This window comes from Brevundimonas phoenicis (genome assembly GCF_047237745.1).
Taxonomy (GTDB): Bacteria; Pseudomonadota; Alphaproteobacteria; order Caulobacterales; family Caulobacteraceae; genus Brevundimonas.
Map to the genome: position 1 here is coordinate 1,295,766 of NZ_JBDFLN010000001.1, position 224,032 is coordinate 1,519,797.

At 67.1% G+C, this 224,032-nt stretch carries 210 protein-coding genes, 9 tRNA genes and 1 pseudogene (2 of these 220 only partly in view); 151 read left to right on the forward strand and 69 right to left on the reverse strand.

Annotated elements, in window-relative coordinates; translation table 11 throughout:
* A protein-coding gene (locus tag ABC419_RS06420; RefSeq protein ID WP_412875974.1) for a S9 family peptidase crosses the window boundary here: on the forward strand, positions 1 to 632 show its 3' end. The gene continues 1,834 nt to the left of window position 1, outside the view; the window shows 632 of its 2,466 coding nt (coding positions 1,835-2,466); its start codon lies off the left edge, out of view; it ends in the stop codon at positions 630 to 632.
* Here the strand turns inward: ABC419_RS06420 and ABC419_RS06425 are convergent, their stop codons facing one another.
* A complete protein-coding gene (locus tag ABC419_RS06425; RefSeq protein ID WP_412875973.1) occupies positions 633 to 1,523 on the reverse strand; it encodes a LysR family transcriptional regulator in 891 nt (296 codons plus the stop codon).
* A gap of 101 nt (positions 1,524 to 1,624) precedes the next feature.
* On the opposite strand from ABC419_RS06425, the gene ABC419_RS06430 reads away from it, so the two are divergent.
* The gene (locus ABC419_RS06430; protein ID WP_412875972.1) at positions 1,625 to 3,802 is read left to right on the forward strand and encodes a malate synthase G; all 2,178 of its coding nucleotides are present in this window, start codon (positions 1,625 to 1,627) and stop codon (positions 3,800 to 3,802) included.
* Between the two features lie 229 nt (positions 3,803 to 4,031).
* On the opposite strand, the gene ABC419_RS06435 is transcribed toward ABC419_RS06430, so the two are convergent.
* Positions 4,032 to 5,375: an MFS transporter gene (locus tag ABC419_RS06435; protein WP_412875971.1), complete on the reverse strand. Its 1,344-nt coding sequence runs from the start codon at positions 5,373 to 5,375 to the stop codon at positions 4,032 to 4,034.
* A gap of 187 nt (positions 5,376 to 5,562) precedes the next feature.
* Between ABC419_RS06435 and cyoA the strand changes: the two genes are divergently transcribed.
* The 7 genes from cyoA to ABC419_RS06470 are packed head-to-tail and all read left to right on the forward strand — an operon-like array spanning position 5,563 to position 12,535.
* Positions 5,563 to 6,777, forward strand: coding sequence for a ubiquinol oxidase subunit II (gene cyoA, locus ABC419_RS06440; RefSeq protein ID WP_412875970.1), 1,215 nt, complete (start codon positions 5,563 to 5,565; stop codon positions 6,775 to 6,777).
* 14 nt (positions 6,778 to 6,791) lie between these two features.
* Positions 6,792 to 8,804, forward strand: coding sequence for a cytochrome o ubiquinol oxidase subunit I (gene cyoB, locus ABC419_RS06445; protein ID WP_412875969.1), 2,013 nt, complete (start codon positions 6,792 to 6,794; stop codon positions 8,802 to 8,804).
* Between the two features lie 4 nt (positions 8,805 to 8,808).
* Positions 8,809 to 9,453: a cytochrome o ubiquinol oxidase subunit III gene (gene cyoC / locus ABC419_RS06450; RefSeq protein ID WP_313574232.1), complete on the forward strand. Its 645-nt coding sequence runs from the start codon at positions 8,809 to 8,811 to the stop codon at positions 9,451 to 9,453.
* The gene (cyoD, locus tag ABC419_RS06455; protein ID WP_412875968.1) at positions 9,450 to 9,836 is read left to right on the forward strand and encodes a cytochrome o ubiquinol oxidase subunit IV; all 387 of its coding nucleotides are present in this window, start codon (positions 9,450 to 9,452) and stop codon (positions 9,834 to 9,836) included. Before cyoC ends, cyoD begins: the two co-directional genes overlap by 4 nt.
* A 25-nt stretch (positions 9,837 to 9,861) precedes the next feature.
* Positions 9,862 to 10,629, forward strand: a complete 768-nt coding sequence (locus ABC419_RS06460) for an SURF1 family protein (protein WP_412875967.1) — start codon at positions 9,862 to 9,864, stop codon at positions 10,627 to 10,629.
* On the forward strand, positions 10,629 to 11,975 hold the full coding sequence (locus ABC419_RS06465; protein WP_412875966.1) for an ATP-binding protein: 1,347 nt from the start codon (positions 10,629 to 10,631) through the stop codon (positions 11,973 to 11,975). The genes ABC419_RS06460 and ABC419_RS06465 overlap by 1 nt, the downstream gene beginning before the upstream one ends.
* A 23-nt stretch (positions 11,976 to 11,998) precedes the next feature.
* Positions 11,999 to 12,535 carry a response regulator transcription factor gene (locus tag ABC419_RS06470; RefSeq protein ID WP_087141195.1) on the forward strand — a complete coding sequence of 179 codons (537 nt, stop codon included), beginning with the start codon at positions 11,999 to 12,001 and terminating at the stop codon, positions 12,533 to 12,535.
* Between the two features lie 164 nt (positions 12,536 to 12,699).
* Here the strand turns inward: ABC419_RS06470 and ABC419_RS06475 are convergent, their stop codons facing one another.
* A complete protein-coding gene (locus ABC419_RS06475) occupies positions 12,700 to 13,911 on the reverse strand; it encodes a CaiB/BaiF CoA transferase family protein (protein WP_412875965.1) in 1,212 nt (403 codons plus the stop codon).
* Positions 13,912 to 13,998: 87 nt separating this feature from the next.
* Positions 13,999 to 14,074: transfer RNA gene (locus ABC419_RS06480), tRNA-Lys, on the reverse strand.
* Between the two features lie 196 nt (positions 14,075 to 14,270).
* On the opposite strand from ABC419_RS06480, the gene ABC419_RS06485 reads away from it, so the two are divergent.
* The gene (locus tag ABC419_RS06485) at positions 14,271 to 15,686 is read left to right on the forward strand and encodes an amino acid permease (RefSeq protein ID WP_200165760.1); all 1,416 of its coding nucleotides are present in this window, start codon (positions 14,271 to 14,273) and stop codon (positions 15,684 to 15,686) included.
* Complete coding sequence (locus tag ABC419_RS06490; protein WP_200165758.1) at positions 15,686 to 16,039, forward strand: Hpt domain-containing protein; 354 nt, start codon at positions 15,686 to 15,688, stop codon at positions 16,037 to 16,039. The genes ABC419_RS06485 and ABC419_RS06490 overlap by 1 nt, the downstream gene beginning before the upstream one ends.
* A 7-nt stretch (positions 16,040 to 16,046) precedes the next feature.
* Here ABC419_RS06490 and ABC419_RS06495 read toward each other — a convergent pair whose 3' ends face one another.
* Together ABC419_RS06495 and ABC419_RS06500 are read right to left on the reverse strand one after the other, a co-directional pair.
* Positions 16,047 to 16,379 carry a chorismate mutase gene (locus ABC419_RS06495; RefSeq protein ID WP_200165756.1) on the reverse strand — a complete coding sequence of 111 codons (333 nt, stop codon included), beginning with the start codon at positions 16,377 to 16,379 and terminating at the stop codon, positions 16,047 to 16,049.
* Between the two features lie 4 nt (positions 16,380 to 16,383).
* A complete protein-coding gene (locus ABC419_RS06500) occupies positions 16,384 to 17,199 on the reverse strand; it encodes a ferredoxin--NADP reductase (protein WP_412875964.1) in 816 nt (271 codons plus the stop codon).
* A 70-nt stretch (positions 17,200 to 17,269) separates the two neighbouring features.
* Between ABC419_RS06500 and ABC419_RS06505 the strand changes: the two genes are divergently transcribed.
* Both ABC419_RS06505 and ABC419_RS06510 read left to right on the forward strand, forming a co-directional pair.
* On the forward strand, positions 17,270 to 19,588 hold the full coding sequence (locus tag ABC419_RS06505) for a S9 family peptidase (protein ID WP_412875963.1): 2,319 nt from the start codon (positions 17,270 to 17,272) through the stop codon (positions 19,586 to 19,588).
* A gap of 51 nt (positions 19,589 to 19,639) precedes the next feature.
* Positions 19,640 to 20,056: a low affinity iron permease family protein gene (locus tag ABC419_RS06510; RefSeq protein WP_200215777.1), complete on the forward strand. Its 417-nt coding sequence runs from the start codon at positions 19,640 to 19,642 to the stop codon at positions 20,054 to 20,056.
* A 201-nt stretch (positions 20,057 to 20,257) separates the two neighbouring features.
* On the opposite strand, the gene ABC419_RS06515 is transcribed toward ABC419_RS06510, so the two are convergent.
* The 11 genes from ABC419_RS06515 to ABC419_RS06565 form a co-directional block, all read right to left on the reverse strand.
* Positions 20,258 to 21,382, reverse strand: coding sequence for a P1 family peptidase (locus ABC419_RS06515; protein ID WP_412875962.1), 1,125 nt, complete (start codon positions 21,380 to 21,382; stop codon positions 20,258 to 20,260).
* Positions 21,379 to 22,995: an ABC transporter ATP-binding protein gene (locus tag ABC419_RS06520; RefSeq protein ID WP_412875961.1), complete on the reverse strand. Its 1,617-nt coding sequence runs from the start codon at positions 22,993 to 22,995 to the stop codon at positions 21,379 to 21,381. Before ABC419_RS06520 ends, ABC419_RS06515 begins: the two co-directional genes overlap by 4 nt.
* Positions 22,996 to 22,997: 2 nt before the next feature.
* Positions 22,998 to 23,855 (reverse strand): ABC transporter permease, encoded by an 858-nt coding sequence (locus ABC419_RS06525; protein WP_412875960.1) that lies wholly within the window; start codon positions 23,853 to 23,855, stop codon positions 22,998 to 23,000.
* Positions 23,852 to 26,437, reverse strand: coding sequence for an ABC transporter substrate-binding protein (locus ABC419_RS06530; RefSeq protein WP_412875959.1), 2,586 nt, complete (start codon positions 26,435 to 26,437; stop codon positions 23,852 to 23,854). The genes ABC419_RS06525 and ABC419_RS06530 overlap by 4 nt, the downstream gene beginning before the upstream one ends.
* A gap of 314 nt (positions 26,438 to 26,751) precedes the next feature.
* Positions 26,752 to 26,841: transfer RNA gene (locus tag ABC419_RS06535), tRNA-Ser, on the reverse strand.
* Positions 26,842 to 26,938: 97 nt separating this feature from the next.
* Complete coding sequence (locus ABC419_RS06540) at positions 26,939 to 27,880, reverse strand: NUDIX hydrolase (protein ID WP_412875958.1); 942 nt, start codon at positions 27,878 to 27,880, stop codon at positions 26,939 to 26,941.
* Between the two features lie 7 nt (positions 27,881 to 27,887).
* Entirely contained in the window at positions 27,888 to 28,481 is a 594-nt protein-coding gene (locus tag ABC419_RS06545; RefSeq protein ID WP_087141399.1) for a YfbR-like 5'-deoxynucleotidase, read from the reverse strand.
* A 153-nt stretch (positions 28,482 to 28,634) separates the two neighbouring features.
* Positions 28,635 to 29,516, reverse strand: coding sequence for a methyltransferase type 11 (locus ABC419_RS06550; protein ID WP_412875957.1), 882 nt, complete (start codon positions 29,514 to 29,516; stop codon positions 28,635 to 28,637).
* A 107-nt stretch (positions 29,517 to 29,623) separates the two neighbouring features.
* The gene (locus tag ABC419_RS06555) at positions 29,624 to 30,484 is read right to left on the reverse strand and encodes an AAA family ATPase (protein WP_412875956.1); all 861 of its coding nucleotides are present in this window, start codon (positions 30,482 to 30,484) and stop codon (positions 29,624 to 29,626) included.
* 70 nt (positions 30,485 to 30,554) lie between these two features.
* Positions 30,555 to 30,761, reverse strand: coding sequence for a hypothetical protein (locus tag ABC419_RS06560; RefSeq protein ID WP_164918008.1), 207 nt, complete (start codon positions 30,759 to 30,761; stop codon positions 30,555 to 30,557).
* 8 nt (positions 30,762 to 30,769) lie between these two features.
* The gene (locus tag ABC419_RS06565; RefSeq protein WP_200165741.1) at positions 30,770 to 31,192 is read right to left on the reverse strand and encodes a hypothetical protein; all 423 of its coding nucleotides are present in this window, start codon (positions 31,190 to 31,192) and stop codon (positions 30,770 to 30,772) included.
* 167 nt (positions 31,193 to 31,359) lie between these two features.
* On the opposite strand from ABC419_RS06565, the gene flbT reads away from it, so the two are divergent.
* A complete protein-coding gene (gene flbT / locus ABC419_RS06570; protein ID WP_087141383.1) occupies positions 31,360 to 31,785 on the forward strand; it encodes a flagellar biosynthesis repressor FlbT in 426 nt (141 codons plus the stop codon).
* A complete protein-coding gene (gene flaF / locus ABC419_RS06575) occupies positions 31,745 to 32,107 on the forward strand; it encodes a flagellar biosynthesis regulator FlaF (RefSeq protein WP_368924599.1) in 363 nt (120 codons plus the stop codon). The genes flbT and flaF overlap by 41 nt, the downstream gene beginning before the upstream one ends.
* Before the next feature lie 2 nt (positions 32,108 to 32,109).
* On the opposite strand, the gene ABC419_RS06580 is transcribed toward flaF, so the two are convergent.
* The 8 genes from ABC419_RS06580 to ABC419_RS06615 form a co-directional block, all read right to left on the reverse strand.
* Positions 32,110 to 32,748 (reverse strand): exopolysaccharide biosynthesis protein, encoded by a 639-nt coding sequence (locus ABC419_RS06580; RefSeq protein WP_200165740.1) that lies wholly within the window; start codon positions 32,746 to 32,748, stop codon positions 32,110 to 32,112.
* An 81-nt stretch (positions 32,749 to 32,829) separates the two neighbouring features.
* A complete protein-coding gene (locus tag ABC419_RS06585) occupies positions 32,830 to 33,018 on the reverse strand; it encodes a DUF3008 family protein (RefSeq protein WP_125902090.1) in 189 nt (62 codons plus the stop codon).
* A gap of 42 nt (positions 33,019 to 33,060) precedes the next feature.
* Positions 33,061 to 34,479, reverse strand: coding sequence for a hypothetical protein (locus tag ABC419_RS06590; RefSeq protein WP_412875955.1), 1,419 nt, complete (start codon positions 34,477 to 34,479; stop codon positions 33,061 to 33,063).
* A gap of 1 nt (position 34,480) precedes the next feature.
* Positions 34,481 to 35,644 (reverse strand): isovaleryl-CoA dehydrogenase, encoded by a 1,164-nt coding sequence (locus ABC419_RS06595; RefSeq protein WP_125902088.1) that lies wholly within the window; start codon positions 35,642 to 35,644, stop codon positions 34,481 to 34,483.
* A gap of 44 nt (positions 35,645 to 35,688) precedes the next feature.
* Complete coding sequence (locus ABC419_RS06600) at positions 35,689 to 36,561, reverse strand: lysozyme (RefSeq protein WP_412877960.1); 873 nt, start codon at positions 36,559 to 36,561, stop codon at positions 35,689 to 35,691.
* Between the two features lie 39 nt (positions 36,562 to 36,600).
* Positions 36,601 to 38,019: a magnesium transporter gene (gene mgtE / locus ABC419_RS06605; RefSeq protein WP_412877959.1), complete on the reverse strand. Its 1,419-nt coding sequence runs from the start codon at positions 38,017 to 38,019 to the stop codon at positions 36,601 to 36,603.
* Between the two features lie 62 nt (positions 38,020 to 38,081).
* Positions 38,082 to 38,166: transfer RNA gene (locus tag ABC419_RS06610), tRNA-Leu, on the reverse strand.
* A gap of 277 nt (positions 38,167 to 38,443) precedes the next feature.
* Positions 38,444 to 38,695 (reverse strand): FliM/FliN family flagellar motor switch protein, encoded by a 252-nt coding sequence (locus ABC419_RS06615; RefSeq protein ID WP_003164329.1) that lies wholly within the window; start codon positions 38,693 to 38,695, stop codon positions 38,444 to 38,446.
* Between the two features lie 65 nt (positions 38,696 to 38,760).
* Here ABC419_RS06615 and lipB point away from each other — a divergent pair, with 65 nt between their 5' ends.
* The gene (lipB, locus tag ABC419_RS06620) at positions 38,761 to 39,477 is read left to right on the forward strand and encodes a lipoyl(octanoyl) transferase LipB (RefSeq protein ID WP_412877958.1); all 717 of its coding nucleotides are present in this window, start codon (positions 38,761 to 38,763) and stop codon (positions 39,475 to 39,477) included.
* On the opposite strand, the gene ABC419_RS06625 is transcribed toward lipB, so the two are convergent.
* On the reverse strand, positions 39,453 to 39,857 hold the full coding sequence (locus tag ABC419_RS06625) for a DUF805 domain-containing protein (RefSeq protein WP_412877957.1): 405 nt from the start codon (positions 39,855 to 39,857) through the stop codon (positions 39,453 to 39,455). The genes lipB and ABC419_RS06625 overlap by 25 nt on opposite strands.
* A 183-nt stretch (positions 39,858 to 40,040) precedes the next feature.
* Here ABC419_RS06625 and ABC419_RS06630 point away from each other — a divergent pair, with 183 nt between their 5' ends.
* The 4 genes from ABC419_RS06630 (at position 40,041) to ABC419_RS06645 (ending at position 43,558) form a co-directional block, all read left to right on the forward strand.
* Entirely contained in the window at positions 40,041 to 41,525 is a 1,485-nt protein-coding gene (locus tag ABC419_RS06630) for a hypothetical protein (protein WP_412877956.1), read from the forward strand.
* A 72-nt stretch (positions 41,526 to 41,597) separates the two neighbouring features.
* Positions 41,598 to 42,089, forward strand: a complete 492-nt coding sequence (msrB, locus tag ABC419_RS06635) for a peptide-methionine (R)-S-oxide reductase MsrB (RefSeq protein ID WP_412877955.1) — start codon at positions 41,598 to 41,600, stop codon at positions 42,087 to 42,089.
* Between the two features lie 49 nt (positions 42,090 to 42,138).
* A complete protein-coding gene (locus ABC419_RS06640; RefSeq protein ID WP_243637706.1) occupies positions 42,139 to 42,768 on the forward strand; it encodes a hypothetical protein in 630 nt (209 codons plus the stop codon).
* Between the two features lie 121 nt (positions 42,769 to 42,889).
* A complete protein-coding gene (locus ABC419_RS06645; protein WP_125902080.1) occupies positions 42,890 to 43,558 on the forward strand; it encodes a DedA family protein in 669 nt (222 codons plus the stop codon).
* Between the two features lie 213 nt (positions 43,559 to 43,771).
* Here the strand turns inward: ABC419_RS06645 and ABC419_RS06650 are convergent, their stop codons facing one another.
* Positions 43,772 to 47,044 (reverse strand): amidohydrolase family protein, encoded by a 3,273-nt coding sequence (locus ABC419_RS06650; protein ID WP_412877954.1) that lies wholly within the window; start codon positions 47,042 to 47,044, stop codon positions 43,772 to 43,774.
* 270 nt (positions 47,045 to 47,314) lie between these two features.
* Between ABC419_RS06650 and ABC419_RS06655 the strand changes: the two genes are divergently transcribed.
* The 6 genes from ABC419_RS06655 to ABC419_RS06680 all read left to right on the forward strand — a co-directional run bounded on the left by ABC419_RS06655 (position 47,315) and on the right by ABC419_RS06680 (position 54,556).
* A complete protein-coding gene (locus ABC419_RS06655) occupies positions 47,315 to 47,818 on the forward strand; it encodes a GNAT family N-acetyltransferase (RefSeq protein ID WP_412877953.1) in 504 nt (167 codons plus the stop codon).
* A 435-nt stretch (positions 47,819 to 48,253) separates the two neighbouring features.
* On the forward strand, positions 48,254 to 50,935 hold the full coding sequence (locus tag ABC419_RS06660; protein WP_412877952.1) for a TonB-dependent receptor: 2,682 nt from the start codon (positions 48,254 to 48,256) through the stop codon (positions 50,933 to 50,935).
* Between the two features lie 78 nt (positions 50,936 to 51,013).
* Complete coding sequence (locus ABC419_RS06665; protein ID WP_412877951.1) at positions 51,014 to 51,727, forward strand: hypothetical protein; 714 nt, start codon at positions 51,014 to 51,016, stop codon at positions 51,725 to 51,727.
* Positions 51,728 to 51,736: 9 nt separating this feature from the next.
* Entirely contained in the window at positions 51,737 to 52,462 is a 726-nt protein-coding gene (locus ABC419_RS06670; protein ID WP_200165718.1) for a PepSY domain-containing protein, read from the forward strand.
* An 88-nt stretch (positions 52,463 to 52,550) separates the two neighbouring features.
* Complete coding sequence (hutC, locus tag ABC419_RS06675) at positions 52,551 to 53,285, forward strand: histidine utilization transcriptional repressor HutC (RefSeq protein WP_128116547.1); 735 nt, start codon at positions 52,551 to 52,553, stop codon at positions 53,283 to 53,285.
* 38 nt (positions 53,286 to 53,323) lie between these two features.
* A complete protein-coding gene (locus ABC419_RS06680) occupies positions 53,324 to 54,556 on the forward strand; it encodes an NAD(P)/FAD-dependent oxidoreductase (protein WP_412877950.1) in 1,233 nt (410 codons plus the stop codon).
* Between the two features lie 202 nt (positions 54,557 to 54,758).
* Here ABC419_RS06680 and ABC419_RS06685 read toward each other — a convergent pair.
* Positions 54,759 to 54,833: transfer RNA gene (locus ABC419_RS06685), tRNA-Thr, on the reverse strand.
* Positions 54,834 to 54,931: 98 nt separating this feature from the next.
* Between ABC419_RS06685 and ABC419_RS06690 the strand changes: the two genes are divergently transcribed.
* The 15 genes and pseudogenes from ABC419_RS06690 to ABC419_RS06760 all read left to right on the forward strand — a co-directional run.
* Positions 54,932 to 55,117, forward strand: a complete 186-nt coding sequence (locus tag ABC419_RS06690; RefSeq protein WP_412877949.1) for a hypothetical protein — start codon at positions 54,932 to 54,934, stop codon at positions 55,115 to 55,117.
* A 111-nt stretch (positions 55,118 to 55,228) separates the two neighbouring features.
* The gene (gene murA, locus ABC419_RS06695) at positions 55,229 to 56,518 is read left to right on the forward strand and encodes a UDP-N-acetylglucosamine 1-carboxyvinyltransferase (RefSeq protein WP_412877948.1); all 1,290 of its coding nucleotides are present in this window, start codon (positions 55,229 to 55,231) and stop codon (positions 56,516 to 56,518) included.
* Positions 56,508 to 57,011: a DUF2948 family protein gene (locus ABC419_RS06700; RefSeq protein ID WP_292056580.1), complete on the forward strand. Its 504-nt coding sequence runs from the start codon at positions 56,508 to 56,510 to the stop codon at positions 57,009 to 57,011. The genes murA and ABC419_RS06700 overlap by 11 nt, the downstream gene beginning before the upstream one ends.
* Positions 57,008 to 57,475 carry a UPF0262 family protein gene (locus tag ABC419_RS06705; RefSeq protein ID WP_412878101.1) on the forward strand — a complete coding sequence of 156 codons (468 nt, stop codon included), beginning with the start codon at positions 57,008 to 57,010 and terminating at the stop codon, positions 57,473 to 57,475. Before ABC419_RS06700 ends, ABC419_RS06705 begins: the two co-directional genes overlap by 4 nt.
* A 105-nt stretch (positions 57,476 to 57,580) precedes the next feature.
* Positions 57,581 to 57,799, forward strand: coding sequence for a translation initiation factor IF-1 (gene infA / locus ABC419_RS06710; RefSeq protein WP_003164348.1), 219 nt, complete (start codon positions 57,581 to 57,583; stop codon positions 57,797 to 57,799).
* Positions 57,800 to 57,807: 8 nt separating this feature from the next.
* Complete coding sequence (locus ABC419_RS06715; RefSeq protein ID WP_412877946.1) at positions 57,808 to 58,407, forward strand: Maf family protein; 600 nt, start codon at positions 57,808 to 57,810, stop codon at positions 58,405 to 58,407.
* The gene (locus ABC419_RS06720; protein WP_412877945.1) at positions 58,407 to 59,417 is read left to right on the forward strand and encodes a ribonuclease E/G; all 1,011 of its coding nucleotides are present in this window, start codon (positions 58,407 to 58,409) and stop codon (positions 59,415 to 59,417) included. The genes ABC419_RS06715 and ABC419_RS06720 overlap by 1 nt, the downstream gene beginning before the upstream one ends.
* A 2-nt stretch (positions 59,418 to 59,419) precedes the next feature.
* Positions 59,420 to 59,584, forward strand: coding sequence for a DNA gyrase inhibitor YacG (locus tag ABC419_RS06725; protein WP_003164350.1), 165 nt, complete (start codon positions 59,420 to 59,422; stop codon positions 59,582 to 59,584).
* Between the two features lie 63 nt (positions 59,585 to 59,647).
* Positions 59,648 to 59,723 (forward strand) — tRNA-Phe (locus tag ABC419_RS06730).
* 428 nt (positions 59,724 to 60,151) lie between these two features.
* Positions 60,152 to 61,081 (forward strand): MotA/TolQ/ExbB proton channel family protein, encoded by a 930-nt coding sequence (locus ABC419_RS06735; RefSeq protein ID WP_412877944.1) that lies wholly within the window; start codon positions 60,152 to 60,154, stop codon positions 61,079 to 61,081.
* Positions 61,082 to 61,086: 5 nt separating this feature from the next.
* On the forward strand, positions 61,087 to 61,518 hold the full coding sequence (locus ABC419_RS06740) for an ExbD/TolR family protein (RefSeq protein WP_125902284.1): 432 nt from the start codon (positions 61,087 to 61,089) through the stop codon (positions 61,516 to 61,518).
* Positions 61,519 to 61,536: 18 nt separating this feature from the next.
* On the forward strand, positions 61,537 to 62,253 hold the full coding sequence (locus tag ABC419_RS06745) for an energy transducer TonB (protein WP_200215763.1): 717 nt from the start codon (positions 61,537 to 61,539) through the stop codon (positions 62,251 to 62,253).
* Between the two features lie 186 nt (positions 62,254 to 62,439).
* A complete protein-coding gene (locus tag ABC419_RS06750; protein WP_179205111.1) occupies positions 62,440 to 63,198 on the forward strand; it encodes a M48 family metallopeptidase in 759 nt (252 codons plus the stop codon).
* Between the two features lie 93 nt (positions 63,199 to 63,291).
* Positions 63,292 to 63,368, forward strand: a tRNA-His gene (locus ABC419_RS06755).
* A 46-nt stretch (positions 63,369 to 63,414) separates the two neighbouring features.
* Positions 63,415 to 63,813, forward strand: a pseudogene (locus ABC419_RS06760) (methyltransferase domain-containing protein); the annotation flags it as partial.
* A 229-nt stretch (positions 63,814 to 64,042) separates the two neighbouring features.
* Here the strand turns inward: ABC419_RS06760 and ABC419_RS06765 are convergent.
* A complete protein-coding gene (locus ABC419_RS06765) occupies positions 64,043 to 65,914 on the reverse strand; it encodes a patatin-like phospholipase family protein (protein ID WP_412877943.1) in 1,872 nt (623 codons plus the stop codon).
* Between the two features lie 80 nt (positions 65,915 to 65,994).
* Here ABC419_RS06765 and ABC419_RS06770 point away from each other — a divergent pair, with 80 nt between their 5' ends.
* From ABC419_RS06770 to ABC419_RS06810, 9 genes are all read left to right on the forward strand, one after another.
* Positions 65,995 to 67,587, forward strand: a complete 1,593-nt coding sequence (locus ABC419_RS06770) for a carboxyl transferase domain-containing protein (protein WP_412877942.1) — start codon at positions 65,995 to 65,997, stop codon at positions 67,585 to 67,587.
* A gap of 113 nt (positions 67,588 to 67,700) precedes the next feature.
* Entirely contained in the window at positions 67,701 to 68,186 is a 486-nt protein-coding gene (locus ABC419_RS06775; protein WP_412877941.1) for a hypothetical protein, read from the forward strand.
* 68 nt (positions 68,187 to 68,254) lie between these two features.
* On the forward strand, positions 68,255 to 69,157 hold the full coding sequence (locus ABC419_RS06780) for an enoyl-CoA hydratase-related protein (protein WP_412877940.1): 903 nt from the start codon (positions 68,255 to 68,257) through the stop codon (positions 69,155 to 69,157).
* A 187-nt stretch (positions 69,158 to 69,344) separates the two neighbouring features.
* Positions 69,345 to 71,348 carry an acetyl/propionyl/methylcrotonyl-CoA carboxylase subunit alpha gene (locus ABC419_RS06785; RefSeq protein ID WP_412877939.1) on the forward strand — a complete coding sequence of 668 codons (2,004 nt, stop codon included), beginning with the start codon at positions 69,345 to 69,347 and terminating at the stop codon, positions 71,346 to 71,348.
* Positions 71,345 to 71,683: a hypothetical protein gene (locus ABC419_RS06790; protein ID WP_412877938.1), complete on the forward strand. Its 339-nt coding sequence runs from the start codon at positions 71,345 to 71,347 to the stop codon at positions 71,681 to 71,683. Before ABC419_RS06785 ends, ABC419_RS06790 begins: the two co-directional genes overlap by 4 nt.
* Positions 71,684 to 71,725: 42 nt before the next feature.
* Positions 71,726 to 72,121, forward strand: coding sequence for a DUF1489 family protein (locus ABC419_RS06795; RefSeq protein ID WP_128116537.1), 396 nt, complete (start codon positions 71,726 to 71,728; stop codon positions 72,119 to 72,121).
* Positions 72,122 to 72,184: 63 nt separating this feature from the next.
* Positions 72,185 to 73,552, forward strand: a complete 1,368-nt coding sequence (locus ABC419_RS06800) for an MATE family efflux transporter (protein WP_412877937.1) — start codon at positions 72,185 to 72,187, stop codon at positions 73,550 to 73,552.
* Positions 73,553 to 73,646: 94 nt separating this feature from the next.
* On the forward strand, positions 73,647 to 75,368 hold the full coding sequence (metG, locus tag ABC419_RS06805) for a methionine--tRNA ligase (protein ID WP_412877936.1): 1,722 nt from the start codon (positions 73,647 to 73,649) through the stop codon (positions 75,366 to 75,368).
* Positions 75,365 to 76,093: a 2OG-Fe(II) oxygenase gene (locus tag ABC419_RS06810; protein ID WP_412877935.1), complete on the forward strand. Its 729-nt coding sequence runs from the start codon at positions 75,365 to 75,367 to the stop codon at positions 76,091 to 76,093. Before metG ends, ABC419_RS06810 begins: the two co-directional genes overlap by 4 nt.
* A gap of 52 nt (positions 76,094 to 76,145) precedes the next feature.
* On the opposite strand, the gene ABC419_RS06815 is transcribed toward ABC419_RS06810, so the two are convergent.
* Together ABC419_RS06815 and rlmB are read right to left on the reverse strand one after the other, a co-directional pair.
* Positions 76,146 to 77,000, reverse strand: coding sequence for a TerC family protein (locus ABC419_RS06815; protein WP_412877934.1), 855 nt, complete (start codon positions 76,998 to 77,000; stop codon positions 76,146 to 76,148).
* Positions 77,001 to 77,071: 71 nt separating this feature from the next.
* Complete coding sequence (rlmB, locus tag ABC419_RS06820; RefSeq protein WP_412877933.1) at positions 77,072 to 77,950, reverse strand: 23S rRNA (guanosine(2251)-2'-O)-methyltransferase RlmB; 879 nt, start codon at positions 77,948 to 77,950, stop codon at positions 77,072 to 77,074.
* Positions 77,951 to 78,099: 149 nt separating this feature from the next.
* On the opposite strand from rlmB, the gene ABC419_RS06825 reads away from it, so the two are divergent.
* The 5 genes from ABC419_RS06825 (at position 78,100) to ABC419_RS06845 (ending at position 82,910) form a co-directional block, all read left to right on the forward strand.
* Positions 78,100 to 78,183 (forward strand) — tRNA-Tyr (locus ABC419_RS06825).
* A gap of 94 nt (positions 78,184 to 78,277) precedes the next feature.
* Positions 78,278 to 78,351, forward strand: a tRNA-Gly gene (locus tag ABC419_RS06830).
* Positions 78,352 to 78,411: 60 nt separating this feature from the next.
* On the forward strand, positions 78,412 to 79,602 hold the full coding sequence (tuf, locus tag ABC419_RS06835; RefSeq protein ID WP_200165642.1) for an elongation factor Tu: 1,191 nt from the start codon (positions 78,412 to 78,414) through the stop codon (positions 79,600 to 79,602).
* Positions 79,603 to 79,880: 278 nt separating this feature from the next.
* Entirely contained in the window at positions 79,881 to 81,473 is a 1,593-nt protein-coding gene (locus tag ABC419_RS06840; protein WP_412877932.1) for a PAS domain-containing hybrid sensor histidine kinase/response regulator, read from the forward strand.
* Positions 81,474 to 81,596: 123 nt separating this feature from the next.
* Positions 81,597 to 82,910: a hemolysin family protein gene (locus tag ABC419_RS06845; RefSeq protein WP_412877931.1), complete on the forward strand. Its 1,314-nt coding sequence runs from the start codon at positions 81,597 to 81,599 to the stop codon at positions 82,908 to 82,910.
* A 23-nt stretch (positions 82,911 to 82,933) separates the two neighbouring features.
* Here the strand turns inward: ABC419_RS06845 and ABC419_RS06850 are convergent, their stop codons facing one another.
* The 3 genes from ABC419_RS06850 to cydD all read right to left on the reverse strand — a co-directional run bounded on the left by ABC419_RS06850 (position 82,934) and on the right by cydD (position 86,803).
* Positions 82,934 to 83,305, reverse strand: a complete 372-nt coding sequence (locus ABC419_RS06850) for a hypothetical protein (protein WP_412877930.1) — start codon at positions 83,303 to 83,305, stop codon at positions 82,934 to 82,936.
* Positions 83,306 to 83,498: 193 nt separating this feature from the next.
* Complete coding sequence (locus ABC419_RS06855; RefSeq protein WP_412877929.1) at positions 83,499 to 85,163, reverse strand: amino acid ABC transporter ATP-binding/permease protein; 1,665 nt, start codon at positions 85,161 to 85,163, stop codon at positions 83,499 to 83,501.
* Positions 85,160 to 86,803 (reverse strand): thiol reductant ABC exporter subunit CydD, encoded by a 1,644-nt coding sequence (gene cydD / locus ABC419_RS06860; protein WP_412877928.1) that lies wholly within the window; start codon positions 86,801 to 86,803, stop codon positions 85,160 to 85,162. The genes ABC419_RS06855 and cydD overlap by 4 nt, the downstream gene beginning before the upstream one ends.
* Positions 86,804 to 87,044: 241 nt before the next feature.
* Between cydD and ABC419_RS06865 the strand changes: the two genes are divergently transcribed.
* The 4 genes from ABC419_RS06865 to ABC419_RS06880 all read left to right on the forward strand — a co-directional run bounded on the left by ABC419_RS06865 (position 87,045) and on the right by ABC419_RS06880 (position 90,903).
* Positions 87,045 to 88,610, forward strand: a complete 1,566-nt coding sequence (locus ABC419_RS06865; RefSeq protein WP_412878025.1) for a cytochrome ubiquinol oxidase subunit I — start codon at positions 87,045 to 87,047, stop codon at positions 88,608 to 88,610.
* 25 nt (positions 88,611 to 88,635) lie between these two features.
* Positions 88,636 to 89,784, forward strand: a complete 1,149-nt coding sequence (gene cydB, locus ABC419_RS06870; protein WP_412877927.1) for a cytochrome d ubiquinol oxidase subunit II — start codon at positions 88,636 to 88,638, stop codon at positions 89,782 to 89,784.
* A 22-nt stretch (positions 89,785 to 89,806) separates the two neighbouring features.
* Positions 89,807 to 89,926: a cytochrome bd-I oxidase subunit CydX gene (gene cydX / locus ABC419_RS06875; protein WP_024355286.1), complete on the forward strand. Its 120-nt coding sequence runs from the start codon at positions 89,807 to 89,809 to the stop codon at positions 89,924 to 89,926.
* Between the two features lie 323 nt (positions 89,927 to 90,249).
* Entirely contained in the window at positions 90,250 to 90,903 is a 654-nt protein-coding gene (locus ABC419_RS06880; RefSeq protein ID WP_412877926.1) for an OmpW/AlkL family protein, read from the forward strand.
* 61 nt (positions 90,904 to 90,964) lie between these two features.
* On the opposite strand, the gene ABC419_RS06885 is transcribed toward ABC419_RS06880, so the two are convergent.
* Both ABC419_RS06885 and ABC419_RS06890 read right to left on the reverse strand, forming a co-directional pair.
* Complete coding sequence (locus ABC419_RS06885; RefSeq protein WP_292056537.1) at positions 90,965 to 91,705, reverse strand: Crp/Fnr family transcriptional regulator; 741 nt, start codon at positions 91,703 to 91,705, stop codon at positions 90,965 to 90,967.
* A gap of 59 nt (positions 91,706 to 91,764) precedes the next feature.
* A complete protein-coding gene (locus tag ABC419_RS06890) occupies positions 91,765 to 92,190 on the reverse strand; it encodes a hypothetical protein (RefSeq protein WP_412877925.1) in 426 nt (141 codons plus the stop codon).
* 102 nt (positions 92,191 to 92,292) lie between these two features.
* On the opposite strand from ABC419_RS06890, the gene ABC419_RS06895 reads away from it, so the two are divergent.
* The 6 genes from ABC419_RS06895 to rplA all read left to right on the forward strand — a co-directional run bounded on the left by ABC419_RS06895 (position 92,293) and on the right by rplA (position 95,318).
* A complete protein-coding gene (locus ABC419_RS06895; RefSeq protein ID WP_125902228.1) occupies positions 92,293 to 92,823 on the forward strand; it encodes a pyridoxamine 5'-phosphate oxidase family protein in 531 nt (176 codons plus the stop codon).
* Between the two features lie 138 nt (positions 92,824 to 92,961).
* Positions 92,962 to 93,037: transfer RNA gene (locus tag ABC419_RS06900), tRNA-Trp, on the forward strand.
* 70 nt (positions 93,038 to 93,107) lie between these two features.
* Positions 93,108 to 93,407 (forward strand): preprotein translocase subunit SecE, encoded by a 300-nt coding sequence (secE, locus tag ABC419_RS06905; RefSeq protein WP_179205005.1) that lies wholly within the window; start codon positions 93,108 to 93,110, stop codon positions 93,405 to 93,407.
* A 13-nt stretch (positions 93,408 to 93,420) separates the two neighbouring features.
* Positions 93,421 to 93,996, forward strand: coding sequence for a transcription termination/antitermination protein NusG (nusG, locus tag ABC419_RS06910; protein ID WP_003165489.1), 576 nt, complete (start codon positions 93,421 to 93,423; stop codon positions 93,994 to 93,996).
* A gap of 197 nt (positions 93,997 to 94,193) precedes the next feature.
* The gene (rplK, locus tag ABC419_RS06915) at positions 94,194 to 94,625 is read left to right on the forward strand and encodes a 50S ribosomal protein L11 (RefSeq protein WP_003165488.1); all 432 of its coding nucleotides are present in this window, start codon (positions 94,194 to 94,196) and stop codon (positions 94,623 to 94,625) included.
* A gap of 3 nt (positions 94,626 to 94,628) precedes the next feature.
* Positions 94,629 to 95,318: a 50S ribosomal protein L1 gene (gene rplA, locus ABC419_RS06920; protein ID WP_087139260.1), complete on the forward strand. Its 690-nt coding sequence runs from the start codon at positions 94,629 to 94,631 to the stop codon at positions 95,316 to 95,318.
* A 106-nt stretch (positions 95,319 to 95,424) separates the two neighbouring features.
* Here the strand turns inward: rplA and ABC419_RS06925 are convergent, their stop codons facing one another.
* Positions 95,425 to 96,036, reverse strand: coding sequence for an NAD(P)-dependent oxidoreductase (locus ABC419_RS06925; RefSeq protein WP_412877924.1), 612 nt, complete (start codon positions 96,034 to 96,036; stop codon positions 95,425 to 95,427).
* A 93-nt stretch (positions 96,037 to 96,129) separates the two neighbouring features.
* Between ABC419_RS06925 and ABC419_RS06930 the strand changes: the two genes are divergently transcribed.
* From ABC419_RS06930 to rplL, 7 genes are all read left to right on the forward strand, one after another.
* Positions 96,130 to 96,516: a winged helix-turn-helix transcriptional regulator gene (locus tag ABC419_RS06930; protein WP_200165661.1), complete on the forward strand. Its 387-nt coding sequence runs from the start codon at positions 96,130 to 96,132 to the stop codon at positions 96,514 to 96,516.
* Between the two features lie 95 nt (positions 96,517 to 96,611).
* The gene (locus tag ABC419_RS06935; protein ID WP_125902224.1) at positions 96,612 to 97,268 is read left to right on the forward strand and encodes a DUF47 domain-containing protein; all 657 of its coding nucleotides are present in this window, start codon (positions 96,612 to 96,614) and stop codon (positions 97,266 to 97,268) included.
* Positions 97,269 to 97,274: 6 nt separating this feature from the next.
* A complete protein-coding gene (locus ABC419_RS06940) occupies positions 97,275 to 98,276 on the forward strand; it encodes an inorganic phosphate transporter (protein WP_087139256.1) in 1,002 nt (333 codons plus the stop codon).
* Positions 98,276 to 98,722: an NUDIX hydrolase gene (locus tag ABC419_RS06945; protein WP_292056545.1), complete on the forward strand. Its 447-nt coding sequence runs from the start codon at positions 98,276 to 98,278 to the stop codon at positions 98,720 to 98,722. The genes ABC419_RS06940 and ABC419_RS06945 overlap by 1 nt, the downstream gene beginning before the upstream one ends.
* 63 nt (positions 98,723 to 98,785) lie before the next feature.
* The gene (locus ABC419_RS06950; RefSeq protein WP_165906634.1) at positions 98,786 to 99,340 is read left to right on the forward strand and encodes a DUF2059 domain-containing protein; all 555 of its coding nucleotides are present in this window, start codon (positions 98,786 to 98,788) and stop codon (positions 99,338 to 99,340) included.
* A gap of 295 nt (positions 99,341 to 99,635) precedes the next feature.
* Complete coding sequence (gene rplJ, locus ABC419_RS06955) at positions 99,636 to 100,151, forward strand: 50S ribosomal protein L10 (protein ID WP_003168522.1); 516 nt, start codon at positions 99,636 to 99,638, stop codon at positions 100,149 to 100,151.
* A 55-nt stretch (positions 100,152 to 100,206) separates the two neighbouring features.
* Positions 100,207 to 100,587, forward strand: coding sequence for a 50S ribosomal protein L7/L12 (rplL, locus tag ABC419_RS06960; protein WP_125902220.1), 381 nt, complete (start codon positions 100,207 to 100,209; stop codon positions 100,585 to 100,587).
* A 285-nt stretch (positions 100,588 to 100,872) separates the two neighbouring features.
* Here rplL and ABC419_RS06965 read toward each other — a convergent pair whose 3' ends face one another.
* Both ABC419_RS06965 and ABC419_RS06970 read right to left on the reverse strand, forming a co-directional pair.
* The gene (locus tag ABC419_RS06965; protein WP_412877923.1) at positions 100,873 to 102,864 is read right to left on the reverse strand and encodes a M61 family metallopeptidase; all 1,992 of its coding nucleotides are present in this window, start codon (positions 102,862 to 102,864) and stop codon (positions 100,873 to 100,875) included.
* A 50-nt stretch (positions 102,865 to 102,914) separates the two neighbouring features.
* Positions 102,915 to 104,864 carry a M61 family metallopeptidase gene (locus tag ABC419_RS06970; RefSeq protein ID WP_412878024.1) on the reverse strand — a complete coding sequence of 650 codons (1,950 nt, stop codon included), beginning with the start codon at positions 104,862 to 104,864 and terminating at the stop codon, positions 102,915 to 102,917.
* Between the two features lie 184 nt (positions 104,865 to 105,048).
* Here ABC419_RS06970 and ABC419_RS06975 point away from each other — a divergent pair, with 184 nt between their 5' ends.
* On the forward strand, positions 105,049 to 105,990 hold the full coding sequence (locus ABC419_RS06975; RefSeq protein WP_412877922.1) for a DUF2268 domain-containing putative Zn-dependent protease: 942 nt from the start codon (positions 105,049 to 105,051) through the stop codon (positions 105,988 to 105,990).
* Here the strand turns inward: ABC419_RS06975 and ABC419_RS06980 are convergent.
* The gene (locus tag ABC419_RS06980) at positions 105,987 to 106,502 is read right to left on the reverse strand and encodes an FKBP-type peptidyl-prolyl cis-trans isomerase (protein ID WP_412877921.1); all 516 of its coding nucleotides are present in this window, start codon (positions 106,500 to 106,502) and stop codon (positions 105,987 to 105,989) included. The two genes, ABC419_RS06975 and ABC419_RS06980, sit on opposite strands and share 4 nt — an antisense overlap.
* A gap of 321 nt (positions 106,503 to 106,823) precedes the next feature.
* Between ABC419_RS06980 and rpoB the strand changes: the two genes are divergently transcribed.
* Positions 106,824 to 110,939, forward strand: a complete 4,116-nt coding sequence (gene rpoB, locus ABC419_RS06985) for a DNA-directed RNA polymerase subunit beta (RefSeq protein ID WP_315026508.1) — start codon at positions 106,824 to 106,826, stop codon at positions 110,937 to 110,939.
* Between the two features lie 99 nt (positions 110,940 to 111,038).
* Complete coding sequence (gene rpoC / locus ABC419_RS06990) at positions 111,039 to 115,232, forward strand: DNA-directed RNA polymerase subunit beta' (RefSeq protein WP_412878107.1); 4,194 nt, start codon at positions 111,039 to 111,041, stop codon at positions 115,230 to 115,232.
* A gap of 153 nt (positions 115,233 to 115,385) precedes the next feature.
* On the opposite strand, the gene ABC419_RS06995 is transcribed toward rpoC, so the two are convergent.
* Entirely contained in the window at positions 115,386 to 116,237 is an 852-nt protein-coding gene (locus tag ABC419_RS06995; RefSeq protein WP_412877919.1) for a hypothetical protein, read from the reverse strand.
* Between the two features lie 371 nt (positions 116,238 to 116,608).
* Between ABC419_RS06995 and rpsL the strand changes: the two genes are divergently transcribed.
* The 4 genes from rpsL (at position 116,609) to tuf (ABC419_RS07015) (ending at position 121,035) form a co-directional block, all read left to right on the forward strand.
* On the forward strand, positions 116,609 to 116,983 hold the full coding sequence (gene rpsL, locus ABC419_RS07000; RefSeq protein WP_003165508.1) for a 30S ribosomal protein S12: 375 nt from the start codon (positions 116,609 to 116,611) through the stop codon (positions 116,981 to 116,983).
* 63 nt (positions 116,984 to 117,046) lie between these two features.
* Positions 117,047 to 117,520, forward strand: coding sequence for a 30S ribosomal protein S7 (gene rpsG, locus ABC419_RS07005; RefSeq protein ID WP_087140773.1), 474 nt, complete (start codon positions 117,047 to 117,049; stop codon positions 117,518 to 117,520).
* Between the two features lie 135 nt (positions 117,521 to 117,655).
* The gene (gene fusA, locus ABC419_RS07010) at positions 117,656 to 119,734 is read left to right on the forward strand and encodes an elongation factor G (RefSeq protein ID WP_412878768.1); all 2,079 of its coding nucleotides are present in this window, start codon (positions 117,656 to 117,658) and stop codon (positions 119,732 to 119,734) included.
* Between the two features lie 110 nt (positions 119,735 to 119,844).
* The gene (gene tuf, locus ABC419_RS07015; RefSeq protein ID WP_200165642.1) at positions 119,845 to 121,035 is read left to right on the forward strand and encodes an elongation factor Tu; all 1,191 of its coding nucleotides are present in this window, start codon (positions 119,845 to 119,847) and stop codon (positions 121,033 to 121,035) included.
* A gap of 129 nt (positions 121,036 to 121,164) precedes the next feature.
* Here the strand turns inward: tuf (ABC419_RS07015) and ABC419_RS07020 are convergent, their stop codons facing one another.
* Positions 121,165 to 121,329 (reverse strand): hypothetical protein, encoded by a 165-nt coding sequence (locus tag ABC419_RS07020; RefSeq protein ID WP_200165640.1) that lies wholly within the window; start codon positions 121,327 to 121,329, stop codon positions 121,165 to 121,167.
* Positions 121,330 to 121,479: 150 nt separating this feature from the next.
* Here ABC419_RS07020 and ABC419_RS07025 point away from each other — a divergent pair, with 150 nt between their 5' ends.
* From ABC419_RS07025 to ABC419_RS07035, 3 genes are all read left to right on the forward strand, one after another.
* Positions 121,480 to 122,637, forward strand: a complete 1,158-nt coding sequence (locus tag ABC419_RS07025) for a GNAT family N-acetyltransferase (RefSeq protein WP_412877917.1) — start codon at positions 121,480 to 121,482, stop codon at positions 122,635 to 122,637.
* Positions 122,638 to 122,662: 25 nt separating this feature from the next.
* Entirely contained in the window at positions 122,663 to 123,580 is a 918-nt protein-coding gene (locus ABC419_RS07030) for a transcriptional regulator (protein ID WP_412877916.1), read from the forward strand.
* A gap of 103 nt (positions 123,581 to 123,683) precedes the next feature.
* Positions 123,684 to 124,580, forward strand: coding sequence for a head GIN domain-containing protein (locus ABC419_RS07035; protein ID WP_412877915.1), 897 nt, complete (start codon positions 123,684 to 123,686; stop codon positions 124,578 to 124,580).
* Between the two features lie 155 nt (positions 124,581 to 124,735).
* Here the strand turns inward: ABC419_RS07035 and ABC419_RS07040 are convergent, their stop codons facing one another.
* Positions 124,736 to 125,494, reverse strand: a complete 759-nt coding sequence (locus ABC419_RS07040) for an outer membrane protein (RefSeq protein WP_292056208.1) — start codon at positions 125,492 to 125,494, stop codon at positions 124,736 to 124,738.
* A 587-nt stretch (positions 125,495 to 126,081) separates the two neighbouring features.
* Between ABC419_RS07040 and rpsJ the strand changes: the two genes are divergently transcribed.
* From rpsJ to ABC419_RS07190, 30 genes are all read left to right on the forward strand, one after another.
* Positions 126,082 to 126,387, forward strand: coding sequence for a 30S ribosomal protein S10 (rpsJ, locus tag ABC419_RS07045; RefSeq protein WP_003164367.1), 306 nt, complete (start codon positions 126,082 to 126,084; stop codon positions 126,385 to 126,387).
* Between the two features lie 23 nt (positions 126,388 to 126,410).
* Positions 126,411 to 127,154 carry a 50S ribosomal protein L3 gene (gene rplC / locus ABC419_RS07050; protein ID WP_087139530.1) on the forward strand — a complete coding sequence of 248 codons (744 nt, stop codon included), beginning with the start codon at positions 126,411 to 126,413 and terminating at the stop codon, positions 127,152 to 127,154.
* Entirely contained in the window at positions 127,154 to 127,792 is a 639-nt protein-coding gene (gene rplD, locus ABC419_RS07055) for a 50S ribosomal protein L4 (RefSeq protein ID WP_412877914.1), read from the forward strand. The genes rplC and rplD overlap by 1 nt, the downstream gene beginning before the upstream one ends.
* A complete protein-coding gene (locus ABC419_RS07060) occupies positions 127,792 to 128,097 on the forward strand; it encodes a 50S ribosomal protein L23 (RefSeq protein WP_003170030.1) in 306 nt (101 codons plus the stop codon). The genes rplD and ABC419_RS07060 overlap by 1 nt, the downstream gene beginning before the upstream one ends.
* A gap of 4 nt (positions 128,098 to 128,101) precedes the next feature.
* Complete coding sequence (gene rplB, locus ABC419_RS07065) at positions 128,102 to 128,938, forward strand: 50S ribosomal protein L2 (protein WP_003164371.1); 837 nt, start codon at positions 128,102 to 128,104, stop codon at positions 128,936 to 128,938.
* Between the two features lie 2 nt (positions 128,939 to 128,940).
* Positions 128,941 to 129,219 (forward strand): 30S ribosomal protein S19, encoded by a 279-nt coding sequence (gene rpsS / locus ABC419_RS07070; RefSeq protein WP_003164372.1) that lies wholly within the window; start codon positions 128,941 to 128,943, stop codon positions 129,217 to 129,219.
* A gap of 3 nt (positions 129,220 to 129,222) precedes the next feature.
* Complete coding sequence (gene rplV / locus ABC419_RS07075) at positions 129,223 to 129,603, forward strand: 50S ribosomal protein L22 (protein ID WP_003164373.1); 381 nt, start codon at positions 129,223 to 129,225, stop codon at positions 129,601 to 129,603.
* Entirely contained in the window at positions 129,603 to 130,349 is a 747-nt protein-coding gene (gene rpsC / locus ABC419_RS07080) for a 30S ribosomal protein S3 (protein WP_003164374.1), read from the forward strand. The genes rplV and rpsC overlap by 1 nt, the downstream gene beginning before the upstream one ends.
* Before the next feature lie 6 nt (positions 130,350 to 130,355).
* The gene (gene rplP, locus ABC419_RS07085; RefSeq protein WP_003164375.1) at positions 130,356 to 130,793 is read left to right on the forward strand and encodes a 50S ribosomal protein L16; all 438 of its coding nucleotides are present in this window, start codon (positions 130,356 to 130,358) and stop codon (positions 130,791 to 130,793) included.
* Positions 130,793 to 130,990: a 50S ribosomal protein L29 gene (gene rpmC, locus ABC419_RS07090; protein ID WP_003164376.1), complete on the forward strand. Its 198-nt coding sequence runs from the start codon at positions 130,793 to 130,795 to the stop codon at positions 130,988 to 130,990. Before rplP ends, rpmC begins: the two co-directional genes overlap by 1 nt.
* Positions 130,991 to 131,000: 10 nt before the next feature.
* On the forward strand, positions 131,001 to 131,243 hold the full coding sequence (gene rpsQ, locus ABC419_RS07095) for a 30S ribosomal protein S17 (RefSeq protein ID WP_087139529.1): 243 nt from the start codon (positions 131,001 to 131,003) through the stop codon (positions 131,241 to 131,243).
* A gap of 18 nt (positions 131,244 to 131,261) precedes the next feature.
* Positions 131,262 to 131,630, forward strand: coding sequence for a 50S ribosomal protein L14 (gene rplN / locus ABC419_RS07100; RefSeq protein ID WP_003164378.1), 369 nt, complete (start codon positions 131,262 to 131,264; stop codon positions 131,628 to 131,630).
* Between the two features lie 2 nt (positions 131,631 to 131,632).
* Positions 131,633 to 131,941: a 50S ribosomal protein L24 gene (rplX, locus tag ABC419_RS07105; protein ID WP_125899651.1), complete on the forward strand. Its 309-nt coding sequence runs from the start codon at positions 131,633 to 131,635 to the stop codon at positions 131,939 to 131,941.
* On the forward strand, positions 131,941 to 132,498 hold the full coding sequence (gene rplE / locus ABC419_RS07110) for a 50S ribosomal protein L5 (RefSeq protein WP_087139527.1): 558 nt from the start codon (positions 131,941 to 131,943) through the stop codon (positions 132,496 to 132,498). The genes rplX and rplE overlap by 1 nt, the downstream gene beginning before the upstream one ends.
* A 19-nt stretch (positions 132,499 to 132,517) precedes the next feature.
* Positions 132,518 to 132,823, forward strand: coding sequence for a 30S ribosomal protein S14 (gene rpsN / locus ABC419_RS07115; protein ID WP_003164381.1), 306 nt, complete (start codon positions 132,518 to 132,520; stop codon positions 132,821 to 132,823).
* 15 nt (positions 132,824 to 132,838) lie between these two features.
* Positions 132,839 to 133,237 (forward strand): 30S ribosomal protein S8, encoded by a 399-nt coding sequence (gene rpsH, locus ABC419_RS07120; RefSeq protein ID WP_087139526.1) that lies wholly within the window; start codon positions 132,839 to 132,841, stop codon positions 133,235 to 133,237.
* Position 133,238: 1 nt separating this feature from the next.
* Complete coding sequence (rplF, locus tag ABC419_RS07125; RefSeq protein ID WP_087139525.1) at positions 133,239 to 133,772, forward strand: 50S ribosomal protein L6; 534 nt, start codon at positions 133,239 to 133,241, stop codon at positions 133,770 to 133,772.
* Positions 133,773 to 133,775: 3 nt separating this feature from the next.
* Complete coding sequence (gene rplR, locus ABC419_RS07130; RefSeq protein WP_003164382.1) at positions 133,776 to 134,132, forward strand: 50S ribosomal protein L18; 357 nt, start codon at positions 133,776 to 133,778, stop codon at positions 134,130 to 134,132.
* Positions 134,133 to 134,145: 13 nt separating this feature from the next.
* Entirely contained in the window at positions 134,146 to 134,745 is a 600-nt protein-coding gene (gene rpsE, locus ABC419_RS07135; protein WP_003164383.1) for a 30S ribosomal protein S5, read from the forward strand.
* A gap of 3 nt (positions 134,746 to 134,748) precedes the next feature.
* Complete coding sequence (rpmD, locus tag ABC419_RS07140; RefSeq protein ID WP_003164384.1) at positions 134,749 to 134,943, forward strand: 50S ribosomal protein L30; 195 nt, start codon at positions 134,749 to 134,751, stop codon at positions 134,941 to 134,943.
* A gap of 163 nt (positions 134,944 to 135,106) precedes the next feature.
* A complete protein-coding gene (gene rplO / locus ABC419_RS07145) occupies positions 135,107 to 135,700 on the forward strand; it encodes a 50S ribosomal protein L15 (protein WP_076224065.1) in 594 nt (197 codons plus the stop codon).
* Between the two features lie 147 nt (positions 135,701 to 135,847).
* Positions 135,848 to 137,224: a preprotein translocase subunit SecY gene (gene secY / locus ABC419_RS07150; RefSeq protein WP_200165629.1), complete on the forward strand. Its 1,377-nt coding sequence runs from the start codon at positions 135,848 to 135,850 to the stop codon at positions 137,222 to 137,224.
* 26 nt (positions 137,225 to 137,250) lie between these two features.
* Positions 137,251 to 137,814 carry an adenylate kinase gene (locus ABC419_RS07155; RefSeq protein WP_087139523.1) on the forward strand — a complete coding sequence of 188 codons (564 nt, stop codon included), beginning with the start codon at positions 137,251 to 137,253 and terminating at the stop codon, positions 137,812 to 137,814.
* A gap of 84 nt (positions 137,815 to 137,898) precedes the next feature.
* A complete protein-coding gene (locus tag ABC419_RS07160; RefSeq protein WP_412877912.1) occupies positions 137,899 to 138,588 on the forward strand; it encodes an energy transducer TonB in 690 nt (229 codons plus the stop codon).
* Between the two features lie 142 nt (positions 138,589 to 138,730).
* On the forward strand, positions 138,731 to 139,099 hold the full coding sequence (rpsM, locus tag ABC419_RS07165) for a 30S ribosomal protein S13 (protein WP_025978145.1): 369 nt from the start codon (positions 138,731 to 138,733) through the stop codon (positions 139,097 to 139,099).
* Positions 139,100 to 139,115: 16 nt separating this feature from the next.
* Positions 139,116 to 139,505 (forward strand): 30S ribosomal protein S11, encoded by a 390-nt coding sequence (rpsK, locus tag ABC419_RS07170; protein WP_003164390.1) that lies wholly within the window; start codon positions 139,116 to 139,118, stop codon positions 139,503 to 139,505.
* A gap of 88 nt (positions 139,506 to 139,593) precedes the next feature.
* Positions 139,594 to 140,613 carry a DNA-directed RNA polymerase subunit alpha gene (locus ABC419_RS07175; protein WP_003164391.1) on the forward strand — a complete coding sequence of 340 codons (1,020 nt, stop codon included), beginning with the start codon at positions 139,594 to 139,596 and terminating at the stop codon, positions 140,611 to 140,613.
* 114 nt (positions 140,614 to 140,727) lie between these two features.
* The gene (gene rplQ / locus ABC419_RS07180) at positions 140,728 to 141,147 is read left to right on the forward strand and encodes a 50S ribosomal protein L17 (protein ID WP_087139521.1); all 420 of its coding nucleotides are present in this window, start codon (positions 140,728 to 140,730) and stop codon (positions 141,145 to 141,147) included.
* A gap of 94 nt (positions 141,148 to 141,241) precedes the next feature.
* The gene (locus tag ABC419_RS07185; RefSeq protein WP_412877911.1) at positions 141,242 to 141,631 is read left to right on the forward strand and encodes a DUF4180 domain-containing protein; all 390 of its coding nucleotides are present in this window, start codon (positions 141,242 to 141,244) and stop codon (positions 141,629 to 141,631) included.
* A gap of 164 nt (positions 141,632 to 141,795) precedes the next feature.
* The gene (locus ABC419_RS07190; protein WP_412877910.1) at positions 141,796 to 144,579 is read left to right on the forward strand and encodes a M14 family metallopeptidase; all 2,784 of its coding nucleotides are present in this window, start codon (positions 141,796 to 141,798) and stop codon (positions 144,577 to 144,579) included.
* A 74-nt stretch (positions 144,580 to 144,653) separates the two neighbouring features.
* Here ABC419_RS07190 and ABC419_RS07195 read toward each other — a convergent pair whose 3' ends face one another.
* The gene (locus ABC419_RS07195) at positions 144,654 to 146,069 is read right to left on the reverse strand and encodes an amino acid permease (protein WP_200216287.1); all 1,416 of its coding nucleotides are present in this window, start codon (positions 146,067 to 146,069) and stop codon (positions 144,654 to 144,656) included.
* A 300-nt stretch (positions 146,070 to 146,369) separates the two neighbouring features.
* Between ABC419_RS07195 and ABC419_RS07200 the strand changes: the two genes are divergently transcribed.
* From ABC419_RS07200 to ABC419_RS07265, 14 genes are all read left to right on the forward strand, one after another.
* The gene (locus tag ABC419_RS07200) at positions 146,370 to 147,878 is read left to right on the forward strand and encodes a beta-helix domain-containing protein (protein WP_412877909.1); all 1,509 of its coding nucleotides are present in this window, start codon (positions 146,370 to 146,372) and stop codon (positions 147,876 to 147,878) included.
* Positions 147,879 to 147,967: 89 nt separating this feature from the next.
* Positions 147,968 to 150,661 carry a TonB-dependent receptor domain-containing protein gene (locus ABC419_RS07205; protein WP_412877908.1) on the forward strand — a complete coding sequence of 898 codons (2,694 nt, stop codon included), beginning with the start codon at positions 147,968 to 147,970 and terminating at the stop codon, positions 150,659 to 150,661.
* 332 nt (positions 150,662 to 150,993) lie between these two features.
* On the forward strand, positions 150,994 to 151,851 hold the full coding sequence (locus ABC419_RS07210) for a type II secretion system protein N (protein WP_412877907.1): 858 nt from the start codon (positions 150,994 to 150,996) through the stop codon (positions 151,849 to 151,851).
* Positions 151,848 to 153,983 carry a type II secretion system secretin GspD gene (gene gspD / locus ABC419_RS07215; protein WP_412877906.1) on the forward strand — a complete coding sequence of 712 codons (2,136 nt, stop codon included), beginning with the start codon at positions 151,848 to 151,850 and terminating at the stop codon, positions 153,981 to 153,983. The genes ABC419_RS07210 and gspD overlap by 4 nt, the downstream gene beginning before the upstream one ends.
* The gene (gspE, locus tag ABC419_RS07220; protein WP_412877905.1) at positions 153,980 to 155,473 is read left to right on the forward strand and encodes a type II secretion system ATPase GspE; all 1,494 of its coding nucleotides are present in this window, start codon (positions 153,980 to 153,982) and stop codon (positions 155,471 to 155,473) included. The genes gspD and gspE overlap by 4 nt, the downstream gene beginning before the upstream one ends.
* The gene (gene gspF, locus ABC419_RS07225; RefSeq protein WP_412877904.1) at positions 155,473 to 156,684 is read left to right on the forward strand and encodes a type II secretion system inner membrane protein GspF; all 1,212 of its coding nucleotides are present in this window, start codon (positions 155,473 to 155,475) and stop codon (positions 156,682 to 156,684) included. The genes gspE and gspF overlap by 1 nt, the downstream gene beginning before the upstream one ends.
* A gap of 11 nt (positions 156,685 to 156,695) precedes the next feature.
* Positions 156,696 to 157,148 (forward strand): type II secretion system major pseudopilin GspG, encoded by a 453-nt coding sequence (gene gspG, locus ABC419_RS07230; RefSeq protein ID WP_412877903.1) that lies wholly within the window; start codon positions 156,696 to 156,698, stop codon positions 157,146 to 157,148.
* The gene (locus ABC419_RS07235) at positions 157,117 to 157,653 is read left to right on the forward strand and encodes a GspH/FimT family pseudopilin (RefSeq protein WP_412877902.1); all 537 of its coding nucleotides are present in this window, start codon (positions 157,117 to 157,119) and stop codon (positions 157,651 to 157,653) included. The genes gspG and ABC419_RS07235 overlap by 32 nt, the downstream gene beginning before the upstream one ends.
* A complete protein-coding gene (gene gspI / locus ABC419_RS07240; RefSeq protein WP_412877901.1) occupies positions 157,646 to 158,011 on the forward strand; it encodes a type II secretion system minor pseudopilin GspI in 366 nt (121 codons plus the stop codon). The genes ABC419_RS07235 and gspI overlap by 8 nt, the downstream gene beginning before the upstream one ends.
* The gene (gene gspJ, locus ABC419_RS07245; protein WP_412877900.1) at positions 158,008 to 158,652 is read left to right on the forward strand and encodes a type II secretion system minor pseudopilin GspJ; all 645 of its coding nucleotides are present in this window, start codon (positions 158,008 to 158,010) and stop codon (positions 158,650 to 158,652) included. The genes gspI and gspJ overlap by 4 nt, the downstream gene beginning before the upstream one ends.
* 26 nt (positions 158,653 to 158,678) lie before the next feature.
* Complete coding sequence (gene gspK / locus ABC419_RS07250; protein ID WP_412877899.1) at positions 158,679 to 159,635, forward strand: type II secretion system minor pseudopilin GspK; 957 nt, start codon at positions 158,679 to 158,681, stop codon at positions 159,633 to 159,635.
* A gap of 10 nt (positions 159,636 to 159,645) precedes the next feature.
* The gene (gene gspL, locus ABC419_RS07255; RefSeq protein WP_412877898.1) at positions 159,646 to 160,749 is read left to right on the forward strand and encodes a type II secretion system protein GspL; all 1,104 of its coding nucleotides are present in this window, start codon (positions 159,646 to 159,648) and stop codon (positions 160,747 to 160,749) included.
* Positions 160,746 to 161,213: a type II secretion system protein M gene (gspM, locus tag ABC419_RS07260; RefSeq protein ID WP_412877897.1), complete on the forward strand. Its 468-nt coding sequence runs from the start codon at positions 160,746 to 160,748 to the stop codon at positions 161,211 to 161,213. The genes gspL and gspM overlap by 4 nt, the downstream gene beginning before the upstream one ends.
* A 75-nt stretch (positions 161,214 to 161,288) precedes the next feature.
* Positions 161,289 to 161,792 (forward strand): hypothetical protein, encoded by a 504-nt coding sequence (locus tag ABC419_RS07265; RefSeq protein WP_412877896.1) that lies wholly within the window; start codon positions 161,289 to 161,291, stop codon positions 161,790 to 161,792.
* An 18-nt stretch (positions 161,793 to 161,810) separates the two neighbouring features.
* Here ABC419_RS07265 and ABC419_RS07270 read toward each other — a convergent pair whose 3' ends face one another.
* The 4 genes from ABC419_RS07270 to ABC419_RS07285 all read right to left on the reverse strand — a co-directional run bounded on the left by ABC419_RS07270 (position 161,811) and on the right by ABC419_RS07285 (position 167,179).
* Positions 161,811 to 164,090 carry a CHASE2 domain-containing protein gene (locus tag ABC419_RS07270; RefSeq protein WP_412877895.1) on the reverse strand — a complete coding sequence of 760 codons (2,280 nt, stop codon included), beginning with the start codon at positions 164,088 to 164,090 and terminating at the stop codon, positions 161,811 to 161,813.
* A 4-nt stretch (positions 164,091 to 164,094) separates the two neighbouring features.
* Positions 164,095 to 165,456 (reverse strand): FecR family protein, encoded by a 1,362-nt coding sequence (locus ABC419_RS07275; RefSeq protein ID WP_412877894.1) that lies wholly within the window; start codon positions 165,454 to 165,456, stop codon positions 164,095 to 164,097.
* Positions 165,457 to 165,476: 20 nt separating this feature from the next.
* Positions 165,477 to 166,187: a response regulator transcription factor gene (locus ABC419_RS07280; RefSeq protein WP_412878769.1), complete on the reverse strand. Its 711-nt coding sequence runs from the start codon at positions 166,185 to 166,187 to the stop codon at positions 165,477 to 165,479.
* An 83-nt stretch (positions 166,188 to 166,270) separates the two neighbouring features.
* On the reverse strand, positions 166,271 to 167,179 hold the full coding sequence (locus ABC419_RS07285) for a LysR family transcriptional regulator (RefSeq protein ID WP_412877893.1): 909 nt from the start codon (positions 167,177 to 167,179) through the stop codon (positions 166,271 to 166,273).
* A gap of 103 nt (positions 167,180 to 167,282) precedes the next feature.
* Here ABC419_RS07285 and ABC419_RS07290 point away from each other — a divergent pair, with 103 nt between their 5' ends.
* Positions 167,283 to 168,785 carry a CoA-acylating methylmalonate-semialdehyde dehydrogenase gene (locus tag ABC419_RS07290; RefSeq protein ID WP_003165585.1) on the forward strand — a complete coding sequence of 501 codons (1,503 nt, stop codon included), beginning with the start codon at positions 167,283 to 167,285 and terminating at the stop codon, positions 168,783 to 168,785.
* 186 nt (positions 168,786 to 168,971) lie between these two features.
* Here the strand turns inward: ABC419_RS07290 and ABC419_RS07295 are convergent, their stop codons facing one another.
* Positions 168,972 to 170,384, reverse strand: a complete 1,413-nt coding sequence (locus ABC419_RS07295) for a short-chain fatty acyl-CoA regulator family protein (RefSeq protein ID WP_412877892.1) — start codon at positions 170,382 to 170,384, stop codon at positions 168,972 to 168,974.
* A 144-nt stretch (positions 170,385 to 170,528) separates the two neighbouring features.
* On the opposite strand from ABC419_RS07295, the gene ABC419_RS07300 reads away from it, so the two are divergent.
* From ABC419_RS07300 to mce, 5 genes are read left to right on the forward strand one after another with little or no spacing between them, the layout of a single operon-like run.
* Positions 170,529 to 172,064 carry an acyl-CoA carboxylase subunit beta gene (locus ABC419_RS07300; RefSeq protein WP_412877891.1) on the forward strand — a complete coding sequence of 512 codons (1,536 nt, stop codon included), beginning with the start codon at positions 170,529 to 170,531 and terminating at the stop codon, positions 172,062 to 172,064.
* A 9-nt stretch (positions 172,065 to 172,073) separates the two neighbouring features.
* The gene (locus ABC419_RS07305; protein WP_412878770.1) at positions 172,074 to 174,062 is read left to right on the forward strand and encodes an acetyl-CoA carboxylase biotin carboxylase subunit; all 1,989 of its coding nucleotides are present in this window, start codon (positions 172,074 to 172,076) and stop codon (positions 174,060 to 174,062) included.
* Positions 174,063 to 175,442 carry a methylmalonyl-CoA mutase family protein gene (locus ABC419_RS07310; RefSeq protein WP_412877889.1) on the forward strand — a complete coding sequence of 460 codons (1,380 nt, stop codon included), beginning with the start codon at positions 174,063 to 174,065 and terminating at the stop codon, positions 175,440 to 175,442. It begins immediately after the preceding gene.
* Positions 175,439 to 177,598 carry a methylmalonyl-CoA mutase gene (gene scpA, locus ABC419_RS07315; RefSeq protein WP_412877888.1) on the forward strand — a complete coding sequence of 720 codons (2,160 nt, stop codon included), beginning with the start codon at positions 175,439 to 175,441 and terminating at the stop codon, positions 177,596 to 177,598. Before ABC419_RS07310 ends, scpA begins: the two co-directional genes overlap by 4 nt.
* The gene (mce, locus tag ABC419_RS07320; protein WP_412877887.1) at positions 177,595 to 178,017 is read left to right on the forward strand and encodes a methylmalonyl-CoA epimerase; all 423 of its coding nucleotides are present in this window, start codon (positions 177,595 to 177,597) and stop codon (positions 178,015 to 178,017) included. The genes scpA and mce overlap by 4 nt, the downstream gene beginning before the upstream one ends.
* A 174-nt stretch (positions 178,018 to 178,191) precedes the next feature.
* On the opposite strand, the gene ABC419_RS07325 is transcribed toward mce, so the two are convergent.
* Both ABC419_RS07325 and ABC419_RS07330 read right to left on the reverse strand, forming a co-directional pair.
* A complete protein-coding gene (locus tag ABC419_RS07325) occupies positions 178,192 to 180,942 on the reverse strand; it encodes a TonB-dependent receptor (RefSeq protein ID WP_412877886.1) in 2,751 nt (916 codons plus the stop codon).
* A gap of 233 nt (positions 180,943 to 181,175) precedes the next feature.
* Entirely contained in the window at positions 181,176 to 183,302 is a 2,127-nt protein-coding gene (locus tag ABC419_RS07330; RefSeq protein WP_412877885.1) for a TonB-dependent receptor domain-containing protein, read from the reverse strand.
* A gap of 142 nt (positions 183,303 to 183,444) precedes the next feature.
* On the opposite strand from ABC419_RS07330, the gene ABC419_RS07335 reads away from it, so the two are divergent.
* From ABC419_RS07335 to tdh, 3 genes are all read left to right on the forward strand, one after another.
* Positions 183,445 to 184,323, forward strand: coding sequence for a DUF4232 domain-containing protein (locus ABC419_RS07335; protein WP_412877884.1), 879 nt, complete (start codon positions 183,445 to 183,447; stop codon positions 184,321 to 184,323).
* A 39-nt stretch (positions 184,324 to 184,362) separates the two neighbouring features.
* The gene (locus tag ABC419_RS07340) at positions 184,363 to 185,568 is read left to right on the forward strand and encodes a glycine C-acetyltransferase (RefSeq protein ID WP_412877883.1); all 1,206 of its coding nucleotides are present in this window, start codon (positions 184,363 to 184,365) and stop codon (positions 185,566 to 185,568) included.
* Positions 185,569 to 185,638: 70 nt separating this feature from the next.
* Positions 185,639 to 186,685 carry an L-threonine 3-dehydrogenase gene (gene tdh / locus ABC419_RS07345; RefSeq protein WP_125899681.1) on the forward strand — a complete coding sequence of 349 codons (1,047 nt, stop codon included), beginning with the start codon at positions 185,639 to 185,641 and terminating at the stop codon, positions 186,683 to 186,685.
* A gap of 7 nt (positions 186,686 to 186,692) precedes the next feature.
* Here tdh and ABC419_RS07350 read toward each other — a convergent pair whose 3' ends face one another.
* Positions 186,693 to 187,040 carry a hypothetical protein gene (locus ABC419_RS07350; RefSeq protein ID WP_412877882.1) on the reverse strand — a complete coding sequence of 116 codons (348 nt, stop codon included), beginning with the start codon at positions 187,038 to 187,040 and terminating at the stop codon, positions 186,693 to 186,695.
* A 75-nt stretch (positions 187,041 to 187,115) separates the two neighbouring features.
* On the opposite strand from ABC419_RS07350, the gene rlmJ reads away from it, so the two are divergent.
* Positions 187,116 to 187,937: a 23S rRNA (adenine(2030)-N(6))-methyltransferase RlmJ gene (gene rlmJ, locus ABC419_RS07355; RefSeq protein WP_368924056.1), complete on the forward strand. Its 822-nt coding sequence runs from the start codon at positions 187,116 to 187,118 to the stop codon at positions 187,935 to 187,937.
* Here the strand turns inward: rlmJ and ABC419_RS07360 are convergent.
* A complete protein-coding gene (locus ABC419_RS07360; protein ID WP_412877881.1) occupies positions 187,934 to 188,242 on the reverse strand; it encodes an antibiotic biosynthesis monooxygenase family protein in 309 nt (102 codons plus the stop codon). The genes rlmJ and ABC419_RS07360 overlap by 4 nt on opposite strands.
* 91 nt (positions 188,243 to 188,333) lie before the next feature.
* On the opposite strand from ABC419_RS07360, the gene ABC419_RS07365 reads away from it, so the two are divergent.
* Positions 188,334 to 189,053, forward strand: a complete 720-nt coding sequence (locus ABC419_RS07365; RefSeq protein ID WP_412877880.1) for a type 1 glutamine amidotransferase — start codon at positions 188,334 to 188,336, stop codon at positions 189,051 to 189,053.
* A gap of 76 nt (positions 189,054 to 189,129) precedes the next feature.
* Complete coding sequence (locus tag ABC419_RS07370) at positions 189,130 to 191,643, forward strand: hybrid sensor histidine kinase/response regulator (protein ID WP_412877879.1); 2,514 nt, start codon at positions 189,130 to 189,132, stop codon at positions 191,641 to 191,643.
* Between the two features lie 13 nt (positions 191,644 to 191,656).
* Here the strand turns inward: ABC419_RS07370 and hemF are convergent, their stop codons facing one another.
* A complete protein-coding gene (gene hemF / locus ABC419_RS07375; RefSeq protein ID WP_412878023.1) occupies positions 191,657 to 192,511 on the reverse strand; it encodes an oxygen-dependent coproporphyrinogen oxidase in 855 nt (284 codons plus the stop codon).
* Positions 192,512 to 192,759: 248 nt separating this feature from the next.
* On the opposite strand from hemF, the gene ABC419_RS07380 reads away from it, so the two are divergent.
* Positions 192,760 to 194,037 carry a dipeptidase gene (locus ABC419_RS07380; RefSeq protein ID WP_412878113.1) on the forward strand — a complete coding sequence of 426 codons (1,278 nt, stop codon included), beginning with the start codon at positions 192,760 to 192,762 and terminating at the stop codon, positions 194,035 to 194,037.
* A gap of 204 nt (positions 194,038 to 194,241) precedes the next feature.
* Here the strand turns inward: ABC419_RS07380 and ABC419_RS07385 are convergent, their stop codons facing one another.
* Positions 194,242 to 194,697 carry a tRNA (cytidine(34)-2'-O)-methyltransferase gene (locus ABC419_RS07385; protein WP_412877877.1) on the reverse strand — a complete coding sequence of 152 codons (456 nt, stop codon included), beginning with the start codon at positions 194,695 to 194,697 and terminating at the stop codon, positions 194,242 to 194,244.
* Between the two features lie 196 nt (positions 194,698 to 194,893).
* Here ABC419_RS07385 and petA point away from each other — a divergent pair, with 196 nt between their 5' ends.
* The 6 genes from petA (at position 194,894) to ABC419_RS07415 (ending at position 201,670) form a co-directional block, all read left to right on the forward strand.
* Positions 194,894 to 195,448, forward strand: coding sequence for a ubiquinol-cytochrome c reductase iron-sulfur subunit (gene petA, locus ABC419_RS07390; protein ID WP_125899690.1), 555 nt, complete (start codon positions 194,894 to 194,896; stop codon positions 195,446 to 195,448).
* Between the two features lie 17 nt (positions 195,449 to 195,465).
* The gene (locus tag ABC419_RS07395; RefSeq protein ID WP_087140205.1) at positions 195,466 to 196,764 is read left to right on the forward strand and encodes a cytochrome b; all 1,299 of its coding nucleotides are present in this window, start codon (positions 195,466 to 195,468) and stop codon (positions 196,762 to 196,764) included.
* A 5-nt stretch (positions 196,765 to 196,769) separates the two neighbouring features.
* The gene (locus ABC419_RS07400; RefSeq protein ID WP_125899691.1) at positions 196,770 to 197,645 is read left to right on the forward strand and encodes a cytochrome c1; all 876 of its coding nucleotides are present in this window, start codon (positions 196,770 to 196,772) and stop codon (positions 197,643 to 197,645) included.
* Between the two features lie 142 nt (positions 197,646 to 197,787).
* Complete coding sequence (locus ABC419_RS07405; RefSeq protein ID WP_412877876.1) at positions 197,788 to 199,461, forward strand: M28 family metallopeptidase; 1,674 nt, start codon at positions 197,788 to 197,790, stop codon at positions 199,459 to 199,461.
* A gap of 105 nt (positions 199,462 to 199,566) precedes the next feature.
* Positions 199,567 to 201,165: a M28 family peptidase gene (locus ABC419_RS07410; protein WP_412877875.1), complete on the forward strand. Its 1,599-nt coding sequence runs from the start codon at positions 199,567 to 199,569 to the stop codon at positions 201,163 to 201,165.
* A gap of 37 nt (positions 201,166 to 201,202) precedes the next feature.
* Entirely contained in the window at positions 201,203 to 201,670 is a 468-nt protein-coding gene (locus tag ABC419_RS07415) for a hypothetical protein (protein ID WP_200165550.1), read from the forward strand.
* Positions 201,671 to 201,674: 4 nt separating this feature from the next.
* Here ABC419_RS07415 and ABC419_RS07420 read toward each other — a convergent pair whose 3' ends face one another.
* The 6 genes from ABC419_RS07420 to ABC419_RS07445 form a co-directional block, all read right to left on the reverse strand.
* Complete coding sequence (locus ABC419_RS07420) at positions 201,675 to 202,961, reverse strand: O-acetylhomoserine aminocarboxypropyltransferase/cysteine synthase family protein (protein WP_412877874.1); 1,287 nt, start codon at positions 202,959 to 202,961, stop codon at positions 201,675 to 201,677.
* 130 nt (positions 202,962 to 203,091) lie between these two features.
* A complete protein-coding gene (gene ychF, locus ABC419_RS07425) occupies positions 203,092 to 204,189 on the reverse strand; it encodes a redox-regulated ATPase YchF (RefSeq protein WP_412877873.1) in 1,098 nt (365 codons plus the stop codon).
* Positions 204,190 to 204,488: 299 nt separating this feature from the next.
* Positions 204,489 to 204,983, reverse strand: coding sequence for a copper chaperone PCu(A)C (locus ABC419_RS07430; RefSeq protein ID WP_412877872.1), 495 nt, complete (start codon positions 204,981 to 204,983; stop codon positions 204,489 to 204,491).
* Positions 204,984 to 204,997: 14 nt separating this feature from the next.
* A complete protein-coding gene (locus ABC419_RS07435) occupies positions 204,998 to 206,368 on the reverse strand; it encodes a PepSY-associated TM helix domain-containing protein (protein ID WP_412877871.1) in 1,371 nt (456 codons plus the stop codon).
* Positions 206,365 to 208,437, reverse strand: coding sequence for a TonB-dependent receptor family protein (locus ABC419_RS07440; RefSeq protein WP_412878115.1), 2,073 nt, complete (start codon positions 208,435 to 208,437; stop codon positions 206,365 to 206,367). The genes ABC419_RS07435 and ABC419_RS07440 overlap by 4 nt, the downstream gene beginning before the upstream one ends.
* 75 nt (positions 208,438 to 208,512) lie before the next feature.
* Positions 208,513 to 208,899: a DUF2946 family protein gene (locus ABC419_RS07445; protein WP_412877869.1), complete on the reverse strand. Its 387-nt coding sequence runs from the start codon at positions 208,897 to 208,899 to the stop codon at positions 208,513 to 208,515.
* Between the two features lie 129 nt (positions 208,900 to 209,028).
* On the opposite strand from ABC419_RS07445, the gene ABC419_RS07450 reads away from it, so the two are divergent.
* Both ABC419_RS07450 and ABC419_RS07455 read left to right on the forward strand, forming a co-directional pair.
* Positions 209,029 to 210,441: a DUF4139 domain-containing protein gene (locus ABC419_RS07450; protein ID WP_412877868.1), complete on the forward strand. Its 1,413-nt coding sequence runs from the start codon at positions 209,029 to 209,031 to the stop codon at positions 210,439 to 210,441.
* Positions 210,442 to 210,445: 4 nt separating this feature from the next.
* On the forward strand, positions 210,446 to 212,053 hold the full coding sequence (locus tag ABC419_RS07455; RefSeq protein WP_412877867.1) for a DUF4139 domain-containing protein: 1,608 nt from the start codon (positions 210,446 to 210,448) through the stop codon (positions 212,051 to 212,053).
* A gap of 45 nt (positions 212,054 to 212,098) precedes the next feature.
* On the opposite strand, the gene pth is transcribed toward ABC419_RS07455, so the two are convergent.
* From pth to ABC419_RS07475, 4 genes are all read right to left on the reverse strand, one after another.
* Positions 212,099 to 212,704, reverse strand: coding sequence for an aminoacyl-tRNA hydrolase (gene pth, locus ABC419_RS07460; RefSeq protein ID WP_412877866.1), 606 nt, complete (start codon positions 212,702 to 212,704; stop codon positions 212,099 to 212,101).
* 127 nt (positions 212,705 to 212,831) lie between these two features.
* Positions 212,832 to 213,449 (reverse strand): 50S ribosomal protein L25/general stress protein Ctc, encoded by a 618-nt coding sequence (locus tag ABC419_RS07465; RefSeq protein ID WP_412877865.1) that lies wholly within the window; start codon positions 213,447 to 213,449, stop codon positions 212,832 to 212,834.
* A 150-nt stretch (positions 213,450 to 213,599) separates the two neighbouring features.
* Positions 213,600 to 214,664, reverse strand: coding sequence for a hypothetical protein (locus ABC419_RS07470; RefSeq protein ID WP_412877864.1), 1,065 nt, complete (start codon positions 214,662 to 214,664; stop codon positions 213,600 to 213,602).
* Between the two features lie 110 nt (positions 214,665 to 214,774).
* The gene (locus tag ABC419_RS07475) at positions 214,775 to 215,710 is read right to left on the reverse strand and encodes a ribose-phosphate pyrophosphokinase (RefSeq protein ID WP_003165551.1); all 936 of its coding nucleotides are present in this window, start codon (positions 215,708 to 215,710) and stop codon (positions 214,775 to 214,777) included.
* A gap of 211 nt (positions 215,711 to 215,921) precedes the next feature.
* Here ABC419_RS07475 and ABC419_RS07480 point away from each other — a divergent pair, with 211 nt between their 5' ends.
* Positions 215,922 to 216,785 carry an outer membrane protein assembly factor BamD gene (locus ABC419_RS07480; protein ID WP_125899706.1) on the forward strand — a complete coding sequence of 288 codons (864 nt, stop codon included), beginning with the start codon at positions 215,922 to 215,924 and terminating at the stop codon, positions 216,783 to 216,785.
* Between the two features lie 94 nt (positions 216,786 to 216,879).
* Positions 216,880 to 218,577: a DNA repair protein RecN gene (recN, locus tag ABC419_RS07485; RefSeq protein WP_412877863.1), complete on the forward strand. Its 1,698-nt coding sequence runs from the start codon at positions 216,880 to 216,882 to the stop codon at positions 218,575 to 218,577.
* A gap of 182 nt (positions 218,578 to 218,759) precedes the next feature.
* On the opposite strand, the gene ABC419_RS07490 is transcribed toward recN, so the two are convergent.
* The 4 genes from ABC419_RS07490 to ABC419_RS07505 all read right to left on the reverse strand — a co-directional run bounded on the left by ABC419_RS07490 (position 218,760) and on the right by ABC419_RS07505 (position 222,200).
* On the reverse strand, positions 218,760 to 219,680 hold the full coding sequence (locus tag ABC419_RS07490; protein ID WP_368923986.1) for a cobalamin biosynthesis protein CbiG: 921 nt from the start codon (positions 219,678 to 219,680) through the stop codon (positions 218,760 to 218,762).
* Positions 219,681 to 219,755: 75 nt separating this feature from the next.
* Positions 219,756 to 220,298, reverse strand: a complete 543-nt coding sequence (locus ABC419_RS07495) for a hypothetical protein (protein WP_412877862.1) — start codon at positions 220,296 to 220,298, stop codon at positions 219,756 to 219,758.
* A gap of 3 nt (positions 220,299 to 220,301) precedes the next feature.
* Positions 220,302 to 221,087, reverse strand: a complete 786-nt coding sequence (gene xth / locus ABC419_RS07500) for an exodeoxyribonuclease III (RefSeq protein WP_412877861.1) — start codon at positions 221,085 to 221,087, stop codon at positions 220,302 to 220,304.
* 108 nt (positions 221,088 to 221,195) lie between these two features.
* A complete protein-coding gene (locus tag ABC419_RS07505) occupies positions 221,196 to 222,200 on the reverse strand; it encodes a hypothetical protein (RefSeq protein ID WP_412877860.1) in 1,005 nt (334 codons plus the stop codon).
* Between the two features lie 145 nt (positions 222,201 to 222,345).
* On the opposite strand from ABC419_RS07505, the gene ABC419_RS07510 reads away from it, so the two are divergent.
* Entirely contained in the window at positions 222,346 to 223,419 is a 1,074-nt protein-coding gene (locus ABC419_RS07510) for an MBL fold metallo-hydrolase (protein WP_412877859.1), read from the forward strand.
* Positions 223,416 to 224,032 carry the 5' portion of an enoyl-CoA hydratase gene (locus ABC419_RS07515; RefSeq protein WP_412877858.1) on the forward strand. 157 nt of this gene lie beyond the right edge of the window, so the window shows 617 of its 774 coding nt (coding positions 1-617); the start codon lies at positions 223,416 to 223,418; its stop codon lies off the right edge, out of view. Before ABC419_RS07510 ends, ABC419_RS07515 begins: the two co-directional genes overlap by 4 nt.

Below are 224,032 nucleotides of genomic sequence, written 5' to 3' on the forward strand. Positions count from 1 at the left end.
TCGTGCGGCCCGGCGGCTCCAGCCACCTGTTCCTGCTGACCCAAGGCTACGCCATCCTGGACAACCCGACGATGCCGATCATAGGCCGCGACGGGGCCGAGCCGAACGACACCTACATCGAGCAACTGTCGGCAAGCGCCAAGGCGGCGGTCGACGCCGTCGTGGCCTTGGGCGTGGCGGATCGCGAACGCATCGCCGTGGGCGGGCACAGCTACGGCGCCTTCATGACGGCGAACCTGTTGGCGCACACCGACCTGTTCAAGACCGGCATCGCGCGCTCGGGCGCCTACAACCGCACCCTGACGCCCTTCGGCTTCCAGGCGGAGCAGCGGTCCTATTGGGAGGCGACCGAGACCTATAACGCCATGTCGCCCTTCACCTACGCCAACAAGGTGAACGAGCCGATCCTGCTGATCCACGGCGAGGCGGACGCCAACTCGGGCACCTTCCCGATTCAGACGGAACGCTTCTACGCCGCGCTGAAGGGCAACGGCGCCACGGCGCGCTATGTCGTTCTTCCCAAGGAGGATCACGGCTATCGCGCGCGGGAATCGGTCGGCCACACCCTGTACGAGATGGGCGCCTGGCTGGATCGCTGGATGAAGCCGACGGCGACCGCTGGACAGGAGTGATCAGCGATCCCACTCCGGCGTCTCTCCGTAGAGGCCGGACAGGAATTCGATGAAGGCGCGGACGCGGGTTTCGGCCCGCGCCCGCCCGGCCGTCAGGGCGAAGATCGCCACGTCCGACGATCCGGCATACTGCGGCAGCACTGCCTTCAGCCGCCCGTCGCGCAGTTCGTCGCCGACGTCCCAGGTCGAGCGCAGGGCGACGCCGCCGCCCGCCAGGGCCAGCTCGCGCGCCACTTCGCTTGAGTTAGTGCGCACCCGGCTGCGGGCGCGGAAGACGACGGGGCCTTCTGGGCCTTCCAGCCGCCAGGTCGACTGGTTCTCGGCCGCCAGCTGGGCGTGGCGGCGCAGGTCGTCCAGACTGTCCGGCGCGCCGTGCTCGGCCAGATAGGCGGGCGAGGCGCACAGCACCCGCCGGTTCGGCGCCAGACGATGCATCCGCGGGTTGTCCGCCTCATAGCCGCCGATCCGCACCGCCACGTCCACGTCCTCGGCCATCAGGTCCACGAAGGCGTCGGTCAGGTTCAGCTCCAGCGTCAGGCGGGGCTGGGCCGCCAGGAAGGGCTGCAGCAAGGGCGCCAGCCGCCGCCGTCCGAACGAGGTCGGCGCCGAGACGCGCAGCAGGCCGCGCGCCTGCGTCGTGCGGCGCGACACCACGGCCTCCAGATCCTCGACCCCTTCCAGCAGTTGCGCCGCGCGGTCATAGACCAGCCGTCCCGCCTCGGTCGGGGCTAGACGGCGCGAGGTGCGCTCGATCAGCCGCACGCCCAGCCGGTCCTCCAGCCGCGCCAGCCTGCGCGAGGCCACGGCGGGCGACAGGTCCAGCCGCCGCGCGGCGGCGGACAGGCTGCCTTCCTCTAGCGCACGGACGAAGATTTCATACTCGGCCAGCATGGCGGGGTCTCGTCATTGCATATTTGGCAAAGATAGACGCCTTCCTTAGCCGTGGATAGCGCGCGCCGCGCGGCCTACTCTTCAGCCTGAAGGAGACCGCCATGTTCGACGCCCCCAAGACCCCCGCTGACGCCTATGTCCGCCACGGCAGCCTGAAGGTCGCCGCCGAGCTTGACGCCTTCGTTCGCGATCAGGCGGCGCCGGATTCGGGCGTCAGCGCTGACGCCTTCTGGGCCGGTGTCGAGGGACTGCTGGCTCAGTTTAGCCGCCGCAACCGCGACCTTTTGGAACGCCGCGACCAGTTGCAGAGCAAGCTGGATGACTGGCACCGCGCCTATCCGGGCCAGCCGGATCAGGCGGCCTATCAGGCCTATCTGCGCGAGATCGGCTATATCGAGCCAGAGCGCGACGGCGTGCGGGCCGAGACGGCGAACGTCGACCCCGAGATCGCGACCATGGCCGGGCCGCAATTGGTCGTGCCCCTGACCAATGCCCGTTATCTGCTGAACGCCGCCAATGCGCGCTGGGGCAGCCTGTACGACGCGCTTTACGGCACCGATGCGCTGGGCGAGGCGCCGAAGGCGGGCGGCTATGACGTCGAGCGCGGCGCCAGGGTCATCGCCCGCGCCCGCGCCCTTCTGGATCAGGCGGCGCCGCTGGTGACCGGATCGCACGCTCAGGCTGTGGCCTATCGGGTCGAGCATGGCCGGTTGATCGTGACGCTGGACGGCGGGCTGGAGACGGGGCTGGCCAGCGCGGATGTGTTCGCGGGCTATTCGGGTAAGGCCGACGCGCCGTCGGGGGTTCTGCTGCGCCACAACGGCCTGCATCTGGAGATCGTGATCGACCGCGCGCACCGCATCGGCCGCGACGACCCGGCGGGCGTCGCCGATGTCGTCGTCGAGGCGGCCCTGTCGGCCATCGCCGACGCCGAGGACAGCGTCGCCGCCGTCGACGCGGCGGACAAGCGACTGGTCTACGCCAACTGGCTGGGCCTGATGCGCGGCGATCTTCAGGCTGATTTCCAGAAGGACGGCCGCACGGTCGAGCGGCGGCTGAACCCTGACCGCGTCTATACGGCGCCCGATGGATCGCGGCTGGCGATCAAGGGACGCAGCCTGATGCTGGTGCGTAATGTCGGCCTGCACCTGACGACCGACGCCGTGCTGGACGCCCACGGGCGCGAGACGCCCGAGCATCTGCTGGATATCGCCATGACGGGCCTGATCGGCCTGCACGACCTGCGCCGTCCGGCCGAGGCGCGCAACAGTCCGGCGGGCTCGGTCTATGTGGTGCGGCCCAAGATGCACGGCTCGGATGAAGTGGCCTTCGCCGACGAACTGTTCGGCGCGGTTGAGACTATGCTGGGCCTGCCCGCCCTGACGCTGAAGATGGGCATCATGGACGAGGAGCGCCGCACCAGCGTCAATCTGATGAACTGCATCGCGGCGGCGAAGGGCCGGGTGGTCTTCATCAACACCGGCTTCCTGGATCGCACCGGCGACGAGATCCACACGGTGATGGAAGGCGGCCCCGTCGTCCGCAAGGAGGCGGTGCGCGAGACCGGCTGGATCAAGGCGTATGAAGACCGCAACGTCGATATCGGCCTGAAGGCGGGCCTGTCGGGCCGGGGCCAGATCGGCAAGGGGATGTGGGCCGCGCCGGACCGCATGGGCGACATGCTGGCGGCCAAGGCGGGCCATCCGCGCGCGGGCGCTTCGACGGCGTGGGTTCCGTCGCCGACGGCGGCGACGCTTCACGCCCTGCATTATCATGAGGTCGATGTCTGGGCGCGTCAGGCCGAAATCGCCACGCGCGCGCCGACCGGCCTGACGCCTCTGCTGACCCCGCCGTTCGCGACCGGAACGCCGGGCGCCGACGAGATCCGGCAGGAGCTGGACAACAATGCGCAGGGCATTCTCGGCTACGTCGTGCGCTGGGTAGATCAGGGCATCGGCTGCTCCAAGGTGCCGGACATTCACGATGTGGGCCTGATGGAGGACCGGGCGACGCTGCGCATCTCCAGCCAGCACTTGGCCAACTGGCTGCGCCACGGCGTCACGACCGAGGACGAGGTCATTGAGGCGTTGAAGCGCATGGCCGTGGTGGTGGATCGTCAGAACGCGGGCGATGCGGACTATCGTCCTCTGGCGCCGGGCTATGAGGGGCCCGCGTGGCAGGCGGCCTGCGATCTGGTGTTCAAGGGCAGGGAACAGCCGAACGGCTATACCGAGCACCTGCTGACCCACTGGCGCCGTAAGGCCAAGGCGCAGGGCTGAGGCGCTACGCATGAAGCTCTCCCCCTCGATGGGGGAGGGTCGGGTGGGGGTGTCGGCTGCCGGTGTGCAGGAAGGGGGGAGACGCGGCGTCTCATGCATCTGTGCGGCGTCGGTCGCGTTCTCCCCCCCCCCATCCCCGGCCCTTCCCCCATCGAGGGGGAAGGGGGAATTGAAAAAGGGGCGCGACCGGCAGGCCGCGCCCCTTCTGTTCAGGTGGGGGAGAAAAACCTTACGCCTTGGCGCCCGCGTTGCCCTTGGCCAGTTCGCGGTTCAGCCACAGGGCCAGCAGGGTGCAGACGGCGCCCGACAGCAGATAGGCGCCGCCCGCCACCAGGCCGAACTTGCCCGACAGCGCCAGCGCCGCCAGCGGGGCGAAGCCCGCGCCGAACAGCCAGGCCAGATCCGACGTCAGGGCCGAGGCGGTGTAGCGGTTGGTCAGGCTGAAGCTGGAGGCGATCGAGCCGGACGCCTGACCGAACGACAGGCCCAGCAGGATGAAGCCCAGGATCATATAGGTCAGCTCGCCCGCCGGGCCGCCGTCCAGAAGCTGGGGCGCAAAGCCCGAGAAGGCGGCGATGCCCGCGGCCGTGACGGCCATCAGGGCGCGGCGGCCGTAGCGGTCGGCCAGCCAGCCCGAGGCCATGATGGCGAACAGGCCGAAGACGGCGCCGATCAGTTCGATCATCAGGAAGCGGCTGGGCGCCTCGTCCGTGTAGAGGAAGACCCACGACAGCGGGAACACCGTCACCATGTGGAACATGGCGAAGCTGGCCAGGGGGGCGAAGGCGCCGATGACGATGCTTCCGCCTTCCTCGCGCACGGCCTTGGTCACGGGCGTGGGGTGCAGCTCCAGCGTCTTGAAGGCGGCCTGGAAGGTCGGCGTCACCACGATGCGCAGGCGCGCGAACAGGGCAACCACGTTGATGGCGAAGGCCACGAAGAACGGATAGCGCCAGCCCCAGTCCATGAAGTCGGCGGCCGACAGCTTGCTGAGGAAGTAGGCGAACAGGGCGCTGGCCACGATCAGGCCGAAGGGCGCGCCCAATTGCGGCGCCATGGCGTACCAGCCGCGCCGCTTCTCGGGCGCGGCGACGGCCAGAAGCGAGGCCATGCCGTCCCAGGCGCCGCCCAGGGCCACGCCCTGACCGATCCGCAGGGCGATCAGCATGGCGGCCGACCAGTGGCCGACCTGCGCGTGCCCCGGCAGGAAGCCCAGGCAGACCGTCGACAGTCCCAGCAGGAACAGGGCGATGGTCAGCTTGGTCCCGCGCCCGAAGCGCCGGTCGATGGCGATGAACAGGGCGGTGCCGAACGGCCGGGCGATGAAGGCCACGGCGAAGACGGCGAAGGACAGCAACGTCCCGCCCAGCGGTCCCGCATAGGGGAAGACCAGCTGCGGGAAGACCACGACCGAGGCGATGGCGTAGACGAAGAAGTCGAAGAATTCCGACGTCCGGCCGATGATGACGCCGATGGCGATTTCGCCCGCGTCGATTTTGCCGTCTCGCGCGTTGATCCGGCTGGCGTCCCGTTCGAGGGGCTCTGAAGAAGGCGCGCCGCTGGCTGCGTTCATGACCGATGAGGCTCCAGGAACCGGGGCGCACGCGCGCCCGCGACAATAGAATGTTGAAACAGCCCCTTTGCTCCCGATGGTCGGAGCAGGGGATAGGGCAGATTGTCCAATGTCGCCTGTTCGGGGGCGGGGTTACGGGGCCTGCACGATGACCGTGCCCTTGCCTCGAACCTCGACTGGAGCCGCCGTGCGCCGACTGCGCCCCCTGTTGCTGTTGCCCCTTCTGGCCCTGCTGCCCGGCTGCGAGGCCGTGGTCCTGGCGCCCGCCGGCGACATCGCCGCCCAGCAGCGCGACCTGCTGGTCTGGTCGGTGGCGCTGATGCTGATCATCGTCATTCCGGTGATGGCGATGATCGTCTTCTTCGCCTGGAAATATCGGGAATCGAACCGGGAAGCCCGGTACGAGCCGGACTGGGACCACTCGACCCATCTGGAGCTGGTGATCTGGGCCGCGCCGCTGTTGATCATCATCTGCCTGGGCGCCATCACCTGGGCCGGGACGCACCTGCTGGACCCCTATCGTCCGCTGGACCGCATCGCCGAGGGCAAGGCCGTTCCCGAGGATCACCGTCCGCTGCAGGTCGAGGTGGTGGCGATGGACTGGAAGTGGCTGTTCATCTACCCCGAGTACGGCATCGCCACGGTGAACGAGCTGGCCGCGCCGGTTGATCGGCCGATCCGCTTCCACATCACCTCGACCGGGGTGATGAACTCCTTCTACATCCCCGCCCTGGCCGGTCAGATCTACGCCATGCCGGGCATGGAGACGAAGCTGCACGCCGTCATCAACCGTCCGGGCGAATACGTCGGCTTCTCGGCCAACTATTCCGGCGACGGCTTCTCGAACATGCGTTTCGCCTTCCATGGTCTGGATCAGGCCGGGTTCGACCAGTGGGTCGCGAGCGTGCGCGCCGCCGGGCAGGGTCTGGACCGCGAGACCTATCTGGAGCTGGAGAAGCCCAGCGAGAAGGTGCCGGTCCTGCACTACGCCTCGGTCGACGACCGCCTGTTCGACGCTGTGGTCAATATGTGCGTCGAGCCGGGCAAGATGTGCATGGGCGAGATGATGGACATCGACCGCAAGGGGGGGCTGGGTCTGGCGGCGGTCAAGAACACCCTGCCGCTGGTCTATGACAAATACGCCCGTCGCGGCGACGCCGTCTTCGGCGCGGGCGAGTCCTATGTGCTGACGATCTGCACCCCGCTGGAAGCCGAGGCCGCCGCCGTCGAGGCCGCCCGCCGCCGTCAGGCCTTCGGCGAGGACGTCGCCCGCGACACCCCGCTGAACCGGGTCATGGGGCAGGGGCTGCAACGTCCCGGCCGATCCGAACAGGGCGAGCGTTTCGCCTCCCTCTTCTCCGCGCCTTCCACGGCGTCCGCGCCCGCCGCGTCGCAATCCTGAGCGCCTGAACGATCATGACTGTCGAACAAACCACATCGCCGCTTCTGGGTCGGTTGAACTGGGACTCGCTTCCGTTCCACGAGCCCATTCTGGTCGCCACCTTCGCCGTCGTCGTCATCGGCGGGCTGGGGGTGCTGGCCCTGCTCACCCGCTACAAGCTGTGGGGCTATCTCTGGAAGGAGTGGTTCACGACCGTGGACCACAAGAAGATCGGGATCATGTACATGATCCTGGGTCTGGTCATGTTCCTGCGCGGTTTCGCTGACGCCATCATGATGCGGATCCAGCAGGCCATGGCCTTCGGCGGGTCCGAGGGCTATCTGAACGCCCACCACTATGACCAGATCTTCACCGCCCACGGCGTGATCATGATCTTCTTCGTGGCCATGCCGATGATCACCGGCCTGATGAACTATCTGGTGCCGTTGCAGATCGGGGCGCGGGACGTCTCCTTCCCCTTCCTGAACAACTTCAGCTTCTGGATGACGACGATGGGGGCCGTGCTGGTCATGGCCTCGCTGTTCATCGGCGAGTTCGCGCGCACCGGCTGGCTGGCCTATCCGCCGCTGTCGGGCATCGGCTACAGCCCCGGCGTCGGGGTTGATTATTATATCTGGGCGCTGCAGGTCGCGGGGGTAGGGACCACCCTGTCCGGCATCAACCTGATCGCCACCATCGTGAAGATGCGCGCGCCGGGCATGGGCCTGATGAAGATGCCGGTCTTCACCTGGACCTCGCTGTGCGCCAACGTCCTGATCGTCGCCTCCTTCCCGATCCTGACGGCGACGCTGGTCCTGCTGTCGGCGGACCGTTACGTGGGCACCAACTTCTTCACGAACGACTTCGGCGGCAACCCGATGATGTACGTGAACCTGATCTGGATCTGGGGCCACCCCGAGGTCTACATCCTGATCCTGCCGCTGTTCGGCGTCTTCTCCGAAGTGACCTCGACCTTCTCGGGCAAGAAGCTCTTCGGCTACACCTCCATGGTCTATGCGACGGTGGTCATCACCATCCTGTCCTACCTGGTGTGGCTGCACCACTTCTTCACCATGGGCTCGGGCGCGTCCGTGAACTCCTTCTTCGGGATCACGACGATGATCATCTCGATCCCGACAGGGGCCAAGTTGTTCAACTGGCTGTTCACCATGTACCGCGGCCGCATCCGCTTCGAGCTGCCGATGATGTGGACGGTCGCCTTCATGCTGACCTTCGTGATCGGCGGGATGACGGGCGTCATGCTGGCGGTGCCGCCGGCGGACTTCGTGCTGCACAACTCCCTGTTCCTGATCGCCCACTTCCACAACGTCATCATCGGCGGGGTGCTGTTCGGCCTTTTCGCCGCCATCAACTACTGGTGGCCCAAGGCCTTCGGCTTCAAGCTGGAGAAGAAGTGGGGGCTGGTCAGCTTCTGGTGCTGGGTGGTCGGCTTCTGGATGGCCTTCATGCCGCTGTATGTCCTGGGCTTCATGGGCGTGACGCGGCGGATGCGGGTCTTCGACGATCCGGCCTATCAGATCTGGTTCATCATCGCGGGCGTGGGCGTGGCGATCATCGGCGTCGGCGTGCTGGCCATGCTGATCCAGTTCGCCGTCAGCATCATCAACCGTGACAAGCTGCGCGATGAGACGGGCGATCCCTGGCACGGCCGCACCCTGGAGTGGGCCACCTCTTCGCCGCCGCCGGACTACAACTTCGCCAAGACGCCGATCATCCACGACGGAGACGCCTGGTGGGACATGAAGGCGCGCGGCTATGAGCGTCCGACCGCTGGCTTCAAGCCGATCCACATGCCGTCCAACACGGGGGCTGGGTTCATCCTGTCGGTGTTGTCGCTGATCCTGGGCTTTGCGCTGATCTGGTACATCTGGTGGCTGGCGGCGGCGAGCTTCGCGGCGCTGATCGGCTACGCCATCTTCCACACCTTCAACTACAAGCGCGACTACTACATCCCGGCCGAGACGGTTCAGGCGACCGAGGACGCGCGCACCAAGGCCCTGGCGGCCGCAGCGGCGACGCAGGGGTGATCCGATGAGCCACGCACCTTCCCTCAACCCCGACTATGTCGACGACGCCGGGCGGCCGATCTTCCACCCGGTAGAGGAGCCGCACCACCCGGAAGGCCACAGCACCATGCTGGGCTTCTGGATGTATCTGATGAGCGATTGCCTCATCTTTGCGATCCTGTTCGCCGTCTACGCCGTGCTGGGCGGCAACTATGCGGCGGGCCCGGCGCCCAAGGATCTGTTCGACCTGCCGCTGGTGGCGGTGAACACGTCGATGCTGCTGTTCTCGTCGATCACCTACGGCTTCGCCATGCTGGCGATGTACCGCAACAAGGTGGCGCAGACGCAGGTCTGGCTTGCAGTCACCGGCCTGTTCGGCCTGTGCTTCCTGGGGATCGAGCTCTATGAGTTCGCCCACATGATCCACCTGGGCGCCACGCCCCAGCGCAGCGGCTTCCTGTCGGCCTTCTTCATCCTGGTGGGCACGCACGGCCTGCACGTCACCTTCGGCATCATCTGGCTGGTCACCCTGATGATCCAGGTGGGTCAGAAGGGTCTGATCCAGGCCAACAAGCGCCGCCTCATGTGCCTGAGCCTGTTCTGGCACTTCCTCGACGTCATCTGGATCGGCGTCTTCACCTTCGTCTATCTGTTCGGGATGCTGCGATGAGCGCTGAAGCCCACAATGAGCACGCCGTGGACCATCACGACGATCACCACGGCGATGACCACGATCACGGCACCTACAAGGGCTATCTGATCGGGTTCGCCCTGTCGGTCGTGCTGACCGCCATTCCGTTCTGGCTGGTCATGGCCGGGGTTCTGGCGCCGCAGCTGACGGGCCTGGTCATCACCGCCTTCGCCGTGGTGCAGATCGTGGTCCACATGATCTTCTTCCTGCACATGAACCATAAGTCCGAGGGCGGATGGAACATGCTGGCGCTGATCTTCACCCTGGTGATCGTGGTCATCGCCGTCGCCGGTTCGGTCTGGGTCATGTATCACCTGAACACCAACATGATGCCCGTCCACGACATGCAGGGGATGGGCTGAGCCCTCTCGCACGCGGAGACGCCGCTTGACGTCATCGTCGGCCCCTGAACCCGCCGCCCGTCCGGCGTCACGCCGTCGAACGGTCGCGGGACTGGCGGCGTTCGCCGTACTGATCGCGGGCTTTTCGGCGCTGGGCGTCTGGCAGGTCCAGCGCCTGGCGTGGAAGCAGGAGCTGATCCGTCAGGTCGACAGCCGCATCCACGCGGATCCTGTTCCCGCGCCGGGGCCGCAAGGGTTCGGCGCCGTGACGCGCGAGGCGGACCAGTACCGCCGCGTCATCGCCAGCGGCCGCTTCGCCCATGACCGCGAGGTGCGGGTGAAGGCGGTGACGGACCTGGGGCCGGGTTTCTGGGTCGTGACGCCGTTGACGGACGCGCGCGGCTTCACCGTCTTGATCAACCGAGGCTTTGTCCCGGCCGAGCGCGCCGCGCCCGAAAGCCGCGCTGAGGGTCAGGTCGAAGGGCCGGTGTCCGTCACCGGCCTGTTGCGGATCAGCGAGCCCAAGGGCGGCTTCCTGCGCGACAACGATCCGGCGGGCGACCGCTGGTTCTCGCGCGACGTGGCCGCGATCGCTGAGGCCAAGCAGCTGAGCGGCCCCATCGCGCCCTATTTCATCGACGCGGACGCAACGCCCAATCCCGGCGGCTGGCCGCGCGGCGGGCTGACGGTGGTGCGGTTCGCCAACAGCCATCTGGTTTACGCCCTGACCTGGTTCGGTCTGGCGCTGATGTCGGCGGGCGGCGCCGTTCTGTGGCTGCGCGACGAGCGGCGCCGCAGGGCAGGGGGACGTTGATGCAAGCTGAGGCTTTGAACCGCTTCTTCCGCACCGTTCTGGGCATGGACGCCAACGCCGAGACGCCGGTGTCGCCGGGCGCGGCCGGACGGCGCAACATGCTGCTGCTGATCCAGCTGAGGTGGCTGGCGGTGATCGGTCAGGTGGCGACCATCGTCATCGTCCACTGGGGTCTGAAGATCAGCGTCCCGCTAGGGCCGCTGCTGCTGGCGCCGACGGCGCTGGCGGTGATGAATCTGGTCAGCGCGCCGGTGACCCTGCGGCGCAAGGTCGTCACCGACCCGGAGATCCTGCTGGCCCTGTGCGTCGACGTGGCGGCGTTGAGCTGGCTGCTCTACTTCAGCGGCGGGGCGGCCAATCCCTTTGCGGCCCTTTACCTGATGCAGGTGGTGCTGGCGGCGGTGCTGCTGCGGCCGGTCTACGCCTGGGGCTTCGTGCTGGCGACGGGCGCCTGCCTGGCCTTTCTGGCGGTGTGGCGTCAGCCGCTGGACCTGCCTGCCGGAGCTGACGCGCGGTTGGGCCTGATCCAGCAGGGCGCCCTGATCAACTTCATCCTGATCGCCGTGCTGCTGGTGGCCTTCGTCACCCGCACCAGCCAGAACGTGCGCGCCCGCGACGCCTATCTGGCCGAGGCGCGGCAGCAGGCGGCGGAACAGGACCACATCGTGCGCATGGGGCTGCTGGCTTCGGGCGCGGCGCATGAGCTGGGCACGCCGCTCGCCTCGCTGTCGGTTATTCTCAGCGACTGGCGACGGATGCCCGCGCTGAACCGCGACGAGGATATGGTGCAGGACATCGAGCAGATGCAGGCCGAGGTCGAGCGCTGCAAATCCATCGTCACCAACATCCTGATGTCGGCGGGAGAGGCGCGGGGCGAGGCGCCCACCGTCACCACCTTGAAAGCCTTCCTGCAGGAGATCATTGCGGAATGGTCCGACAAGGCGGGCGAGGTCATGCGCGTGACCTTAGACGGCCCGACGCCTGGCAATCCGCCCATTATCGCCGATCCGGCGCTGAAACAGGTGTTCAGCGCGCTTTTGGACAACGCCCACGAGGCTGGGGCGCGGAATCTGGAGGTTCGGGCCGCCGCCGACGCGGGCGGGTTGTTCATCGCCTTCGAGGACGACGGTCCGGGCTTCTCGTCGGCGATCCTCGAGAAGCTGGGCCAGCCCTATCAGTCGACCAAGGCGCGGGCGGGCTCGGGCCTGGGCCTATTCCTGCTGGTGAATGTGATACGCAAGTTGGGCGGGACGGTGGTGGCCGTGAACCGTTCCAGAAAGCAGGAAGGCGGGCAGGGGGCCATGGTGCGCCTGACCTTGCCGATCGACGCCCTGGCTCCGAAATGAGGGGCCGGGAAAGAGGGAATGAGATGACCGACGAGCCCCGCCAGCTTCTGATCGTCGAGGACGACGAGTCCTTTTCGCGCACTCTGCGCCGATCTTTCGAGCGACGCGGCTATCAGGTCGTCTCGGCTCATAGCCATGACCAGATGGTCGAACTGCTGAAGACGCACCATCCTGATTACGCCGTGGTGGATCTGAAGCTGGGAACCGCGTCAGGCCTGACCTGCGTGCAGACGCTGCACGCCTTTGATCCCGACCTGGTGATCGTGGTGCTGACGGGCTTCGCCAGCATCGCCACGGCGGTTGAGGCGATCAAGCTGGGCGCGCGGCACTACCTCGCCAAGCCCGCCGGCACCGACGCCATCGAGGCCGCCTTCGGCCGCGAGGCGGGCGATCCCGATGCGCCTCTGACGGCGCGCTCGACCTCGATCAAGACGCTGGAGTGGGAGCGCATCCACGAGGTGCTGGCCGAGACCGACTTCAACATCTCCGAGACCGCGCGTCGCCTGGGCATGCACCGCCGCACCCTAGCGCGGAAGCTGGAGAAGCGGCAGGTCAGCTGAGCCAAACACCGCGCTCATCCCTGCCTCGCCGTCATTCTCGGGCTTGACCCGAGAATCCAGCCCTTCAACCTTTGAACAGGCATGGGTCGATGCGGTCGCCGTCGTGCTTGCTGGATTCTCGGGCCAAGCCCGAGAATGACGGCCTGAGAGAGGGGGGGGAGGCGTCACCCCTCCGTCTTCAACGCTTTCAACACAGCATCCGTATCCTGCCCCAGCTTCGGCGGCGGGGCGTCATAGCGCACCGGCGTCTTCGAAAGGCGGATGGGCGAAGCCACAGTGCGGACGGGATGGGCCAGGTCGGGCCGCGTCTGCTCGACCGTCAGGCCGCGATGGATGGCCTGGGGCTCCTCGAACACCTGGTCGATGGTGTTGACCGGGCCGCAGGGCACGCCCGCCGCCTCAAGCGCCTGCATCAGCCCCTGCATGGTGAAGCCTTGCGTCTTCGCGGCGATCAGCGATCCTAGCGCCTCGCGGTTGGCGACGCGCAGGGCGTTGGTGGCGAAGCGATCCTCAACCTCTAGCCCCAGGGCGCCGCACAGGGCGCGGAACTGGCTGTCGTTGCCTACGGCGATGATCACCATGCCGTCCGAACATGGGAAGGGCTGATAGGGGGCCAGATTGGGGTGGGCGTTGCCCATCCGCGTCGGCGCCTTGCCCGATACGAAGTAGTTGGTCGCCTGGTTCGCCAGCATGGCCGCCTGAACGTCGAACAGGGCGATGTCGACGTGCTGGCCTTCGCCCGTCGCTCGCGCGTGCCACAAGGCCGCCAGGATGGCGTTGGAGGCGTACAGGCCGGTGAACAGGTCCACGACCGCCACCCCGACCTTCATCGGCTCGGCGCCCGGCGCGCCGTCCGGCTGGCCGGTGATGGACATCAGCCCGCCCATGGCCTGGATCATATAGTCGTAGCCCGCCCGGTGCGCGTCCGGCCCGTCCTGGCCGAAGCCGGTGATGGAGCAATAGACCAGCTTCGGATTGACCGCCGCCAGCGAGGCGTAGTCTAGTCCGTACTTCTTCAGCCCGCCGGTCTTGAAGTTCTCGACCACCACGTCGCAGGTCGCAGCCAAACGGCGCACGGCTTCGGCGCCTTCAGGGCTGGCGATGTCCAGCTCGACCGACTTCTTGCCTCGGTTGGCGCACAGGAAATAGGCGGCGTCGCCGGGCTGTCCCTCAGCCGTGGTGGTGAAGGGCGGGCCCCAGTGGCGGGTGTCGTCGCCCGCGTCCGGCCGTTCGATCTTGATGACCTCGGCCCCCAGGTCCGCCAGCGTCTGCGTCGCCCACGGCCCGGCCAGAACCCGCGACAGGTCCAGCACGCGCACGCCGTGAAGCGGGCCATACGAGGAAGGGGCGGCGGGAATCGAGGCGGTGTCAGACATGTCCGCCTTCTAGCAGAAACCGGGCGCAGCCGGATGGCCTCGCGCCGAGGCGCGACGATCATTCAACATATGAAAAGAAGGAGACGATGGTGGGTGATCACAGGTTCGAACTGTGGACCCGCTGATTAAGAGTCAGCTGCTCTACCAACTGAGCTAATCACCCGTACCGTCGTCTGCGCCCTTGGTGTGGCGCCGGTCCTTCGCGGCGGCGTTGATGGCCTCGGCGAAGGGCGCTCCTATTACTCAGGACCGGTCTCGGGTGCAAGCGCCAAATGCGTCTTTTATCGCGATTGCATCGCGCGCTAAGGTCGCGCCTTGAATCAGCCGCCGAGAAGACGCGGCGAGGGGGAGTAAAGATTATGGCGTTCTGGAACCGTCGGCGCTCGATCGACGCGATGCTGGCCCCGCATTCGGGGCCGGGGCTCAAGAAAACCCTGGGTTGGCCGCATCTTATGGCGCTGGGCGTCGGCGCCATCGTCGGAACCGGCATCCTGACGCTGATCGGCGTCGGGGCGGGTCTGGCGGGTCCGGCGGTGCTGATCAGCTTCGCCCTGGCCGGTCTGGTGTGCGCTTGCGCGGCCCTGGCCTACGCCGAGCTTTCGACGATCATGCCCGCTTCGGGCAGCGCCTATACCTATTCCTACGCCGCGTTGGGCGAGATTTTCGCCTGGGTCGTGGGGTGGAGCCTGATCCTGGAGTATTCGCTGGTGGTGTCGACGGTGGCCGTCGGCTGGTCCGGCTATGCCGTGCCCTTCCTGGCCGGACTGGGTATCGACCTGCCGTTCGCCCTGACCGTGGGACCGCACGTCGAGGGCGGGCTGATCAACCTGCCGGCCATCTTCATCATCGCCATCGTGACCGGCCTGCTGCTGCTGGGCACGAAGGAAAGCGCCACGCTGAACGCCGTGCTGGTGTTCGTGAAGATCGCCGCCCTGGTGGTGTTCGTGGCCATCGCCATGCCGCACTTCGATACGGCCAACTTCACCCCCTTCATGCCGCACGGCTTCGGCGCGCCCTTCGTACAGACGGGGGTCATGGCGGCTGCGGCCATCATCTTCTTCGCCTTCTACGGCTTTGACGCCATCGCCACGGCGGCTGAAGAGACCAAGAAGCCCGAGCGCGACCTGGCCATCGGCATCGTCGGCTCGATGGTGGTCTGCACCGTGCTGTATATCGCCGTGGCCGCCGCTGCGATCGGCGCTGCGCCGGTCGCCAGCTTCGCCGACAGTCCCGAGCCGCTGGCGCACATCATGCGCGGCCTGGGCCAGGGCGTCGCCGCCCAGTGGATCGCCGCCGCCGCCGTGATCGCCCTGCCGACCGTGCTGCTGGCCTTCCTGTTCGGCCAGAGCCGCATCTTCCTGGGCATGTCGCGCGACGGCCTGCTGCCCAACCGCCTAGCCAAGATATCCAAGCGCGGCGTTCCGGCCGTGGTGACGATCTTCACCGCCATTGTCGTGGCCTTCCTGGCCGGCATCATGCGTCTGGACGAACTGGCCTCGCTGGCCAACGCCGGCACCCTGATGGCCTTCATGGCCGTGGGCGTCAGCCTGATCGTGCTGCGCGTGCGTGAACCGAACCGCGAGCGCAAGTTCAAGGCGCCGCTGTGGTGGCTGGTCGGCGGCATCGCCATCATCGGCTGCATCGTCTTCTTCTTCAGCCTGAAGAGCTCGACGCAGCTCTACTTCCTGCTGTGGAACCTGTTCGGCCTGGCTCTCTACCTGCTGTGGTCGTCGCGCAACTCGCGCCTGGCCAAGGGCGAAGAGGCCGAGGCCTGATGGCGAGACGCGACCTGTCGGGGGCGGTGGATTTCACCGTCCTCGAAGCCATGACGGCGGGCATGGATGATGTGACGGAAGAAGTGCTGGGCCTGTTCGCCGAACAGGCCCGCATGTGGTCGGCCATGCTGGACGCCTCCAGCGAGGGCTGGCGCGACGCCGTTCACACCATCCGCGGCGCCGGGGCGGGCATCGGGGCCAAGGCCCTGGCCCAGGTCTGCGAAGAGGTGGAGTTCGGCGAGCAATCCGCCGCGGCCGCCGGGCTGGAGCGGGTGAAGACGGCGCTGGATGCGGCCCTGGCCGATGTGGCGGCCTATCGCCATGAACTGGCGTTGAAGAGCCTGAAGGGCTGAAAGGTCGTCAGACCCGCGTCTTGTCCCAGGTTCCGAACTCGTGGGCGATGCAGCGGTCGATCAGCAGGCGCCAGACCGGCTCGGCGATGTCGGGCGACAGGCCGGCGGGCGCGGCCGCCTTCAGCACCTTGGCCACCACGTCGTCGATGCGGGCCTGGTCGAAGACGGCGTCGCGGTTCGGCTTGATGCGGGCGGCGGCGTCCATGTAGCGCTGGCGCTCGGCCAGCAGGGTCACAAGGGCGCGGTCCAGGGCGTCCACGCCCTGACGCACGTCGAGCATGGTGGCGCAGTCTTCCGGGGCCTTGCGCGTGTCGATGGCGACGGCGGCGGGAGAGGTCATCAGGTCAGCCGACAAAGGCGCGCTCCAGAACATAGTCGCCGGGTTCGGCGTTCGAGCCTTCTTTCAGGCCGTAGGATTCCAGCAGTTCGCCGGTCTCCTTGATCATGGCCATCGAGCCGCACAGCATGACGCGGTCGCTGTTGGGCGAGAAGCCGATGGGCAGTTGCAGGTCGGCGAAGACGTCGCCCGACTTGATGCGGTCGGTGATGCGGCCCGGCGTCTCGAAGCGCTCGCGCGTCACGGTCGGATAATAGGTCAGCTGGGCCTTGGCCTCGTCGCCGATCAGCGGGTCGTCGTGAATCTCGTGGCTGAAGAAGTCGCGGTAGGCCAGGTCGGCGACATTGCGCACCGTGTGGCAGACGATGACCTGCTTGAAGCGGGAATAGGTCTCAGGATCGCGCGCGACCGACAGCCACGGCGCCAGCCCCGTGCCCGTGCCGATCAGCCATAGACGTTCGCCGCCGGTCAGGGCGTCCAGAACCAGGGTGCCGGTCGGCTTCTTGCCCATCAGGACGCTGTCGCCCGCGACGATCTTCTGCAGGCGCGAGGTCAGGGGGCCGTCCTCGACCTTGATGGAGAAGAACTCCAGTTCCTCGGCCCAGAAGGGCGACGCGATGGAATAGGCGCGCAGCACGGGCTTGCCGCCGTCTTCGCCCGGCAAGCCGATCATGACGAACTCGCCCGAGCGGAAGCGGAAATCCTCGGGCCGCTTCACGCCGAAGCTGAACAACTGTTCGTTCCAGTGGCGGACCCACAGGACTTCCAACTCATGGAACGGACTGGCCTTGACGGGCGGCGCGGAGAGGGAGGCGTCAGACATGGCGACTACCTAGGCCGTCGCGGGCGGTTGCGAAAGTCTCGCGAGGGTCGCAGCGCGACAAGATTTGCGGATGACGACGGAAGATTCCGTCTCTAGCTTCACCGCCATGCGCACTTTTCTTCTCGCCTCGACGATCCTGATGGCTGCGACCTCGGCCTTCGCACAATCCTCGCCGCAGCCGGGGGCTCCGCCCGCCGCCACGGCGCCCGCGTCCTCGATCCTGACGGTCGAGCGGGTTTTCGCCAATCCGTCCCTGGCCGGGCCGGTGGCCAAGGGGGTCAGTCTGTCGCCCGACGGCGAACTGGTCGCCTTCCTGCGCTCGCGCGAGGACGACGTGGACGTGCTGGACCTGTGGGCCGCGCCGGTGAAGGGGGGCGAGCCGTTCAAGCTGATCGACGCTCGCGCCCTGGTCCCCGATGCGGGCGAATTGTCCGAGGCCGAGAAGGCGCGGCGCGAGCGGATGCGGATTTCCCAGCGCGGCGTGGTCGAATATTCGTGGGACGAACAGGGCCGCTACATCCTGGCCCCGCTGGAAGGCGACGTCTTTCTGGCCAACCGCGCCGACGGCTCGGTGCGGCGTCTGACCGAGACGGCGGCCGATGAGATCGACGCCAAGGTGTCGCCCAAGGGGGGCTTCGTCAGCTTCGTGCGCGATCAGAACCTGTTTCTGGTCAATCTGGAGACGGGCGCCGAACAGGCCATCACCACGGACGGCAAGGATCTGATCACCTGGGCCACGGCCGAGTTCATCGCTCAGGAAGAGCTGGACCGCGACACCGGCTATTGGTGGAGCCCGAACGAACGCTACATCGCCCTGCAACGCACGGACGAGAGCACGGTCGACGTCATTCCGCGCCTGGACATCACGGGCGGCGGGGCCTCGGTCATCTCGCAGCGCTACCCCCGCGCCGGACGGCCCAACGCGGTGGTCGAGCTTTATGTGCAGGACGTGCAGAGCGGTCAGCGGGTCAATGTCGATCTGGGCGCCGACAACGACATCTATCTGGGCCGGGTGAACTGGGCGGCGGACGGTTCGGTCGCTTATGTCCAACGCCTGTCGCGCGACCAGAAGCGGCTGGACCTGCTCAGCGTCGATCCGGCCACGGGCGCCAGCCGGGTGATCGCCAGCCAGACCTCGAACGCCTGGGTCAACGTCACCCATGACTTCAAGGCGCTGAAGGACGGAAACTTCATCTGGTCCAGCGAGGAGAGCGGGTGGCGTCACCTGTATCTCCATAACAAGGACGGCCGCCGCCTGCGGCCGATCACGCGCGGCGACTACCCGGTCAAGGCGCTGGACGGCGTCAATCAGGAGACGGGCGAGGTCTTCTTCACCGCCTCCATGCGCGACGGCAGGGAATATCCGATCGAGCAGCAACTGTTCCGCGCCAGCTACAAGCGGACGTTGAGCCCCACGGAAGTCACCCCGCGCGGCGGCTGGTGGAGCGCGTCGGTCAACAACACCGGCACGGCCTATGTCGGCAACTACAGCGACGTGAACACCCCGGCGCAGTCGGCGCTCTATTCGATCAACGGCCAGCGCGTGCGCTGGATCGAGGAGAACAGGCTGCAGCCCGGCCATCCCTTCTGGCCCTATGCCGAGCGCCAGCAGAAGCCGACCTTCGGAACCCTGCAGAGCCACGGCGAGACGCTGATGTGGCAGATGACGACGCCGCCGGGTTTTGATCCGTCCAAGACCTATCCGGTGGTGATGGAGGTCTATGGCGGGCCGTCGGGCGGCGGGGTGAAGAACGCCTGGCAGCCGGCCAAGACGCAGTTGCTGACCGAGGCTGGCTACATTGTCTTCCGTCTGGACAACCGGGGCGAAGGCGACCGTTCGGCGGCCTTCAAACAGGCCCTCTATCTGAAGATGGGTCAGCCGGAGATCGCGGATCAGGTCATCGGCGCGGACTATCTGCGCTCGCTGCCCTATGTCGACGACAGCCGCATCGCCATGATGGGCTGGTCCTATGGCGGGTTCATGAGCCTGATGGCCCTGACCGAGCCGAAGATGGGGCTGGCCGCCGCCCTGGCGGGCGCGCCGCCGACGGAGTGGAGCCTGTACGACACCGCCTATACCGAGCGGTACATGTCGACGCCTCAGGCCAATGTGGACGGCTACGCCGCCTCGGACGTGGTGAACCGGCTCGACAATCTGACGGGGCGGCTGCTGCTGATGCACGGCATGGCCGACGACAACGTCATCTTCGAGAACACCACGCGGGTGCTGAACGCCTTGCAGGAAAAGAGCATCCCCTTCGAGACGATGCTCTATCCGGGCCAGCGCCACGGCATTCGCGGCAATGATCGTCAGCTGCATCAGTGGCGGACCTATCTGGACTTCCTGGATCGCACGATCGGCACGCGGGCGCCGCAGAAGGCGGACTGAGGCGAACTCTGATCCGGCGGAACCCGGCCCTGCGGCCGTCGTTCCGCCGGAATGGAAAAGCTGTTCAATCATCTGGCGAACGCGACGGCCAAGCTGGCGGGGCGGCCGTGGACCTTCATCGTCTGCCTGGCGGTGGTGCTGATCTGGGCTGTGACGGGGCCGGTGTTCAAGTTCAACGAGACCTGGCAGCTGGTGATCAACACCGGCACGACCATCGTCACCTTCCTGATGGTGTTCCTGATCCAGAACACCCAGAACCGCGACGCCGCCGCCATGCACGCCAAGATGGACGAGCTGATCTATGCGGTGAAGAAGGCCGATGCGGGCTTCATCGGCATCGAGCACCTGACCGACAAGGAGCTGGCGGTCATCCTGCAGGAGGTCGAGCGGCGCGGCCGCGACATCCACGCCGGACGTCCTGCGCGGGCGGTCAGGCAGCGCCCGGCGTCGCGGGTCGAGGAAGGCTGAAGGTTCGGACTCGAAAAAACAGAGTCCAATTCGTCTGAATCGTCTGAAATCCCTCCGCGGCCTGAACCGAGAAGGCAGGGTGACGCATCGGCGGGACGCGGCGCGCAGATTCAGGCGAACCGCGCGCAACTCCCGTCTTTTCCCGGGATTGGAGCGGCGTGATGCGCGGGCTGGGCGCCTGAATCAGAGGCGGGGCGCCGTTTACATCTCGCGCCAGGTCTTGCCGGTGACGCCCTCATAGTTGGTCGCATGATAGACGCCGCGCGCCACGGCGCGGGCCAGGACGTCGGCGGCGACGTTGCCCAGTTGCGCCACGGCGACCTGACGGGCGGCGGGGTCTTCGATGACCTTCTTGCCGGTGGACAGGCTGAACAGGGTGTCGCCGTCGAACGGCGCGTGGGCGGGGCGGATGGCGCGGGCCATGCCGTCCTGCGCCATGATGGCCACGCGCTGAAGCTCCACGCGGGTAAGGGCCACGTCGGTGGCGATGCAGGCGATGGTGGTGTTCTCGCGCGGCTGAGGCCGAAATTTCGCCGCCCCCCAGTCTTCAGCCGAGGCGTGCAGTCCGGACGAGCCGAGGCCGCCGAACTCGTCGCCGATCTCATAGGGGGCGGCCCAGAAGCTCTTGCCCCCGGGCGCCACGACCGAGCCCACGCTGTTGACCGCGACGATGGCGCCGATCGTCCAGCCCGAGACCATGACGGCCGAGGCCGAGCCGACGCCGCCCTTCAGTGCGCCCGCCTGGGCGCCGTAGCCCGCGCCCGCCGTGCCCAGGTCGAAGCGGTCGCCGGCGGCCTCCAGCGCCTGAACCGACAGGCGGCGATAGGGCGGCTCCATCTCCCACTGCTTGTTCCCGCCGTTGGCCAGATCATAGAGGCAGGCGGTCGGGATGATGGGCGAGGGGGGCACGCCCGGCGCCCCGCCCATGCCGTAGCCGCGCCCGCGCATGCCCATCCAGGCGGCGACGCTGTCGGCCGAGCCCAGGCCGTAGACCGACCCGCCCGACAGGATGACGGCGTCCACCTCCTGCACTAGGTTTTCGGGGCGCAGCACGTCGGTCTCGCGTCCGGCGGGGCCGCCGCCGCGCACGTCCACGGCGGCCGTGGCGGGCTTTTCGGCGAGGATGACGGTGACGCCGGTACGGACGCCCGCGTCATGGGCCTGACCGACCTTGATGCCCTCGACGTCGGTGATCAGGTTCAGCGGGCCGGTGCGGCCGGACGCGCGGGCGGCGTTCTGAGCCGCAGGCTTGGCGCTTGCGGCGGTTCCGGTCGCGGAAGCGGCGGCGCCGATCAGGGCGGAGCCGAGGACGGTTCTGCGGTTCATCCGAAGGTTTCCTTATCCAGGGCGCTATTGCGGACCAGATCCGGCGTCGCCGCCAGAAGTTTCTGCGTATAGGGGTGCGACGGGGCGGCGAAGACGGAGGCGGTGAGGCCCTGTTCGACGATCTTGCCGGCCTGCATGACCAGCAGCCGATCCGTCACCGTCCGCGCCACGGCCAGGTCATGCGTCACAAACAGATAGGACAGACCGAGGCGCTCCGACAGTTCGGCCAGCAGATCCAGCACCTGGGCCCGCACCGAGACGTCGAGCGCCGACACGGGCTCGTCCAGGCAGATGACCGACGGCTCCGTGATCAGGGCGCGGGCGATGGCGATGCGCTGGCGCTGGCCGCCTGAGAACTCATGCGGGTAGCGGTCGGCGGCGTTGCTGTTCAGCCCTACGCGCTCCAGCATTTCATCAACGCGGCGACGGGCCTCAAGCGGGCTGGGGCGCGCGTCCAGCAGGTGGAAGCTTTCGGCGACCAGATCGCTGACCTTCCAGCGCGGGTCGAAACCGCCATAGGGATCCTGGAACACCACCTGGATGTCGCGACGGATGGCTTTCAGGGCGGCGCCTCTGGCTGCGGTGATATTGCGGCCCTTGACCTGGACGCGGCCCGCCTGCGGCGCTTCCAACGCGAGGATGGCGCGCAACAGGGTGGACTTGCCGCTACCGCTTTCACCGACCAGGCCGACGCTTTCCCCCGGTTGGATCGACAGGCTGACCTGATCGACGGCGCGGAAGGGCTTGGCTCTGCCGAAGAGAGGGCGGGCGCCGGGGTATTCGCGGACCAGGCCCTCGACCTGAAGCACGGGGACTGCCTCGGCCTGGGGGCGACCGTGGCGCGCGGGGACATAGGCGGCATCGGCGAGAAGGCGGCGCGAATAGGGATGCGTCATGCCGGTTCGAAGACGTTCGATCGGCGCCTGCTCGACCAGTTCGCCGGCCTTCATCACCGCCAGACGGTCGGCGGTTTCGGCTGCGACGGCCAGGTCATGGGTGATGAGGATCAGGCCCATGCCGTCCTCGCGCGCCAGTCGTTTCAACAGGTTCAGCACCTGAGCCTGGGCGGTAACGTCCAGCGAGGCCGTGGCCTCGTCCGCGATCAGCAGCCTGGGAGTCAGGGCGATGGCGATGGCGATGGCGACGCGTTGTCTCTGGCCGCCTGACAGTTCATGCGGATAGCGGCTCAGCGGGAATCGCTCGGCGGGCAACCCGACGCGGTCCAGTACGGCGCGAGCGACGGCCAACGCCGCCTTGCGCGAGGCCTGGCTGTGCACGCGCACCGTCTCGGCGACCTGATCGCCGATGGTCATGACAGGGTTCAGGGCCGTCATCGGCTCCTGAAAGATGACGCCCACGTCGCGGCCGCGCACCTGCTGCATCACGGCGTCCGAGACGCCGGAGATGATCTTGCCGTTCAAACGAATGTCGCCGGACATCGTCGCGCGCGGCGGGGTCAGGCCCAGCACGGCCAGGGCGGTCATGGACTTGCCCGAGCCGCTTTCGCCGACCAGGCCGAGGATCTCGCCGGGGGCGACGGACAGGCTGACGTTCTTGAGGATCGGCGTCGAACCGATCGACAGGCTGAGGTCGCGGACGTCGAGGACGTTCATGCTCAACGCTCCCGCCGCACGCGCGGGTCGAACAGGTCGCGCAGGCCGTCGCCGGCGAGGCTGAACCCCAGGACGGTCACGAAGATGGCGAGGCCGGGCATGACGGCCAGCCACGGCGCGAAGCCGATCATGGTTTGGGCCTCGGCCAGCATCCGGCCCCAACTGGGCGCAGGCGGCTGGGCGCCGAGACCGACATACGACAGGCCCGCCTCGGCGACGATGCCGACGGCGAGCTGAATCGCGGCCTGCACGACCAGCAGGCTCATCAGATTGGGCAGGATGTGCTGGATCGAGATCAGGGCCTTGGACTTGCCCGCCGTGCGGGCGGCCAGGACGTATTCGCGGGTCCAAAGGCCCTGCGCCGCGCCGCGTGCGACGCGGGTGAAGACGGGGATGTTGAAGACGCCGATGGCGATGACGGCGTTGATCGCGCCCGGTCCCATGACGGCGGTGATCATCACGGCCAGCAGCAGGGCGGGGAAGGCGAAGATCAGGTCGTTGCCGCGCATGACCACTTCGTCGATCCAGCCGCCGCGCGCCGCCGCGGTCAGGCCCAGGGGCGTGCCGATGCCGACGCCGACGCCGACGGCGACGAAGGCGACGATGAGGGAGTTCTGCGCGCCCGCCATGATCATCGACAGGACGTCGCGGCCGAAGTGGTCCGTGCCGAACGGGTGGGCGGCGGAGGGGGCGGTCAGCTTGGCGGCGATGTCGACCGCCTCGACGTCATAGGGCGTCCAGACGAGGGCCAGCAGGGCGGTCGCCAGCACGACGGCGGTCAGCGTGGCGCCGACGATCAGCGACAGGGGCCAGCGCACGCGGGGCTTGGCGGGGGCGGTGATGGCGGGGGCGTCTGTCATGCGCGGCGTCCCCTCAGGCGCGGATCAGCGAACAGATAGGCGAGGTCGATCAGGAAGCTGACCAGAACCACGGCGAAGACCAGCACCACCACCACGCTCTGCACCACGATCAGGTCGCGCTGGGTGATGGCCTGGAAGACCAGTCGGCCGAGGCCGGGCAGGGAGAAGACGTTCTCGATGATGATGCCGCCCGCCAGCAGGAAGGGGAACTGAAGGCCGAGGATGGTCAGAACCGGAATCCAGGCGTTGCGCAGGGCGTGCCGCCACAGGGCTTGGTTGACCGACAGACCCTTGGCGCGGGCGGTGCGAACATAGTCCTCGTTCATGGTGTCCAGCAGGGCGGTGCGCAGGACGCGGGCGAGGATGGCGGCCTGGGGCGCGGCGAGCGCTACGGCAGGCAGGATCAGGGCCTTGAGGGCGGGCCAGAAGCCCGCGCTCCAGCCGGGGAAGCCGCCCGCCGAGAACCAGCCGAGGTTCACCGAGAACAGCAGGATCAGCAGCATGGCGATCCAGAAGTTGGGCAGGGCGACGCCGACCTGGGTCACGCCGATCAGGCCGGTGTCGACGGCGGTTCCCCTACGGCTGGCGGCGGTGACTCCGATGGGCAGGGCGACCAGCAGCGACAGGACGGTGGCCATCAGGGCCAGCGGCGCGGATACGGCCAGACGTTCGGCGATCAGGCCGCCGACCGGCACCTGATAGGTGTAGCTGGTCCCGAACTTGCCGGTCAGCAGGTCGCCGAGCCAGGCGAGGTAGCGCTCAAGACCCGAGCCTTCGAGGCCCATCTGCTGGCGCAGGGCGGCGATGGATTCCGGGCTGGCGTTCAGCCCCATCATGTAGCTGGCCGGATCGCCGGGCACGACCTGCAGCAGCAGGAATATGACCACGGTCGCCGCCGCCAACGTCAGGGCGTGGCCCCCCAGCTTTTTCAGCAGCCAGGCCGCGCCGAAGCGCCAGGCGACGAAGGCCAGCAGGCCGACGCCCGCGATCAGGCTGATCCAGCCCCAGGGCGGGCCGCCGCCGGTGCGCTCAGTGCTGGCGGTCGTCGCCGCGCCCGCGCCGGTCCAGTAGGCGCCGGTGACGTCATTGGCGGCGATGGGGCCGTTGATCCACAGGCCGTTCACGTCCGCCTTCCACACGCCGATGCGCGAGGACTGGAACAGGAAGCCGTTGACCGCGTCGTCTGCGATGCGGCGTTGCAGGTCGCCCAGCAGCCGCAGGCGCGTCGGTTCGTCCGGGGCGGCGTTGACCTGGGCCAGCAAGGCGTCGAAGGCGGGGCTGTCGTAGCCGAAATAGTAGTCCTTGCGGCCGTAGATGTCGTAGTCCATCGGCTCGACGTGTTCGACGATGGTCAGGTCGAACTGGCGGCGCTTGAACACCTGATCCAGCCACTGGGCCCATTCGAGGTTCTCGATCTTGGCGCGGATGCCCGCCTCGGCCAGTTGCGAGATCAGCACTTCCCCGCTGCGCCGGGCGTAGGGGCGGGGCGGCAGGCGCAAGGTCACGTCGATGCCGTTGGGATAGCCGGCTTCCGCCAGCAGGGCGCGCGCCTTGGCCGGGTCGTGGGGAGACAGGCCGGTCAGGTCGACATAGCCCGGCGCCTGACGCGAATAGTGGCTGCCGATCGGCTGGCCGAAGCCGAACATGGCCCCCTGGATCAGGGCTTCGCGGTCGATGGCGTAGGAGAGGGCGCGGCGCACCCGCACGTCGTTGAACGGCGCCTTGGTGTTGTTGATGCCCAGGATGACCTTGCCCTCGGACGCGCCGACGACGACGCGGAAGCGCGGATCGCGCTGGAGCTGGGCCACGTTCTCGGGCGCGGGATAGTTGGGGAAGGCGTCCACATCGCCTGCGCTGACGGCGGCGAAGGCGGCGGTCGGGTCGCTGATGAAGCGGAAGACGACGGTGTTCAGGCGCGGCGGCGTTCCCCAGTAGTCGTCGCGACGCACCAAGGTCAGCTGGCTGCCGCGCTGCCAGTTCTGCAACTTGAACGGCCCGGTGCCGACGGGGGTGACGGCGTTGGTCGCGGCGGTCTTGGGCGAGACCATGACCGCGTCGCCCCAGGCCAGAAGGTAGGGCAGGGTCGCCATCGGGCGGGACAGGTGGATGCGCAGGATCGCCGGATTGATGACCTCGACTTCGCGGATCGGCGCGAACAGGGCCTTCTGGGCGTTCGTGGAGCCTTCGGCGGTGATGCGGTCGAGAGAGAATTTGGCGACGGCGGCGTCGAACGGCGAGCCGTCGGAGAAGGTCACGCCGCGTCGGAGGTGGAAGGTCCAGATCAGGCCGTCAGGCGCGGCTTCCCACGACTCGGCCAGGGAGGGGGCGACCGCGCCGTTTTGGGTCAGGCGGGTCAGGCCCTCGAAGACGTTGGCATAGACGACTTCATCCACCGCCGCCGCCGCGCCCGAGGTCGGATCGAGGTTCGGCGGCTCGAGCGGCAGGCCCAGGATCAGGCGGTCGCGTGCGGGCTGGGTCGGTGCTTGCGCTTCGGTGGCGCCGGGCAGGGCCGTGGTCAGGCTCAGCATCAGCGCGAAGGAGGCCAGCGCACGCCGGATGCGTCGCCAAACCTGTCTTCTCATGCCCGAAGTCACGCGGTCACGCCTCCCGTCCTGCAGCATCGCTCAAATCGGCCACGGCGTCAGGGCGTGCCGCACCCTCGATATCACGCAAAGTCTTGTTTGCGCGGCAGAGGGCTGGATCGACGGTAGCACGAGAAGAGAAAATGCGGCGGGCGCCGCGCGGGCTGCGGATGACAAGGGAGCTCCGCCTGCGTAGCGGATGAAAGAACGCGATAGCTCGGCGACCAGACGGCGAGCATGCGGCGCCTGCAGACCGTAGCGCCGAAGCCGTGGGCGACGAGCACTCCGGGTGAGGGGAAAATGTCGGAAGTTAATGGCGGAGAGGGGGGGATTCGAACCCCCGGTACGCTTCCACGTACGCCGCATTTCGAGTGCGGTACATTCAACCACTCTGCCACCTCTCCGCGGGTCGGTAGTCCCTAATGGGGCTGAGCGAGCGGCTTCTGTAATGAAAGCCGTCCCGGGCTGCAAGCGGTATGTCGAAGAAAATCGACTGGCGCTTCAACGCTGTCCGGGCAGGGTCAGACCCGAGGGCGCGCCGCCTGCCGGTTCGGGGCCGATGTAGCGGAAAAGTTCGGCCGGACGGCCGCCTGTGTCGCTGGCGAAGACGCCCGTGGGCTGGACCAGGCCGGTGCGCTCGACGCCGCGGCGGAAGTTCTGCTTGTGCAGCGACAGGCCCGCCACCGCCTCGGCTGCGTTCTGCAGGGCGGACAGGGTGAAGGTCTGGGGCGTCAGGTCGAACAGGACCGGGCGGTACTTGAGCTTCGAGCGCAACCGGCCCAGCCCGGTGGCGACGATACGGCGGTGGTCGGAGGTCATGGACAGGTCGCCCAGGGGAGCGGGGATCGGCCGGTCGTGATCGCGGGCGGATTCTGCGACAAGGCCCGCTTCGTAGAGCAGTTCGTAGCGTTCCAGCACGCGCTCCTCGTTCCAGCGCGCGTCGGGCGAGAGGGCGAATAGGGAATCGGCGCGGCCGCGTCGGACGGCGTCGTCTCCGGCCCATTCAGCCAGGTCCGAGCACAGGCTGGCCAGGATGGGGGGGCGTCCCTGACGCCAGTCCTCCCAAGGGAAGATGTCGAAGACGGGCGTCCAGGCGGCGTCCAGGCCCGGGGCCTCGGGCGCTTCGGCGGTCAGGGCGAGATAGCCGACCGAGACCTCGCGCGCGCGCTCTGGACCCGGCGTGGCGCGGGGCGAGGCGCGACCGGCGTCGCCGAAGGTGTAGAGCTGCTCGACGAAGCCGAGGGGGAAGCCGGTCTGTTCGGTGACGAAGGCGCGCAGAGCCAACTCGAACGTGCGATCTCGAGCCGGATCGAAAGGACCGAAAGGCAGGGCGGACGCTCCGTCCGCCGCATGGGTGGTCAGCACCACGGCCTGACGGTCGCGCAGGGCGATGACCACGGCCGACAGGCCGATTCGCACGCCCTGTTCGCCACCCTGCGTCATGCGCGTCCTATTCCGTGTGCCAGGCGTCGGCGCCGGGCAGGATGCCGACAGCTTCGGCCAGAACGCGATAGCGGTCCAGATAGCGTTGCTGGGCGATGGCGGCGGGCTGGGGCTCGATGATCAGATCATAGCCGGGCGGCGGGGCGCCGAAGATCTGCAGCGACTCGCGGCGGGTGAAGCCGGCCAACTGGGTCGCCTCATAGAAGGCGCAGGCCTTGTCGGCCTTCTTGATCAGGGTCTTGATCGTCTGCGGCGTCTTGGGCGGCAGTTGGAAGCGAACGTGAATGGCGGCCTCAAGCCGGGCCTCGAAGTCCTTGTAGCCGGCGCCCAGCGCCGATTTGAACGGCGAAATCATGTCGCCGATGACGTATTCCGAGGCGTCGTGCAGCAGGGCGGCCAGACGCCATTTCGGCTCCAGCCCCGGCCGGATGTGGGCGGCGATCTCCTCGACCACCAGCGAGTGCTGGGCGACCGAGAAGGCGTGCTCGCCGATCGTCTGGCCGTTCCAGCGGGCGACGCGGGCCAGGCCGTGGGCGATGTCCTCGATCTCGATGTCGAACGGCGAGGGGTCCAGCAGGTCCAGGCGACGGCCGGACAACATGCGTTGCCAGGCGCGAGGCGGCTTGGGTTTGCGGACTCGGGCGCGGGGCCGGCGTCTTCGATTTCTTCGGCCAAGGTCTTGATGCTGCGCATGCTCAGGCTGGTGACTCAGACCGAACGCGCGATCAAGGGCGGCCGTTGCGATAGATGGGGGTTAATCGCCGACGTTGAGCGTCACCAGGGCCTTGGCGGCGTCGAACAGGCGGTCGGGATCGCGGTCCTTGCTGCGGACGGTGGCGACGACGATGGGGCCGCCGACCGGGCCGCGCGCCTCATACCCCACGGTGCGCCAGCCGCTGGCCGAAGGTTCGTCCGCCGTCATCAGGAAGGTCGAACGGACGGATTCTCCGGCGGCGCTGGTGCGGATGCGGGCGGCGCCGTCGGTCGCTTCGATTTTTACGGCGTCGTCTCCGGACGAGACGTCGACGCGGCTTGACTTGTCATCGGCGCGGATGGTCAGGCCGCCGATGCGGATGTTGGCGCGGTCGCCGTCGGCGTCGATCCTCATGCCCGGCAGGCGGACTGTGGCCTTATCGCCCTGGGCGTCGACGCGCACGCCGGGCGCGCTGACATGGGCGGAGTCGCCGGAAGCGGCTTCGGCCGCTGCACGAGAGGCGTCGGCCTCGGCGCGAGCCGAGTCCGCCTCGGCCCTGGCGATGTCGGCCTCAGCCCTGGCGGCGTCGGCTTCGGCGCGGGCGTTCTCGGCTTCGACCTCGGCCATGGCCTCGGGCAATTCGGCGGCGAGACGGGTCTCGAAGGGTTTCAGGGCGTTCTGCGCCGAACGGCCGTCCAGTTGGACCAGGCGCAGGACGACTTCCGAGCCGCGCGGGCCGCTATAGACGCAGGAGCCGTCGGCGCGGGCCGAACCCTTGCGCGTCAGCACGCCCTGGGTCTGGGGGCATTGCAGGGCGTCGACCACCCTCAGCGCGCCGGATGAATCCGAGGTCGTGGAGGTGGTGATGCGCACCGAGCCGGAGTTGTCGCAGGCGGCGGCCATCAGCGCCAAAGCGATAACGGGCCAGGTGATCTGTTGCATGGTCGGCTCCACTCCAGGCCTCGATTGTGCGCCATAAGCGCGGCGGGACCAGTGAAATCGCGGTAATCGAAAGACGACGGGAAAGCGGCTGAAATCAGCCGCCTCTATCAACCGCCAGGACGGGCGCCGTCGCGGCGGGCCATGAAGGCCAAGCGTTCGAACAGATGCACGTCCTGCTCATTCTTCAGCAGGGCGCCGTGCAGCGGCGGGATCAGCTTGCCCGGCGTCTTTTCGCGCAGGGTCTCCGGCGCCACGTCGTCGACCAGCAACAGCTTCAGCCAGTCCAGCAGTTCGGACGTCGAGGGCTTCTTCTTCAGGCCCGGCGTGTCGCGGATCTCGTAGAAGGTCTTCAGCGCCTCGGAGACCAGGCGCGGCTTGATGCCGGGGAAGTGGACCTCGACGATGTCCTGCATGGTCTCGGCGTCGGGGAAGCGGATGTAGTGGAAGAAGCAGCGGCGCAGGAAGGCGTCCGGCAGCTCCTTCTCATTGTTCGAGGTGATGACGACGACCGGGCGGACCTCGGCGCGGATCGTCTCGTCCGTTTCCTGGACGTAGAACTCCATGCGGTCGAGCTCTTGAAGCAGGTCGTTGGGGAACTCGATGTCGGCCTTGTCGATCTCGTCGATCAGAAGCACGGGGCGGGCGGGTGCGGTGAAGGCCTCCCACAGCTTGCCCTTCTTCAGATAATTGCGGACGTCGTGGACCCGTTCGTCGCCCAGCTGGCTGTCGCGCAGGCGGGACACGGCGTCGTATTCATACAGGCCGTTGTGGGCCTTGGTGGTCGATTTGACGTGCCAGGTGATCAGCGGCGCGTTCAGCGCGCGGGCCAGTTCATAGGCCAGAACTGTCTTGCCGGTGCCCGGCTCGCCCTTGATCAGCAGCGGCCGTTCCAGCGCCACGGCGGCGTTGACGGCGACCTTCAGGTCGTCTGTGGCGATGTAGTTGGACGTGCCTTCGAACCGGCTCATGCGAAACCTGCTCCATTCCGGGGGAAAGGAGCAGGTAGCTTAAAGAGATGCGCGTGAACAGGCGGCAGCGTCAGGTGATGCGCTTGGCCGATACCGGGTCGCTGGCGGGAAAGGTCTCCTCGACGCCTTCGTCGATCAGGGCTTCCTGTCGGTTCTCGGCTTCCTTTTCCTTGTCCTTCAACTGGTCGGGCTTGCCGTGTTCGTGGGGCGCGCGCTTGGCCGGGGGGGTGTTCGGGTCGGCGTCTTCCTGGGCCTTGGTCGGATGATGTTCGGTCATGGAATCCCTCATTGCTCGGGGCCGTAGCCCAGATCCTCGATGTCGTCGTCAGAGAGGCGCTTGGCTTCCCAGTGGGCGGCGCTGGCCTGTGCGCCGCGCTGGTTGCGCATCAAGCCGGCGTAAACCAGCTCGATCTCGTTCGCGCCCGAGGCCGTGGCGCCGTCGCTGTCGGCCTCGTTCAACCGCACGCCGTTGACGCCCAGCAGGGCGTCGGCCTCGGCCTCTATCCCGTCCAGCGCCAGATCGGCGTCCAGATCGGCGTCGTCCTCGTCAAAGGGTTCGGCGTCGGCGTCCCCGTCCAACTGGGTGACGTCCAGCACGTCGTCGGCTTCGTCGAACGACAGATCGCCGTCGCCTTCATCGTCCAGATGGGTCTCGTCATAGACCTCGGCCTGGTCCTGGCCGTCGGCCTCGAATTCCGGTCCTGCCATCGTCGTCTCCCTTCCGAAAGGTCAACGGCTCTGCTGGGCGGGGCGTTCCCGTCTGCGCGATCGTGACGCTGGGAAGCGCCTGAAGTGAAGGGATGGTTAACCACGTCGCTTTACAGTTCTTCAGCGGCCGGCCGTCACGGTGAGGGCGGCGCCACGGAGACCTTCCCTTGCCTCTGAAACTGTCGCTGAAGCCCGGCGAGAAATTCGTGCTGAACGGGGCCGTCGTGCAGAACGGCGACCGTCGCGGCGTGCTGGTCCTGCAGAACAAGGCCAGCGTCCTGCGCGAGAAGGACATCATGCAGCCCGAGGATGTGACCACGCCCGCGCGCCGCATCTATTTCCCCGTTATGATGATGTACCTGGATGAGTCGGAAGCACCGAAATTCTATGATGAATTCGCCCTTCGCCTGACGGAGTTCATGGGGGCGGTGCGCAACCCTGACATCCTGACGGAATGCGTCGCCTGCTCCAAGCACGTGCTGGCGCGCCAGTATTACAAGGCCCTGATGGGCGCTCGCAAAATCGTTGATTACGAAGACCAAAGGCTCGGCAATGTCGCTTCAGGCGTACAAGACGGCGGCGACGCGGGCTGAATCACCGCGTGAAATGGAATACCGGCTGTTCGGCCAGGTGACGCGCGCCCTGATGCACGCCTCGACCCTGGACAAGTCGGATGTCGCCGGGCGGATGGACGCCCTGGACTGGAACCGCCGCCTGTGGTCGACGCTGGCGACCGCCTGCTCGGACCCCGACAACGCCATGTCCCAGGCGATGCGGGCTCAGTTCATTTCCCTGAGCCTGTTCGTCAACCGCAACACCTCCGAGGTCATGCGCGGCGAGGACGACTTCTCGACCCTGATCGACATCAACCGCATGATCATGCAGGGCCTCAGCGGCCAGACCGACGCGGGCTGAACCTAGAAGAGGTTCGTCGCCCATTCGGCGATGCCGGCGACGACGGCGACCACCGTGGTCCACACCAGGGCCAGATAGATCCCGCACACGCCCGTGCCGAAAAAGCCGGCCAGGATGAAGGCGCCGTCGCGCTGGATGATCCCCAGGCCGAACAGGGCCAGGGTCAGGCCGGGCAGGGCGTCGCCGAACGGCACCGGCAGGGCCATCATCAGCGCCAACAGAATGCAGATCAGGCCGATGACCACGTCGGCCGCTTCGCCCGTCAAGGCGGGCCAACGCGGGCGAGTCAACCGTTCGACCCGGCGCAGGCGCGGCAGAATCTTGTCGGCGGCGGATCGATAGGAGTTGCGGTTGACCGACAGATTCAACAGCCAGCGAGGCAGCCAGACCTTCTCGCGTTGCAGCGCCAACTCGGCGGCGATTAGGATGATGGGCACGGAAAACACGGCCTTGCCTCCAGGCGGCCAGGGCACCAGCGCCATCAGCGCCAGCATCAGGATGACGGCGCCGAAACCGCGCTCACCAAAGGCTTCGACCATTTCGCGGAGAGACAATTTGTCGGCCTGGCCCTGACCCAGGCGCTCCAGCACGTCGGAGAAGGTCCGCCCTTCATCGGGCGGCGGCGTGGAAACAGGCGTCATCAGGCGAGACTCAGGGAGCGAAGGTCCGTCAAGTTAGGGGCGCTGCGAACCGTGCGCCATCCCTGAGGCGTGGTGGAACGTCTATTGTTTTGCAACGTGCTCGGGTTTGCCCTTGCGCCGGGTGTGGGCGAATTCTTCCAGCTGTTTTTCGGTCATCGATTCCATCATGGATTTCGACGCGCCTTTGAGCTTGGATTTTGGCGTATCGCCGCGCTTGGCCGACAGGGCGGCTCCGGCGGCTTTCTGCTGGGCGGCGGATTTGGCGGGCATGACGACGATCTCCTTCGAATGAAGGGCAACCTTCCGCTCGCTTTAAGGTTCCTGGGGCAAGGTCAGGCTGATCCGGGTCTGGCCGGCTTGATGATGGATCTCGCCCGGCGTGGTGATGCGCAGCGACAAGCCCTGGTTTTCGAGAAGGATCGTTTCGCCGGCGCGAAACTCGCGCAGGTCGGCCAATGAAACGGGCAGGGTGACGGTGTGGATGGTCATGCTGCCTGCGACCACGCCTGTGGGGACATCAATCAGGGCGGGGGCTCCTTCACTCTTCAGCGCAAAACCCGGAGCCTCCATGACCACCGTGCCGCGGGGCAGGGCGATGCCGCCGTCGGCCAGCGGGGTCATCGCTCCCGCTGAAAAAGACAACTGGACGTCCTTGCCGCGAACGCCGGGCGCCTTCAGTTCGAGAACCAGCCAATGTGGAGCCTGGTCCAGGAAGGCTTCGCGGCTCGTGGCGCCTTTGGGCGCCTGGTTCAGTCGCTCGGCGGCCTGAGCCTTGAGCGCGGGAAGGTCGAAGCGCGCGGCGGCGGCCGAGACATCCTCGTGCGAACCTTCGCCGATCGTCTGGCGCAGAAGAACGTCCAGCGGGACGCCTCGGCTGATATGCGTTCGCCACTGGTCCGCGTCGAGGTCAGCAAGCAGCCAGGTCAGGGCAGCGCCGACGGGATAGGCGCGCCAGCGGAACAGCTCGGAAACCAGGCTCATGTCGTCATCGCCCGGAACGCCGAGATTCCTGGCGATGGCGCGGGGCAGGGCCTCGTCGGGGCGATCGGCGATCAGGTTGCCGGCCTGCAGGCCGATGAACTCGGCCGTGCCTTCTGTCCACTCTCTTTGCTGCTGCACCGCCAGGATTTCGGAGGGAAGCTCGGCGCTTCGTACTGACCTGAGCGCCAGATAGGTTCGCGCCAGACGTCGCCGGGCGGTCGCGTCGGGCTCCAGCAAGGCGGCTTGCAGTACGAGGCGCTCCAGATCCAGGGCGGCGATGAATCCGGCCAGGTCGGAAATCGCATTCAGATCGACGAATTCCTGATGCCCGTCGCCCGACATCCAGCGGAAGGCCGTGTTCTGGTAGTCGTGGAACTGTTCGTGGAACAGGGTCGACAGGTCGTCGTCGGGGCCGTCGGGGCGCAGCAGGACAGTGTCCGGGCGGCCGGACGGATAATCCAGGACGAAGTAGAATTCAGCGCCCTCTAGCCGGCCAGGCCTGAAGCGGGGCGTGTCGGGCAGACGATCGCCGCCGAAGACGGCGCCGACGTTCGGCGCATAGAGGATGAAGGGTTGGGTTTGCGGCCAGTATCCGGGCCACAGGCGGCTGAGCGCGTCTGCGTGGCGTTCGACGCGCTCAGCCTGCGCCGTCAAGGCGGCCTGATCGAGAAGAGGGGCGGGGGCTTGAGCCCAGGCGGCGGAGGCGAAAAGCGCGCCCAGGCCGCCCAGCAAAGCCCCCCGTCCGATCACATCAGCTTCCCAGCAGTTCGCGGCCGATCAGGAAGCGGCGGATTTCGTTGGTGCCGGCGCCGATGTCGTAGAGCTTGGCGTCGCGGACCAGACGCTCGACCGGCCATTCCTTGGTGTAGCCGGCGCCGCCTAGGGCCTGGACGGCCTCCAGCGAGACCTTCACCGCGTTCTCGGAGGCCAGCAGGATGGCGCCCGCCGCGTCGTAGCGGGTGGTCTTGCCCTGGTCGCAGGCGCGGGCCACGGCATAGACATAGGCGCGGGCGCTGTTCAGGGCGACGTACATGTCGGCCACCTTGGCCTGCATCAGCTGGAAGCTGCCGATGGCCTTGCCGAACTGCTTGCGGTCGCGGACGTAGGGCAGGACCACGTCCAGGGCGGCCTGCATGATGCCCAGCGGACCGGCCGACAGGACGGCGCGCTCATAGTCCAGGCCGCTCATAAGCACGGCGGCGCCGCGGCCTTCGCCGCCCATGATGTTCTCTTCGGGGACTTCGCAATCCTCGAACACCAGCTCGGCCGTGTCCGAGCCGCGCATGCCCATCTTGTCCAGCTTCTTGGAGACGCTGAAGCCCTTCATGCCCTTTTCGATCAGGAAGGCGGTGACGCCGCCGTTGCCTTCGCCCGTGCGGGCGTAGACGACCAGGGTGTCGGCCGAGGGGGCGTTGGTGATCCAGAACTTGGTGCCGTTCAGGACGTAGCGGTCGCCCTTCTTCTCGGCGCGGGTGCGCATGGACATGACGTCCGAACCCGAGCCGGCCTCGGACATGGCCAGGGAGCCGACGTGCTCGCCCGAGATCAGCTTGGGCAGGTATTTCGTCTTCTGCTCGGGCGTGCCCCAGCGGCGGATCTGGTTGACGCACAGGTTGGAGTGAGCGCCGTAGCTCAGGCCGATCGAGGCCGAGGCGCGGGAGACTTCCTCCATCGCCACGACGTGTTCGAGGTAGCCGAGGCCGAGGCCGCCGAACTCTTCCTCGACGGTGATGCCGTGCAGGCCCAGCTCGCCCATCTCGGGCCACAGGTCGCGGGCGAACGCGTTTTTCTCGTCGATTTCGGCGGCGCGGGGGGCCAGCCGTTCGGCGGCCCAGCGGGCGGTGGTGTCGCGGATGGCGTCAGCGGTCTCGCCGAGGCCGAATTCCATGGATTGGGGCGCGAAGGGAATGCTCATGCCGCAAGGCGTAGCATCGCGCGCGAGCTTCGCAAAGACTGCTGTCAGTGCGACTGTTTCTGCTCTGCGGGCATGTTTTTGCCGCGCAGGAAACTCCAGGCCGCCACGCCGATGAAGACTAGGCCGGCAATCGCGAGACCTGCGCCTATCAGCACTGTGGCGTCGTCCGAGGCAGGGGCGCTCAGCGCGCGCGCGAAGGCGGCGATTCCCGCCAGGAAGGCCAGGGCGCCGATCCCGCCAATGAAGAGGACCGCGCCTCGGTCGCCCAGGGCTGAATCGCCCGCTGTCGGCGCGGTGCGTTTCTCATGACGCATGACGGGCACGCTTGGCGGGGGGGCGTCGACGGGCGGCTCTGCGGCGCCTGGGCCGCGCACGGGCGCGGTCAGCAGGGCGTCCAGCGGGGCTGGCAGGTCCGGCGCGGTGTCGAACAGGGCGCGCTCGGCCGAGCGGCGGCGATACAGGGCGTCGACCGGCGGCGAGGCGCGCTCGGGCCAGGCGGACAGGGCGACGGCGGCCTCGGTCGGCGCGTTGGCGTCCAGCTTGGCCTGGACGTCCGAGCCCTGGAATCGCTCAAGACCGATGGAGAAGATGAAGCTGGCCAGGGCGTCGAACTGATGCTGGTTCAGCGGCAGGCGCACGCGCTCGTTCAGCAGGGCGACGATCGGCATCAGGTCGTATTGCAGCAGCAGTTCGGCCTCGGCCTCGCTGACCACGGCTCCGGGGCGGGCCGAGCGGGCGTGGCCGTAGCCGATGACGGGCGTGCCGTCGCGGCGCAGCACGGTGCGCGGGCGGAAGCCCTCGAAGCTCTTGATCAGCAGAAGGCCTTCTCGAGAGACCTTGCGGCGTTGCGGCGCGGCTGCGGACACGGATTGACCCAATTCGAAACGGGCGTTCTCGCCCTGATCGGGACGGAGCAAGCCTCGTTCCGAAATCGGCGGGGCCGTTTCAGGTCAGATTTACAGCAGGACGATGGTCGCCAGGCCGAGGAAGATCAGGAAGCCGAAGAAGTCGGTCGTCGCCGTCACGAACACGGCCGAGGACACGGCCGGGTCGAACTTCAGCTTCGACAGGGTCAGCGGGGTCAGCACGCCGACGCTGGCCGCGACCAACAGGTTCAGGATCATGGCCGCCGCGATGACCGCGCCGATGCGCCAGTCCTGGAACCAGAAGCCCGCCGCCAGCCCGATCAGCGGCGCCAGGACGAAGCCGTTGGCCAGGCCGACGGCCATCTCGCGCCAGAAGGTTCTGAGGGCGTTGGAGGCGTTCAGCTCGCGCGTCGCCAGGGCGCGCACGGTGACGGTCAGGGCCTGTGTCCCCGCATTGCCGCCGATGGCCGAGACGATGGGCATCAGCACGGCCAGGGCCACGATCTGTTTGATGGTGCCTTCGAACAGGGCGATGACGCTGGCGCCCAGCATGGCGGTGAACAGGTTGATGCCCAGCCACGGCACGCGGCCGCGCACGATCTCGAACACGCTGGACGAGCGGTCCTCGTCGGCGACGCCGGCCAGGCGCAGGATGTCCTCGCGGTTCTCTTCCTGAATGATGTTGACGACGTCATCGACGGTCAGCTGGCCGACCAGCCGCCCGCCCGTGTCGACCACGGGGGCGGAGATCAGGTGGTATTTCTCAAAGATGTAGGCGACTTCTTCCTGGTCGACGTCCACCTCGATGGCATTGACCGGCTCCATCAGCTCGATCAGGGGCGTGGCGCGCGGGCTGCGCAGCATGCGGCTGATGGCGACGCCGCCGATCGGCCGATTCATCGGATCGACCACATAGATGTCGAAGAACAGCTCGGGCAGGTCGTCGCCCTGGGCGCGGACGTGGTCGATGGTGTCGCCGACGTTCCAGAACTGCGGCGCGGCCATGAACTCGCGCTGCATCAGACGGCCGGCCGAATCCTCCGCATAGCCCAGCGAGGATTCGATGGCGGCGCGCTCGACCTCGGGCATGGCGGCCAGCACACGCTCGCGCTGGTCGTCCTCCAAGTCTTCGACGACCGAGGCGGCGTCGTCCGAATCCAGCTCCTGCAGGGCTTCGGCCAGGGTGGCCGAGGGGACGCGCTCCAGCACCTTTTCGCGGATGCCGTCGTCCATCTCGGGCAGGGATTCCGCCAGCAGTTCGGGCGGCAGCCACTGGACCACGACCGAGCGATGCTCGGCGGTCAGGAAGCCCATCAGATCGGCGACGTCGGCGGGGTGCAGGTCTTCCAGCAAGCCGCGCAGACGCATGCCGTCGCCATCGTCCGCGGCGTCCACGACCTTTTCGACGAAGGCCGCCGTCAGGGCGTAGTCTTCACCGAGGGCGGCGTGATCATCGTCTTCGAGATGGGGGTCTTCGGGGCGCAGAGGGGCAAGGTCCGTGGGGGTCACGTATCTGCCTCCTCTGAGATGATTTCAGCCTATCTAGCCGAGATTCGCCCTGTCAGATCAGATGGTGCGGTCGAGAAGACTCGAACTTCCACGGGTTGCCCCACAGCGACCTCAACGCTGCGCGTCTACCAATTCCGCCACGACCGCTCGCATCGGAGGGCGGGCAATAGCGGAGAGCTGACGGAAAGAAAAGAGCGTTTTGCTGAACAGGTGAAATTCCCTCTCCTGATGGGAGAGGGCTTGAGCGCACGAGAGCGTCAGCGATCGTTCTTGCGCGAAAGGGTGAGGGTTCGGCGGTGAAGTCGGCCAAAGGCCGTTGCGCGACGGCTTACGCCGAATGACAGGACAAGCCCCTCACCCTTTCGCCTTAGCCAATCGCTTCGCTCTTGGAGGCTCAAGCCCTCTCCCACCGGGAGAGGGTGCGCTACGCGGCCCCGGCCATGAAATCATACACATCGGCCGGGCGCGTCACCGTGATGGCGATGCGGTCGTCGCGAATCTCGATCTCGCCGCGCGCGACCGGGTGGTTGTTAGCGAGGATCCAGACCTCGTCCTTTTCCGAGGCGTCCAGCGGGATCACCGCGCCGCGGCCCATGCGCAGCAGTTGCTGCATCGGCAGGACCGAACGGCCCAGCACGACCGAAATCTCGACATCGACGGCTTCGATCTGGCTCAAGACGGTACTCGCAAATCAACGGGCGGCCCTTGCGCCGCCGCGTTCGGCCCCACATTGAGGGCATCATGCTTGCCGACCCGTTAAACTCTTCCCAACGCCGCCTGTTTCGCGAAGACGGTCGTCCCGTCGAATGGGCGCTGTCGTCGGGCTATGTCGACTACGCCGCCGCCGAGGCCGCCATGGAGGCGCGCGTCGCCGCCATCGCCGCCGGGGAGGCCGAGGAGCTGGTCTGGCTGCTGGAGCACCCGCCGCTCTATACCGCAGGCGTCTCGGCCAAGGACGACGACCTGCTGGCGCCCGATCGCTTTCCTGTGCACCGCACGGGGCGGGGCGGGCAGTTCACCTATCACGGGCCGGGCCAGCGCGTGGCCTATGTGATGCTGGACCTGAACCGGCGCGGCAAGGACGTGCGCGGCTTCGTGCATGGGCTGGAGGACTGGATCATCGGCGCCCTGGACCGTTTCGGCGTCGAGGCTGGAATGCGCGAGGGCCGCGTCGGCGTCTGGGTCGAGCGCAAGGGCGCGGGCTGGAGCCGCGAGGACAAGATCGCCGCCATCGGCGTCAAGGTCCGCAAATGGGTCAGCTTCCACGGCATCAGCCTGAACGTAGAGCCGGACCTGGATCATTTCGGCGGCATCGTACCGTGCGGCATCACCGAACACGGCGTGACCAGTCTGGTCGATCTGGGCGTACTGGCGACGATGGACGAGGCGGATGACGCGTTGAAGTCGTCCTTCCAGCGGATGTTCGGGCCGGTTCAGGCGGGCGTCGCGCCGCTCTGAACCCCGGCGCCGGGCGCGGCGCCGTAGCGGTTGAACGCCTTCTGACCCGGCAGGACCGCCAGATCGAAGACGACCAGAACAAGAGCGGCCGTCGCGACCCAGCCCAGCAGCGTCTGCGGTTGCGGCCACGCCAGGGCGAAGGCCAGCAGGATCGGTCCGCTCCACCACCCTGAACGGCCCCGGTCATGCAGGCGTTGGGACAGGACGCAGAAGCCGCTGTAGAGCAGGGCGGCGGCGATCAGGGCGTGAAGCCAGCCTGGCGCCGGCAACAGGATATCCGCCGCAATCCAGACGCAGATCAGACACGCCGCGCCCAGCAGAAAACGAAACCGACCGACGCGCCCCGTGGAGTTCAGAAAAAGGTCAACGAGAGCGGTCATGCGGAATCACGCAGCGTTCGGCGCGTTTTACGCCAGCGGAGCTCATGGCCTAGTCATGAAACCGGCGCGCGTAAACGTCGCGTCGCTAGAAGCGGCGCAATTCGCAACAGGGGTGGCGACGGCGCCGTTAATGAGTCTAAAACACGCCCAAACCGCACTCTGAACGGACCGGGAGAAACCCCTATGCAACGCCTGCTTTCCGCTTCGGCGGCCGTACTGGCCCTGAGCTTCGCCGCCTCGGCCGCTTCGGCCCAGAATTTCAGCGATCTGGCGCGGCAAGACCTTCAGGCCATGCACACGGCCCTGCGCGACAACCACCCCGCCGCCGTGGTGCCGGGCGACGCCAGCGCTCCTTTCCGCGCCTGGCTGGATACGGGCCTGCAGCAGGCCCAGGCCAAGGCCGGTCAGGTCAACAGCGGCGACAGCCACGCCTATCTGCTGCGCTGGTACGCCAACGGCTTCCGCGATTCCAACATCGCCGCCCGCCCGACCTATGAGGGCCTGGGTCCGTTCTTCGCCACCAGCTGGCCGGGCGTGGCCACAGCCTGGCGCAACGGCCAGTACGTCGTCTCCTATGTTCAGGAAGGCGTGCGCGGGGCGCCGCCGCTGGGCGCCGTGCTCAAGAGCTGCAACGCCGAGCCGATCGAAAATCTGGCCAAGGCCAAGCTGGACCAGTTCGAGGGCGACCTGACGACCGAGGCCGGCCGCGTCCGCAGCGCGCCTTATCTGCTGTGGAACCGCAACAACCCGATGACCACGGGCGTGCCCAGCACCTGTGAATTCCAGGTCGGCCGCCGCACCCGCGATTTCACCCTGTCGCCGCAACCGGCCACGGCCCAGAACCTGGAAGCCGCCTATCGCGCCTCGGTCTATACGCCGTCGGGCGCGCCGCTGTCGGTCGAGACGGTGAACGGCCGCCCGTGGATCAACGTCCACTCCCTGGCCGATGACGCCGCCTGGGACGCCTTCTTCGCCCAGATCGAAGCCCAGTCCGCCGCTATTCGCGGGCCGCAAGGCTTTGTGTTGGACCTGCGCGGCGCCAACGGTTCGTCGCTCAACGCCACCACGCGCGGCTATGGCCTGGCCAACCGCATCTGGTCGCCGGAATTCACCGTCAGCCGCCAGCCGGAAGCGGGTCAGATCACCTATCGCGCCACCGCCGCCAACCGTCAGTGGTTCGCCGACACCCTGAACCGCATGGTGTCGGACCCGCGCTTCGTCCAGGAATCGGGCGCGGTGATCGAGCAGACCCAGGCCATTGTCGCCGCCTTCGACAGCGCCATCGCCGCCGGTCAGCCGACCTTCGTCATGCCGGGCCGTCCGGCGACCCCGGACACCGGCGCCGCCAACCCGGTGCAGGGCCAGGTGATCGTGCTGGTCGACGCCGGCTGCTCGGGCGGCTGCCTGGATACGCTGGACCTGCTGAGCCGCCTGCCGAACGTGCGCATCGCCGGCTCGACCACGGCCGAGGACACCATCTTCATCGAGCCGACGACCCTGCGTCTGCCGTCCAACTACGCCGATCTCAGCTATGGCCATAAGGCCTGGACGACGCGCCAGCGCGGCAACAACGCGCCCTACGCCCCGGCCGGCGCCCTGGCCTATGCCGGCGACGCGACCGACGAAGCGGCCGTGCGGACCTGGGTGAACGGCCTGTTCGGCGCCTGATCCGAACGATCATCTCAGGCTATTGAGGGCCGGACGGTGGAACGACCGTCCGGCCCTTCCTATTTTGAGATCATGACCCAGACCGAATCCGCCTCCCCGATGCGCTCCGCCTCCGGCTATGACCTGACGCCGCCGACCGACAGCCAGCGCGTGGCGCTGGAGGCCGACCTCTCGCCGGAAGAGAAGCGCGTGCTTCTGGCCCACGGCACCGAGGCGCCTTTCTGCGGAACCCTGCTGGGTGAAAAGCGGGCGGGGGTCTTCTGCTGCCGCGAATGCGGCCTGCCCCTGTTCCGGTCGGGGACCAAGTTCGAGAGCGGCACCGGCTGGCCCAGCTTCAACCAACCCGTCGATCCGGCCCACGTCCGCGCCGTGCGCGACGACAGCTACGGCATGGTGCGGGTCGAGACGCGCTGCGCCCGTTGCGACAGCCATCAGGGGCACGTCTTTCCCGACGGCCCGCCGCCTACGGGCCTGCGCTACTGCATCAACTCGGTCGCGCTCAGTTTCGTGGCAGAAGGCGAGCCTCTGCCTAATCCCTTAGGGCGCGACGACGGGACGGCCTGACCTTGGCCGCATTTGGGGTTAGGGTGTTTGTGAACGGGAGTAGATGCGTATGCTGATCGAACTCATGGCCGCCTCCCTGCTGCTGACCGGCAGCGACCCTGAAGGCGTGGTCTCGACCGCGCCGCGTGCTGGTCCGGGCGCCGTGCCGACCGCCACCGCCGACGCCCTGGCCGCGACGGTGAGCGACGCCTCACCCGCCGTGACGCTGCAGACGGCGGCGCCGCACGGCCTGACGACCGAGGAGCAGATCTCCCGCTGGATCGGCGAGCGAAAGGCTGACGCCGGCGCATCTCCGCCCTGGGCGGACGCCTGGGAGGACGAGCAGCCCCGCAGGATGCACGGCGAGGTCAGCGCGGGGATCGGCACGGGCGGCTATCGTGACTTCGCCGCCGCCGTCTCCATGCCGATCGGCGAGAACGGCACGCTGAACCTCAGCGTCAGCCAGACCAAGAACGCGCCCTGGGCCTACGGCTACGGCCCTTATGGCTATTCGCCCTACGGCTATGGGGCGGGGCGCTATGGCCTGGACGGCTACGGCTGGCGCGACGCCTACGGCGCAATGCCGGGACCGCTGGGCGTGCGCAGTCCGCGCGACCGGCCCAGTCGCATTCGCCCCTTCAGCGTAGACGAGAAGCACGCTGAGCCTGCGCGCGACCGGGCGGACGACGTCAGCCGATAGGCTGGACACGGGCAAAGTGCGGCGCATCCGCCACGCAGACCTGTTTTTTCGGGTCGGGCGTCGCATCGCCGCATTCCCTTTATAGGCGCTGATCCCATATGCCCTTGGGCAAAGGATCAGTATGGACAGCTTGCTTACCTCCGCCGCCGACTTCATCGCCCGCAACGCCATGTGGGCCGGCGTGATCCTTGGCGTCGTGACCTTCTTCGAGTCTCTGGTCGTCATCGGCGCCTTCGTGCCGGCGACAGGCTTGCTGGTGGCGGCGGGCGGCCTGGTGGCCGCAGGCGTGCTGGACCCCTTCACCGTCATCGGCGGCTGCGTTATCGGCGCCGTCATGGGCGACGCCATCTCCTACTGGATCGGTCGGCGCCTGGGCACGCGGGTGCTGCGTCACCACCTGCTGGTGCCGCACCGCCGCAAGCTGGCCTGGACCCGCCTCTACTGCCGGCGCTACGGTGTGGCCTCCATCTTCATCGGCCGCTTCTTCGGACCGCTGCGCGCCTTCGTGCCGGTGATGGTGGGCGTGCTGCAGATGCGACAGCGCGTCTTCCAGATCGCCAACGTTTCTTCGGCTTTCGTCTGGGTGCTGGCCATGCTGGCGCCCGGCTATCTGGCGGCCAAGGGGTTGGCCAAGCTGGAGATGATGAGCGAGGCGCACAATCCGACCCTGTGGCTGCTGGCCTTCGGCGCGGTGGTGCTGGCGTTGGTGCTGGCCATGCGCTGGCTGAAAGGCCGTGCGGCGCGGCGCAATGCGTTGCTGGAAGCTTCTGTGCGCGGGCTGGGGGAGTAACCTCCTCGCCCCGTTTGCGCTTCAAGGCGCAAGCGTGAGATTTCTATCTTTCGTCACCCTCGGGCTTTCACACTGTCCGCCCCCGCTCATCCCGGCGGACGCCGGGATGAGCGGGAATGAAAGGCGACGACCAACACTTAGGGCCAACCGAGTCACCACGAAAAAGGGCCCGGCGGATGTCGGGCCCTTTCGCGTTCCTGCCTGGCGGCGGGATCAGTCGTGGGTGTGGCTGTGGGTCTCGGCGGCCGAGGCTGTGCCCGAGGCGCTCCAGGCCTGGCCGTCTTCGCTCTCGAACCAGAACGGCTTGCGCTCAGCGCCGCCGACTTCGTTCATGTGGTTATCGAACAGACGGCCGTTGATCATGGTGTAGCCGATCTTGGTCGAGTCCCGCAGGTTCTCGAGCGGATTGGCGTTCAGCACGACCAGGTCGGCCAGTTTGCCGACTTCCAGCGAGCCGATGTCCTTGTCCATGCCCAGGGCGCGGGCGCCGTTGATGGTGCCGACGCGCAGGGATTCGTGGGCGCTCATGCCGCCCTGTTCGAACATCCACAGCTCCCAGTGGGCGCCGAGCCCTTCACGCTGGCCGTGGGCGCCGATCTGGACCGAGACGCCCTGATCCATCAGCCGCTTGGACTCACGCGCGATGGAGATGTGGTTCAGCTCCTCCGGCGGGGTTTTCACCGGACGACGCGAGCGCGAATCCAGGATGCGGCGCGGCACGTACTGGGTCAGGATCGGATCCTTCCAGACGTCCGTCGTCTCATACCAGTGGTTCTCGCCCCAGGCGCCGCCGAAGCCGACGATCAGGGTCGGGGTGTAGGCCGTCCCCGTCTGCGACCACAACTGCACCGCGTCGTCGTACATCCGCTCCACCGGCACCGAGTGCTCGATGGTGGTGTGGCCGTCGACCAGCATGCTCATGTTGGCGTGGTACAGCGAGCCGCCTTCCGGCACGACCATCATGCCCAGTTCGCGGGCGGCCTGCATGATCTGCTGGCGCTGGTCGCGGCGGGGCTGGTTGTAGCTCTTGACGCTCCAGGCGCCGATGGCCTGCATCCGGCGCAGGTGCGAACGCGCGTCGTCCAGGTTGTTGACCACGGCCGTCGTCGGCGTGGCCGCCCCGTACAGGATGGTGCCGGTCGAGAAGATACGCGGCGCCACCACGCGCCCAGCCTTGGCCAGCTCGCTGTGGGCGAAGATCTCACTGTTGTCGTTCGACGGGTCGTGCAGCGTCGTCACGCCGAAGGCCAGGGCGGCGTAGTTCACCCAGCTCTGCTGCGGGATGATCTCGTCCGAACCCATGCGGCCGTGCCAGTGGGCGTCGACCAGGCCGGGAATGATGGTCTTGCCGGCCATGTCCATGACGCGGGCGCCGGCCGGAACCGTCACCGAGCCGCGCGGGCCGATGGCCTCGATGCGGTTGCCGTTGACGACCACCACGCCGTCCTCGATCACCTCTTCGCCCTTCATGGTGATCAGGCGGGCGCCGGTCAGGACGGTGACGCCGCTGGGGCGGGCGTAATCGGCGCTGAAGCCTATCTTGATCCCGTGTTCGGCGGGCTTGGGCAGGTCAGCCGGCGCGCCGTCCATGAAGGCGAAGCTTTCGCTCAGCGGACGCGAGAACAGCTCCGGGCCCATCGACCACTGCAGGCGGCTGGAATCGCCGGACCAGTGCAGCCACTCGCCGGCGTCGCGGGTGACGCGCGTCTGCGGCAGGGCCTTGGCGTCGGCGCCGACCGTGATCGGGCGGCCGGTCGGGACAAAGGGGGCGACATAGGCGTTGAAGCGTTCGGTCCAGGCGATCCACCGCTCGTCCGGCGAGATGGAGAACTCGGCCGCCCATTCGCTGCTCAGGTGGGTGCGTTCGTCTTCGCCCGACAGGTTGACGGACTTCAGGACGCGCTTCTCGCCGTCGCGGGCGCTCAGGAAGATGCGGTCGTTGCTGGCGCCGAACTGCGGGTTGGCGCCGGAATCGGTGATCTTGACCGGCTCGCCGCCGCGCACGGAGACGCGGTAGATGCCCGGTTCGCGGCTCCACATGGCCGAGCGCAGATAGCCGTCGCTGGAGGTGCGATAGACGACCGTCTGGCCGTCCGGCGAGAAGCGCGGCTCCAGATAGTGGCCGGGGTTGGTCGTGATGGCGCGGCCTTCGCCGCCCGCGACGGGAACCACGCGGATGGAGCCCAGGTTTTCGTCGTTCCAGGTCGTGTAGACGATGGAGCGGCCGTCGCGCGACCAGGACGGATACAGCTCGAAATGGTCGCTCTGGCGCGTCAGGCGGCGCGGCGTTCCGGCCACGCCGTTGCGCAGGTCGCGGACCCACAGATTGCCCAGGGCTTCGAACACCACCTTGGAGCCGTCGGGCGAGGTCTGCGCCCAGCGGATCATCTTCACGTCGAACTGGGCCGGGGCCACGTCGACGGGGAAGCGGGCGGTTTCCTGCACCCGGCGGGTGTCGGTGACGCGGAAGGGCACTTCGCTGACGGCCTTGGAGGCCACGTCGATGCGGCGGATCTTGCCGCCCGCCCAGATGACGATGGAGCCGTTGTCCGGCGTCCAGGCGAAGCCCGGATAGACGCCGTGGATGGCCCAGGTCTCCTGCATGTCGCGGTCCAGGGCGTCGTAGATCGGCGTCTCGCGCCCGGACTCCAGGTCCATGACGTAGAGCACCGACTGGTAGCGGTCGCGGCGCACGAAGGCGAGCGACTTGCCGTCCGGCGACGGGGTCGGGCGCACCGAGCCGCCCGGCCCGGTGACGAAGGGCTTGATCTCGCCCGTCTCGCGATCCAGGCGACGGATCACATAGAGTTGGGTGTTCGGATCCTTGGAGTATTCAAAGACGCCGCCCGGCGTGGAGTCGTCGCTGAAGTACATGTAGCGGCCGTCGGGCGAGAAGGCGGGCTCGCCCGTGTCCTTCTGCTGGGTGCGGCGCTCGGTCAGTTGCACGCCGCTGCCGCCGCCCGAGCGGTGGTACATCCACATCTCTCCCGCGCCCAGCGAGCGCGAGGAGGTGAAGTGCTTGCGCCCGACGATGAACTGGCTGTCCGGCGTCCAGGCGGGGGAGTTCAGCAGGCGGAAGGTCTCGCTGGACACCTGGCGCGGGTTGGAGCCGTCGCGGTCCATGACCCACAGGTTGTCGCCGCCCGCGCGGTCCGAGGTGAAGGCGATGAAACGGCCGTCCGGCGAATAGCGCGGCTGCATGTCCCAGGCCACGCCCGAGGCGATGGGGCGGGCTTCGCCGCCGCCGATCGGCATCACATAGATGTCGCCCAGCAGGTCGAAGATGATCTCGCGGCCGTCGGGGCTGACGTCCAGCGCCATCCAGGTGCCTTCGTCGACGTTGATGTTGACGTCGCGCTGGGCGCCGATGGGGTTCTGCACGTCCCATTTCGGCGTCGCTTCGGCCCCGCCTGCCGCGGGCGTCTGTGCGAACGCCGGAAAGGCCACGGTCAGCGCCGCAGCCGTGGTCATCAGAATACGCTTCATGAAAAGCCCCTCAGCCCCTCGAACAAAACTTGATGGGGCGAAGCTAGCGGCGCGCGGACTGGGTTGACCAGTCGGGATAATGACGCAAAGGCCGAATAATCTTCGGCGTCTTGTCGCGGGGGAGGTGGCGAGCGCCTGCGCGATTTCGTCGTCTTGCCGTCAAGCTTCAACTGACGGAGTTTTTCGCGGGCGCTCTTTATCGGACGCCGAACAATGGAGTTCAGAGTGAGCGCGTCGAATGAAGCGCCGAATGCGTCGGCTTGGACGATTGTGAGCGCGCAGGCGGATGACGTTGACGCCCTGGCCTTGATCGGGGCGGCGACCTTTCTTGAAACCTTCGCAGGGGTGTTGGACGGCGCGGCCATCGTTTCGCATTGCGGCGTCGCGCATGCCTCCGGCTACTACGCGGAACGACTGAAGGCGGGGGCGGCGGCGTGGCTGGCTCAGGTCGAACACGGCGCGCCCATCGGCTATGCGCTGCTGGACAAGCCCCAGCTTCCCGAGGTCGAGGTTCGCGAAGACGATCTGGAGCTGAAGCGGATCTACGCCCTGAGCCGATTCCAGGGCGGGGGATTGGGCCGCGCCTTGATGGCGACGGCGCAGGACGAGGCGCGGCGTCGGGGCGCGCAGCGACTGCTGTTAGGCGTCTATGCGCAGAACCAGCGGGCCTTGGCCTTTTATGCCCAGGCCGGATTTGTCGGGCTCGGCCAGCGGCGCTTCAGCGTGGGCGGGCGTGAGTACGAAGACATGATCCTGGCGTGCGACCTGGCGTGATCCATCGGCGCCGAACGGCGAAGCAGAGCCGTCGCAGGATTCGATTTTGTGACGTTCTTTTGTGCGTTTCCGAAAACATGATGCTTATCCCCACATTGTTTTGAGGGGTAAGGCGTTTGGCCGCGTATTGCCGTTTCTCAAGTATAAATATGAAATAATCTACGACGCTGTTTAAAGCGCATGATCATTTGGAGCAACGAAAAATAGTCATGTACGGCCCAACTTCCTTGGGCGTTTGGCGAGTTGCAAGCGATAAGAACGTTTTCTGGGGATTTTGTTGCCGTTATTTCAGTAAATTCGGCATAAATATTACCGATTTTTGAGCCGCCATATGTATATACATGACTTGACGCTCAAGACGCCTCCCGCACAGGTTCCGCCGCAGTCAGGGCTCGAAGTTCTGCGCGAATACCTAAGCGGGAAGGCATGGGGACGATGAAAAAGAGGCTTTTGTTGGCGGGGGCGGCTGTCGTCGCGACGATGTACGGCGGGGCGGCGTCGGCTCAGGAAGTCGATGTGACGAATGTTGACGACATCGTCGTCACCGGCAGCCGGATCAAGCGTCAGGACATCAGCGGGGTCGGCCCCGCCACGGTCGTGACGGGCGAGGACATCGAGCGCACCGGCATCACCAACGTCGAGACCCTGTTGCAGCGCCTGCCGGCGTCGGCCGGCGCGGCGGGCAATCAGACGAACTCCTACTGGACCGGCAACGGCTACGGCACGGCGCAGGTGAACCTGCGCGGCCTGGGCATCAACCGGACCCTGACGCTGATCAACGGTCGTCGCGTGGTCAACGGCGGCACCGGCGCCAACAGCGCCCCCGACCTGAACATGATCCCGACGCCGATCATCGCCCGCATGGACGTGCTGAAGGACGGGGCGTCGGCCATCTACGGCGCGGACGCCGTGGCCGGGGTGGTGAACATCATCACCGTCAACGGCTATGAAGGCCTGAAGGTGTCGGGCAAGTACGGCATCACCGATGAAGGCGACGGCCAGGATGTGACCTTCGACGTCCTGTGGGGCATCAAGAACGACCGGGGCAGCGTCACCGCCGCCCTGACCTATCAGAAGTCCGAAGAGGTCAACCTGGCCAGCCGCGCGCCGTGCGGCCTGGGCGAGGTGAATGGCGCCCTGACCTGCATCTCCAGCGCCACGACGCCGGGCGGCCGCGCGGTTCTGCCGAACGGGCAGATGATCAACTTCAACCAGACGCCGGGCGGGGACGGAAACTTCTACGAGCCGTATGATCCGGCCAAGCACAACCACAACTCCAACGGTTATCTGAACGCCTCCTCGCCGATCGAACGCTTCAGCACGGCCGTGCTGGCCGACTATCAGTTGACCGATAAGGTCAGCCTGTTCGGCGAGCTGTTCTTCACCCACCGCGAGAGCAATCAGGCGGCGGCGCCGGGCGCTCTGCGCGACATCCGCATCGCGGCCGATCACCCGACCAACCCGACCGGCCAGGATCTGCTGCTGATCCGCCGTCTGCTGGTCGAGCCGGGCCAGCGTCAGTTCTTCCAGGAAACGGACACCTACCGCTTTGTCGGCGGCGCGCGCGGCGACATCGCCGGCGACTGGACCTGGGAAGCCGCCGCCAACTGGGGCCGCAACACCGGCGTCGACGGCATGACCAACATCGTCAACCTGCAGCGGCTGGATGATACGCTGAACACTTCGCTGTGCAGCCCGACGCCGGGCGCCGCCGTGCCGTGCGGCGACTATCTGGGCATGGGCGACGTCAATCAGGACGTGCTCGACTATATTCTGTTCAACTCGCGCGACACGGGCGGAAACGAGCAGAAGAGCTTCACCTTCGACGTCAGCGGCACGGTCATGGAGCTGCCTGCCGGTTCGCTGGCGATGGCGGCAGGGCTGGTCTATCGCGAAGAGAAGGGCTGGCGCGACCCTGACGCCCTGACGGTGCTGGGCTACGCCAACACCAATCAGCAGGATCCGATCGCGGGCGAGACCAAGGCCAAGGAAGCCTATGTCGAACTGTCGGCGCCGCTGCTGAGCGATCTGCCGTTCGTGCAGCGGCTCGAACTGGACGGGGCGGTCCGCTACTCGGACTATGACATGTTCGGCGGCAATACGACCTATAAGCTGGGCCTGAACTGGTCGGTGGTCGACAGCCTGCGTCTGCGCGCCACCTATGGCACGGGCTTCCGCATTCCCAGCGTGCCGGAACTGTTCGGCGGCGTGGCCGAGGGCAATCTGACCACGACCGATCCGTGCAGCCGTTACAACACGAGCGGCGATGCGGTGCTGATCGCCAACTGTGCGGCTTCGGGCGTTCCGTCGGGTTATGTGCAGATGGGCACCACCATTCTGACCACGGTCGGCGGCAATGAGAATCTGAAGCCGGAAAGCACCGAGACCCTGACTCTGGGTCTGGTGTGGCAGCCGACGCAGATCGGCGGCCTGACGCTGACGGCCGACTATTTCGACATCAAGGTCGAGGACGCGATCCGCTCCATCCCCGGTTCGACCAAGCTGGCGATCTGCTATGCGACGCCGAGCATGGACCACCCGTTCTGCAAGCCGGACAGCTTCACCCGCAATCCGCTGACGGGTGAGGTGAACTATCTGTCGGCCCAGCCCTCCAACACGGGTCTGGAGACGATGAAGGGCGTGGACATCGGCGTGCGCTACGCCTTCGACATCGGCCAGCGTCGCGCCAGCCTGGACTGGAACACCACCTATCTGGACGAATACGTCATCACGCCTTTCGAGGGCGGCGATCCGATCATCTTTGACGGTCACATCGGCGGCGGCAACGGCGGCTATCCGCACTGGCGCTCGAACGCCAGCCTGACGGTCATGGATGAGCGCTGGGCCGGAACCTATTCGATCCAGATGATCGGCGAGGCGACGGACTTCAACGCCGCGCCGGGCGACATCGGCTATCAGACGGACGCTGTCTTCTACCACAACGCCCAGTTCTCTTACCGGGTGAACGACAACGTCGACGTGGCCTTCGGCATCGACAACCTGTTCGACAAGAAGGCCCCGTTCATCCAGAGCTGGACCGACGGCAACACCGACACGATGACCTACGATCTGCTGGGCCGTCGCGGGTATGTCCGCCTGACGTATCAGTTCAACTAAAACCGATGTGAGGTGCGTCAGGCGCGTGTTCTGGAACGCCGCCTGACGCAGCCTTCTCTCACAAGCCGTGAGTATAAAATGATACGCTGGCCTCTATTGGCGCGTAGAACCCACAAGTGGTTTTCGCTCATCATGGGCGTCCAGGCCCTGTTCTGGATCGTGAGCGGTCTCTACATGACCGCCATCCATATCGACATCATCCACGGCGACCACCTGATACGGACGCCGGACGCCAAGCCGATCGCGACGGAGGGCCTGGTGGAGCCGTCGGCCATCCTGCAGGGCGCCGACCGGGCCAGCAGCCTGCGTCTGGTGCAGCAGCTGGATCAGCCGCTCTACATCCTGACGGATGCGAGCGGGCAGGCGCTGTTCGACGCCCGCTCGGGCCAGAAGCTGCCGCTGATCGACGAAGCGGGCGCCCGCCGGCGCGCAGAGCGAATCTACGCCCCCGAGGGCGGGATCGTGAAGGCCGAGCTCCTGACCGAAATCCCCGGCGAGATCCGCGGCCGCGCCGCGCCGATCTGGCGCGTCGAGTTCGAGGGGATGTGGAAACCGACCCTCTACCTTTCGCCGCACACCGGAGAGCTGTTGTCCCGGCGCCATGACCTGTGGAGAGGCTTCGACTTCTTCTGGATGCTCCACATCATGGACTACGAGACCCGCGACAACATGAATAACGCCCTGCTGAAGGTCGCGACCTGGATGATGGTGGCGACGTCCCTGTCGGGCGCCTGGCTCCTGATCTTCAGTTTCCGCCGCAAGCGCCGCGTGCGCAAAAAAGCCGCTGCGTGAGGACCGTCTATGTTTCTACTTCGCAGACTTCATAAGTGGTTCGGCCTGGTTCTGGGCATCCAGCTCCTGCTGTGGGCGATCAGCGGCGCCGTCATGGCCATGATCGACCACCACAAGGTGACGGGCGGTCACGTCCTGGCCGAGGTGAAGCCGACGCCAGCGCCGACCCAGGTGCTGTCGCTGGCCCAGGTGTCCCAGGCGATCGGCGCGCCCGTGTCGCAGATCGAACTGCGGCCGCTGCAGGACCAGTGGGTCTTCGCCGCGACGACCGCAGAAGGGATCAGGCTGGTCGATCCGGTCAGCGCCGCGCCGGTGGTTATCGACGCCGAGCGGGCCAAGACCCTGGCGACGGCGGCCTTCAACGGCTCGGCGGCGATCACCTCGGTGACGCGGGTCGAGAAGCCGACACTGGAGACCCGCGATTTCGCCCTGCCGGCCTGGCGGGTCGAGTTCGCCGACAAGGAGCGTTCGACCTTCATCCTCAACGCCGCCACCGGCGAGCTGGCGGGAGCCAAGACCAACACCTGGCGGCTGTGGGACGTGTTCTGGATGATCCACATCATGGACTACACGGATCGCCAGAGCTTCAACCACCCGCTTATCATCATCATCGCCACGGGCTGTCTGTGGCTGGCGCTGAGCGGTTTCATCATGCTGTTCCAGGCCTTCCGCAGGCAGGACTTCGCCTATCTGCACGACGGCATCGAGTGGCTGCAGGAGCGGCGTCGCCGCTGACCACCAAAGGCCGGGGCGCCCGTGACGGCGTCCCGGCTTCTTTATGTTCAGAGCCTGAAGAAGGCCGCCATGACCTTGGGAGGGGCGCATGGACAGTCCGCTTCACCGGCGCATCCGGTCCGACATCGCCGAGCGCATCCTGTCGGGCGAGTGGCCGCCGGGCTTCCGCATTCCCTTCGAGCATGAGCTGATGGCCGACTACGACTGCTCGCGCATGACGGTCAGCAAGGCCCTGGCGCCGCTGGCCGAGCGGGGCATGATCGTCCGGCGCAAGCGGTTCGGCTCCTTCGTAGCGCGGCCGCGCATCCACTCGGTGCTGCTGGACATCCCCGACATTCAGGCGGAGATCCAGAAGCGCGGCGAGCCCTATGACTATGAGCTGCTGCTGCGGAAGGTCCGTGCAGCCCATCGGCGCGACGCCAGCGAACTGGGACTGACCGCGTCCGGGGAGGTGATCGAGCTGCGCTGCCTGCACAAGGGCAGCGGCCGCGCCTTCGCCCTGGAAGAACGGGTGATCTGCCTGACCTCGGTTCCCCAGGCCAGGGATGCGGCGTTCGACGAGATTCCGCCCGGAACCTGGCTGCTTGAACGGGTTCCCTGGACCGAGGCCGAACACAAGATCAGCGCGGTGAACGTGTCGCGGGCGACCGCCCTGACGCTGGGCGTGGAGCCGTCGGCGGCCTGTCTGTCGTTGGAGCGCCGAACCTGGCGGCGAGCCGAGGGCATCACCTTCGTGCGGCTGACCTTCCCTGGCGAGGCCTATGACCTGGGCGCGCGATTTGCGCCCTCCGAGCCGGACCCAACCGTTCCCACGGGGGCGTAACGGTCGCTGCAAACAGATTGAGTATGAAGGAAAAAGTCATGTCGGCTGATGGCTCGGCTTTGCCGTCCAAGGTAGTGATCATCGGCGCGGGACACGCGGGGGGCTCGGCGGCGGCGCTGCTGAGGCAGTATGGGTATGAGGGCGAGATCGTCCTGGCGGGGCAGGAGGATGCGCCGCCCTATCAGCGGCCGCCCCTGTCGAAAGCCTGGCTGAAGGGGGAGGCGGGTCTGGAAGACCTGCTGCTGCGTCCCAAGAGTTTCTACGCCGAGCAGAACATCGCGCTACGCACCGGCGTCACGGCGAGCGCCATCGACGCGGACGCCAGGACCGTGACCTTCGCCGATGGAACGGTCGAGACCTACGACGTGCTGATCCTCGCCACCGGCTCGACGGCCCGCAAGCTGACCCTTCCCGGCGCTGACCGGCCCGATCTGCTGGAGCTGCGCACCCTCGATGACGCCGAGCGGCTGAAGGCCGTGCTGGCGCCTGGCAAGCGGCTGGCGGTGGTCGGCGGCGGCTATGTGGGGCTGGAGGCGGCGGCCTCGGCCCGCGTCCTGGGCGCCGAGGCGGTGGTGATCGAGCGCATGGACCGGGTGTTGGCCCGCGTGGCGTCTCAGCCCCTGTCGGCCTTCTTCACCGACCTGCACCGGAAACACGGCGTCGAAATCCTGACCGGCGCCGAAGTGGCGGGGTTCGAGGATGCGGGCGTGCGCCTGGCCGACCGGAGGCTGATCGCGGCGGACGCGGTGCTGGTCGGCGTCGGCGCCTTCGCCTGCGAGGCCCTGGCGCGCAGGGCCGGATTGACGTGCGACAACGGCGTGGTGGTGGATGAGACCGCCCGCACCAGCGATCCGGCCATCTACGCCATCGGCGACGTGACGCGGCGGCCGATCCCGGTCCATGGCGGCGTCATGCACCGGCTGGAGAGCGTGCCCAACGCGCTTGAACAGGCCAAGCAGGCGGCCAGCGCGATCGTCGGTCGCGCGGCCCCGGCGCCGGAAGTGCCGTGGTTCTGGTCCGACCAATATGACGTCAAGCTGCAGATCGCGGGCGTGCCTTTCGACGCTGATCGCCAGCTGGTGCGCGGCGATCCGGCCGGCGGCGCCTTCTCCGTCTTCCATCTGAGTGGCGACAGGATCGTGGCGGTGGAGGCGGTCAACGCCCCCGCCGACTTCATGGGCGGGCGGATGCTGATCGGGAAGGGGGCGCGGGTATCAGCCGAACGGCTGGCTGATTCTGCGACGTCCATGAAGGCTGTCGCCCTGTCCTGAGATGGGTGATGGAATGGCGATGTCGGTCAGGCGAGCGGGCCTGTCGGCATCGCCAGCATCCAGGAACGATTCCAATCTGCCTGACCGAGGCGTGAAGACGCCTGCGCCGGACGTGATATGTCCAGGCGATCAGACAAATACTTGATTGAAATGGAGAGATTGGCCCCAGCCCTTGCCGATCCGGGATCAGCAAGGGTTGGGATGGTGCCGCCGGGCAGGATTGAACTGCCGACCTCAGCCTTACCAAGGATGCGCTCTACCACTGAGCTACGGCGGCGGGTCACTGAGGAAGCGGCCGTATAGCCAAAGGTTTCGGCTGGGCCAAGCCAAAAATGCATGCTTGATCAAAATCTTTGCACGCGGTCTGCTGCCGCCATGGACAAGCCGACCAAAGACGCCGACGAGACGGGGCGGGACGCAAACTCGTCCCCTTCCGCCAGCCCCGCAGCCTTGGCCAAGGCCGAGCGCGCGGCGCGTCTGGCGGCCGCCCTGCGGACGAATCTGCGCCGTCGAAAGGCGCCGGGCGCGGGCGGCGCGCGGCCGCCGAGCGAAAGCAACTGAAAGTCATCCGTCTTGCGACGTTACAGCCTTTCGCGGGCGCCGTTCGGCTTGCTAGATAACCGGTTCGCCGGGCCGTAGGGGTCCGGGCCTCCCAGGACTTCCCCGACACCCATGGACAGCATCGTCATTCACGGCGGCAATCGCCTCAACGGCTCCATTCCGGTCAGCGGGGCCAAGAATTCGGCGATCAAGCTGATGGCGGCGTCGATTCTGACGGATCAGCCCCTGCTGCTGACGAACATGCCGCGTCTGGCGGACACGCGATTCCTGGGCCAGCTGCTGCGCCAGTTCGGCGTGGAGGTGACCGAGCGTGACGGCGTGGACGGGCAGGAGACCCTGTTCCATGCGCCGGAGCTGACCTCGACCTTCGCCCCTTATGATCTGGTGCGTCAGATGCGGGCCTCGTTCAACGTGCTGGGGCCGCTGCTGGCGCGCACGGGGAACGCCAAGGTCTCCCTGCCGGGCGGCTGCACCATCGGCGCGCGGCCGGTCGATTTGCACCTTCAGGCCCTGACGGCCATGGGTGCGGCGATCGAGCTGGAAGAGGGCTATGTCAGCGCCACCGCGCCCAAGGGTCTGCGCGGGGCCGAGATCGAGTTTCCCTTCGTGTCGGTGGGCGCGACGGAGCACGCCCTGCTGGCCGCCGTTCTGGCGGACGGCGTGACGGTGCTGAAGCGCGCCGCGCGCGAGCCTGAGATCGGCGACCTGGCCCGCTGCCTGATCGCCATGGGCGCCAAGATCGAGGGGCTGGACACGGACGTGCTGACGATCACCGGCGTCTCGTCCCTGTCGGGCGCGACCTGGTCAGTGATTCCCGACCGGATCGAAATGGGCTCTTATGCGCTTGCGGCGGCGATGGCCGGAGGCGAGGTGCGCCTGACCAAGGGCCGCGCCGACCTGATCACCGCCCTGACCGACAAGATGGTCGAGGCGGGCGTCGAGATCGAACCGACGCAGGACGGCCTGATCGTCCGTCGCGACCCGACGCAGCGGCTGAAGGCCGTCAACGTCACGACCGAGATCTACCCGGGCTTCGCCACCGACCTGCAGGCGCAGTTCATGGCCCTGATGACGACGGCTGAGGGCGAGAGCGTCATCCATGAAAACATCTTCGAGAACCGTTTCATGCACGCGCCGGAACTGGCGCGACTGGGCGCGGACATCACCGTCCATGCGGGCGAGGCCGTGGTGCGCGGCGTCGAGGGGCTGAAGGGCGCGCCGGTCATGGCGACGGATCTTCGCGCCTCCATGTCTCTGGTCATCGCCGGTCTTGTGGCCGAAGGTGAGACGACGGTCGGCCGCGTCTATCACCTGGATCGCGGATTCGAACGGATGGAAGAGAAGCTGGGCGCCTGCGGCGCCGATGTCCGACGGATCAAGGGGGAGGGCGATGAGCACTGACGGCGAACCGATCTCGGCCCTGACTGACGACGTCGTGGACGAAGGCGCAGCGGGCGAAAGCCTGGCGCCGATGACGCCCCTGCGCCTGTTGGCCGAGGACGCGGATGACCTGCAGATCATCTCGGCCGCGCTTCAGGACGCCATCATGCGTCCGGTCGACATCCGTTGGGAGAAGGAGGCGCGGCGCCTGACCGTCGTCCTGTCGCGTTTCTGCTGGGAATGCGGCGGCACGCGGGTCATGGCGGCCATGCAGTTCGGCGACGTCCAGGCGGTCAAGAGCCGCCGCCTGCCGCGCCTGCCGGAGGCTGCGCTGGAGCTGTTGGCGCTCGACTTCCTGCCGACCGAGGCGCCGGGCGGTCAGGTGATGATGATGTTCGCGGGCGGCGGGGATCTGCGGATCGACGTGGAGTGTCTGGATGCGGTGCTGACCGACCTGTCTGAACGCTGGCCCGCGCGGGTGGCGCCGACCCACCTGGACGGAGCGGCGGAATGAGCGGGCCGCACAAGCTGACCGCGATCGAGATCGACAACGCCTCCCTGCCGGCCGCGACGGCCGAGATCGAGCATCAGCGCCGGGTCGCCATCTTCGATCTGGTCGAACAGAACAGTTTCATCCCGGACGGCGCTGAAGGCGGCCCCTACACCCTGGCCCTCTCGTCGCAGGATAATCGTCTGGCTTTCGATATCGCCGGACCGGATTTCAACCGGACGCATGTCCTGTCGCTGACGCCGATGAAGACGGTGATCCGTGACTACGGCCTGATCTGCGAAAGCTACTATGAGGCCCTGCGCGGTTCCTCGCCCAGCCAGATCGAGTCGGTCGATATGGGGCGGCGGGGACTGCACAATGAAGGCGCGGCCCTGCTGAAAACCCGGCTGGACGGCAAGGTGGAGATCGACCAGGAGACGGCGCGCCGGCTCTTCACCCTGGTCTGCGCCCTCTACCGTCGGGGCTGAACTCGACTATCTGAGCGTTTTGGTGCATTAGGCGCCCTCACTTTCACGGCTCGCGCTCACGCTCGGCGCGGGCCCGTAGCTGTTCACACGGGCGAGAGAGGCCGCATGGCTAAGGAAGAACTGCTGGAATTCCCCGGCGTGGTCAGCGAACTGCTGCCGAACGCGACGTTCCGCGTGACGCTGGAAAACGATCACGAGATCATCGCCCACACCGCGGGCAAGATGCGCAAGAACCGCATCCGGGTGCTGGCCGGCGACAAGGTGCTGGTCGAAATGACGCCCTATGACCTGACCAAGGGTCGCATCACCTACCGCTTCAAGTAAGGACGCGCGTGTCGCGTCCTGACGCCTTGGCTCCGAGGTTAATTCTGGCCTCGTCGAGCCCGCGCCGCATCGAATTGCTGGCGCAGATCGGCATTGCGCCCGATCTGGTCGATCCCGCCGATATCGACGAAACACCCGAGAAGGCCGAGACGCCGCCGCGTCTGGCGCAGCGTCTGGCCTGCTCCAAGGCGGCCGTCGTGGCTGGGCGTCATCCCAACGACGTGGTCCTGGCGGCTGACACCGTGGTGGCCGTGGGGCGCCGCCTGCTGGAAAAACCCGCTGACGAAGCGGAGGCGATCCGTTTTCTGAATTTGCTGTCGGGGCGCAATCATCGCGTCTTTACCGGCGTGGCCGTGATCTGCGGCGGGCGCACGTCCTGGCGCGTGGTCGACACCCGCGTCAGCTTCAAGCCGTTGTCGCAGGACGAGATCGCCGCCTATGTCGCTTCGGGCGAATGGCGCGGCAAGGCCGGAGGCTATGGGATTCAGGGCCGGGCCGCCGCCTTCATCACCCGAATCGTCGGCAGCCATCCCGCCGTCATGGGCCTGCCCCTTTATGAGGCGGCGAATCTGCTGCGCGGCGCAGGCTGGAGAGGCGAGGCGGCCTGATGGCCGATGTCGAGGTCTTCCTGGACGGGGCTCCGGGCGAGACCCGTGGCATGGTCTTTCGCGACGGTCGCGCCTTGACCCTCATTATACATAGAGACGACGATCGGCCCGAGCATCGCCTGGGGGCCCGCGTCGTCGGCCGTGTGGCGCGCCTGGCGCCCGGTCTGCACGGCGCCTTCGTCGACCTGGGCTGCGGCGAGCCGTTCGGCTTTCTGCCGTTGGGCAAGGCGGATCGTCCGGCGGAAGGCGCCAAGCTTGAACTTCTGATCACGGCCGAGCCGCGCGAGCGCAAGGGGCCGGTCTTGCGCCGCCTGGGAGAGGCGAGCGGAGAGCCGCGTCTGCTGGCGGCCGGACCCGACGTCGCCGCCATCCTGAACATGCTGGCGCCGGGCGCGCCTGTGTCCAAGGGCGTCGAGGCGATCCGCGCGGCGCTGGAGGGTGAAGAGGAGGCGCTGTCCGGCGGCGTGGTCGTGCCGGGCGTGGGCCTGGATCTGGCTGTGCAGCGGACGCGCGCCCTGATCGCTGTCGACATAGACTATGCGCCCGCCGCTGGTCGAGATTCCCGCAAGGGGCGCGAGGCGGTGAATCGCGAAGGCCTGCGCCAGACGGCGCGGCTGCTGGCGCTGAAAGGGTGGGGCGGTCTGGTCGCCATCGACCTGGCGGGCGTCGCCCTGCACCCAGAGACCACTCTATCCATGGCGCGGCAGGCGTTCGCCGATCACGACGGGGTGGCGATCGGGCCGCTCAGCCGGTTCGGCCTGCTGCAACTGTCTTTGCCGTGGGGGCGCACGCCTGCGGACGAACGATTGGCGGCGTCAGGGGCGCTGGAGATCGGCGCCCTGCGTCGGCTACGCCTCGCCTTGCTGACGGATCGCGCCGCGCCGCGCCTGACGCTGCACTGTAGTTCGACATCAGCGGCGATCCTGTCACCCTGGGTGGCGCAGCTGGGGCCGCGCGCCCACATCCGCCTGGACGCCGCGCCGGGCGTGTTCGAGATCAAGGAGAGCTGAGCATGGCCCAATGCCCCATTTGCCGTCGCGCCGAAGCTGTCGCCGCCTACAAGCCCTTCTGCTCCAAGCGTTGCGCCGACATCGATCTGCAGCGCTGGTTCACCGGCGGCTACGCCATTCCGGCCGAAGATGCGCACGATGATGAAAAAGATCGCGGAATTGAGTGAATTGGCGTCTGGACAGCCCGTCCGGGCTCGCCTATAGACCCGCCTCTCGCGACGACGTCGTGCGCCTGGATAGCTCAGCTGGTAGAGCAGCGGATTGAAAATCCGCGTGTCGGTGGTTCGAACCCGCCTCCAGGCACCACTTTCCCTTCATTGTCGAATATTCGCTTCGGTCACCAAAAAGCCGAAAATTCGTCACGGGCCTAAACTTTTCTTAACCTTAGCTTGCACGGCAAGTTTGTTGCTGTTTCGTGACTTTTGCGCGCATTTTTTATGCGTCGCGTGCCGTGACGCGTCGGGCAAGGGGTGAAAAGCCATTTTCCGCCCTTGACGCTAAGATACCGCTTCGCCAAAGGGACAGGATCGCATTCCTGCTTGCAGGCTGTGGACGGCGAGATATTGTCTCTGTCGTCATGGTTCGCAGGCGCTTCGGCGCTTGGAGGATTGCGGCGCCGACCGGCGGGGGAGAAATCCGGCGGGAGGAAAAGATTTCACTGTAAAGGCGCGGCCGACTGACGCGGTCGCTGTCTTGGGTTCCACGAGTCAGACCAAAGCAGGAACTGGCGAAACATGCTCGATAAGAAGACGAATATCCTCCTCGCTATGGCCGGCGCCGCCGTCCTGATGGCGAGTTCGCCGGTTCTGGCGCAGGACGCAGCCGCACCGGCCGCTCCGGCCGCAGCCTCGGCCCCCGCCGCTGACGCCGCCGCTCCGGCCGCCGACGCTGCTGCTCCGGCGGCTGACGCCGCTGCTCCGGCGGCTGACGCCGCTGCTGAAGCCCCCGCCGAAGAGGCCGCTGAAGGCGGTCACGGCGGCAGCCTGACCCCGATCGCCATGTTCATGATGGCGCACCCGGTCGTTAAGGTCGTGATGGCAGGCCTGGTCCTGGCGTCGATCTTCTCCTGGACGCTGCTGCTCATCAAACTGGTCGAGTTCAGCTCGCTGACCAAGACGACCAACCGCTTCCTGGAAGAGTACCGCGGTGCTCGCAACCTGGCCGACATTCGTCGCCTGGCCACCTCGGAAGAGTTTGAAGGCAACCCGCTGGCTGACATGGCGGCGGCCGCTACGGGCGAAATCGAACTGTCGCGTCAAGCTGGCCTCGACGTGATCGGCGCCCACCGCGACGCCACTGTCGCTCGCGCCTCCAACGCCGTCGCCGCCGTCCAAGGCGGTCTGGGCATCCGTCTGTCGGGCGGCCAGCAGTTCCTGGCATCGGTCGGTTCGTCGGGTCCGTTCATCGGTCTGTTCGGTACCGTTTACGGCATCATGAACTCGTTCATCGGCATCGCCGAGTCGAACACCACCAACCTGGCCGTCGTGGCTCCGGGTATCGCTGAAGCCCTGCTGGCTACCGGCATCGGTCTGTTCGCGGCCATCCCGGCGGTTATCTTCTATAACTACTTCAACACCCGCATCGCGTCCTACGGTGCTCGCGCCGATGGCTTCAACGCCGAGCTGATGAACTCGATCTCGCGTCAACTCGACAAGGGAGCGTAAGACGGATGGCCGCCAAACTTTCCGGTTCCGGCGGCGGCAAGTACACCGTCGAGGCGAACAGCGATATCAATGTCACGCCTTTCGTCGACATTATGCTCGTTCTCCTTATCATCTTCATGGTGGCGGCTCCGCTCGCCACCGTGTCGGTGCAGGTGAAACTTCCACGTGCCGTCGCTCCGCCGGCTCCCAACCCGCCCAAGCCTATCTTCATCTCCATTCAGAATGGCGGCGAAGTGTTCGTGGGCGATTTCCGGACCTCGGTTGCAACGCTAGGCGATGATCTGAAGACCCAAATCGGAACGCGTAACCCTGACCAGGAGCGGATCTTCATCCGTGCTGACCAGCAAACGCGCTACGGGGACTTCATGCAGGTCATGAACGCCTTGCAGGACAATGGTTTTTACAGCGTCGCCCTGGTTGGCGAAGATCAGTCGTAAGGGGGCGTGACGCAAAGCATGACTGCTGAACATCACGAGCATCGCGACCCTCTGCTCGACGCCCCGAAGAAGAAAAAACTTTCGACGGGCGCAATGGTCGGAATCGGCATTTCGGTTGTCGTTCACGTTCTTGCTGGTTTTTACCTCTACAAGAGCAAGTTCGAACTCCAGGAGTTCGATTACGTGGACGAGGCTGTGGATGTGGAGTTGATGGCGCCGCCACCGCCGCCACCGCCTCCGCCTCCGCCGCCGCCGCCGCCGCCGGATACGCCTCCGCCGCCGAAGCTTCAGGTGCGCGAGCCGGTCGTCAACACCCAGGCGCCTCCGCCTCCGGTGACCTTGCCGATCGAGCCGACGAAGAAGGAAGACCGCGTCGAATACACGGGCCCGCCCGTGATCGTCCCTGGTCCTCCGCCTCCGCCGGCGCCGCCCGCGCCGCCGCGTCCTTCGGTGATCACCAACCCGCAGTGGGCTCGCCCGCCGCGTCCGACCGAACGAGACTTCCCGCAACGCGCTCTTGATCGCGGCGTGGGCGGTTCGGCCACGGTCGAGTGCACGGTGACCCCGAGCGGTCGTCCCGAAGCTTGTCGCGTCGTCTCGGAAGAGCCGTCCGGCATGGGCTTCGGCGCTGCGGCCGTTCGCATCGTCCAGCGTGGGCAACTTTCGCCCCGCACGGTCGACGGCGCTGCAACGAACGCCAAGTTCGTGGTCCGGGTGCCTTTCAACCTGGACTAAGCGAGCGATCGTATTGAAACGAAAAGAAGCGCCTCGAGGTCTTGCCTCGGGGCGCTTTCTTCATGCGCTGAAACCTCAAGGTCGCGGCTCAACGAAACGAGCGATGGAAATGCACTTTGCGGCGTCAGGCATGGAGCCGGGCGGCCTGCCTGTGCATTATGGCCCCTGAACTGTTCCGGAGGACTGATGTCTCGTAAGCCCCTTATGCTCGCCCTGGCGATCACCACCGGCGTTCTGGGCGCCGGGGTCGGCGCCTGCGCCTATAATGAGGCCCTGGGCCGCAATCAGCTGGTCTTCATCGACGACGGCGTGCTGGTCCAGCAGTCGCAGGCGGCTTGGGCCGAGACGCTGCGGACGCAGAAGGTGTCGAACAATACGGCCCAGAACGCACGGGTGCGCCGAGTGGGCGATCGCATCGTCCAGGCGGCCAATCTGACCAATCGCCATTGGGAATATGCAGTGTTCGACGACGCTACGCCGAACGCCTTCGTCCTGCCGTCAGGCCATATGGGGGTGACGACGGGACTGCTGGCCATCGCCAAGAACGACGACCAACTGGCGGCCGTGATCGGCCACGAGGTCGGCCACGTCATCGCCCGTCACGCCGCCGAGCGCGCCTCGACCACCCAGACGACGGGCCTGATCCTGGGTGCGGTGCAGAGCCAGGCCGGGGATTACAGCCAGGCGGTTCAGGCCTTTGGCGGCATGGGCGCGCAGTTGGGCGTGCTGTTGCCGTTCTCGCGCAGCCATGAGTTGGAAGCGGATCGGCTGGGCGTCGATTACATGGCGGCGGCCGGCTACAAGCCGTCGGAATCGCTGGCCCTGTGGCGCGCCATGGCTGAAGGGCGGCAGTCTGGGACGCCGGAGTTCGCCTCGACCCACCCTTCGGACCAGACCCGTCTGATGCAACTTCAGCAGTATATCGCCAGCCGCGGTTGGAACTGACGGGGATAAAACATAAAATCCTGCGCGAGGACGAAATGGCCGCTTGCCCCCGACGGCGAGGCCCGCTAGAGAACCGCCCTCGCGCAGAGATGTGCAGCCTTAGCTCAGCTGGTTAGAGCGCCGGTTTGTGGAGCCGGAGGTCCTCAGTTCAATCCTGAGAGGCTGTACCATTCTCCCTCGAATCGCTTTTGCGATAATCGAGGGAGAAGTATGACGATGACGTCGCCGGCGTGGGATCCCCAACAGTACAACCGTTTCGAGCGCCAGCGTGATCGCGCGGCGATCGATCTGCTGTCTCAGCTTCCGGGTGATCTGAACCCGCATGAGGTTTGGGACATCGGCTGTGGCACGGGTCAGCACGCGGCCTTGCTGAAGCGGCGCTGGCCGGAGGCGCAGATGCACGGGCTGGATTCCAGCGCCGCCATGCTGGAACAGGCGCGGGGCCTGCCGGACGATGTGGACTGGGTGCAGGGCGATCTCGGGGCCTGGGCGCCCGATGCGCCGGTTGATCTGATTCTGGCCAACGCCTCCCTGCAGTGGGCGCCGGACCATGGGGCGCTGTTTCGACGCCTGACCGAGTCGCTGGCGCCGGGCGGCGTGCTGGCGGTGCAGATGCCCATGGCCTGGGAGACGCGCCATCACACCCTGATGCGCCAGACGGCGGCGGACGGCCCGTGGAGCGCGCGCCTGAAGGGCGTGGACACCATCCAGCCGCTGCTGGCGGCCGAGGATTATTACGACGCGGTAGCGGACCTGTGCGAGGAGGTCGATATCTGGTCGACGACCTATCTGCATGTGCTGGACGGCGAGAACGCGGTGCTGGAGTGGATGAAGGGCACCGCCCTCAGGCCTTATCTGACCGCGCTTTGCGAAGACCCAGCCAACCAGGACGCCTTCCTGGCGCGCTTGGCTCAGGTGTTGGGGGAGGCGTTTCCGCGGCGTCCTGAGGGAAGGACTCTTCTGCCATTTCCTCGACTGTTTCTTCTGGCGCGCCGGTCTGACGGCGACGGTGCAGGGTCTCGATCGGCCCGTTGAGGCTGTCCAGGGCTGCATGCGCGGCCTCGTAGCCCGCCGCGACGCCCGGCTCATAGGCTTTCCAGTCGCGGATATCGACGCCGTCGGGCGTGGGCAGGATCAGCAGGTCCGTCTCGGCGCGGGCCTGCATCCGCTCGGCTTCGCTGGACAATGTGGCCGAGCGCATCAGGATGGAGACGATCGGCGGCCCGTGCTTCCAGGCGCCCGACAGGATCCAGCGCCACCAGGACGGCGGATTCTCCAGCATCTCGGGATCGACGCCGCGCGTCATGGACACGTCGACGCCGACGACGGGCCCGCTGTTCAGCCGCCGCATCACATCGCTGGGGAAGTTGCGCAGCACGGCGCCGTCGACCAGCACCTGGCCGTTCATCACCACGGGCGGCATGACGCCGGGGATGGAGATGGAGGCGCGCAGAGCGTGGCGCAGCATCCCTTCACGATGAACCTCCAGCTTGCCCGAGGTCAGATTGGTCGAGACGGCGAAGAAGGGCAGCAGCATGTCCTCCATCTGCACGTCGCCGAAGGCCTCTTTCATCATCGCCTTGACCTTGCGGGCGTGCGTCATGGCGATGATGGGCGGGGCGATGTCGGCCAGGGGGTCGGACATGACGAAGGCCTGGCGGATGTGGTGCTCAAGCTCTTCGTCCGACCAGCCCAGAGCTGGGCCCGCGCCGATGACCGCCCCCATGGAAGCGCCGCCGATGAAGTCGATGGGCGTGCCCGCTTCGCGTAGGGCCTTCAGCGCGCCGATGTGGGCATAGGCGCGCGCGCCGCCGCCCGACAGCACCACGCCCACGGCCGAGCCGGTGATCAGGCGGGCGATCCGCGCCGTGTCGTCGAACAGGCCCTCGACCGCATGGAACCAGCGGCCCGGCTTCAGCACGTCCAGCCAGGCGCGGGTGTTGCTGGGGCGCGGCATCCGCGGATCGCGCAACAGGATCAGGTCGGTGCGCTGGCCCGCGTCGTCCCAGTCGTCGGCGACGGGCGGGGCAGGGGGCGGCGGGCGGTCGGCGGCGCCGACCAGGAACAGGCGATCGACCTGGCGTGCGCACAGGGCGGCCCAATTCGGTTCGTCGGCCTCGGCGACGTAGAGGACGTAGTCGTGGGCGTCCTCGACGCGCGAGAACCATTCGGCCGCCGACGCCAGGGCCGAACTGTCGATGACGTGGCAGGTGACGCCCTGGGCCTCGACCGCGCGGGCCACGCGCTCGACGAAGGCGCGGATCGGCTTGCCGCGCGCGGAAACGAAGCCGAAGACGTTCGGCTCGGTCCCGCCGCCGCGCTCGCGGGCGCGGGTCAGCATGATCTGGCCCAGTTCGGACATCAGCATGGGATCGTTGCGTGCAGCGTCGAAGAAGGCCTCGCGCGGCAGGGCCAGCACGTCGCTGTCGCGCAGAGCAACCACGTCCGACATGTGCGACGTGCCCGCCAGCATGGCCAGTTCGCCGACCGGCTCGCCCGGCTTGATGACGGCGGTCATCAGCGGAACCCGGCCGTCGTCGTGGCGGAAGACGCCCAGACGCCCGGCGCGCAGCAGATAGAGGGTGTCGGCCCGATCGCCGGCGGAGAACAGCCGCTCGCCCCGCGTCAGGGCGAACCAGCTGGCGCGGCTGTCCTGCGCGTCCTCGAAGGCGCGGGACAGGGCGACGGCGAGCGTGTCCGGTCGAAGCGGGGCCATGACAGGCAGATATAGCCGATTTCGTCGTGGGGGAACCGAACCGGCTTCCCCCCGGCGCGGAAGCCTCCTAAACCTTGGGCATGCCCAAGCTGATTTCCGTCGTCGATCGCAACAGTCCTGCTTTCAAAACGCTGGATGCGCACAATCGCGCCCTGCGGGACGAGCTTTATGAAAAGGTCGCCAAGGCCGCGCGCGGCGGCTCTGACGCCAGCCGCGACCGCCATGTGGCGCGCGGCAAGCTGTTGCCGCGCGACCGGGTCGAGCGCCTGCTGGACCCCGGCTCGCCCTTCCTGGAGGTCGGCCAACTGGCGGCCAACGGCATGTACCGGGACGAGGCGCCGGGCGCGGGCATGATCTGCGGCGTCGGCCGGGTGTCGGGCCGTGAGGTGATGATCGTCGCCAACGATCCGACGGTGAAGGGCGGCGCCTACTTCCCCATGACGGTGAAGAAGCACCTGCGGGCGCAGGAGATCGCTGAGCAGAACAACCTGCCGTGCGTCTATCTGGTCGATTCCGGCGGGGCCAACCTGCCGCACCAAGCCGAGGTCTTCCCGGACCGCGACCATTTCGGCCGCATCTTCTTCAATCAGGCGCGGATGAGCGCGCGTTCGATCCCGCAGATCGCCTGTGTCATGGGATCGTGCACGGCGGGCGGCGCCTATGTGCCGGCCATGTCGGACGAGACGGTGATCGTGCGCAATCAAGGCACCATCTTCCTGGCCGGTCCGCCGCTGGTGAAGGCCGCGACGGGCGAAGTTATCTCGGCCGAGGAACTGGGCGGCGCCGAGACGCACGGCCGCAAGTCCGGCGTGGTCGACCATGTGGCCGAGAACGACGAGCATGCGCTGGAGATCGTGCGCTCCATCGTCGCCAATCTGAACACGACCAAGCCCCAGCCGCTGGACGTGCGGGAGCCGCGCGCGCCTGCTTATGACCCGGCCGAACTGTATGGCATCATCCCTGAGGACGTCCGCGCCCCCTATGACGTGCGCGAGGTCATCGCCCGCATCGTCGACGGCTCGGAGCTGGACGAGTTCAAGGCGCTGTACGGCACGTCGCTGGTGTGCGGCTTCGCGCGCATCTGGGGCCAGCCGGTGGCCATTCTGGCCAACAACGGCGTGCTGTTTTCGGAAAGCGCGCAGAAGGGCGCGCACTTCATCGAACTGGCGTGCAAGCGCAAGATTCCGTTGCTGTTCCTGCAGAACATTTCGGGCTTCATGGTCGGCGGCAAGTATGAAGCCGAGGGCATCGCCAAGCACGGCGCCAAGCTGGTCACGGCCGTCGCCTCGGCTGAGGTGCCCAAGTTCACCGTCCTGATCGGCGGGTCGTTCGGGGCGGGCAACTACGGCATGTGCGGCCGGGCCTACAGCCCGCGCTTCCTCTTTACCTGGCCCAACAGCCGCATCAGCGTCATGGGCGGCGAGCAGGCGGCCAGCGTCCTGGCCACCGTCCACCGCGACGCGGATACGTGGACGCCGGAAGAAGCCGAAGCCTTCAAGGCGCCGATCCGCCAGAAGTATGAGGACGAGGGCAACCCCTATTACGCCACGGCTCGCCTGTGGGACGACGGGGTCATTGACCCGGTCCAGACCCGCGACGTGCTGGGTCTGGCCATCAGCGCCAGCCTGAACGCCCCGATCCCCGAGACGACCTTCGGCGTGTTCCGGATGTAAGGTTACAAATTAAACAGCGCTCAAAAAACTGCTTGAAGCCGGATCGCGCGGCTGAGAGTGTCGCGTCGGCGATCTCGATGCGGGATCGAAATCTGGACGACAAGGACAGTGACATGAAGAAGACGGCAGCACTTATCGCCCTGACCACGCTGCTTGCGGCTTGCGGATCGCAGGCCGATTCCAAGGCCCCGGCCACGGTTGAAGCCGCGCCTGAGGCTGCGGCGACGACGCAGACCGAACCGGTCTCGGCGGCTGAAGAGGCGGCTGCGCGGGCGGGCGAGCCATCCGAAGCGGTCTTCCCGGTCGGCTATCGCGGCAACTGGGACTATAGCGACGACGGCTGCGCCAAGGACGAGAGCGGCACGCGCTTCGTCATCACGGCCAATGAGATCAAGGGCTATGAGGACACCTCCAAGCTGGTGGCTCTGGAGACCTTGCAAGGCGAAGGCGACGCCATCCGGGTGGTTCTGGAGAACCAGTCGTCCGACGGCGACCAGACCATTGTCCAGACCCTGCGCCTGTCGCCGGTGGCGGGCGTCTCGCTGCGTGTCGAGCAGGACGGCAAGACCGTTCGCGCCAACCGCTGCGATCCTGTTTAATCGCCTTCTTCCCCTGTGAGGGGGAGAGGGATGACGTTTGAAGCGTTCTATCGGCCAAGGAGCCCATCATGACTGACCAAAAGCCGACAGAAGAAGAGCTGAACGCTCTGGACATCACCGACGCCGAGGCGGCGGAGATGAACGCCATCGCCCACCCCTTCGTCGCCGATGCGGCGCCGGACGCCAACGACGACCTGGTGCAGATCGACGCCACCGCCGACGGCGTGGTCTTCGTCACCATCAACCGCCCAGAGAAGAAGAACGCCTTCGACGCGGCGACCATCGCCGCCCTGTATGAGGCGTTCGAGACCCTGCACGGCGCCGACAAGGTGCGCGTGGTCTTCATCCGCGGCGCGGGCGGGACGTTCAGCGCGGGCGCAGACCTGAACTGGATGCGTTCGGCGGCCGACTGGTCCGAGAGCGACAACCGCGACGACGCCATGGGCCTGGCGAAGATGCTCAAGGCCCTGCACGACGTGCCAGCCCTGACGGTGGCCCTGGTCGAGGGTGCGGCCATGGGCGGCGGGGCGGGCATCGTCGCCGCCTGCGACATGGCCGTGGCCGTGGAAGGGACGCGCTTCGCCTTCTCCGAGGTCAAGCTGGGCCTGATCCCGGCGACCATCGCCCCCTATGTCATCGAGGCGGTCGGCGCGCGGCGCGCGCGCCAGCTGTTCCTGACGGCCAACATCTTCGACGCCGACTACGCCGCCCATGCGGGACTGATCGACATGGTCCTGCCCGAAGGTTCGGTCGATGAGTTCATCTCCATGCTGACCGACAGCCTGTCGGCCAATGCGCCGGGCGCGATGGGCGACGCCAAGCGCCTGGTGAACGACGTGGCGGGCGAAGAGATCGACAACCGCCTGCTGGAAGAGACCGCCAAGCGCATCGCCCGCGCCCGCGTCTCGGCCGAGGGCCAGGAAGGCGTCCGCGCGTTTCTGGACAAGCGTCCGGCCAGTTGGGCGCAGTGATTTCGCCCTTCTCCCCTTGTGGGAGAAGGTGTCATGCGGAGCATGACGGATGAGGGGTGTCGACGCGCCCCTCAATGATCTTGTCGACCGGCGCCCCGACATCGGCCAGGACGCCGCCGTCACCCCTCATCCGGGTCGCGCTGCGACCCACCTTCTCCCACAAGGGGAGAAGGATCAGGAGCGTTTCATGTTCAAGTCCGTCCTGGTCGCCAATCGCGGCGAGATCGCCTGCCGCGTCTTCCGCACCGCCCGCCGCATGGGCCTGCGCACCATCGCCGTCTATTCCGAGGCTGACGCCCAGGCGTTGCACGTTCGTGAGGCCGATGAGGCGGTGCTGATCGGTCCGGCGGCGGCGCGCGAATCCTATCTGGATGCGGCCAAGGTGCTGGCGGCGGCCGAGGCGACGGGGGCGGAGGCCATCCACCCCGGCTACGGCTTCCTGTCCGAGAACGCCGACTTCGCCGAAGCGGTGGCGGCGGCGGGCATCGTCTGGATCGGCCCCAAGCCGTCCTCGATCCGCGCGATGGGTCTGAAGGACGCGGCCAAGAAGCTGATGATCGAGGCGGGCGTGCCCGTCACCCCCGGCTATCAGGGCGAGGACCAGTCGCTGGAGACCCTGACGGCCGAGGCGAACCGCATCGGCTTCCCCGTTCTGATCAAGGCGGTCGCGGGCGGCGGCGGCAAGGGAATGCGCAAGGTCGATCGCGCCGAGGATTTCGCTGAAAATCTGGCCTCGGCCCAGCGCGAGGGGCAGTCGTCCTTCGGTGATCCGCGCGTGCTGATCGAGAGCTACATCACCCGCCCGCGCCATATCGAGGTGCAGGTCTTTGGCGACAGCCACGGCGAGGTCGTCCACCTGCATGAGCGCGACTGCTCGCTGCAGCGCCGCCACCAGAAGGTGATCGAAGAGGCCCCGGCGCCGGGCATGGATCAGGCCACGCGCGACGCCGTCACCGCCGCCGCCGTCCGCGCCGCCAAGGCCGTGGAGTATCAGGGTGCAGGCACCATCGAATTCATCGCCGACGCCTCCGACGGGCTGAAGGCCGACCGCATCTGGTTCATGGAGATGAACACCCGGCTTCAGGTCGAACACCCGGTGACGGAGGCCATCACCGGCGTCGATCTGGTCGAATGGCAGCTGCGCGTGGCGGCGGGCCAGCCGATCCCGCTGGCGCAGGCCGACATTCCGATGAAGGGCTGGGCCATGGAGGCCCGCCTCTATGCCGAAGACCCTGCCAACGGCTTCCTGCCGTCCATCGGGCGGCTGGATCACTTCGTCATGCCCGACGATATCCGGGTGGATACGGGCGTGGAGCAGGGCGGCGAGGTCAGCCAGTTCTACGACCCCATGATCGCCAAGCTGATCGTCCACGAAGACACCCGCGAGGCCGCCGCCGCCCGTCTGGCCGACGCCTGCCGCGACGTAGAAGTCTGGCCGGTGAAGACCAATGCGGGCTTCATGGCGCGCTGTCTGGATCACCCGCGCTTTGTCGAAGGCGACGTGGATACGGGCTTCATCGCGGCGGAGGAGGGGGCGCTGATCGCCCCGGCTCAGGCTTCCGTCCGCGCCCTGGCTGCTGCGGCCGGACAGATCGGGCTGGAGGCGGACGCCGCCGCCTTCGACGCGCCGGATAATGTGCTGGCGCCGACCCGCGCGGGCTTGTTCGGTTTCCGGCTGAACGCGGCGCCGCAGGCGCATACGGCGCTCCACCATGACGGCGCGGCTCACGCCCTGACCCTGACCGGCGAGCCGGGCTGGTATGGCCGTTCATCCAGCTTCACCGTGAGCGGCGATTTCGGCTCGGCCCAGATCTATGGCGAACCGGGCGTGGTTGTGGTCGACGGCGAGGTGGTCAGCACCTTGTCGCCTGACGCTGAGCGGGTTCTGGTGTTCGACGGCGGCGACGTGGTCGAGTTCCACCGCCGCAAGTCCAGCGGACCGGCGGGCGGTTCCGCCTCCGACGGCGGCTTGCGCGCCCCCATGCCGGGCAAGATCGTCGCCGCGCCCGCCAAGGCCGGGGACAAGGTGGCCAAGGGCCAGCCGGTCGTGGTGCTGGAGGCCATGAAGATGGAGCACGCCCTGACCGCGCCCTTCGACGGCGTGGTGGCCGAGTTCAACGTCGCCGTCGGAGATCAGGTCACGGACGGCGCGGTGCTGGCCGTTGTGCAGGCCGAGGGGGCAGGCGAATGATCGTTGCGGCGATGATGGCGACGGCGCTTCTGGGCGCCGATCTGAGCGACATGCCGACGGCCTCGGCGGCGGACCTTCAGTGCATGGGCCTGCTGGCGGTGGCGATCGACGATCCGGCCGCCTCGGATGCGCTCAAGCAGCAGTATACGGGCGGCATGATGTATTATCTGGGCCGTTTGGAAGGCCGTGATCCGGCGCGGAACTGGATCGGGCGGATGCTGGAATATACGGACTCCACCCCGGTCCAGCAGGTGCGTTCGCACAGCCAGCGGTGCGGACAGGACCTGATCGCCAAGGGGCAGGAAATCTTCACCCAGCTGGATCGCGAGCCCTGAGCCGGGCTGGCCTTCGCGGCGTCGGATGACTAGTTGGGCCGCATGCCCCTGCACATGATCAAGCTCTGCGTCGGCGTGACCGAGGTCGAGACGCTGGAAGCGAACGCGGCCCGGTCCGACTGGCGCATCGTCCACACCCGCATGACGCCCAAGCGCGCCGCCGAGATCGAGGACGGCGGCTCGCTGTACTGGGTCATGAAAGGCTCCGTGACCTGCCGCCAGCGCATCCTCGAGATCACGACCATAGGCGAGGGCAAGGCCAGCCGCTGCGAGATCAAGCTGGACAGCCAGGTCATCCGCACTGCGCCCCTGGCCCGGCGGCCGTTTCAGGGGTGGCGCTATTTCGAGAAGGACGTGCCGCCGGACCTGTCCGTGGCCGAGCCGACGGACCTGCCGCCTGACCTGGCGCGTGAGCTGCGCGAGCTGGGCGCCTGGTAGGCGCCTGAAACGCACGTAAAATCGTTTGACCCGCGCCTGCGCGCGTGGCTGTTGCGGCCTCCGATGGTCCAGTCCCTGTTCAGCTTCCATAATCGCGCCACCCTGACCGAGCTGTTGAAGCTGGCCTGGCCTGTGGTGCTGGCGCGTCTGGGCATCATGACCATGGGCCTGACCGACGCCATCGTCGTCGGCCACTACGCCAGCCGCGAGCTGGCCTATCACTCCCTGGCCTGGGCGCCGTCCTCAGTCGTGCTGACCACGGCGGTCGGCCTGATGATGGGGGTCCAGGTCATCACCGCCCGCCTGCTGGGCGAGGGGCGCGGCGACGAGGTCGGCGCCGTCTTGCGACGCGGCATGACCTACGCCCTGCAGATCGGCTTTGTCGCCATGATCGGCCTGCTGCTGCTGGGGCCGTTCGGCCTGGTGCACATGGGGCTGGAGGACGGTCTGGGTGAAGGCGCGACGCCCGCCCTGATGGTCTTCGCCCTGTCGATGCCGGCCTATCTGATTTCGATCTGCGCCCTGTTCTTCCTTGAAGGACTGCATCGGCCCAAGGCGGGCATGGTGGCCATGTGGGTGGCCAATGCGGTCAACCTGGGTCTGAACCTGCTGCTGGTGCCGGATATCCTGGGCATCGGCCTTGACGGCGCGGTGGCCTCGTCCTGGGCGACGTTCGGCGCGCGTATGGCGCTGGCGATCTTCCTGGTGATCTTCATCCTGCGCCTGCCTGAGGCGCGCGCCTGGGGCGTGTTCAAGAAGCCCAAGCGCGACAAGGCGGTCGAGAGCCAGCAGGTCAAGGTCGGCCTCGGCGGCGGCGCGTCCAACTTCATCGAGGTCGGGGCCTTCGCCGCCATGACCCTGTTCGCCGGCCAATTGGGCGCGGCCGAGACCGCCAGCTGGGCCGTGGTCATCAACGTCTCCGCCATCGTCTTCATGGTGCCCATGGGTCTGTCGTCGGCGACGGCGGTTCTGGTGGGGCGCAGCTACGGTGGCGGCGACAGGGCGGGCGTCATGCGGGGCGGCCTGGCGGGAGTCGGCGTGGTGACGGTGCTGGCCTTCATCATCGCCATCGGTCTGTGGCTGACCGCGCCCCTGGTGGTCAGCGCCTATACGACCGACCCGGCGATCCTGGCCATCGCGGCGCCGGCCCTGGCGCTGGCGACCCTGTTCTTCGTCGCCGACGCCCAGCAGGTGGTCGCCGCCCAGGCCAACCGCGCGGCGGGCGACGTAGTATGGCCGACGCTGATGCACCTGCTGTCCTATGGGCTGATCATGATCCCGCTGGGCTGGTTCCTGGCGCATCGGATCGGCGTGGACGGTCTGGTTTGGTCGGTGATCGTCGCCAGCCTGATCTCGGGCGCGCTGCTGACCGGGCGGTTCGTGCGGATCGCGCGGCGGCTGCCGACGACAAGGGCGACGCCTGTCTCCTAGGACGTCTGTCCTATAAGACACTTGGCCCATAAAAGGTGACGTTCGGGTTTGCGCCCTCTATATCCGACGCCTCCCTGTCAGACGTTGGAAGATCATGTCCCGCATCCTCATCACCTCGGCGCTGCCCTACATCAATGGCATCAAGCACCTGGGGAATCTGGCCGGGTCGATGCTGCCCGCCGATGTGTGGGCGCGCTTCATGCGAAGCCGGGGGCATGACGTTCTCTATGTCTGCGCCACCGACGAGCACGGCACCCCGGCCGAGCTGGCCGCCGCCGCCGCCGGTCAGGACGTCCGCACCTATTGCGACGAACAGCACGAGGTTCAGAAGAAGGCCGCCGACGCCTTCAGCCTGTCGTTCGACATCTTCGGCCGCAGCTCCAACGCCCCGAACACCCGCCTGACCCAGCACTTCGCCAAGGTGCTGGAAGAGCGCGGCCTGATCGAGGAGCGCGTCGATCGGATGATCTATTCCATCGACGACGCCCGCTTCCTGCCCGACCGCTATGTCGAGGGGACGTGCCCGCACTGCGGCTACGAGAAGGCGCGCGGCGATCAGTGCGATAACTGCGGCCGCCTGCTGGACCCGACCGATCTGATCAATCCCTATTCGGCTGTTTCGGGCAGCCGCAATCTGGAGGTCCGCGACACGCGCCACCTCTATCTGCTGCAGACCAAGGTGGCCGATGAGGTGCGAGGCTGGGTCGACGCCCGCTCGCCCCAGTGGCAGCCGCTGGCCCGCTCCATCGCCTATAAGCACCTGGACGAAGGCCTGATCGACCGGGGCATCACCCGCGATTTGAAGTGGGGCGTGCCGGTCGTCGGCCCCGACGGCGGCCCGCGTCCGGGCATGGAGGGCAAGGTCTTCTACGTCTGGTTCGACGCCCCCATTGAATACATCGGCGCGACCGAGGAGTGGGCGCAGAAGACCGGCGGAAACTGGCGCTCATGGTGGCGTCTGGACGAGGGCGCCGCCGATCCTGAAAACCCGGTGCGCTACGTCCAGTTCATGGGCAAGGACAATGTGGCCTTCCACACCGTCAGCTTCCCCGCCACCATCCTGGGCTCGGGCGAACCGTGGAAGACGGTGGACCAGCTGAAGGCCTTCAACTGGCTGAACTGGTACGGCGGCAAGTTCTCGACCAGCATGGGCCGGGGCGTCTTCATGGATCAGGCGCTGGAGCTGCTGCCTGCCGACTACTGGCGCTGGCACCTGACGGCCTATGGTCCGGAACATTCCGACGCGGCCTTCACCTGGGAGCAGTTCCAGTCGACGACGAACAAGGATCTGGCCGACGTTCTGGGCAACTTCGTCAACCGCATCGTCAAGTTCACGGAATCCAAGTTCGACGGCGTGGCGCCCGAGGGCGGCGAGCCGGGCGCGCTGGAAGACAAGCTGGCGGCCGACGTCAAGGCGGCCCTGGCCAGCCTGACCTATGAGTTCGAGGCCATGGAGTTCCGCAAGGCGGCCCAGGCGGCGCGCGCCCTGTGGGTTCTGGGCAACGAGTATCTTCAGGAAGCTGCGCCCTGGACGGCGCTGAAGACGGATCGCGAACGCGCGGCCGTGGTGGTGCGGACTGGCCTGTCCCTGGTCGCCCTGTTCGCCCGCGTGACCGCGCCCTTCATGCCTGAGGCGGCGACCCGTATCGTCGCCACGGTCGGTGCGACCGACCTGTCGTGGCCGGATGCCGAGGGCGATCTGCTGAACCTGGTTCCGGCCGGTCAGGCGGTTGCGGCCGCCCAGGTGCTGTTCGCCAAGATCGAGGACGCTCAGGTCGCCGAATGGACCGAGCGCTTCGGCGGCGCCGAGGGGTGAGCGCGGCCTTCGCCGCCCCGATTCTGAACGCGCTCTCGGCCGAGCGCCGTGTCGCGATCCGCGAGCGGTTGCATCGGACGGGGCGCGCCCAGATTGACAGCTTCCTGACCGAAGAGACGGCCGGGGCGCTGTATGAACTGGCGCGCGACGCGGATTACAACGTCGTAACTCGGCGCGGCTCGGGGCATGTCGATCTACCGTCGGCCTGGCTGGCCTCCTTGGAGCCTGCTCAGAAGCAGAGTCTGGGCCAAGCCGTTCAGAAGTCGGCGTCAGACGGCTTTCAGTATCTGTACGACAACTATCCGGTGTTCGACCTGGTCCAGGCTGGGCAGGCAGGCGCGTCGTGGCGCGATCTGGCGGCCTTTCTGAACGGCGAAAGCTTTCTGGGCCTGATGCGCGATCTGACCGGCGAGGATCGCATCGCCCAGGCCGACATGCAGGTGACGCGGTATCGCACGGGCCACTTCCTGACCGAGCATGACGATCACGCTGAGGGGAAGAACCGCTACTTCGCCTATGTGTTGAACCTGACGCCCGGCTGGCGGATCGACTGGGGCGGCCTGCTGGCCTTCCACGGCGAGGACGGCAATGTGGCCGAGGCGTTCACGCCGCGCTTCAACACTCTGAACCTATTGCGGGTGCCGACGCCGCATTCGGTGACGCAGGTGGCGTTGTCCGCCGGCGGCGACCGGATCTCGATCACGGGCTGGCTGCGCGGTCGCTGAGACGACGCCCTGAATATGAGAAAGGCCCGGAGCGATCCGGGCCTTTCGTGTTTCAGGAGGCGGGTTGGGCGACTTCAACCGTCTGCGGCGGAGGATCGCGTCGTTCGCGGCCGCCGGGCAGGGCGTGGGGCGTGTGCGAATCCGCGCCCTTTCCGCTGTGTTTCATGTGCTTGGCCTGTTCCTCGGCGCCGATGTCGAGGAAGGCGGGGGCGGAGGCGTTGAACTGATCCGTATGGCCGGTGCGCACGATGACCGAACGCCCGCCGTCCCAGATCATGTGCAGGGCGACATAGAGGACGATGGCCAGACCGATATAGGCGATCCAGCGATAGCGGTTCAGCAGCTTGGCGATGAAGCTGGCGGCCAGGCCCATCAGGGCGATCGACAGGATCAGGCCGAAGACCATGATCCACGGATGGTCGTGGCTGGCGCCGGCGACGGCCAGGACGTTGTCCAGGCTCATGGTCAGGTCGGCGATCATGATCTGGATCAGGGCGGCGCCGAAGGTCTTGCGCTTCAGGCCCATTTCTTCCGGCGACGGCCCGCCGCCGTGTTCGATGGCCATGGCCCGCTCGATCTCGGCCTCGGCCTCGGCCTGGTCGTGGGTGGCCTGTTCGCGCAGTTCGCGCCACATCTTCCAGCACACCCACAGCAGCAGGAAGCCGCCCGCCAGCAACAGGCCGACGATGGCCAGAAGCTGGACGGTGATGAGCGCCAGGCCGATACGCATGACGACGGCGGCGGCCAGGCCGATCAGGATGGCCTTGCGGCGTTGTTCCTGGGGCAGGGCGGCGGCGGCGAGGCCCACGGCGACGGCGTTGTCGCCGGCCAGGACCAGGTCGATCATCAGCACCTTGCCGAGGGCGGAGGCCTGACTGATCAGTTCGGGATTGGAAAGAAAGTCCATGCCGGACTCTTAAAGCCCGGCCGGACCCGCGCCAAGACGCCGCAGGGACGAGTTGACGCGGGGGCTTGTTCCTAGCTCGCGCGGCCTTGGGCGCGGGCGGCTTCATACAGGGCGATGGCGGCGGCGTTGGAGACGTTCAGGCTCTCGAAGCCGCCGGGCATGGGGATGCGGGCCATGGCCTCGCAGTGTTCAGCCACCAGGCGACGCACGCCGTCGCCTTCCGAACCCATGACGATGATGGTCGGGCGGGCGTCCAGCGCCTGTTCCAGCGTCAGATCCGATTCGCCGTCCATGCCGATGGCGCGCCAGCCGTGGTCGGCCAGCTTCTCCAGCGCGCGGCTGAGATTCGTCACGCGGGCGCAGGGCAGGCGTTCTGTCGCGCCGGCCGAGGCCTTGGCCAGGGCGCCGGCGAGGGCGGGGGAGTGGCGATCCTGCACCACGATGCCGCGCGCGCCGAAGGCCAGGGCCGAACGGAAGATGGCGCCGACGTTCTGAGGGTCGGTCAGCTGATCCAGCATGACGATGACCCCCTCGGCGGGTTCGGCCAGGTCTTCCAGGGCGACGCCCTCCAGCGGCTGGACCTTGAAGGCCATGCCCTGGTGCACGGCGCCGGCGGGCAGCATCCGGCCCAGGGCGACAGAATCGACCACTTCGATTCGGTGGCCGTTCGCCAGATTCTCGCGCTGGATCTCTTCGGCGCGGTCTTCCGTGACCATCAAACGGCCGCTTCCGCGACGCGCGGGATTCGCCAAAGCGGCCAAAACCGGATGACGTCCCCAAAGAAAATTATCGGCGTCCGGACGCGAACGGGCGGTTTTGCGTTCGTTATCGTTCCCGCCGCGTCCTTGCGTAGCGGGCGTTTGAGGCCGATCCAGACGGCCCTCCCCTCTCTTTTGGAAAGATTGTTTTTTACCGGTTTTCCGGTCGTTGCGTTCTCGAAATGACGACACTATAAGACGGCCTCCGATTTGGGCCCCAGGGCTTTCGGTTCAGGCGCTTCCTCTACTGCAGGCGTCGCCCGACAGCGAAGGCTTTCGTCGCGAAATGATCGAAAGATTGTTTCCGGCGTTTCCAGACCGGCATTGACATAAGGCGCGCTGGGGGAATGTCCCGAGCGGCAAAGGGGGCGGACTGTAAATCCGCTGCGTAAGCTTCGCAGGTTCGAGTCCTGCTTCCCCCACCACGCGCCTTCAATGCCCTGGGACGGAGTCCAATGAAGGTATCGGGTGCGGAAACGTCGCTCTTCATGCGAAGAGCGGTGCAACCGCATTCTTCGTGCGGGTATAGCACAATGGTAGTGCAGCAGCCTTCCAAGCTGAGGATGTCGGTTCGATCCCGTCTACCCGCTCCAGGTTTTTTGAACTGAGCACAGCGCCCCTCCGTTCCGGACCCGGGCCACAGGAGTTTGGCCATGGCCAAGGAAAAGTTCGAACGCACGAAGCCGCACGTGAACATCGGCACGATCGGTCACGTTGACCACGGCAAGACGACGCTGACGGCGGCGATCTCGATGACGCTGGCGAAGGCCGGCGGCGGCAAGGCGATGAACTACGCCGACATCGACAACGCGCCGGAAGAAAAAGCGCGCGGCATCACGATCAACACGTCGCACGTCGAGTATGAGACGGCCAACCGTCACTACGCGCACGTCGACTGCCCGGGCCACGCCGACTACGTGAAGAACATGATCACGGGCGCGGCTCAGATGGACGGCGCGATCCTGGTTTGCTCGGCCGCTGACGGCCCGATGCCGCAGACCCGCGAGCATATCCTGCTGTCGCGTCAGGTCGGCGTTCCGGCGCTGGTGGTGTTCCTGAACAAGGTCGACATGGTCGACGACGAGGAGCTGCTGGAGCTGGTCGAGATGGAAGTGCGCGAGCTGCTGAGCTCGTACCAGTTCCCGGGCGACGACATCCCGGTGGTGAAGGGTTCGGCCCTGGCCGCCGTCGAAGGCCGCGATCCGAAGATCGGCGAAGAAGCCGTTCTGGCGCTGATGCAGGCCGTTGACGACTACATCCCGCAGCCGGAGCGTCCGATCGACCTGCCGTTCCTGATGCCGGTGGAAGACGTGTTCTCGATCTCGGGCCGCGGCACCGTGGTGACCGGTCGCGTCGAGCGCGGCATCGTCAAGGTCGGTGAAGAAGTCGAAATCGTCGGCATCCGTCCGGTTCAGAAGACGACCTGCACGGGCGTCGAAATGTTCCGCAAGCTGCTGGACCAGGGTCAAGCCGGCGACAACGTGGGCGTGCTGCTGCGCGGCACCAAGCGTGAAGACGTCGAGCGCGGCCAGGTGCTGTGCAAGCCGGGTTCGATCACCCCGCACACCAAGTTCGTGGCCGAGGCCTACATCCTGAACAAGGAAGAAGGCGGCCGTCACACGCCGTTCTTCACGAACTACCGTCCGCAGTTCTACTTCCGCACGACGGACGTGACCGGCATCGTGCGCCTGAAGGAAGGCGTCGAGATGATCATGCCGGGCGACAACGCCGAGCTGGACGTCGAGCTGATCACGCCGATCGCGATGGAAGAGAAGCTGCGCTTCGCCATCCGTGAAGGCGGCCGCACCGTCGGCGCCGGCGTCGTGGCCAAGATCGTCGAGTAATCGACGTCAGAATGGGCGAGGGCCTCGGTCTTCGCCGGTTCGACAGTACGAGTAAGCGTACCGGCCTCAAGCAGCCCGCAAGGGCGGTAGGCCGCAGTAAAGCGTAACAGAGCGGCCCCCGGAGACATCCGGGGGCCGTTTTGCATGTCAGCCGTTCGGGGCGCGTCCCGCTCCTTTTGCGTTGAATCAAAAGAAGAAGCCCGACTTTGGTCGAACGGAGCGGTTAAGGCTTTCTCAGCCATGCGGGGGTCATGAGACGCCGCTGAAAGGGACACCCTATGACTGACGTTGACTGGCCCCGTCGCGCCGGACTCTCCGCCGCGCTGGATGAGGCCGCCATCGTGGCGATCACGGATCGCGCCGGCCGCATCCTGTACTGCAACGACAAGTTCGAAGCTGTCAGCGGTTATGCGCGCGAGGAGCTGATCGGTCAGACGCACAGGGTGGTGAACTCGGGCGTCCACGCGCGCGACTATTTCCGCAATCTGTATCGCACCATCGCGCGGGGCGAGGTGTGGCGCGGCACCATCCAGAACCGCACCAAGTCAGGCGAGTCATACTGGGTTGATACGACCATCGTGCCGAACCTGGGGTCTGACGGCAAACCCGAAACCTATACGGCCATTCGCTTCGAGGTGTCGGACCACGTCCGCGCGCTCAAGGCGCTGGAGCTGGCGCAGGCCGAAGCGCGACAGGCCGCCGAGGTGCGGGACCGATTCTTCGCCAACATCAGCCATGAGGTGCGCACTCCGCTGAACGCGGTGCTGGGCCTGGCCTCAGCCCTGGCGCACACGGCGCTGACACCGCGTCAGACCGAGATGCTGAAGCTGATCACAGGAGCAGGCGACGCCCTGCGCCGGGTGCTGGACGACATGCTGGACCTGTCGAAGATGCAGGCGGGTCAGTTCAGCCTGTCGCTGACGCCGTTTGACCTCAGAACCGACATCGAGGCCGTTGTCGAGATGCGACGGGCGGTCGCCGAGGACAAGGGGCTGATGCTGGACGTCGCCTTTACGCCCAGCGCCCAGGGGCAGGTGATCGGCGACGGCGTCCGCATCACCCAGATCGTCTCCAACCTTGTGTCCAATGCGGTGAAGTTCACGGCTGAGGGGCGTGTATCTGTTCGTGTCGACGTGCGCGCCGAGGACAACCGGGAACATCTGGTCATTGAGGTCGAGGACACGGGCATGGGCTTTGACGCCGAAGCGGCGCGGCGCCTGTTCGATCCCTTCGTTCAGGCTGATGACGCCATATCGCGCCAGTTCGGCGGTACGGGTCTGGGCCTGTCCATCTGCAAGTCGCTGGCCGAGTTGATGGGCGGCGAGATTGCCGCAGAGTCGGCGCTGGGTAAGGGCAGTCTGTTCCGTGTGGTCCTGCCCGTCGAGCGTGTGGCCGCGGTCGTGGCCGAACCGGCGGCGACATCGGTTGAAGCGGCGCATGCGTCGGATGAGGGCGCGCAGATTCGCGTCCTGGCGGTCGAGGACAACCCGGCCAATCAGATGGTCGTGCGCTGCCTGCTGGAGCCGCTGGGCTTCGAGATCGTCACTGCCGACAACGGTCTGGAAGGCGTGCAGCGTTTCCAGCAGGAGCATTTCGACGTGGTGCTGATGGACATGCAGATGCCGGTCATGGACGGGCTGGACGCCATGCGCCGCATCCGCGCCGATGAAGCGCGTCTGGGCGCCGCACGTACGCCCATCGTCATGCTGACGGCCAATACGACCGAGACGCACCACCTGAAGGCGGTTCAGGCGGGCGCCGACCACCTGGTGGCCAAGCCCGTCACCCTGGAGATCTTGATGCAAGGCATGGAGCAGGGGGCCGCCGCCGCCGCCGAATGGTCGAGCGAGCACGTCCTTTCGGCGGCCTGAGGGGCCGGTGCGCGCTGAACGCCGCAGTTTCGACAACAAAGCTGGCGCAGGCGGGGCTTCACCTTTACTATCGACTTCGCGGACGCCGTTAGTCGCGCCGCGCTCAGGGCTTCTCCCTTTTCGATGTTGACCATCGCTATCGTCGTCGTGCTGCTGCTTGTGGTGCTGAACGGCCTTTTCGCCATGACCGAACTCGCGGTCGTGTCCTCCCGTAAATCCAAGCTTCAGAGCCGCGCCGAACGAGGCGATCGCGGCGCCCGCGCCGCGTTGAAGCTGGCCGAGGAGCCGACGCAGTTCCTTTCGGCGGTTCAGGTGGGCATCACCCTGATCGGCATTCTGGCGGGCGCCTATGGTCAGGCCGCCATCGCGGGCGAGGTGGATGACATCCTGACGGCCAATATCCCCACCCTGGCCCCCTATTCGCAGATCATCGCCACCGGCGTGGTCGTGGTGCTGATCACCTATGTCTCGCTGATCGTCGGCGAGCTGGTGCCCAAGCGCCTGGCCCTGATCTTCCCCGAGACCATCGCCTCCAAGATGGCCGGTCCGATCTCGACCCTGGCCCTGGTGATGAAGCCGTTCGTGCTGCTGCTGACGGCCTCGACTTCGGGCATCCTGAAGCTGCTGGGCGTCAAGGATCGTGACGGTTCGGACGTCACCCAGGAAGAGGTGGAGAGCATCCTAGCCGAGGGCACGTCCGCAGGCCTGATCGAGCCGGAAGAGCAGGAGATGATCGAGGAGATCCTGCGCCTGGGCGACCGGGCCGTGCGCGTGGCGATGACGCCGCGCCACGAGGTCTACTGGATCGCCCTGGACGATTCCGAAGAGACGCTGCGCGAGGAAATTCGCACCTGTCCCTATTCGCGCATCGTGGTGGCGCGGGATAACGACATCGATAATCCGCTGGGCGTCGTCCACAAGAAGGATCTGCTGGACAGCCTGCTCGACAACGGCGAGTTCAACGTCGAGAAGCTGGTGGCCGAACCGGCCTTCATCCCGCAGTCGACCTCGGTGCTGAAGGCGCTGGAGATCCTGAAGGGCTCGAAGGTGCACATGGCCTTCGTGGTCGACGAGTACGGCGCCTTTGAAGGCGTGGTCACGGCGACGGACCTGCTGGAGATGATCGCTGGCGATTTCAACGAGAGCCACGACGAGGTCGAGACGGCCGTGCGCAAGCGCGCCGACGGCACCTGGGCCGTGGATGGTCAGATCGATCTGGATGAGCTGGGCGAGGCCCTGGGCGAAGACTTCGGCGAGCATGAAGGCTTCCACACGGTGGCGGGCCTGGTGCTGCACCATCTGTCGCGCGTGCCGAACGAGGGCGACGTCCTGCAACTGGGGCGTTTCGAGGTCGAGGTCATCGACATGGACGACCGACGCATCGACAAGCTGCTGTTCCGCCCGGTGATTCACGGACAGGATGACGACGCCGCCTGATCCAGGCGGCGTCGGTTACTCGATCAGGGCCGGTCCAGCGGCTGGACCAGGGCGACCCGATAGGGACGCATGGGGCCGCCCGGCTCGGCCAGAGAGACGTATTCCCCTGGCACGAAGCGTTCGCTTTCGAGGCGGAAGCCGACGGCGTCGGCGTCCTCGCCGGGGAAGTCCAGCACCCAACGGCCGTCGGCGCCTTGAGACAGTTGGCCGACCGCCAGGGTCTCGCCGTCGCGGAAACGGCGGACGCGCGTGCGCTCGGGCGCGGCGAGCAGGGCCGGGGCGTCCAGCCGCGCCTGCTGATCTAGCGTCATGACCAGGTCATAGCCGTCGCGCGGATCGCCGTGCGGCGCATCGGCCTCGCGGGCCAACTCCAGCCGGATATGATGCAGCGTCATGGTCAGCGCCCCTTGCGGTCGGCCAGATTGCTGCTGATCACGCCATAGGCCATGGCGGCCATGAAGGTGAGGAAGAAGGCGCCCATGGCGGCGACGGGGGCGATGATTTCTGAGGGCATGGCAGTTCTCCTATGCCGACAGCAGAGCGTATCGCGGCGCCCCCCGCCTTGATGGAGATCAAAGGTCTCGCAGATCAGGCGGCGGCCTGAAGCGGTCCGGCGCTGGCCTGAACATGGCCGTCCGGGGCGATGCCGCTGACCGTCAGGGCCTGATCGCAAAGGGCCAGCGGGGCCGGGCGGTGGCTGACCAGGATCAGGCCCTGGCCGGTGCGCTGAAGGCGTTGCGACAGCCGATCCAGCACCTGGGCCTCGGTGGCGGCGTCCAGCCCTTCGGTGGGCTCGTCCAGCACCAGCCAGGGGGCGGGGCGCAGATAGGCGCGGGCCAGGCCCAGGCGCCGCCGCTCGCCGCCTGACAACCGTGCGCCGTTTTCGCCCAGAGGCGCGTCCAGGCCGCCAGGCGCGGCGCGGATGCGGTCGGCCAGTCCGGCGTCCTCCAGCACGGCCCAGAGTTGGTCGTCATCCGCCGTGGGGGCGGCCAGGCGCAGGTTCTCGCGCACTGTTCCGGCCATCAGCACCGCCTGCTGCGGCGCATAGGCGAACAGGGGCCGCACCGCATCCGGGGACAGGGCGGCCCCGTCGATTTCGGCGAAGGCGACCTCGCCCGGAACGCGCGCGCGCAGATGCATCATCCGCTCGATCAGGGTGGTCTTGCCCGCCCCGGAGCGACCCACGACGGCCAGGCGCTGAGGCGGGGTGAGGCGCAGATCAGCGGATGACAGGCGAAGGGCAGGCGCTGCGGCGGCAGGCGCCGCGATGGGCGCTTTCCCGTCCAACAGTTCGCCCAGACGCTGCACCGCGACGGCGACGGCGCCGTTCTGGCGCAGGGCGTTCAGCAGATTGCCCGCGCTCTCGACCGTGGCGACGGCGGCTAGCATGGCCAGCGCCGTCAGCGCGGGAGAGGCGGAACCGGCGGCCAACGCCGCGCCCGTGACGCCCAGCGCCATCGCCAGGGTCTGCGCGGCCGTCAGCCAGCCTCCGGCGCGAGCCAGGGCCTCGGCGGCGGCTTCGACGGCGCCGCCCTGACGGGCCAGGCGATCCACCGCCCAGTCCTTCATGCCATAGGCGTGAAGCTCGGGCGCGGCGGCGGACATGGCGGCGAAGTCGGTCTTGAAGTCGCCCATGGCCTCCTGCAGGCGGCGGCCCGCCGGTTCGGCCAGACGACGGCCCAGGACGACGCCCAGCGCCACGCTGACCACGGCGGCCAAGGCGACCGCGACGGCGGCGCGCCATCCGGCCAGCGAGGCCATCACCATGCCGGTCAGCAGGCCTGCGCCTGCACTCCACGGCGCGGACAGGCGCACGAAGCGGTCCTGCACGGCGTCCACGTCCTGCACCAGCCGGGCCGAGGCCTCGCCGCCCGCCAGCGACAGGGCGCGCGTCGTGGGGCCGCGCGCCAGGCCGTCGAACAGCTGGGGGCGCAGGGCGGCCAGGGCCTGCAGCGCCGCCTCATGCCCGGTGACGCGCTCGCCATAGCGGGAGGCGGTGCGGACGATGGCCAGGAAGCGGATGATCGCGCTGGGCACCAGATAGTTGAACACATGGGCTACGGCCGGTCCGGCTGCTCCGGCTAGGGCGGATGCGGTGATGAACCAGCCGGACACGCCCAGCAGGGCCACGGCCCCGGCCGAGACCAGCGCCCCCGTGACCGATGCAGCCAGCAGGCGCGGGAACTGGGCGCGCTCCTGGGCGCGGATCATGGCCTTGAGGCGGACGACGCCGGAAGAGGACTGAGGCTTCACAGGCGCACCACCACATCGGCCAGTTCGGCCACGGCGTCGGAATGGGTCGCGATCAGGGTCGTGCGCCCGCGCGCCGCCTCGCGGATGAGCGGCAGCAGGGCGGTCTCGGCCGCGGCGTCCAGATTGGCGGTCGGCTCGTCCAGCAGAAGCAGGGGCGAGGGCTTGAGGAAGGCGCGGGCCAGGCCCAGGCGCCGCCGCTCGCCGCCGGACAGGCCGCCGCCGCGCTCGTCGATCCGGCGATCCAGCGCGCCGTCGAGGCCCGCCTTGCGCGCGGCCTGCTCGATCTCTTCGGGCGAAGCGCCGCGTCGGGCCAGGGCGATGTTCTCGGCCAGCGTCCCCCGGATCACGACCGGCGCCTGACCGGCCCAGGCGATCCAGGCGGTCAGGTCGGGATGGTCCGACAGGCGCGCGTCGCCGACCTCGACCTCGCCGCCTGACAGAGGCGCCAGACCCAGGAAGAGGTTCAGCAGGCTGGTCTTGCCCGCACCGCTGAGGCCGGTCAGGGCGACGATGGAGCCGGGCGCGACCGTCAGATCGAAGCCGCTGAGCACCGGCGCGCCGTCATAGGCGATCGCCACGTCTTTGAAACACACGGCGGGCGCTGAGGCGGGCGGGGAGGGACGCGCGCGGGGCGTCTCGTCGGCCTGATCCAGGCGGCTGAGGGTGGGGACGGCGGATTCGGCGGCCTGACGGTCGTGATAGGCGGCGGCGAGGCGGCGCATGGGCTGATAGACCTCGGGCGCCAGGGCCAGGACGAAGAAGGCCTGCGCCAGGCTCAGTTCGTCGGGCGCGGGGAAGGGCAGCAGCTTCAGCAGGTTGAAGCCGCAGTAGACGGCGACCAATGCGACGGCCAGCGCCGAGAAGAACTCCAGCACCGCCGAGGACAGGAAGGCGACCTTCAGCACCTTGCCGGTGCGGCGGGCCAGGTCGTCCGAGGCGCGGGCGATGACGCGGGTCTGCTGTGTCTCGGCCTGAAAGGACAGGATGGCGGGCAGGGCGCGCACCCGGTCCAGAAACAGCCCCGACAGCCGCTCCAGCGCCAGGAACTGACGGCGGCTCTCGGCGCCCGCCGCCATGCCGGTCAGGGCCATGCCCAGCACGAAGGGCAGCAGGGTGAAGATCAGGATGCCGGCGGTGAAGGGGCTGACCACGCCTGCGGCCAGGATCAGGATCAGGGGCGAGACGGCCGCCGCCGTGCGGGCGGGGGTGAAGCGGGCGACGTGGCCGTCCAGGGCCTCTACGCCCTCGGCGGCGGCGGTCATGGCGGCGGCGTCGGACAGGCGGCCGCCGAGCGCGCCTGTCAGCACACGGCGACGCAGGCCGTTCTTGGCGGCGCGGGCGGCGCGGGTGTTGACGAGGACGGCGCCCTGGTTGAGCGCGGCGCGCAGGATCAGGGCGGCGACCGCCAGAATCAGGCCGGGAACGGCTTCGGCCAGCCCTTGCGGCAGGGCTCCGACGGCCAGGGCCAGTCCGGCGGCGAAGCCGATGGCGGGAACCGTGTCCGCGATCACCAGGACGCCGCCCAGGCTCATCAGGCGACGCCAGGGCGCCAGGGCGGACTTCAGCCAGGCCGCAGGCGCAGCCGTCTCTGCGATTCTCGGAGGATTCGCCTGTTGAGGGTCGACCGGCTGGGCCGTCATCACGTCTCCTGGTGCGCCATTCTGGGAAAGCGGGCCTGATCCGGCCTCATCCACCGTAACCGGCGACGATAGAGGATGGGGCAAAAAGCCTATGTGGCGAAAGGTCTTTGGGCGAAACGCCCTCTAGTTCAAGTCGCTGTCTCTGGCTTTGATCAGGATCAAGGCGCGCCAGACGGCGCTGCTTTAGGTTAGAGTAGAACGCCGGTCGATGGGGGCTGGCGGTCAGGAGCCTGGAACGATGATCGACCTGGCGGTCGTAGACCTTTCACGCCTTCAGTTCGCACTGACGGCGCTATACCACTTTCTGTTCGTGCCCCTCACATTGGGCCTCTCCTTCATGCTGGTCATCATGGAGAGCATCTATGTGATGACCCGTCGGCCGATCTGGCGGACGATCACCCGTTTCTGGGGCGCGATCTTCGGCATCAACTTCGTGCTGGGCGTCGCCACCGGCCTGACGATGGAATTCCAGTTCGGCATGAACTGGAGCTATTATTCCCACTACGTCGGGGACATCTTCGGGGCGCCGCTGGCCATTGAGGGCCTGATGGCCTTCTTCATGGAGGCGACCTTCGTCGGCCTGATGTTCTTCGGCTGGGACAAGCTGAAGCCGCACGCCCACCTGTTCGTCACCTTCATGGTTGCGCTCGGCACCAACCTGTCGGCCCTGTGGATTCTGACCGCCAACGGCTGGATGCAGAACCCGGTCGGCGCCGCCTTCAACCCCGACACCATGCGCATGGAAGTCACCGACTTCATGGCCGTGATCTTCAACCCGGTGGCCCAGGCCAAGTTCGTGCACACCGTCTCGGCCGGTTACGTCTGCGCCGCCGTGGTCGTGCTGGGCATCTCGGCCTTCTATCTGCTGAAGGGCAAGCACAAGGGCTTCGCCAAGCGGTCGATGACGGTCGCAGCGGCTTTCGGCCTGCTGTCGTCGCTGTCGGTGGTCGTTCTGGGCGATGAGTCGGGCTACGCCCTGACCGACAACCAGAAAATGAAGCTGGCCGCCCTGGAGGCCATGTGGCGCACCGAAGAGGCCCCGGCCGGTCTGACCCTGTTCGGTCTGCCCAGCCTGAAGGACCGCGAGACCCACTTCGAGGTCAAGGTGCCCTACGTCCTGGGCCTGATCTCGACGCGCAGCATCGACAAGCCTGTCGAGGGCATCCTGGAACTGGTCGCCGTCGCCGAGGACCGCATCGAACGCGGCGTCGTCGCCTATGACGCCCTGGAGAAGGTCAAGGCCGACCCCACCGACATGGCCGCGCGCGGTCAGTTCGAGACGGTCCGCAACGACCTGGGCTATGGCCTGCTGCTGAAGCGTTACGTCGAGGATCCGCGCACGGCCACGCCGCAGCAGATCCAGCAGGCCGCCTGGTCGACCGTGCCGAACGTGCCGCTGATGTTCTGGGTCTTCCGCTTCATGGCGGGCATCGGCTTCTTGATGATCGGCCTGTTCGGAACGGCCTTCATCCTGTGCACCCTGCGCAAGCATGAGACGAAGTGGTTCCTGCGCCTGGCCGTCCTGGCCATCCCGCTGCCGTGGATCGCCATCGAGTCCGGCTGGCTTCTGGCCGAAGTGGGGCGTCAGCCCTGGGCCGTGGAAGGCGTTCTGCCGACCTTCCTGGGCGCGTCCAGCCTGACCGTGACGCAGCTGTGGACCACGATCATCTGCTTCACCCTGCTGTACGGCGTGCTCGCCGTCGTCGAGGTCGGCCTGATCCTGCGCGCGGTCAAGAAGGGGCCGTTCGCCGAACAGGAAGCCCGCGAAGCCGACGCCATCACGGAAGGCGAGCCCGCGGTCGCCTGACCCGGTCGTTGAAGGAAAAAGAGAGATGGAACTCCCCCTCGACTACACCACCCTCCGCCTGATCTGGTGGGGACTGCTGGGCGTGCTGCTGATCGGCTTCGCCCTGACCGACGGGTTCGACATGGGCGTCGGCGCCCTGCTGCCCTTCGTCGCCAAGACCGACCAGGAACGCCGCATGGTGATCAACACCATCGGCGCGACCTGGGAAGGCAACCAGGTCTGGTTCATCGTCGGCGGGGCGGCGATCTTCGCCGCCTGGCCCCAGGTCTACGCCGTCAGCTTCTCGGGCTTCTACCTGGCGATGTTCCTGGTGCTGTCCGCGCTGATATTGCGGCCCGTGTCGTTCAAGTATCGCTCCAAGCGGCCTGAGGCGCGCTGGCGCTCCATGTGGGACTGGGGCCTGTTCATCGGCAGCTTCGTTCCCGCCCTGGTGTTCGGCGTGGCCGTTGGCAACGTCCTGCTGGGCGCGCCCTTCCGCCTGGATAGCGACCTGCGCAGCTTCTACGAAGGCAGCCTGCTGGGCCTGTTCACCCCCTTCACCCTGATCTGCGGCCTGCTGTCTGTCTCCATGCTGGTGTTGCACGGCGCGGCCTGGCTGGCGATCAAGGGCGAAGAAGGCCCGGTGCTGAAGCGCGCCCGCGCCATCGGCACCGTCGCCGGCGCGGCCAGCCTGGTGCTGTTCGCCATCGGCGGCGCCATGGTGGCCTTCGGCGACATGGGTTTCCGCATCACCGGCGTGGTGGACACGGCGGGCGCCTCCAACCCGCTGCGTACGGCGGTCGAGGCCGCGCCCGGCGCCTGGATGGACAACTACGGCCGCTATCCGTGGATGATCATCGCTCCGGTTCTGGGTTTCGTCGGCGCTGCGATCGGTCTGCTGGGGATGTGGCGCAAGTCGGCGGTGATGGCCTTCGGCGGCTCGTCGGCCTCGGCGGTCGGGATCATCTCGACGGTCGGCCTGTCGATGTTCCCCTTCATCCTGCCCAGCTCGATCAACGCCCAGTCCAGCCTGACGGTGTGGAACGCCTCGTCCAGCCATACGACCCTGTTCATCATGCTGATCGTGGTGGCGGTCTTCCTGCCCTTCGTCCTGCTCTACACCTCCTGGGTCTACAAGGTGCTGTGGGGCCGTTCGACCGAGGCTGAGCTGAAGACCAACCCCGACCTCTACTGATCCCGCGAAAGGAGATCGTCTCATGTGGTATTTCGCCTGGATCCTGGGCCTCGGCCTGGCGGTGGCCTTCGGCGTCCTGAACGGCCTGTGGCACGAGTTTCGCCTGTTCGATGAAGGCGACGAGGGTCACTCGGAACCCTGATCCCCGTCATCTGACGAACTGACTGAATGATCCCCTTCGGCGCAGGCCGGAGGGGATTTTTCATGACCCCTACAACCGCTTATCCCGGCGGACGCCGGGATCCAGTGCTTTGGCTTCAAGGGGCGTCTCTGAACGGCCAGGTTTCTGGCTTGCATCCTCACTGGATCCCGGCGTCCGCCGGGATGAGCGGGAATAAGAAGATATTTTTATAAATATCCGTCACTTGCGTTGGATCAAGGCGGCGTGAGGCGAGCAGGGGCAGGGTCGTGCAGACATCGAAGCCGGGCCCTCTTCCGACCCGGCGAATGTCGGGGATTGAACCGATGAAGACCGCTGCCGCATTGATCGCTTCCGTCAGCCTGCTGGCCGTCGCGGGCGCCGCCTCGGCCCAGAACGCCGCGCCTGAACAGGTAGGCAAGGGCTCGCTGATCGTCACCGCCCGCATGACCGGCGTCCTACCGCAGGCCGATGACGCCATCGTCACCGCCGCCGGGGTCGACAGCGGCCTGAAGGTCGATGTCGGCGACGACTGGATGCCGACGCTGGGCTTCACCTATTTCGTCGCCGACCACTGGGCCGTCGAGGCGATCCTGGGCGCGACCCAGCACGAGGTCCGCGCCCAGGGCGGGGCGACCGACGTGGCCGTGCATGAGGCCTGGGTGCTGCCGCCGGTGGTGACGCTGCAATACCGGCCGACGCCGAACGCGACGGTCAGCCCCTATGTCGGGGCGGGCGTCAGCTACATGGCCTTCTTCAGCGGCAAGGATAAGAACGGCTTCGAGGTCGATCTGGATGACGGCTTCGGCGTCGCGCTTCAGGCCGGGGCGGACTGGAACATTTCCGGCCCGTGGACGCTGAACCTGGACGCCAAGAAGGTGTGGTTCGACACGGACGCCAAGATCAACGGCGGCGCGCTGAAGAGCAGCGTCAGCCTGGATCCCTGGGTCGTGTCGGTGGGCGTCGGTCGCAAGTTCTGAAGCCGATGCGGGGAGGGGCGCGGAACGTCAGGCCGCGTCCCCCTATCCCTCTAGCCCAAGATCAGGCGGCGCCTTCGCCCAGGGCCTTCAGCGCGGCCGGGTCGGGCAGGGCGACGTCATTGCCCGGCAGAAGCTGGATCAGGCCCGAGGTCTTGAACTGGGTGAAGACCCGGCTGACGGTCTCGATCGTCAGGCCCAGATAGTCGGCGATGTCCAGCCGCGTCATCGGCAGGTGGACGTGGCCCACGGCGCCGCCCAACTGCACCTGACGCTCGGACAGGCGGGTCAGGAAGCTGGCCAGCCGCTCGCGCGCCGTCTTGCGGCCCAGCAGGACGATCTGCTCCTGCGCCGCCATCAGCTCGTCCCCGGCCAGGGCCACCAGACGGTGCTCCAGCGCGGGCAGGGCGTTCAGCAGTTGATCGAAGTCGCCGCGCCGGAAGCGGCAGGCGTTCAGCGGGGTCAAGGCTTCGGCAGTGAAGCTGGACGGCCCGCGTCCGCCCAGGCCGAGGAAGTCGCCCTGGAACAGAAAGCCGGTGATCTGGCGTCGTCCGTCGGGCAGCAGGCGATACAGCTTCACCGCCCCGTCCACGACGTTGAAGACATAGGGGTTCGGATCGCCCTCGTGGAACAGGGCCTGGCCCGGCTGGGCGGTGACGTTTTCGCTGGCGCAGGCCATGCTCTGCAGCTCATGACCCTTCAGGTCCGCGCACACGCCCAGCGGGCGGGCGCCGCAGGTGGAGCAGGGATGGACGTCTTCCAGACGCACCTCTTCGATTTCGGCCTGGGCCGCAGCGGTGTTCACGAACGTCGTCTCCCGAATAGCGCGGCAGTCTAGGCGATAGGGGCCTGATTCCGAATAGGTCAGCCTGTCCTAGCCGTCAGTTCGGCGGCGCAGTCCGGCGCGATGGCTTCCTCGGCGTAGCGCAGCCGGGCGCCCAACTGGCAGGCCAGGGCGGTCAGTTCGACGGCCAGGCTCTGCCGCACCAGGGGCCGCACGCCCATTTCACGCACCACGAAGGGACCGGCCCACAGGGTCTCGCCGTACTCCAGATCGGGCTGCCGCCACCAACTGACGAAGCCCAGCACCCCGCCGCGCTGGTTGCGCGCGCTGAGGATGCCCCGGCTTTCCGGGGCGGCGCGCCAGGCGGTCAGAAAGGCGTCCCACTGGGCCGGCTCCAGATTGGGCCGCCACAGCCGCGCCAGGGCGAAGGCGGCGGGCGCCTCGGCTTCGCTGAGGGGGGCCACCTCCAGGCGAGGCGTATCGGACGCGAAGCGGGACTCTGTCATGGGGGCATTGGAACCGAAGCGGCGTCCAGTCGCCTTGATCTGCGTCAAGGCTGCATCGAAGCTGCCCAGCCAAACTGCGTCGTCATCTTCCGGAGAAACGCCATGAGCTCGACCTCGCGCATCACCCCGATCCATGGCGGCGCGGTGGCCGCCATCCTCAAGCTGCTGGACAGCCAGAAGCTGATGACCCTGGCCGTGAACCGCGCCGACGGACGGCCGCAGGCGGCGACGCTGGGCTATCTGAACGACGGGCTGAACCTCTATTTCGTCACCGCCCGCGACAGCGAGAAGCTGAAGAACCTGACCGCCGACCCGCGCGTCGGCGTGGCCGTGCGGGGCGTGGGCGAGGAAGGGGAGGCGGTCGGCGTCTCCATCGACGGCCGCGCCGAGGAGGTCACGGACGGCGACGAGGTGAAGCGGCTGAACGACCTGATCATCGCCCGCTCGCCCGACCTCAGCCCCTGGGCGCCGGGCGGCGACGCCGTGGCGGTGGTCAAGGTGATTCCCGAAGAGATCGAGGCGGTGGCGGTGGTGGACGGCCGCAGCCGGGCCCAGACCTTCTCGATCGGCGATTCCGACGCCCTGGTGAAAGGGCTGAGCTATGAGCCCAGCGCCGTGGCGCGTCTGTTCTGAGGAAAATCCGCGACTTCGCGCGTCTGCGGCGCAGATGGCCCTTGAAATGACCGTGGGGCTCGGGCATACGCCCCCCTCTGGCGAGGGTCGCGCCGCTGGGTGGTTATCCACGGCGCGCTGATCTTTGTCCGGGACACTAGGAGTGTAGCTCAGCTGGTAGAGCATCGGTCTCCAAAACCGAGGGCCGGGGGTTCGAGTCCCTCCACTCCTGCCATTCCCCCTGTTGCGATCGCCTGGGACTTCCCATGTGGAGCAGCGGGATCCAGAGGTTGAAGAGACGTCAAATGGCCAAGGCGAAGACCCCGGGCGGCCGCCGCACCACGGGGACCAAGACCGCAGCAGCCGCGCAAGGCGCAGCGACCGTGGCCGTCGACGCGCCCGCGCCGAAGAAGAAGACGTCCATTCCGCAGTTCATCAGCGAAGTTCGCGCTGAAGCCCGCAAGATCGTGTGGCCCAGCCGCAAGGAGACCTGGATCACCTCGGTGATGGTCTTCATCATGGTGCTGATCGCCGCCGCCTTCTTCTGGATCGTGGACACGGGTCTGGGCTTCGCTTCCCGCTTTATTCTCGGCCTTGGCCAATAAAGGAGCCGCGCACATGACTGATGCAGCGCCCAAGCCGGCGGCCAACCCCCGCCACAAGTGGTACATCGTCCACGCCTATTCGAACTTCGAGAAGAAGGTCGCCGAGCAATTGCGCGACCAGGCCAAGCAGCAGGGCCTGGAAGACGCCTTCTCCGAAATCCTGGTTCCGACCGAGGACGTCATCGAGATCCGCCGCGGCAAGAAGGTCAACGCCGAGCGCAAATTCTTCCCGGGCTACGTCCTGGTGAAGATGGAGATGACCGACGAGGCCTATCACCTGGTCAAGAACACGCCGAAGGTCACGGGCTTCCTGGGCGCCGCGGGCGGCACCAAGCCCCTGCCGGTCTCGGAACGTGAAGTTCAGAACATCATCGGCCAGGTGGAAGAGGGCGTCGAGCGTCCGAAGCCCACCATCCGCTTCGACATCGGCGAGAACGTCAAGGTCATCGACGGCCCGTTCGCCAGCTTCGACGGTCAGGTCGAAAGCGTCGACGAAGAGAACGCCCGCCTGCGCGTGGCCGTCTCGATCTTCGGCCGCCCGACCCCGGTCGAGCTGGAGTACAATCAGGTGGAGAAGGTCAGCGCCTGATCGGCCGCTGACGCCACGCAGAGATCGGGACCGTCTTCGGGCGGTCCCGTTTGCGTTTTCAGGGCCTGCCTGCTAAACGCGCGCCTTCGCTGGACGGCCTTCGAGTCGCCCGGCGTCAAATCCGTGGAAGGCAGCCATGCCGCACCACGGCTCACCGGCCGGGCGCATCGTCGCCGGGTCATTCATAGGAGAGACCAATGGCCAAGAAGATTCTCGGCTATATCAAGCTGCAAGTGCCGGCCGGTTCGGCCACGCCTTCGCCCCCGATCGGCCCGGCTCTGGGTCAACGCGGCGTGAACATCATGGGCTTCTGCAAGGAGTTCAACGCGCGGACCGAGAAGGAAGCCAAGGGCACCCCGCTTCCGACCGTCATCACCGTCTATCAGGACAAGTCGTTCACCTTCATCACCAAGACGCCGCCGGCGACCTGGTATCTGAAGCAGGCCGCTGGCATCAAGTCGGGCGCCAAGCTCGTCGGCCGCGAGTTCGCCGGCAAGATCACGCAGACGCAACTGCGCGAAATCGCCGAGAAGAAGATGAAAGACCTGAACGCGAACGACCTGGACGCCGCGTCGCGCATCATCGAGGGCTCGGCCCGCGCCATCGGCATTCAAGTGGTGGAGGGCTAAGACATGGCTAAGCTGACCAAAGCCCATAAGGCCCGCACGGGCGTCACCGAAGACCTGCTGGTCTTCTCGGACGCCATCAAGCTGGTGAAAGACAACGCCAAGGCCAAGTTCGACGAGTCGATCGAAATCGCCATCAACCTGGGCGTCGACCCGCGTCACGCCGACCAACAGGTCCGCGGCGTGGTGAACCTGCCCTCGGGCACCGGCCGTGACGTCCGCGTCGCCGTCTTCGCCAAGGACGCCAAGGCTGATGAAGCCAAGGCCGCCGGCGCCGAGCACGTCGGCGCTGAAGACCTGTACGAGAAGATCGCCGGCGGCTTCATGGACTTCGACCGCGTGATCGCGTCGCCGGACATGATGGCCCTGGTTGGTCGTCTGGGTAAGGTGCTGGGCCCGCGCGGCCTGATGCCGAACCCGAAGGTCGGCACCGTGACCCCGAACGTCGCTCAGGCCGTCAAGGACGCCAAGGGCGGCGCCGTCGAGTTCCGCGTCGAGAAGGCGGGCATCGTCCACGCCGGCATCGGCAAGGCCTCCTTCACCCAGGACGCCCTGGAAGCCAACGTCAAGGCCATCGTGGACGCCCTCGTCCGCGCCAAGCCGTCGGGCGCCAAGGGCACCTATGTGAAGCGCATCGCCCTGTCCTCGACGATGGGCCCGGGCTTCAAGATCGACCCGGCTTCGCTGGGCGCCTGATCCGGCTTCACAGCTAAGAATGACGACGGCCCCGGAAGAGCGATCTTCCGGGGCCGTTTTCTTTGTTGATTACGCCTACCGCGCTTTGCGCTGCTTGAGGCGTCTTTCAGTAACCGACGGTGAAGCGGGCGCGGGGGTGCTTCGGCGTCTCGATCTCGTCGGCCATGGCGATGGCGTAGTCGGGGAAGGAGATGCGGCTGTTCCCCTGGTCGTCCGACAGCAGGGCGTCGCCGCCCAGACGGAAGACGCCGGTGCATTCCGACCCGTCGAACAGGGCCGAAGGCGACAGAAAGGTCCAGTTCAACTCCGGCTCGGCGCGCAGGGCGTCCAGGAATCGGCCGCCGGCCAGGGCTTCGGCCTTATAGGCTTCGGGGAAGGCGGGCGTGTCGACCAGGCGTTGGCCCGGCGCGATCTCCAGGCTGCCGGCGCCGCCGACCACCAGATAACGCGGAACGCCTGCATCCTTGATCGCCTGGATCAGCAGGGCCGGATCGCTGTCCACGAACATGATGGCGCTGACCACGGCGTCGGCGTCGGCCAGGGCCGGGGCGAGAGAGGCGGGCTGGTTCACGTCGCCTGCGACAGCGGTCACGCCGGGAGCGGCGGGCACGCGGTCCGGCTGGCGGGCCACGCCCGTCACCTGATGCCCGCGCCGGGCCAGTTCCTTGACGATCTCTGATCCGACACGGCCGCTGGCGCCCAGGACGGTTATGTTCATGGGATGGTTCCTGTTAGTTACCGATGGGTACCAGGTGTGCTATGGGAAGTTATCATGCAAGAAGGCACTTTTCTCTCACCAGGTTCCCCGGCGGTGACCGCTTCCAGCGACGGCGAGCGGGGAAACGTCTATGCCGCCGACTGCCCGACCCGGCTGCTGCTGGATCGGATCGCCGACAAGTGGACGGTGCTTCTGCTGACCACCCTCGCGGACGGACCGATGCGTTTCAATGCGCTCAAGCGCCGGATCGAGGGCGTGTCGCAGAAGATGCTGAGCCAGACCCTGCGCCAGATCGAACGCGACGGCCTGGTCACACGAACGGTCGAGGCCGCTGTGCCGGTGTCCGTCACCTATGCGATCACGCCCCTGGGGCAGGGGTTGGTTCAGGCCTTGCGACCGATGATCGACTGGGCCGAGACGCGCATGGACGAAGTGGCGGCGGCGCAATCAGCCTATGAAGCACGGGTTGCGGACGCCTAATCCACTAAATCCGTGTGCGGATGACTTGACGAGCCGGTATTGAATCCGGTCTTGGAGCGCGGGCGCCTGAGCGGCGACCTTATCGGAGAGGCCTCATGCTCAACTGGTTCCAGGCGCTGCTGCCTAAGGAAGACAACTTCTTTCGGTTGTTCGACGCCCATGCGCAGACGCTGGCTCACGGCGCGGGCGCCCTGCGTCAGATGATGAACGGCGGACCCGCGACCGGGGAATGGTGCGCCAAGGTGGTCGCCCACGAGGAAGAAGCCGACGAGATCGCGCGCGAGGTGCTGTTCGCCGTGCGCCGCAGCTTCATCACCCCGTTCGACCGCTCGGACATTCGCGGCCTGACCAACTCGCTGGACGACACTATCGACCAGATGCAGAAGGCGGCCAAGATCGTCACCCTGTACGAGATGCGCGACTTCTCGCCCAAGATGCAGGAGCTGGCCGACATCGCCGTCGAATGCGCGGCCCTGACGCAGGAGGCCTTCGCTTTGTTGCCGGCCATGCGCAAGAACCACGACCGCCTGAACGCCCTGACTGAACAGATCACCAATCTGGAGGCGCGCAGCGACGACCTCTATGACGCGGGCATGAAGGCGCTTTATGAGGCGCACCGTCACGACATGACGGGCGGCAACACCCTGGGCTTCATCATCGGCAGCCAGCTTCTGGATCATCTGGAGAAGGTGATCGATCGCTTCGAGGACGTGGCCAACCGCATCAACGGCGTTCTGGTCGAGCACCTGTAGGGCGCCATGGATCACGCCCTCCTGATCCTGGTCTTCCTGATCGGCGTCGCCCTGCTGTTCGACTTTCTGAACGGCCTGCACGACGCGGCCAATTCGATCGCCACCATCGTCGCCACGCGCGTCCTGCCGCCGATCTATGCGGTGGGGTGGGCGGCCTTCTTCAACTTCATCGCCTTCCTGTTCTTCGGCCTGCACGTCGCCGACACCATCGGGCGCGGCATCATCTCGCCGGACGTCATTTCGGATCAGGTGATCTTCGGCGCCCTGATGGGGGCCATCAGCTGGAACGTCATCACCTGGCTGGGCGGGATTCCGTCGTCCAGCTCGCACGCCCTGATCGGCGGCCTGCTGGGGGCGGGCATCGCCAAGGCGGGGACCAGCGCCGTGGTCATCGCTGGGGTGCTGAAGACGGTGGGCGCCATCTTCATGTCGCCGGCCATCGGCTTCCTGCTGGCCCTGTTGCTGGTGCTGATCGTGTCCTGGCTGTTCGCCAAGGCCAATCCCAACTTCGCCGATCGGGTCTTCCGGGGTTTGCAGTTCGTGTCGGCCTCGGCCTATTCCCTGGGCCACGGGGGCAATGACGCCCAGAAAACGATGGGGATCATCGCCATCCTGCTCTATTCGCGCGGCATGCTGGGCGGCGAGTTCCATGTGCCCTTCTGGGTGGTCATCACCTGTCAGGCGGCCATCGCACTGGGCACCCTGTTCGGCGGCTGGAAGATCGTCCACACCATGGGATCGCGGATCACGCGCCTGTCGCCCCAGCAGGGCTTCTGCGCCGAAACGGGCGGGGCCATCACCCTGTTCGCGGCGACCAGCATGGGCATTCCGGTGTCGACCACCCACACCATCACCGGCGCCATCGTCGGCGTGGGCGCGGCCAAGCGCGTCTCGGCCGTGCGCTGGAGCGTGGCGCGCAGCATCGTCACCGCCTGGTTCATCACCATGCCCGCCGCCGCCGCCATCGGCGCCCTGTTCTACGCCCTGGGCGGGCTGTTCCTGACCTGATGTCGAACAAGCCTCGCACCCTTTCGTCCGAGACGCGCCAGGTCGCGGCCCTGCCGTGGCGGCACGGCGCGGACGGCGTGGAGATCATGATGATCACCTCGCGCGAGACTCGGCGCTGGGTCATCCCCAAGGGCAACCGCATGGCGGGCAAGACCGACGCCGAGGCCGCCGTGATCGAGGCCTACGAAGAGGCGGGCGTCCAGGGCGACGTCATGGGCGCGCCGATCGGCTGGTTCCGGTACGGCAAGCGGCTGAAGTCGGGACGGGTTCAGGCCACCATCGCCAGCGTCTATCCGCTGGAGGTCTTCATCCAGCTGGGCGCCTGGCCGGAGGACGCCCAGCGCGAACGCCGCTGGATGTCGACCGAAGACGCCGCCGCCGTCGTGGACGAGGTCGAGCTGGCCGAACTGATCCGCGACTTCAAGCCGGGACGAGGGGCGGAGTAGGGCGTTTCGCTTTCAATAAAGAACCCTGTTCACTATGAGTGCGGCGTCGCTATGGAGAATCCGATGTCGTCCTTTCTGTCCGCAGCCTGTCTCGCTCTTGTCGTGACGGGCATGACCCTCTCGGCGCCCGTCCAGGCCCATGCGTCGCTTGAGGGGCAAGCCAAGGCCTCGGTGCAGGTTTCCGATAATCGTGCGGCCCTGACCCGTCGTTATCTGGAGCTGACCACGGGCGGCATCGACAAGATCGTACAGCAGCTTATCAGCGAGGAGCTCGCGGGCATGGCGGACGCGATGCCGGCTGAGCAACTGGCGTGGTTTCGCGCCAATACCGTCATCATCATGCGGCCCCATATGGATGCGCTGATCCGGAGCTTGAGCGACGATATCCAGACACGGTTCACCGAGGCCGAACTGGAAGCCCTGGTCGGCTTCTACGACACGCCGGAGGGGCGTGCGATCGCCGCCAAGCAGATGGAGATGGGCGGCGCCATGAGTCAGGCCATGCAGAGCTTCGAGATGTCCTATCTGCAGGATCTGATGACCAAGTTCTGCGGCGCCTTCGACTGCGGAGCCATGGCGCAGGAGGCGGCGGGCGCGACCAAGCCCGCCAAGCGTTGATTTTCCCGCCGGGCCGTGTATAGAGCCCGCATCTCGTCGGGGCCTCGGTTCTGACGATGCCTGTCCGAGAACTTCGGGATGCGGGGGTCGCCCGCGTCGTAAACGTCCAGAGAGCCCTCTGGCGCCGTGGGGAGATGGGGATGCAAAGACCTTTTGCCTGCCGGTATCCGGCGGGCGGGCCATGCTTCCTTCGGACAATAAGACCGGCCTGAACGCTGTGCAGCAATGCATGGCGCAATGGCCAATCCGTCGCTGGGAATAAGCTCGGCGGCGAATACCAAAACTGGAGACCACAATGGACCGCGCACAAAAAGCCGAGTCGATCGAATCGCTGAAGAGCGTGTTCGCCGACGCGGGCGCCGTGGTCGTGACCCACAACCTGGGTCTGACCGTTGTGGAGATGGAAGACCTGCGTGGTCGTCTTCGTAAAGAAGGCGCCGCGTTCAAGGTGGTGAAGAACCGTCTGGCGCTCAAGGCGCTGGGCGTCGAGGAAGGCAGCGAGTACCACAGCCTGTTCAAGGGCCCCGTGGGCATCGCATACGCCGCCGACCCCGTCACCGCCGCCAAGGTCACGGCCGAATTCGCCAAGGGCAACGACAAGTTCGTCATCCAGGGCGGTTTCATGGGCGACAAGGTTCTGGACGCCAAGGGCGTCGAGGCCCTGTCCAAGCTGCCGTCGCTGGATCAACTGCGCGGCAAGCTCATCGGCCTGCTGCAAGCCCCGGCGACCAAGGTTGCCGGCGTCCTGCAAGCGCCGGCCGGCCAACTGGCGCGCGTCTTCAACGCGTACGCGACCAAAGACGCCGCCTAAGCCCCGTCATCTCTGCATATCTCTCTGAACCTCATCCTACCGAAGGAAGACTAAAATGGCTGATCTCGCCAAAATCGTTGAAGAACTGTCGGCCCTGACCGTCCTGGAAGCCGCTGAACTGTCGAAGCTGCTGGAAGACAAGTGGGGCGTCTCGGCCGCCGCTCCGGTCGCCGTCGCCGCTGTCGCCGGCGCTGCTGAAGCCGCTCCGGCCGGCGAAGAGCAAACCGAGTTCACCGTTGTCCTGGTGGACGGCGGCGACAAGAAGATCAACGTCATCAAGGAAGTCCGCGGCGTCCGCACCGACCTGGGTCTGAAGGAAGCCAAGGACCTGGTCGAAGGCGCTCCGCAGCCGGTCGTCGAGAACGTCTCGAAGCAAGCTGCTGAAGAGCTGAAGAAGAAGCTGGAAGAAGCCGGCGCCAAGGTCGAAATCAAGTAAGATTTCGGATCTGGCCTCTAGTTCGCCGATCCGGCTGGACCAGAGACTGCTTTCCAAAGCGAAACGGGCCGGAGGGAAACCTCCGGCCCGTTTTTCTTTTTTAGCCGTTAGCCTTCTCCCCCCTTCATGGGGAGGGTGGCTGAGGCCGTCAGGCCGAAGCCGGGTGGGGCGGTTAGGCCATTCAGGCGCCCGAGGCCAGGAGCGCCTGGCCCTCCCCACCCGCTCGCCGCTTCGCGCCGACCACCCTCCCCATGAAGGGGAGGGAGAGGCGCGGTGTCCTGGCTCCTACCGTCGGCGCGGGCTGAGGATGTCGCCCAGCCGATCCGGCGTGCCGGGAATCCGCTCCAGGCGCGGGTAGCGCAGACCGTCGTGATAGTCGAAATCGACGGCGCGATAGCGGTCGCCGTTCTTGAGCAGCAGGCGGATCGGGGCGTCGGTTCCCTTGGCGGCGGTGACGGCGTCGCGCAGCTTCTCGGCCGAGGCGGCGATGTCGTTGACGGCCACAAGCTCCCAGCCCGGCCCGATGTCGGCCTCGAAGGCGCGGCCGCCCCAGCGAATGCCGGTCAGCTTGTTCGACGAGGACAGGGTGAAGCCCAGGGAATACTGGAAGTCGTTGGCCCAGCCCGACTGGATGCGCTTCTCGTCGGCCGTCAGGGTGTCGGTGTAGGTCAGGCGGTAGCCGCCGCGCGCCAGACCATCCAGCGGGGCCTTGGCGTCCGGGCCGTTGGCGTCCAGGCGGGTGCGCAGGAAGGTCGCCCAGTCATGCGGATGGACCGCGTTCAGCGCCGCGACCACGTCGTCGAACGTATAGCCGCGCGGCGCCCAGGAGCCGTCGTCGCCGCCGAAGAAGCCCTTGGCGAAGTCGTCCAGCGACTTCTTCCCGCCCGTCGCTTCGCGGATCAGGGTGTCGGCGTCCAACCAGATCAGCAGGGCCTCGCGGTAGTAGTCGCCCGTGCCGCGCATCCACGACGAATAGGGGTTCGAGGTGCGATAACCGAGCAGGTTGTGGTTGTTCGCATCCTGCAGCGGGCGCCATTCGCGGCCCGGCTGGTTGTCATAGAAGGCGGCGTTCTCGGCCACGGTGACCAGAATGTCTTCCTTGGAGGCCAGGCCCGAGCGGGCGGTCAGCACATCGCCCCAGTATTCCGTCTGACCCTCATAGACCCACAGAAGGGTGTTCTGGGTCGGGATGTTGTGGTTGGCGGTCAGTTCGTCGACCGGGCGCTGGCGCTTGCCGTTCCAGGCGTGGACGAACTCGTGCGGCAAGAGGCCGACGGCCCCCATGCTCTTGCCCCAGTTGGTGAAGAAGTCGGTCGGGACCGAGTTCTCGGACGAGCGATGATGCTCCAGGCCGATGCCGCCCATCTTCGACGTGGCGGCCACCAGGAAATCGTAGCGGTCATAGGGGCGGGCGCCGAACAGGCGGTCGGTCTGGGTGACCAGGTTCTCGAACCAGCCGAGCTGCTCGGTCGTGGGGGCCAGATCCTTGGCCGCATCGGCGACGATGTTCAGGTGGACGGCGCCTTCGCCGTTTCCGCGGCGCGGGTCGATGGCGATGCGCTGGAAGTTGGCGCCGCCGAACAGGGGGCTGTCGATCAGGGTGTAGAGGTCGGTCGGCGCAAACGTCGCCAGGCCGTCGACGAAGCTCTCGGTGTCCAGCGCCACGCCGTATTTCCAGCCCTGCGGCAGGCGGATCGACGGGGCGAAGGTGATGCCGGTGGAGCGATAGCCCGCCGGATAGAGCAGGGCCTTCTCCCACTGCAGATTGACCATCTCGGGCGTCATGACCACGCGCCAGGTCGAGCTGTCCGGCTGGGTCAGCCACTGGAAGTCGACGGTGATCTCGCTGACGCCCTGCGGCACCTCGATGTGGAAGGCGTAGGGGTCGATGGTGTCGCGCAGCCAGTCGATGCGGGCGCCGCCGCCCTGCACCGTGACGCCGGACACCAGCTGGATCGGGCCGGTCGCCGCGTGGTTGCCCGGCAGGAATTTCGGATAGAGCAGGACCAGATGGCCGGGCGTGACCGGGATGGTCTGGCGCACGCGGACGATCTTCTTCTCTACGTCGGTGGCGTCGACCTCATAGCGGATGACGCCGGGATAGGCCTCTGCCGTCGGCGCCGGGATCGGCGGCAGGGCGCGGGGCAGGGCCAGCGGCGTGTTCTGCGGCGTCGGCGCGGCGGGGGCCTGCGGGCCGGTCCATTGCTGAGCGAGCGCGGTCGAGGCGGCCGAGGTCAGCAGCAGGGCGAGGGCGGCGGCGGGCAGGCGTCGGGTCATCGGGTATCCAGAACTCTGAAAGCGGTCGGTATTAGGCTTGGCAGGAGGCGTTATCGGCGGCGAGGCGACAGGATGTCGCCCAGTCGGTCGGGCGTGCCTTCGATCCGTTCAAGATGCGGATAGCGCAGGCCGTCGTGGTAGTCGAAGCGCACCGTCCGGAAGCGGTCGCCGTTCTTGAGGATCAGCTCGATCGGTTCGGACGTCCCCTTGGCGGCGGTGACGGCTTCTTTCAGCGCGTCGGCCGATGCGGCGCGCCCGCCGACGGCGACGACTTCCCAGCCCGAGGTCAGCCCCTGTTCGAAGGCCGGGCCGCCCCACAGGACGGAGGTGATCCGGTTCGACCCGTTCATCATGAAGCCGAGCGAATAGGTGAAGTCGTTGCGGCCCAGCTCTTTATACAGGGCGCCCATGTAGCCGGACGGCTCTTCCTTGAAGACCAGGCGGTAGCCGCCGCGCTCAATGCCGTCCAGCGGTCCGCGCGAGTCGGGGCCGACCGCGTCCAGCCGCTCGCGCAGGAAGGCGGCCCAGTCGTTCGCCTGCACCCCGTTCAGCGTCGAGGTCACATCGGCGAAGGTGTAGGGGGCCGGATCCCAGTCGCCGTCCTCGACGCCGAAGAAGGCCTTGGCGAAGTCGTCCAGCGACTTCTTCCCGCCGGTCCGTTCGCGGATCAGGGTGTCGGCGTCCAGCCAGATCAGCGAACCTTCGCGGTAATAGTCCTCGCTGCGCTGATAGCTGCTCCAGGGCTGCGGGCGGCGCTGGCTGATGATGGGGTCGTTGGTGGTGTCCTGCATGGCGCGCCAGTGGCGGCCGGGGATGTGCTGGAAGCTGGCGGCGCTCATGGCCAGGACGTCCAGCGCCTGCTGCTTGGACATCAGGCCCGCGCGGGCGGTCAGGACCAGGCCCCAGTACTGCGTCTGGCCCTCATAGACCCACATCAGGGAGTTCTGCAGCGGCTCGTTCAGATTGGGCGTTAACTGGTCGGTCGGGCGGCGCCATTTCCCGTTCCAGCTGTGGGTGTATTCGTGACCCAGCAGGTCGCGGTCGGCCAGGGTCGCCTCGCGATCGGTGAAATACTTCACATCGACGCTGTTCTCGGACGAGCGGTGGTGCTCCAGCCCGATGCCGCCCAGCTTGTCCGTCACGGCCAGCAGGAAGTCGTAGTGGTTGAAGTGGCGCGCGCCGAACAGGCGGTCGGCCTGCTGGACCAGGTTGCGGTGCAGTTGGACGTGCTCGTCCGTCGCCTCCAGCATCTTGGCGTTATCGGCCACGACGTTCAGGCGCACCGGCGAGCGGCCGCCCGGATCCAGGTCGATCTGGCGATAGTGGGCGCCGGCGAAGACGGGGCTGTCGGCCAGGTGCTCCAGCGTGATGGGGGCGAAGGTCGCCAGGCCGTTCTCGAAGCTGACGGTATCCAGGGCGACGCCGTAGTTCCAGCCCTGAGGCAGCTTCAGCGTCGGCTGGAAGGTGATCTGGCGCGAATAATAGCCCGCCGGATAGAGCAGGGCCTTCTCCCACTGGATATTCAGCATCTCGGGGGTGACGACGACGCGACCCTGACTGCCCTCGATCGGCGTCAGCCACTGGAAGGCGGCCTCGACCTCGGTCACGCCGGCCGGAACCTCGATCTGATAGGCCCAGGGCTGGACGGTGTTGCGCACCCACTCCAGCCGCCGCCCCTCGGCGGTGAAGGTCAGGCCGCCGACGTTGGCGACGGGGCCGACCGGGCCGTGGTTGCCGGGAATCCATTGCGGATAGAAGAGGATCAGCGGGCCGGGGCCGCTGACGGGGATGGTCTGGCGCACCTGGATCAGGCGGCGGTCGATGTCGGTGGCGTCGACGTCCAGCTTGATGACGCCGGGATAGGCCTCGTCCTTGGCCGCCGGGATCGGCGCCAGGGCGACGGGCAGGGCGGGCGTTCCCACCTGGGCCAGCGCCGAACCGGCGCTGAACAGCAAGGCGGAGGCGCAGGCGGTGACAAGCAGGCGAGCGGCGGGATGCATCATCAGGGGACTTTCCGGCAAGGCGGCGAGGACGCAGCAGATCACTGTGCGTCGCGGCTATGGTCAAGCCCGAGGTGGGCGGATGAATTCGCCGTCATGTTTGGGTCGCCTGCGCGGAGGCGGATTTCATCGGCTACGGTCGCGTACTAGCCTGACGACGGCGTCACAAGGCGAGGGAAATCACATGGACGGGATGCGGATTCTGGCGGGCGTCGCCGCGGTGATGGTGATTTCAGCGTCGCCTCCGGCCAGCGCGGCCCAGGCGCCGTCGCCCGATCGCGCCGGCCATGAACCCGTGATCGAGACCGGCGACGTTGACCGCTTCTACACGCTTTACGACAGCGCCGCCGGACAGCCGAGCGCCGAGCAGTTGCAGGCCTATCTGGATGGCGGCTCCACCGGTCTGACGCATCTGGCGAAGGTGCGCAGGGTGACGGGCGCGAGGATGGCGGAGGCCATGGCCGCTCGGCCTGAAATCTATGTCGAGGCGCGGGCCTGCGCCGACCACCTGCCGCGCGTCCGTGCGCGGGTCGCCGAGGGGCTGGCCCGTTTCATCGATCAGTATCCCGAGGCACAATTTCCCTCGGCGACTTTCGTGATCGGTCGCGGCCGCCCGGTCGCGGTCGGCAGTCCGGTGGACGGAATCCAGGTGGGGCTGGAGGCTCTCTGCGCCACCGACTTCATCAATCCCGACATCGAGGACCGCTTCGTAGGGGTTCTGATCCACGAGTATGTCCACACCCAGCAGGCGCCGGAGCTTACTGAAAAAGAGCAGTTCACGGTGCTTGAGGTGTCGCTGGCCGAGGGCGTCGCGGAGTTCGTGACCGAACTGCTGATGGGCGCGCCGGCCTATACCTATCTCGAGCCGCAGACCCGAGGCCGTGAACTCGAGATCGAGACCGCCTTCCTCGCCGATATCGACAAGACCGACCTAAAGGACTGGGTCTATAATTCCACGCCGGAGAAGCCGGGGGATCTGGGTTACTGGGCCGGTTATCGCATCGCCAAGGCCTACTATCGCCGCGCGCCGGACAAGAAGGCGGCGCTGCGGGCGATACTGCAGATGACGGACGCCAAGACCTTCCTTGCCGACAGCGGCTGGAGGCCCGGCATGAACCTGGACTAGCGCTCCGGGTTCACTTCCAGCAGTTCGACCGTGAAGCGCAGGGTCGAGTTGGCGGGGATTTCCGTGCCCATCCAGCGGGGGCCGTAGGCCAGATCGGCGGGGATGACGAACTGATAGGTTTCGCCCTCGCGCATCAGGGCGACGCCCTCGGTCCAGCCCTTGATGACTCGGTTCAGCGGGAAGCTGGTCGGCTCGTTGCGCGAATAGGAGCTGTCGAACTCGCGCCCGTCGATGAAGGTGCCGCGATAGTGGACCTTGACCGTGTCGGTCGCCGTCGGCTGCTCGCCCTCGGGGTTGGCCTTGCCGATCAGGCGGTATTGCAGGCCGGATTCCGTCGAGGTCCAGCCGCGACGCTGCCCGTTCCACATCAGATAGGCGGCCTGGCCGACCTCCCAGTTTTCTTGCGTAGCCGGGCCGACCGGCTCGCGCAGGCCAGGGTAGTCGACATCGGGCGTCGAGGCGCAGGCGGCAAGCGACAGGGCGGCGAGAGCGGGCAGGACGATGTGCTTCATAAGGCTAGGCTTATCACGCTGATCGAAACTGTCGACTGCTCGCGTGAGGGGTCTTTATTTCGCCGAAGAAGGGCGTATATATGCGCGCTCCGCAGATTCCATGAATCCCGCGCGAAAGCGCCGAGGCCCGGTTTGTCGCCCTCCGACCGGTGCGAAGGCGTCGCCCCTCCCCAAGGGGGCGGATACATCCAGGCGTCCTGATCCGCATGCGGGTCGAGGGTGGACGCCGAGAGACATTTACGGTCACGGATCGCCGGTCGGCGCGCCGTGGCTGCTGCATTGAGAGCGGGCCTCGCAAGGGGCCGCGATTGGGAAAACAGAATGGCCAAGTCCACCGACGGTCTCGCCTTGGGTAAGATCGCTGCCGCCACGTCGTTTACCGGCAAGAAGCGCATTCGTTACAGCTTCGGGCGCATCCCTGAAGCCGTGCAGATGCCGAACCTGATCGAGGTTCAGCGCGCTTCCTATGAGCAGTTCCTGCAGCGCGAGTCGCGCCCGGGCCTGCGTAACGACGAGGGCATCGAAGCGGTCTTCAAGTCGGTCTTCCCGATCAAGGACTTCAACGAACGCGCCGTCCTGGAATACGTCTCCTACGAGTTCGAAGACCCGAAGTACGACGTCGAGGAATGCATCCAGCGCGACATGACCTATGCCGCGCCGCTGAAGGTCAAGCTGCGCCTGATCGTCTTTGAGACCGAGGAAGAAACGGGCGCCCGTTCGGTCAAGGACATCAAGGAGCAGGACGTCTACATGGGCGACATTCCGCTCATGACGGACAAGGGCACCTTCATCGTCAACGGCACCGAGCGCGTGATCGTCTCGCAGATGCACCGTTCGCCGGGCGTCTTCTTCGACCACGACAAGGGCAAGACCCACTCGTCGGGCAAGCTGCTGTTCGCCGCCCGCGTCATTCCTTATCGCGGTTCGTGGCTGGACTTCGAGTTCGACGCCAAGGACATCGTCTACGTTCGTATCGACCGTCGTCGTAAGCTGCCCGCCACCACCTTCCTGCTGGCCCTCGGCATGGACGGTGAGGAAATCCTCAAGACCTTCTACGAGACGGTTCCGTACGAGAAGCGCGGCGAAGGCTGGGTCACGCCCTACAAGCCGGAACGCTGGCGCGGCGTGAAGCCCGAGTTCGACCTGGTCGACGCCGACACCGGCGAAGTGGTCGCCCCGGCCGGTCAGAAGATCAGCGCCCGCGCCGCCAAGAAGCTGGCCGACGGCGGTCTGAAGTCGCTGTCGCTGGCGGCTGACGCCCTGCTGACCAAGTACCTGGCCTCCGACGCCGTCAACTACCAGACCGGCGAAATCTACGCCGAGGCGGGCGACGAGCTGGACGCCGCCGCGATCGAGCTGCTGGAAGCCAACGGCTTCACCACCATCGACGTGCTGGACATCGACCACGTCACGGTCGGCGCCTACATGCGCAACACCCTGCGCGTGGACAAGAACACGGGCCGCGAGGACGCGCTGTTCGACGTCTATCGCGTCATGCGCCCGGGCGAGCCGCCGACGCCGGAAGCGGCCGAGGCCATGTTCAACTCCCTGTTCTTCGACGCCGAGCGCTACGACCTGTCGGCCGTCGGTCGCGTGAAGATGAACATGCGTCTGGAGACCCCTGAGGTTTCGGACGAAATCCGCGTCCTGCAGAAGGACGACGTGCTGAAGGTGCTGCAGATCCTGGTCGGCCTGAAGGACGGCCGCGGCGAGATCGACGACATCGACAACCTGGGCAACCGTCGCGTGCGTTCGGTCGGCGAGCTGCTGGAAAACCAGTACCGCGTCGGTCTGCTGCGCATGGAGCGCGCCATCAAGGAGCGCATGAGCTCGGTCGATATCGACACGGTCATGCCGCACGACCTGATCAACGCCAAGCCGGCCGCCGCCGCCGTGCGTGAATTCTTCGGCTCGTCGCAGCTGTCGCAGTTCATGGACCAGACGAACCCGCTGTCGGAGATCACCCACAAGCGCCGCCTCTCGGCGCTTGGCCCGGGCGGTCTGACGCGCGAGCGCGCGGGCTTTGAAGTCCGCGACGTTCACCCGACGCACTATGGCCGCATCTGCCCGATTGAAACGCCGGAAGGCCCGAACATCGGTCTGATCAACTCGCTGGCCACCCACGCCCGCGTGAACAAATACGGCTTCATCGAAAGCCCGTACCGTCGTGTGGTCGAAGGCAAGGCGACGGAAGAGGTGGTCTACATCTCGGCCATGGAAGAGGCGAAGCACGTCATCGCCCAGGCCAACATCGACCTGAAGGACGGCGAGATCGTCGAGGAACTGGTGCCGGGCCGTATCAACGGCGACTCCCAGCTGCTGACCAAGGAAACGGTCGACATGATGGACGTGTCGCCGAAACAGGTCGTTTCGGTCGCCGCCGCCCTGATCCCCTTCCTGGAAAACGACGACGCCAACCGCGCGCTGATGGGCGCCAACATGCAACGTCAGGCCGTGCCGCTGGTGCAGTCGGACGCGCCGCTGGTCGGCACCGGCATGGAAGCGGTCGTGGCCGTGGACTCGGGCGCCGTGGTGATCGCGCGTCGTGACGGCGTGGTCGAGCAGATCGACGGCACCCGCATCGTGGTTCGCGCCACGGGCGACGTGGACGCCGGCCGTTCGGGCGTCGATATCTATCGCCTGTCGAAGTTCCAGCGTTCCAACCAGTCGACCTGCATCAACCAGCGCCCGATCGTGCGCGTGGGCGATGAAGTGAAGGCCGGCGACGTGATCGCCGACGGCCCGTCGACGGACCTGGGCGAACTGGCTCTGGGCCGCAACGTCCTGGTCGCCTACATGCCCTGGAACGGCTACAACTTCGAAGACTCGATCCTGATCTCCGAGCGCATCGTGCGCGACGACATCTTCACCTCCATCCACCTCGAAGAGTTCGAAGTGATGGCGCGTGATACGAAGTTGGGCCCGGAAGAAATCACCCGCGACATTCCCAACGTCGGCGAGGAAGCCCTGCGCAACCTCGACGAAGCGGGCATTGTGGCCATCGGCGCCGAGGTCCAGCCGGGCGACATCCTGGTCGGCAAGGTGACGCCGAAGGGCGAAAGCCCGATGACTCCGGAAGAGAAGCTGCTGCGCGCCATCTTCGGCGAGAAGGCTTCGGACGTGCGCGACACCTCGCTGCGTCTGCCGCCGGGCGTCGCCGGCACCATCGTCGACGTGCGCGTGTTCAACCGCCACGGCATCGACAAGGACGAGCGCGCCATGGCCATCGAGCGCGCCGAGATCGAACGTCTGGGCAAGGACCGCGACGACGAGCTCAAGATCCTTGAGCGCAACGTCTACGGCCGCGTGAAGCCGCTGCTGCTCGGCAAGACCGCCGTGTCCGGCCCGAAGGGTATGGGCCGCGGCGAGGTCACCGAAGAGAAGCTGGCCGAAGTGTCCAAGGGCCTGTGGTGGCAGGTCGCCCTCGACGACGAGAAGGCGATGGGCGAGCTGGAGGCCATGAAGAAGCAGTTCGAGGACGCCCGTAAGGCCCTCGATCGCCGCTTCGAAGACAAGGTCGAGAAGCTGCAGCGCGGCGACGAGATGCCGCCTGGCGTCATGAAGATGGTCAAGGTCTTCGTGGCCGTGAAGCGCAAGCTTCAGCCGGGCGACAAGATGGCCGGCCGTCACGGCAACAAGGGCGTCATCTCCAAGATCCTGCCGATCGAGGACATGCCGCACCTGGACGACGGCACCCACGTCGACATCGTTCTGAACCCGCTGGGCGTGCCGTCGCGCATGAACATCGGCCAGATCTTCGAGACCCACCTGGGTTGGGCCGCCGCCGGCCTGGGCAAGCAGATCAAGGGCTTGCTCGAGCAGTGGATGGACGGCGGCATGCGCGACGCCCTGGTGTCGCGTCTGACCCAGATCTACGGCGCCGACACCCCGCTGCCGCAGAGCGACGAAGAGCTGATCGAACTGGCCCAGAACCTGTCCAAGGGCGTTCCGTTCGCGACTCCGGTCTTCGACGGCGCGCGTATCTCGGACATCGAGGATCTGCTGGAATCGGCGGACCTGGATCGTTCGGGTCAGTCGATCCTGTTCGACGGCCAGACGGGCGAGCAGTTCAAGCGTCCGGTCACGGTCGGCTATGTGTACATGCTGAAGCTGCACCACCTGGTCGACGACAAGATCCACGCCCGCTCGATCGGCCCGTACTCGCTCGTCACCCAGCAGCCGCTGGGCGGTAAGGCGCAGTTCGGCGGTCAGCGCTTCGGGGAAATGGAGGTCTGGGCTCTGGAAGCTTACGGCGCCGCCTACACCCTGCAGGAAATGCTGACGGTGAAGTCGGACGACGTGGCCGGCCGGACCAAGGTCTACGAGGCCATCGTCCGCGGCGACGACAGCTTCGAGGCCGGCATCCCCGAGTCCTTCAACGTGCTGGTGAAGGAAATGCGCTCGCTGGGCCTGAACGTGGAGCTGGAAAACAGCTGATCGGATCAAGCGCCCTTCCTCGCTTCGGCGGGGGAGGGCGGTCCGCCTGTTCTCCTCTCTGAATGATTTTCGCGGGGCATTCCCGCAGAAGGAAAAAAGATGAACCAGGAAGTCCTGAACATCTTCAACCCGGTCCCGGTCACCCCGACCTTCGACCAGATCAAGATCGCCCTGGCCTCGCCGGAGAAGATCCGTTCGTGGTCGTTCGGCGAGATCAAGAAGCCGGAAACCATCAACTACCGTACGTTCAAGCCTGAGCGTGACGGCCTGTTCTGCGCCCGTATCTTTGGCCCGACCAAGGACTACGAATGCCTGTGCGGCAAGTACAAGCGCATGAAGTACAAGGGCATCATCTGCGAGAAGTGCGGCGTTGAAGTCACGCTGGCTCGCGTCCGCCGCGAGCGCATGGGTCACATCGACCTGGCCGCTCCGGTCGCCCACATCTGGTTCCTGAAGTCGCTGCCGTCGCGCATCTCGCTGATGCTGGACATGGCGCTGAAGGACGTCGAGCGCGTCCTGTACTTCGAGAACTACATCGTCACCGAGCCGGGCCTGACCCCGCTGAAGCAGAACCAGCTGCTGACGGAAGACGAATTCTATCACTATCAGGAAGAGTTCGGCGACGACGGCTTCACGGCCGAGATCGGCGCCGAGGCGGTCCGCAACCTGCTGATGGCGATCGACCTGAACGCCGAGGCCGAGAAGCACCGCGCCGAACTGGCCGACAGCCCGTCGGAGCTGAAGGCCAAGAAGGCCTCCAAGCGTCTGAAGCTGATGGAAGCCTTCATCGAGTTGGGCAACAAGCCCGAGTGGATGATCCTGACCATCGTGCCGGTCATCCCGCCGGAACTGCGCCCGCTGGTGCCGCTGGACGGCGGCCGCTTTGCGACCTCGGACCTGAACGACCTGTATCGCCGGGTCATCAACCGGAACAACCGCCTGAAGCGCCTGATCGAGCTGCGCGCGCCGGACATCATCATCCGCAACGAAAAGCGGATGCTGCAGGAATCCGTCGACGCCCTGTTCGACAACGGCCGTCGCGGTCGCGTCATCACCGGCGCGAACAAGCGTCCGCTGAAGTCGCTGGCCGACATGCTGAAGGGCAAGCAGGGCCGCTTCCGTCAAAACCTGCTGGGCAAGCGCGTCGACTACTCGGGCCGTTCAGTCATCACCGTGGGCCCCGAGCTGAAGCTGCACGAGTGCGGCCTGCCCAAGAAGATGGCGCTGGAGCTGTTCAAGCCGTTCATCTACGCACGTCTGGACGCCAAGGGCCTGTCGGGCACCGTCAAGCAGTCCAAGCGCATGGTCGAGCGTGAGCAGCCCGCCGTCTGGGACATCCTGGACGAGGTCATCCGCGAGCACCCGGTTCTGCTGAACCGCGCGCCGACGCTTCACCGTCTGGGCATCCAGGCGTTCGAGCCCAAGCTGATCGAGGGCAAGGCCATCCGCCTGCACCCGCTGGTCTGTACGGCGTTCAACGCTGACTTCGACGGCGACCAGATGGCCGTGCACGTCCCGCTGAGCCTCGAGGCCCAGCTGGAAGCGCGCGTGCTGATGATGTCGACGAACAACATCCTGTCGCCCGCCAACGGCAAGCCGATCATCGTGCCGTCGCAGGACATCGTCCTGGGCCTGTACTACCTGTCGCTGGTCAAGGAGAACCAGCCAGGCGAGGGCAAGCTGTTCGCCAACATGGGCGAGATCGACGCGGCCCTGGACGCCCAGGTCGTCAAGCTGCACACCAAGATCAAGGCGCGCTGGACCGAGATGAACTCGGATGGCGAAGTCGTGACCAAGGTGATCGACACCACGCCGGGCCGGATGAAGCTGGGCGCTCTGCTGCCGCTGAACCCGAACATCGGCTACCGTCTGCTCGAGAAGAACCTGACCAAGAAGGAAATCGGCAACCTGATCGATCAGGTCTACCGTCACTGCGGTCAGAAGGCGACGGTCATCTTCGCCGACCAGATGATGCAGATGGGCTTCCGCGAAGCGGCCAAGGCCGGCATCTCGGTGGGCAAGGACGACATCGTCATCCCGGCCAAGAAGGAACAGCTGGTCAACGAAACCCGCACCCAGGTCGAAGAGTACGAGCAGCAATATGCTGACGGCCTCATCACCAAGGGCGAGAAGTACAACAAGGTCGTCGACGCCTGGGCCAAGGCCACGGACAAGATCGCCGACGAGATGATGGGCGAAATCGCCCAGCCCCGCGTCCTGATCAAGGGCCAGGAGCCCGACATCAACTCGGTCTTCATGATGGCCAACTCGGGCGCTCGTGGCTCGCAGGCTCAGATGAAGCAGCTGGGCGGCATGCGCGGCCTGATGGCCAAGCCCTCGGGCGAGATCATCGAGACGCCGATCATCTCGAACTTCAAGGAAGGCCTGACCGTCCTTGAATACTTCAACTCCACCCACGGCGCCCGTAAGGGTCTGGCTGACACCGCGCTGAAGACCGCCAACTCGGGTTATCTGACCCGTCGTCTGGTGGACGTGGCGCAGGACTCCATCGTCACCGAGGAAGACTGCGGCTCGACGCGCGGCATCACCCTGCGCGCCGTGGTCGAAGGCGGCGACGTGCTGGTCTCGCTGGGCCAACGCGTCCTGGGTCGCTATGCGGCCGAGGACATCAAGGAGCCGGGCGGCGAAGTCCTGTTCCCTGCGGACACCTATCTGCAGGAAGAGGAAGTCGAGCTGATCGACAAGGTCGGCGTCCAGTCCATCAAGGTCCGTTCGGCCCTGACGTGTGAAGCCGACGCCGGCATCTGCGGCATGTGCTACGGCCGTGACCTGGCGCGCGGCACCAACGTCAACATCGGCGAAGCGGTCGGCGTCATCGCCGCCCAGTCGATCGGCGAGCCGGGCACCCAGCTGACGATGCGTACCTTCCACATCGGCGGTACGGCTCAGGTTGCGGAAACCTCGTTCTTCGAGGCGACCAACGCCGGCGTCATCAAGGTGGTCGGCCCGACCGTTATCGCCGCCCACGGCGATCCGGTGTCCATGAGCCGCAACGTCGTGGTCACTGTGACCGTCGACGGCAAGGACCGCGAATCCTACAAGGTGCCTTACGGCGCGCGCCTGCGCGTCAAGGACGGCGGCGAGGTGGTCAAGAACCAGCGCCTGGCCGAGTGGGATCCCTACACCACCCCGATCCTGACGGAAGTCGGCGGCGTGGTGCGCTTCGAAGACCTGGTCGACGGTCTGTCGGTCAAGGAAGAGACCGACGAGGCCACCGGCATCGCCCAGCGCGTCGTGTCGGACTGGCGCGCCAGCCCGCGCGGTTCGGACCTGCGTCCGGCCGTCGGCGTGACCCAGGGCGACAGCTACGCCAAGCTGTCGAGCGGTTCTGACGCGCGTTACCTGCTGCCCGTGGGCGCCATCCTGTCGGTGGCGAACGGCGACGAGGTCAAGCCGGGCGACATCGTCGCTCGTATCCCGACCGAAGGCGCCAAGACCCGCGACATCACCGGCGGTCTGCCGCGCGTGGCCGAACTGTTCGAAGCCCGTCGTCCGAAGGACTGCGCGGTCATCGCCGAGATGGACGGCCGCGTCGAATTCGGTCGCGACTACAAGAACAAGCGCCGCATTAAGATCACCCCGGAAGTCGATGCAGACGGCAACCAGGGCGAAGCGGTCGAGTTCCTGATCCCGAAGGGCAAGCACATCTCCGTCCACGACGGCGATCTGATCCAGAAGGGCGACTACATCATCGACGGCAACCCGGATCCGCACGACCTGCTGCGCATCCAGGGCGTCGAAGCGCTGGCCGAGTATCTGGTGAACGAAGTGCAGGAGGTCTACCGACTGCAGGGCGTGCCGATCAACGACAAGCACATCGAAGTCATCGTCCGTCAGATGCTGCAGAAGGTCGAGGTCATCGACTCCGGCGAAACCACCCTGATCCGTGGCGACACGGTCGAAGTGGCTGAAGCGGCTCTGGAAAACGCCAAGGTCGAGAAGCGCGGCGGCCGTCTGGCTGTCACGCAGCCGGTCCTGCTGGGCATCACCAAGGCGTCGCTGCAGACCCGCAGCTTCATCTCGGCGGCGTCCTTCCAGGAAACCACGCGCGTCCTCACCGAGGCTTCGGTCCACGGCAAGAAGGACATGCTGGAAGGCCTGAAGGAGAACGTGATCGTGGGTCGTCTGATCCCTGCCGGTACGGGCTCTTACCTGCGCAGCCTGCAGAAGATCGCCAACGAGCGCGATGCTGAGCTGACCCAGGCCCGCGAAGATGCGGTTGAGCCGCTTCCCGCGGATCTGGCCCTGGAGCTGGAACAGTCGGCCGACTGATCCGGGTCTCGGACCTGCAAAGACTGAAGAGGGCGGCGTCGAAAGGCGCCGCCCTTTTCTGTGGCCTATCGCGCTTCGCGCTACTTGAGGCCGGTTATGCGCCTCTACTGAGCTTTCGCCTCCTTCTCCCTTTGTGGAAAGAAGGAGCCGCGTCTACTGCGGCCGTATCGGCTCTCGGGGTCCGGCGGCGCCGGGCGTCATCGGGCGGCCCGAGGCCGGGGCGCCGTCGCGGCGGGTTTGGACGTTGCGGTTGGAGTCCATCTGCATCGAGGAATCCAGGTGGGCGCCCGCGCAGCCCGTGCCGAAGTTGGAGCCGGGACAGTCCTGAGGCGTTAGCACGCCGACGCCCCCGCTGAGCGGACGACGTTTGGCTTCATAGCGGCGCAGTGCGGCTGCGCCTTCTCGGGCGAACCGCGTGTCTCGATCAGGATGGCCCGTGCCGGTGATGGGGCGCCGTGCTGCAGCCTCCGCCGCCCGTTCATTGAAACGCTCGTCGCAGATTACGCGCTCGGCGCGGGTCAGCATTTCGGGAGAGCGGCAGCCGACAGGCGACGTGCGCAGAGCGCGCGCCGTGGCGGCCGCCTGAGTTTCCGTCGTCACGCGCCAGGGATCGGCGATCGGGTCGGCTGAAGCGGAGGGGGCGGCGTCTGGCGTAGTCCTTGCGATGCGTGGCGCAGGCGGCGTCGGACGATCCGGCGTGGAAGGCGCAGGGGCCTGGGCCTGGCTTGTGCTGTTGGCGCCCCGCGCCCGTGCCTGAGGCGAGGGCTGGGTTACGACGACGGTCTGCCGAGGCCGTTCGTCCGGCAGGAGGGGGCGAGGTTCGATGTCCAGATAGACGACGGGCGGCGTGTCCGACCCCAGACGGGGCGGCGGCTTGACGGCGTAAAAGGCGAGAGGAGCCAGTAGCAGGCCGTGGATCAGCAGCGAAGCTCCGGCCGTCGCCGCGCGTCGATGGCGTGCTCCCTTGCCCCGCCCGCCCAATTTGTCCAGCACCACGACGGTCATGCGACGTCCCCATCCCTGGAGCAAAACATGGCTTTGCAAGCGTGGCGATATGTGGGCGAGGGATCAAGAAGGCGAACAACGTGCGGCGAAGCTCGCCGTGCGCGAATCCCTTGACCTGTTAACGGATCGAGCGTAGAAGCCGCGCACTTTCGAGACGTGGGCGGTTCGCCGCTCGCTGAGATCGTGACAATTGAACGGACGGGCTGTGTCCCGCCGGAACGCCCGAAGCGCGCGTTCCGGTTTTTCTGTTTGGGCGTCGTGACCTCGGCTCGATAACACCCGGGCGGGGCTTCGGTCTCGTTCAAAAGAAGGCTCATGAGGCGCTCCGGTCGAAAGACACACGCCTCCACATCGAAAAGAGACGAATTCGAATGCCCACGATCAACCAGCTGATCCGCAAGCCCCGCAAGCCGAAGCCGGTCCGCAACAAGGTTCCGGCCCTGGAGGGTTCGCCCCAGCGCCGCGGCGTCTGCACCCGCGTGTACACCACGACCCCGAAGAAGCCGAACTCGGCTCTGCGTAAGGTCGCCAAGGTCCGCCTGGCCAAGAACGGCGTCGAAGCCGTTTGCTACATCCCCGGCGAAGGTCACAACCTGCAGGAGCACTCGGTCGTGCTGATCCGCGGCGGCCGCGTGAAGGACTTGCCCGGCGTGCGTTACCACATCCTGCGCGGCGTGCTCGATACGCAAGGCGTCAAGGACCGCAAGCAGCGTCGTTCGCACTACGGCGCCAAGCGTCCGAAGTAATCGGCCCCGGCCTACGTTTCAGAGATTTCCCCGACGTCAGTCGGGCCCGAGAAGGAATAACCCATGTCGCGTCGTCACCGCGCCCAGAAGCGTGAAGTTCTGCCGGATCCCAAGTTCGGCGATCTGATCGTCACCAAGTTCATGAACTACGTCATGTACGAAGGTAAGAAGGCCGTCGCCGAAAACATCGTTTACGGCGCCTTCGACATCCTGGCGGACAAGAAGAAGGAGCAGACTGCGGTCGAGACCTTCCACGCCGCCCTGGAAAACGTCGCCCCGTCGGTCGAAGTCCGCTCGCGCCGCGTCGGCGGCGCCACCTACCAGGTGCCGGTCGAAGTCCGTCCGGACCGTCGTCGCGCCCTGGCCATCCGTTGGCTGGTCAACGCCGCGCGCAACCGCGGCGAAAACACCATGACGGAAAAGCTGGCCGCCGAGCTGCTGGACGCCTCGAACAACCGCGGCACCGCGGTCAAGAAGCGCGAAGACACCCACAAGATGGCTGAAGCCAACCGCGCCTTCAGCCACTACCGCTGGTAAGCGTCTTAAAACCGCCAATGGCGGCGACTATTTAAGACGATCTGGCGCGGGCGTTTTTTCGGAATCGCCCGCGCCGTCATATCCGACACCCCAGGGCGCTCGCCGCGTCCGCGAAGCTCCCGGAAGGCAACTTCAATGCCCCGCACACATAAAATCGAAGACTACCGCAACTTCGGCATCATGGCCCACATCGACGCGGGCAAGACGACGACGACCGAGCGGATCCTGTTCTACACCGGCAAGAACCACAAAATGGGCGAGACGCACGACGGCGCGTCCACCATGGACTGGATGGACCAGGAGCAGGAACGCGGCATCACCATCACGTCGGCCGCGACGACCGCTTTCTGGCGCGAAAAGCGCCTGAACATCATCGACACCCCCGGCCACGTGGACTTCACCATTGAAGTCGAGCGTTCGCTGCGCGTGCTCGACGGCGCCGTGACGGTGCTGGACGGCAACGCCGGCGTCGAGCCGCAGACGGAAACCGTCTGGCGCCAGGCCGACAAGTACCGCGTGCCGCGCATCGTCTTCGTCAACAAGATGGACAAGATCGGCGCCGACTTCGAGAAGTCGGTCGAGTCGATCCGCGACCGCCTGGGCGCCAAGGCTGTGCCGATCCAACTGCCGATCGGTTCGGAATCGAACCTGAAGGGCGTGGTCGACCTGGTCGAGATGAAGGCCCTGGTCTGGGAAACCGACCAAGTCGGCGCCTCGGCCGACGTGCGCGACATCCCGGCTGACATGGCTGACGCCGTGGCCGCCGCTCGCCAGTACCTGGTCGACAACGCCGTCGAGATCGACGACGAGGCCATGGAAGCCTACCTGGAAGGCAACGAGCCCTCGGTTGAAGTGCTGAAGCGCTGCATCCGCAAGGCCGTGATCACCGGCGCCTTCTACCCGATCCTCGCCGGCTCGGCCTTCAAGAACAAGGGCGTGCAGCCCCTGCTCGACGCCGTCGTCGACTACCTGCCGTCGCCGGTGGACATTCCGCCGACGCCGGGCATCGACTTCAAGACCGAAGAGCCGGTCGTCCGCAAGGCTTCGGACGAAGAGCCCCTGTCGGTTCTGGCGTTCAAGATCATGGACGACCCCTTCGTCGGCTCGATCACCTTCTGCCGCCTGTACTCGGGCAAGATGGAGACCGGTCAGTCGCTGCTGAACTCGTCGCGCGACAAGCGCGAGCGCGTCGGCCGCATGCTGCAGATGCACTCGAACAACCGCGAGGACATCAAGGAAGCCTACGCCGGCGACATCGTCGCCCTGGCCGGCCTGAAGGAAACGCGCACGGGCGACACCCTGTGCGACCCGCTGAAGTCGCCGGTCATCCTCGAGAAGATGGAATTCCCGGCGCCGGTCATCGAGATCGCCGTCGAGCCCAAGACCAAGGCCGACCAGGAGAAGCTGGGCGTCGCCCTGGCCAAGCTGGCTTCGGAAGATCCGTCCTTCACCGTCTCGACCGACCACGAGTTGGGCCAGACGATCCTGAAGGGCATGGGCGAGCTGCACCTGGACATCAAGATCGACATCCTGAAGCGCACCTACAAGGTCGAAGCGACCATCGGCGCGCCGCAGGTGGCCTATCGTGAATCGATCAGCCGCAAGGTCGAGATCGACTACACCCACAAGAAGCAGACCGGCGGCACGGGTCAGTTCGCCCGCGTGAAGCTGGTGTTCGAGCCGGGCGAGCCGGGTTCGGACTTCGTCTTCGAGTTGGCCATCGTCGGCGGCGCAGTGCCCAAGGAATACATCCCGGGCGTCGAAAAGGGCCTGAAGTCGGCCAAGGACAACGGCCTGCTGGCCGGCTTCCCGGTGATCGACGTCAAGGCGACGCTGATCGACGGAGCCTTCCACGACGTCGACTCCTCGGTCCTGGCCTTCGAAATCGCGTCGCGCGCCGCGTTCCGCGAACTGAAGGAAAAGGGCGGACCGAAGCTGCTCGAGCCGATCATGGCCGTCGAGGTCGTGACCCCGGAAGAGTACCTGGGTTCGATCATCGGCGACCTGAACGGCCGTCGCGGCATGATCCAGGGGCAGGACATGCGCGGCAACGCCGTCGTCGTGAACGCCTTCGTGCCGCTGGCCAACATGTTCGGCTACGTGAACACGCTGCGCGGCATGTCGCAGGGCCGCGCCCAGTTCACCATGCAGTACGACCACTATGAATCGGTGCCGCAACACGTCGCCGACGAAGTGATCAAGAAGTACGCCTAAGTCCGTCTTTCTGACGGACCCACTTGAAAACGGGGCGGTTTGACCACAAATCGCCCCACCTATCCCCAAACCCATTTGGACCCCAGTTTGGGGACACCAGGAGCTAGAGAATGGCCAAGGAAAAGTTCGAACGCACGAAGCCGCACGTGAACATCGGCACGATCGGTCACGTTGACCACGGCAAGACGACGCTGACGGCGGCGATCTCGATGACGCTGGCGAAGGCCGGCGGCGGCAAGGCGATGAACTACGCCGACATCGACAACGCGCCGGAAGAAAAAGCGCGCGGCATCACGATCAACACGTCGCACGTCGAGTATGAGACGGCCAACCGTCACTACGCGCACGTCGACTGCCCGGGCCACGCCGACTACGTGAAGAACATGATCACGGGCGCGGCTCAGATGGACGGCGCGATCCTGGTTTGCTCGGCCGCTGACGGCCCGATGCCGCAGACCCGCGAGCATATCCTGCTGTCGCGTCAGGTCGGCGTTCCGGCGCTGGTGGTGTTCCTGAACAAGGTCGACATGGTCGACGACGAGGAGCTGCTGGAGCTGGTCGAGATGGAAGTGCGCGAGCTGCTGAGCTCGTACCAGTTCCCGGGCGACGACATCCCGGTGGTGAAGGGTTCGGCCCTGGCCGCCGTCGAAGGCCGCGATCCGAAGATCGGCGAAGAAGCCGTTCTGGCGCTGATGCAGGCCGTTGACGACTACATCCCGCAGCCGGAGCGTCCGATCGACCTGCCGTTCCTGATGCCGGTGGAAGACGTGTTCTCGATCTCGGGCCGCGGCACCGTGGTGACCGGTCGCGTCGAGCGCGGCATCGTCAAGGTCGGTGAAGAAGTCGAAATCGTCGGCATCCGTCCGGTTCAGAAGACGACCTGCACGGGCGTCGAAATGTTCCGCAAGCTGCTGGACCAGGGTCAAGCCGGCGACAACGTGGGCGTGCTGCTGCGCGGCACCAAGCGTGAAGACGTCGAGCGCGGCCAGGTGCTGTGCAAGCCGGGTTCGATCACCCCGCACACCAAGTTCGTGGCCGAGGCCTACATCCTGAACAAGGAAGAAGGCGGCCGTCACACGCCGTTCTTCACGAACTACCGTCCGCAGTTCTACTTCCGCACGACGGACGTGACCGGCATCGTGCGCCTGAAGGAAGGCGTCGAGATGATCATGCCGGGCGACAACGCCGAGCTGGACGTCGAGCTGATCACGCCGATCGCGATGGAAGAGAAGCTGCGCTTCGCCATCCGTGAAGGCGGCCGCACCGTCGGCGCCGGCGTCGTGGCCAAGATCGTCGAGTAATCGACGGGCGGCTTTCGAGCCGCACAGTACGAGTAAGCGTACCGGCCTCAAGCAACCCGCAAGGGCGGTAGGCCAAGAGTAAAGCGTAACAGAGCGGCCCCCGGAGACATCCGGGGGCCGTTTTGCATGTCAGTCGTTCGGGGCGCCGGTCGCGGGATCGGTTTCCGTGCGGCCTGAGTTGCTGCTGCCCTCGGCGCCCTTGGGCTCGGTGGCCGGGCGAGGCGGACTGCCCTCCTTGTCGGGACGCTGGTTCTCGTTCTCGGTTTCGCGGGTCTTGGGGCGTGGTTTCGGCATGAGCACCTCCTGAATGAGGTCAATGCGGCGATACGCGGTGAAGCTCCGATCTTTTGTGCAAGGCGCTGAACGCTAACCCGGCCTCAAGGGCTTGGCCGTATGAGGCGGTGTTGGAACGGGACTTGCTGTGATCGTTCCGAAGGGAGCGTCATGTCGGGACCACTATCAGTTGAAATCCGCAACCTCGTCGACCTGTCGGCCGAGGAGGGCGTCCAATGGAACAAGTGGGCGCGCGCGGACCCGGACCTGAGCAGCCCCTATTTCCGGTGGGAGTTCGCACGGACGGCCGGGCCGATCTGTCCCGGTTCGGCTGTGGCCGTCTTCAAACGGGACGGCCGCGTCGTCGGCTATTATCCGCATCAGCGTCGGGGCGGGACGGTTCAGCCCCTCGCCGCGCCGATGAACGACTATCACGGCGTCATCGGCCCGCGCGAGGACAAGCCTTCGATGCAGGAGGCGGCGGCCTTGATCGGCGCGCCGCGTTTCGCCGCCGCCGCCTGGATCGGCGAGGCGCCGCAGGCGATGCTGCGCAATCACAGCGTGGTTTCCGTGGTGCCGGATGAGGGCGGATTCGACGCCTGGTACGCACGACGCCGGAATGCCTTCCCGAAATACTTCAAGGACAAGGAGCGCTCTCGTCGCGGCCTGGACGGTGCGTTCAGGGCGGTCGAAATCGAGATCGAGCTGCACGATCACGCCCTGCTGAAACGCCTGATCATCGAGAAGAGCGAACAGTACCGCCGCACGGGGCATCACGACATCTTCGCCTGCGGCTGGACGGGCGACGTCCTGCACGCCTTGATGGATTGCCGGGGCGAGGACGGCTTCGGCGCCTCCATGGCCGTGCTGCGGGTGGACGGGCGGGTCGTCGCCATGGAGTACTCCATGCACGCCGGGCGTCATTTCCACCTGTGGTTCCCGGTCTATGAGCAGGAGGTCGCGCGCTGGTCGCCCGGCATCGTGCTGACGCAGGAGACGATCCGTCTGGGCTCGGAGCGCGGCTATCGCATCTTCGACTACGGCGTCGGCGTCGGCGGCAACTACAAGAAATACTATGACGACGGGGGCCTTGTGACCGTCGAAGGCGTTGTGGCTCGACCGGGCGTCGGCGTCGCCATGTGCGCGACGGCGAGCGCCGCCCTGGGCGTGCTGGGCCATGCACGGGCGGAGCGGTTGCGCATCAGCACGCGGCGGCGTTGGTCCGTGGTCGAGGCGTGTGAGACAAGTCTGGCCGGTCAGGCCTCGGGCGTGCTGAGAGCGGCCGCCGACATGGTGCGGAAACAAAAAGCGGCCGGCTCGGCCGATTGATGAGGAGAGCGGTATGACGGCTTCCATGACCCGCTACGCGGGCCCGATCACCCAGGCCGAGATCCACCCTCACGCCCTGGTGGCCGACGGCTTCGCCGAGGATCAGGCGCTGGCCGAGGTGCTGGACCGCTATCCGGCCGATTTGTTCGACATCAACCTGTACGACTATGACGACGAGGGTCAGGTCAGCCTGCGCACCGGCGCACGTGGAAAACTGAACGGCGCCGAACTGCTGGAGGCGATCCAGCAGGGCCGCCTGTGGGTCAATATGCGCAAGGTGGAGCAGGGCTGGCCCGAGCTGTGGCGCGCGGCCATGGTCGACTTCGAGCGCATACTGGGCGGCTATGGAGTGAAGGCGGCCAGCGCCAGCGGCCAGCTGATCCTGTCCTCGCCCAAGGCGCGGGTGCCCTACCACTTTGACGCCGGCGGCGTGGTGCTGTTGCACATGCGCGGCCGCAAGCGCCTGTTCGTCTATCCGGGTGATGAGGCCCATCTGCCGGAGCGCAGCATGGAGCAGGTCGTCACCCGCCAGACGACCGAAGAGATTCCCTATCGCCGCGCCTTCGAGGACGACGCTCGAATCGTCGATCTGGAGCCGGGCCAGGCGCTGACCTGGCCCTTCTATGCGCCGCATCGGGTGGAGAATCTGGACCGCTTCTGCGTCTCCCTGTCGGTGGAGTTCCAGAGCTGGCCGTCGCGTATCCGCAACGGGGCGCTTTACACCAACGCCTTCCTGCGCAGCCGGGGAGGGAAGCCGCGCACGACGGATCGCATGAGCAAGCCCGAACTGGCCGCGCGCTGGGCCGCTTCGGTGGCGTTGAAGCGCACGGGCCTGATGAAGAGCCGCATCGCCGCGTTCGAGCGGGATTTCGAGCCTGCTGTGGGCGCGACGGATGGCGCTGCGGCCTTGGCGCCGGATCGTGCAGGCGGTCCCGCAACCTGACGGTCGCCTTAGGTTAAAAGGGGTTCATGACCTCGATTTAAACTGACTTTGCGGGGCGCGGCCCTCAGTTTCGCCTGGACACAGAGACAGGGAGACCCCGCTGATGAAACCCGCTGCAATAGCCGCCGCCATGGGAACCGCACTGGCCGCATCCGCCGTTCTGGCGGCGCCGGCCATGGCCGAGGATGTGACGATCCGCAACGCCGTGGCGCGCGTCATCGTCATTCCGGAAGATCGCTCGGACGTCGGCGTCGAGATCACGCAGGGCTCGGCCGGCCTGCCGGAGCTTCGGATTGAACGCAGAGGCGCTCAGGTCCGCATCGATGGCGGCTTGGGACGCGGGCGCGGCATGAGCTTTAACGGCGGCCAGATCGGCTCGTGCAACAGCGGCCCCGCAGACGCTCGCCAACCCGGCGAAGGCGCGACGGTCGAGGTGCGCGGCAAGGGCCGCATCCGCATGGAGGAGGCCCCTCTGATCGTCCTACGCACGCCGCGCGACGTGGATGTCAGCGGCGGCGGCGCCATCTTCGGTTCGGTGGGGCGCGGCGCCCGGTCCGTCGAGTTGGGTAATGGAGGCTGCGGCTCGTGGACGGTGGCCAACGTTGATGGCGATGTGGACCTGTCGGTCGGCGGATCCGGCTCGATCCGGGCTGGTACGTCACGCAATCTGGAAGCTGCGGTCGGCGGTTCCGGTTCGGTCTTCGCCGGCGCCACGGGCAAGCTGGACGCCAGCGTCGGCGGTTCGGGCGGCATCGATGTAGCGCGTGTGGATGGAGAGACCAACGTCGCCATCGGCGGATCCGGCGGCGTGCGGGTGCGCGGCGGCCGCGCCTCGACCCTGGAAGTCTCAATCGGCAGTTCGGGCGACGTGAGCTTCGGCGGAACGGCGGGCGATGTTTCGGTCGCCATCGCTGGTTCGGGCGACGTGCGAGTGGCCGAAGCCACGGGCGCGGTGTCCCGCTCGATCGTGGGATCAGGGGATCTGCGCATCGGTCGCTGACGCCGCGCCCCCCTGAAGGAGAAGGCCCGGGAGCGTGGAACCCCTCGGGCCTTTTTCATGCCTGGAGCCCATCTGGCCCGGGCAAACAAAAACCCCGGCGGATCGCTCCGCCGGGGTTTCGTTGATCCGTGCGGTCGGAAGACCGCGAAGATCGCTTAGAGGCCGAGCAGGGCGGACACGCCGTTGTGCGTGCGGCCCAGGTTGGCGCCGGCTTGGTCGCGGGCTTGCAGACCGCCGCCGAAGCTGTAGCGCATGCCGATCTTGAAGACGTTGGCGTCGACGTCCAGGTCCGAGGACTTGACGTAGTCGTAGCCGCCGAAGACCGAGTACGGCGAGTTGGCGAACTGGTACTCAGCAGCCACGCCGGCCGACCAGGCGTCGACGTCGCTGTTGCCGATGAACATGTTGTCGGCGTCGACGTTGGTGTAGGCGGCGCCGCCGCTCAGGCGCAGTTGCGGCGTGGCGTAGAAGGCGGCGTCGCCGGCCACGGTCCAGATGTCGGCGTCAGCCGCGGTGCCGTACGAGACGACGCCCGTCAGGGTGGCGCGGTCCAGGTACTTCTGACCTTCCAGGCCGAAGGTGTTCAGCGTGGTGTTGCCCAGTTCCGAAGCGGCGTAGAAGCCGCCGAAGCGCATGTCTTCGATCTTCTTCGACAGGTGCACGGCGCCGGCCAGGGTGGTTTCGTCGCCGGCGTGCTGGACGTCGGTGTAGGCGGCTTCAGCGTTGAAGGTGACGGTCCAGTCGCCGAACACCGGCGAAGCGACGGTGCCGTCGATGACGCCGCGGTTCACGTCGGTGCCTTCGACGTCAGCGTAGTTGTAGGCGATGCCGACCGAGCCGATGGCGTCTTGAGCGAAGGCGGGAGCGGCGATCAGGGTCGCGGCGGCGACCGAAGCGAGAAAGACGGTTTTCATTTTTTTTGTCCTTATGTACTGCCGCCAAACAAGCTTGGCCCGTCCGGCGATGAGCGAGACATAGGTCGCTCTTTGGCGCTTTGCCGTAACAAACATGTCATGCAGAGGTCACATCAGGGGCGATGTTGCCCAAAAGTGACGCATTGCGGCATAACTGCGTCAGTATGCGGCGCGCATTGCGGCGACGCCTTTCCGTGGTGTTCATCTGGCCGTTTTCCCGCCTCAGTCCCTAACGGTCGGCCCGTGTTATGTTGCGGTGCGGCGGTCGGGGAGGGGCGCGGGCGACGTGAGTCGCAAACCCTGACGGGGCGGGGATTTCCGCGCTTGACGGAAACGGAATCGGAAGGCATAAGCACCCCTCTTGTTGGACCGGCTGTGCACTTTCGGGTGCAGACGCGGTCCGCAGGGACGACCTAAGTTACTGTTCTTTGCAGCTTCTTGGGAACTTACGGCCTTCGCGGGGGACTGCGTGGGCCGCTCGTTTTTGCGGATTTGCGTTTCCTGGGAGCGAGTGATCGCTCTGAGGCTTCGGTCTTTGAAATGGTTCACAGGGACGCGGCTCCGGCCGCATGGGAATAACAACCGATATGGATCAAAGCATCCGCATCAGGCTCAAGGCCTTCGATCACCGCGTCCTCGACTTTTCGACGCGCGAAATCGTTAACACCGCCAAGCGCACGGGCGCGACCGTTCGTGGTCCGATCCCGCTGCCGACCCTGATCGAAAAGTTCACCGTGAACCGCTCGCCGCACGTCGACAAGAAGTCGCGCGAGCAGTTTGAAATCCGCACGCACAAGCGCGTGCTCGACATCGTCGACCCCACCCCGCAGACCGTGGACGCGCTCATGAAGCTCGACCTGTCCGCCGGCGTGGACGTCGAGATCAAGATCTAAGAAAGAAAGAGGCGGGATCCGACATGCGCACGGGCGTGATCGCCAAGAAGCTGGGGATGACCCGCGTGTTCGCCGATGACGGCGCACACGTTCCGGTCACTGTGCTCCAGCTCGACGGCTGCCAAGTCGTCGGCCAACGTACCAAGGAGCGCGACGGTTACGTCGCCCTTCAGCTGGGCGCTGGCGTTAAGAAGGCCAAGAACACGGCCAAGGCTCAACGCGAAGTCTTCGCGAAGGCCGAGGTCGAGCCTAAGGCCTATGTAACCGAGTTCCGCGTGGGTGAAGACGCCCTGCTGGACGTGGGCGCCGAACTGTCGGCCGACCACTTCCTCGCGGGCCAGAAGGTCGACATCCAGGGCCATACCATTGGTAAGGGCTTTGCCGGCGCCATGAAGCGCTGGAACTTCGGTGGTCTGCGCGCCTCGCACGGCGTGTCGATTTCGCACCGTTCGCATGGTTCGACCGGCCAGCGTCAAGATCCGGGCAAGGTCTTCAAGGGCAAGAAGATGGCTGGCCATCTCGGCCAGGAAGTCGTCACGACCCAGAACCTGACCGTCGTCCGCGTCGACGCCGAGCGTGGCCTGATCCTGATCAAGGGCGCTGTCCCGGGTCACGACGGCGCCTACGTCAAGGTCAGCGACGCCATCAAGAAGGCCCGTCCTTCGGACGCCCCGTTCCCGGGCGCCGTGAAGTCGGCCGCTGCTCAACCCGCTTCGACCCCGGCTGAAGCGCCGGCCGTGGAAGCGACCGAAGGCGGTGAAGCGTAATGAAACTCTCGGTCATCAAACTCGACGGCAAGGCTGCTGGCGACGTTGAGCTGTCGGACGCCGTCTTCGGCATCTCCGACATCCGCGGCGACCTGCTGGCCCGTTACGTCAACTGGCAGCTGGCCAAGCGCCGCGCCGGTACGCACAAGGTTCAAACCCGCAACGAGAACTCTCGTACGGGCAAGAAGATGTACAAGCAGAAGGGCACCGGCGGCGCTCGTCACGGTTCGCGCCGTGCGCCGCAGTTCGTCGGCGGTTCGCGCGCCTTCGGTCCGGTTGTCCGTGACCACGGCTACTCGCTGCCGAAGAAGGTCCGCGCCCTGGCTCTGCGTCACGCCCTGTCGTCCAAGGCCAAGGCCGGCGATCTGGTCGTCGTCGACAGCGTCTCGGTCAAGGAAGCCAAGACGGCCTCGCTGCGCGAGATCTTCGGCAAGCTGGGCTGGACCAAGGCTCTGATCATCGCGGGTCCGGAAGTTGAAACCAACTTCGGCCTGGCCGCGCGCAACATCCCGCACATCGACGTCCTGCCGAACGCCGGCCTGAACGTCTATGACATCCTGCGGGCCGACAAACTGGTGCTGACCAAGGCGGCTGTTGAAGCCATCGAGGCGCGCTTCGCTGAGAAGGAAGCCGCATAATGGCCGCCGCTCAACCCACCGCCAAGCACTACGACACCATCCTGGCTCCGGTGATCACCGAGAAGGCCACGATCCTGTCGGAGCAGAACAAGGTCGTCTTCCGCGTCGCCGGCACGGCGACCAAGGACGAGATCGCCGCTGCGGTCGAAAGCCTGTTCAAAGTCAACGTCCTCAAGGTCAACACCCTGGTTCAAAAGGGCAAGACCAAGCGCTTCCGGGGCATCCTGGGCCGTCGCGTGGACATCAAGAAAGCGATCGTGACGCTGGCCGATGGTCAGTCGATCGACGTCACGACGGGGCTCTAAGAAGATGGCTCTGAAGCATTACAATCCGACGTCGCCGGGCCGCCGCGCCCTGGTGCTGGTCGACCGTTCCGAGCTGCACAAAGGCCGCCCGGAGAAGTCGCTGACCGAAGGCCTGACCAAGTCGGGCGGTCGTGGTCAGGGCGGTCGCATCGCTGTCCGCTTCCGCGGCGGCGGCGCCAAGAAGCTGTACCGCAAGATCGACTTCAAGCGTCGCAAGTTCGACGTGGTCGGCACGGTCGAGCGTCTGGAATACGACCCCAACCGCACCGCCTTCATCGCCCTGGTTGTCTACCCGGACGGCGAGAAGACCTACATCATCGCGCCTCAGCGCCTTCACGCCGGCGACACCATCGTCGCGGGTGAGAAGGTCGACGTGAAGCCGGGCAACGCCATGCCGCTGCGCTCGATCCCCGTCGGCACCATCATCCACAACGTGGAGATGAAGCCGGGCAAGGGCGCTCAGCTGGCCCGTTCGGCCGGCGCCTACGCTCAACTGGTCGGTCGCGACCAGGGCTACGCTCAGATCCGTCTGGGCTCGGGCGAGCTTCGCATGGTCCTGGACGGCTGCATGGCCGTGGTCGGCGCCGTGTCGAACCCCGAGCACATGAACCAGAACCTGGGCAAGGCGGGCCGCAAGCGTCACATGGGCTGGCGTCCGCACGTCCGCGGCGTCGCCATGAACCCGATCGACCACCCGCACGGTGGTGGTGAAGGCCGGACCTCTGGTGGTCGTACCCCGGTTACGCCGTGGGGCAAGGACACCAAGGGCACCCGTACCCGCAAGAACAAGGCCACGGATAAGTTCATCATCCGTAGCCGTCACGTGAAGAAGGCTCGCTAAGAATGGCCCGCTCCTCCTGGAAAGGCCCGTTTGTCGACGGGTATCTGCTCAAGAAGGCCGACGCCGCTCAATCGTCGGGCCGCAAGGACGTGATCAAGACGTGGTCGCGCCGCTCCACCATCCTGCCGCAGTTCGTCGGTCTGACGTTCGGCGTCCACAACGGCCAGAAGCATGTGCCGGTGTCGGTCTCCGAAGAAATGGTCGGCATGAAGTTCGGCGAGTTCGCCCCGACCCGGAACTTCCCGGGCCACGCGGCGGACAAGAAGGCCAAGAGGAAGTAATCCATGGCCCAGACCAAGAACCCCCGTCGCGTTGAAGCGACCGAGGCCCGCGCCAAGCTGGTCAACGTCCGCATCAGCCCGCAGAAGCTGAACCTGGTGGCCGCGTCGATCCGCGGTCTGCCGGTCCAGAAGGCGCTGAACGAGCTGGAATTCAGCCACAAGCGCATCGCTGGCGATGTCCGCAAGGTTCTGTACTCGGCGATCTCGAACGCCGAGAACAACCACAACCTCGACATCGACAACCTGGTTGTCGCCGAGGCCTTCGTGGGCAAGAACCTGGTGATGAAGCGTTTCGCGAGCCGCGCTCGCGGTCGCTCCTCGCGCATCCTGAAACCCTTTAGCGAGATCACGATCGTGGTCCGTGAAGCCGGCGAGGCTGCCTGATGGGACAGAAAATCAATCCGATCGGTCTGCGCCTCGGCGTGAACCGCACGTGGGACAGCCGCTGGTTCGCCGGCGGCGCTGACTACGCCAAACTGCTCCACCAGGATCTGAAGCTGCGCACGTGGCTGAAGGAACGCCTGTCGGCCGCCGGCGTGTCGCGCATCATCATCGAGCGCCCCCACAAGAAGTGCCGCGTGACGATCTACGCCGCCCGTCCGGGCGTCGTGATCGGCAAGAAGGGCGCTGATATCGAGAAGCTCCGCAAGGACATCTCGGCCCGCACCGAAGGCGAAGTTCACCTGAACATCGTCGAGGTCCGCAAGCCGGAGACCGACGCTCAGCTGATCGCCGAGAACATCGCTCAGCAGCTGGAACGCCGTATCGCGTTCCGCCGCGCCATGAAGCGTTCGATGCAGTCGGCCATGCGCCTGGGCGCCAAGGGCGTCCGCATCAACGTGTCGGGCCGTCTGGGCGGCGCCGAAATCGCTCGTATGGAATGGTACCGCGAAGGTCGCGTGCCGCTTCACACGCTGCGCGCCGACATCGACTACGGCTTCTATGAAGCCAAGACGACCTACGGCATCATCGGCGTGAAGGTCTGGGTGTTTAAGGGTGAAGTGCTCGAGCACGACCCGATGGCCCAGGACAAGCGTTGGGCCCAGGAAGCCTCGGGTCCGTCGTCCAACGAAGGCCGTGAGCGCGGCCCCCGCGGTGATCGCGGTCCGCGCCGTGGTCGTGAGGGCTGATAGGCCATGTTGCAACCGAAAAAGACCAAGTACCGCAAGGCCTTCAAGGGCCGCATCCACGGCTCGTCCAAGGGTGGTTTCTCGCTGAACTTCGGCTCCTACGGCCTGAAGGCCGTCGAGCCGGAGCGCATCACGGCGCGTCAGATCGAAGCGGCTCGCCGCGCGATCACCCGTCAGATGAAGCGTCAGGGCCGCGTCTGGATCCGTATCTTCCCCGACGTGCCGGTCTCCGGCAAGCCGGCTGAAGTGCGGATGGGTAAGGGCAAGGGCGCGGTGGACCACTGGGCCGCTCGCGTGGCCCCGGGCCGCATCATGTTCGAAATCGACGGCGTGCCGGACGACGTGGCTCGTGAAGCGCTGCGCCTCGGCGCCGCCAAGCTGCCGATCCGCACCAAGGTGGTCACCCGCCTGGACGCCGGCATCGTTACGGAGCAAGCCGCCTAATGACCAAGATCGCCGATCTCCGGTCGCAAACCGTCGACCAACTGTCCGACGAGCTGCTGAAGCTCAAGAAGGAACAGTTCAACCTGCGCTTCCAGGCCGCCACCGGCCAGATGGAAAAGACCCACCGGGTCTCGGAAGTGCGCAAGGACATCGCTCGCATCTCGACGCTTCTGCGCGAGAAGCGTGCGGCCTCGTAAGGAAACACCGATGCCCAAACGCATTCTTGAAGGCGTGGTCGTCTCCGACAAGGGCGACAAGACCGTCGTCGTGAAGGTCGAGCGCACCCTGCTGCACCCGCTGCTCCGCAAGACGGTCCGCAAGTCCAAGAACTACCACGCCCACGATGAAGCTAACGCTCTCAAAGTCGGCGATATCGCGCGCATCATCGAATGCGCCCCCAAGTCCAAGCTGAAGCGCTGGGAAATCATTTCCCCGGCCTCGGCTTCGTAAGAAGAAGGATCGGATCCCATGATCCAGATGCAAACTAACCTGGAGGTCGCCGATAACTCGGGCGCTCGCCGGGTCATGTGCATCAAGGTGTTGGGCGGCTCCAAGCGCCGCTACGCCTCGATCGGCGACACCATCGTCGCCTCGGTGAAGGAAGCGATTCCGCGCGGCCGCGTGAAGAAGGGCGACGTCGTTCGCGCCATCGTCGTGCGCACCGCCAAGGACATCCAGCGCAAGGACGGCTCGGTCATTCGTTTTGACAAGTCGGCCGCCGTCATCGTCAACAAGCAGAACGAGCCTGTCGGCACCCGTATCTTCGGCCCGGTTCCGCGCGAGCTGCGCGCCAAGAACCACATGAAGATCATCTCGCTGGCTCCGGAGGTTCTGTAACCATGGCCGCCAAGATCAAGAAGGGCGACAACGTCGTCGTCCTGACCGGCAAGGACAAGGGCCGCACCGGCAAGGTGATGCAGGTTCTGCCGACCGAAAACCGCGTCGTCGTGCAAGGCGTCAACATGGTTCAGCGCCACACGCGCCCGACCCAGGCTGACCCGCAAGGCGGCATCAAGCACAAGGAAGCCTCGCTTCACCTGTCGAACGTCGCGATCGCCGACGCCAACGGCAAGGCGACCCGCGTGGGCTTCAAGGTCGAGGGGGACAAGAAGGTCCGCTTCGCCAAGTCGACGGGAGACGTCATCTGATGGCCGACACCAAGTACACGCCGCGCCTCAAGGCCGAGTATCAGGACCGCATCCGCGGCGTCCTGAAGGAAAAGTTCGGCTACTCCAACGAGATGCAGATCCCCAAGCTGGACAAGATCGTCCTGAACATGGGTATCGGTGAAGCTGTCGCCGACTCCAAGAAGGCCAACGCGGCCCTCAAGGATCTGACGGCCATCGCCGGTCAGAAGGCTGTGCCGACCAAGGCTCGTAACTCCATCGCCGGCTTCAAGCTGCGCGAAGGCATGGTCATTGGCGGCAAGGTCACGCTGCGCGGCGCCCAGATGTACGAGTTCCTGGACCGCTTCATCACGATCGCCCTGCCGCGCGTGAAGGACTTCCGGGGCCTGAAGGGCACTTCGTTCGACGGTCGCGGCAACTACGCCACGGGTCTGAAGGAGCACATCGTGTTCCCGGAGATCAACTACGACCAGATCGACCAGATGTGGGGCATGGACATCGTTGTCTGCACCACGGCCAAGACCGATGAGGAAGCCAAGGCTCTCCTCACCGAGTTCAAGTTCCCGTTCGTGAACTGATCGGGAAGGGAAGAGAACAATGGCTAAGAAAAGCGCCGTAAACCGCAACGAAGCCGTCAAGGCCCTGGTTGCGAAGTATGCCGCGAAGCGGGAAGCCCTGAAGGCGACCGCCAACGACGAGAGCCTGCCGCTGGAGGAGCGCTTCGACGCGCGCCTGAAGCTGGCCGCCCTGCCGCGTAACTCCGCGCCGACCCGCATTCGCAACCGTTGCGAAGTCACGGGCCGCCCGCGGGCTTACTACCGCAAGCTCAAGATGAGCCGTGTCGCCCTGCGTGAGCTGGGCAACATGGGTCAGATCCCCGGCCTGACGAAGTCGAGCTGGTAAGGGGAGCGAACAGATATGATGATCAACGATCCCCTGAGCGACATGATCGCTCGCATCAAGAACGCGGCCACCCGCAAGCGTTCGTCGGTGCTCACCCCGGCTTCCCGTCTGCGTCAGCGCGTCCTCGACGTGCTGCAGGACGAAGGCTACATCCGCGGCTACTCGCTGGTTCAAAACCCCGGTGAGTTTCCGCAGTTCGAGATCGAGCTGAAGTACTTCGACGGCCAGCCGGTGATCGCCGAGATCGCCCGCGTGTCGAAGCCCGGCCGCCGCGTCTATTCGGCCATCAGCGATCTGAAGCCGATCAAGAACGGCCTCGGCATCTCGATCCTTTCGACTTCGAAGGGCGTCATGTCCGACGCCGCCGCCCGCGACGCTAACGTCGGCGGCGAAGTCCTCTGCAGGGTCTACTGATATGTCTCGTATCGGCAAGAAAACCATCGCTGTGCCGAAGGGCGTGACTGTCACGCTCAACGGCCAGGCCGTCACCGTGAAGGGTCCGAAGGGCGAACGCTCCTGGACCGTCGCCGAAGAGATCGAAGTCACGCAGGAAGGCGACGAACTGTCGCTGACCCCGCGTTCGGACACCCAGCGCGCTCGCGCCATGTGGGGTCTGTCGCGCACCCTGGTCGCCAACATGGTGACCGGTGTGACCGACGGCTTCGAGAAGACCCTGGAACTGGTCGGCGTCGGTTACCGCGCCGCCCTGAAGGGCAAGGATCTCTCGCTGCAGCTCGGCTTCTCGCACGACGTGGACATCGTTCCGCCGGAAGGCATCACCTTCGCCGTGCCGAAGCAGACCGAGATCAAGATCTCGGGCAACGACAAGCAGGCTGTGGGCGAAATCGCCGCCGTCATCCGCAAGATGCGTCCGCCGGAACCCTATAAGGGCAAGGGCGTGCGCTACCAGGGCGAGTTCGTCCGGCGCAAGGAAGGCAAGAAGAAGTAAGTCATGGCTCTCTCTCTTCAACAACAAGCCAAGCGCCGCGCCGAGCGCACCCGTCGTCGCCTCAAGGCGGTGGCCAATGGTCGTCTGCGTCTGTCGGTCTTCCGTTCGGACAAGAACATCTCGGCTCAGATCATCGACGATGCCCAGGGCATCACGGTGGCTTCCGCCTCGTCGCTGGAAGGCGGCAAGGGTTCCAAGGGTTCGGACGTCGCAGCCGCCGCCAAGATTGGCAAGCTGATCGCCGAGCGCGCCATCGAGAAGGGCGTCACGGACGTCGTCTTCGACCGTGGCGGCTACATCTATCACGGCCGGGTCAAGGCGCTGGCGGAAGCCGCGCGCGAAGCCGGTCTGAACTTCTAAGGGAACGGCAAGCATGGCTCGTGAACCCCAACGCGGCGGCGGCGATCGCAACCGTCGCGACAACCGCAACGCTCCCGTTGAAGGTCCGGATTCGGACATCATCGAGAAGCTGGTGCACATCAACCGCGTCGCCGCCACCGTCAAAGGCGGCCGCCGGTTCTCGTTCGCGGCCCTGATGGTCGTCGGCGACGGCAAAGGCCGCGTCGGCTTCGGTCACGGCAAGGCGCGCGAAGTGCCGGAAGCCATCCGTAAGGCGACCGAAGAAGCCAAGAAGACCATGATCAAGGTTCCGCTGCGCGAGAACCGCACCCTGCACCACGACGGCTCGGGCCGTTGGGGCGCCGGCAAGATCATGATGCGCGCTGCCCCTCCGGGCACGGGCGTCATCGCGGGCGGTCCGATGCGTGCGGTCCTCGAAACCCTCGGCGTCCAGGACGTCGTGGGCAAGTCGACCGGCTCTTCGAACCCCTACAACATGATCCGCGCCACCTTCGAAGCTCTGAAGGTTCAGTCGTCGCCGCGCCAGATCGCCTCCAAGCGGGGCAAGAAGGTGTCCGACCTGATGGGCCGCCGCAATGACGGCGCCTCGGCGCCGGAAGCCGTGGAGGGCTGATAGATGGCCAAGACCGAAAACAAGACTGTGACCGTCCGTCAGACGGCGAGCCCGATCCGCCGCAAGTCGGATCAGCGCGCCACCCTGGTGGGCCTGGGTCTCAACCAGATCGGCCGTGAGTCGACCCTGGAAGACACCCCCTCCGTCCGTGGGATGATCGCCAAGGTCGCCCACATGGTGGAAGTGGTCGAGAAGTAAGACGGTTCGCCCTCTCCCGTTCGCGGGGGAGGGCGTTTCGCTTTATGAAGGAAGCATCTTGCGATGCTGACGCGGGTCGCTTAATCAGCGGCCCTTCAATTTATCCAACGCCGAGTCAGGACCGCCTGGCGGACCTGGCGCTAGCACCCGAAAGGATCAGGCAATGAAGCTGAACGAAATCCGTGACAACGAAGGCGCCGCCAAGAAGCGTATGCGCGTCGGCCGCGGCCCGGGCTCGGGCAAGGGCAAGACCGCCGGTCGCGGCGTCAAGGGTCAGAAGTCGCGTTCGGGCGTCGCCATCGGCGGATTCGAAGGCGGCCAGATGCCGCTGTACATGCGTATGCCGAAGCGCGGCTTCAACGTGCCGAACGCGCCGAAGCTGGCTGAAGTCAACCTGTGGCGCCTGCAAGAGGCCGTCGACGCCGGCAAGCTGGACGCCAAGGCCGAGATCAACGGCGCGGCCCTGGTCGCCGCCGGCGTGATCCGTCGCGTCAAGGACGGCGTGCGCGTCCTGGGCGAAGGCGAACTGAAGGCCAAGCTGAACCTGGTCGTGTGGTCGGCCTCGTCGGGCGCCGTCAAGGCGATCGAAGCCGCCGGCGGCTCGGTCACCCAGCAGCGCATCGAAGCCGAAGCTAAGGCTGCGGCTCGCCTCGAAAAGCGCAACGCCGCTCGCGGCAAGGCGCCGGAACCCAAGGCTCCGAAGGGCGACGCCAACAAGATCTCGGCTCGCGCCAAGCGCACCGCCGCCAAGGCCTAAAATCCGATATCGTCATCCCGTCGGAGCGCGGCTTTCGCGCCTCCGCCGGGATCGTCCGGACCGGGATGACGATTTTCCGAAAGCGGCCCTCGCAAGAGCGCCGCTTTCCGCCTATCTGACGACGGGCATAGTCGTGGGGACCGCCTGATGGCTTCGGCCGCTGAACAACTTGCTGCCAATATGAACATGGGCTCGTTCGCGAAAGCGACCGAGCTGCACAAGCGCCTGCTGTTCACGCTGGGCGCGCTGCTGGTCTACCGGATCGGCACCTATGTTCCGATCCCTGGGATCAACGGCGAGGCCTTCCTGGCCTTCTTCCAGAACCCGGATGGCCAACGCGGCATCCTGGACATGTTCAACATGTTCTCGGGCGGCGCCGTCGAGCGCATGGCCGTGTTCGCGCTGAACGTCATGCCCTACATCTCGGCGTCGATCATCGTCCAACTGATGGGCGCGGTGTATCCGCCGTGGGAGAAGCTGAAGAAGGAAGGCGGCGAGTCGGGCCGCAAGCAACTGAACCAGTACACCCGCTATCTGACGGTATTCCTGGCCCTGGCCCAGTCCTTCGGCATCGCGGTGGGCTTGAACGCCCAGCCGGGCCTGATCGACCAGCCGGGTCTGTTCTTCATCATTTCGACGGTCACCGTCCTGACCGGCGGCACCATGTTCCTGATGTGGCTGGGCGAGCAGGTGACGGCGCGCGGCGTCGGCAACGGCATCTCCCTGATCATCTTCGCGGGCATCGTGGCGGTTCTGCCGTCGACGGTGGCGCGGATGCTGGGCCTGGCCCAGCAGGGTCAGATGTCGGCCTTCACCCTGCTGTTCATCGCCATCATGGCGGTGGCGGTCATCGTCTTCATCGTCTTCATGGAACGCGCCCAGCGCCGCCTTCTGATCCAGTATCCGAAGCGCCAGGAAGGCAACCGCATGACCGGCGGCGACAAGTCGTTCCTGCCGCTGAAGGTCAACACCGCGGGCGTGATCCCGGCCATCTTCGCCTCGTCGCTGCTGATGCTGCCGACGACGGTGGCCCAGTTCACGGCCAATGCGAACCTGCCGGACTGGATGAGCTGGCTGCCCCTGGTGACGGCCCAGCTGACGCACGGCCAACCGGTGTTCATGATCCTGTACGCCGTCCTGATCGTCTTCTTCTGCTTCTTCTACACCTCGATCACCTTCAACCCCGAGGACACGGCCGAGAACCTGCGCAAGTACGGCGGCTTCCTGCCGGGCATCCGTCCGGGCAAGCGCACGGCCGAGTATCTGGACTATGTGCTGACGCGCCTGACGGTGATCGGCGCCGCCTATATCACCGCCGTCTGTCTGCTGCCGGAGTTCCTGGTCAGCAGCCTGGGCAACAGCCTGTACTTTGGCGGAACGTCTATCTTGATCGTGGTCTCGGTGACGATGGACACTGTCGCCCAGATCCAGTCGCATCTGCTGGCGCACCAGTACGAAGGGCTGATCAAAAAGGCCAAGTTGCGCGGCCGTGGCCGGGGCGGTTCCGCTCCTGTCCGTCGCTGATCGGGTAGGGGAGCCCGGAATATAAAATGAACCTGATCCTGTTCGGGCCGCCTGCGGCCGGCAAGGGCACCCAGGCCAAGCGGCTGGTCGAAGAGCGAGGCATGGTCCAGCTCTCGACCGGCGACATGCTGCGTGCGGCTATCGCTTCCGGCTCGGAGCTGGGGCTGAAGGTCAAGGACGTGCTGGCGCGCGGCGACCTCGTCACCGACGAGATCGTCATCGCCCTGATCGAAGCCCGCCTGCCGGAGGCCGAGGCCGCCGGCGGCGCCATCTTCGACGGCTTCCCCCGCACGGTGGCCCAGGCTGAAGCCCTGGACCTCATGCTGGCCAAGTGCGGCGCCAAGATCGACAGCGTCATCCGCCTGAAGGTGGACGACGCCGCCCTGACCGACCGTATCGGCAAGCGGTTCGCCGAGCAGGGTCGGGCGGACGACAACCCCGAGACCTTCAAGGACCGCCTGGCCGTGTACAACCGCCAGACCGCGCCGCTGCTTCCCTACTATGCAGACCAGGGCAAGCTGACCGAGGTCGACGGCATGGGCGACATCGCCGCCGTGGCCGCCGCCATCGACGCGGCGCTGGACGCCTGAGCCGACACGCGGTCTGATCCCCTCCGCTTCTGAAGCGTTAGCGTTCTGAAGCCTTTGCGGGAGAGACGGTTGCGGCCGAAACGAATGAAGCAATGGCGCTGGGGCGCGGCGGGGCTGGCGGCCCTTCTGCACCTCGGCGCCTTTGTGCTTTTGGGCGTCGGTCGGCCCGAGGCGACCTTCGTGCCGCCGCCGCCGCTCATCATTGTCGATCTGGTCCGACCTGAGCCGGTCGCACCGCCGCCGCCTCCCCCAGAGCCTGCGGCGTCCCAGGGCGGCGGCGCCCCGGCCGCGCCCTCCGTCGTGCGCCCCGCGCGTCCCCGTCCTGAGCCGCCCAAGTCGGAAGTCACGCCGCCGCCGCGTCCTGCCCTGGAGCAACCGCTGGTGATTGGAGTCGCGCCTGAGCCTGGCCCGACGCCTGGTCAGGGGCAGGGCGGGCAGGGAACCGGCAGCGGGGGCGGCAGCGGATCGGGCGTCGGCCCTGGCGTGGGCGACGGCCCGCCACGCATCATTCGCGGCCCCACTGTGGGGGAACTGCGCACGCTGCATCCGCGCGAGGCCTTCCGCCAGCGGAGAGGCGGTCAGGCGACCCTGGCCTGCCGGGTGCGCCTCGACACCACTCTGAGCGATTGCCGCCTGGTCGACGAATCGCCGCCGGGGATGGGATTCGGTCAGGCGGCCCTTGCGGCCTCGCGTTATTTCCGCTTTCGTCCTGCAACGCAGAACGGAGCGCCGCTTGATGGTCGAGAGGTCCGGGTGGGGGTCGAATGGCCCTGAGCCAGCCTGCTCACGGCGCTTGCCCGTTGACGCATTGGGAATCCCCTGTATAAGGGCGGCCTTCCGCGAAGGGCGTACACGTTCCAGGTCTGTTGACCGGAGCGGTTTCTGCGTCTGAATTAACGCGTACTTGGAGAATTTCGTGGCCCGTATCGCAGGCGTCAACATTCCGACGAACAAGCGCGTTGAAATCGCGCTTCAGTACATTCACGGCATTGGCGCGCACAACGCCAAGGAGATCACGGCCAAGATCGGCATCGAGCCGGCTCGCCGCGTGAACCAGCTGACCGACGCGGAGATCCTGCAGATCCGCGAGACCATCGACCGCGACTTCACCGTCGAAGGCGACCTGCGCCGCGAGACGTCGATGAACATCAAGCGCCTGATGGACCTGGCCTGCTACCGCGGCCTGCGTCACCGTAAGGGCCTGCCGGTCCGCGGCCAGCGCACCCACACCAACGCTCGCACCCGCAAGGGTCCGGCCAAGCCGATCGCCGGCAAGAAGAAGTAAGAGAGAGGCCTGACCGATGGCTAAGGAACCGGGTCGCGTTAAGCGCCGCGAACGCAAGAACATCACCTCGGGCGTGGCCCACGTGAACGCTTCGTTCAACAACACCATGGTGACCATCACCGACGCTCAAGGGAACGCGATTTCCTGGTCGTCGGCCGGCCACATGGGCTTCAAGGGCTCGCGCAAGTCGACGCCGTACGCCGCTCAGATGGCTGCGGAAGACGCTGGCAAGAAGGCCGCCGAGCACGGCGTCAAGACGCTGGAAGTGAACGTCTCGGGTCCGGGTTCGGGCCGTGAGTCGGCCCTGCGCGCCCTGCAGGCCGTCGGCATGACGATCACGACCATTCGTGACGTGACGCCGATGCCGCACAACGGCTGCCGTCCGCCGAAGCGCCGTCGCGTCTAAGGTTCACGCCGCCTAACCCTTCTCCCGGCGGCTCCTGTTGTTCTGAACGTGAGAACACGGAGCCGTCGAAACCCGTTCGAGGGACTTTATGATCGAAAGAAACTGGCAAGAGCTGATCCGTCCCGAGAAACCGCAAGTCGAGGGCGGGTCTGACCCGCAGCACAAGGCGCGTCTGATCGCCGAGCCTCTCGAGCGCGGTTTCGGTGTGACGCTCGGCAACGCGCTTCGTCGCGTTCTGCTGTCTTCGCTTCAAGGCGCGGCGGTCACGGCCATTCAGATCGACGGCGTTGTGCACGAGTTCTCGTCGCTGGAAGGCGTTCGCGAGGACGTGGTCGATATCGTTCTGAACATCAAGCAACTGGCCCTGCGCATGCACGCGGAAGGTCCGAAGCGGATGACGCTGCGCGCCACGGGCCCCGGCCCGGTGACGGCGGCTCAGATCGACCTGCCGGCCGACATCGAGGTGCTGAACCCGGATCACGTGATCTGCACCCTGGATGACGGCGCATCGGTCCGCATGGAGCTGACGGTGCAGAACGGCAAGGGCTACGTCGCCGCCGAACTGAACCGCCCGGAAGACGCCCCGATCGGCCTGATCGCCGTCGACGCCCTGTATTCGCCGGTGAAGCGCGTCGCCTATCGCGTCGAGCCGACCCGTCAGGGCCAGTCGCTGGACTACGACAAGCTGATCCTGGAAGTTGAAACCAACGGCGCCGTCTCGCCGGTTGACGCTGTGGCTTACGCTGCGCGCATCCTGCAAGACCAGCTGCAGATCTTCATCACCTTCGATGAGCCGACCAAGGCTGTCGAGCAGTCGGACGGCAAGCCCGAGCTGCCCTTCAACCCGTCGCTGCTGAAGAAGGTGGACGAGCTGGAGCTGTCGGTCCGTTCGGCCAACTGCCTGAAGAACGACAACATCGTCTACATCGGCGACCTGATCCAGAAGACCGAGGGCGAAATGCTTCGCACCCCGAACTTCGGCCGCAAGTCGCTGAACGAAATCAAGGAAGTTCTGGCGTCCATGGGCCTGAGCCTCGGCATGGACGTGCCGAACTGGCCGCCGGAAAACATCGAAGATCTGGCCAAGAAGTTCGACGACCAGATCTGATCATCAACCCTCCGCCCAGGTCCGTTGGATCGGTTGGGGCGGTTAGAATGAGAGGCCCCAGGTCTCGTCCGCCAAGTAGGGACGGGAAACCAGGGTTGAGTAGGAGAGACCCCGATGCGCCACGGCGCCGCCTATCGTAAGCTCGGCCGTACGGTCAGCCACCGCCAGGCCATGTTCGCCAACATGGCCGCCTCGCTGATCAAGCACGAGCAGATCACGACCACCCTGCCGAAGGCGAAGGAACTGCGTCCCTTCGTCGAGAAGCTGGTCACCCTCGCCAAGAAGGGCGACCTGCACGCTCGTCGTCAGGCCATCAGCGCCGTTCGCGACGTGCCGCAAGTCGGCAAGCTGTTCGACACGCTGGCCCCTCGTTACGCCGAGCGTAACGGCGGCTATATCCGCATCATGAAGGCGGGCTTCCGTCACGGCGACAACGCCGCGATGGCCGTGATCGAGTTCGTCGATCGCGACGTGGCCGCCAAGGGCCTGGACTCCGGTCCGGTCTTCGCCATCGAAGGCGACGACGAGGCCTGATTTCGGCTTCATCGCTACGATGCCGAAAGGACGACCGGAGCAATCCGGTCGTCCTTTTCTTTGTCTGGAATTCTGTGACGGGCAGGATGTTTCAATGACCTTCGCCATGCCTTCCATCGAGACATGGAATGGCCGCCGCGTCTCGATCTGCTCCGCGGATGCTTCGTTGTTGGCGACGACAGGCGACATCAACGGCTTTCTGTCGATGGCCTTTGAAGCGAACGCGGACTGGCTGGCCCTGCCGGTCAGTCGTCTGGGGCAGGATTTTCTTCGTCTGCGCACCCGCCTTGCGGGCGAGACGACCCAAAAGTTCGTCAACTACCATGTTGGTTTGGCGATCATCGGCGATATCTCGGTCGAGATAGCCGCATCGGATGCGCTGGCTGGCTATGTGCGTGAGAGCAATCGAGGCCGTGCGGTCTGGTTCCTGCCGGACCTCGGCAGTTTGAAGACGGCTCTGGAGGCGGGGAGGGACGCGCCCTAGCGTCGTTCAACGTCGAGGCTTCGGTTTCATGCGGTCCATCCGAAGAGAATTTGCGCCCGGGGGCGGTGTTTTCCGAAGTCGTGCAAATTGCGTCGGGCGCGGGAAGACGCCAAGCTGTCGCCAAGCCTCGCAGAAGGCTGAGAGTGAACGCATCAGGAGATCCCATGTCTCGTCCCCCCGCCATGCTGGCCGCAGGTCTGGCTTTGCTGGCCTTCTCGTCGCTGGCCATGACAACGACCAGCGTGCTGGCGCTGGAGGCGGCGGTCTCGCCCCATGCTGCGACGGCGACGCCCGCCCGCGCTCTGACCACGCCGCTGGAGGCGTTCGGCCATGAGGTCGGGGCGGACTATCGCCTGATCACCTACACTCAGTTCGAACGCTATCTGCACACCCTGGCCGGGCAGTCGGACCGGATGAAGCTGGTTGAGATCGGCCGCTCGTCCGAAGGGCGGACGCAGTACCTCTCGGTCGTCTCCTCGCCGCAGAACCTGGCGAACATCGACCGCTATCAGGAGATCGCGCGCCGCCTGGCCAAGGCCGAGGGCGTCAGCGAGGAGGAAGCCCGCGCCCTGGCCGCCGAGGGCAAGGCCGTGGTCTGGATCGACGGCGGCCTGCACTCCACCGAGACGGTGCCGCCCCAGGCCCTGATCGCCGCCCTGTATGAATGGCTGACGGCCGAGGACGCCGAGGCCAAGCGCATCCTGGACGATGTGGTCATCCTGTTCGCGCCGCTGAACCCGGACGGGTGGGAGCTGGTCTCCACCTGGTACATGCGCAACGATGATCCGCTGAAGCGCGAGTACGACAGCATCCCGGTGCTGTACCAGAAGTACGTCGGCCACGATAACAACCGCGACTACTACCTGTCGGCCATGGCCGAGACGACCAACGTCAACCGGCAGTTCTTCCGCGAGTGGTTCCCGCAGATCATCTACAACCACCACCAGACGGCGCCGGCGGGGACCGTGGTCTTCATGCCGCCGTTCCGCGACCCCTTCAACTACAACTACGACCCGCTGGTCATGAGCACCCTGTCCGAGGTCGGGGCCGCCATGCACAGCCGTTTGATCGAAGAGGGCAAGCCCGGCTCGACCATGCGCAGCGGGGCCAACTATTCGACGTGGAACAACGGGATGGAGCGCTCCGTCACCTATTTCCACAACGCCGTCGGCCTGCTGACCGAGATCACCGGCCACCCGACGCCCAGCCGGATCAGCCTGATCCCGGACAATCAGCTGCCGCGCAACGACCTGCCCATGCCGGTCGCGCCTCAGACCTGGCGTTTCGCCCAGTCGATCGACTATTCACAGTCGATCAACCGCGCCGTGCTGAACTACGCCTCGCGCAACAAGGACCGGGTGCTGTTCAACATCTGGCGCATGGGCCAGAACGCCATCGACAAGGGCAATACCGACACCTGGCGCGTCACGCCCTCAACGATTGAAGCCCTGCAGACTGCGGCCGGAGAGAACGCGCAGCAGGGGCGTCGCGGCGTTGATCCTGCGCTGTATGAGCAGATCCTGCGCGACCCGGCCCGTCGCGATCCGCGCGGCTATGTCATTCCCGCGGACCAGGCTGACCTGCCCACCGCCGTCGCCTTCCTGAACAGCCTGATCAAGACCGGCGTGGACGTGGAGCGGGCGACGCGCGCCTTCACCGTCGGGGCTAAGACCTATCCGGCCGGTTCCTATGTGGTGAAGACGGCCCAGGCCTATCGCCCGCATGTACTGGACATGTTCGAGCCGCAGGATCACCCGCACGACCTGCAATATCCGGGCGGGCCGCCCAAGCTGCCCTATGACGCCACCGGCTACACTCTGGCCATGCAGATGGGCGTTCAGTTCGACCGCATCCTGGACGGTTTCGAGGCCCCGACTGAGCGCGTCGCCGATGTCATGGCGCCGCCGCCGGGCAGGATCGAGGGAACGGGTCGGGCGGGCTGGCTGATCGATCATGCGCCGATCAACGGTTTCATCCTGACCAACCGCTTGCTGGCGGCGGGCGTGCCCGTCTTCTGGCAGGAAGGCGAGACGCGGGCGGGCCGTGCGAGCCTGGCCCCAGGCGCGCTTTGGATTCCCGCCGATGAAAAGGCGCGGCCGATCGTCGAGGCGGCGGTGCGCGACCTGGGCCTGAACGCCCACGCGGTCGCCCGCGCGCCGGGCGGTGAACGTATCGCGCTGAAGCCCGTGCGGATCGGCCTGGTCGATCGCTACGGCGGCTCGATGGCCTCGGGCTGGACCCGCTGGATGCTGGAGCAGTTCGAGTACCCGTTCGAGGTGATCTATCCGCAGCGCCTAGACGCCGGCGATCTGAACAAGGACTTTGATGTTCTGGTCTTCGCGTCGGACATGATTCCTGCGGACCTGTCGGCGGCGGCCCAGCGCGAACAACCGGACCCTGAGACGATCCCGGCCCAGTATCGCGGTTGGTTGGGGGCCGTCACGGCCGAGAAGACGGCGCCGCAGATCGATGCCTTCGTGCGCGACGGCGGCAGTCTGGTCACCATCGGTTCGTCGCATCGCCTGGCCAAGGCCATCGGCGCGCCGGTGCAGGACGTGCTGACCCAAGCCGACGGCAGGCCGCTGGCACCGACCGACTTCTTCATTCCGGGCGCGGTGCTGAAGACCGAGGTGGACAACAGCCGCCCTCTGGCCTTCGGAGCGCCGCGCGAGATGAACGTCTTCTTCAATCGCAACGCGGGCTTCCGCCCTGCGGGCGAGGGGGCGTCGATGGTGCGCTATCCGCAGCAGGTGGCGGTGAACAGCGGCTGGGCTATCGGGTCGGAGCGTCTATCGGGCGCAGAGGCGGTGCTGGACATCAAGCACGGCGAGGGCCGGGTGATCGTCCTGGGGCCGGACGTGGTGAACCGCGCCCAGGCGCGGGCTTCGTCACGGCTGCTGTTCAACGCCCTGTTCTACGGTCCCGCCGTGACGGGCGCCGACCGTTAAGTCTCCCCCAGAGGCGGAAGTGAAAAGGCCGCCCGGCGTCCACCGGGCGGCCTTCTTTTTCAGAGATGGGCGGATCAGCCTTCGGTCGAACCGTCCTGGGGCGCCTTTGCGGCGCGGCCGCGGCTGTAGATGAAGTAGACGCCCAAGCCGACCAGGTTCCAGAACACGAACCACAGCTGCGTCTTCTGCGGCAGGCTGGCCAGCAGGTACAGGCAGCCGGCGATGGCCACGGGGCCCACGACCCAGCCCAGGGGCGTGCGGAACCCGCGCGGCATGTCAGGCGCGCGACGGCGCAGGATCAGCATGCACAGGGCCACGGCGCTGAACGCCACCAGGGTGCCCGCGTTAGCCAGGGCCACGATCTCGTCCAGCGGCACGAACAGGGCGATGGCGCCGACCACGACGCCGGTGAAGACGGTGATGCGCACCGGCGCCCCGCCCTTGGACACGCGGGCCAGGCCGCGCGGCAGCAGGCCGTCACGCGCCATGACGAAGAAGATGCGGCTCTGGCCGTAGAAGAAGGCCAGGATCACCGTCGGCAGGGTCAGCACCGCCGTCACCGCCAGGAAGTGGGCCGCGCCCGGCTGGTTGATCTCGCGCAGGATCAGGGCCAGCGGCTCGGGGCTGTTGGCGAAGCGGGTGAAGGGCGTGGCGCCCAGGGCGGCCGTGGCGATGACGGTGTAGATGGCAGCGCAGGCCAGCATCGAGCCGATGATGCCGATGGCCAGGTCGCGCTTGGGGTTGCGGGTCTCTTCGGCCGCGGTGGCGATGGCGTCGAAGCCATAGAAGGCCGAGAAGATGATGGCCGCCGCCGCCATGACGCCGCGCTCGACGCCGTCATCGCCCATCTGACGGGCGAAACCGAAGGGGCTGAAGGGCTCCAGGTTGGCGGCGTTGAAGTGGGGCAGGGCGAACCAGACGAACAGGGCCAGGGCCGACAGCTTCACCGCCACCAGGATCAGGTTCAGCGTCGCGCTCTTCTTGGCTCCGGCCAGCAGCAGGGCGCCCACGGCCATGATGATGAACAGGGCTGGGACATTGGCCACGCCGCCGGCGTGCGGTCCCTGCATGAGGGCCATGGGCAGGCCCAGCCAATCATGCAGCAAGGGAGCCGCGTAGCCTGACCAGCTGACGGCCACGGCGCTGACCACCAGGCTGTATTCCAGGATCAGGCTCCAGCCGATGATCCAGGCGACCGCCTGGCCCAGCACGACGCGGGAATAGGTATAGGCGCTGCCGGACGCCGTCACCGTGGTCGCCATCTCGGCGTAGCACAGGGCGGCGCAGGCGCAGACAAAGCCAGCGATCAGGAAGGACAGCAGAACCGCCGGCCCCGCCTTATCCGCGCCGATGCCGATCAGCGTCAGGATGCCGGTGCCGACGATAGCGCCCACGCCCATGGCCACCAGATGCGGCCAGCTGAGGCTGCGGGCCAGGCTTTGAGCGCCGGACTCGGCGTTTGGGCGCGGTTGCGCGTCTGGGCCGCCCATCGGTGGCTCCTGTCTTGAGGAGATCATGAAGCCAGCGGGTTTGCTGCGGATGGCCGGGCAATACAAGGGGCGTGGGCCCGTCGCCCTGAGCGCGGGTTCGGTTTCTGATCCGATGGCGGAATTTTCGTCACGGTTTCTCAGTCGAAACGGCATGAAACGGAGGTCGATCCGTCACCGGCTCGCGCAAGCTTCGGTCCTGCTTTTCGCTATCCCTCGCCGCCGGGCAGGAGGGGTTCGACGTCATTCCGGTCGGTATGACCGCCTCCCGCCGCAGCTTTTTGACCAACCGGTGGAACGACGATGAACAGCAGCTTCAAGACCCTGCTCGTGGTGGCGGCCAGCACGCTCGCCCTGGCGGCCTGCGGCGGATCGGCCGAGGTGGCCTCGCCCGGCGAAGGCGACTTCGGCAATGGCAACGGGAACGGCAACGGCAATGGGAACGGCAATGGCGGCAACGGCCAGGCCGCGGCTGACTGCCCGACCGGCTTCGCCAACGTCGGCACCATGGCCAACGGCACGCTGCGCAACTGCCAGCTGCCGCAACAGATCAACGGCGCGCTGACCGTGCCGCTGCGCGCCGGCACCATCTACTCCATCTCGGGCCGCACGGCCGTCGGCACGGACGGCGGCGTCGACGCCTCGGCCAACACCGGCACGCAGGGCATCCTGACGGTGGAAGCGGGCGTGACCATCTTCGCCTCGGGCGGCGGCGACTACCTGCTGGTCAACCGCGGCTCGCAGATCTACGCCGAAGGCACGGCCTCGCAGCCGATCGTCTTCACCAGCCGCCAGAACGTCGAAGGCGCGACGACCGAGAACTCGCACGGTCAGTGGGGCGGCATCGTCATCGCCGGCCGCGCGCCCCAGGCCAACTGCCAGCTGACCGCGCCTGTCACCTGCACCGGCCAGGTGGAAGGCACCAACGCCTTCTACGGCGGCGGCAACGTCAACGACAACTCGGGCCGTCTGCGTTACGTCCAGATCCGCTACTCGGGCTTTGAAATCTCGACCGGCAACGAGCTGCAGGCCCTGACCCTGGCCGGCGTCGGCGCGGGCACGACCATCGAATACGTCCAGTCCTACAACTCGTCGGACGACGGCATCGAAATCTTCGGCGGCAACGTCAACCTGAAGCGCATCGTCATCAACGGCGCCGACGACGACGCCTTCGACACCGACACCGGCTGGCGCGGCGGCGCCCAGTTCGGCATCGTGACCCAGCGCGCCCCGAACGCGACCAGCCGCTCGGCCGGTTTCGAGTTCTCGGCGGCTCCGGCCTCGACCCCGCTGGCCCAGCGCTACAACTCGCAGCCCAAGATCGCCAACTGGACGATGGTGGGCCGCAACTCGCCGACCGACGCCCACACCGTCGCCCACTTCGACACGGGCACGAAGGCGACCGTGGTCAACTCGGTCTTCACCAGCGCCGCCGGTTCGTTGGCCGGTTGCCTGGACATCGCCGACGCCGACACGGCCAGCGTCAACCCGGTGTTCAACTCGGTCTTCATGTCCTGCGGCATCTCCTACCGCGCCAGCGGCGCCGCTCGTTCGGAGCCGATCTTCACGGCCGGGACGAACAACACGGCCAAGGGAACCTCGACCCTGACCGCCCCGACCGCGGGCGTGACCATCTCCAACCAGGTTCTGACCTTCATCAACGGCGCCAATGAAACCGCCGTGACCCCGGTCAAGGCCTCGAGCGTCCACGCCGCCTTCACCGACACCGACTACATCGGCGCCGTGAAGAACGCTTCGGACACCTGGTGGCAGGGCTGGACCTGCGGCCTGACCGCCAACGCGAAGTGCTGATGAACCCTCTGGCGAGGCGGCGGTCCGAAAGGGCCGCCGCCGACCCTTTGAGCGTCCAGCCTCTCTCGACCTACGCAAGGCAGCCGAACATGAAGAACAAGACCCTGACCCGTAACGGGCTGCTGCTGGCCAGCAGCGCCCTGGTCGCCGCTTTCGGCGCGCCCAGCCTCGCGCTCGCCCAGGCGTCCGCCCCCGTCGCCGCCGTGGCACTGAGCAATGAACTGCCCGCCGATCCGGAAAACCCGGATCAGGTGTCGCAGACCCCGGCCACCCAACTGGGCGACATCGTCGTCCTGGGCCGCAATATCCCGCAGCCGAACCGTCAGAGCGCCGAGGTGGCCGCTTTCCTGACGTCGGAAGACCTGCAACGCACCGGCGACTCCACCGCCGCCGCCGCCTTGACCCGCGTGACCGGCCTGTCGATCGTCGAGGGCCGCTTCGTCTATGTGCGCGGCCTGGGCGAGCGCTATTCCTCGGCCCTGCTGAACGGTTCGCCGCTGCCCAGCCCCGAGCCGCTGCAGCGCGTGGTGCCGCTGGACCTGTTCCCCTCCAGCATCCTGGCGGGCGTGACGGTTCAGAAGTCCTATTCCCCCAACTATCCGGGCGAGTTCGGCGGCGGGGTCATCGACCTGCGCACCGTGGACGCCCCGGCCGAACCCTTCCTGACCTTCAAGGCGGGCATCGGCGGCAACACCGAGACGACGGGCCGCGACAACCTGGTCTATTACGGCTCGGACACCGACTGGACCGGCTTCGACGACGAGACCCGCAAAATTCCGGGACCGATCGACCTGGCCTTCCGCACCGGCAAGCAGATCAACATGGCCAACTTCTCGGCCGCCGAGCTGCAGACGATGGGCCGCTCGATGGTCAATGCGCCGCTGCGCCTGATGCAGCGTCAGCAGACGCCGGTCGACGGCAGCCTGGAGCTGGCGGGCGGTTTCCGCACCCCGACCGAGGTCGGCGACCTGGGCGTCATCGCCGTGGCCGGCTACGACAACTCCTGGCGCACCCGTCAGGCGATCCAGGAAGAGGGCCAGTTCCAGGGCGACGACCTGGTGCCGGTCTCGACCTTCGACGTCGAGTCCAACCAGAACGACGTGCGCCTGAACTTCCTGGGCGGCCTGTCGCTGACGACTGACGATCATGAGGTGAAATGGACCAACCTCTACGTCCGCACCACGACCAAGCGCGCGCGCACCTCGGCCGGGCCGGACTTCGACGCCGGCGGCAGCGTGATCCGCAACGACTACACCGAATGGTTCGTGCGTCAGCTGTTCACCAGCCAACTGGCGGGCGAGCACTACTTCGGCGCCGACGGCGAGTGGAAGCTGGACTGGCGCGCGGCCTACGCCAAGACCTCGCGCGACGCGCCCTATGAATCGCGCTTCCAGTACGGCGTCGACGCCCAGGACCGCTTGATCCACAACGTCCAGGGCAACCAGATCTCGTTCAGCGAGCTGGACGACGAAATCTGGTCCGGCGGCGTGGACCTGGCCTATAAGCTGCCGATGGCGGCGGGGCGCGAGGCGACCATCAGCGTCGGCGCCTCGACCCTGGACAACACCCGCTCGGCCGAGCGTCACGACCTGCAGTTCGAGGCCGTCAACGGCCTGACCGACAGCCAGCGTCGCGCGCGGATCGACTATCTGTTCTCGGACTTCAACATCAATCCGTGGACCCTGCAGCTGCGCGAGATCGCCGGCTCGAACGGCGCCAACGCCTATGACGCCGACATGAAGGTCAACGCGATCTACGCCATGGTCGACGCCGAGTTCGTGCCGACCATCCGCACCACCTTCGGCGTCCGCTTCGAGGACGGCCAGCAGAGCGTGACCCCGCGCGACCTGTTTGGCGGAACCTCGTCCTATGAGGCGACCGAGATCGAGGAGCAGTACTGGCTGCCGTCGTTCACGGCGACGTGGAACTTCACCGAGGATCAGCAACTGCGCTTCGGCGCGTCCAAGACCATCGGCCGTCCGCAGTTCCGCGAACTGGCGCCTCAGGCCTACACCGATCCGGAAAGCGACCGCGTCTTCATCGGCAACCCCTATCTGACGGACACCGAGATCCTGAACCTGGACGCGCGCTGGGAATGGTATTTCGGCCGCCAGCAGTTCGTCACGGCGGGCGTCTTCTACAAGAAGCTGGACAAGCCGGTCGAAGCGGTGATCGTCGATGTCGGCAACCAGCGCCAGCAGACCTTCCTCAATGCGCCGGAAGCGACCGTCATGGGCGTCGAGGCCGAGGTGAAGAAATACTTCGAGTTCGCCGATCAGGCGGCCTTCATCTCCAACAAGCGCTGGCTGGTGCAGGCCAACTACACCTGGTCGGACTCCGAGGTTTCGGTCGGCGAGGGCGACACCGTTATCACCCTGGGCGGCGGCGGCCGTCCCGAACAGGCGTCCTTCTTCATCCAGGACGGCAGCCGTCTGCAGGGCCAGTCGGAGCACGTCGCCAACCTGCAGCTGGGTTGGGAAGACGACACGGCCCGCTCGCAGGCGACCTTCATCCTGAACTACGTCTCGGAGCGGATCACCGCGCGCGGCGCGGGCGTCGGCACGGCGCGCGAGCCGGACTATGTGCAGGAGCCGGGCGCCTTCCTCGACTTCGTCTATCGCAAGGACTTCACCGTGAAGGGGCGCGACCTGGGCTTCGCCCTGGAGCTGCGCAACCTGCTGGGGACGGACTTCGAGGAGTATCAGGAGAAGGGCAACAAGATCCGCATCAACCAGTACGACCTGGGCCAGAGCGCCTCGGTCAGCCTGACGGCGCGTTTCTAAGCGTAGACTGCGCCTGAACATTTGAGCCGGGAGGTCTAGCGGCCTCCCGGCTTTTGTTTGGGTGTTGCCTTTTCAACCGCTCATCCCGGCGGACGCCGGGATCCAGTGCTTTGGCTAAGCCCTCTGCAATTTCTGACTCGCTTGCTCGCGGCTCTTACTGGATCCCGGCGTCCGCCGGGATGAGCGGGGATGGAACATCTGCACTTTCACTACGAAACGTCCGAACCCGCCGTATCTGTCGTGACAACTTCTCGGCGCTGTCATGGTTCGGAGCGAGCCGGGTACGGAGCATCCGCCTAGGGAGTCGTTGCGGCCGCGAGAGGCCGTTGGGGATGTCTTCCTTGCTCGCTGGCCTTCGCAAACTGAGCGCCGTTTCGTGGGGCAAGGGCGGCCTGTCCCTTCGCCGCCTATCCCTTCGTCGTCCGCCGTTGCGGCGCGTGGTCGAGGCGACGTTGATCCTGCTTCTTCTGGTGCAGGCTGGGCGGCTGGTCTGGCTGTTCGCGGCGCCGACGCCGCAAGCGACGCAGGCGCGGCCTCTGCCGGAGGTCGACCTGGGCGTGCTGTCGCGCTTCGACGCCTTCTTCCGCAACGGCGGAGGCGGGGCCGAGGCGGCGCCGTCGGACAGCGGCGGCCTGAGTCTGTTCGGCGTGCGCGCGGACGGCGCGGGCGGCGGCTCGGCCATCATCGGTCTGTCGGACGGACGCCAGGTCTCGGTCGGCGCGGGCGAGGAACTGGAGGCGGGGCTGACCTTGACCTCGGTCGCGCCCGATCACGTCATGCTGTCGCGCGGCGGCGCGCCGTTTCGTCTCGACTTTCCCGACATAGCCCCGGGCGTTGCGCCCGTTGCGCCTGTAGCGGCGGCGCAACCCGCCGTGACTGCGCCCCAATCCGCTTCGGCCGAAGGCGTGGTGGTCGATCCTCAACGTCTGATCGCCCAGGCGGGGCTGCGGCCGCGCATCCAGGGCCTGGGGATCAAGGGGCTGACCGTGTCCGCCTCGGGCGACGGGGGCGAGCTGCGCAACGCAGGCCTGCGCTCAGGCGACGTCATCCTGTCGGTCAACGGCGCGGCCCTGAACAGCCCGCAAGCGCTCGCCGCCCTGCGCGGCCAGTTGGCCGACGCTCCCTCGGCCCAGATCCAGTTCGAGCGCGACGGTCAGGTCCGCTCCTCCACCGTAAGGACGCGCCCATGAAGGCCCCCAGTCGTCGCTCTGGAAGCCGCTCCCTGTTGACCGGCGTTCTGGCCGCTGTTCTGGCGGTCCAGCCGCTGGCCGCCGCGCCGGTGATGGCGCAGGAATCGCGCCAGACGCTGAACGTCCAGAACGCCGACATCCGCGCCTTCGTGCAGGATGTGGCGCGCACGACGGGGCGCACCTTCATCGTTGATCCGGCGGTGACGGGCACGGTGACGGTGTCCAGCCCGCGCCCGTTGACCCGCACCCAGCTGTTCGAGGTCTTCCTGTCGACGCTGCGGGCCAATGGCCTGGTGGTGACGCCGACGTCGTCGGGCGCCTATCGCATCAGTCCGGCGCAGGGCGCGGCGCAGGGACCGGCCACGGTCGGCGCCGAACGGTTCTCGACCGAGGTCTTCACCCTTCGCCACATCGACGCCGCCTCGGCCGCCGAGACGATCCGGCCGCTGGTCGGGGCGCAGGGGCAGGTGCTGGCCAACCCCGGCGCCAACAGCGTGGTGGTGGCCGACTTCGCCGACAACCTGTCGCGCATCCGGGCGCTGGTGGGCCGCATCGACGTCGACCGTTCCGCCTATGAGGTGGTGGCGCTGGAGAACGCCTCGGCGCGCGAGATCGCGGGCGTGCTGCAACAGGTGACGGGCGGCCCCGGCGGGCCGGGTCTGGTGACGATCACCCCGGTCGAAAGCTCCAACGCCCTGGTGCTGCGCGGCGACGGGCAGGCGCTGGCGCGGGTGCGCGGCCTGATCGCCGATCTGGACGGCCGGGCGCGGGCCAGTCAGGACGTCAACGTCGTCTTCCTGGAGCACGCCGACGCCGAGCAGCTTCTGCCGGTCCTGCAACAGATCGTTGGCCAGCCGGGTGATGCGGCGGCGACGTCCTCGCCGCGCCTGCGCACCGCGCGCGCCGGGGCGAACCAGACGACCAGCGGCATGGGGCAGGGCGGCCTGACCACGACGGGCGAGGTCGACAGCGGGCCGATCGGCTCGACCACCGTAACCGCCACCGGCCAGCGCGCGACGATCGCCCGCTTCCCCGGCGCCAACGCTCTGGTCATCTCCGGCCCGGCGGATATGCAACGTACCTTGACCGAGGTGATCCGCCAACTGGACGTGCGCCGCCAGCAGGTGCTGATCGAGGCCATCGTCGTCGAGCTGAGCGACAAGGCCGTGCGCGATCTCGGCGTGCAGTGGCTGATGGCGGGCGAGCAGGGCGTCGGCCTGACTAACTATTCCGACCGCGCGGCGCCGCTGGTTCCCATCGCGGGCGGGGCGGCGGCAGGGCAACTCGACAAGGACGACCCCTTGCGCGAGCGGTTGCAGAACCTGGCGCTGAACAGCCTGCTGGGCGCCAACGGCTTCGTCGGCGGGGCGGGCGGCAAGTGGGGCGACGGCCTGTTCGGCTTCATCATCAATGCGGCCAAGACGGACGCGGGCTCCAACCTGCTGCAGACCCCGTCGATCATGACGCTGGACAATGAAGAGGCCACCTTCCTGGTCGGGCAGGAGGTGCCGATCACCACCGGCCAGACCATTCTGGACGGCAACTCCAATCCCTTCACCACGACCGAGCGCAAGGACATCGGGGTGCGCCTGACGGTGCGGCCCCAGATCAATGCCGGCGGCTCCATCACCCTGACCCTGCGGCAGGAGGTGTCGAGCATCAACGGCCTGCTGACCAGCGGCGCCAACGACCTGATCCTGGACAAGCGCGAGCTGGAGACGACGCTGGTCGTCGATGACGGCGACATCGCCGTGGCGGGCGGCCTGCTGGATCAGAACGACCGGCTGGAGACCAGCAAGGTGCCGGGGCTGGGCGACATTCCGGGCGTCGGCGTCCTGTTCCGTTCGACCAGCCGCGAGCGGGGACGGACCAATCTGATGGTCTTCCTGCGCCCGACCATCCTGCGCACCACGGCGGACGCGCAGGGGCTGGCGGCGGACCGCTGGGGCTATATGCGCGGCGAGCAGCAGCGTGTTCACCCCGATCGCGAACCCAGTCTGGACGCCCTGCTGCGCGACTATATGCAGGCCCAGCCGCCTGCGGCGCCCGCAGCAGGCGAGCCGCTGGTCATCGCCCCCGTGGCGTCGGTCGCGGCCCGGCCGCTGCCGCCCGTGACGGGGGGCGCGCGGTGATCACCGTCGTCGATCCGCGTCTGCCCTACGGCTTCGCCAAGACCCACGGCGTCCTGCTGCTGGCGGCGGGCGAGGTGATGGCGGTCGGGGTGCGCGAAGGGGCCGACCCTCTGGCCCTGGTCGAGGCGCGCCGCGCTCTGGGCCGTCCGCTGGAGGCGACGCCTCTCAGCGCGGCCGCCTTTGATCGCAAGCTGTCGGAAGTCTATGCGGGCGAGCAGCTGACAGCGGCCGACGGCGATGACCTGTCCCTGCCGGTCGGGCTGGACAGTCTGGTGGACGACATTCCGGCGGCGGCTGATCTGCTGGACGCCACGGACGACGCGCCGGTCATCCGCCTGATCAATGGCGTCATCGCCGAGGCCGCCCGCATCGGCGCCTCGGACGTGCATCTGGAAAGCTACGAGACGCGCCTGCTGGTGCGGATGCGGGTGGACGGGGTGCTGCGCGAGGCGTTGAGCCTGAACCCGCGCGTGGCGCCCCTGCTGGTGTCGCGCATCAAGGTCATGGCGCGGCTCGACATCGCCGAGAAGCGCAAGCCGCAGGACGGGCGCATCCCCCTGACGCTGGGCGGCAAATCGCTGGACGTGCGCGTCTCGACCCTGCCTTCGCGGGCGGGCGAGCGGGTGGTGCTGCGGATTCTGGACAAGGATCAGGCCGGACTGACGCTGGACCGGCTGGGCATTGACCCGGCTGCGCTGGAGGCCTTCCGCCATGCGCTGGCCGAGCCGAACGGCATCATCCTCGTCACCGGGCCGACCGGGTCGGGCAAGACGACCAGCCTCTATGCCGGGCTGTCGCTGTTGAACGACGGCTCGCGCAACATCCTGACGGTCGAAGACCCGGTCGAATACGCCATGGAGGGCGTCGGCCAGACGCAGGTGAATCCCAAGGTCGGCATGACCTTCGCTGCTGGCTTACGCGCCATTCTGCGCCAAGACCCGGACGTGGTCATGGTCGGCGAAATCCGCGACACGGAGACGGCGGCCATCGCCGTTCAGGCGTCCCTGACCGGCCATCTGGTGCTGTCGACGGTCCACACCAATGACGCGGCCGGGGCGGTGACGCGCCTGCGCGACATGGGGGTCGAGCCCTTCTTGCTGGCCTCGACCCTGCGGCTGGTAGTGGCGCAACGGCTGGTGCGGCGCCTGTGCCCGCACTGCCGGATCGAGGAGACGGCGGACAAGGCGACGGCGCGGCTGATCGGGGCCGAGGAGGGCGTGCGCGTCTGGCGGCCGCACGGCTGCACTGACTGCGGCTCGACCGGCTATGTCGGGCGGATCGGCCTCTATGAGACGCTGACGGTGGACGAGAAGGTGCGCCGTCTGATCGCCTCGGGCGCGGATGAAGACGCGGTGTTCGACGCCGCCTTCGCGCGCGGCGGGACGTTGGCCGACCGGGCGCTGGCGCTGGTGCTGGAAGGCGTCACCTCGGTCGAGGAGGCGCTGCGCGTCGCGCGTCAGGAAACCGCCGCCGAAGAGGTCGCGGCCTGATGGCGGCCTTTGACTACATCGCCGCCGATGCGGCTGGGCGGACGGTCAGCGGCTCCGTGACCGCCGCCGACGAGATCGCCGCGCGCAAGGCGCTGGCGAAGCGTCAGTTGGCGCCGTTGCAGCTGTCGCCCGGCCGTTCGGGCGTGGTCGCGGCGTCGAAATCCGGCAAGGCCGGGCGGCTGTCGCCCAAGGCGTTGGCGCTGACGACGCGGCAGCTGGCGACGCTGATCTCCGTCTCTCCGCTGGAGGAGGCGCTGCGCAATCTGATGCTTCAGGCCGATCGGCCGAACCTGCGCCGCGTGCTGGAAGGCGTCCACGCCGGGGTGATTGAGGGGCGTCGCCTGTCGGACGCCATGGGCCAGCAGGGCGCGGTCTTTCCGCCGCTGTATCGCGCCATGACGGCAGCGGGCGAGCAGTCGGGCGCGCTCCAGCCCATTCTCGAACGCCTCGCCGACGGGCTGGAGCGGGACGAGGTCGTGCGCGGCAAGGTGCTGACGGCGCTGGTCTATCCATGCGTGCTGGCGGTGGTGGCGCTGGGCGTCATCGTCGCCATGATGACCTACATCGTGCCCAAGGTGGTCGATCAGTTCGACAGCATGGGTCAGACCCTGCCGCTGCTGACGCGGCTGGTCATCGGCCTGTCGGACCTGATGCGTGACTGGGGCTGGCTGATGGCGCTGATCCTCGCCGCCGTCGTCGCGGCGGGGCTGATCGCGCGGCGACGCGAGGCGGTGCGGCTGAAGCTGGACGCCTGGGTGCTGCGGCTGCCGCTGGTCGGACGGTTGACGCGCGATCTGCACGGGGCGCGCATGGCCCGCACCCTGTCGACCATGATCGCGGCGGGCCTGCCGGTGCTGGAGGGGTTGACCATCACCGCCCGCACCGTCTCCAACCGCGCCCTGCGCCGCGCCACCGAACAGATGGCCGAGGCCGTGCGCGAAGGCGGGGGGCTGTCGGCCGCCATGCGCCGCGCCGAGGTGTTCCCGCCCATCCTCGTCTACATGACCGCATCCGGCGAAAGCAGCGGTCGGCTGGAGCCCATGCTGGAGCGCGCGGCTGACTATCTGGAGCGCGAATTCTCCAACTTCACCGCCGTGATGCTCAGCCTGCTGGAGCCGGCGATCATCGTGGTCATGGGCGGGATCGTCGCCGTGATCGTGCTGTCGATCCTGCTTCCCATCCTTCAGATCAACACCCTGGCTCTGGGGTGAGGAGTCCTTCCATGCGCAGCGAAGATATTCAGGACAAGCGTCAGAAACGTCAGGGCTTCACCCTTGTCGAACTGATGGTCGTCATCGTCATCATCGGCCTTCTGGCGACGGTGGTGGTGATCAACGTCCTGCCCAGTCAGGACAAGGCCATGGTCGGCAAGGCGCGGGCTGACATCTCGGTGCTGGAGCAGGCGGTGGAGACCTATCGCCTCGACAATCTGACCTTCCCGACGGACCAGCAGGGGCTGAAGGCCCTGACCGCGCCGCCCGCCGATCTGGCGCGGCCGGAACGCTATCGTCAGGGCGGCTATGTCCGCCGCCTGCCGGAAGACCCGTGGGGCAATCCCTATCAGTACCGTCGCCGCAGCGCCCACGGCGGCCAGTTCGACATCTGGTCCTTCGGCGCCGACGGCCAGGAAGGGGGCGAGGGGAATGACGCCGACATCGGCAACTGGCAGGGCTGAGGCGCTCTCTCGCCCGGCCGGTTCGGTAGCCGTGGGAACGCCCAAACGCGCTGAAGAAGCGAGCCGCCGCGCGGGGAGCGTTAGCGCACGACAAGGGTTTACCCTTGTCGAGTTAATGGTCGTCATCGCCATCATCGGCGTGGCGGCGGGGGCGGTGCTGCTGTCCATGCCGGACCCGCGCCCGACGCTGGCGGTCGAGGCCGAGCGGTTCGCCGCACGCCTGACGCTGGCGCGCGAGGAGGCGGTGATGACCAACCGACCGGTGGCCCTGCGCGCCGATGCGGCGGGTTATGGCTTTGAGAGTTTCGACGGCGTCGTCTGGACGCCTTTGACCGGTGTTCTGGCGCCCCAGGCATGGGGCGAGGGCGCCGCCGTCGCCGGAGCGGCGCGCGCCGTGTTCGATCCCACCGGCGGCGCCGACGCCGCCAGCATGCGGCTGGAGCGCGAGGGCCAGGCCGTTACTGTCGCCATCGACGGGGCGGGCGAGGTGACGATCCATGAGTGAGGGAGCGTGCCGCGCGGGCTTCACCCTGATCGAATGCCTCGTCGCCCTGGCCGTGTTCGGTTTGGCGGCGATGGCGCTGTTGAACCTGTCGGGCGAGAGCACGCGCTCGGCGGCGCGGGTCGAGACACGGACGCTGGGCGGCGTCGTCGCCGACAATGTGGCCGCCGAGGCGATGATCGCGCGCGATCTGCCCAGCGGCAGTACGTCGGGGCAGGCGATGTTGGGCGGTCGCGAATGGCGCTGGATGCGGATGGTCAGCGCGACCGACATGCCGGGCGTCGGCCGCATCGACGTGCGCGTCTTCGCCGATGAGGAACAGGCCGCCGAGCGCGTGCTGTTCCGGGCGGCGGGCGCATGAAGAGGTGGCGCCAACCCGCTCAAGCAGCGAGCCGCGGCGCGGCGAGCGATAGTGGAAGAAAGAGAGCCGGGTTTACACTGGTCGAGGTCATGATCGCCCTGCTGATCTTCGCCTTGCTGGCGGGAGCGGGCGCACTGGTGCTGGGGCAATCGATCGAGACGCGGTTCGCGGTGAAGGCGAACGCGGACCGGGTGGCGGCGCTGCAACGCACCCGCGCCCTGCTGCGCGCCGATCTGGCGCAGGCGACGGGGCGGCGGGTGCGCGGGCCGACGGGGCGGCCGTCGCCGCAGGCGATCATGGGGCCGCAACGGCCGGGCGATCCGCTGCTGGTGCTGGCCCGCAGCGGGTGGAGCAACCCGGACGGGGCGCCGCGCGCTTCGGTTCAGAGGGTCGAGTACCGGCTGGTCGAGGATCGGCTGGAGCGCCGCGTGGCGCCCTATCTGGACGGGGCGCGGGCCGGGCCGCCGCAGGTGCTGTGTCGCGGGGTGACGGAGGCGCGCGTCGCCTTCATCCAGAACGGGTCCGAGGCGCCCGCCTTTTCCGCCAGCAGCGACCGGCCCCTGCCGGACGCCGTGCGGGTGACGCTGACGCTCGACGGTTTCGGCCCGGTCGAACAGTTGTTTCTGGTCGCCGCCGCATGAGGCCGCGCGCGCGCGATCGCCGGGGCATGGCCCTGTTGACCGTCCTGCTGCTGGTGGCGGTGATGGCGGCGCTGTGCGTGGTGCTGCTGGACGACGTGCGCTTTTCCGTGCGCCGCACCACCAACGCCGAGAGCCAGGCGCAGGCGCAAGCCTATGCGGCGGGGGCGGAGGCGCTGGCGCGGCGGCGGCTGTCCGACCTGGTCCGCGCTGATCCGGCGCGCACGCCGTTGCAGCCGCAATGGAACGGCCGCGTCTTCGCCCTGCCGCTGGAAGAGGGCGAGGGGCGGGCGGTGATCCACGACGGCCAGTCCTGCTTCAACCTGAACAGTCTGGTGCTGGGGCAGGGCGAGGATCTGATCGCCCGGCCCGAAGGCGCGGCGCAGTTCATCGTCCTGGGCGCCGCGCTGGGTCTGCCGCGCGGGCGGATGGCGGGGGTCGCGGCGGCCCTGACCGACTGGATGGACGGCGACGACGAGGTCGCGGCCCAGGGGGCCGAGGACGCCGCCTACGCCAGCCGCCCGGCGCCCTATCGCACCGGCGGGGTCATGTTGGCCGAGATCAGCGAACTGCGCGCTGTGGCGGGGGTGGACGACGAACTCTATCGCCGGTTGAGGCCCTATCTGTGCGCCCTGCCGGAAGCGCGGCTGTCGCCCCTGAATGTGAATACGCTGGAGCCGCGGGACGCCGTGCTGCTGGTCGCGATCAGCCGGGGCGTGGTGGGGTTGAGCGCGGCCAAGGCGGCCATCTCCGCGCGCCCGGCGACGGGCTGGAGCAGCCCGGACGCCTTCTGGGCTCAACCCGCCCTGTCGGGCGTGGTCGTCGACGAAGAGGCCAAGGGCCAGATCACCCTGGCCACCCGCTATTTCGACCTGAGGGTGGAGATCGAACACGGCGACGCACGCGCCGTTCGCACCGCCCTGATCCATGTCGCGCCCCATGGCGCGGCGCGCACCGTCATCCGTCGCTGGACGCTTGAAGAATGAGCATGGAAGAATGAGCCACGCCCGCATCCTGTTCATCCCGACCCACGCGACCCTGGCGGCGCGTTTCCTGCTGGTCGACCGCGAGGGCCGCGTCGTCGGGCGCGGTGAGCTGGACCCGCATCAGGCCGACGCTCCGCCGCCGATGCGCACCATCGCCGTGGCGCCCGGCGCCGACGTCATGACGCGCTGGCTGGACCTGCCGCCGGGCAATATGGTTCAGGCCAGAGCCGCCGCGCGCTGGGCCTTGCGCGATCAGGCGGCGGGCGAGGTCGAGGGGTTGGACGTGGCCCTGGGCGCGGCGCCGGTCGATGGCGGGCCGCGACTGACGGCGGCGGTGTCGGCCAAGCTGCTGCAGGCCTGGCTGCGCTGGATGGAGACCTTCGACATCCGGCCCGAGGCCGTCGTGCCGGACAATCTGTGCCTGCCTGCGTCGCTGGAGGCGGAGACGTTGACGGCCGCACAGGCGGGGGCCGACGTGGCGCTGCGCGGCCCGCTCTTCGCGGTGACGGTTCAGCCTGATCTGGCGGAGGCGGTTGCAGCCGGGCGCTCTTTGACCTGGCTGGAAGGGGAGGCGTTGGACGCGGCCCTGGCGGCGGGGGCGATGGCGGCGCCGGTCGACCTGTTGCAGGTCCACGACCGGCGTGAGCGGGGACAGGCAGCCAGAGGCTGGCGGCTGGCGGCGGGTCTGGCGGCGGCGCTGTTGGTCTCGCCCCTAATCCTGATGGCGGCCGAAGGGTTGCGCGACCGCGCGGCGGCCGATCGCGCCGAGGCCGGCGCTCGGGCAGGGGCGGTGAAGCTCTATCCTGAGCTGGCGACGGCGGACGATCCGGCGCCGGAGGTTCTGCGGCGCCTCGACGCCGGGCCGCCGCCGGGCGGGACCGCGCGCGCGATGGCCGCCGTCTTCGCCGCCGTCGAGCGCGTGCCGGGCGCCGAACTGGACGACGCGACCCTGGGCGGCGAGGGGCTGCGCGTCACCCTGGCCCATCCGACGTTCAATGATCTGGACGCCGTGCGCGCCGATCTGGCCGAGGCCGGGCTGGCGGTGGTTGACGAAACCTCGGCCGAGGAAGGCGGGCGCATGGTCAGCACGCTCACGATCGGAGGCGCGCGATGAAGGCCCCGTTTTCTTCCGTCGCCGCCTGGTGGGACGGTCGGTCGCTGCGCGAGCGGCGGATGCTGGCGGTCATGGGGGCGCTGGTGCTGGGCGTCGTCGGCTGGCTGGGCGTGGTGCGGCCGCTGGACGGCTGGCAGGCCGATCAGGCGCGCGCCCGCGTCGCCGCCGAGCGACAACTGACGCAGGTCGAGACGGCGGTGGTTCAGCGCGGCGCGCGACCGACTGAGGCGGTCGATCTGCAGGCTCTGGTCGCCTCCACCGCCCCGGCGGCGGGGGTGCAGCCGACGCTGGGCATGTCCGAGGGCGGGCGGCTGGGCTTCCGGCTGGATCGCGTGACGACGGCCCAGGCCTTCGGCTGGCTGGCGGCGCTGGAGCAGGGCGGGGCGCGTATCGAGGAACTGGGCGTGGTCGAGAACGCGGACGGGACGCTGGGCGTCACGGGCGCGTTGGCGTCCGGGGGCTAGGCCTGCGCGCTTTTCGGTCCTGCGGGAGTCGTCCGTTGTGGACTTGGAGAGCGCGGCGGGGCAGGTATCGCAGCCATGATCACTCGTCTGGCTCTTCCTCTGGTCAGCGCGGCCGTCCTGGCGGGCTGCGCCTCTGCGCCGCGCGTCGAGACGCAGTTGTCGGCCGCCGTGCCCGCGAACGTGACCGCCTATCGCCTGCTTGAGGCCGAGGCGCCGAGCGAGGCCGACCGCGCGGCGGCCGAGGCCGTACGTCAGGCGTTGAGCGCGCGCGGTTGGCGCGAGGGGGACGACAAGGCCGCCTGGCGGGTCGAGGCGGCCTATGCGGTGCGGCCTCAGAAGACCGGCGTCTTCACCGACGTCGATGCGCGCCAGGGCGAGTGGACCGATGCGCCGCGCCTGCCGCAATGGTGGAGCCAGGGCCGCCAGACGCACAGCCTGACGGTGATCCTGACCGGGCCGGGGAATGAGACGGGGGCCTACCGCGCCTCGGCGGTGGCGATCCTGGGACGGCGTCAGGCCGAAACCGCGCCGGGCCTGTTGGCCGAGGCGGCGGTGGCGCAGTTGGACGCGGCGAACTAGGGCCGACCGCCTGCAGCTTCATTCCCCTTCCATGAGCCTGGGCAGTGTCAGGATGAAGGTCGCGCCCGGCGATTCGGGCTGGTGGCGGATGGTTCCGCCGTGGCGTTCGGCGACGGTGCGGACGAAGGCGAGGCCCAGCCCCGCGCCACGATGATCGGCGCCGCCGTGGCCGAAGGCCTGGAACAGGCGGCGCGCGGCTTCTTCCGACAGGCCCGGTCCCTGATCGCTGACGCTGAGGACGCAGACCGGGCGGCCGTCGTCTTCGGCGCCGGTCAGGCTGACCTGGATGACGCCGCCCGCCGGGCCGTACTTCAGGGCGTTGTCGAGCAGGTTGGTGGTCAGGCGGCGAAGCAGGGCGGGGTCGCCCTGAACCAGGAACTCTTCTTCGCCGTCGGGCGTCAGGATGCGGACGCCCTTCTTCGACGCCTGGGGCCACAGGATGTCGGCGGCGTCCATCGCCACCTGGCCCAGGTCCAGCAGTTCCGAGCGATAGGGCTGGCTCTCGGCGCGGGCCAACTGAACATAGCCCTCGGCGAGGTCGAGGGTCTGGCGGGCGTAGTCGGCGATGCGGCGCTCGACCATGGGGTCCAGGCGCGGCGCGGGGCCGTCCAGCAGGGTCAGGATCGACACCTGGGGCGCGCGCATGTCGTGGCTGAGCAGTTGCAGGGCCTCGGCGCGCTGGCGCTCGGCGGCGCGGAAACGGGTCATGTCGGCGAAGCGCACGATGTGGCCGACCGGATGGCCTTCGGCGTCGGTCAGCAGGGCGGCGGCGGCTTTCAGGATGCGGCCGTCGGGCGTGGTGATGTCGCCGGGATCGCCCTCGGGATCGAGGAAGCGGCGCCAGGCCGGTTCGCCCAGGGACTGGAACAGCAGGGGCAGGTCGGCGTCGTCCCTCAGTCGGTCGCCGAACAGGGCCTCGGCCCGGTCGTTGGACAGGATGATGCGGGCGTGCGGGTCGGCCACGACCGTGGCGTCGGGCAGGCTTCGCAGGGCGTCGGAGATGAAGCGTTCCAGGTCGCGCACCTGGCGCACGGCGGCGCGCAGGGCGTCCACCTGGCGGGCCACCACGTCGCCGCCCTGGGCGCGACCGATCAGGCGCACGCCGTCGCGCTCGAAGGCCTCGACCTCGCTCTGCATATAGGCCGAGGCGGCGGCCAGGCGGCGCCAGCTCCACAGCGGATAGGCCAGGGCCAGGCCGGCCACGGCGGCCGAGGGCGGGAACCACAGGCCGCCCGCCAGGAAGGCGACGGCGACGGCGATCAGAGTCAGCACGATCAGCCCGGCCCCCAGGGCCATGTTGGCGGCCGGGCGCAGCACTAGGAAGCCGGCGACCAGCAGGCCGAGCGGCAGCAGGGACAGGATCAGAACCCAGCCGGGCGACAGGCTGCGCGGACCGCCGCCCTCGATCAGGGTCTGGAGCAGGGCGGCCTGCACCTCGACGCCGGGACGCAGTTCGCCGTGCGGCGTGGCCGGGGTGGCGTAACGGTCGCCCAGGCCCGGCGCCGTCGCGCCGACCAGCACCAGCCTGTCCTTCAGGAAGGCGGCGGGCGTCTCGCCGCTGAGCACGTCGGCGAAGGACAGGGTGCGGAAGGCGCCGGGCGGGCCGCGATAGATCAGGGCTTCCGGCGAGGCGGCGAAAAGCTCGTCGCCGCCGTGTAGCGCGGGCGGCGCGGGTGCGGCGCCCTTGGCGGCGGCCAGGGGCAGGATCAGATGCGGCCAGGTCCGCCCATCTGCCTGAAGATAGAGGGGCAGGCGGCGCACGGCGCCGTCGTCGTCGACCGTCAGATTGACGTGGCCGAGGCCTGCCGCCGCATCGGTCAGGATCGGCGCAGGGGCGTCCTCGCGAAAGGCGGCTCCGTTCAGGCCGGGGGCGTCCAGCACCACCGGCAGGCGGACCTTGCCGTTGCGGGCCAGGGCGGCGGCCAGGGCGTCGTCCTGCGGGGAGGCTTCGGTGAACAGGACGTCGTAGGCGACAGGCCCCGCGCCCGCCTGGGTCAGGCGGTCGATCAGCCGGGCGTGCAGGTCGCGCGGCCAGGGCCATTGGCCCAGGGCCTCCAGGCTGCGGTCGTCGATGGCGATGATGACGATGTCTTCGTCGGCCGGTCCCGCCTCGGCCCGCATCAGGGCGTCATAGACCAGGTGGTCGGCGCCGTCGGCGACAGGCGTCAGCGCCATCCAGCCGACCAGCAGGGCGGACAGCGTCGCCACCAGCGCCCACTCGACCAGGGCGCGACGGCCGGTCAGGCGGGCGCCGAGCCAGCCTCTCCAGCCGCCTTTCGGCCCTGCGGGCGCGGGCACGGCGCTAGCGCCCGATGCGGAGCTGTTGCGGTTCGGACCAGGCTTCTAGCAGGCGGCCGAAGCGATGGCGCGCGCCCTGCACCCGCCAGCTGTAGACGCCCGGCGGCAGGTCGCTGAGGGTGAAGGCTTCGTCGGTCAGGCCGGGCTGGTCGACCAGCAGGGGGCCGTCGGCGGTTCCGTCCTCGGCCTCGCGCCACAGCTGGAAACGGAAGGTCGCCTCGCCGACGCCCTCGGCCTCCCAGCGGAAGCGGTAGAAGCGGCGGCGGTCGCGTTGATCCATGGCGGAGGCCAGGCCGCCGACGCCGTTGCGGGCGCGGATGAAGCTGTAGGTGGTGGCCTTGCCCTCCAGCCCCTCGGGCGACAGGGCGGTCAGACGCAGGAAGAAGGCGCCTTCTTCCATGTCGCCGAAGACCAGGGGGCCGCCGGGCGCGCTGTCGACTTCGGCGAAGGCCTCGATCATGCCGGCGTCCTGGGCGACGCGGCCGCGATAGCGTTCGGCGCCGGGCAGGGGCTGGATGTCGAAGGCGACCTGGGCCTGGGTCTGCGGCGCGTCGGGGCGAACCAGGGCGGGCGCGGGCAGAAGGGGCAGCAGGCGCACAGCGCCGGCGGCGGCGCTGACGCCCTGATCGGCGGCGGCCAGGGTTTCGGCCTGGCCCGAGGCGATGGCGACGGCGCCTTCCAGCACCTCGGTGGTCGAGCGGTCGGCGTCATCGTCGAAGGAGACGCGGAAGTCGGTGCCGCGCACGGCCGAGACCGAGACGGGGGTGCGGATGGCGAAGCCGCCGGGGCGGCGCCGGGGGCTGACGCGCGACTCGGCGCGACCGGCCTCGACCGTCAGGGCGTGATCGACGGCGCCGTTGATGGCGTAGCGGCGCAGGCGGCTGACGCGCACGCGGCTGTTGGAGGGCACGACCACATGGCTGCCGTCCGACAGGGCCAGACGGACGAAGGCGTTGGCGCCGGTGCTGAGGACGGCGCCTTCGCGCACGGTCTGGCCGGAGGCGGGGGCGGCGGATCGGCCGTCCTGATTCAGGGTCGCGGCGCCCCGGAAGCCGGCGATGCGCGCCTCGTCAGGATCGGCGCGCAGCAGATCGACCGGCAGGGCCAGGGTGCGGCCGATCGCGAGGCGGCGCGGATTGGCGACCCGGTTCTCGCGCTGGACCCGGCGATAGTCGAGCGGCCGGTTCATATAGGCGGTCGCCAGGTCGATCAGGGTGTCGCCGCGCTGGACCACATAGTCGAGCGTCTCGACGGCGGCGGAAGACGCCGTGCGGGGCGCGGGCGGAGCAGCCGAAGTCTGTGCGGCGGCGCTTCCTGCGGCCAGCATCGCTGCAACCGCCAGAGCCGCAGACCAATCCGTCTTCATTCCGCCACCTGCGTCTTCATTCAGGCGTCAGGGCCGGGTTCGGCTCCCGTGACGCGCTCAAGGCGGTATCCGTAGCTGTAAATGGGGGTCAGGCGGAAGCCTCGCTCGGGCCGAAGCTCCAGCTTGTTGCGGATGCGCGAGATGTGCATGTCCAGCGAACGGCTGTTCAGGTCCGGCTCATTGCCCCACACCGTTTCGAGGATGTAGGTCCGCGACAGCGCCCGGTGCAGGTTGCGGAACAGCAGCAAGGCCAGGGCGTATTCCTTGGCCGTCAGGGCCACCGACTGGCCGTCACGGGTCACGGCCCCGGCCAACTCGTGGAAGGACACCCCGTCATAGACCTCGACGCCCGGCGTCGTCGGTTGGGCGTAGGCGCGACGGATCAGGGCGTTGATCCGCGCCGCCAGCACCGGCTTGGACAGGGGCTTGGGCAGGTAGTCGTCGGCCCCTGCGTCCAGGCCTGCGACCACGTCTTCATCCTCGGCGCGGCTGGTGACCAGCAGCATGGGCGGGGCGGGCTTCAGATTGGTGCGCGCCCAGGCCAGCACTTCCAGACCCGAACGGTCCGGCAGGTTCCAGTCGACGATCAGCATGTCGAAGGTGTCTTTGCGCAGGGCGGAGATCAGCGCCTGGCCGCGCGAAAACAGCGTGGCGCGATACCCAGCGTCCTGGACGACCTCGGAGACGAACTCCAACTGGACGGGATCGTCATCTAATATCGCGATCTTCATACTGGCTACGCAGCTCCGGGGAGAACGCTGGAGTCATAGCCTCGGATGCTTGGCTTTAGAGCAATGTAAAATGTAAAATATGGTCACCCCTCGGCGCGTCCTGGCGAGGATGCGGGCAGGGGGGCGAGACGGCGGGCCTGATCCTGGCACAGGGCCTTGATCCAGCGCCGGACCGTCTTCAGCCGCGCCGTGCCGTGGACTTCGCGGTGGGTGCTGAGCCAGAAACGGCGTTCTATCAGTACTTCGTTCGCCAGAACCCGCGTCAGCCCTTCGGCCAGAAAGCAGGGCAGGACGCCGATGCCGCCGCTCGCCGCCACCATGTCCCGTTGGGCGCGGATGGAGGAAGAGGCCAGCCGCGGGCGCAGGTGCGGGCGGATCTCGTCCAGATAATGTAACTCGGACGCATAGATCAGGTCGTCGACGTATCCGACCATGTCGACGCGGTTCAGGTCGTCGATGGTGTCAGGCGCGCCGTGGCGTTCGAGGTATTCCGGCGCGGCGTAGAGCGCCAGCTGATAGGTGGTCAGCGGCTCGACGATCAGGCGCGGCCCGGCGGCGGGACTGAGGGTGATGGCCATGTCCACCTCGCGGCGGCTGGGCGACAGGAAGCCGGAACTGGCCGCCAGTTCGACGTTCAGGCCCGGATGCGCGGCCAGCAGGCCGGGCAGGGCGGGGGCCAGCACTGCCCCGCCGAAGCCTTCCGATGCGCTGATCCGCACGGCGCCCGCGATCAGGTCTGGCTGGGTGACGCGACCGGCCGCCTCCATCGCGCTTTCGGCGTCCAGCGCCCGCTCCAGCAGTTGGGCGCCGGTGGCCGTCAGGTGCAGTCCGGCGGCCGAGCGGACCAGCAGGGTCGACTTCAGCGCCGTCTCCAGCCGCGCCACGCGCCGTCCGACCGTGGCCGCGTCCACGCCCAGCCGCTGCGCCGCCGTGGCCAGCGACCCGGCGCGGGCGGCCGCCAGAAACACCCTCAGATCATCCCAGTCGAACATATGCAGATATGCACATCATCACCTGCAAGATTGCAATGGGCCTGACCGATCCGCTCTGCTAGGGCAGGCTCACGAAGAACCATAATCATCGGGAGAGACGCCAATGCGCGATATTCGCCACTTCATCGACGGTGCGGCTTTTGATGGGGCGTCGGGCCGCTTCGGCGACGTCTTCAACCCCAACACCGGCGAGGTTCAGGCCCGCGTCCAGCTGGCGACGCCGTCGGAACTGGACCGCGCGGTCCAGTCGGCGCAGGCCGCCTTCGAAGGCTGGTCCTCGACCAACCCGCAGCGCCGCGCCCGCGTCATGTTCGAGTTCAAGCGCCTGGTCGAGGCCAACATGAACGAACTGGCCGAACTGCTGTCCAGCGAGCACGGCAAGGTCATCGCCGACTCCAAGGGCGACATCCAGCGCGGTCTGGAAGTGATCGAGTTCGCCTGCGGCATCCCGCACGCCTCGAAGGGCGAATACACCTATGGCGCCGGTCCGGGCATCGACGTCTATTCCATGCGCCAGCCGCTGGGCGTGGTGGCGGGCATCACCCCGTTCAACTTCCCTGGCATGATCCCGATGTGGATGTTCGGCGTGGCCATCGCCGCGGGCAACACCTTCATCCTGAAGCCGTCCGAGCGTGACCCGTCCCTGCCGGTGCGTCTGGGCGAGCTGATGATGGAGGCGGGCGCGCCCAAGGGCGTGCTGAACGTCGTCCACGGCGATAAGGTGGCGGTCGACTCCATCCTTGAACACCCGCTGATCCACGCTGTCAGCTTCGTCGGTTCGTCGGACATCGCCCACTATGTGTTCCAGAAGGGCGCGGCCCACGGCAAGCGTGTTCAGGCCATGGGCGGCGCCAAGAACCACGGCATCGTCCTGCCCGACGCCGACATGGATCAGGTCATCAAGGATCTGACCGGCGCGGCCTACGGCTCGGCTGGCGAGCGCTGTATGGCCCTGCCGGTCGTGGTGCCGGTCGGTCAGCGCACCGCCGATGAACTGCGCGAGCGTCTGGTCTCGGAAATCCCGAACCTGCGCGTCGGCGTCTCGACCGACGCCGAGGCCCACTACGGCCCCGTTGTCACCCAGACCCACAAGGACAAGGTTCTGGGCTGGATCAACAAGGGCGTGGAAGAAGGCGCCGAACTGGTCGTCGACGGCCGCGAGTTCAGCCTGCAGGGCCACGAGAAGGGCTTCTTCATCGGCCCGTCGCTGTTCGACCACGTCAAGCCGGAGATGGAATCCTACAAGGAAGAGATCTTCGGCCCGGTGCTGCAGATCATGCGCGCCGCCAGCTTCGAGGAGGCGCTGAGCCTGCCGAGCAAGCATCAGTACGGCAACGGCGTCGCCATCTTCACCCAGAACGGCCGCGCGGCCCGCGACTTCGCCGCCCGCGTCAACGTCGGCATGGTCGGCATCAACGTGCCGATCCCGGTGCCGGTGGCCTATCACTCGTTCGGCGGCTGGAAGCGTTCGGCCTTCGGCGACATCAACCAGCACGGCATGGAAGGCGTCCGCTTCTGGACCAAGACCAAGACCGTGACGGCCCGCTGGCCGGATAGCGATCTGGAACACGCGGACTCGAGCTTCGTCATCCCGACGATGGGCTGACCTTGACCCTCTCCCGATGGGAGAGGGCTTGAGCCTCCAAGAGCCGAAGGCGATTGGCTAAGGCAAAAGGGTGAGGGTTCAAGCTGTCAGTCGGCGGCAGCCGTTGCGATACGGCTTACGCCGACTGAGGCCGGGAACCCTCATCCGCCCCTTCGGGGCGCCTTCTTCCATCGGGAGAAGGAATAACTATGAGAGCGTATAGGGGATCACCCCCCGCTCATTCTCCGGCACGGCCAGGGTCCGGTCGATCGGCGGAAACGCCCGTTGCGTGCAGTCCGTCCGCTCGCAGATGCGGCAGTTGACGCCCATACGTGTCGGCGGGCCGTTCAGGTCCAGACCGTCGGCATAGACCAACTGCGCCGCATGTTCGATCTCGCACCCCAGACCCAGCGCATAGCGCCGATCCGGCTCCAGAAACGACCCGCCCGGCTTGGACACGCTCTTGGCGATGCAGACGTAGCGGGCGCCGTCGGGCATCTCCGACAGATTGACCAGAATGCGGTCCGGGGCGCTGAACGCCTCATGCACGTTCCACAGCGGGCAGGCGCCGCCGAAGCGGGCGAACTGGAAGCGCGTCGCGCTGTGCCGCTTGGTGATGTTCCCGGCCATGTCGACCCGCGCGAAGTAGAAGGGCACGCCGCGCCAGCCGGGGCGCTGTAGCGTGCTCAACCGGTGGCAGGCCTGCTCGAAGCTGACGTGAAAGCGGTTGCGCAGGCGGTCCACGTCGTGCCGCAGTTCCCGCGCCGCTTCCAGAAAGGCGCGATAGGGCAGCAGCAGCGCCCCCGCCGCATAGTTGGCCAGACCGACCCGGCACACGTCGCGCGCGACGGGAATGTCGAAGGCGGCGCGGTCCAGTTCGTGTTCGATCAGGTCTTCGAAGCGCAAGCGAACCAGCTGATGCGCCATCTGGAAGGCGCGGGTGGCGCCCGGCAGGCTGGCGTCGACATAGAGGATGCGCGCGCCGGGATCGAAGCGCCGCATGGCGCCGCGTCCCTGACCCGTGGCGACGCGCACGCCGCACAGGTCGTTGAGGGCGGCCTCCAGCTCGCGCTCAGGGTGGACGCCGTCGCCGAGATTCAGCCGCGCGGCCAGATCCTCGGCCGCTCGGTCGAGGGCGTCGATGTAGTTGTCGCGATAATGGAAGAAGTCGCGCACCGCCTCATAAGGCAGGGCGGGGGCGGCGTCGGCGGCGTGTTCGTCGCGGCCCAGCGTCTCGTTCAGCGTCTTCAGCCGCTCGTCCAGACGGCGATAGTCCTGGTGCAGGGCCAGGAACTGCCGCGCCAGCCGGGGCGCGTTCATGGCCGCCTGTTTCAGTTCGCCCGCCGTCGGCGCCTCGGCGTGGCCAGCGACGTCGGTGGTCGCCTCGCGCAGGTCGGCGATCAGGCGGGCGTCGCCGTCCAGATCGAACAGGCTGGCGTCCACGTCGAAGGCGCGCGTCAGGGCGATCAGCACCCGCGCCGTGGCCGGGCGCTGGTTGGTCTCGATCTGCGACAGATAGGACGGCGACAGCGCCAGCCGCCCGGCGCACTGCTCCAGCGTCCAGCCGCGCGCCTCGCGCAGCTTGCGCACCTTGGTCCCGAGGTAGAGTTTTTCAGCCATGGTTGTTGGGCATTGCAACTTTGCAAAAACGCCTGTCCGCCTTGGCAGGCTTACGCACTTGGACGACTTTTGCAAAGTTGCGATTGCCTTTCTGTGATGAAGCGGCTTGTTGGACCCTGAACGAAGTCAGGGAGTCGCCCAACCATGAGCCAGGCCATCCTCGAAGAGCTCGAGCGCCGTCGCGCCGCCGCCAAGCTGGGCGGGGGCGAGAAGCGCATCGCCAGCCAGCACGCCAAGGGCAAGCTGACCGCCCGCGAGCGCATCGGCGTCCTGCTGGACGAAGGCTCCTTCGAAGAAACCGACATGTTCGTGGAGCACCGCAGCCACGATTTCGGGATGCAGGATCAGCGCATCCCCGGCGACGGCGTCGTCACCGGGCGCGGCACGATCAACGGCCGTCTGGTCTATGTCTTCTCCAAGGACTTCACGGTGTTCGGCGGCTCGCTGTCGGGCGCCCACGCGGCCAAGATCGTCAAGATCCAGAAGATGGCCCTGACGGCGGGCGCGCCGATCATCGGCCTGTTCGATGCTGGCGGCGCGCGCATTCAGGAAGGGGTAGAGAGCCTCGCCGGTTACGCCGACATCTTCCTGCAGAACACCCTGGCCTCGGGCGTCATCCCGCAGATTTCGGTCATCATGGGCCCGTGCGCGGGCGGCGACGTCTATTCGCCCGCCATCACCGACTTCATCTTCATGGTGAAGGACACCTCCTACATGTATGTGACCGGCCCCGACGTGGTGAAGACGGTCACCAACGAGGTGGTCAGCCACGAAGACCTGGGCGGCGCGCGCGTCCATGCGGGCAAGTCCGGGGTCGCCGACGGCGCCTTCGAGAACGATCTGGAGGCCCTGTCGGAAGTGCGTCGCCTGATCGGCTTCTTGCCGCTGTCGAACCGCGAGACGCCGCCGATCCGCGACACCTATGACGAGCCGGATCGCGACGAGGCGTCGCTGGACACCCTGGTCCCGGCCAATCCGAACCAGCCCTATGACATGAAGGAGCTGATCCTGAAGACGGTCGACGAGGCCGATTTCTTCGAGATCGGCGCCGACTTCGCCAAGAACATCATCTGCGGCTTCGGCCGACTGGACGGCCAGCCGGTCGGCATCGTCGGCAACCAGCCTCAGACCCTGGCGGGGGTGCTGGACATCGACAGCAGCCGCAAGGCCGCGCGCTTCGTGCGCTTCTGCGACGCCTTCCACATCCCGCTGGTGACCCTGGTGGACGTGCCGGGCTTCATGCCGGGCACGAAGCAGGAGTACGGCGCCTTGATCAAGCACGGCGCCAAGCTGCTGTTCGCCTATGCCGAGGCCACCGTGCCCAAGCTGACGGTCATCACGCGCAAGGCCTATGGCGGCGCCTATGACGTCATGAGCTCCAAGCACCTGCGCGGCGACGTCAACTATGCCTGGCCCACCGCCGAGATCGCAGTCATGGGCGCAAAGGGCGCGGTCGAGATCATCTTCCGCAAGGAGGCCGGCGACCCCGAGGCCCTGGCCGCGCGCGAGGCCGAATACAAGGAACGCTTCGCCAACCCCTTCGTGGCGGCCGGGCTCGGCTACATCGACGACGTCATCATGCCCCACGGCACCCGCCGTCGCCTGATCAAGGCCCTGAAGACGCTGAAGAACAAGACCCAGGAAAATCCCTGGAAGAAGCACGACAACATCCCGCTGTAAGGCCCAGAAATGTTCGATAAAATTCTGATCGCCAACCGCGGCGAGATTGCTGTTCGCGTCATCAAGACCTGCCGTCGCATGGGCATCAAGACGGTGGTCGTCTATTCCGACGCCGACGCCGGGTCGCTGGCCTGCGAGATGGCCGACGAGACCGTTCACATCGGCCCGTCGCCCGCCGCCCAGTCCTATCTGATCCAGGACAAGATCGTGGACGCCGTGAAGCAGACGGGGGCGCAGGCCGTGCACCCCGGCTTCGGCTTCCTGTCGGAAAACGCCAGCTTCGCGCGGCGACTGAAGGCCGAGGGCATCGCCTTCATCGGGCCGAACCCCGAGGCGATCGACGCGATGGGCGACAAGATCACCTCCAAGAAGTTCGCCGCCGAGGCGGGCGTCTCGACCGTGCCGGGCCATATGGGTCTGATCGAAACGCCGGACGAGGCGGTGAAGATCGCGCGTGAGATCGGCTATCCGGTCATGATCAAGGCGTCGGCCGGGGGCGGGGGCAAGGGCATCCGCGTCGCCCATTCGGACGACGACATGGCCGAGGGCTTCGCCGCCGTGAAGGCCGAGGCGCTGAACGCCTTCGGCGACGATCGCGTCTTCCTCGAGAAGTTCATCGTCGACCCGCGCCATATCGAGATTCAGGTGCTGGGCGACAAGCACGGCAACGTCATTCACCTGTTCGAGCGCGAGTGCTCGATCCAGCGTCGCAACCAGAAGGTCATCGAGGAGGCGCCGTCTCCCCTGCTGGACGAGGCCACCCGCGCCGCCATGGGGGCGCAGGCCGTCGCCCTGGCCAAGGCAGTGAACTATGACTCGGCGGGCACGGTCGAGTTCGTCGCCGGTCAGGACAAGAGCTTCTTCTTCCTGGAGATGAACACCCGCCTGCAGGTCGAGCATCCGGTGACGGAGCTGATCACCGGCGTCGATCTGGTCGAGCAGATGATCCGTTCGGCCTGGGGCGAGCAACTGGCGATCAAGCAGGACGACCTGTCGATCAACGGCTGGGCCATCGAGAGCCGCATCTACGCCGAAGACCCCTATCGCGGCTTCCTGCCGTCGATCGGCCGTCTGGTGCGCTATGAGCAGCCGGAAGAGGGCGATCACTCCGGTTCTGGGGGCGACTACACCGTCCGCAACAACTCGGGCGTCCGCGAGGGCGACGAGATCAGCATGTTCTACGACCCCATGATCGCCAAGCTGTGCGCCTGGGGCGAGACGCGCGAGGACGCCGTGCGTGGCATGGCTCGCGCGCTGGAGGACACCCATCTGGCGGGTCTGGGCCACAATGTGCCCTTCCTGGCCGCCGTCATGGATCAGGAGCGTTTCCAGTCCGGCGAGCTGGCCACCAGCTACATCAAGGACGAGTTTCCCGACGGCTTCCACGGCCTGGCGCCGACGCCGGAGCAGGTGAAGATCCTGATCGCCTCGGCCGTAGCCATGAACGAGGTCATCGCCGAACAGGACGGCGACCCCAGCGAGCGCATCGACTGGACCGTCCTGATCGACAAGACGGCCTATGAGGTCGAGGTCGGCTATGACGAGGCCGAAGACCTGATCGTCGCCATCGACGGCGAAGAGGTCTCCCTGTCCGAGATCGACTGGCGGCCGGGGCTGTCGCTGTTCAAGGCGGTGCTGGACGACGACGCCTTCACCGCCGAGGTGAAGCGCGCCGCCGACGGCTTCGACATCCGCCACCGCGCGGCGCGGGCGCGGGTGCGCGTGCTGCGTCCTGACGTGGCGCATCTCTACGCCCTGCTGCCCGAGAAGCAGGCGGCGGATACTTCCAAGCTGGTGCTGTCGCCGATGCCGGGTCTGGTGGTCGACATCCCCGTGCTCGAGGGGCAGGAGGTCAAGTCCGGCGAGACCGTCGCCATCATCGAAGCCATGAAGATGCAGAACATCCTCAAGGCCGAGCGCGACGGCAAGGTGAAGGCGGTCAAGGCCAAGGCCGGCGACCCGGTCGCCGCCGACGACGTGCTGGTGGAGTTCGAGTAAATGACCGAGTTCGCCGTCCCGACCCCGCTGGAGTGGCGCGAGGCCGCCGTGAAGGCGCTGAAGGAGCGTCCGCTGGAGAGCCTCATCCATCTGGATGCGGACCAACTGGCGACGAAGCCGCTGTATGGGACGGCGAACGGGGGCGAGCCTGTATTCGCGCCTCGGCCCTCGGATTCCGAAGGCCGGGCCTGGGACGTGCGGGCGCTGAATGAGGGTGAGGATGCGGACGCCCTGAACCGCGCCGTCCTGACCGATCTGGAGAACGGGGCGGCGTCCGTCCTGATCGCCGGACCGGTCGCGGCGGACCCTGTGAAGCTGGCCCGTGCGCTGGACGGGGTGGCGCTGGAGCTGGCGCCGGTGGCGCTGGACGCCGGGTTCGACGGCGTGAAGGCGGCGGAGGCCCTGTCGACGGTCGCCAAGGGATCGCCTCGCGCCAAGCTGGCCTTCCATCTCGATCCGATCTCGGCCTACGCCGAAGCGGGCGGGACGCCGGGCGATTTCGCGGCCGTCATGGCCGAGACGGCGAAGGCAGCGGCGACCCACGCCGCGACCTATCCCGAGGCGACGCTGTTCATGGCGTCGGGCCGTGTGGCGCATGAGGCGGGCGGCTCCATCGCGCAGGAACTGGCCTTCGCCGCGTCCTCGGCCGTGGCCTATGTGAAGGCGGCGGTTGAAGCGGGTCTGTCGGTCGAGGCGGCGCTGAAGGGCGTCGTGCTGGGCGTGGCTGTGGACCAGACCTATTTCGACTCTCTGGCGAAGATCCGCGCCCTGCGCCTGATCTGGGCCAGCGTTTCTAAGGCGTTCGGCGCCGAGGTTCCGGCGATCATCGAGGCGCGATCGTCGCGGCGGATGCTGTCAGCGCGCGATCCGTGGCCGAACATGCTGCGCCTGACCGCCGCCGGGTTCGCTGGGGCTGTGGGCGGAGCCGATGCGGTGGTGCTGGACGGCTTCACCCGCGCGGCGGGCCTGCCGGACGACTTCGCCAAGCGTCAGGCGCGCAACACCCAACTGATCCTGATGGAGGAGTCCAATCTGGGCCGTGTCGACGATCCGGCCAGCGGCTCCTGGTATCTGGACGCGCGCACCCGCGAACTGACTGAGGCCGCGTGGGCCGAGTTCCAGGTCTATGAGGCCGAAGGCGGCGTCATCGCCTGTCTGGAAGGCGGGGTGATCCAGCCCCGCATCGCCCGCGCTCGCGAGATGGCTGAGAAAGCCTTCAAGGACGGCGCCGCCCAGATCGTCGGCGTCACCAAATTCGTCGACCCGGACGTGAGGCCCGCGCCGGTGACGCCCGCGCCCGTCGCGCCTGCTGCGATCGGGACGTTCGAGGCTTTGTCGCCTGTCCGCTTCGCCGCCGCCTTCGAGGAGGCCGCCCAATGAGTTTTCCTGACTTCTCCAAGGTCGCTCTCGACCTCGACGCCACCGGCGCCGGGCCGGACCGCGCGGCCTGGACCACGCCCGAGGGGCTGACGGTCGAGACGGCCTATGGGCCGGAGGCGCTGGACGGGCTGGACTTCATCCACGGCCTGCCGGGCTTCGCCCCCTTCGTGCGCGGGCCCTATCCGACCATGTATGCGGGCGCGCCGTGGACGATCCGCCAGTATGCGGGCTTCTCGACCGCCGAGGAGTCCAACGCCTTCTATCGCCGCAACCTGGCCGCGGGTCAGAAGGGCCTGTCGGTCGCCTTCGATCTGGCGACCCACCGGGGCTATGACAGCGACCACCCGCGGGTGAAGGGCGACGTCGGCATGGCGGGCGTGGCCATCGACAGCATTCTGGATATGCGGACGCTGTTCGACGGCATTCCGCTGGACCAGATGTCGGTGTCCATGACCATGAACGGGGCGGTGCTGCCGATCCTGGCCCTCTATGTCGTGGCGGGCGAGGAGCAGGGCGTCGACCACGCCAAGCTGACCGGGACCATTCAGAACGACATTCTGAAGGAGTTCATGGTCCGCAACACCTACATCTATCCGCCCGCGCCCTCGATGCGGATCATCGCCGACATCTTCGAGTGGACGGCGAAGGAAACGCCCAAGTTCAACTCCATCTCCATCTCCGGCTATCACATGCAGGAGGCGGGAGCGTCGGCGGACATCGAACTGGCCTACACCCTGTCGGACGGCATCGAATACCTGCGCGCCGGCAAGGCGGCGGGCATGGAGATCGACCGCTTCGCGCCGCGCCTGAGCTTCTTCTGGGCCATCGGCATGAACTACTTCATGGAGGTGGCCAAGATGCGCGCCGGCCGCCTGTTGTGGGCCGAGGCGGTCAAGCGCGAAGGCGGCGTCAATCCGAAGTCGCTCAGCTTGCGGACCCACTGCCAGACCTCGGGCTGGTCGCTGGCGGCGCAGGACGTGTTCAACAATGTACCCCGCACCATGGTCGAGTGCATGGCGGCAGCGGGCGGCCAGACGCAGTCGCTGCACACCAACGCCCTGGACGAGGCGCTGGCCCTGCCGACCGACTTCTCGGCCCGGATCGCGCGCAACACCCAGATTCTGGCGCAGGCCGAGACGGGCCTGACGCGCGTCATCGACCCCTGGGGGGGCAGCTTCTACGTCGAGCGCCTGACTCAGGAGCTGGCGACCAAGGCCCGCGCCCTGATGGAGGAGGTCGAGGCCTACGGCGGCATGGCCAAGGCCATCGAGGCGGGCATCCCCAAGCTGCGGATCGAAGAGTCCGCCGCCAAGACCCAGGCCCGTATTGATACGGGCCAGCAGACGGTCGTCGGCGTGAACAAATATCTGAACCCCGTGGTCGACGACATTCCGATGCTGAAGGTCGACAACGCCGAGGTGCGCGCCCGCCAGATCGAGAAGCTGCAACGCCTGAAGGCCGAACGAGACGAGGCGGCGACGCAAGCGGCTCTCGACGCCCTGACCGAGGGCGCGCGAGGCAGTGAGAACCTGATGGAGCTGGCGGTGCGGGCGGCCCGCGCCAAGGCCACCGTCGGCGAAATTTCCGACGCGCTGGAGGCCGCCTTTGGCCGCCATATCGCCACGGTGAAGACGGTTTCGGGCGTTTATGCGAAAGAGGCGGGGAACGATCCCAAGGTCGCCCGCGCTCGTGAAATGGTCGCCGCCTTCGTCGAGAATGACGGCGGCCCGCCGCGCATCCTGATCGCCAAGCTGGGGCAGGACGGGCACGACCGTGGCCAGAAGGTGGTCGCCACCGGATACGGCGACATCGGCTTCGACGTGACGGCCGGTTCTCTGTTCCAGACCCCTGCCGAGGCGGCCAAGGACGCGGTGGAGAAGAACGTCCATGCGGTCGGCGCCTCTTCGTTGGCGGCGGGGCACCTGACGCTGGTTCCCGAGCTGAAGGCCGAACTGGCCAAGCTGGGGCGCGAGGACATCATGATCGTGGTCGGCGGCGTCATCCCGCCGTCGGACGTGCAGCCCCTGCTCGATATGGGCGCGGCGGCCGTCTATCCGCCCGGCTCGGTGATCGCCGAGACGGCGGCGGACCTGATCGAAAAGCTGAACCAGCGCCTGGGCTATGCCCAGCCCGCGCCTGTGGAGACGAAGAAGTGATCGGCAATCTGAACCACGTCGGCGTCGCCACGCCCTCCATCGCCGAGTCGATCAAGCTGTATCGCGACGTGCTGGGCGCGACGAAGATCGGCGAGCCGTTCGATCTGCCCGCGCAGGGGGTGAAGGTCTGCTTCATCGACACGCCGACGGCCCAGATCGAACTGATCGAGCCGTTCGACGAGACCAGCCCGATCACCGGCTTTCTGGCCAAGAACCCCAAGGGCGGACAGCACCACGTCTGTTTTGAAGTGGCGGACATTCATGCGGCCATCGCTGAAATGCGCGCCAAGGGCGTGACCATCCTGGGCACGGGCGAGCCTCGCATCGGGGCGCACGGGACGCCGGTGGTGTTCCTGCATCCCAAGGAGATGGGCGGGGTCCTGATTGAGCTGATGGAGACGCCGAAAGGCGGTCACTAAAAGACAAAGGCCCGGTCTCGCGACCGGGCCTTTTTCATGATCATGGCTCTTCGTCATCCTCGGACTTGATCCGAGAATCGGGCCATCCGTCTGCGTGACGGCGGACAGGACGAGCGCGCCGGTCCCCTCGATCCTCGGATCAAGTCCGAGGATGACGGCGGGTGAGCACAAGCCTCAGTACAGGATCTTCCGCAGGCTGATCCTGAACGTCCGGCCCAGCGGGTCGAGGTAGTCGGGCTGATAGGACAGGGGCGTCTCGCCCAGGCCGTCGCGGACCTTCAGGCGTTGGTCGAAGATGTTCTCGACGCCGACGCTGACGCGGGCGCCCTTCAGCCACGGGTAGCGTGACACCAGGCTCTCACGCGACGACAGGTCGGCGAACAGGTTCAGGTTCACCGTCGTCAGGTCCGAGAAGCTCAGGTCGTCGTCCGGCGACGAGCCGCCGTTGATGCGGGTGGATTCCTTCCAGTTGGCGTTCAGGAAGCCGCCCATGCCGCTCTTGAAGACGCCCATCTGCAGCTGGACTTCATTGCGGGACTGGCCGCCGCGCGCGCCGATGGCGGCGCCGTCCAGCAGGTCGAGCACCGGCAGGCCGTCGCGGATCGTGATCTCATCCTGGATGCGATAGGTGTGATAGAGCGAGATGTTGAAGCGCCCCTGGCCCGGCATCATGCCGCCGCCACGGTTGCGCCCGCCGCCAGACTGCATCCGCATTCCGCCGCCAGGGGGCGGGCCGCCCGCGCTGTGACCTCCCGGAGGCGGGCCGCCCTCGACGCGCATGACCGTCGGCGCGCCGCCGCCCGGCCCGCGCTGGCCGCCGCCGCTGCGCGCGTTCATGCGCTCCATGGCGGCGGGGTCCGGCTTGCCGAAGGCGGTCGAGAAGTTCAGGCCCCAGCGGATTTCCTGCTGCTCGGCCTTCTGGAAGTTCAGCGGCCGGGCGTCGATCGACAGCAGATTGCCGTCCAGGTCGCGCGTGAAGCGCTCGGGCAGGGCGGCTTCCAGTTCGGGCGTGATGGTCGGGAAGGAGGCGATGGAGCCTTCCGTCTCGGTCCGGGTGTAGTTGGCCGTGAAGCGCAGATCCTTGTCCTTCAGCGGGGTCAGGTTGACGCCGAACTTCAGGACGCGCTTGGTCTCTTCGGACAGGTTGGGGTTGCCGCCCTCGATGCGGACGATGTTGACCGACTGGCCGGTGGCGAAGTCATAGACGGGCACGTTCGGGGTCGAGATCGTCGGGTCGTTCAGTTGCGACATCGACGGGGCCTTTTGCTCGTCGGCCCAGCTGGCGGTGAAGTTGACCGGCTCCCACGGCGACCAGTTCAGCCCGACCGTATAGGCCGACAGGCCGCCGAAGTCGGACAGGTCTTCGTAGGCCAGGTTTAGATTGGCCGACAGGTCGCCGAGCGCGCCCAGCACCTCGCGGTCGCGGCTGGCGATGGGCAGGTTGAAGTTGCCCGAGGCGCTGGTGCGATCGCGCGACAAGGAGCGTTCGGAGAAGACGCTGGCCTGCTGTTCCTCGGAGAAGCGCAGGTTCTCGGAGTCCAGCGACTGGCTGTCGAAGCCGACCTTGAAGGTCGAGGTCAGCGATCCAGCCGGGCCTTCCCAGGCCGTGCCGTTGATGACGCCCTCGACGCTGGTCTTGCTGGAGATGGAGCGCGCCGTGTCGAACGGATTGGTCGGCAACTGGCCCAGGTCGCCGAACGGGTCGATCGTTCCCGCCGTTACGCCCGCCTGAAGGGCGTCGTCGTTGAGGCCGCGGCCGGTGCGGGTCTTGGTCTCGGTGCGGTCGTAGCCGCCGTTCACCGTCCAGCGCCAGTCGCCGAGATAGCCGTCGACCAGGAAGCCCAGTTGGCCTGACATGGTGTCCGTCTGTCGTCCCAGCGCGCCGGGCGCATCGACATAGCGATGCAGCAGCACGTCGCTGACGAAGGGCGAATAGGGGCTGGCCGAGGGCAGGGCCAGGCTGAGGCCCGGCAGGCCCAGGTAGGAGAAGCTGGACGTATCCTCCAGTTCGCCGCTGAGCGTCAGCGACATGGTCTGGTTCAGGTCGCGCACCAGGGAGCCGGAGATGGAGCTGTTCTCACGCTTGGGCGACAAGGTGCGATAGGCGGTCAGGTCGTCGGTGCGCGGCCCGACGCCGAAGTCGGACAGGGCGGCGCCGCCCGCTGCGCCCGTCCCGACCGAGGCGGTCGTCACGCCCTGGCCCAGCAGGGCCGACAGGGCGGGGTCGATCTCGCCGCCGCCGGGCGCGGTGACATTGCCCATCAGGTCATAGGGCGTCCCGTCGCGGACGATGTTGCGCTCAGTCTCGAACAGGGGCGTGTCGCGTTCGTATTCCAGGTCCAGCGTCCAGCGCTGCTTGCCCGAGATGCGCAGGATGTTGCTTTCCAGGTCGGTCATGGTGCGGCCGCCCTGGTCGGGACGGCGGGCGCTGGCCTGCATGGTGACGGAGCGGAAGTCGGCCTTCAGTACGAAGTTCACGACCCGCTGGTCGGCGCTGTAGCCGTAGGACAGGGCGGTTTCCTCGGGCAGGATTTCGGTGCGCTCGATGGCCTCGGGCGGGATGCCGCGAATCTCGCGAAAGCCGGAGATGCGCCGTCCGTTGACCAGGAAGACCGGCGAGCCGCCGCGCGAACTGCGCGTCACTGGCTCCAGCAGGGTCATCAGCTCTTCGATGCTGCTGGCGCCGTAAGCCTTGATCTGCTCCTCGTCGAGAGTCAGCTCGGGCTCATAGTCGCCCAGGGCCGCGCCGCGTCGGGCGGTGGTCACGGCCGCGAGCGTGCCCAGGTCATAGGCGCCGTCGTCCAGCTCCTCCTGCGGGACGGGTGTGGCGGTCTGGGCGGGCGCGGTCTGCGGCGGGGCGGCGGGCGCCGCCGTGTCGGCAGGGGACAGGGAGGCGAGGGCGAACAGCAAGGCGACTGGCGACATGTCGAGTCCTAAAGGCAACCGGGAAACAGGCACGCTCGCGACCGACGCCCTGTCTCGTCGGTCGCATCGAATCGAATAAAGAACGATGTGCGCCGAAAGGGGGCGCGATCGCTCTCCTGGATTAAACTCCTGTAATGCGGGGCTTAGTCCTGTCCGAACCGACAAGACTCCAACGGACGAAGGGGCGGAATCCGTCGGACCCGCCCCTCCTTTTTTGCAGCGACGAAGAAGCCCTAGAAGCGGGCGCGCACGCCGACCGTCAGGTTGCGCCCGCGCAGGGGCGCGGTCTCGGCCAGGAAGGAGGCGTGATTGAACGCCGTCTCGTCCAGCAGATTGGTCCCGCGCAGGAAGATCTGCGAGCGCACCGGCCCCAGATCGACGTCATAGGCGACGGTGGCGTTGACCATGTCGTAGCCCGGCGTCTCATGCTCGAAGGCGGCGATGTCGGTCTGCTTGAAGGTGCGGCTGTATTCGACGTCGCCGGACCACGGTCCCTGGAAGGCGGCCAGACGCACGCCCGCCCGCGCCGCCGGGATGCGCGGCAGGTTTCCGCCGTCGCCCTTCAACTCGCCCTGGACGTAGTCGCCGAACACCGTGCCCGACAGCCACGGGGTGAACTGTTGCGTCAGTTCCCCCTCGATGCCGGTGAAGGTGGCGTCGGCCTGGCTGTAGCGGATCAGGCGGAAGTCTTCGTACTGATCCAGCGTCCGGGCGAAGATGTAGTCGTCATAGATGTAGTGGTAGGCGCTGACCGAGCCGGTCAGGGCGCCTTCGGTCTTGCGCAGGGTCAGCTCGATCGAGTTGGCCGTCTCGACGTCCAGGCTGGAGTCGCCGATCTCATAGGTGTTGGTCGCCAGGTGGACGCCGTCGGCGTAGAGCTCCTGGGCCGAGGGCGCGCGTTGCGAACGGGACAGCGACACGGCGCCGGACCAGCCGGGGGTGAAGTGCCACACCGCCGCGCCCGAGATGGAGAAGGGCTTGTGCTCGACACCGGGTAGGCCGATGGCGGAGGCCTCCTGCCATTCCTGACGCAGGGCGCCTTCCAGGTGCCACAGGCCGATCTCGTATTCCTCCATCACGAACAGGCCGGTGTTCTTGGTCGTGCTGGGGGCCAGGAAGCTCTCCTCGCCGACGGCGGCGAAGTCGCTCTTGCTCAGTTGCAGGCCGACCACGCCCTTGAAGCCGGCGATCTCGCGGTGCTGGGCCTCGATGCGGCCGTCATAGCCCTTGTTGGTGAAGGTGGTCGAGACGACGCCTTCTTCCAGCTCGCTGTGCTCATAGTCGGTGTAGCCGGCGCGCAGGCGCACGTTCTCGATGCCCGGCAGCGGGTCGCGCAGTTCGCCGCGCAGATCGACACGGCGGCTCTTCAGGCGGACCTCGGGGGCGGCGTGGTCGTGCTCGCCTTCATGCTCATGCCCGTGATCGTCGTCGCCGTGGCCATGATCGTCGTCGTGACCGTGGTCGTGGCCGCCGCCGCAGTGCAGGTGGTCGCCGTGCGGGTGGCAACCCTCATATTCATGGCTGTGACCGGCCAGGCCATAGCGACTGGTCTGTTCCGTATAGGCCGCACCCAGATAGCCGCGCGACCCGATCCATGAGGCGCCGAGCGTCGCGGTCGAGGTCTCGTTGTAGGAGCCGTCCAGGCGCGGCTCGTCCCAGCCGGGAACCTTGTAGTCGTCCGACTTTCGCGCGGCCGCCTCGACGCGGAAGGCGAAGTTGCCGGCGCCGACCGTCAGGCCGACCACGCCCGCTTCCTCGTCATCGACCGAGCCGCGACGGTATTCGGCCACGCCCTCGCCGCCGTTCGCCGGGATGCGGGTCGGGATCTTCTTGTCCAGCAGGTTGACCGCGCCGCCGATGGCGCCGCCGCCGTAGAGCAGGGCCGCCGGGCCGCGCAGGATCTCGACGCCTTCCAGCAGCAGGGGCTCGCCGCTGACCGCGTGGTCGGGCGAGACCTCGGAGGCGTCCATCAGGCCCGCGCCCTCGCTCAGCACCTTGACGCGGGGCGAGGTCTGGCCGCGCACCACCGGACGGCTGGCCCCGCCGCCGAAGGTGTCGGAGTTGACGCCGGGAATGCTGTTCAGGGTGTCGCCCAGGGTCGACTGGCGCCGGTGGACCAGGTCGTCGCCGCTGAGAAGGGCGACGTGCGAGCCGACGTCGTCGCCTGCACGGCCCAGGGGCAGGGCGCGCACCACGACCTCGTCCATCTCATAGGCGTCGGCGGTGCGGGGCGTGTGATCGTGCGGGTCGCCCTGGGACTGACGCTGGACGACGTCTTCGGCGAAGGCAGGCGCAGCGACGCCCAGGCTGGTCAGCGCCGCCGCCCCCGCGGCGGTCAGCAGGAAGGTCCGAAATCGCATGTCACGCATCCCCGTTACAATGATGGAAGGCTTGATATGTTATAGTATATCATTACGCAACCGTTCCCTGACGATTTCGTCCAAGCGGAGCCTTCACAAGCCCTCGACGTTGCAGCAGGGTCGCAGCAGCAAGGGGGCCGCCATGACCAGATCCGCCACGTTCCAGACCATCGCCGTGACCGCTGCGTTCGGGTTGCTGGCCGCCGGGTGTTCTCGGGAAAAGCCGGCGGAGCCGACCTCGCCGATCGAGGCGCCGGCGGCTCAGAGCGTCGCCGCCGTCGGCTATGCCTGCGAAAGCGGCAAGACGATCGCCGTCGCCTATCCCGACGCCCAGACCGCCCGCGTGTCCTATGAAGGCAAGGATTACGTCCTGACCAACGTCGTCTCGGCCAGCGGCGCTCGATATGCGGGGCAGGGGCTGGAATGGCATACGGCCAGCCGGGGCGAACTGGAGAGCGGCATGCTCAGCCGCGCGGGTCAGGGCGATCAGGCCGGCAGCGTCGTCATCGAGCGTTGTAGCCGTCCGGTCGCCGCCGTGGCCCCGCCGCCGTCGGGCGCGCCGTGCGCCGCCGAGAATCTCCGCCTGACGGTCGAGGGCGGCGACGCGGGCATGGGGTATCGCCTCACCACCCTGGCGTTGCGGAACGCCGGACCCAACGCCTGCACCGTGACCGGCTATCCGTCCGTCAGCCTGCTGGACGGCGACGGCAAGCTGATGACCGGCGTTCGCGCGGTTCAGGCGCCGAGAAGCTATCTCGCCGAGGGCCGCGCGCCGGCGCCGGTGGAAATCCGCCCGCAACAGGCCGCCTGGTTCGACCTGGCCTGGACCGTCATTCCGCATGAAGACAAGGGCGAGACGACCTGCCCCTCGGCCAAGACGGTGCGCGTGACGGCGCCGGGCGCGGCGACGGCGATCGCCCTGCCGCTGGCCTTTACGCCTTGCGGCGGGCAGGTTGAGGTCAGTCCCCTGCGGCCTGTCGCCGAGGCTTCGGCTCAGCCGGCTTCGGCGCCCGCAAACTAGGGGTTCAAACCCGCCCGAATTCAGCGTAGCGGAGCACGCATGACCCAAGATACGAACCAGGCCTTCTATGACCGCGTCTCCGCCGAACTGGCTGACATCCACGCCCAGGGGCTGACCAAGCCCGAGCGTGTCATCGCCTCGCGTCAGGGGCCAGTGATCTCGGTCAACGGCCGCGACGTGCTGAACTTCTGCGCCAACAACTATCTGGGGCTGGCGGGCGACGAGCGCGTCACCCAGGCCGGGATCAAGGCGCAGCAGAAATGGGGCGCGGGCACGGCCTCGGTCCGCTTCATCTGCGGCACGCTGGAGATCCACAAGGAGCTGGAGCGCGCGATCGCCGACTACCTCGGCTTTGAGGACGCCATCCTGTTCGCCGCCGCCTTCGACGCCAACGGCGGCATCTTCGAGCCGCTGTTCGGGGCCGAGGACGCCATCGTCTCGGACAGCCTGAACCACGCCTCCATCATCGACGGCGTGCGTCTGTCGAAGGCACAGCGCTATCGCTTCGCCAACTCGGACATGGCCGATCTGGAGGCTAAGCTGAAGGAGGCGCGCGCCGCCGGCGCCCGCAACATCATCATCGCCACCGACGGCGCCTTCTCGATGGACGGCTACATCGGCAAGATCGACCAGATTCGCGCCCTGGCCGACCAGTATCAGGCCCTGATCATGGTCGACGACTGCCACGCGACCGGCTTCCTGGGCGACAAGGGCAAGGGCTCGTTTGCACACTGCGGGGTCGAGGTCGACTTCGTCACCGGCACCTTCGGCAAGGCGCTGGGCGGGGCCATGGGCGGCTTCATCTGCGCCCGGTCGAGCGTGGTGGAGCTGCTGAAGCAGCGGGCGCGCCCCTATCTGTTCTCCAACGCCCTGGCGCCCGCCGTCTGCGGCTCGTCGCTGGAGGCCATCCGCATCGCCGCCGGGGATGAGGGCGACAAGCTGCGCGCCCAGTTGTTCGCCAACGCGGCGCGGTTCCGTTCGGCGATGGCCGAGGCAGGCTTCGACCTGCTGCCGGGCAAGCATCCGATCATTCCGGTCATGCTGGGCGACGCCAAGCTGGCGCAGGACATGGCGGCGCGCCTGCTGGAGCTGGGCGTATACGTCATCGGGTTCAGCTTCCCCGTGGTGCCGCGCGGCCAGGCCCGCATCCGCACCCAGATGTCGGCGGCCCACACCTTCGAGCAGATCGACGCCGCCGTGGCCGCCTTCACCCAGGCGGGCAAGGAACTGGGCGTCATCAAATAGGCGTTCGCCTGTATCGTCATGGCCGGGCGACCGGCCGTGCCGGAATTAAATAAGCGTTTGAGGAAACGACATGGCTGACATGATGAAGGCCCTGGCCAAGACGAAACCGGCCGAAGGGCTGGAGCTGATCGACGCCCCCATTCCCGTCGCGGGCGATGAGGACGTGCTGATCAAGGTGCACCGCACCGCCGTCTGCGGCACCGACATCCATATCTGGAACTGGGACGAGTGGTCCCAGAAGAACGTGCCCGTGCCGATGATCACCGGCCACGAGTTCGCCGGCGAGATCGTCGCCATCGGCAAGGACGTGGACCGTCGCCTGAAGGTCGGCCAGCGCGTCTCGGCCGAAGGGCACGTCATCGACCTGAACTCCGAAGCGGCCCGCGCCGGTCACTTCCACCTGGACCCCGACACCCGCGGCATCGGCGTGAACCGCCAGGGCGCCTTCGCCGAATACGTCGTGGCCCCGGCCTTCAACGTCATCGAGCTGCCGGACGACGTGCCCTATGAGATCGGCTCGATCCTGGACCCGTTCGGCAACGCCGTGCACACGGCGCAGCAGTTCGACCTGCTGGGCGAGGACGTGCTGGTCACCGGCGCCGGACCCATCGGCATGATGGCCGCCGCCGTGGCGCGCCACGCGGGCGCCCGCACCGTGGTTCTGACCGATATCAACGACTTCCGCCTGGAACTTGCGCAGAAGGTCGCGCCGGGCGTGCGCACAGTGAACACCACCAAGGAAGACCTGCGCGACGTCATGCATGAGCTGGGCCTGAAGGTCGGCTTCGACGTGGCGCTGGAGATGTCGGGGTCGCCCGTCGCCTTCAAGCAGTGCGTCGACACTCTGATCATGGGCGGCGGCATGGCCCTGCTGGGCATTCCGTCCAAGCCGATGGAGACGGACTGGGGCGCGATCATCCTGAAGGCCCTGACCATCAAGGGCGTCTATGGCCGCGAGATGTTCACCACCTGGCGCAAGATGCTGGGTCTGCTGAAGGCCGGTCTGGACCTGACGCCGTTGATCACTCACCAGATGTCCTATCAGGACTTCGAGGCGGGCTTCGAGGCCATGAAGTCCGGCAAGTCGGGCAAGGTCGTTCTGAACTGGGCCGACTGAGCGGGCTTTAAATTCCGACTTCGCGAAGGCGGGCGCGCAGGCTGTTGATCCAGTCGCGCGCCTCGTCCCCGCCCCACAGGCGCCAGGCGATGTAGCCCGCCGAGGGCTTGATGGGGTCGGCCCAATAGCGGCCGTGCTTGTCCACCGCGTGACGGGCGAAATAGCTGTACATCGACTTGATGTCCCGATCGCTGAGCGGCGCGCGCGCCATCAGCTGTTCTGCGCGCCTGACCCCGACCTCGGTGCCGCCGCGCCCGTGCTGTTCGCGCAGGGCCAGGCCGTCCTCGGCCGTTTCGGCGACGGCGGCGGAGGGCGTGCGGTCCTCGTCGGAGAGGATGGGGTGGTCGATCAGCATGGCGTATCCTGAAGCCGGGGCGTCGACCCTTCTTATACGACTTGACCTGATGACGTGGGCGGGAGACGAGCGGCCATGAATTATCGCCACAGCTTTCACGCCGGAAACTTCGCCGACCTGGTCAAGCACGCCCTGGTGCTGTGGCTGCTGAAGGAGCGTCAGGCCAGAGGGCCGGTGACGGTGCTGGACACCCACGCGGGCGCGGGGCTTTACGATCTGTCAGGCGACGGCGCGCGTTCTAAGGAAGCAGAAGCCGGGGTGGCGCGGCTGATGTCGTCCGCTGACCGTCCGCCGCTGATCGAAGCCCTGGCGGCCGAGGTCGCGGCCCTCAATCCGAACGGCGGCACGCGATTCTATCCCGGTTCGCCGATTCTGATCGCCCGCGCATTGAGATCTGGCGACGTCTATCGTGGTTTCGAGCTGAACCCGCCGGTCGAACTCATGCTTGCTGAAGCCCTGACCGGCTGGCCCAATGCGACAGGGCAGGGGGGCGACGGCTATGACGGCGCAGTCGCGGCGGCCAGAACTGAAACGGCTCCGTTGATCCTGATTGATCCGCCGTTCGAACGGCCCGATGACTACGTTCGTTCGGCCGAGACGGCCGCCGCCGTGGTCCGTCACGATCCGTCGGCCGTGGTGGCGATCTGGACGCCGCTGAAGGATATGGAGACGTTCGACGGCTTTATCCGGCGTCTGGAGCAGGCGAAGGCGGGGCGGATTCTGGTGGCGGAAGCGCGGTTGAGGCCTCTGAGCAACCCCATGAAGATGAACGGCTGCACCATGACGCTGGTCAATGCGCCTTCGGGCGCCGAGGCTGCCGCCGCCGAGATATGCGGGTGGGTCGCTGCGACATTGGGCGATGCGGGCGCTCGCGCGGAAGTCTGGCGCGCGGGCTAGGCGCTCGTCACCTCGCCGGGCTCATACAGGTGAGGTTCGAATGTGGCGATGGCCAGGATGGATCCCATGACCGCCACGACCTGAGGGTGTCGCGTCATGGCCTTCCAGTCCGTGGCGCTGGCCCAGACCGCATGATTGGCGGCCACCCGACCGTTCAAGCCGCGATGCAAGGTGGCCGAGATGAAGCCGGGCAGGGCGGCCTGCACGCGCGCCAGGGCGGTCAGGCGTTCGATCAACTGATCAAGGTGGCGCGGGTCGCACTTGAAGATGTTGATCAGCACGACCGGATCGTCGGTTGGGGCCATGACGGTTCGTCCCATTGCGTTCCCTTGGCTTCTACCCCAATCCAAGGGGCGACGCCTCCTCCCCATGTGTCTTCAGAAGTGAAAATCGAGCATGACCGTCATCGCCATTCTTGAGACCGGACGTCCGCCTGCGGATCTCGTCGCGGAACACGGCGATTATGTCGACCAGTTTCGCGCCCTGCTGGGCGAAGGCGTCGTCACGCGTCGCTTCGACGTCCAGGCGGGCGAGTTGCCGGATGATCCGGCCGCCTTCGCCGGGGCCATCGTCACGGGCTCTGCGGCGGGCGTCTATGAAGACCTGCCTTGGATTGAGCCTTTGGCCGAGTGGTTGCGCGACGCGCGCGGCAAGACGCGATTGGTCGGCATCTGCTTCGGCCATCAGATACTGGCTCAGGCCTTCGGCGGGCGCGTCGAACAATCGGATCGCGGCTGGGGCGTAGGCCTGCACGCTTATGAAGTGACCGGCGACGAGGTCTGGATGCAACCGCCCGCCGTCGCCCTGTCCATTCCCGCCTCGCATCAGGATCAGGTAGTTGCTCTGGCCGATGACGCGCGCGTGATCGCGGCAAGCCCTTTTACGCCTCATGCGGGTCTGGCCTGGGGTGACGACGCCATCAGCTTCCAGTGCCATCCGGAGTTCGAGCCCGACTTCGCGGCGGCTTTGACCGAGGGGCGGCGCGGTCGCATCGCTGAACATGTCGTCGATGAGGCGCAGGCCAGCCTGCAACAGCCCAATGATCGGGCGATCCTCAGCGCCTGGATCCGAAACTATCTGGGCGTGTCGGGTACGGAAGAAAAAAATATGGCGTGACTGCGGCGCGGCGATAAGCCTTGCTCAATCTCTCGTCCTCACTGTCGCGCTGATGTCAGGCGGGAGTAGGGATTTGGTGCGCCGTGGTCTGTTGAGCGGCTTCGCGCTGGTGATCGCCGCGGCGGCGTCGGTCGCCATCGCCCAGGCGCCGGCGTCTCAGGAAACGGCGCCTCCTGCGGCTGCGGTCGAACTGGCCCGGGCCGTCGAGAACCGTGCGATGCGCACGGATTTCAACACGCTGGAAGACTTCGGCCGCCAGGCCTTGTCCCGCCACGATCGCGAGGGGCTGAACCGCCTCTACCACGTCGCCTGGACCTTCCTGAATCAGGGCGATTTCGACCGGGCGGCCCTGTGGAACAGCCGTCTCGAAGCACGGGCGCGTGAGGAGCAAGATCCGCGCTACCTGGCGATCGCCCGCCTGAACGCCCTCACCATCCGGTACGACCGGGGGGATCTGTCGGTTACTGACGATATGGGGCGCACTGCGGAAACGGCGAAGGATTGGTTCGTCAGAGCGCACGCCGCCCGTCTGTACGCGCTGGCCTTGATGGATCAGGACCGCGTGGGAGAGGGGCTTCGACTGCTCACCGCCGTCGAGGCCGACATTCCCGTAGATGATCCCTTCGCCGACACCGCCCGCGCAGGCGTGTGGGAGATGACCGGCATGGGGCTGATGAAGCTCAATGACGTGGCGGGGGCCGCCGCCGCTTTTCGCCGGTTCGAAATCGACTACTCAAATCCGGCCTATCCGCGGCCTGACTTCGACAGCCTCTACAATCTGACGCGCATGTCGGTACAGGTCGGCGACCTAGTCCGGGCCCAGTACTACTATGCCGCTCATCATCGTCTGGCTGAGCGGTCCGGAATCCCGACCATCCTCGCCTATGACGCCGCACTGTGCGCCTTCGTGGCTGACCTGCGCCAGTCGCCGCAGAGCGTGCTGCACTGCCTGGAGCCGCATGAGGCCGTCATTGACCAAAAGGCTTTCCTGGCGCTGGACATCCTGCCGATCCGAGGCATGGCGCGTGCTCAACTGGGCGACCTGAGAGGCGCGCGGCAGGATCTGGAGCGTTTGCGCGAGTTGGCGCTAGACGGCGCTGCCGATCCACGCGAGCGTTTGGTCGAGGCTGAATTGCTGCAGGCCTCCGGTCGGTCGGCTGAAGCCTACGCCGTCCTTCGTGAGTACGAGCGTCAGCGCGGCATGCAGGTGACCCAGCGTTTCAGCGCGGGCATACATCAGGTGACGGGCGACATGCAGGAGCAACTGGCCGAGCGCCGTCGCCAGTTGCAGACCGCCAGCGCCAACACTCAGCTTCAACGCGCTGTGATCCGTGGTCAGAACTGGATCATGGGCATCGGCCTTCTGTTCGTTCTATCGGCCCTGTTCGTGGTGATCTGGCAGCGACGCCAGTCCCGACGCCTGCGGGCCGCTCAACTGCGGGCCGAAGAAGCCAATCAGGCCAAGAGCGAGTTCTTGGCCAATATGAGCCATGAAATTCGCACGCCGTTGAATGGAGTCGTGGCCATGGCCGACGTTCTTTCGCGCCGTGACCTGGCGCCGAAGGATCGGGAACTGGTGGACATCATCCGCTCATCCGGCGTCACGCTGGAACGGCTGCTGTCCGATATTCTGGACACGGTGCGGATCGAGACCGGAGAGGTTCGTCTGGATGCGGCGCCGTTCCAACTGGGTCGAATGCTGCGCGAGATCGTGGCCTTGTGGACGCCCATGGCGATGCAGAAGGATGTCGAGCTTTCGCTGGATCTGCACCCGGTTCTGGACGCCGTCTTCATCGGCGACGTGGTGCGTCTGCGCCAGGTGCTGACGAATCTGGTGAGCAACGCTGTTAAATTCACCGAGACGGGACGCGTGCGGATTGAGGTGACGCGCACTGCGGACGGCCGGGCGTCATTCGCCGTATGCGACAGCGGCATTGGCTTTGACGAGGACTTCAAGCAGCGCATGTTCCACCGCTTTCAGCAGGCGGACGGTTCCATCACGCGTCGTTTCGGCGGCAGCGGCCTGGGGCTGGCGATTTCGGCAGACCTGGTTCGGTTGATGGGCGGGCGGCTCGATTGCGAATCTCCTTCGGATGAAGGCGCGCGGTTCTGGTTTGAACTGTCCTTGCCCCCTGCGCCTGAAGAAGAGGCTGAACCCGCCTTCACCTCTTCGCGGTCTGCGGCGGCTCCCGAACGTCTGCGTATCCTTCTGGCCGATGATCATCCGGCCAACCGCCTGGTTGTTCAGGTCATGCTGGAAGCCATGCCGGTTGATCTTGTCAGTGTCGAGAACGGCGTTGAAGCGCTGGAATCCTTCAAGCAGGGCGGGTTCGATCTGGTGCTGATGGACATGCAGATGCCGGTGATGGACGGCCTGACGGCCACCTCCGGCATTCGCGAGCATGAGCGCCTCACCGGCGCGGCGCGTACGCCGGTTCTGATGCTCACCGCCAACGCTATGAGCGAGCATGTCGAGGCGGGGCGGGCGGCGGGATCGGACGGGCACTTGACCAAGCCCCTGACAGTCGCCGCCCTGACCCAAGCGATCCAGGCGGCGGTGATTGTCGAGACGGATCAGGTTTCAGCCTGAGCGGCGTGCGTGGTCAGGGCCATTTCACCACGGGCGGCATGGAGCTGAGGATCGACTCGACGTTGCCGCCGGTCTTCAGCCCGAACATGGTGCCGCGGTCGTAGAGCAGGTTGAACTCGACGTAGCGGCCGCGACGGATCAACTGTTCCTCGCGCTCGTCGTCGGTCCAGGGCTCGTGCATCCGGCGGGCGACGATGTCGCAATAGACCTTGAGGAAGGCCTCGCCGACCGCCTGGGTGAAGGCGAAGTCCCGCTCCCAGTCGCCGCTGTCGTGGTGATCGTAGAAGATGCCGCCGGTGCCGCGCGGTTCATTGCGGTGGGGCAGGAAGAAATACTCGTCGCACCATTGCTTGTATTTGGCGTGCCAGGTCGGGTCGAAGGCGTCGCAGGCGCCCTTCATGGCGGCGTGGAAGTCCACGGTGTCGGGGTGGTCGTCACGCCGGTCGGCATCCAGCACGGGCGTCAGGTCGCCGCCGCCGCCGAACCAGGTCTTGGTCGTAGAGATCAGGCGGGTGTTCATGTGGACGGCGGGCACGCGCGGGCTGACCGGATGGCAGATCAGGCTGATGCCGGTGGCGTAGAAGCGCGGGTCTTCCTCGGCGCCCGGCACGTTCTTGGCGTAGTCGGCGGGGAAGGTTCCGTGGACGGTCGAGCAGTGGACGCCGACCTTTTCGAACAGGCGGCCGCTCATCATGCCCATGACGCCGCCGCCGCCTTCCCTGCGATCCCAGGGCGTGCGGACGAAGCGGCCGGGTTCGCCGGCGAACAGTTCGGCGGGGGCGGCGTCTTCCAGCGCCTCAAAACCGGCGTGGATCTTGTCGCGCAGGGTCTCGAACCAGACGCGGGCGCGCTCGCGGCGCTCAATCATCAGGGCGGGGTCAGCTTGGATCATGAGGGCTTCAACCATGACGCGGCCTTTCTGAACAGTCCGGCGGGGTGCGCGGATACGAGCCTGATGCCGCAGCGCGGGCGAGGGGGCCTTGATCCAGATCACAAGGCGCGGCGCAAACGATGCCTACGGACGGTTCCCACGGCGTCGCGCTTGTGCCAGCGTGCGGCGCCCGCAAAGCGGCGCCGTGGGGCGACCGGGCGGGTCTGTAGTTCAGAGGGGAAATCATGATCCGCATCGCTTTGCGCGCCAGCCTGCTGACCGCCGCCTCCGTCGCCGTTCTGGCCGGACCGGTTCTGGCTCAAACGTCTCAGCCTCAAGAGGCGCGCGTGATGCAGATTCTGAAGCGCACGCCCCTGATCGACGGGCACAACGATTTGCCTTGGGCCTTGCGTCAAGGCTTTGGGAATGATCCGCACGGCGTTGATCTGAATGCGAATCTGTCGACGTCGACGCGCCTGCATACGGATATTCCGCGTCTGCGCGCCGGGGGCGTGGGCGGTCAGTTCTGGTCGGTCTATGTCCCCGCCAGCATGGCGCCGGTGGAGGCCGCCAAGGCCACCTTCGAGCAGATCGACACGGTCAAGCGCATCGTCGCCGCCCATCCCGAGACCTTCGAGATCGCCACCACGGCCGACGACCTGGTCCGCATCCATCGCGCGGGCAAGATCGCCAGCCTGATCGGCATGGAGGGCGGCTATTCGATCGACGACTCCCTGGGCCTGTTGCGCGAGTTCTACGATTCGGGCGCGCGCTACATGACGCTGACCCATTCCAATAGCACGACCTGGGCCGACAGCGGCACCGACGCGCCCAAGTGGAACGGGCTGAACGCCTTCGGCGAAGACGTGGTCCGCGAGATGAACCGTCTGGGCATGATGGTCGACCTGAGCCACGTGTCCGAGGACACCATGGTCGACGCCATTCGCGTGTCTGAGGCGCCGGTGATCTTCTCCCACTCCTCGGCGCGGGCGGTGACGGCCCATCCGCGCAATGTGCCCGACGCGGTGCTGCGCCAGATGGCGGGCAACGGCGGTATCGTCATGGTGACCTTCGTGCCGGGCTTCGTCAGCGAGGCCGTGCGGGCCTCGGGCGCGGCGCGCGGCGCGGAGATGACGCGGCTGACGGCCCTCAACCCCGGCGATCCCGCTGCGGTCAAGGCGGGCATGGACGCCTGGAACGCCGCCAACCCGGCGCCCAAGGCGACGATGGACGACGTCATCGCCCACATCCAGCACGTCCGCGACGTGGCGGGCATCGACCACGTGGGCCTAGGCGGCGACTATGACGGCGTGGACAGCCTGCCGGTCGGGCTGGAGGGCGTGGACGGCTATCCGCGCCTGCTGGCCGAACTGATGCGCCGCGGCTGGAGCGAGGCCGACATCCGCAAGATCTCCGGCGAGAACCTGTTGCGCGTCATGCGCGCGGTGGAGCGCGTGGCGGCGTCCAAGAGCGCCGAGCGGCCGAGCCTGGCCAAACTGCCGAACGACGGCGCGCCGGAGTAAGACGGAGCGCCTCTTTCTCCTTCCCCGTTCTGGGGAGGGGGGCTGAGGCCGAAAGGCCGAAGCTGGGTGGGGGCAAGGCTATTCAGGCGCCGAGCTTGGGAGAAGTCCGAGGCTAGGATCGCCTGAGTTCCGTTTCATCAAGCCTCCCCACCCGGTCGCTGCGCGACCACCCTCCCCATGAAGGGGAGGGAGAAAGTGTTGTGTTCAGCGAGTCGGCAGTTCGTTCATCTGCCGCAACGCTTCATGCAGGCCGATGCCGGCGCTGACGGACAGGTTCAGCGACCGGGTCTCCGGTCGTATGGGGATGTAGATTCGCGCATCCGCCGCCGCATGGACGTAGTCGGGCGAACCGGCGCTCTCCTTGCCGAACAACAGAACGTCATCGGGCTGGAAGACGAAATCCGTCAGGGGCTCGGCCGCGCGCGTGGTGAACAGCACCAGACGGCCCGGCGCGCGGTCGCGCTGGAAGGCCTCCCAGTCGGAATGGCGCGTCATATGGGACAAAGGCCCGTAATCCAGGGCCGCCCGCTTCATCGCGCGATCATCGAAATTGAAGCTCGTAGGCTCGATGACGTGCAATTCCACGCCGAAACAGGCGCTCAGTCGGATGCAGGCGCCGACATTATGGGGGATGTCAGGTTGAAAAAGGGCGAGACGCATTCTAAGGCCCTCATACGCGCGGGGCGGGGCCTTGTCGCGGCTTTTGTTGCGACTGTTTCGCAAATCGCTTCCGCGACTTGTCTGGAACCGTTGAAACCAAGGCCGGGCGGTCAGGGATTTGCCATCGCATGATAGGGTTCCATTCGGTTGACGTCCCATCTCGGGGCGGGCGACCGGCGATGCAGAGGTGAAACGCGTGGCCGAATCGGTCGTGAATGCTGACGGGCCTGACGGCCAACACGGGGGTGGCGAGGCCACTCGCCGCGACTTCATCCACATTGCTGCGGGCGCGGCTGCTGCCGGCGCCGGCGTGATGGTGGCCTGGCCGCTCATCAACCAGATGAACCCGGCGGCCGACACCCTGGCTCTGGCGTCGATCGAATTCGATCTCACCAAGGTCCAGGAAGGCCAGCAGGTCGTCATCAAGTGGCAGGGCAAGCCGGTCTTCGTGCGCTATCGCACCCCGGCCGAGCTGACCAAGGTCATCGACGAGGGCGCCGTGGGCAGCCCGCCGCAGACCGACGCCGAGCGCACCAAGGAAGGCCACGAGAAGTATCTCGTCGTCATCGGCTCGTGCACCCACCTGGGCTGCGTGCCGACCTTCAACGCCGGCGAGTACGGCGGTTGGTTCTGCCCGTGCCACGGTTCGCACTACGACGCCTCGGGTCGTATTCGTAAGGGCCCGGCGCCGCTGAACCTGATCGTGCCGAACTACGAATACATGTCCGACACCCGCGTGAAGATCGGCTGAGGACGGACAGAGGAACCATGAGCGATCACGAATCCACTTATGTCCCGAAAACCGCCGTTGAGCGGTGGATGGACACGCGCCTGCCGATCATCCGTTTCGGCATGGACTATGCGAACCTGCCGACCCCGAAGAACCTGAACTACTGGTGGACCTTCGGCGGCATCCTGGCGATCTGCCTGATGACTCAGATCATCACCGGCATCGTCCTGGCCATGCACTACACCCCGCACGTCGACATGGCCTTCGCCTCGGTCGAGCGCATCATGCGCGACGTGAACGGCGGCTGGCTGATCCGCTATGTGCACGCCAACGGCGCGTCGATGTTCTTCATCGCTGTCTATCTGCACATGCTGCGGGGTCTCTACTACGGCTCCTACAAGGCGCCGCGCGAGATGATCTGGATCGTCGGCTGCGTCATCTTCTTCCTGATGATCGCCACGGCCTTCCTGGGCTACGTCCTGCCGTGGGGCCAGATGTCCTTCTGGGGCGCTGAGGTCATCACCAACCTGATCGGCGCCATTCCGGTCGTCGGCGAGCCGATCCTGGTCTGGCTGCGCGGCGGCCCGGCGATCGACAACGCGACGCTGAACCGCTTCTTCTCGCTGCACTACCTGCTGCCGTTCGTCATCGCCGGCTGCGTGGTGCTGCACCTGTGGGCCCTGCACGCCGCCGGTCAGAACAACCCGGTCGGCATCCTGATCCCGAAGGACCGCGCCAAGAAGGACATGCTGCCCTTCCACCCGTACTTCACGGTCAAGGACGGCTTCGCGATCATCCTGTTCCTGATCCTGTTCGCGGTGTTCGTCTTCTACAACCCGGGCGCCCTGGGCCACGCCGACAACTATATCCCGGCCAACCCGCTGCAGACCCCGGCGCACATCGTGCCTGAGTGGTACATGCTGCCCTTCTACGCGATCCTGCGCGCCATCCCCGACAAGTTCGGCGGCGTGGTGGCCATGTTCGCGGCGATCGGCGTGCTGTTCGTCCTGCCGTGGCTGGATACGTCCAAGGTGCGCTCCATGCGCTACCGCCCGACGATGAAGACCTTCTTCATCATCTTCCTGTTCGTCTGCTTCGGCCTCGGCTGGTGCGGCGCTCAGCTGCCGGACGCGCCGGTTGTTCCGGGCATGCCCAGCTTCAACCTGATCGACGGCCAGTTGAACTCCTACCTGTGGCTGACGCGACTGCTGACGGCGTACTACTTCGTCTTCTTCCTGGTGCTGATGCCGGTCATCGGCCTGCGTGAGAAGCCGCTGCCGATCCCGGCGACGATCTCGGAGCCCGTGCTCCCGTCGACCGCAGCCGAGAAGGCCTGAGCGCGATGATGAGCAACGAGAAAAAGACCGTGTCCTTCCGCAAGATCCTTGTCTCCGTGACGGCCGCTGTCGGCTTGGTCGCCATCGCCGCTCCGGCGATGGCCGCCGGGGGCGCCAAGCATCCGCGCGACGGCGGCTTCAGCTTCGCCGGGCCGTTCGGCACCTTCGATCAGGGCCAGCTGCAGCGCGGCTACAAGGTCTATCGTGAGGTCTGCGCCTCCTGCCACGGGATGGATCTGGTGCACTTCCGCAACCTGGGCGACAAGCACGGGCCGTTCTGGAATCCGAAGTACCCGAACCCGAACGACAACCCGGTCGTGAAGGCTCTGGCCAAGGAGATCCAGGTCGCCGACATCGACTCGGAAACGGGTGAAGACCTGCGTCGCGACGCCACCACGGCGGACCGCTTCCCCAACCCCTATCCGAACCCGACGGCGGCCGCTGCGGCCAACGGCGGCGCCATGCCGCCGGACCTGTCGGTCATGGCCAAGGCCCGTCACGACGGCGCCAACTACATCTATTCGCTGCTGTCGGGCTATTCGACCCCGCCGGCGGGCCTGAAGATGGCGCCGGGCCAGCACTACAACCCCTATATGGCGGGCGACATGACCCCGTTCTGGGAAGGCAAGGGCCATGTGCCGGAAGGCGGCTTCATCGCCATGCCCGCGCCGCTGACCGCCGGTCAGGTCACCTATGACGACGGCACCGAGGCGACCGTGGATCAGATGTCCAAGGACGTCGCCGCCTTCATCGCCTGGACGTCCGAGCCTAAGATGGTCGAGCGCAAGCAGATGGGCTTCGGCGTGCTGATCTTCCTGGTGTTGTTCGCGGGCGTGACCTACGCCAGCTACCGCCGCATCTGGAAGGGCGTCGCCCACTAAGGCGCCTTCCAGTCGGAAAGAGATGACCCGCCGGAGCGATCCGGCGGGTTTTTTCATGCCCGCTTCGACGACCGTGGCCGTCGACATGGGCGGTTTCGCTCACTACGGTCCCGCCATCGAATTCTCCGAGGGGTGAGACTGTATGCGTATTTCATCTTCTGTCGCCGTTCTGGCGTTCGCTGCGGCCCTGGCCGGCGGCGCGGCTGCTCAGGCCCAGACTCAGGCCCGGACTCAGGCCCAGACTGCGCCCGCCTTCGACGCTGCGCGCATTTCCCAGGACATCCGCGTCCTGTCGGACGACAGCTTCGAGGGGCGCGGCATCGCCACCCCGGCCGAGCAGAAGGTGATCGACTACCTGAGCCGTCAGTACGCGGCCGCAGGCTTCGCCCCGGGCGGCGAGAACGGCGGCTGGACGCAGGCCGTGGGGCTGAACCGCTTCACCGTCTCCAACATCTCGGGCCGGCTCAAGCTGGGCGATTGGAGCCAGCCGCTGACGCAGGGCCAGGAAGTCACCATGACCACGCGCCTGCCCGGCGCGGCGGTGGACCTGAAGGACAAGCCTCTGGTCTTCGTCGGCTATGGCGTCAATGCGCCTGAGCGTCAGTGGAACGACTTCAAGACCGACGTGCGCGGCAAGGTGATCGTCGTCCTGGTCAATGACGCCGACTTTGAAGACCCCTCGCTGAACACCTTCGGCGGCGAGGCCATGACTTACTACGGCCGTTGGACCTACAAGTACGAAGAGGCTGCGCGTCAGGGCGCGGCGGGCGTGCTGATCGTCCATGAGACCAAGCCCGCCTCCTATGGCTGGACGACGGTCGCCAACTCCTGGGGCGTGCCCCAGTTCGACATCGTACGCGCCAACCCCACGGCCGAACGTGTTCCTATGGAAGCCTGGATCCAGCGCGATCTGGCCATCGATCTGTTCCGCCGCGCGGGCCTCGACTTCGAGCAGGAGAAGATCAAGGCGCGCAGCCGTGATTTCCAGCCCGTGGAACTGACCGGCGCGACCATCGACGCCAGCTTCGACGTGAAGACGGACCGCATCGTCACCCACAACATCGTCGCCAAGCTGGAAGGCGCGAGCCATCCGGACGAGACCATTCTCTACACCGGCCACTGGGATCACATCGGCATGGGCGAGCCGGACGCCAACGGCGACCGTATCTTCAACGGCGCCATCGACAACGCCTCGGGCACGGCGGGCCTGCTGGAGCTGGCGCGCGCCTACGCCGCCGGTCCGCGCCCCGAGCGCACCATCGTCATGATCGGGTTCACGGCCGAGGAAAGCGGCCTGTTGGGGTCGGAGTTCTACGCCGCCAATCCGCTGTATCCGCTGGAGAAGACCGTCGGCGGCTTTAATCTGGACTCGGCCGCCGTCTTTGGCCGGATGAACAAGCTGGGCGTGACCGGTTACGGCCATTCGGAACTGGACGAGCCGGTGATCGCGGCGGCGGCGGCGCAAGGGCGCGGCTTCGTCGGCGACGCCGGCGCAGCGGCGGGAATCTACTTCCGCTCGGACCACTTCCCGCTGGCGAAGAAGGGCGTGCCGATGGCCTATCTGTCCTCGACGGGGGATTTCATCGACGCTCCGATCGAACCGCGCCAGGCCAAGGCCGCCGACTATCGCGCCAATCGCTACCATCAGGCGGCGGACGAGTGGGAGGCCGACTGGGATTACGGCGGCATGCTTCAGGACCTGGAAGTGATCTTCAGGGTCGGTCAGGATCTGGCCAACAGCCGCGACTGGCCGGAATGGAAGCCGGGTTCCGAGTTCGGCGGCGAGCGGGCCAAGAGCGCCGATCAGCGCCGCTGATCCCAACTTTCGGCAATCATGACGAAAATGTAAGGGGCGGCCTCGCAAGAGGCCGCCCTATGACTATGCGGAACGGCCTCGTGGGGGAGGCTGAAGGGAATCGCCATGCATCATCGTTTCATTCGCGGCGTCGCCGCTGCGGCCCTGCTGCTCGTCGCAGGCGCCGCCTCGGCCCAGGATTTTTCGGCTCAGCGCCTGTCGGATGAAATCCGCACCATCAGCGCCGACGACTTCCAGGGGCGCTATCCGGGAACGGACGGCGAGAAGGAAACGCTGGACTGGCTTCAGGCCCAGTATGAGGCCATGGGGCTGGAACCGGGCGGGCGGAACGGCGAGTGGCTGCAGGTCATCGATCTGAAGCGCCTGACGCCCCAGGGCGCGCCGACCGTCGTCTGGACCGGGCCCGACGGCGCCCGGCACGATCTGACGCCGGGAACGGACGTGACCTTGCGGGCCATGAACGTGCGGGCCAAGGGATCGGTGGCGGATGCGGCCGTGGTCTTCGCCGGATATGGCGTCTATGCGCCCGAGCGGGGCTGGGACGATTACGGCGACCTGGACGTCCGGGGCAAGGTGGTGCTGGTCGTGGCGGGCGAGCCGGACGGCGACCTGTTCAACGGACCTTATTCGACGACCTATCAGTCGGGCGCCTACAAGGCGGACGAGGCTAAGCGTCGCGGCGCCCTGGCGGTGCTGACCGTCGTTGACGCCGATCGCGCCTGGCAGCGTGAGACCGCTGGCGCGAGCCGTATTCGCACCCTGACGCCCGGCGCGGCGGACCTGGAGTTGACGGGGGCGGTCAACGGCGCGACGGCGCAGGCCCTGGGTCTGGACATGGGAGCGCTGAAGCCGCGTCTGGGGACGGGCGATTTCCGCGCCTTCGAATTGCCGGGCGTGCGCCTTAGCGCGGCGGCCGAGGAAAAGGTCGAGATACTGCGCACCCATAACCTGCTGGCGCGGATCACGGGGACCGAGCGGCCCAATGAGGTGATCGTCTATTCCGCTCACTGGGACCATGTCGGCGTCAACGAGCACGCGGCGGGCGACGACAAGATTTTCAACGGCGCCTGGGACAACGCCTCGGGCACCGTAGGCGTGGTCGAGATGGCCCGTCAGCTGAAGGCCGCGCCGGCGCCGAAGCGCACCATTGTCTTCGCCCATATGGCGGCCGAGGAAATGGGCCTGCTGGGCGCATACGCCTATGTGGCTGATCCGATCTATCCGCTGGAGACGACGGTGGCCGACATCAACATCGACATGCTGCCCCTCAGCGGGCCGACCCGCGACGTGCCGATCTTCGGCAAGGGGCAGAACAGTCTCGAGGACGACCTGCATGCCTTGGCGCAGAAGGAAGGCCGCTACGTCTCCGACGACGGTCAGCCGGAACAGAATTTCTACTACCGCTCCGACCACTTCCCCTTCGCCCGCGCTGGCGTGCCTGCCCTGATGCCATGGCACGGGGTGGATTGGGTCGAGGGCGGCCGTGAGGCGGGCCTGGCGGCCTGGAAGGCCAAGTTCGGCGCCGATTACCATCGCCCCAGTGACGAGTGGTCGGCCGACTGGGATCTGCGTTCGGCGGTCGAGAACTTGACCTTGCTGTACCGGCTGGGTCTGGATCTGGCCAATGGCGACCAGTGGCCGAGCTGGAAGCCGACTTCCGAGTTCGGCCAGGTCCGCGAGCGTAGCGCGGCGGCGCGGCGCTAGGCGGCAACGGGGATGATGTCAGGGCGTTGAAGACTTCATGAAGCCGCTTCTCGCCCTGTCTGTCCTGTGCCTGGCGGCCTGCGACCGGCCGGGCGCGGTCAATCCGCCGACCGAGCCGGCCCAGCCGGTGCAGGGGCCGATAGCCGCAGCGCCGCCGGCCCAGCGGCCGCCGGGCGCCGCGAGCATGTTGCCCGGCGCCGGTCCGGTCAGCTTCGTCGGCCGCTGGGCGGCCAAGGCCGAATGGTGCGCCCAGACCACCGGCGAGGGGCGCGCCATCGAGATCACCACCACGGAATTCAGCGGCTACGAAAACCGTTGCGCCATTGTCGGCATTGATGAGCAGCCGGACGGCTATCAGGCGACGCTGAGCTGCGACAGCGAAGGCGTGCGGACGCGCGAACGGGTCCGCTTCGTCGCCACCTCCGAGACGCTGAACCTGACCTGGCTGGATCGGGGAACGGATCAGCCGGTTCTGCTGATCCGCTGCACGAGTCTGGCGGGCTGAAGGTTCAGACGGCGGCCAGGGCCTGATCCAGATCGGCGATGAGGTCGTCAATGTGTTCAATGCCGACCGACAGGCGCACGGTGTCCTCGGTCACGCCCGCCTTCTTCAGTTCGTCAGGCGAAAGCTGGCGGTGGGTGGTCGAGGCCGGGTGGCAGACCAGAGACTTGGCGTCGCCGATGTTGACCAGACGGGTGAAGATCTTCACCGCGTCCTGGAAGCGGGCGCCCGCCTCGCGGCCGCCCCCCTCTTCAACGGATCTGACGCCGAAGGTCAGCAGGCCGGACGCCTTGCCGCCGAAATACTTCCTGATCAGCGGGTTGGACGGATGGTCTTCCAGTCCGGCGTAGTTGACCCATTCCACCTTGGGGTGGGCCTTCAGCCACTGGGCGACGGCGGTCGCGTTCTCGACGTGGCGGTCCATGCGCAGAGCCAGCGTCTCAAGCCCTTGCAGGATCAGGAAGCTGTTGAACGGCGAGATGGCCGCGCCGGTGTTGCGCAGCAGGACGGTGCGCACCCGGCCGATGAAGGCCGCCGGGCCAAGCGCCTCGGTGTAGACGACGCCATGGTAGCTGACTTCCGGCTCGTTCAGGCGGCGGAAACGCGCCTTGTGCTCGGCCCACGGAAACTTGCCGCTGTCCACGATGGCGCCGCCGATCGAGGTGCCGTGGCCGCCGATGTATTTGGTCAGGGAGTGGATGACGATGTCCGCCCCATGCTCGATCGGGCGGGTCAGGTAAGGGGTCGGCACGGTGTTGTCGACGATCAGCGGCAGGCCTTGGGCGTGCGCCGCGTCGGCCAGGGCGCCGAAGTCGACGACATTGCCCAGCGGGTTGCCGATGGACTCGCAGAAGACCGCCTTTGTGCGTTCATCCGTATGGGCGGCGATGGCGGCCGGGTCGGCAGCGTCGATGAAGCGCACCGTGATGCCGTACTGGGGCAGGGTGTGGGCGAACAGGTTGTAGGTGCCGCCATACAGGGTCGAGGTGGCGATGATGTTGTCGCCCGCCTCGGCAATGGTCAGGATCGCATAGGTGATCGCCGCCTGACCCGAGGCCACCGTCAGCGCCGCGATGCCGCCCTCCAGCGCCGCGATGCGCTGTTCCAGCACGTCCGACGTCGGGTTCATGATGCGGGTGTAGATGTTGCCCGCCACCTTCAGGTCGAACAGGTCCGCCCCGTGCTGGGTGTCGTCAAAGGCGTAGCTGGTGGTCTGATAGATGGGCACGGCGACCGATTTGGTGGTCGGGTCGGGCGAATAGCCCGCATGCACGGCGAGGGTATCGAACTTCATGGCGTCCCTGGAGAATTTTCAGCGTCAGTCGGGCTGATTCATCCAGGGCTTTGGCGATACCTGCAAGGGTATGGAATTTCAGTAATTCTATCAGGGCGGTCAGATTTTCTAACCGCCCTGAAGAAACGTCTTAGTTGTTGAACAGGAAGTGCATCACATCCCCGTCTTTGACGACATAGGCCTTGCCTTCGGCGCGCATCTTGCCCGCTTCCTTGGCGCCCGCTTCGCCCTTCAGCGCGACATAGTCGTCGAAGGCGATGGTTTCGCCGCGGATGAAGCCCTTTTCGAAGTCGGTGTGGATCACGCCCGCCGCCTGCGGCGCGGTGGCGCCGACGGGGATGGTCCAGGCGCGCGCTTCCTTCGGCCCGACGGTGAAATAGGTCTGCAGGCCCAGCAGCTTGTAGGCCTCGCGGATCAGGCGGTTCAGGCCGGGCTCTTCCAGACCCAGGGTCTCGAGGAACTCCTTCTGCTCCTCGTCGTCCAGGACGGCGATCTCCGACTCGATCTGGGCCGAGATGACCACTGAGTTGGCGTTGTCCTCGGCGGCGCGCTTGGCGACCAGGTCGGACAGTTCATTGCCCTTGTCGGCCGAGCCTTCCTCGACGTTGGCGACATAGAGGGCGGGCAGGGCGGTCAGCAGCTGCAGCATGTCCCAGGCCTTCTTGTCCTCCTTGGACACCTCGGCCAGACGCGCGGGCTTGCCGTCGCGCAGCTTTTCGAGCGCGGCGTCGATCAGCTTCAGGTTCAGCTGGGATTCCTTGTCGCCGCCCTTGGCGCGTTTCTCGATCTGGACGCGGCGGCGCTCAAGGCTCTCGAGGTCGGCCAGCATCAGCTCGGTCTCGATGATCTCGAGGTCCGAGATGGGGTCGATGCGGTTCTCGACGTGGGTGATGTCGTCATCGACGAAGCAGCGGGCGACGAAGGCGATGGCGTCGCAGTCGCGGATGTTGGCCAGGAACTGGTTGCCCAGGCCTTCGCCCTTGGACGCGCCGCGCACTAGACCGGCGATGTCCACGAAGGTGATCCGCGAGGGGATGATCTCCTTGGACCCGGCGATGCCGGCCAGAATGTTCAGGCGCGGTTCCGGCACGGCCACGTCGCCGGTGTTCGGCTCGATGGTGCAGAACGGATAGTTGGCCGCTTGGGCCGCCGCCGTCTTGGTCAGGGCGTTGAACAGGGTGGACTTGCCGACGTTGGGCAGGCCGACGATCGCGACTTTCAGGGCCATGGTATTCCTCGTGAGCGCGAGCCTTTAGCCGGTTCGGGCCGGTTTGTCAGGTGTGGGCGACAGACAGGGCGACCCTCTCCCGGCGGGAGAGGGCTTGAGCGCACGGCGGCGGAGCCGTCGTTCTGGCGCGAAAGGGTGAGGGGCTTGTCCTTTCAGTCGGCGTGAGCCGTGGCGCGACGGCCTTTGGCCGACTTATGCCGCGAACCCTCACCCTTTGGCTGCTACGCGCCGCCCTTCGGGTCGCCTTGCCAGTCGCTGCGCTCTTGGAGGCTCAAGCCCTCTCCCATTGGGAGAGGGTGTTACTCCTCTGAATCCACCACCGGCGGCTGCTTGATGGCCGCGTGGACGCCGATGGGGCCGGCCTTCTCGAACGTCAGGGTGAAGGAGGCGACGCCGCCGTCGACCAGCGGATCGCGCAGGCCCATCAGCATGATGTGGTTGCCGCCGGGCTTCAGCTCGACCGGGGTTCCGGCGGGCAGGGGCAGGCCGTCGGCCAGGTGGCCCATGCTCATGACCCCGTTCTCCATCTTCATCTCATGCACCTCGGCCGACTGGGCCAGGGAGGTCGAGACGCTGACCAGACGGTCGTCGGAGCCTGCCGTCAGGGTCAGATAGCAGCCTCCGACCTTGGCGCCGTTGGGCGTGGGGCGACACCAGGCGTCGGCGACCTGGACCACGCCGGGGGCGACGGTCGCGTCCTTAGCGGCTTCCGCCGACTTTTCGGCGGGCTGGCCGCAGGCGGCGAGGGTGAGGGCGGCAGCCGACAGGGCGGTCAGGGCGAACAGAGGTTTCATGTTGAAGCTCCTTCTCAAGAGGCTGCGACGGGCTTGGGCCCGGTGAACGCACGCACCGCCCGGTCGAGCAGCAGGGCGGCCACGAGGCTCAGTCCCGTCAAGGGATAGAGGATGGACAGGGGGATGACGATGCACAGCACGGCGATTCGTGCGCGCGGGCCGGGCGGTGCGGGCGGGGCGCCGGTGCGACGGCGCGACAGGCTGGGCGGGCGGCGCTTCCACCACATGATCAGACCGCTGATCGCCAGCAGCCAGACGGCGATGCAGCCGATCAGCATGACGATGCGGTTGATCAAGCCGTACTGCGTTCCCTGATGGACGGCGATGCCCCATTCGAAGCCCCTGGCCATGACGCCGAGCTGATGCCAGCGCAGGTCGGCCTTCACCGCCCCGCTGGCGCCGTCGACATAGAGGCTGCGGGCGTCCTCGACCTTGCGGGTCTGGCGGGCGACCGTCCAGGCCAGGTCGGAGGATTGCGGAATGCTGACGGTGAAGGGGCGGGGCAGGGCCTGCGCCTGCGCGGTTTCAAGAACGCGCGTCAGGCTGGCGACACCGTGGCCATGCGCGGGCAGGACGGCGTTCTCCAGCGTCCAGCCCACGCCTGCGGGGGCGTCGTGGGGCTTGGCGTGGCTCCAGGGGCTGGCGGCGGCGGGCGCGGGCGGACGGCCCAGTCCCGTGTCGCGCATGACGCCCATGAACCGATCGCCCCAGACGGCCGACCACGGCATCCCCGTGACCGCAAGGAAGATGATCACCCCGCCGACATAGAAGCCGGTCAGGGCGTGAACGTTGCGCCAGAAGGGGCGGCGTCCGGCGTCCGTCTCACGCGGCCTCAGCACGGCGCCGGTGCGGCGGCGCGGCCACCAGAGATAGAGGCCGGTGGCGCACAGGATGACGGCCCAGCCCGCGACGATCTCGACCAGAATGTTCAGCGCCGTGCCGACCGGCCCGCCGAACAGGGTCAGAGAGTGCAGCTTCTTGATCGTCTCGGTCACGCCGCCATAGGCGGTGACGCCGGTGACGGCGGCCGTGTGCGGATCGACGAAGACGGTGCGCTGGGCGCCGTCAGGCCGGTCGACGCGGACGCGCACGGCCTGATCCGCGCGGGCGGGAACCAGCACGTTCGCCGCCCGGCCTTTGCCCGCGCGAGCGGCGGCGTCCAGCCACTGATCAGGATCGGCCTGCCGGGCGCTGGCCGGAACCTCGATCATGGAGCGATAGACGGCGTGGTCGATCTCGTCCTTGAACAGATAGAGGCCGCCCGTCAGCGTCAGCAGCATCAGGAACGGCATGACCAGCACCCCGGCGTAGAAGTGCCAGCGCCACACGGCCCGATAGGCGCCGGACATGACCTCCGGCGCCTTGGTCTTGAGAGAGACGGTCACCAGTAGGCCAGCCGCAGGCCGACGAAGACCGAACGGCCCTCGCCGGGGAAGAAGACGGCGGTCTGTGTCGTGCTGGCGTCCGTCACAGCCGAGAACTCGCCGACGTAGCGTTTGTCGGTCAGGTTGCGCGCGTCGATGTAGACCGAGGCGTTCGGGCCGATGTTGAAACCGCCGGTCAGGCCGAGCACGACATAGTCCGGCGCCTTCATGGTGTTGGCGTAGTCGACATAGGGGCTGGACAGCCGCCACTCGACCGACGGGGTGACGAAGACGCCCGTCGGGTGGCGCCAGGTCAGTTCGGCGCGATACTGATGCTGCGGCACGACCGGCAGGCGGTTGTCGCCCCAGCGCGCATCGCCATCGAAGCGGAAGTCGCTCCAGTTATAGACCTGACGCAGCATCAGCGACCCGTCCGCCAGTTCGACCGGCAGGGACCAGTCCAGCCCGGCCTCGATCCCCTGGTGGATGGTCTTTTTGGCGTTGAAGGTGGCGGCGGGGATGTCGGGGCCGGTGATGAAGTTCAACATCTCGCCCTCGATATGGCTGCGATAGGCGACCAGATCCCAGGCCAGAGGCCCGCGACGACCGCGCGTGCCGATCTCGCCGGTCCAGGCGTCCTGAACCTCGACCGGGGTGAAGCCGGTCAGCGGCGCCTGCACCAGGGCGCCGAAGGTCGGCGGCTCGATCGAGCGGGTCAGGTTGGCGAAGACCTGGGCCCCGTTCTCGGCCTCCCACAACAGGCCCATGCGCGGCGAGAACCACTCATAGTCGCGGCTGGCGTCATTGGCCGGGGCCATCCGGTCCAGATAGTCGCGCGTGGCGCGCCCCCATGAGCCGCCCGCGACCAGCGCCAGTTGGTCGGTGACGAACAGCCGCCCCTCGGCGAAGACGTCGAGGCCGGAGGCGTTTTGCCGCGCATCGGCGGTTTTGGCGCCGCGTTGGCCCGCCAGGTTCACATAGCGCAGGGCCTCGACCTCGCCCTCGCGCCACGAGAAGCCGTAGAAGGCGTCGGCGCGCAGGCCGCCGATCTGGCCGGTCCAGTCGATGCGGGCGAAGGCGCCGCGCGTTGCGCTGTCCTGATCCATCACCTGGAAGATCGGGTGATAGAGCGACTTCTCCCAGCCCCAGACGGCGCCCTCGAACAGGGTGGACTCATTGAAGCGCCAGCGGGTCTGCAGCGTCAGCCGCTTGACCGTCAGATCGCGGGCCTGATCGCCGGACAGGGCGCTGGCGGAGGCTTTGCGCGGCTTGTTCAGCGCATCGTCCAGCGTCAGCGAGCCGGGCATGTCCTGCTTGATGTCGGCGGCCTGGGCGATCAGGCGCACCTCGCGGTCCTCGCCGAAGGAGCGGCCCGCATTGACGGTCAGACGGCCTTGCGACTGTTTGCTGTGGTCGCGCCAACCGTCGCCCTGCATGGCCGTGGCGGCGGCATAGACGTCCCAGTCGCCATAGGTCTCGGCGACGGCGCCGTGGGCGCGCACGAAGCCGTAGCTGCCGCCCTCGACCTGCATCAGAGCGCGCTGGCGGGCCGTGCGGCCGGTCGGGGTGACGAGGTTGATCGCCCCGCCCAGTTGCGCCCCGCCGAAGCGCAGGGTGTTGGCGCCCTTCCACACCTCGACATAGCGGGCGCTGAGGGAATCCACGCTCTGGAAGTCGGAGAAGCCGTCGGCGTCGGCGAAGGGCACGCCGTCCTGGGCGAACAGCACGCCGCGCTGGTGGAAGCCCTGGGCGATGCCTGAGCCGCGAATGGACAGGCGGCTTTCCTCGCCGAACCGCTTTTGAGCCAACATGCCGGGGACATTCCGCAGGGTGTCTGCGAACCCCTGCACGAAGCGATCGGAATAGCTTTCGGCCGACACCACGGCGACGGCGCCGGGGGTGCGGCTGAGACGGTCGCGGGCCTCGGCCACGACGGTCGGGTCTTCGGCGTTGCGGCGGCCGGTGACGATGATGCTGTCGACGACGGTGGGGCTGTCAGCCTCCGACAGGGCGTAGGCATGGGCGAGGGACGGCGCCAGGCAGGCGCCGATCAGCAGGGCGCACGGCGCCGCAGCGGTCTTGAGAGACATGGAATTTGTATCCTGAAAACAGATGTGCGGACGCGCAGGCCTTCAGCAGGCGCGCGGCGTCGATGGGTCTGGTTTTCAGGCGTGAGGCGGGGCGCGCGACGGCGGTCGCGGCGGGGCGCGGGCTGGGGGCGGCGGGCTGGCGATGAAGGGGGCGTAGACGACGGCCTGCGTCAGACGCACGACCGGCGCCGGTTCCGGCGCGGCGGGCGCGGGCAGGGCGGCCGCCAACGGCATGACGCAGGCGGCGCACTTGGCCCCCATATGCTCCTTGGCCGGGCCGTCGACGCCGCCGGACTGGATGGTCTGGGGACCATCGGCCGAGCAGATGACGATGGGCTGGCCGGGCGTGGAGGCCGCCAGCGCCGCGAAGGGCATCAGGCTGCCGATCACGATAGCGAACGTCGCGGTCAGGAAGGCCAGCGAGCGCCAGGTCGACCAGTTTTCTGCCTGGGAGCGGGTCACGAGGCAGGGCCTTAAACCTTCCCAGACGGGGAAGCTAGACCGGCGAGGGGCGACGCGGCGTCGCGTGCGGCCTCGACAAGACCGCCTTCGCAGTGCAGCGTGACGCTTGGACAGTCATCGAGGACACGCATGATCCGCGCCATCGGACCCTTCGCTCTCGCCCTGCTTCTTGCCGCGCCTGCGGTCGCGCAACAGGTGGAGGAGGGGCCAGGCGGTCCCGATCGCGTCTCCCTGACGGTCTACAACCAGAACATCGCCCTGGTGGAGGACGTGCGGAACCTGAACGTGCCCGCCGGGCGCTCGCGTCAGGAGTTTCCGGGCGTTTCCGCCAGCATCCGCCCCGAGACGGTGGGCCTCTCGGGGCGCGGCCTGTCGGTGGTCGAGCAGAACTTCGACTATGACCTGCTGACGCCGGGCAAGCTGATGGAAAGCGCTGTCGGCAATGAGATCGGCATCGTCCGCACCAACCCCGGCTCGGGCGCGCAATCCACCGAACGCGCCCGCGTGCTGGCGGCGAATCAGGGCGTGGTGCTGCAGATCGGCGACCGTATCGAGGTGCTGCGCGACGACGGCGTGCCGACGCGCGTCATCTTCGACCGGGTGCCGCAGAACCTGCGCCCACGCCCGACGCTCAGCGTGACCCTGGACGCCGAGGGGGCTGGCCGTCGCGAGACGACGCTGTCCTATCTGACCAGCGGTCTGACGTGGAAGGCGGACTATGTCGCCCGTTTCGACGAGAAGGCGGGCAAGCTGGACCTGACCGGCTGGGTGACGCTGACCAACAACTCGGGCGCGACTTTCAGCAACGCCCAGACGCGCGTGGTGGCGGGCGACGTCAATCTGATCAATCAGGGCGGCTATAATCCGCGCCCGCCGGTCCGTGTGTCCAATACGCGCGGCAATGGAACCCAGTCGGGCGGTGAGGGCGCGCTGGCCGACGTCTATGTCTATCCTCTGCCCGAGGCCGTGACGGTCGCCAACAACCAGACCAAGCAGGTCGGCCTGATCGACGCGGCGGGCGTGCCCGCGACCAAGCGCTATCTGCGGGTGGTCGACGGCTTCTACAGCGCCGAAGAGCCGATCGCGGCCGAAGTCGGGGTCATCTTCGCCAATGGATCGGGCGACGCGGCGCGCGCCCTGCCTGCGGGCGTGATCCGCGTTTATGTGAAGGATGAGGCGGGCGAGCCGCGCTTCATCGGCGAAAGTCAGGTCGACCACTCGCCCGCCGGGTCAGAGATCGTGGTGACGACGGGCGACGCCTTTGACGTGACGGTGCAACCGCGTCTGGTGTCGTCCGAGCGGGTGTCGAAGCGCCTGGTCGACTATTTCCGCACCCGTTATGCGATGGAATACACCGTCCGCAACGCTCGGCCCGAGCCGGTGACGGTCGAGGTGCGCCAGCGCGGTCTGGGCCGCGACACCGAACTGACGGATCAGAGCATCACGGGCGAGATGCGCGACGCCCGCACCGTCGTCTGGCGCGTGCCCGTGCCCGCCAACGGCGAGACCAAGCTGACCGCGACCATCACCACGGGCGGTTGATCTCATGCGCCGCCTTCTGGCGATCACCACTGCGCTGAGCCTTCTGGCGCCTGCGGTCTGGGCCCAGACGGAGAGCGTGTCCGCGCGTCCTGACGGGGCGACTGTGGTGATCTATCGCGACCGCCCGGTCGATACGGTCGCCCTGATGGAACAGTCGCGCCAGCCGTGGAGCCGGCTGGATCGTCAGGGGCTGGCCCTGATCGTGGAGACGCGCACGGTCGATCTTCCAGCGGGCGAGGGGATCATCCGTTTTCGGGGGCTGGCTACGGGCGTCGTGCCGCAGAGCGCTGTGCTGGAGGGTCTGCCCGCCCATGTGGTCGAGCGCAACGCCGACTTCGACCTGCTGTCGCCGGCCAGCCTGATGGAGAAGTCGGTGGGCGAGGTGGTGCGCGTCGTTCGCACCAATCCGGCGACTGGCGAACAGGTCGAGAAGGCCGCGGTCATCCGTGCGGGCGCTCAAGGCACTGTGTTGGAGATCGACGGCCGGTTCGAGGCGCTGGACTGCTCGGGCCAGACCGAGCGGGTCGTGTTCGACCGCGTGCCAGAGGGGCTGGGCGACCAGCCGACCCTGTCGGTCCGCACACGGGCCGAGCGGGCGGGACGGCACACGGTGACGCTGGCCTATCTGACCACGGGGCTGCAGTGGTCGGCCGACTATGTCGCGCGGCTTAACCCGACGGACGGGACGCTGGACCTGACCGGCTGGGTGACGTTGGCCAACTTCGGCGGCACGGGATTCCCCGACGCTCCGGTTCAGGTGGTGGCGGGCACGCTGAGGAAGGACGCAGGCACCGTGCCGGTCGAGCCGATGGTCCGCTATCAGCAGAACCAGTGCTGGCCGCAGGGAACGACGACGTTCGGTTCAGGGCAGTTCGCGGGCTATGGCGGCGCGCCGCCTCCTCCGCCGCCGCCGGCTCCGCCGAGGCCGATGGCGATGGAGGCGGCTGACGTCGTCGTCACCGGCAGCCGCATGGCGCGCGCTCCGAAGCTGGCCGAACAGGGCGAACTGGGCGACTATAAGATCTACACCCTGCCTGAGCCCACGACTGTCGCGGCGCGGCAGACCAAGCAGGTGCGCTTTCTGGAGCGCGAGGCCGTGGCCTATGAGCGGGTCTATCGCGCCGGGGTGCTGAACCCGGACGAGGAGACGCAGCCCACGGCCATCGTCATGAAGCTGCGCAATGAGGAGGGCGCCGGGCTGGGCGTGGCCCTGCCGGGCGGTTCAGTGGCGGTGATGCAGCCGGACGGGGCGGGCGGCGTGCTGTTGGCCGGTCAGGACCGGTTCGAGGACAAGGGCGTGGGACTGCCGGTGCGGCTGACTTTCGGCGAATCGCCGGACGTGCGGGTGCAGACGCGGCTGGTGAAGTCCGGGCGCTCGACGCGCGGCGCGGTCACGACCGAGCGCACCGAGGTCGAGACCACCGTCACCAACGCCCGCTCCGAGCCGGTAACGGTTGAACTGGTCGCCGATGCGGCCGGACAGCGCGGTTTCCGTATCCGCAGCCAGTCGGTGCGCAGTCGGGTGGACGACACCGGCTATCCGGTCTGGACGATGAGCGTGCCGGCGAACGGTGCGGCGACGCTGACGGCCGCTTGGACGACGACGGATTGAGGCTGTGATTCTCCCTCCCCATGAAGGGGAGGGAGAGGCGTTGCGTTACTCCCCCTTCGCCGCCTGCCTGGGGCTGAATTTCGGCGCAGGAGCCAGGCGCATGACTTCGCCCTGATAGCGTTCGTCGTCGCCGTTCACCGCGAAGGGCAGGGCGTCGGCGCAGGCCTGCAGCATGGCGTCCAGCCACGGCTTGTCGGCCTTGTGGAAGTCGCCCAGGACGTGGTGCATGACCAGTTGCGGCTCGCCAGGGTGGCCGATGCCCATGCGGGCGCGGCGGAAGTCGGCGCCCAGGTGGCTGATCAGGCTGCGAATCCCGTTCTGGCCTGCTGCGCCGCCGCCCTTCTTCATGCGGAAGCGGCCGGGGGCCAGGTCGATCTCGTCGTGGAAGACGATGACGTGTTCGGGCTTCACCTTGTAGAAGCGCGCCGCCTCGCCGACGGCGCGGCCGCTCTCGTTCATATAGGTCTGGGGCTTCATCAGCAGGATCTTGGTCCCCTCGACCTCGCCGTCGGCGACGATCGACTGGAACTTGGCGCGCGACGGACCGAAGCGCCAGCGGTCGGCGATTTCGTCCACGGCCATGAAGCCGATGTTGTGGCGGTTCTTTTCGTATTTGGGGCCGGGATTGCCCAGGCCGGCGATGATGATCATGCGGTCCTCATGCCCCGTGCTTCAGACAAAGAAAAGCCCCGCCAGGCGAACCCGGCGGGGCTGTGTCTCGCTGTTTAATCCCCTCAAGCAGCCCTGCGCCGCGCGCAGGGCGATAGGGGAGGAAACATCAGGCTTCTTCGGCTTCAGCTTCCGCCGTGGTGTCGCCGGCGTCCGACTGAGCGGCGGCCGAGTTCTTGATCGCGGCGATCATGAAGTCGCGGTCGGTGATGGTCGCCGAGGCGCCTTCCGGCAGCTGGATGTCCGAGATGCGGATGTTCTCGCCGATCTCGCGGCCCTTCAGGTCGACGACCAGTTCAGCCGGGATACGGTCGGCGCGGACCATGATCTCGACGGTGTGGCGAACCACTTCCAGCATGCCGCCCTGACGGGTGTAGGGAGCTTCGTCAGCGTTGACGAAGGCGACCGGGATTTCGATCTTGATCTCTTCCTTGGCGCCGACGCGCATCAGGTCGAAGTGCAGCGGACGGTCGGAAACCGGATCGAACTGGATGTCCTTGGCGATGACCGGCTGGGTTTCCTTGCCGTACTTCAGGGTCACCAGGTGACCGATCAGCTTGCCGGTGTACAGCGACTTGCGGAACTCGCGCTCGTTCACGGAGATGGCCACCGGGGCCTTGTCGCCGCCGTACAGCACGCCGGGGACGGCGCCTTCGCGGCGCGCGGCGCGGGCGCCGCCGGTGCCCACGTTCTCGCGGACATCAACGTTCAGAATGATCTCAGCCATCGGGCTCGCCTTCAATACAAGTAAACGCCTGCGCAGAACCGTGGCCCGCGCGGCGGGGTCATGAACCCTTCGAATTCAAGAGCGCGGGCTATTACACGGAACACGGGGCGGACGCAACCGCCCCGGCTTCGCCCGCAGTGATATTCAGCCCTAGCCGTTAGGAGTTGCGGTGACCGCGGACTGGTTCTGCGCCTGGGCCATCGGCGTGGGCCCGCCCGCAGGCGGCACAGCCACGGTGATGGTGGGCATCGGTCCCGTATACTGCGAGGTGCACTGGGCCAGGTCGCGGACGACGTGACGACCGGCGCAGAAGATGTCCTCATAGTTCGGCTTGGCCGCCGCCAGGCACTGGAACAGCATCAACTTCGACATGTTGAGGCAGAACTCATTGTTCGATTCGCTCGTCAGGGCGTCGGTGTTCGCCTTGGCGTCCTCGCCCGCCGCACCCAGCGCCGCCAGGGCGGCGATGGCCAGGGAGTTGACGATGGCGGGCGTGAACGGCGCGCCGCGCTGGGCGGCGGTCAGGTTCAGGCCCGAACCGCTGTTGGCGGCGGCGAACAGGCGGGCGCTGTCCTCGGCCGAGGGCAAGCGCGGCACGGCCGACAGGGACTTGGCGCCTTCCAGACGGCCCACGCGGTCGGCGACGGGCTGGGTGGCCCAGCGACGGCGGGGATCACGGCGTTCCTGGATGGTGTAGGCGTCCGTCTCCACCGCCTCGGCGATGGCGGTCATGGTCGCCGCGTCCTGACCCATGGTGCTGGCGATCAGACCGGCGGCGGCTTCCGCGCCGGGCAGGGTGGCGGCGTAGGCCGGGTCGGCGACGATTCGGGACACCATCTGCTGGCGTTGGGCCGGGTCGGAGGCGTACTGGCGCACGCCGGCGACATATTCCGGGGATTGCAGGGCCAGGATGGCGCCATAGGCGATCATGCCGCGCGACAACTGGCCGGCCTCGACGGCGGCGCCCTTGCGGACGGCGGCCTGAATGGATTCGGCGTCGGGGAAGCCGGCCTGGATCGACCCGACTTCGCGCACGAAGGCGACATAGACCGAGGCGGCCTCGGCCACGCTCTGGTTCAGCGCCAGGGCGGGCGGGGGCGGCGGGGGCGGCGCAGGGGGCGGCGCTTCCGGTTCAGGCGTCGAACAGCTGGCCAGGACGGCGGCGGCGGCGACAGCGGCGACGGAGAGGCCGCGGCGCAAGAAGGCCTGGGGCATCGGCGGTCTTCCCTTGTTTTAAGCGATACGCACTTGGACGGGCGTCGGAGGCGGACAGCGCCTGCCGAACTACAAGCCCTTATATCGCGGAGGGAATGGTTAGCCGAACCTTAATCGAACAGCTTTGAGACCGACTCTTCGTTGGCGATGCGCCGAATCGCCTCGCCCATCAGCGGAGCCACGGGCACGCGGCGGATCTTCGAGCAGTTCAAAACTTCGTCAGGCTGTTCGATGGAGTCGGTGATCACCAGCTCCTTCAGCGGGCCGTTGGCGACGCGGTCGACCGCCGGACCCGACAGGACGCCGTGGCTGATGTAGGCTGAAACCTCGGTCGCGCCGCGGTCGATCAGCGCCTTGGCCGCGTTCACCAGGGTGCCGCCCGAATCGACGATGTCGTCGAACAGGATGCAGCGGCGGCCTTCGACGTCGCCGATGATGTTCATGACTTCGCTCTCGCCCGCCTTGGGGCGGCGCTTGTCGACGATGGCGAGGTCCGCATTCAGGCGGCTGGCCAGGGAGCGGGCGCGCACCACGCCGCCGACGTCGGGCGAGACGATCATCAGATCATCGCCCTTGGGGTAGTTGTCCTTGATGTCCTGGGCCAAGACGGGCGTCGCCACCAGATTATCGGTCGGGATGTCGAAGAAACCCTGAATCTGGCCGGCGTGCAGGTCCATGGTCAGGACGCGGTCGGCGCCGGCGCGGGTGATCAGATTGGCGACCAACTTGGCCGAGATCGGCGTGCGGCCGCCGGTTTTCCGGTCCTGTCGGGCGTAGCCGAAGTAGGGCATGACGGCCGTGATCCGCTTGGCCGAGGCGCGCACCAGCGCGTCGGTCATGATCAGCAGTTCCATCAGATTGTCGTTGGCCGGATACGAGGTCGACTGGATGATGAAGACATCCTCGCCGCGCACGTTCTCCTCGACGACGGCGAACACCTCATTGTCCGCGAAACGCTTCACCTGGGCCTTGGTCAGCGGCATGTCCAGGTGAGCAGCGATGGCCTGGGCCAAGCTCCGGTTCGAATTGCCAGCAAGCAGCTTCATTGACCGGTCATCCTTTCGCCGTCATCGCTCCGCCAATAGTTGCGGGTGCGTTTCTGGACGCGCTCTCTAGGCGGCGAACGGTGCGGCGTCCAGCCGTGTTCCGGACGTATCTTCGATTTCGGCGGATTGGCTTGGGCGCGAGCGCTGTTATAGAGGGCACAACCTGCTACCGAGGGCGCGTGTCGCGTGTCCGCGTCCCGAAGGCATCTTGATGAGGTCGTCCTTGCTCGCTTCGAAATCTCGTTCCGGCATGATCCTGCTGACGGTCGCCGTGGCGGCACTGTCCGTCGCCGCGTGCTCGGGGACCAAGCCCCGCCAGCGTCTGGCTTATGAGGAGCGTCCGGTCGAGGCCCTGTACAACACGGGCTATCAGCGACTGCAGTCCAAGCGCTGGATGGACGCGGTGGACTACTTCCAGGAAGTCGAGCGTCAGCACCCCTATTCGGAGTGGGCCCGCCGCGCGATCCTGATGCAGATCTACGCCTATTATCAGAACAACAACTATCAGGACGCGATCGCAGCAGCTGACCGCTTCATCGCCCTGTTCCCCGGCAATCCGTCGGCGGGCTACGCCTTCTACATGAAGGCCGTCTGCAATTTCGAGCAGATCGTGGATGTGGGTCGGGATCAGGGCTATGCCGAGGCCGCCCTGGCGGGTCTGCGCGATGTGGCGCGTCGCTATCCGGACACGGCGTACGCCACTGACGCACGGGTCAAGATCGACATGGTCAATGACCAACTGGCGGGCAAGGAAATGGCTGTCGGTCGCTTCTACCAGCGCGCCAACCAGCCCCTGGGCGCATTGAATCGCTACAAGGCGGTGATCAACAATGAGGCCTTCCAGCGCACCTCGCACACGCCTGAGGCTCTGTATCGTCTGGTCGAGGTCAATCTGAGCCTGGGCCTGACCGAGGAGGCGACGCGTAACGCCGCCGTCCTGGGCCACAACTATCCGGGCAGCCCCTGGTACGCCGAGGCCTTCGCCCTGCTGCGCGAGCGTGGCGAGAACCCGACAGTCCAGCCTGAGGGCAAGCGCGAATCCTGGCTGCAACGCCTGATCCCCGGCGGCGCCTGATCCGGTCGCAGGGCAGTGACGCGGTGTGATTAAGGCGCTGCGTTCCCGTTCTGTTTCCGGCTAGGATGCGGCGAAACATCGAATCAGATCGCCCATGCTGACCACCCTTTCGATCCGCGACGTCGTCCTCGTCGACGCCCTTGACCTGGAGGTCGAGGACGGTCTGACCGTGCTGACCGGCGAGACGGGGGCGGGCAAGTCCATCATCCTCGACGCGCTGGGCCTGGCGCTGGGTGCGCGCTCAGACGCGGGGCTGGTGCGCAACGGGGCCAAGCAGGCGTCGGCCACGGCCGTTTTCACGGCGCCGGATGATGAGGCTCTGATCGCCTTGCTGTCCGAACGCGGCTTCGAGGTCGCGCCGGGCGAGGAGCTGATCCTGCGCCGGGTGGTGTCGGTCGACGGCCGCAGCCGCGCCTATGTCAACGATCAGCCCGCCGGGGTGACGGCCCTGCGCGAGATCGGCGCCCTGCTGGTCGAGGTGCACGGCCAGCATGAGACGGTCGGCCTGCTGGACTGGAAGACGCACCGGGCGCTGCTGGACAACTACGGCGGGCTGCAACCGCAGCTGGCGGGCGTGGCCGGGGCGGCCGAGCGCCTGAAGGCGGCGCAGGCCCATCTGGATGATCTGGAGGCGTCGGCCGCCGAGGCGGCGGCCAAGGCTGAGGAAATCACGCAGAACCTGGCCGATCTCGACGCCCTGGATCCCAAGCCGGACGAAGAGACGGAACTGGCGGGCGAACGCGCCATTCTCGGCGCGGCGGAGAAGGCGGTGGCCGATCTGGCCGACGCGCGCAATCTGCTGGGCGGGGACAAGCTGAGCCAGCGTCTGGCCTCGGCACTGCGCGCGGTCGAACACGCGCGCCAGCGGGCGGTGCAGGCGGGCGCTGAGGGCGACAACCCCATCATCGTCAAACTGGCCTCGGCCGCCGAGGCGGTGGACCGCGCCCTTGTCGAGGCGACCGAAGCCGTGGCCTGTGTCGACGCTGCGGCGGACGCCTTCGACTTCGAGCCGGGCCGTCTGGACAAGGCGGAGGAGCGGCTGTTCGCCCTGCGCGCCGCCGCCCGCAAGCTGAACACCACGGTTGAGGCCCTACCGGCGCTGCGCGTGCGTCTGCGCGAGCAGCTTCGCCTGATCGAGGACGGCGAGGAAGCCCTGACCAAGGCGCGCCGCGACGTCGCCGTGGCGATGGAGGCTTATGACGTGGCGGCCCTGCTGCTGACCTCGGCGCGCGAGGCGGCGGGGGACCGACTGGTCGCCGCCGTCATGGACGAGCTTGGCCCGCTGAAGCTGGAGCGCGCGCGCTTCCGCGTGACGCTGGAGCCGGTCGAGGGGCGTCGCGGCCCGCTGGGCGTCGAGACGGTGCGGTTCGAGGTGGCGACCAATGCCGGGACCGCCTTCGGTCCGCTGGACACGGTGGCGTCGGGCGGCGAGCTGGCGCGTTTCGCGCTGGCGATGAAGGCGGCGCTGGCCAGCCGCGAGGACCAACGCCAGCCGGTCATGATCTTCGACGAGGTGGACCAGGGCGTCGGCGGCGCCGTGGCCGAGGCCGTCGGCGGGCGCCTGCAACGCCTGTCGCGCGGGGCGCAGGTGCTGGTCGTGACGCACAGCCCGCAGGTGGCGGCGCGCGGCCACGCTCACTGGAAGGTCCGCAAGGCGGACGTGGAGGGTCATACCCGCACCTCCATCGACGTGTTGGAGCAAGGCCCGCGTCAGGAAGAGATCGCGCGGATGCTGTCGGGGGCCGAGATCACCGATGAAGCGCGCGCGGCGGCGCGGGTGTTGATCGGCTAGGGTCTTCCTTCTCCCCTTGAGGGAGAAGGTGGCAGGCGGTGCCTGACGGATGAGGGGTGTCGACTCCGTCTTCTTGAAATTCGATCAGCGGGCGTCAGTACGGCTTTCACAACCGATGCGCTGACACACCTCATCCGAGCGCCTCCGGCGCCCACCTTCTCCCTCAAGGGGAGAAGGAAGGCTTAGACCCCCAGGATCCAGCCTTCTTCACCCTCGACCTGAGCGATCAGGGCTTCGTCCGCGCTGGCGGGCGGGGCGAAGGCTTTCTGCAGGTCGCCGGCGTCGTCCATGCGGGCGAAGGCTTCGGCGGCGGCGCGGACCTGGGCCTGGGTCTTGTATTCCTTGACGCCTTCGGCGTTCACGCCGCGCTTGGCCTCGAACATCAGGGGCCAGACTTCGACGACGACGGCCGACAGGGGCTCGATGTCGGCCTCGGTCAGTTCGCGCCAGCCGGTGCCGAAGGGCCAGACGGCCGCCGAGGCGCCCAGCGTGTCCAGCAGGCGGCGCAGCATGGGCACGCCGACCAGCGTCAGGCCGCCGATCGCGCCCGCGCCGTGCATCTGCCAGACGCTCTTGGGCGGCAGCTTGTCCTTGCGCGCGGCCATTTCGGTGGCGCGAAATTCGGGGATGTCGGCGCCGGCGCCTTCGGGCGGCTTGGTCGTGGTCAACCAGCGCTGGGCCTGGCTGGCGGGCGCGCCCCAGAAGGGCCAGGGCTCGTCCGTCATCAGGCGGTTCATCTTGGCCGCGACCTGATAGCGGTTGTTCGAATTGTCGGCCTTGTCGACGATGTTGGCGGCCAGGAACTTGCCCATGGCGTCCCACGGGCGGCCGTCCAGCTTCAGCCGCGCGGCGGTCCCGGCCGGAAAGCCGAAGTCGAAGTCGAAGCCCACCAGGACGCGGTCGCCGCGCTTGCGGTGTTCGGCCAGCAGGTCGGCGATCAGCTTTTCGCCCTCGGCGCGCGTGGCGACGTTGTGCGTCTCGGCATAGAGGCGGAAGCGCACGTCGCGCTTGGCGACGCCGACCCACAGGGTCTGCTCGCCCAGCTTCTTGCCCTCGGCGGCGGTCCAGTTGGCGATGATGTAGGCGTCGAAAAGGCGGGCCACGGGGGCTCCTGAAGAAAGAAGCGAAGAACAGGAACGGGGGCTTCTAGCCGCCCTGACTCAAGCCGTGAAGGGCGATCAGCGTTGCATCAGGGCTTCGACGTGCGACAACCAGCGGCGCCCCAGCCGCAGACCCTCGCCGGGAGAGCGGGTTCCGGTCGCCGTCTCGGCCTCGGAGGCGGGGGCGGTGCGCGATCCGCTCCACAGGGCCAGCTCGAACTCGGCGTTGTGCGGGGCGCTGAAGATCAACCGCATCACGACCAGTTCGGCGTCGGGCGCATCGAGGTCGATTTCCTTGCGATGCTGGCCGCGCAGGACGCGGGCGACCACATGGCCGTCGACGATGATCTCGGCGCCCAGCACTTCCTCGAAGGCGTAGACCAGCCCCATCGCGCCGCGATTCCACAGGACCGCCAGCTGGCCGCCTTCCAGATCCAGCCCGGCCGCGCGGCCTTCATGGGCGGACAGGGCCAGGGTGTCGGCCGGGGCGCCCAGCGCCTTCTTCATCGCCCGTCGCAGTCGCCGCTCGGACTCCATCCACCAGGAAAACAGCAGGACGCCGGTGGTCAGGAAGGCGGCGATCAGGGCGATCAGCAGAATGGCCCTGAACGTCTCGCCCATGGATCAGGCCTCCAGATCCAGATCGACCACGACGGGGACGTGATCGCTGGGCTTTTCCATGTCGCGGGCCTCGCGGTGCGTCTCGATGGCGCGGAAGCGGTCGGCGGCCTGGGGCGACAGCAGGGCGAAGTCGATGCGGATGCCGTGGTTCCTCTGCCAGGCGCCTGCCTGATAGTCCCAGAAGGTGAAGGTTCCTGCGGGCTCGCGGCCCAGTTCGTGGGAATCGGCCAGGCCCAGCCATTTCAGCGCGCGGAAGGCCTCGCGGCTTTCAGGCTGGAACAGGGCGTCTTCGGTCCAGGCGGCGGGGTTCTTGGCGTCCTCGGCTTCGGGGATGACGTTGTAGTCGCCGCACAGGGCCAAAGGCTCTTCCAGCGCCAGCAGCTCGCGCGCGTGGTTCTGAAGCCGCTCGAACCAGGCCAGCTTGTAGGTGAACTTCTCGGTGCCGATGGGATTGCCGTTGGGCAGGTAGATGGAGGCGACGCGGATCGGCCGGGGCGCCTCGATCAGGGCCTCGATGTAGCGGGCCTGTTCGTCCGTATCGTCGCCGGGCAAGCCGCGCCGCACGTCCGACAGCGGAAATTTCGACAGCAGGGCGACGCCGTTGTAGCTCTTCTGGCCGTGGGTCTCGACGTTGTAGCCCAAATCTTCGAAGGCCTCGCGCGGGAACTTCTCGTCCACGCACTTGATCTCCTGGAAGCAGGCGACATCGGGATTGGCGGCCTGAATCCACTCCAGCACCGTAGGCAGGCGGGCGTTGACCGAGTTCACGTTCCAGGTGGCGATGCGCATGGGACGCAAGGCTAAGGTGAGCCGCTTCGTTCGGGAAGAGGGGCGCGCAAAACAAAGACGCCGCCGGATCGCTCCGGCGGCGTCTGAACCGTCAGGCTGGGCCGAGGATCAGCTGTTCGGCGCGGCGGCCGGAGGCGTGGTCGTCAGCTTGCAGCCGCCGCCGATCTGCGAGGCCGTGGCGCAGGGATAGATCTGTTGCACAACGTTTTCGGCGTTCAGGCGCGCAATGACGCCCTCGGCGCCGCTGCAGGCGGCTTCATAGAAGGCGCCGTTGGCGTTGCGGCCCATGTAGCGGGCTTGCGACACGTCGCACGAGGCGGCGTCCGAACCAGCGAGCAGGGCCTTTACGGTGGCGGCCTGTTCTTGCTGAGTGGTGAAGCGGCAGGTTGAGCCGGCCGAGGCCAGTTCCAGGCAGTCCGCGACTTCCCAGCCGTTGGCGCCCTTGTTGATCTGGGCGCCGTCCACGCCGACGCAGCCGATTTCATAGACGACGGCGCCGCCCGGCTTGGCGCCGATGATGCCGCCCTGATCGACGGTGCAGGTGATGCCGGCTTCCTTGGCGAAGGCGGTGAAGACGGCCATCGCATTGTCATTGGCCGGCAATGAGCACTGGGTGCCGACATCGGCGTTGGGATCGCGCGCTCGCGTTTGTTCGGCTGATGACGCCAATACCAAGCAGTCCATTGCCTGAGGCGGCGTGGAAGCAAGAATGATATAGCCAGGTCCGCTAGCGCAGGCCGCCTCGTAAATCTTTGTCTTGTCAGCCGTTTGGCCAAGCAACTTGGCCTCTGTGATTTGGCATTGCGTGCCCGTGGCTGCAAACAGCGTTTCCGCTTCAGCCTTGATTGTAGCGGGATCTACCGCTGCGGCTTCAGCTTGCGCGCGTGCGCGGGCGTCGGCCTGGGCGCGACGGTTTCCACGGACGCGGCTTGCACTGGTATCGCGCGTGCCCGCCACAGGATTGGGATCGACCGAGCTGCCCGGGGCCGCGCGTCCACCGTGCTCAGGATTGCTGGATTGACCGAGCGAGGACTGTGCAAGCGATGTTTCCGACGCTGCCATGACGAGAACCATCGCGCCCGCGGCGGCGAGAGCTAGGCGAGATTTGAACATTTTGAGACTCCGAGGCTGCCGGAATTTTGAAGCGATAAGCCTTGGGCGGAGAGCTGCGTGCGGTCAAGTCTGCGATCGTCGGCGAAAGTCGGTTGGCATTGCGTACTTTTGGGCATACCCAGTACAGTATTCAAAGGAGACTGACTTGGCGGATGGCGTTCCAGCGGCTGAACCTGACATAAAGCGCGGACTGACCTACCCCTTTGCGGCGGTTCCCGTGACGGGTGAGGCGGTTTCGGTTGCGCCCGGCGTACTGTGGCTGCGTCTGCCGCTGCCGATGGCCCTTGATCATATCAATCTCTACGCCATTGAGGATGACGGGGGCTGGACGGTTATCGACGCCGGGCTGGCGACGAAGGTTTCGCGGACGGGGTGGGGCCAGGCTCTGGCAGGGGCCTTCGGCGGCCGCCCGATCACGCGCGTCGTCTGCACCCATATGCACCCTGATCACATCGGTCTGGCGGGCTGGCTGTGCGAGCGGTTCGACGCGCCGTTGCTGATGTCGCGCACCGAATATGTGACGGCGCGGATGTTGATCGGCGACGAAGCCCTGGGGCCTCCGGCGGGGGCCGAGGCCTTCTATCGCGCGGCGGGCTGGTCGGACGCGCAGATCACGCACTGGCGCGCCGGTTATGGCGGCTTCAGCCGCATGGTTCAGGATTTCCCGCGCGATTATCGTCGGGTGCAGGACGGCGATGTTCTGAGCATCGGCGGAGACGACTGGCGCGTGGTCATCGGCGAGGGACACAGTCCAGAACACGTCTGTCTGTGGCGCGAGAAGGACGGCGTCTTCATTGCGGGCGATCAGATCCTGCCGCGAATTTCCTCCAACATCTCGATCTGGCCGACAGAGCCGCAGGCCGATCCGCTGGGCGACTGGCTGCGCTCGCTGGCGGCGCTGAAGGAGCGGTTGCCGGGCGATCTGCTGGTGCTGCCGTCGCACGGGGAGCCGTTCTACGGCGTGACTTTGCGGCTGGAGGCGTTGATGCGCGGGCATGAGGTGGCGCTGAAACGGCTGGAGAAGACGCTGCGGACGCCGTGCCGCGCCGTGGACGTGTTCGGCGCCCTGTTCGCCCGCCCGGTCGGCGACGCCGTGCTGGGCATGGCGACCGGCGAGGCGCTGGCGCATCTGAACTATCTTGAACGCCAGGGACGGGTCCGCCGCGCGCGGGACGAGGACGGCGTCGACTGGTGGAGCCTTTTGGAGACAGGCCAATGAGCGAACATATCCGGACCCAACTGGACGGCGGCGTCCTGACGGTCGTCTTCGACCGCGCGGACAAGAAGAACGCCATCACCCAGGCCATGTACACGGCCCTGGCCGACGCGACCGAGAAGGCGAAAGCCGACGACGCCGTGCGCGTCATCCTGTTCCGCAGCGAGGGGGATTCCTTCTCGGCGGGCAATGATATCGCCGACTTCATTTCCCTGGGGCAGACGCCGGGCGATCTGGTCGAGATGGGGGTGTTCCGTTTCCTGAAGGCGCTGGCGGATCTGGACAAGCCCGCCGTCGCGGCGGTGCGCGGCCGGGCGGTGGGCATCGGCCTGACGCTGCTGTTGCACTGCGACATGGTGGTGGTGGCCGAGGACGCCCTGCTGTCCGTGCCCTTCGTCAACCTGGCCCTGGCCCCGGAGGCTGCGTCTTCGCTGCTGCTGGGCGCCAATATCGGCCATCAGCGCGCCTTTGAACTGTTCGCCCTGGGTGAGGCGATCGACGGCAGGACGGCGCTGGCCTGGGGCCTGGCCAACCGCGCGGTTCCGGCTGACCAAGTCGAGGCGACGGCGGCCGACCTGGCGGGCAAGCTGGCGGCGCGGGCGCCCAACTCCATCCG

Bases quoted from the DNA above. Each gene is read 5' to 3' on its own strand.
- ABC419_RS06965 (WP_412877923.1), bottom strand. From the start codon at position 102,864: ATGACCCGACGCCTGCCCGCCGCCGCCCTCGCCCTGCTGCTGACCTCG.
- ABC419_RS06775 (WP_412877941.1), top strand. From the start codon at position 67,701: ATGAAGAAGACGGCAGCACTTATCGCCCTGACCACGCTGCTTGCGGCT.
- ABC419_RS06815 (WP_412877934.1), bottom strand. From the start codon at position 77,000: ATGGACTTTCTTTCCAATCCCGAACTGATCAGTCAGGCCTCCGCCCTC.
- ABC419_RS06625 (WP_412877957.1), bottom strand. From the start codon at position 39,857: ATGACCGCTCTCGTTGACCTTTTTCTGAACTCCACGGGGCGCGTCGGT.
- ABC419_RS07035 (WP_412877915.1), top strand. From the start codon at position 123,684: ATGAAACCCGCTGCAATAGCCGCCGCCATGGGAACCGCACTGGCCGCA.
- gspI (WP_412877901.1), top strand. From the start codon at position 157,646: ATGAGTGAGGGAGCGTGCCGCGCGGGCTTCACCCTGATCGAATGCCTC.
- rplX (WP_125899651.1), top strand. From the start codon at position 131,633: ATGGCCGCCAAGATCAAGAAGGGCGACAACGTCGTCGTCCTGACCGGC.
- rplK (WP_003165488.1), top strand. From the start codon at position 94,194: ATGGCCAAGAAGATTCTCGGCTATATCAAGCTGCAAGTGCCGGCCGGT.
- ABC419_RS06950 (WP_165906634.1), top strand. From the start codon at position 98,786: ATGTCGTCCTTTCTGTCCGCAGCCTGTCTCGCTCTTGTCGTGACGGGC.
- ABC419_RS06560 (WP_164918008.1), bottom strand. From the start codon at position 30,761: ATGACCGAACATCATCCGACCAAGGCCCAGGAAGACGCCGACCCGAAC.
- scpA (WP_412877888.1), top strand. From the start codon at position 175,439: ATGAGTTTTCCTGACTTCTCCAAGGTCGCTCTCGACCTCGACGCCACC.
- ABC419_RS06485 (WP_200165760.1), top strand. From the start codon at position 14,271: ATGGCGTTCTGGAACCGTCGGCGCTCGATCGACGCGATGCTGGCCCCG.
- ABC419_RS06735 (WP_412877944.1), top strand. From the start codon at position 60,152: ATGCTCGATAAGAAGACGAATATCCTCCTCGCTATGGCCGGCGCCGCC.
- ABC419_RS06595 (WP_125902088.1), bottom strand. From the start codon at position 35,644: ATGAGCATTCCCTTCGCGCCCCAATCCATGGAATTCGGCCTCGGCGAG.
- ABC419_RS07195 (WP_200216287.1), bottom strand. From the start codon at position 146,069: ATGGGCGGCCCAGACGCGCAACCGCGCCCAAACGCCGAGTCCGGCGCT.
- ABC419_RS06895 (WP_125902228.1), top strand. From the start codon at position 92,293: ATGAGCTCGACCTCGCGCATCACCCCGATCCATGGCGGCGCGGTGGCC.
- ABC419_RS07470 (WP_412877864.1), bottom strand. From the start codon at position 214,664: ATGCCCCAGGCCTTCTTGCGCCGCGGCCTCTCCGTCGCCGCTGTCGCC.
- ABC419_RS06995 (WP_412877919.1), bottom strand. From the start codon at position 116,237: ATGACCGTCGTGGTGCTGGACAAATTGGGCGGGCGGGGCAAGGGAGCA.
- ABC419_RS06705 (WP_412878101.1), top strand. From the start codon at position 57,008: ATGAGCGGGCCGCACAAGCTGACCGCGATCGAGATCGACAACGCCTCC.
- ABC419_RS07465 (WP_412877865.1), bottom strand. From the start codon at position 213,449: ATGGCTGAGATCATTCTGAACGTTGATGTCCGCGAGAACGTGGGCACC.
- rlmJ (WP_368924056.1), top strand. From the start codon at position 187,116: ATGAATTATCGCCACAGCTTTCACGCCGGAAACTTCGCCGACCTGGTC.
- ABC419_RS06780 (WP_412877940.1), top strand. From the start codon at position 68,255: ATGACTGACCAAAAGCCGACAGAAGAAGAGCTGAACGCTCTGGACATC.
- ABC419_RS06650 (WP_412877954.1), bottom strand. From the start codon at position 47,044: ATGAAGCGTATTCTGATGACCACGGCTGCGGCGCTGACCGTGGCCTTT.
- ABC419_RS07420 (WP_412877874.1), bottom strand. From the start codon at position 202,961: ATGAAGTTCGATACCCTCGCCGTGCATGCGGGCTATTCGCCCGACCCG.
- ABC419_RS07275 (WP_412877894.1), bottom strand. From the start codon at position 165,456: ATGAAGACGGATTGGTCTGCGGCTCTGGCGGTTGCAGCGATGCTGGCC.
- ABC419_RS07155 (WP_087139523.1), top strand. From the start codon at position 137,251: ATGAACCTGATCCTGTTCGGGCCGCCTGCGGCCGGCAAGGGCACCCAG.
- ABC419_RS07360 (WP_412877881.1), bottom strand. From the start codon at position 188,242: ATGGCCCCAACCGACGATCCGGTCGTGCTGATCAACATCTTCAAGTGC.
- rplA (WP_087139260.1), top strand. From the start codon at position 94,629: ATGGCTAAGCTGACCAAAGCCCATAAGGCCCGCACGGGCGTCACCGAA.
- ABC419_RS07405 (WP_412877876.1), top strand. From the start codon at position 197,788: ATGCGTATTTCATCTTCTGTCGCCGTTCTGGCGTTCGCTGCGGCCCTG.
- ABC419_RS07450 (WP_412877868.1), top strand. From the start codon at position 209,029: ATGATCCGCGCCATCGGACCCTTCGCTCTCGCCCTGCTTCTTGCCGCG.
- ABC419_RS06565 (WP_200165741.1), bottom strand. From the start codon at position 31,192: ATGGCAGGACCGGAATTCGAGGCCGACGGCCAGGACCAGGCCGAGGTC.
- rplP (WP_003164375.1), top strand. From the start codon at position 130,356: ATGTTGCAACCGAAAAAGACCAAGTACCGCAAGGCCTTCAAGGGCCGC.
- ABC419_RS06680 (WP_412877950.1), top strand. From the start codon at position 53,324: ATGTCGGCTGATGGCTCGGCTTTGCCGTCCAAGGTAGTGATCATCGGC.
- rpsH (WP_087139526.1), top strand. From the start codon at position 132,839: ATGATGATCAACGATCCCCTGAGCGACATGATCGCTCGCATCAAGAAC.
- ABC419_RS06510 (WP_200215777.1), top strand. From the start codon at position 19,640: ATGGAAAAGCTGTTCAATCATCTGGCGAACGCGACGGCCAAGCTGGCG.
- nusG (WP_003165489.1), top strand. From the start codon at position 93,421: ATGACTGATGCAGCGCCCAAGCCGGCGGCCAACCCCCGCCACAAGTGG.
- rplV (WP_003164373.1), top strand. From the start codon at position 129,223: ATGGCCCAGACCAAGAACCCCCGTCGCGTTGAAGCGACCGAGGCCCGC.
- ABC419_RS06945 (WP_292056545.1), top strand. From the start codon at position 98,276: ATGTCGAACAAGCCTCGCACCCTTTCGTCCGAGACGCGCCAGGTCGCG.
- ABC419_RS07505 (WP_412877860.1), bottom strand. From the start codon at position 222,200: ATGTTCAAATCTCGCCTAGCTCTCGCCGCCGCGGGCGCGATGGTTCTC.
- gspK (WP_412877899.1), top strand. From the start codon at position 158,679: ATGGCCCTGTTGACCGTCCTGCTGCTGGTGGCGGTGATGGCGGCGCTG.
- cyoD (WP_412875968.1), top strand. From the start codon at position 9,450: ATGAGCGCTGAAGCCCACAATGAGCACGCCGTGGACCATCACGACGAT.
- ABC419_RS07205 (WP_412877908.1), top strand. From the start codon at position 147,968: ATGAAGAACAAGACCCTGACCCGTAACGGGCTGCTGCTGGCCAGCAGC.
- ABC419_RS07310 (WP_412877889.1), top strand. From the start codon at position 174,063: ATGACCGAGTTCGCCGTCCCGACCCCGCTGGAGTGGCGCGAGGCCGCC.
- ABC419_RS07200 (WP_412877909.1), top strand. From the start codon at position 146,370: ATGAACAGCAGCTTCAAGACCCTGCTCGTGGTGGCGGCCAGCACGCTC.
- rplD (WP_412877914.1), top strand. From the start codon at position 127,154: ATGAAACTCTCGGTCATCAAACTCGACGGCAAGGCTGCTGGCGACGTT.
- ABC419_RS07330 (WP_412877885.1), bottom strand. From the start codon at position 183,302: ATGCGATTTCGGACCTTCCTGCTGACCGCCGCGGGGGCGGCGGCGCTG.
- ABC419_RS07280 (WP_412878769.1), bottom strand. From the start codon at position 166,187: ATGAAGATCGCGATATTAGATGACGATCCCGTCCAGTTGGAGTTCGTC.
- rpsN (WP_003164381.1), top strand. From the start codon at position 132,518: ATGGCTAAGAAAAGCGCCGTAAACCGCAACGAAGCCGTCAAGGCCCTG.
- ABC419_RS06585 (WP_125902090.1), bottom strand. From the start codon at position 33,018: ATGCCCGCCAAATCCGCCGCCCAGCAGAAAGCCGCCGGAGCCGCCCTG.
- ABC419_RS06515 (WP_412875962.1), bottom strand. From the start codon at position 21,382: ATGAACCGCAGAACCGTCCTCGGCTCCGCCCTGATCGGCGCCGCCGCT.
- ABC419_RS06720 (WP_412877945.1), top strand. From the start codon at position 58,407: ATGGCCGATGTCGAGGTCTTCCTGGACGGGGCTCCGGGCGAGACCCGT.
- ABC419_RS07185 (WP_412877911.1), top strand. From the start codon at position 141,242: ATGACCTTCGCCATGCCTTCCATCGAGACATGGAATGGCCGCCGCGTC.
- rplN (WP_003164378.1), top strand. From the start codon at position 131,262: ATGATCCAGATGCAAACTAACCTGGAGGTCGCCGATAACTCGGGCGCT.
- ABC419_RS07020 (WP_200165640.1), bottom strand. From the start codon at position 121,329: ATGCCGAAACCACGCCCCAAGACCCGCGAAACCGAGAACGAGAACCAG.
- ABC419_RS06745 (WP_200215763.1), top strand. From the start codon at position 61,537: ATGACTGCTGAACATCACGAGCATCGCGACCCTCTGCTCGACGCCCCG.
- ABC419_RS06475 (WP_412875965.1), bottom strand. From the start codon at position 13,911: ATGTCTGACACCGCCTCGATTCCCGCCGCCCCTTCCTCGTATGGCCCG.
- rpsJ (WP_003164367.1), top strand. From the start codon at position 126,082: ATGGATCAAAGCATCCGCATCAGGCTCAAGGCCTTCGATCACCGCGTC.
- ABC419_RS06425 (WP_412875973.1), bottom strand. From the start codon at position 1,523: ATGCTGGCCGAGTATGAAATCTTCGTCCGTGCGCTAGAGGAAGGCAGC.
- ABC419_RS06840 (WP_412877932.1), top strand. From the start codon at position 79,881: ATGACTGACGTTGACTGGCCCCGTCGCGCCGGACTCTCCGCCGCGCTG.
- ABC419_RS06630 (WP_412877956.1), top strand. From the start codon at position 40,041: ATGCAACGCCTGCTTTCCGCTTCGGCGGCCGTACTGGCCCTGAGCTTC.
- ABC419_RS06555 (WP_412875956.1), bottom strand. From the start codon at position 30,484: ATGAGCCGGTTCGAAGGCACGTCCAACTACATCGCCACAGACGACCTG.
- xth (WP_412877861.1), bottom strand. From the start codon at position 221,087: ATGCGCATCGCCACCTGGAACGTGAACTCGGTCAACGCCCGCCTGCCT.
- ABC419_RS07430 (WP_412877872.1), bottom strand. From the start codon at position 204,983: ATGAAACCTCTGTTCGCCCTGACCGCCCTGTCGGCTGCCGCCCTCACC.
- ABC419_RS07325 (WP_412877886.1), bottom strand. From the start codon at position 180,942: ATGTCGCCAGTCGCCTTGCTGTTCGCCCTCGCCTCCCTGTCCCCTGCC.
- ABC419_RS07290 (WP_003165585.1), top strand. From the start codon at position 167,283: ATGCGCGATATTCGCCACTTCATCGACGGTGCGGCTTTTGATGGGGCG.
- ABC419_RS06500 (WP_412875964.1), bottom strand. From the start codon at position 17,199: ATGTCTGACGCCTCCCTCTCCGCGCCGCCCGTCAAGGCCAGTCCGTTC.
- secY (WP_200165629.1), top strand. From the start codon at position 135,848: ATGGCTTCGGCCGCTGAACAACTTGCTGCCAATATGAACATGGGCTCG.
- ABC419_RS07265 (WP_412877896.1), top strand. From the start codon at position 161,289: ATGATCACTCGTCTGGCTCTTCCTCTGGTCAGCGCGGCCGTCCTGGCG.
- cyoB (WP_412875969.1), top strand. From the start codon at position 6,792: ATGACTGTCGAACAAACCACATCGCCGCTTCTGGGTCGGTTGAACTGG.
- ABC419_RS07440 (WP_412878115.1), bottom strand. From the start codon at position 208,437: ATGTCTCTCAAGACCGCTGCGGCGCCGTGCGCCCTGCTGATCGGCGCC.
- rplF (WP_087139525.1), top strand. From the start codon at position 133,239: ATGTCTCGTATCGGCAAGAAAACCATCGCTGTGCCGAAGGGCGTGACT.
- rplJ (WP_003168522.1), top strand. From the start codon at position 99,636: ATGGACCGCGCACAAAAAGCCGAGTCGATCGAATCGCTGAAGAGCGTG.
- ABC419_RS06540 (WP_412875958.1), bottom strand. From the start codon at position 27,880: ATGACGCAGGGTGGCGAACAGGGCGTGCGAATCGGCCTGTCGGCCGTG.
- gspG (WP_412877903.1), top strand. From the start codon at position 156,696: ATGCGCAGCGAAGATATTCAGGACAAGCGTCAGAAACGTCAGGGCTTC.
- ABC419_RS06640 (WP_243637706.1), top strand. From the start codon at position 42,139: ATGCTGATCGAACTCATGGCCGCCTCCCTGCTGCTGACCGGCAGCGAC.
- ABC419_RS06850 (WP_412877930.1), bottom strand. From the start codon at position 83,305: ATGACGCTGCATCATATCCGGCTGGAGTTGGCCCGCGAGGCCGATGCG.
- murA (WP_412877948.1), top strand. From the start codon at position 55,229: ATGGACAGCATCGTCATTCACGGCGGCAATCGCCTCAACGGCTCCATT.
- rpsC (WP_003164374.1), top strand. From the start codon at position 129,603: ATGGGACAGAAAATCAATCCGATCGGTCTGCGCCTCGGCGTGAACCGC.
- rpsG (WP_087140773.1), top strand. From the start codon at position 117,047: ATGTCGCGTCGTCACCGCGCCCAGAAGCGTGAAGTTCTGCCGGATCCC.
- ABC419_RS07495 (WP_412877862.1), bottom strand. From the start codon at position 220,298: ATGGGCGAGACGTTCAGGGCCATTCTGCTGATCGCCCTGATCGCCGCC.
- ABC419_RS07455 (WP_412877867.1), top strand. From the start codon at position 210,446: ATGCGCCGCCTTCTGGCGATCACCACTGCGCTGAGCCTTCTGGCGCCT.
- ABC419_RS07305 (WP_412878770.1), top strand. From the start codon at position 172,074: ATGTTCGATAAAATTCTGATCGCCAACCGCGGCGAGATTGCTGTTCGC.
- ABC419_RS06430 (WP_412875972.1), top strand. From the start codon at position 1,625: ATGTTCGACGCCCCCAAGACCCCCGCTGACGCCTATGTCCGCCACGGC.
- gspJ (WP_412877900.1), top strand. From the start codon at position 158,008: ATGAAGAGGTGGCGCCAACCCGCTCAAGCAGCGAGCCGCGGCGCGGCG.
- rplC (WP_087139530.1), top strand. From the start codon at position 126,411: ATGCGCACGGGCGTGATCGCCAAGAAGCTGGGGATGACCCGCGTGTTC.
- ABC419_RS06530 (WP_412875959.1), bottom strand. From the start codon at position 26,437: ATGAGAAGACAGGTTTGGCGACGCATCCGGCGTGCGCTGGCCTCCTTC.
- ABC419_RS06770 (WP_412877942.1), top strand. From the start codon at position 65,995: ATGCCCAAGCTGATTTCCGTCGTCGATCGCAACAGTCCTGCTTTCAAA.
- lipB (WP_412877958.1), top strand. From the start codon at position 38,761: ATGCTTGCCGACCCGTTAAACTCTTCCCAACGCCGCCTGTTTCGCGAA.
- ABC419_RS07040 (WP_292056208.1), bottom strand. From the start codon at position 125,494: ATGAAAACCGTCTTTCTCGCTTCGGTCGCCGCCGCGACCCTGATCGCC.
- rpsS (WP_003164372.1), top strand. From the start codon at position 128,941: ATGGCCCGCTCCTCCTGGAAAGGCCCGTTTGTCGACGGGTATCTGCTC.
- rplR (WP_003164382.1), top strand. From the start codon at position 133,776: ATGGCTCTCTCTCTTCAACAACAAGCCAAGCGCCGCGCCGAGCGCACC.
- gspL (WP_412877898.1), top strand. From the start codon at position 159,646: ATGAGCCACGCCCGCATCCTGTTCATCCCGACCCACGCGACCCTGGCG.
- cydX (WP_024355286.1), top strand. From the start codon at position 89,807: ATGTGGTATTTCGCCTGGATCCTGGGCCTCGGCCTGGCGGTGGCCTTC.
- rplL (WP_125902220.1), top strand. From the start codon at position 100,207: ATGGCTGATCTCGCCAAAATCGTTGAAGAACTGTCGGCCCTGACCGTC.
- ABC419_RS06545 (WP_087141399.1), bottom strand. From the start codon at position 28,481: ATGTTGTCCGGCCGTCGCCTGGACCTGCTGGACCCCTCGCCGTTCGAC.
- ABC419_RS06435 (WP_412875971.1), bottom strand. From the start codon at position 5,375: ATGAACGCAGCCAGCGGCGCGCCTTCTTCAGAGCCCCTCGAACGGGAC.
- gspF (WP_412877904.1), top strand. From the start codon at position 155,473: ATGGCGGCCTTTGACTACATCGCCGCCGATGCGGCTGGGCGGACGGTC.
- ABC419_RS06925 (WP_412877924.1), bottom strand. From the start codon at position 96,036: ATGAACATAACCGTCCTGGGCGCCAGCGGCCGTGTCGGATCAGAGATC.
- rpoC (WP_412878107.1), top strand. From the start codon at position 111,039: ATGAACCAGGAAGTCCTGAACATCTTCAACCCGGTCCCGGTCACCCCG.
- ABC419_RS07060 (WP_003170030.1), top strand. From the start codon at position 127,792: ATGGCCGCCGCTCAACCCACCGCCAAGCACTACGACACCATCCTGGCT.
- ABC419_RS06765 (WP_412877943.1), bottom strand. From the start codon at position 65,914: ATGGCCCCGCTTCGACCGGACACGCTCGCCGTCGCCCTGTCCCGCGCC.
- ABC419_RS06690 (WP_412877949.1), top strand. From the start codon at position 54,932: ATGGACAAGCCGACCAAAGACGCCGACGAGACGGGGCGGGACGCAAAC.
- rpsE (WP_003164383.1), top strand. From the start codon at position 134,146: ATGGCTCGTGAACCCCAACGCGGCGGCGGCGATCGCAACCGTCGCGAC.
- rplE (WP_087139527.1), top strand. From the start codon at position 131,941: ATGGCCGACACCAAGTACACGCCGCGCCTCAAGGCCGAGTATCAGGAC.
- ABC419_RS07025 (WP_412877917.1), top strand. From the start codon at position 121,480: ATGTCGGGACCACTATCAGTTGAAATCCGCAACCTCGTCGACCTGTCG.
- ABC419_RS06795 (WP_128116537.1), top strand. From the start codon at position 71,726: ATGCCCCTGCACATGATCAAGCTCTGCGTCGGCGTGACCGAGGTCGAG.
- ABC419_RS07410 (WP_412877875.1), top strand. From the start codon at position 199,567: ATGCATCATCGTTTCATTCGCGGCGTCGCCGCTGCGGCCCTGCTGCTC.
- ychF (WP_412877873.1), bottom strand. From the start codon at position 204,189: ATGGCCCTGAAAGTCGCGATCGTCGGCCTGCCCAACGTCGGCAAGTCC.
- cydD (WP_412877928.1), bottom strand. From the start codon at position 86,803: ATGACGGCCCAGCCGGTCGACCCTCAACAGGCGAATCCTCCGAGAATC.
- ABC419_RS06700 (WP_292056580.1), top strand. From the start codon at position 56,508: ATGAGCACTGACGGCGAACCGATCTCGGCCCTGACTGACGACGTCGTG.
- recN (WP_412877863.1), top strand. From the start codon at position 216,880: ATGCTGACCACCCTTTCGATCCGCGACGTCGTCCTCGTCGACGCCCTT.
- ABC419_RS06490 (WP_200165758.1), top strand. From the start codon at position 15,686: ATGGCGAGACGCGACCTGTCGGGGGCGGTGGATTTCACCGTCCTCGAA.
- ABC419_RS07415 (WP_200165550.1), top strand. From the start codon at position 201,203: ATGAAGCCGCTTCTCGCCCTGTCTGTCCTGTGCCTGGCGGCCTGCGAC.
- ABC419_RS06465 (WP_412875966.1), top strand. From the start codon at position 10,629: ATGCAAGCTGAGGCTTTGAACCGCTTCTTCCGCACCGTTCTGGGCATG.
- ABC419_RS07175 (WP_003164391.1), top strand. From the start codon at position 139,594: ATGATCGAAAGAAACTGGCAAGAGCTGATCCGTCCCGAGAAACCGCAA.
- ABC419_RS06935 (WP_125902224.1), top strand. From the start codon at position 96,612: ATGCTCAACTGGTTCCAGGCGCTGCTGCCTAAGGAAGACAACTTCTTT.
- ABC419_RS07380 (WP_412878113.1), top strand. From the start codon at position 192,760: ATGATCCGCATCGCTTTGCGCGCCAGCCTGCTGACCGCCGCCTCCGTC.
- ABC419_RS06975 (WP_412877922.1), top strand. From the start codon at position 105,049: ATGGACGGGATGCGGATTCTGGCGGGCGTCGCCGCGGTGATGGTGATT.
- ABC419_RS07365 (WP_412877880.1), top strand. From the start codon at position 188,334: ATGACCGTCATCGCCATTCTTGAGACCGGACGTCCGCCTGCGGATCTC.
- ABC419_RS06800 (WP_412877937.1), top strand. From the start codon at position 72,185: ATGGTCCAGTCCCTGTTCAGCTTCCATAATCGCGCCACCCTGACCGAG.
- rplO (WP_076224065.1), top strand. From the start codon at position 135,107: ATGAAGCTGAACGAAATCCGTGACAACGAAGGCGCCGCCAAGAAGCGT.
- ABC419_RS07480 (WP_125899706.1), top strand. From the start codon at position 215,922: ATGAGGTCGTCCTTGCTCGCTTCGAAATCTCGTTCCGGCATGATCCTG.
- ABC419_RS07190 (WP_412877910.1), top strand. From the start codon at position 141,796: ATGTCTCGTCCCCCCGCCATGCTGGCCGCAGGTCTGGCTTTGCTGGCC.
- rplQ (WP_087139521.1), top strand. From the start codon at position 140,728: ATGCGCCACGGCGCCGCCTATCGTAAGCTCGGCCGTACGGTCAGCCAC.
- ABC419_RS06980 (WP_412877921.1), bottom strand. From the start codon at position 106,502: ATGAAGCACATCGTCCTGCCCGCTCTCGCCGCCCTGTCGCTTGCCGCC.
- ABC419_RS06525 (WP_412875960.1), bottom strand. From the start codon at position 23,855: ATGACAGACGCCCCCGCCATCACCGCCCCCGCCAAGCCCCGCGTGCGC.
- ABC419_RS07285 (WP_412877893.1), bottom strand. From the start codon at position 167,179: ATGTTCGACTGGGATGATCTGAGGGTGTTTCTGGCGGCCGCCCGCGCC.
- msrB (WP_412877955.1), top strand. From the start codon at position 41,598: ATGACCCAGACCGAATCCGCCTCCCCGATGCGCTCCGCCTCCGGCTAT.
- tuf (WP_200165642.1), top strand. From the start codon at position 78,412: ATGGCCAAGGAAAAGTTCGAACGCACGAAGCCGCACGTGAACATCGGC.
- ABC419_RS06940 (WP_087139256.1), top strand. From the start codon at position 97,275: ATGGATCACGCCCTCCTGATCCTGGTCTTCCTGATCGGCGTCGCCCTG.
- hemF (WP_412878023.1), bottom strand. From the start codon at position 192,511: ATGATTGAGCGCCGCGAGCGCGCCCGCGTCTGGTTCGAGACCCTGCGC.
- ABC419_RS06785 (WP_412877939.1), top strand. From the start codon at position 69,345: ATGTTCAAGTCCGTCCTGGTCGCCAATCGCGGCGAGATCGCCTGCCGC.
- cydB (WP_412877927.1), top strand. From the start codon at position 88,636: ATGGAACTCCCCCTCGACTACACCACCCTCCGCCTGATCTGGTGGGGA.
- ABC419_RS07295 (WP_412877892.1), bottom strand. From the start codon at position 170,384: ATGGCTGAAAAACTCTACCTCGGGACCAAGGTGCGCAAGCTGCGCGAG.
- hutC (WP_128116547.1), top strand. From the start codon at position 52,551: ATGGACAGTCCGCTTCACCGGCGCATCCGGTCCGACATCGCCGAGCGC.
- tuf (WP_200165642.1), top strand. From the start codon at position 119,845: ATGGCCAAGGAAAAGTTCGAACGCACGAAGCCGCACGTGAACATCGGC.
- ABC419_RS06670 (WP_200165718.1), top strand. From the start codon at position 51,737: ATGTTTCTACTTCGCAGACTTCATAAGTGGTTCGGCCTGGTTCTGGGC.
- rpsL (WP_003165508.1), top strand. From the start codon at position 116,609: ATGCCCACGATCAACCAGCTGATCCGCAAGCCCCGCAAGCCGAAGCCG.
- fusA (WP_412878768.1), top strand. From the start codon at position 117,656: ATGCCCCGCACACATAAAATCGAAGACTACCGCAACTTCGGCATCATG.
- ABC419_RS07395 (WP_087140205.1), top strand. From the start codon at position 195,466: ATGAGCGATCACGAATCCACTTATGTCCCGAAAACCGCCGTTGAGCGG.
- ABC419_RS06750 (WP_179205111.1), top strand. From the start codon at position 62,440: ATGTCTCGTAAGCCCCTTATGCTCGCCCTGGCGATCACCACCGGCGTT.
- ABC419_RS06890 (WP_412877925.1), bottom strand. From the start codon at position 92,190: ATGACAGAGTCCCGCTTCGCGTCCGATACGCCTCGCCTGGAGGTGGCC.
- gspD (WP_412877906.1), top strand. From the start codon at position 151,848: ATGAAGGCCCCCAGTCGTCGCTCTGGAAGCCGCTCCCTGTTGACCGGC.
- metG (WP_412877936.1), top strand. From the start codon at position 73,647: ATGTCCCGCATCCTCATCACCTCGGCGCTGCCCTACATCAATGGCATC.
- ABC419_RS06470 (WP_087141195.1), top strand. From the start codon at position 11,999: ATGACCGACGAGCCCCGCCAGCTTCTGATCGTCGAGGACGACGAGTCC.
- ABC419_RS06580 (WP_200165740.1), bottom strand. From the start codon at position 32,748: ATGACGCCTGTTTCCACGCCGCCGCCCGATGAAGGGCGGACCTTCTCC.
- ABC419_RS07350 (WP_412877882.1), bottom strand. From the start codon at position 187,040: ATGCTGATCGACCACCCCATCCTCTCCGACGAGGACCGCACGCCCTCC.
- ABC419_RS06790 (WP_412877938.1), top strand. From the start codon at position 71,345: ATGATCGTTGCGGCGATGATGGCGACGGCGCTTCTGGGCGCCGATCTG.
- ABC419_RS06550 (WP_412875957.1), bottom strand. From the start codon at position 29,516: ATGCAACAGATCACCTGGCCCGTTATCGCTTTGGCGCTGATGGCCGCC.
- rpoB (WP_315026508.1), top strand. From the start codon at position 106,824: ATGGCCAAGTCCACCGACGGTCTCGCCTTGGGTAAGATCGCTGCCGCC.
- ABC419_RS07385 (WP_412877877.1), bottom strand. From the start codon at position 194,697: ATGCGTCTCGCCCTTTTTCAACCTGACATCCCCCATAATGTCGGCGCC.
- pth (WP_412877866.1), bottom strand. From the start codon at position 212,704: ATGATCATCATCGCCGGCCTGGGCAATCCCGGCCCCAAATACGAAAAG.
- ABC419_RS06520 (WP_412875961.1), bottom strand. From the start codon at position 22,995: ATGAACGTCCTCGACGTCCGCGACCTCAGCCTGTCGATCGGTTCGACG.
- infA (WP_003164348.1), top strand. From the start codon at position 57,581: ATGGCTAAGGAAGAACTGCTGGAATTCCCCGGCGTGGTCAGCGAACTG.
- ABC419_RS07210 (WP_412877907.1), top strand. From the start codon at position 150,994: ATGTCTTCCTTGCTCGCTGGCCTTCGCAAACTGAGCGCCGTTTCGTGG.
- rplB (WP_003164371.1), top strand. From the start codon at position 128,102: ATGGCTCTGAAGCATTACAATCCGACGTCGCCGGGCCGCCGCGCCCTG.
- ABC419_RS07160 (WP_412877912.1), top strand. From the start codon at position 137,899: ATGAAGCAATGGCGCTGGGGCGCGGCGGGGCTGGCGGCCCTTCTGCAC.
- ABC419_RS06495 (WP_200165756.1), bottom strand. From the start codon at position 16,379: ATGACCTCTCCCGCCGCCGTCGCCATCGACACGCGCAAGGCCCCGGAA.
- ABC419_RS06880 (WP_412877926.1), top strand. From the start codon at position 90,250: ATGAAGACCGCTGCCGCATTGATCGCTTCCGTCAGCCTGCTGGCCGTC.
- ABC419_RS06845 (WP_412877931.1), top strand. From the start codon at position 81,597: ATGTTGACCATCGCTATCGTCGTCGTGCTGCTGCTTGTGGTGCTGAAC.
- rpmC (WP_003164376.1), top strand. From the start codon at position 130,793: ATGACCAAGATCGCCGATCTCCGGTCGCAAACCGTCGACCAACTGTCC.
- ABC419_RS06740 (WP_125902284.1), top strand. From the start codon at position 61,087: ATGGCCGCCAAACTTTCCGGTTCCGGCGGCGGCAAGTACACCGTCGAG.
- ABC419_RS07300 (WP_412877891.1), top strand. From the start codon at position 170,529: ATGAGCCAGGCCATCCTCGAAGAGCTCGAGCGCCGTCGCGCCGCCGCC.
- ABC419_RS07335 (WP_412877884.1), top strand. From the start codon at position 183,445: ATGACCAGATCCGCCACGTTCCAGACCATCGCCGTGACCGCTGCGTTC.
- ABC419_RS06645 (WP_125902080.1), top strand. From the start codon at position 42,890: ATGGACAGCTTGCTTACCTCCGCCGCCGACTTCATCGCCCGCAACGCC.
- flaF (WP_368924599.1), top strand. From the start codon at position 31,745: ATGTCGCTTCAGGCGTACAAGACGGCGGCGACGCGGGCTGAATCACCG.
- cyoC (WP_313574232.1), top strand. From the start codon at position 8,809: ATGAGCCACGCACCTTCCCTCAACCCCGACTATGTCGACGACGCCGGG.
- ABC419_RS06725 (WP_003164350.1), top strand. From the start codon at position 59,420: ATGGCCCAATGCCCCATTTGCCGTCGCGCCGAAGCTGTCGCCGCCTAC.
- ABC419_RS06665 (WP_412877951.1), top strand. From the start codon at position 51,014: ATGATACGCTGGCCTCTATTGGCGCGTAGAACCCACAAGTGGTTTTCG.
- ABC419_RS07340 (WP_412877883.1), top strand. From the start codon at position 184,363: ATGACCCAAGATACGAACCAGGCCTTCTATGACCGCGTCTCCGCCGAA.
- ABC419_RS07400 (WP_125899691.1), top strand. From the start codon at position 196,770: ATGATGAGCAACGAGAAAAAGACCGTGTCCTTCCGCAAGATCCTTGTC.
- gspM (WP_412877897.1), top strand. From the start codon at position 160,746: ATGAAGGCCCCGTTTTCTTCCGTCGCCGCCTGGTGGGACGGTCGGTCG.
- ABC419_RS06660 (WP_412877952.1), top strand. From the start codon at position 48,254: ATGAAAAAGAGGCTTTTGTTGGCGGGGGCGGCTGTCGTCGCGACGATG.
- secE (WP_179205005.1), top strand. From the start codon at position 93,108: ATGGCCAAGGCGAAGACCCCGGGCGGCCGCCGCACCACGGGGACCAAG.
- ABC419_RS06505 (WP_412875963.1), top strand. From the start codon at position 17,270: ATGACGACGGAAGATTCCGTCTCTAGCTTCACCGCCATGCGCACTTTT.
- ABC419_RS07235 (WP_412877902.1), top strand. From the start codon at position 157,117: ATGACGCCGACATCGGCAACTGGCAGGGCTGAGGCGCTCTCTCGCCCG.
- rpsK (WP_003164390.1), top strand. From the start codon at position 139,116: ATGGCTAAGGAACCGGGTCGCGTTAAGCGCCGCGAACGCAAGAACATC.
- ABC419_RS07475 (WP_003165551.1), bottom strand. From the start codon at position 215,710: ATGAAGCTGCTTGCTGGCAATTCGAACCGGAGCTTGGCCCAGGCCATC.
- rpsQ (WP_087139529.1), top strand. From the start codon at position 131,001: ATGCCCAAACGCATTCTTGAAGGCGTGGTCGTCTCCGACAAGGGCGAC.
- tdh (WP_125899681.1), top strand. From the start codon at position 185,639: ATGGCTGACATGATGAAGGCCCTGGCCAAGACGAAACCGGCCGAAGGG.
- ABC419_RS07030 (WP_412877916.1), top strand. From the start codon at position 122,663: ATGACCCGCTACGCGGGCCCGATCACCCAGGCCGAGATCCACCCTCAC.
- ABC419_RS06970 (WP_412878024.1), bottom strand. From the start codon at position 104,864: ATGCATCCCGCCGCTCGCCTGCTTGTCACCGCCTGCGCCTCCGCCTTG.
- rpmD (WP_003164384.1), top strand. From the start codon at position 134,749: ATGGCCAAGACCGAAAACAAGACTGTGACCGTCCGTCAGACGGCGAGC.